133 protein-coding genes, 3 pseudogenes and 1 riboswitch are annotated in these 163,307 nt (G+C 45.1%); of the genes and pseudogenes, 19 read left to right on the top strand and 117 right to left on the bottom strand.

What is annotated here, in order from left to right:
• The 13 genes from ABEW34_RS13965 to ABEW34_RS14025 form a co-directional block, all read right to left on the bottom strand.
• Positions 1-1,913 (bottom strand): Ig-like domain-containing protein (locus ABEW34_RS13965; RefSeq protein WP_430159705.1); only part of this gene is annotated, 1,913 nt, incomplete at its 3' end.
• Between the two features lie 388 nt (positions 1,914-2,301).
• The gene (locus tag ABEW34_RS13970) at positions 2,302-5,355 is read right to left on the bottom strand and encodes an ATP-binding protein (protein WP_430159708.1); all 3,054 of its coding nucleotides are present in this window, start codon (positions 5,353-5,355) and stop codon (positions 2,302-2,304) included.
• Positions 5,352-6,500, bottom strand: coding sequence for a response regulator (locus ABEW34_RS13975; RefSeq protein ID WP_430159711.1), 1,149 nt, complete (start codon positions 6,498-6,500; stop codon positions 5,352-5,354). Before ABEW34_RS13975 ends, ABEW34_RS13970 begins: the two co-directional genes overlap by 4 nt.
• A 201-nt stretch (positions 6,501-6,701) precedes the next feature.
• Positions 6,702-7,271 carry an SF0329 family protein gene (locus ABEW34_RS13980; RefSeq protein ID WP_430159712.1) on the bottom strand — a complete coding sequence of 190 codons (570 nt, stop codon included), beginning with the start codon at positions 7,269-7,271 and terminating at the stop codon, positions 6,702-6,704.
• Between the two features lie 150 nt (positions 7,272-7,421).
• Complete coding sequence (locus ABEW34_RS13985) at positions 7,422-8,198, bottom strand: hypothetical protein (protein WP_430159715.1); 777 nt, start codon at positions 8,196-8,198, stop codon at positions 7,422-7,424.
• Positions 8,199-8,419: 221 nt separating this feature from the next.
• Complete coding sequence (locus ABEW34_RS13990) at positions 8,420-9,007, bottom strand: zeta toxin family protein (protein WP_430159717.1); 588 nt, start codon at positions 9,005-9,007, stop codon at positions 8,420-8,422.
• Complete coding sequence (locus tag ABEW34_RS13995; protein ID WP_430159720.1) at positions 9,000-9,176, bottom strand: hypothetical protein; 177 nt, start codon at positions 9,174-9,176, stop codon at positions 9,000-9,002. The genes ABEW34_RS13990 and ABEW34_RS13995 overlap by 8 nt, the downstream gene beginning before the upstream one ends.
• Positions 9,177-9,668: 492 nt before the next feature.
• Positions 9,669-10,247: a DUF4256 domain-containing protein gene (locus ABEW34_RS14000; protein ID WP_430159936.1), complete on the bottom strand. Its 579-nt coding sequence runs from the start codon at positions 10,245-10,247 to the stop codon at positions 9,669-9,671.
• 304 nt (positions 10,248-10,551) lie between these two features.
• A complete protein-coding gene (locus ABEW34_RS14005) occupies positions 10,552-11,259 on the bottom strand; it encodes a DNA alkylation repair protein (RefSeq protein ID WP_430159721.1) in 708 nt (235 codons plus the stop codon).
• Positions 11,260-11,363: 104 nt separating this feature from the next.
• Positions 11,364-14,846 carry a glycoside hydrolase family 2 TIM barrel-domain containing protein gene (locus ABEW34_RS14010; protein ID WP_430159723.1) on the bottom strand — a complete coding sequence of 1,161 codons (3,483 nt, stop codon included), beginning with the start codon at positions 14,844-14,846 and terminating at the stop codon, positions 11,364-11,366.
• A 183-nt stretch (positions 14,847-15,029) separates the two neighbouring features.
• A complete protein-coding gene (locus ABEW34_RS14015; protein ID WP_430159726.1) occupies positions 15,030-16,712 on the bottom strand; it encodes a sugar ABC transporter substrate-binding protein in 1,683 nt (560 codons plus the stop codon).
• A 76-nt stretch (positions 16,713-16,788) separates the two neighbouring features.
• Positions 16,789-17,661, bottom strand: coding sequence for a carbohydrate ABC transporter permease (locus ABEW34_RS14020; RefSeq protein WP_430159729.1), 873 nt, complete (start codon positions 17,659-17,661; stop codon positions 16,789-16,791).
• Positions 17,662-17,676: 15 nt separating this feature from the next.
• Complete coding sequence (locus ABEW34_RS14025; RefSeq protein WP_430159732.1) at positions 17,677-18,612, bottom strand: ABC transporter permease; 936 nt, start codon at positions 18,610-18,612, stop codon at positions 17,677-17,679.
• A gap of 524 nt (positions 18,613-19,136) precedes the next feature.
• On the opposite strand from ABEW34_RS14025, the gene ABEW34_RS14030 reads away from it, so the two are divergent.
• A complete protein-coding gene (locus tag ABEW34_RS14030; RefSeq protein ID WP_430159735.1) occupies positions 19,137-19,745 on the top strand; it encodes a transglutaminase-like domain-containing protein in 609 nt (202 codons plus the stop codon).
• Positions 19,746-19,821: 76 nt separating this feature from the next.
• Here the strand turns inward: ABEW34_RS14030 and mutT are convergent, their stop codons facing one another.
• The 32 genes and pseudogenes from mutT to ABEW34_RS14190 form a co-directional block, all read right to left on the bottom strand.
• Positions 19,822-20,220, bottom strand: a complete 399-nt coding sequence (gene mutT / locus ABEW34_RS14035; protein ID WP_430159738.1) for an 8-oxo-dGTP diphosphatase MutT — start codon at positions 20,218-20,220, stop codon at positions 19,822-19,824.
• 15 nt (positions 20,221-20,235) lie between these two features.
• Positions 20,236-23,394, bottom strand: coding sequence for a DUF3427 domain-containing protein (locus tag ABEW34_RS14040; protein ID WP_430159740.1), 3,159 nt, complete (start codon positions 23,392-23,394; stop codon positions 20,236-20,238).
• A gap of 228 nt (positions 23,395-23,622) precedes the next feature.
• Complete coding sequence (locus tag ABEW34_RS14045) at positions 23,623-24,258, bottom strand: phosphoribosyltransferase family protein (RefSeq protein ID WP_430159743.1); 636 nt, start codon at positions 24,256-24,258, stop codon at positions 23,623-23,625.
• Between the two features lie 58 nt (positions 24,259-24,316).
• Positions 24,317-24,559, bottom strand: coding sequence for a MoaD/ThiS family protein (locus ABEW34_RS14050; RefSeq protein ID WP_430159745.1), 243 nt, complete (start codon positions 24,557-24,559; stop codon positions 24,317-24,319).
• Positions 24,560-24,657: 98 nt separating this feature from the next.
• Complete coding sequence (moeB, locus tag ABEW34_RS14055) at positions 24,658-25,752, bottom strand: molybdopterin-synthase adenylyltransferase MoeB (protein ID WP_430159748.1); 1,095 nt, start codon at positions 25,750-25,752, stop codon at positions 24,658-24,660.
• 23 nt (positions 25,753-25,775) lie between these two features.
• Entirely contained in the window at positions 25,776-26,972 is a 1,197-nt protein-coding gene (locus ABEW34_RS14060; RefSeq protein WP_430159751.1) for a cysteine desulfurase family protein, read from the bottom strand.
• 68 nt (positions 26,973-27,040) lie between these two features.
• Positions 27,041-27,697: a dTMP kinase gene (tmk, locus tag ABEW34_RS14065; RefSeq protein ID WP_430159754.1), complete on the bottom strand. Its 657-nt coding sequence runs from the start codon at positions 27,695-27,697 to the stop codon at positions 27,041-27,043.
• A 25-nt stretch (positions 27,698-27,722) separates the two neighbouring features.
• Positions 27,723-28,346 carry a phosphoribosylanthranilate isomerase gene (locus ABEW34_RS14070; RefSeq protein WP_430159757.1) on the bottom strand — a complete coding sequence of 208 codons (624 nt, stop codon included), beginning with the start codon at positions 28,344-28,346 and terminating at the stop codon, positions 27,723-27,725.
• A gap of 59 nt (positions 28,347-28,405) precedes the next feature.
• Complete coding sequence (locus ABEW34_RS14075) at positions 28,406-29,764, bottom strand: chorismate-binding protein (protein WP_430159758.1); 1,359 nt, start codon at positions 29,762-29,764, stop codon at positions 28,406-28,408.
• On the bottom strand, positions 29,758-30,492 hold the full coding sequence (locus ABEW34_RS14080; RefSeq protein ID WP_430159761.1) for a class I SAM-dependent methyltransferase: 735 nt from the start codon (positions 30,490-30,492) through the stop codon (positions 29,758-29,760). Before ABEW34_RS14080 ends, ABEW34_RS14075 begins: the two co-directional genes overlap by 7 nt.
• 66 nt (positions 30,493-30,558) lie before the next feature.
• Positions 30,559-31,530 carry an aminoglycoside phosphotransferase family protein gene (locus ABEW34_RS14085; protein WP_430159764.1) on the bottom strand — a complete coding sequence of 324 codons (972 nt, stop codon included), beginning with the start codon at positions 31,528-31,530 and terminating at the stop codon, positions 30,559-30,561.
• 161 nt (positions 31,531-31,691) lie between these two features.
• Positions 31,692-33,266, bottom strand: a complete 1,575-nt coding sequence (locus ABEW34_RS14090; protein WP_430159767.1) for a nucleotidyltransferase family protein — start codon at positions 33,264-33,266, stop codon at positions 31,692-31,694.
• A gap of 169 nt (positions 33,267-33,435) precedes the next feature.
• On the bottom strand, positions 33,436-34,419 hold the full coding sequence (locus ABEW34_RS14095) for an ABC transporter ATP-binding protein (protein ID WP_430159770.1): 984 nt from the start codon (positions 34,417-34,419) through the stop codon (positions 33,436-33,438).
• An 11-nt stretch (positions 34,420-34,430) separates the two neighbouring features.
• Positions 34,431-35,234 carry an ABC transporter permease gene (locus ABEW34_RS14100; RefSeq protein WP_430159772.1) on the bottom strand — a complete coding sequence of 268 codons (804 nt, stop codon included), beginning with the start codon at positions 35,232-35,234 and terminating at the stop codon, positions 34,431-34,433.
• A 3-nt stretch (positions 35,235-35,237) separates the two neighbouring features.
• The gene (locus ABEW34_RS14105) at positions 35,238-36,029 is read right to left on the bottom strand and encodes an ABC transporter permease (protein ID WP_430159773.1); all 792 of its coding nucleotides are present in this window, start codon (positions 36,027-36,029) and stop codon (positions 35,238-35,240) included.
• Between the two features lie 636 nt (positions 36,030-36,665).
• On the bottom strand, positions 36,666-36,935 hold the full coding sequence (locus tag ABEW34_RS14110) for a hypothetical protein (protein WP_430159776.1): 270 nt from the start codon (positions 36,933-36,935) through the stop codon (positions 36,666-36,668).
• Positions 36,936-37,389: 454 nt separating this feature from the next.
• Positions 37,390-37,701: pseudogene (locus ABEW34_RS14115) on the bottom strand (RNA polymerase subunit sigma-70); the annotation flags it as partial.
• A 461-nt stretch (positions 37,702-38,162) separates the two neighbouring features.
• Positions 38,163-39,200, bottom strand: coding sequence for a hypothetical protein (locus ABEW34_RS14120; RefSeq protein ID WP_430159779.1), 1,038 nt, complete (start codon positions 39,198-39,200; stop codon positions 38,163-38,165).
• A gap of 46 nt (positions 39,201-39,246) precedes the next feature.
• Positions 39,247-40,200, bottom strand: a complete 954-nt coding sequence (locus ABEW34_RS14125) for a methyltransferase domain-containing protein (protein WP_430159782.1) — start codon at positions 40,198-40,200, stop codon at positions 39,247-39,249.
• A gap of 5 nt (positions 40,201-40,205) precedes the next feature.
• Positions 40,206-41,090, bottom strand: a complete 885-nt coding sequence (locus ABEW34_RS14130) for an FkbM family methyltransferase (protein ID WP_430159785.1) — start codon at positions 41,088-41,090, stop codon at positions 40,206-40,208.
• A gap of 4 nt (positions 41,091-41,094) precedes the next feature.
• Complete coding sequence (locus ABEW34_RS14135; protein WP_430159788.1) at positions 41,095-41,907, bottom strand: ABC transporter permease; 813 nt, start codon at positions 41,905-41,907, stop codon at positions 41,095-41,097.
• Positions 41,908-41,911: 4 nt separating this feature from the next.
• Positions 41,912-42,721, bottom strand: coding sequence for an ABC transporter permease (locus ABEW34_RS14140; RefSeq protein WP_430159790.1), 810 nt, complete (start codon positions 42,719-42,721; stop codon positions 41,912-41,914).
• Positions 42,699-43,703: an ABC transporter ATP-binding protein gene (locus tag ABEW34_RS14145; RefSeq protein ID WP_430159793.1), complete on the bottom strand. Its 1,005-nt coding sequence runs from the start codon at positions 43,701-43,703 to the stop codon at positions 42,699-42,701. Before ABEW34_RS14145 ends, ABEW34_RS14140 begins: the two co-directional genes overlap by 23 nt.
• A 32-nt stretch (positions 43,704-43,735) precedes the next feature.
• On the bottom strand, positions 43,736-44,914 hold the full coding sequence (locus ABEW34_RS14150) for a radical SAM protein (protein ID WP_430159796.1): 1,179 nt from the start codon (positions 44,912-44,914) through the stop codon (positions 43,736-43,738).
• A 42-nt stretch (positions 44,915-44,956) separates the two neighbouring features.
• Positions 44,957-46,045 (bottom strand): radical SAM protein, encoded by a 1,089-nt coding sequence (locus ABEW34_RS14155; protein ID WP_430159799.1) that lies wholly within the window; start codon positions 46,043-46,045, stop codon positions 44,957-44,959.
• A gap of 27 nt (positions 46,046-46,072) precedes the next feature.
• Complete coding sequence (locus tag ABEW34_RS14160; protein ID WP_430159802.1) at positions 46,073-47,188, bottom strand: UDP-glucuronosyltransferase; 1,116 nt, start codon at positions 47,186-47,188, stop codon at positions 46,073-46,075.
• Positions 47,189-47,232: 44 nt separating this feature from the next.
• Positions 47,233-48,591: a hypothetical protein gene (locus ABEW34_RS14165; RefSeq protein ID WP_430159805.1), complete on the bottom strand. Its 1,359-nt coding sequence runs from the start codon at positions 48,589-48,591 to the stop codon at positions 47,233-47,235.
• Complete coding sequence (locus ABEW34_RS14170) at positions 48,588-48,839, bottom strand: acyl carrier protein (protein WP_430159807.1); 252 nt, start codon at positions 48,837-48,839, stop codon at positions 48,588-48,590. Before ABEW34_RS14170 ends, ABEW34_RS14165 begins: the two co-directional genes overlap by 4 nt.
• A 13-nt stretch (positions 48,840-48,852) precedes the next feature.
• The gene (locus ABEW34_RS14175; RefSeq protein ID WP_430159937.1) at positions 48,853-49,830 is read right to left on the bottom strand and encodes an NAD-dependent epimerase/dehydratase family protein; all 978 of its coding nucleotides are present in this window, start codon (positions 49,828-49,830) and stop codon (positions 48,853-48,855) included.
• 520 nt (positions 49,831-50,350) lie between these two features.
• Positions 50,351-51,406: a hypothetical protein gene (locus tag ABEW34_RS14180; protein ID WP_430159942.1), complete on the bottom strand. Its 1,056-nt coding sequence runs from the start codon at positions 51,404-51,406 to the stop codon at positions 50,351-50,353.
• 89 nt (positions 51,407-51,495) lie between these two features.
• Positions 51,496-52,986 (bottom strand): class I adenylate-forming enzyme family protein, encoded by a 1,491-nt coding sequence (locus ABEW34_RS14185; protein ID WP_430159810.1) that lies wholly within the window; start codon positions 52,984-52,986, stop codon positions 51,496-51,498.
• A 40-nt stretch (positions 52,987-53,026) separates the two neighbouring features.
• Positions 53,027-53,269: a phosphopantetheine-binding protein gene (locus ABEW34_RS14190; protein ID WP_430159813.1), complete on the bottom strand. Its 243-nt coding sequence runs from the start codon at positions 53,267-53,269 to the stop codon at positions 53,027-53,029.
• Between the two features lie 227 nt (positions 53,270-53,496).
• On the opposite strand from ABEW34_RS14190, the pseudogene ABEW34_RS14195 reads away from it, so the two are divergent.
• Positions 53,497-53,652: pseudogene (locus ABEW34_RS14195) on the top strand (IS256 family transposase); the annotation flags it as partial.
• Positions 53,653-53,947: 295 nt separating this feature from the next.
• Here ABEW34_RS14195 and ABEW34_RS14200 read toward each other — a convergent pair.
• The 3 genes and pseudogenes from ABEW34_RS14200 to ABEW34_RS14210 all read right to left on the bottom strand — a co-directional run.
• A pseudogene (locus ABEW34_RS14200) lies at positions 53,948-54,454 on the bottom strand (DEAD/DEAH box helicase family protein); the annotation flags it as partial.
• 193 nt (positions 54,455-54,647) lie between these two features.
• The gene (locus ABEW34_RS14205; protein ID WP_430159814.1) at positions 54,648-55,034 is read right to left on the bottom strand and encodes a hypothetical protein; all 387 of its coding nucleotides are present in this window, start codon (positions 55,032-55,034) and stop codon (positions 54,648-54,650) included.
• A 414-nt stretch (positions 55,035-55,448) separates the two neighbouring features.
• Positions 55,449-56,039: a TetR/AcrR family transcriptional regulator gene (locus tag ABEW34_RS14210; protein WP_430159816.1), complete on the bottom strand. Its 591-nt coding sequence runs from the start codon at positions 56,037-56,039 to the stop codon at positions 55,449-55,451.
• Between the two features lie 149 nt (positions 56,040-56,188).
• On the opposite strand from ABEW34_RS14210, the gene ABEW34_RS14215 reads away from it, so the two are divergent.
• Positions 56,189-57,133, top strand: a complete 945-nt coding sequence (locus ABEW34_RS14215; protein ID WP_430159818.1) for a ketopantoate reductase family protein — start codon at positions 56,189-56,191, stop codon at positions 57,131-57,133.
• Between the two features lie 22 nt (positions 57,134-57,155).
• Here ABEW34_RS14215 and ABEW34_RS14220 read toward each other — a convergent pair whose 3' ends face one another.
• The 20 genes from ABEW34_RS14220 to dpdE form a co-directional block, all read right to left on the bottom strand.
• Positions 57,156-57,527, bottom strand: a complete 372-nt coding sequence (locus ABEW34_RS14220) for an amidohydrolase family protein (protein WP_430159820.1) — start codon at positions 57,525-57,527, stop codon at positions 57,156-57,158.
• Between the two features lie 184 nt (positions 57,528-57,711).
• Positions 57,712-57,846 (bottom strand): hypothetical protein, encoded by a 135-nt coding sequence (locus tag ABEW34_RS14225; RefSeq protein WP_430159822.1) that lies wholly within the window; start codon positions 57,844-57,846, stop codon positions 57,712-57,714.
• A gap of 457 nt (positions 57,847-58,303) precedes the next feature.
• Entirely contained in the window at positions 58,304-58,672 is a 369-nt protein-coding gene (locus tag ABEW34_RS14230) for a hypothetical protein (RefSeq protein ID WP_430159824.1), read from the bottom strand.
• Between the two features lie 326 nt (positions 58,673-58,998).
• On the bottom strand, positions 58,999-61,044 hold the full coding sequence (locus ABEW34_RS14235) for a DUF5050 domain-containing protein (RefSeq protein WP_430159826.1): 2,046 nt from the start codon (positions 61,042-61,044) through the stop codon (positions 58,999-59,001).
• Positions 61,025-62,248, bottom strand: coding sequence for an ABC transporter permease (locus ABEW34_RS14240; protein WP_430159828.1), 1,224 nt, complete (start codon positions 62,246-62,248; stop codon positions 61,025-61,027). Before ABEW34_RS14240 ends, ABEW34_RS14235 begins: the two co-directional genes overlap by 20 nt.
• A complete protein-coding gene (locus tag ABEW34_RS14245) occupies positions 62,242-63,114 on the bottom strand; it encodes an ABC transporter ATP-binding protein (RefSeq protein ID WP_099517045.1) in 873 nt (290 codons plus the stop codon). Before ABEW34_RS14245 ends, ABEW34_RS14240 begins: the two co-directional genes overlap by 7 nt.
• Before the next feature lie 16 nt (positions 63,115-63,130).
• Positions 63,131-64,351 carry a transcriptional regulator gene (locus ABEW34_RS14250; RefSeq protein WP_430159830.1) on the bottom strand — a complete coding sequence of 407 codons (1,221 nt, stop codon included), beginning with the start codon at positions 64,349-64,351 and terminating at the stop codon, positions 63,131-63,133.
• A gap of 14 nt (positions 64,352-64,365) precedes the next feature.
• Positions 64,366-65,421: a beta-glucanase/beta-glucan synthetase gene (locus ABEW34_RS14255; RefSeq protein ID WP_430159832.1), complete on the bottom strand. Its 1,056-nt coding sequence runs from the start codon at positions 65,419-65,421 to the stop codon at positions 64,366-64,368.
• A gap of 135 nt (positions 65,422-65,556) precedes the next feature.
• On the bottom strand, positions 65,557-65,958 hold the full coding sequence (locus tag ABEW34_RS14260; RefSeq protein ID WP_430159833.1) for a hypothetical protein: 402 nt from the start codon (positions 65,956-65,958) through the stop codon (positions 65,557-65,559).
• A gap of 268 nt (positions 65,959-66,226) precedes the next feature.
• Positions 66,227-66,550 (bottom strand): hypothetical protein, encoded by a 324-nt coding sequence (locus ABEW34_RS14265; protein WP_430159834.1) that lies wholly within the window; start codon positions 66,548-66,550, stop codon positions 66,227-66,229.
• On the bottom strand, positions 66,540-67,112 hold the full coding sequence (locus ABEW34_RS14270) for an RNA polymerase sigma factor (RefSeq protein ID WP_430159835.1): 573 nt from the start codon (positions 67,110-67,112) through the stop codon (positions 66,540-66,542). The genes ABEW34_RS14265 and ABEW34_RS14270 overlap by 11 nt, the downstream gene beginning before the upstream one ends.
• A gap of 579 nt (positions 67,113-67,691) precedes the next feature.
• Positions 67,692-69,560, bottom strand: a complete 1,869-nt coding sequence (locus tag ABEW34_RS14275) for a DNA/RNA helicase domain-containing protein (protein ID WP_430159836.1) — start codon at positions 69,558-69,560, stop codon at positions 67,692-67,694.
• Between the two features lie 553 nt (positions 69,561-70,113).
• The gene (locus tag ABEW34_RS14280; protein ID WP_430159838.1) at positions 70,114-72,897 is read right to left on the bottom strand and encodes a hypothetical protein; all 2,784 of its coding nucleotides are present in this window, start codon (positions 72,895-72,897) and stop codon (positions 70,114-70,116) included.
• Positions 72,894-73,409, bottom strand: a complete 516-nt coding sequence (gene dpdK / locus ABEW34_RS14285; protein ID WP_430159839.1) for a phospholipase D-like domain-containing protein DpdK — start codon at positions 73,407-73,409, stop codon at positions 72,894-72,896. The genes ABEW34_RS14280 and dpdK overlap by 4 nt, the downstream gene beginning before the upstream one ends.
• 5 nt (positions 73,410-73,414) lie before the next feature.
• Positions 73,415-77,929 carry a protein DpdJ gene (gene dpdJ / locus ABEW34_RS14290; protein WP_430159840.1) on the bottom strand — a complete coding sequence of 1,505 codons (4,515 nt, stop codon included), beginning with the start codon at positions 77,927-77,929 and terminating at the stop codon, positions 73,415-73,417.
• Positions 77,930-77,945: 16 nt separating this feature from the next.
• Positions 77,946-78,656, bottom strand: coding sequence for a hypothetical protein (locus ABEW34_RS14295; RefSeq protein WP_430159842.1), 711 nt, complete (start codon positions 78,654-78,656; stop codon positions 77,946-77,948).
• A complete protein-coding gene (gene dpdH, locus ABEW34_RS14300) occupies positions 78,653-81,739 on the bottom strand; it encodes a protein DpdH (protein ID WP_430159844.1) in 3,087 nt (1,028 codons plus the stop codon). The genes ABEW34_RS14295 and dpdH overlap by 4 nt, the downstream gene beginning before the upstream one ends.
• Complete coding sequence (dpdG, locus tag ABEW34_RS14305) at positions 81,705-82,595, bottom strand: protein DpdG (protein ID WP_430159846.1); 891 nt, start codon at positions 82,593-82,595, stop codon at positions 81,705-81,707. The genes dpdH and dpdG overlap by 35 nt, the downstream gene beginning before the upstream one ends.
• Positions 82,592-85,117, bottom strand: coding sequence for a protein DpdF (gene dpdF, locus ABEW34_RS14310; RefSeq protein WP_430159847.1), 2,526 nt, complete (start codon positions 85,115-85,117; stop codon positions 82,592-82,594). Before dpdF ends, dpdG begins: the two co-directional genes overlap by 4 nt.
• Complete coding sequence (dpdE, locus tag ABEW34_RS14315) at positions 85,110-88,403, bottom strand: protein DpdE (RefSeq protein WP_430159849.1); 3,294 nt, start codon at positions 88,401-88,403, stop codon at positions 85,110-85,112. The genes dpdF and dpdE overlap by 8 nt, the downstream gene beginning before the upstream one ends.
• A 172-nt stretch (positions 88,404-88,575) precedes the next feature.
• On the opposite strand from dpdE, the gene ABEW34_RS14320 reads away from it, so the two are divergent.
• Together ABEW34_RS14320 and ABEW34_RS14325 are read left to right on the top strand one after the other, a co-directional pair.
• Positions 88,576-88,740, top strand: coding sequence for a hypothetical protein (locus ABEW34_RS14320; RefSeq protein WP_430159851.1), 165 nt, complete (start codon positions 88,576-88,578; stop codon positions 88,738-88,740).
• A complete protein-coding gene (locus tag ABEW34_RS14325; protein ID WP_430159853.1) occupies positions 88,740-89,717 on the top strand; it encodes a hypothetical protein in 978 nt (325 codons plus the stop codon). Before ABEW34_RS14320 ends, ABEW34_RS14325 begins: the two co-directional genes overlap by 1 nt.
• A 204-nt stretch (positions 89,718-89,921) precedes the next feature.
• On the opposite strand, the gene queE is transcribed toward ABEW34_RS14325, so the two are convergent.
• From queE to ABEW34_RS14370, 9 genes are all read right to left on the bottom strand, one after another.
• Positions 89,922-90,656 (bottom strand): 7-carboxy-7-deazaguanine synthase QueE, encoded by a 735-nt coding sequence (queE, locus tag ABEW34_RS14330; protein WP_430159855.1) that lies wholly within the window; start codon positions 90,654-90,656, stop codon positions 89,922-89,924.
• Positions 90,653-91,144 (bottom strand): 6-carboxytetrahydropterin synthase QueD, encoded by a 492-nt coding sequence (gene queD, locus ABEW34_RS14335; RefSeq protein WP_430159857.1) that lies wholly within the window; start codon positions 91,142-91,144, stop codon positions 90,653-90,655. The genes queE and queD overlap by 4 nt, the downstream gene beginning before the upstream one ends.
• Positions 91,141-91,812, bottom strand: coding sequence for a 7-cyano-7-deazaguanine synthase QueC (gene queC / locus ABEW34_RS14340; protein WP_430159859.1), 672 nt, complete (start codon positions 91,810-91,812; stop codon positions 91,141-91,143). The genes queD and queC overlap by 4 nt, the downstream gene beginning before the upstream one ends.
• Before the next feature lie 68 nt (positions 91,813-91,880).
• Complete coding sequence (locus tag ABEW34_RS14345) at positions 91,881-95,072, bottom strand: hypothetical protein (RefSeq protein WP_430159861.1); 3,192 nt, start codon at positions 95,070-95,072, stop codon at positions 91,881-91,883.
• A complete protein-coding gene (locus ABEW34_RS14350) occupies positions 95,041-95,817 on the bottom strand; it encodes a hypothetical protein (protein WP_430159863.1) in 777 nt (258 codons plus the stop codon). Before ABEW34_RS14350 ends, ABEW34_RS14345 begins: the two co-directional genes overlap by 32 nt.
• Entirely contained in the window at positions 95,783-96,715 is a 933-nt protein-coding gene (locus ABEW34_RS14355; RefSeq protein ID WP_430159865.1) for a queuine tRNA-ribosyltransferase, read from the bottom strand. The genes ABEW34_RS14350 and ABEW34_RS14355 overlap by 35 nt, the downstream gene beginning before the upstream one ends.
• Positions 96,716-96,821: 106 nt before the next feature.
• Positions 96,822-97,616 carry a hypothetical protein gene (locus ABEW34_RS14360; RefSeq protein WP_430159866.1) on the bottom strand — a complete coding sequence of 265 codons (795 nt, stop codon included), beginning with the start codon at positions 97,614-97,616 and terminating at the stop codon, positions 96,822-96,824.
• A 57-nt stretch (positions 97,617-97,673) separates the two neighbouring features.
• A complete protein-coding gene (gene dpdA / locus ABEW34_RS14365; RefSeq protein WP_430159868.1) occupies positions 97,674-99,704 on the bottom strand; it encodes a tRNA-guanine transglycosylase DpdA in 2,031 nt (676 codons plus the stop codon).
• 54 nt (positions 99,705-99,758) lie between these two features.
• On the bottom strand, positions 99,759-100,232 hold the full coding sequence (locus ABEW34_RS14370; RefSeq protein ID WP_430159870.1) for a VUT family protein: 474 nt from the start codon (positions 100,230-100,232) through the stop codon (positions 99,759-99,761).
• Between the two features lie 270 nt (positions 100,233-100,502).
• Between ABEW34_RS14370 and ABEW34_RS14375 the strand changes: the two genes are divergently transcribed.
• Positions 100,503-100,910, top strand: a complete 408-nt coding sequence (locus ABEW34_RS14375) for a DUF6979 family protein (protein WP_430159872.1) — start codon at positions 100,503-100,505, stop codon at positions 100,908-100,910.
• A gap of 200 nt (positions 100,911-101,110) precedes the next feature.
• Here the strand turns inward: ABEW34_RS14375 and rlmD are convergent, their stop codons facing one another.
• From rlmD to ABEW34_RS14395, 4 genes are all read right to left on the bottom strand, one after another.
• Positions 101,111-102,661, bottom strand: a complete 1,551-nt coding sequence (rlmD, locus tag ABEW34_RS14380) for a 23S rRNA (uracil(1939)-C(5))-methyltransferase RlmD (protein WP_430159874.1) — start codon at positions 102,659-102,661, stop codon at positions 101,111-101,113.
• A 328-nt stretch (positions 102,662-102,989) separates the two neighbouring features.
• A complete protein-coding gene (locus ABEW34_RS14385) occupies positions 102,990-103,907 on the bottom strand; it encodes a diacylglycerol kinase (RefSeq protein WP_099517062.1) in 918 nt (305 codons plus the stop codon).
• A 260-nt stretch (positions 103,908-104,167) separates the two neighbouring features.
• Positions 104,168-104,959 (bottom strand): sirohydrochlorin chelatase, encoded by a 792-nt coding sequence (locus ABEW34_RS14390; protein ID WP_430159938.1) that lies wholly within the window; start codon positions 104,957-104,959, stop codon positions 104,168-104,170.
• Positions 104,960-104,972: 13 nt separating this feature from the next.
• A complete protein-coding gene (locus ABEW34_RS14395; protein WP_046231556.1) occupies positions 104,973-105,263 on the bottom strand; it encodes a YerC/YecD family TrpR-related protein in 291 nt (96 codons plus the stop codon).
• Between the two features lie 238 nt (positions 105,264-105,501).
• Here ABEW34_RS14395 and ABEW34_RS14400 point away from each other — a divergent pair, with 238 nt between their 5' ends.
• Positions 105,502-106,071: a tyrosine protein kinase gene (locus ABEW34_RS14400; RefSeq protein WP_430159876.1), complete on the top strand. Its 570-nt coding sequence runs from the start codon at positions 105,502-105,504 to the stop codon at positions 106,069-106,071.
• Between the two features lie 197 nt (positions 106,072-106,268).
• Here the strand turns inward: ABEW34_RS14400 and ABEW34_RS14405 are convergent, their stop codons facing one another.
• From ABEW34_RS14405 to purE, 21 genes are all read right to left on the bottom strand, one after another.
• On the bottom strand, positions 106,269-107,264 hold the full coding sequence (locus ABEW34_RS14405; protein ID WP_430159878.1) for an inorganic phosphate transporter: 996 nt from the start codon (positions 107,262-107,264) through the stop codon (positions 106,269-106,271).
• 24 nt (positions 107,265-107,288) lie between these two features.
• Complete coding sequence (locus ABEW34_RS14410) at positions 107,289-107,900, bottom strand: DUF47 domain-containing protein (RefSeq protein WP_056032854.1); 612 nt, start codon at positions 107,898-107,900, stop codon at positions 107,289-107,291.
• A gap of 290 nt (positions 107,901-108,190) precedes the next feature.
• Entirely contained in the window at positions 108,191-109,249 is a 1,059-nt protein-coding gene (locus ABEW34_RS14415; RefSeq protein WP_430159880.1) for a DUF3048 domain-containing protein, read from the bottom strand.
• A gap of 356 nt (positions 109,250-109,605) precedes the next feature.
• A complete protein-coding gene (locus ABEW34_RS14420) occupies positions 109,606-110,427 on the bottom strand; it encodes an alpha/beta hydrolase (protein ID WP_430159882.1) in 822 nt (273 codons plus the stop codon).
• 117 nt (positions 110,428-110,544) lie between these two features.
• A complete protein-coding gene (locus ABEW34_RS14425; RefSeq protein WP_430159884.1) occupies positions 110,545-111,126 on the bottom strand; it encodes a thioredoxin family protein in 582 nt (193 codons plus the stop codon).
• 355 nt (positions 111,127-111,481) lie between these two features.
• Positions 111,482-112,891 carry a sensor histidine kinase gene (locus ABEW34_RS14430; protein WP_430159886.1) on the bottom strand — a complete coding sequence of 470 codons (1,410 nt, stop codon included), beginning with the start codon at positions 112,889-112,891 and terminating at the stop codon, positions 111,482-111,484.
• Positions 112,888-113,649 (bottom strand): response regulator transcription factor, encoded by a 762-nt coding sequence (locus ABEW34_RS14435; RefSeq protein WP_430159939.1) that lies wholly within the window; start codon positions 113,647-113,649, stop codon positions 112,888-112,890. Before ABEW34_RS14435 ends, ABEW34_RS14430 begins: the two co-directional genes overlap by 4 nt.
• A gap of 20 nt (positions 113,650-113,669) precedes the next feature.
• A complete protein-coding gene (locus tag ABEW34_RS14440) occupies positions 113,670-115,088 on the bottom strand; it encodes an FG-GAP repeat domain-containing protein (protein ID WP_430159888.1) in 1,419 nt (472 codons plus the stop codon).
• A 44-nt stretch (positions 115,089-115,132) separates the two neighbouring features.
• The gene (locus ABEW34_RS14445; protein ID WP_430159890.1) at positions 115,133-116,239 is read right to left on the bottom strand and encodes a polysaccharide deacetylase family protein; all 1,107 of its coding nucleotides are present in this window, start codon (positions 116,237-116,239) and stop codon (positions 115,133-115,135) included.
• 677 nt (positions 116,240-116,916) lie between these two features.
• A complete protein-coding gene (purD, locus tag ABEW34_RS14450; protein WP_430159892.1) occupies positions 116,917-118,182 on the bottom strand; it encodes a phosphoribosylamine--glycine ligase in 1,266 nt (421 codons plus the stop codon).
• Positions 118,183-118,197: 15 nt separating this feature from the next.
• Positions 118,198-119,748, bottom strand: a complete 1,551-nt coding sequence (gene purH / locus ABEW34_RS14455) for a bifunctional phosphoribosylaminoimidazolecarboxamide formyltransferase/IMP cyclohydrolase (protein ID WP_430159894.1) — start codon at positions 119,746-119,748, stop codon at positions 118,198-118,200.
• Between the two features lie 67 nt (positions 119,749-119,815).
• Positions 119,816-120,442 carry a phosphoribosylglycinamide formyltransferase gene (gene purN, locus ABEW34_RS14460; RefSeq protein WP_430159896.1) on the bottom strand — a complete coding sequence of 209 codons (627 nt, stop codon included), beginning with the start codon at positions 120,440-120,442 and terminating at the stop codon, positions 119,816-119,818.
• Entirely contained in the window at positions 120,442-121,485 is a 1,044-nt protein-coding gene (gene purM / locus ABEW34_RS14465; RefSeq protein ID WP_046231570.1) for a phosphoribosylformylglycinamidine cyclo-ligase, read from the bottom strand. The genes purN and purM overlap by 1 nt, the downstream gene beginning before the upstream one ends.
• Before the next feature lie 157 nt (positions 121,486-121,642).
• On the bottom strand, positions 121,643-123,121 hold the full coding sequence (purF, locus tag ABEW34_RS14470) for an amidophosphoribosyltransferase (RefSeq protein ID WP_099517077.1): 1,479 nt from the start codon (positions 123,119-123,121) through the stop codon (positions 121,643-121,645).
• Positions 123,106-125,349, bottom strand: coding sequence for a phosphoribosylformylglycinamidine synthase subunit PurL (gene purL / locus ABEW34_RS14475; RefSeq protein ID WP_430159898.1), 2,244 nt, complete (start codon positions 125,347-125,349; stop codon positions 123,106-123,108). The genes purF and purL overlap by 16 nt, the downstream gene beginning before the upstream one ends.
• A complete protein-coding gene (gene purQ / locus ABEW34_RS14480; protein WP_046231573.1) occupies positions 125,327-126,022 on the bottom strand; it encodes a phosphoribosylformylglycinamidine synthase subunit PurQ in 696 nt (231 codons plus the stop codon). Before purQ ends, purL begins: the two co-directional genes overlap by 23 nt.
• A gap of 3 nt (positions 126,023-126,025) precedes the next feature.
• Complete coding sequence (purS, locus tag ABEW34_RS14485; protein ID WP_046231574.1) at positions 126,026-126,268, bottom strand: phosphoribosylformylglycinamidine synthase subunit PurS; 243 nt, start codon at positions 126,266-126,268, stop codon at positions 126,026-126,028.
• A gap of 187 nt (positions 126,269-126,455) precedes the next feature.
• On the bottom strand, positions 126,456-127,355 hold the full coding sequence (locus ABEW34_RS14490) for a phosphoribosylaminoimidazolesuccinocarboxamide synthase (RefSeq protein ID WP_430159901.1): 900 nt from the start codon (positions 127,353-127,355) through the stop codon (positions 126,456-126,458).
• 16 nt (positions 127,356-127,371) lie between these two features.
• Positions 127,372-128,667 (bottom strand): adenylosuccinate lyase, encoded by a 1,296-nt coding sequence (gene purB, locus ABEW34_RS14495; RefSeq protein WP_341281089.1) that lies wholly within the window; start codon positions 128,665-128,667, stop codon positions 127,372-127,374.
• A gap of 4 nt (positions 128,668-128,671) precedes the next feature.
• Positions 128,672-129,856, bottom strand: a complete 1,185-nt coding sequence (gene purK, locus ABEW34_RS14500) for a 5-(carboxyamino)imidazole ribonucleotide synthase (RefSeq protein ID WP_430159940.1) — start codon at positions 129,854-129,856, stop codon at positions 128,672-128,674.
• Positions 129,856-130,341: a 5-(carboxyamino)imidazole ribonucleotide mutase gene (gene purE / locus ABEW34_RS14505; RefSeq protein ID WP_046231578.1), complete on the bottom strand. Its 486-nt coding sequence runs from the start codon at positions 130,339-130,341 to the stop codon at positions 129,856-129,858. Before purE ends, purK begins: the two co-directional genes overlap by 1 nt.
• 487 nt (positions 130,342-130,828) lie before the next feature.
• Positions 130,829-130,928: riboswitch (purine riboswitch) on the bottom strand.
• 281 nt (positions 130,929-131,209) lie between these two features.
• Here purE and ABEW34_RS14510 point away from each other — a divergent pair.
• From ABEW34_RS14510 to ABEW34_RS14520, 3 genes are all read left to right on the top strand, one after another.
• The gene (locus ABEW34_RS14510; protein WP_430159904.1) at positions 131,210-132,154 is read left to right on the top strand and encodes a DPP IV N-terminal domain-containing protein; all 945 of its coding nucleotides are present in this window, start codon (positions 131,210-131,212) and stop codon (positions 132,152-132,154) included.
• A gap of 28 nt (positions 132,155-132,182) precedes the next feature.
• Complete coding sequence (locus ABEW34_RS14515; protein WP_430159906.1) at positions 132,183-132,788, top strand: DJ-1/PfpI family protein; 606 nt, start codon at positions 132,183-132,185, stop codon at positions 132,786-132,788.
• A 302-nt stretch (positions 132,789-133,090) separates the two neighbouring features.
• On the top strand, positions 133,091-134,578 hold the full coding sequence (locus tag ABEW34_RS14520) for a hypothetical protein (protein WP_430159908.1): 1,488 nt from the start codon (positions 133,091-133,093) through the stop codon (positions 134,576-134,578).
• A 188-nt stretch (positions 134,579-134,766) separates the two neighbouring features.
• Here the strand turns inward: ABEW34_RS14520 and ABEW34_RS14525 are convergent, their stop codons facing one another.
• The 7 genes from ABEW34_RS14525 to ABEW34_RS14555 all read right to left on the bottom strand — a co-directional run bounded on the left by ABEW34_RS14525 (position 134,767) and on the right by ABEW34_RS14555 (position 143,913).
• A complete protein-coding gene (locus ABEW34_RS14525; RefSeq protein ID WP_430159910.1) occupies positions 134,767-136,107 on the bottom strand; it encodes a jacalin-like lectin in 1,341 nt (446 codons plus the stop codon).
• A gap of 17 nt (positions 136,108-136,124) precedes the next feature.
• Positions 136,125-137,069, bottom strand: a complete 945-nt coding sequence (locus tag ABEW34_RS14530) for a sugar phosphate isomerase/epimerase family protein (RefSeq protein WP_430159912.1) — start codon at positions 137,067-137,069, stop codon at positions 136,125-136,127.
• Positions 137,069-138,730 carry an extracellular solute-binding protein gene (locus ABEW34_RS14535; RefSeq protein ID WP_430159941.1) on the bottom strand — a complete coding sequence of 554 codons (1,662 nt, stop codon included), beginning with the start codon at positions 138,728-138,730 and terminating at the stop codon, positions 137,069-137,071. The genes ABEW34_RS14530 and ABEW34_RS14535 overlap by 1 nt, the downstream gene beginning before the upstream one ends.
• A gap of 72 nt (positions 138,731-138,802) precedes the next feature.
• Positions 138,803-139,675, bottom strand: a complete 873-nt coding sequence (locus ABEW34_RS14540; protein WP_430159914.1) for a carbohydrate ABC transporter permease — start codon at positions 139,673-139,675, stop codon at positions 138,803-138,805.
• A gap of 382 nt (positions 139,676-140,057) precedes the next feature.
• Positions 140,058-140,975 (bottom strand): ABC transporter permease, encoded by a 918-nt coding sequence (locus ABEW34_RS14545; protein WP_430159916.1) that lies wholly within the window; start codon positions 140,973-140,975, stop codon positions 140,058-140,060.
• Positions 140,976-141,095: 120 nt separating this feature from the next.
• A complete protein-coding gene (locus ABEW34_RS14550; protein WP_430159917.1) occupies positions 141,096-141,941 on the bottom strand; it encodes a response regulator transcription factor in 846 nt (281 codons plus the stop codon).
• Positions 141,942-141,966: 25 nt separating this feature from the next.
• Positions 141,967-143,913, bottom strand: coding sequence for a cache domain-containing sensor histidine kinase (locus tag ABEW34_RS14555; RefSeq protein ID WP_430159918.1), 1,947 nt, complete (start codon positions 143,911-143,913; stop codon positions 141,967-141,969).
• Positions 143,914-144,177: 264 nt separating this feature from the next.
• Between ABEW34_RS14555 and ABEW34_RS14560 the strand changes: the two genes are divergently transcribed.
• The 7 genes from ABEW34_RS14560 to ABEW34_RS14590 all read left to right on the top strand — a co-directional run bounded on the left by ABEW34_RS14560 (position 144,178) and on the right by ABEW34_RS14590 (position 152,249).
• Positions 144,178-145,260 (top strand): Gfo/Idh/MocA family protein, encoded by a 1,083-nt coding sequence (locus tag ABEW34_RS14560; protein ID WP_430159919.1) that lies wholly within the window; start codon positions 144,178-144,180, stop codon positions 145,258-145,260.
• A 17-nt stretch (positions 145,261-145,277) separates the two neighbouring features.
• A complete protein-coding gene (locus ABEW34_RS14565; protein WP_430159920.1) occupies positions 145,278-146,300 on the top strand; it encodes a Gfo/Idh/MocA family protein in 1,023 nt (340 codons plus the stop codon).
• A 96-nt stretch (positions 146,301-146,396) separates the two neighbouring features.
• A complete protein-coding gene (locus ABEW34_RS14570; protein ID WP_430159921.1) occupies positions 146,397-147,416 on the top strand; it encodes a helix-turn-helix domain-containing protein in 1,020 nt (339 codons plus the stop codon).
• Between the two features lie 14 nt (positions 147,417-147,430).
• On the top strand, positions 147,431-149,197 hold the full coding sequence (locus ABEW34_RS14575; protein ID WP_430159922.1) for a hypothetical protein: 1,767 nt from the start codon (positions 147,431-147,433) through the stop codon (positions 149,195-149,197).
• 403 nt (positions 149,198-149,600) lie between these two features.
• Positions 149,601-150,878, top strand: a complete 1,278-nt coding sequence (locus tag ABEW34_RS14580) for a LysM peptidoglycan-binding domain-containing protein (protein WP_430159923.1) — start codon at positions 149,601-149,603, stop codon at positions 150,876-150,878.
• A 406-nt stretch (positions 150,879-151,284) separates the two neighbouring features.
• The gene (locus ABEW34_RS14585) at positions 151,285-151,686 is read left to right on the top strand and encodes a hypothetical protein (RefSeq protein WP_430159924.1); all 402 of its coding nucleotides are present in this window, start codon (positions 151,285-151,287) and stop codon (positions 151,684-151,686) included.
• A gap of 83 nt (positions 151,687-151,769) precedes the next feature.
• Complete coding sequence (locus ABEW34_RS14590) at positions 151,770-152,249, top strand: VanZ family protein (RefSeq protein WP_430159925.1); 480 nt, start codon at positions 151,770-151,772, stop codon at positions 152,247-152,249.
• Between the two features lie 290 nt (positions 152,250-152,539).
• Here the strand turns inward: ABEW34_RS14590 and ABEW34_RS14595 are convergent, their stop codons facing one another.
• From ABEW34_RS14595 to ABEW34_RS14615, 5 genes are all read right to left on the bottom strand, one after another.
• The gene (locus ABEW34_RS14595; protein ID WP_430159926.1) at positions 152,540-152,836 is read right to left on the bottom strand and encodes a GyrI-like domain-containing protein; all 297 of its coding nucleotides are present in this window, start codon (positions 152,834-152,836) and stop codon (positions 152,540-152,542) included.
• Positions 152,837-152,916: 80 nt separating this feature from the next.
• On the bottom strand, positions 152,917-154,401 hold the full coding sequence (locus ABEW34_RS14600) for a sulfatase (protein ID WP_430159927.1): 1,485 nt from the start codon (positions 154,399-154,401) through the stop codon (positions 152,917-152,919).
• Between the two features lie 6 nt (positions 154,402-154,407).
• Entirely contained in the window at positions 154,408-155,274 is an 867-nt protein-coding gene (locus ABEW34_RS14605) for a carbohydrate ABC transporter permease (RefSeq protein WP_430159928.1), read from the bottom strand.
• Between the two features lie 9 nt (positions 155,275-155,283).
• On the bottom strand, positions 155,284-156,156 hold the full coding sequence (locus ABEW34_RS14610) for a carbohydrate ABC transporter permease (protein ID WP_430159929.1): 873 nt from the start codon (positions 156,154-156,156) through the stop codon (positions 155,284-155,286).
• 59 nt (positions 156,157-156,215) lie between these two features.
• Complete coding sequence (locus ABEW34_RS14615) at positions 156,216-157,508, bottom strand: extracellular solute-binding protein (RefSeq protein WP_430159930.1); 1,293 nt, start codon at positions 157,506-157,508, stop codon at positions 156,216-156,218.
• Positions 157,509-157,722: 214 nt separating this feature from the next.
• Here ABEW34_RS14615 and ABEW34_RS14620 point away from each other — a divergent pair, with 214 nt between their 5' ends.
• Positions 157,723-158,658, top strand: coding sequence for a helix-turn-helix domain-containing protein (locus tag ABEW34_RS14620; protein ID WP_430159931.1), 936 nt, complete (start codon positions 157,723-157,725; stop codon positions 158,656-158,658).
• Positions 158,659-158,708: 50 nt separating this feature from the next.
• Positions 158,709-159,701: a formylglycine-generating enzyme family protein gene (locus tag ABEW34_RS14625; RefSeq protein ID WP_430159932.1), complete on the top strand. Its 993-nt coding sequence runs from the start codon at positions 158,709-158,711 to the stop codon at positions 159,699-159,701.
• Between the two features lie 144 nt (positions 159,702-159,845).
• Here the strand turns inward: ABEW34_RS14625 and ABEW34_RS14630 are convergent, their stop codons facing one another.
• From ABEW34_RS14630 to ABEW34_RS14640, 3 genes are all read right to left on the bottom strand, one after another.
• The gene (locus ABEW34_RS14630; protein ID WP_430159933.1) at positions 159,846-161,495 is read right to left on the bottom strand and encodes an MDR family MFS transporter; all 1,650 of its coding nucleotides are present in this window, start codon (positions 161,493-161,495) and stop codon (positions 159,846-159,848) included.
• 32 nt (positions 161,496-161,527) lie between these two features.
• Complete coding sequence (locus tag ABEW34_RS14635) at positions 161,528-161,956, bottom strand: MarR family winged helix-turn-helix transcriptional regulator (RefSeq protein WP_430159934.1); 429 nt, start codon at positions 161,954-161,956, stop codon at positions 161,528-161,530.
• 258 nt (positions 161,957-162,214) lie between these two features.
• Positions 162,215-163,066, bottom strand: a complete 852-nt coding sequence (locus ABEW34_RS14640) for a sugar phosphate isomerase/epimerase family protein (RefSeq protein WP_430159935.1) — start codon at positions 163,064-163,066, stop codon at positions 162,215-162,217.
• Positions 163,067-163,307: the final 241 nt, after the last annotated feature.

A 163,307-nucleotide genomic window follows, 5' to 3' on the forward strand; every position in this document is an offset into this window, starting at 1 on the left:
GCTCCTCCCACTGCATCTACCGATGCTGTGAGCTGCTCGCTTCCTCCTTGCACAACGCTTGCGGTGCTTGGATTCACTCTTACACTGTTGACTGCTGGCGCTGCCGTGACTGTAATCGTCGAAGTGTCTTTTTTACTGCTATTTACCGTTGACGTTGCCGTAATCGTGTAATCACCCGGCGTTGCATTCGCTGCTACGGTTACATTCCCCGTGCTGTTCACCGCGACCTTGCTCGCATCGCTGCTCGTCCAAGTCACCGTCGCCGCCGCTCCTCCTACGGCATCCACTGTAGCTGTGAGCTGCTCGCTTCCTCCTTGCACAACACTTGCGGTGCTTGGACTCACAGTTACGCTGTTGATAGCTGGCGCTTCTGTGACGGTAATCGTCGAGGTGCCTTTTTTACTGCTATCTACTGTTGACGTTGCCGTAATCATGTAGTCGCCCAGCGCGGCATCTGCCGCTACGGTTACATTCCCCGTGCTGTTCACCGCGACCTTGCTCGCGTCGCTGCTCGTCCAAGTCACCGTCGTCGCTGCTCCACCTGCTGCATCCACCGCAGCTGTGAGCTGTCTGCTTCCTCCTTGCACAACACTTGCGGTGCTTGGGCTCACAGTTACGCTATTAATGGTCGGAGGCACAGGTGGCACATAACTGGAAGTCCGAATTTGAACGACGCTTCCGTTCGTCTCCTGCCACCCGACATATAAAACACTGTTTAACACTGCTGCCGCAGGAAATTGTGCAGCTCTCGACACATTCACGTTCAAACCATTGACTCCGTTTCCATCTACGCTCGTCCAACTCGTACCGTCATACTTTTTGACCCGGATTTGAAAAGCCGTTCCATTGTACTCCTGCCACACTGCATATAAATCGTTATCGAGTGCCGTTAACACAACATAGTTTGCTCTGTAATCAGTCTGCTTGTTTATACCATACATCCCGTTGCCGTCCACACTCGTCCAAGTGCTTCCATCATATTTCTTGACTCGAATTTGATTATCATTTGTTCCGACTATTTCGTCCCACGCCAAATATAAGGCGTTGTCATATACAGTCAATGAGGGACTGGCTCCTGTTTTTGCCCCATTTACATTCAAACCGGTCGTACCCCCGCCATCAATCGACGTCCAATTCGACCCGTCATATTTTTTGGCGCGAATTTGAACAGCGCTTCCGTTGGTTTCCTGCCACGCCAAATATAAAGAACCATTGTATTCAGCCATTTTAGGGACAGCCGCTCCCATTGAAGTGTTTACATTCAAACCGTTCACACCGCCGCCGTCAGCGCTTGTCCAAGCAGTGCCGTCATACTTCTTAACCCGGATTTGATTAGCGTTATTGTCGTTTACCTCATTCCACGCCGCATACAGATTATTGTCATGTACAAACAATGCAGGGTATGATACCCCTCTTGAGGCATTAATGTTTAGCCCATCTGGGCCGCCATCCACACTGGTCCAACTTGCGCCATTATATTTCTTGACCTTTATTTGATTGATGCTGGAGACTGCGTTTCTTTCAACCCACGCGATATATAATGCATCCTCAAAAACTGCCATTGCAGGGGTAGACGCCGCTTTTGAAGGATCTACGTTCACTCCATTTGCCCCGTTACCGTCGACGCTCGCCCAGCTCGTGCCGTTATATTTCTTAACACGTATTTGGTTCGCCGTTCCATTCGTTTCCTGCCATGCTTCATATACTTCATCGTTGAATACAGCTAATGCAGTGTAGTTCCCCTCTCTTGCAGCGTTTACGTTCAAGCCATTCGTACCGCCGCCATCCACTGGCGACCAGCCTGCCGCTGCCCAAGCCGTACCTCCGCTTGATAGAAGCGGTATCAAAAGCATAACGGCGAGTAAAAGATGTGCCGTTTTTTGGATTTTATCATTATTTCTATGCTTACTCATTACTGGGACCAATCTGCATCTTCCTCTCCACATTATCATTCTGTCTCATAGCCCACATTTTCTAGCTCAGCATACAGGAGTACACCTTAAAAAAACCTTAAAAGTCGACAATTTTCTACATCAAGGTGAAACGGCGGTCGCCATCCTCTGGCGGCGCAGCGCGTTTCATTCCGAGAAATATAGAGAAAGGATAAAAAAATCATATGCTTTCCTATATTTCAAGCGTAAACGGCTGTCGCCTTACTCTGGCGGCAAAGCTAATGTTTCGCGATGAAATAAGCCCAGTATAAGTGTAGAATTTATACTGGGCTTATTTAAAAAAACAGGCCCCATCGTAAAACGATGAGAACCTGTTGTGAGAACCTATAGCGTTAAGCAAAACAGCCTGTTAAACCCGCGAGGCAGGGATGCATATGGTGACCTTCGTACCACGTCCTAGTTCGCTTTCCAGCTCCAGCGAAACCCCGTATTCGTATTTCAAGCGCTTATTAATATTCCGCAAGCCGACCCCCTGCGGCTCATCTGTATCAGCTCGTTCAAGCAGCGTCTTCAATCGTTCTGGCGCGATGCCAACGCCGTCATCGGCTACGACAAACCGCCACTTTCCATCCGACTGTTCCGCTGTCATCTTCACCATCCCGCCTTCAAGTCGATCGCCGATGCCATGCCGAATCGCATTTTCTACAAGCGGCTGCAACAAAAGCGGCGGCATTTGCAAGCCATAAGCAGCCTCATCGATCGCATATTCGAAGCGAATACGATCTTTGAAGCGGGCCCGCTCAATTTCCACATACGTTCGAACAAGGCTGAATTCTTCGGCAAACCCTATGCGTTCCTCCGCATTGCTGAACCGAAAGCTTCCTCGCAGGTAATCGGCGAGATCGACAATCATCTTCCGCGCACGCTCTACATCCGTGTAGCTCGAGGCCACAATACTATTCAGCACGTTATACAAAAAATGCGGTTTGATCTGCGATTGCAAAAACGCCACTTCCAAGTGGACCGCTCGACCGAGTGATTCCTTCATTGCGAGCATGCTGCCGATTCTTGCCTTAAGCTCCTCCAGATCGAACGGTTTCGGCAAGTAATCATTCGCCCCTGCTTGGAATGCCGCCACCTTATATTGGGGTTGAAAGGCCGCCGTCACCATCAGGACGGGCAGCTCCAGCATCGAGTATCGTTTACGAATCTCCTGACACACTTCGTAGCCGGACATGCCCGGCATCATTAGATCGAGGATAACGAGATCGATCCTGCCCGATTGATCGATCTGCTCCAGCGCCTCGTTCCCGTTCTTGACCGCAATTACGTGATAGTCGAGAGCTTGAAGCGCGTCCAATAAAACTTTCAAGTTCACATACTGATCGTCGACGACAAGAACCGTATGCTTGCCGCTCTGATTCGTATAATAAGGCGTAGTAAAGGAATATTCCGGTTCCTTGAGCATCGCCTGAGGGCTTGAATAGGACGAGGACAAAGTCGCTTCTCTTCGCTGGTCTGCGATCGGAAGCGTGAATGTGAAGGTTGAACCGACTCCAGGCGTGGAAGCAACCGATAGCGTGCCCTTTTGCAGTTCGACTAGCTGCTTCGCGATCGGCAGCCCTAAACCAAAGCCGCGGTGCTGTGCTCCCTCAAGCGATTTGAACGGTTCAAAAATGAATGGAAGGTCTTGAGGCTCAATGCCTTCTCCTGTGTCGTGCACCGCAATTTCAAGCTTGCCCCCCTGCTCCCTCCCGGTAATGACAATCCTGCCGCTTTTCGTATGCTTGATTGCATTATCCAGCAAATTTCCGATAACCTGGCTCAGGCGGTTTTCATCGGCAAAGGCGGAAGGCAGCTGCGCGGGCACATGGTTCACCAGTTGAATGTGGTTTTCCGTACACAAATAGGAATAGAAGCGCACCTGCACCTCCGCGACCGAACGAACATCGATCGGCGCCGGAACGATTCTCATTTCGCCCTGCTTCAGTCTGGATAAGTCCAAGATGTCGTAAACGAGCTGCGAAAGCTTCCTCGTAATGTCGGTAATCAATTGAAGCTTTTCCCGTTGTTCGGCAGTCGGCGGATGTGCTACATCGCCTAGCATCGACTGGGAAATATTCAGCACGCCGTGAAGCGGCGTCTTGAATTCATGCGAGGTTCGGGCGAGGAAATCATCCTTTTGCTTGTCCGCTTGCAGCAATTGCCCGGACAGCTCCTCAATTTTTTTGAAAGCATTTGAGAACCGGAGCGACATCAGCAAGGCGAGCATCAGCAGCACAAGAAAAGGCTCAATCGGGGGAAGCACATAGATCGGCACGCCGAAATAAACGTTCATATTCTGGTTCAGCACCAGCGCATTCAAAGCCATTGCCGCCACGACCAAATACCCGCTGCCCGCTACTTTGTGCAGGGCCGTATACACGAATACATACGTTGCGTATAGCAGCGAAATAGTGACGTATAACGACGTCATTTGACGAAACAGCCCTGTTGAAAGCTGCGAGGCGAACCCGATATTCAGCAGGGCAAGAATCACCCCGGAGGCCAGCCCTCCCCGAGTGAGCCATTTAAAGCAGTAGGGCCGAAAAGCGGTATATACATATAGGAAAAAGCCAACACCTACGCCAACTGTCGAGACCATCTGAATGCGGAAATAAAGCCAGAACGGCAACGGGCCGACCGCATCGAATAGCACTCTTTCGCCGCTGACGCTTGTAAATACAGCGATACATACACAAACGAAGCCAAATACCGCAAGGGAAAAATCATTTCTTCGTTGGGAAAATAATCCAATAAAATATAATCCCATAATCAGAAAGGCGGTTAACGCCACCCAATCATGAGCTGTCGCCCGATCACGAAGCCCGGTAATCTGCTCAGCCTTGCCCAAGAGAAGGGATTCGCCGATCCCGCTGCCTACGCGAAATTCATGGTTGGCCACCTGAACCAGAATTTCATTCCAGCCCGGCTGCAGTGTGAAGTAGCTGACATACGGTTTGTTAAGCGCTTTGTAATGCTGTTTATCGGCCGGATTCCCGCTTGATCCGACGATATTGCCATTAACGATGAGCCGATTGGAAATAAGGATCGACGCTGTTTTCAGTCCATACACCGCCCCTGAATCGCCGATCTGGAGCTGCAATCGATAGGTCGCCATGCCAATCGTATCCATCTGGTTCAACCATGATCCAGGAACCTGAATCATCGCAGGCGTTAATTCTCCTGCTATAGCAGTAGAGAGAGAATGCTGCTGAGTGAGCAGTTGATCCGGATAAAACTCCCACTGCCCATCCAGCCGAACGGCTCCATCCTCCTCGAAATTCCATGCCGTTAAGTCCATGCCCCCATTCACTGCCGCTGGCATAGGCTTCTGATCCATAGAGGAATAAGTCAACAACATCACGTAGGTTGCAATCAGCAGAGATAAGGTGATGAGCGCCGCAGAAACTTTTTTTCTCATTCTGCTTGCCGCTCTGTCTTGTCTTTCGTTTGCCCAATTAACCGCAAGGTCTCTTCCTCCAGCTCAGCTCCCAATTGCAGGCGCACCGCTTGTTCCAATTGCAGGCAGACACGATGCGCTTCATTTCGATTGCCCATCTTCAGATGCAGCTTGATCAGCTCACGTCCGTCAATCTCGGAATCAGGGGCCAGCGACAATAGGTTTTGCATGCTGTCCACCGCAAGCGTATAATTGCCCTGACTTTGAAAATACGCACACCATTTACGAAGCACGCGGACATACGAGGCCTTGATCCCGAGCTGTCTGGCGGTGGCCCACCCGAAATCGCAGGCTTCCATATATTCGCCTTTGTACAGCTGGTTCATTTTATCGTAAAACCTTTCATCCATTTCCGCTTCAGCCAATGTGCTGCTCAGCAGCTGCTCAAATTCAATGACATCGACCGTCACCCCGTCCAATATAACGCCGAAGCCTTGATCCGCTTTCGTAATATGTATTGGAATATGATGCTCAGCCAAGCTTTTCCGTAAATAGGACAGGCAAGTATACAAATAAGTTTTCGCCTTATTCAGATCGTAGCCCGGCCATATGGCCTCAATGATCGATGCGGTATTCACAGTCTTTCCGGCATAATGGATCAAAAACGCGCAGAGCTCCCTTTCCTTCTTCGTTTTCCATGTCAGCCCCTTGTTCGTGACACCCGGAAATACTAGCTGGAAGCCTCCCAGACATTTGACGGTTGGGGTCATGCTTGCTCTTTGACGTGCCTGAAAAACGGACTCGGATAAGGATTGTTTAATGCGCGCAACCGCGTTCTGCAATCTTTCTATTGTAAATGGCTTCAGCAGATAGTCAGTCGATTGAATTTCAAATGCTTCGACTGCATATTCTGCATATGCCGTTGTGAATACGATCGGCATATGCGGGAACATGCCCCTGATTATTCTGGCAGCTTCCGTGCCCTTCATTCCAGGCATCTGATTATCTAGGAACACGGCATCTACGGGAGTATAACTTAAAGCCTCAATTGCTTGAAGCGGATTGATATATCTTCCTGCTACCTGAACACTCCCGATTTGTCCGAGCAAAATGCCCAACAAATCCAGCGCATCTTCTTCATCATCAATGAGCATTACACGAATCATCGGTTCTTGTCTCCTTAAACATTTTTGCAAATATCCTTTTCTGCACGGAGAACACTAACTCAAATAGGCAAGGTGAAACGGCTATCGCCGTCCTTTCGCGGCAAAGCAGCCGTTTCGCGTAGAAATATAAGCTGAGTATAAGGGGGAAACTTATAAAGTCTTATATTTTACAAAAATCTGATTACATCTTGTCTTTTATTTTCAAAACGTACTAAGCCGTAGTTCATAAAAATACTGCACAATGGGATGCTTTAGCTTTATTTTCTCGGTCATGTTTAACATTCGTTTTTTTCCAACGCGTCTGTCTACCAAAGCTAAAACATTCAATAAAATATCATGGCTCTCTATGCTTTCCTCTATAGAAGTGGATAAAAACTTATTAGCTGCAACGATAAAATTTGATTTACTTAGTGAGGCTTGTGCCGACATTAGCTCCTTTGCATATTCTGTTATTTTTCTACTTCTCGCAATTACGATTAGACGCTCCTCCGGAACGGTGCCCTTGGTATCTTTTCTGACTGCTTCCATTTCTTCATGGCTGATCGGAATTTGGATAGCTGAATCATTTTTAATTTCCAGTTCCGTCTGATACCATCTGATTGGGTTAGTTGTATCACTCATATTAAGCACGTTCTTTTTATCTACCGCTATATAACAAAGTCCGGCTTTATCAGGCAAATAACGATAGCTGGTTGAACGGTATTCGACCCTTCCATTTAACGCTGGACAGAGAAAACTCTCCAGATTTTGTTTCATTTTGCTCCAGGACATGTAATCCTCCTATGTTCTCTATTAATAACTGCCTCTTGAGGCAGTGGCAGTCGTTCTATCATCTATCATACAATAAGCAATCCTCAATCCTCTATGTTCAAATAAAAAAACCTCCACTGCTGCGGGAGGAGATTAACATAATACTTGCTATTAACGTGGTTGCCATTCAATGCTTTGCCCTATATTGGTGTCATAAATCAACTCAACAAAACAACTATTCATTTTCCAGAGCAAACTTTTTAGTTTAAAAGAAGAGATAAATAGACCCAATAATTCTTCTGAACTCTCTATTGGAAACTTCTCAGCATTTATATCAAGTAAACATGTATTACCAAATACAATACTGATTTCAAAACATGATGCTGCTATTGTTTCAATTGGAATGCACAAAGAAAGGAATAAATCAAGAAACGCTAATAATTCTCTCTGCCCCCAATCAGTAAGAATATTTTTTCTGTTGCTTTTCTTATAATTATCAATCTCCGGCTCTTTTTCATAATTTTCATATATGGGAAGTCTTTCATTCCTTTCAGAAAGAGCTCTTGCACCAATGCTATAGGTATACCATACACCGATAGCTTTCTTTGCATAAACAACATCTCGTAAAAGTGTCTGCTCTTCATCATCTATAATTCGGAACTGTGCTCCCAAATCTTTTAATAGCCATTTAGCAGCATACCAAGGCCATTGATGTAGGTCAGGTCTATTAGCTTGCTGTGGCGCATGTTTTTTTGACCACTTTCTATATTTTTTATCTGCTTTTTTTTCAAAAATATCGGGTACGTCCATTACACGGACAGCCGTAACATCCGACATATTAAATCCGTTCATATGTACTTCAACAGATTTTGCACTACGGCTATTTTTAGCAACAACAAAGCAGTCCTCGTAACCATCCGATTCAACCCAATACAATTTCCATTTCACCAAATGAACACCCCTTTCTTATTTCCCCTCATTTAAATGTTATTAGATAGGGTCAAAGTATTACGAGAAACGGGTATAACTTGCTTATGTAGAATACCAAATATAAAAAAAAGTCCAGTTGGTGAACTTGGACTTTTCAAAATCTCATTTGAACAAGCGAATCTGTTCGTACTTCCCTACATATTAAAAGAAGAACAGCCCATAAAGTACAGGTGTTCCTCTCACTTCAAATATGTTTTTTCAATTTGTTCGGCCCAACTAGGAATTGAATCCACACGATGTGTAATCAAACCATGACTTATTTGAAGTACTCTATCACCTTCAGCACTGCTGTTATCTATGACGATTAGATGGTCGATTAGATACTGATTGTTTATTAAATTACGAATCGAAGTGTCATGTCTTCTGACGATATCTTCAGTCGGAATATGATGTCCGCCATTTCTAACTCTCGCTGCAACTCGTTCGATGTTTAAATGATAATCACCCAAACCTACATAAAACATAGTAATCTCAAATTCGTTTGCCCTGGCATCACGCATGAGTCGAATGACATTACCTCCTGCTAATGTAGTTTCAACCGAAAAATCTCGTCTATAACGAATACAGTCTCTGGCCAATTTGATAGCCTCTTTGCCCGCAGATACCTTTCGGATTTCTGGATGTACTGAATCGATTCTTCGAGCCAAGGCATCAGGATCAATGTTTATGCTAATTCCCAGCCGATCAACAATTAGATTTCGAATCGTACTTTTCCCGCTGCCATTATTACCGGCAAATACATACATAATCGGTTTCTGTTCATCCATGAGAGACATCCAAATTCGCAATCGGGACAATATCTCCATTGTTGTATTCCTTAACAATTTTGCCTTCCGATGTTTTATATACAATATATGTGTCGTTCGCTTTTGCATCCAGCTTAGCGCGATCTCCTGTGAGCTTAATAAGCTTCTCTAGATCATTAAATTTATCCATGGGTTTCCCCTTCCTATCATAAGTATCGACACTCGATTCAATTATAACACAGCAGGATGATTTGACATCACACATTGATTACGTCTGGGCATCTTTCAATCACTCGACATTCGTTTCTGCATGAAATAGTACCCTTCTCAAACGCGTGATTGAACAAAAATCATTGAGGAAAACATGGATATAATCCAGTTCTTTATCAGCCATACATCTACCAATTTAAGTGTCTCCGACATCGTAAAACCAGACGTTATGGGCTCTTCCGGTGACAATCTGAATCCAATAATGAACGGCAAAGACGTATGATCGGAGACGACCAGGCTCGACTAAAATCCTAAAAGATGAAGACCCGTATTAGTCGCAAAGGCAGTTGCTATGACAATGCTTGCAAAGATCGTTCCATGATCTCCTTTAAAGCAACTGGCTTAATGTGGGGAGAGGTCAACCTATTCCTTGCTATCTAATGTAAAAAACAATCGGCCTTCACCTGCAAGGCTAGACCCTTAACCAGCCCCGGAAACCTCTAGCGCCATAATAGGAATCTGCTCCATTGTGATACACGAAGATCGTGTTATAGCGACGATCACAAAAAATAGCACCGCCTAGTTCTCTAATAGCAGCGGGTGTTTTCACCCAACTGGACGTTTTTAAATCGAATTTTCCAAGCTCCTGCAGCTCCCGATACTGTTCTTCTGTTAAAACCTCTATCCCCATGTCTCCTGCCATTTCCATCGCACTATTTTGCGGCTTATGCTCTTTGCGTGACTCCAGAGCTTCACGATCGTAGCAAATGCTTCTTCGACCTTTAGGACTTTCCGTCGAACAATCATAAAAAATGAACTCGCCCGTCTCTTTGTCATAATCAACAACATCCGGTTCACCACCGGTCCTCTCCATTTCATGAAGCGACCATAGCTTTTCGGTTTGAGCTTCAAGCTTTGCTTGTACATTAGCCCATTCAAGATCTTTATGCCAATCCCTATTTTTATCAAAACGGGCTTTCAAGGCTTTAAGTAATTCCTCACGCTGCTCCGTAGATAGCTCCTTTGCAGGGCTGTTTGGACTCGTTGTCATCTTCATTTCTCCCTTCAACCCATATCGAGCTTGCGCATCAGCTTTGGCCGAGACATCAAGGATTTTCGTAATAGGAGGATGCGAATTTTTAATTGGGCAATCCTGTTGTTATGCCTCCGCCCTTACATGTGCTTCTTCCTTTCATTTGACATTCGATGCGCGATTTCCTGCCTCTCCTCCCGTTTCGCATCAAGGCCTCAACTCTCGCTTTTCCGCCTGCATTTTCAACAGCACCGTTACAGCTTCCGCTCTTGTTACCTTGTCTTGCAGTGATCGATTGAGACCTGAGCTGGGTCAAGCTTTATCAGCACCTTACGTAATTGCGTTTGAAGCCGATTTGCCCTTTATCGACAGCCTTCTGAATATTGCTGGCAGCGTCTAGACGCTTGGTCTTGGACTTCGCGTCCGTCACCTCCACCGGCCCGATAGCTGCAGCGGTTTCGACCGCCTTGGCATGCAGCGGCACATAGGATACCGCTGTCGTATAGACGAAATTATTCATCGCATATTTGGTGCGTTCAGGAGCGGCGTGAATCGTATCGCAGACCAACTCCAGCATCCCGGCCAGCCTGCTCTCGGAGAATTCACTGTCCGGACGGCTGCCAAGCAGCCAGCAATAGCAGCTCCAGCCTGCCGACATGCGCAGCTCCTCGCCGCTTGAAATCCATTTATCTGCCACCTCGCGCGCAATATCCGTTTCCGCCAGCGTTACCGCTACGACGTAATCAGACAGCATAAAGAAATAGGCAGCGTCCAGCCATCGGTCAAAATCAGCCTCCGACATCGCCTCAGGCTCCGCAATAACACCAGCAAAATACATCGCGTCATAATTTCCAGTCGCATATAGCTGCTCGGCCAGCAGCTGATTTTTTTTCGTTCTTCGGGCAATCGGCTTCATCGCGCCTGTCGCCACGCCAAACAACGGCTCGCGAGCTCCATTGGAAACATATATTTTTTTGGTGCGCTCCTTGCCGAGCGCTTCAAGCTCCTGCATAACCTCTTCGACATTCATCAGTATCCCCTCCTTCTACTCTACTGTAAAGCTTGCTGCGTTATCGTCTTGTCATGCTCGGGGTCTACGAGCGAACAAAACCTTACTAAGCGGCTTCTCCTTGCTTACCCCCGCACAAAACGGAACCAGCCAAAGTCGAAGCTGCTGCCCGGCAGGAAGATGAAGGTCACTTTTTGCAGCCCTGTTACCTGCTCCAATTCAAATGTCCGTTCTTCGTATCCCTCCGATTTCTCGAATTCTACGAGCTGATTGCTTTCGCCGTTCTCGCCAGCGAATCGAATATGGATCGTATTTTTGTCAATTGGCGAGCTCCCATTGATGACTAGCTTCGAAGCACCCTCACCCGCAAAGTCCATATGTGCAAATTCGAGTGAAACATTATTGCCGATGCCTTCCACACGCTCATCTGCGAAGGTAAAGGTATCGCCATAAGCTCGATCGCAGGAGGCTGCCGCATTTTGTTCGAAAGCCCGATTTTGGCGTTCAAAAGAAAATCCTTTAATATGCACCTTCTGGCGAAGCACGAAGCAAATCGACGTAATGCCGCGAAGCCTCTTGGTCAGACGATAGGTTTCTTCCTGATAGACGTTCCACTGGGATGGCTTCTGATAAATGACGTCGGCAACTAAGCTGCTCCCCTCAACGCCGGGCATGCCTTCCCAAATTTGCAGCGCATACTCCTCGCTGGACAAGGCGAAGATCGGCAGCGTAATGGTATCAGAGCCATAAGGGCCGAAGTCGATATCGTGAAAGCCTACTTGCGTTTCGCCATCCCGGCTCGTCGCTACCCCTCTATCATTGCCATTCCCAACATCGCCTTTGCTATAATCGTAAAGCCCCGCCGAAATGAAGCCATATGGGTCCTTGTAGGCAGTTCCAAGACCTGCTGCCTTAAACTCCAGCTGGGAAATCAGCTTCGTCTTGTCTGTGCCGTTCTTACTCGTACAACGAAGACGGAAGGCACCGTCGCCGATAGCGGATATTTTCGCCTCAAGCCCATTCACTTCGAGCTTGGCCAAATTTGAATCAATCCCTTCGTCCGTTACCGCACGCCAATCCACGTCTCGATACGACGTATTTTCCGGCCACAGCTTAGCTCGAACAACGATTTCCTTGGTCGATTCATCTATGATTTGACCAGAGTCGCTAATCATTTCGATTTTACGAAGCGGCGTTTCTTCATCCTCCCCCGTCACGCATGCCAGCTCTTGATTGCTCGTGTTGGCTGAAATGCCTTCCAAGCTCACACCGTTCACCTCGCTCGCAGGGTGCGACTCGAATTCCGCCACCTGAGCTTGCATCCCCTTGGAGGACACCTCGATTCGGATTTCCCCCGGCTCAAGCGTTGCTCCAATAATCGCCATAAGCTTGCCGCTGAACAATCTTCTGCTTGTTCCCTTATACGGATCAAAATCCGTGCTGTCGCCATTATCAAGCCCCAGCAGGCGGCCTGCCCCCGTCACCTCGACATGAACACGATTGTTCGCATTGTCTACCGAATGACCCTGTTCGTCCAGCATACCAATTTCCACAAAAATCAAATCCGTACCGTTCGCCGTCAGCACCGCTTTATCAGCCTCGAGACGAAGCTTTGTCGCATCACCGAACGATGTTCGAACATCGGTTGCGATCACGTTGCCATGCTCGTCATAGGCGATCGCCTTCATTTCCCCTTCCGCATAAGGCACCTTCCACCAGCCCACAAGCTCCGTTCCATGCTCGTGATCAATATCGTAAGTTCCAATCGTATCCCCATTAAACTGCAATTCAATCTTCGGCGCATTCGAACAAACCCTGACATCAATCATTTGCCCCGCATTAAAATCCCAATACGGGAAGAGATGCACCATCGGCTTCGTTTTATAATCTGTCCAAGCGGCCTGATAGATATAATAGGAATCCTTCGGGAAGGTAGCCGTATCGATCTGGCCGAAATATGAGTTTTTCGTATGATACGGTGTCGGCTCCCCAATATAATCGAATCCGGTCCACAAAAACTGGCCAAGTGAAAACGGCATATCCCGCTCCGCCAAAATACAAGCCTCCGCCGACCTGGCTCCCCAGCTTGTCGAGCTGTTTCCAAGAGCCGAGCATTGCTCGTCATCGTCGGCAAGAATTGATTTTTCAAACGGGAAATGATAAATCCCTCTGCTCTGGACGACCGAAGCGGTCTCGCTGCCGTAGATGATCCAATCCGGATGCTCCTCATGATGCTTGCAATAATATTTTTCTGCGTAGTTATAGCCAGCAACCTTTACGATATCGGCGCATTTCTGCGCATTTTCCCACGGCATATAGTTCGAGCCAATCGTAACCCGCGCATTCTGCTTCGGATCGAACTCCAATACATAATCCATGAGCATTCTGGTGATTTCCTGGCCATGCTCGTCCGCATGCGTATCGTAAATCTCGTTCCCGATGCTCCACATGAGCAGGCTTGGATGATTCCGATCCCGAAGCACCCAGCTTTTCACGTCCGCATACGCCCAATCCTTGAAAAATCTAGCGTTATCGTAAGCCGTCTTGGGTCGCTCCCACATATCGAAGGCTTCCGTAACGACGAATAGTCCCATCTCATCGGCCAAATCCATCAGCTCAGGAGCAGGCATATTATGCGCTGTGCGAATGGCGTTCACACCCATTTCCTTCAGCAGCTCAAATCTTCTCCGCAGCGCATAGATGTTGAATGCTGCTCCTAGAGCACCAAAGTCATGATGCTCGCAAACCCCATTCAATTTCAGCTTTTTCCCGTTAACCTGAAGCCCCTGCTGCGGATCAAGGACGATGCTTCTGAAGCCCAGAGGCTGTGTGAGCGTCTCCAATTCTTCGTATTCATCTTCGTCTACATTGCGCTCTTCCCCGCCCGATTCCGGCGATACTCGATGCATTCGCGTGATGATTTGATACAAATTCGGTTCGTCCGTGCTCCATAAGAGAGGATCATTTACGATTAACGTTTGGCTATTTTTTGTGACATCGCCGCGTTCAGCTTTTACCCGCTCCGAGGTGGATGCAACCGTCTGCCCTTGGAAAAGGATATCTTGCGAAAGCAGCACATCTTCTTCAATATACACGTCCGTGTCCACTTCCACCAGCCAACTGCCACCGCTGCCGCCATCTTGCAGCTTGGCTGTAACATAGACGCCGCCTGTGACAATGTGATGGTTGCCTTGCTCTTTGAGCCAGACGTTGCGGTAAATGCCTGCTCCCGAATACCAGCGGCTGTTCGGGCTCTGATGCACCACTTTCACGATGATTTCATTTTCCCCTTCGATAACCGCAGCCGTGATATTGTGCTCGAAGGAAGCATAGCCGTTTTTCCATTCGCCTACAGCCTGGCCGTTTACGTATACGGTAGAATCCATGTACACACCGTCGAAGCAGAGCAAGAGCTCACGATCACTCCGCGACCTTATAAACGTCTTGCGGTACCAGCCAATACTGTTCTCGTAAAGTGCCAATGTATTATAAATCAACCAATCATGAGGAAGATCCACCGGTTCGAAATGCAGCCCCGCATGCTCGGCAACGTCCAGACCGCTTTTGGCAAATTCCCATCCATCGTTGAAAAGTTTTTTCGTATTCATGATCGAACAGCTCACTTTCATAGGTTTTGAGATAGTTGCGGCAATCGCTCAAGGTGAAACGGCTGTCGCCGTTCTTGGCGGCGCGGTGCGTTTCATTCCGAGAAATATAGAGACAGGATTTCCAAAAAGGGCCAGGTGCAGCCTCCTTAGGAGACCGCACACCGAGCCCTTTGATTTTAGAAATTAATAGCCTAATACGCTTTTCGTCTTCAGGAAAATATCATTTGCCATATCCGTATAACGCGTGCTGCCATTCGCTTCAACCTGAGCCTTATAATTGTCCCACTTGTCGAAGCTTTCTTGCCCAAGAATAAACTTTAATGTCATCGTCTTGACATAATCCATAAGCGGCGTCGAGATCAACTTCATCTGTTCACTTTCCTCCGTAGTCGCCATGATAGGCGGCGCAAGCTTGCGCGGCTCCCTTGTCGCTTGGACACGCTTCACAAAGTCCTGCTCACCTTCGGTCATCTTGGACATTCTCAGCTTCTCAGAGCCGCCATAAGCGAACATTCCTCCGGCAAAGCCATAATCAACGTTCAGTTGCTTAGCTGCGCCTTCATTCATTCCGTTGTAATAAATGTCTGGGTTAAGCACGACATTACCGTCTGCATCAAGCGTATACGTCTCACCTTCTACGCCCCATAGGCTGAGCATTTGACCTTCATTGGAGTACCAGAACCAGTCTATGAAACGAAGCATTTTAATAAAACCTTCCTCGCCCAAATCATCAAGCGCGTTCTGGCTGATCATAATGCCGTTTTCCAAACGAGAGGTCTCGACCTGGAGCTGTCCTTTTGGCCCGCCGGGCTGGGTAATCATATATAATTCGCTGTTCGGATCCTGCATTTTGCTCTTGAAATCAGCCAATACCTGATAGATCCCGCTTATCACATAAGTGTCGCCTTTGAAAAATTTCGCTTTGGCCACATCGTCTTCTTGTGTAAAGGTTTCAGGGTCCATAATGCCTTCAGTAACCAGCTTATTGAAATAACCAAGATACTCTTTAAAGTCCTCCGAGTTGTCGGCAAATGAGAACTGCTGCTTGTCATGGTCATAGCTCAGGCCATTAGATAATGCCCATCCTCCGGTGACGCCATATTGCACGCCCGTTATGCCTAGAGCCGATTCGCCCTTGAATTGATCGGAGATGACGTATTTTGCCCCCGTATGCTCTTTAACCTTCTTCATCGCTGCGTAGAAATCCTCATACGTCCAATTCCCTTGCTGGCCCTCGACGTCTACTCCCGCCGCTTCGAACACGTCTTTGCGTATAATATAGGAATAACCGCCGCCAGCGATCTCCCACATGCCTGGAAGGACGTAATATTTTCCGTCTTCCTTCAGCTTCGCCTTCAGATCCTCTTCCATTCCCCAATCTTTGACGGCTTTCATATAGTTCGGCATGTATTGCACCCAATCGCTGACGGGTACGATTTGGCCCGTTGCCACGAAAGCGGATTCATCATATGTCTTAGGAATAATATAAGGCGCATCGCCACTATTTACCAGCAAAGACTTCTGATTTTCATATTCGGTTCTAGCTGTAATCGACAAATCGAAGGTCACATTCGTTTTTTCCTGAATCGCGCTCCACAGTCTCCAGTCCTTTTTATAAGGGTAATTCTCATGGTCGCTGTACATCATCGAGTAGGACACCGCTTCATTGGAGTGGAACGTCTGATCTTCCCCAAAGGTGTAATCCTTAGCTTCGCCCGCTGCTGACTCGGTCGTGCCTGCCCCGTTCGATGATGCTGCGGGCTTGTTATTGCCGCCCGAAGTCCCTTCGCTTCCAGACGTGCATGCCGTCATAAATACGAGCAGCAGCGCCAGCAATCCCATTACAAATGATTTACCAAATTTCATCGTTTTGCCTCCCCTTTTTGGTACGAGCTTTTTATATATATAACGGAAACGTCTAAATCGCTCCCCATTATATCGCTTAACCTTTGACAGCCCCGATCATCATCCCCTGCACAAAATACCTCTGCATGAACGGATAGATGCAAATAATAGGCAGCGAGGTCAGAACCATAGCTGTTGATTTGACGCTTGCTGCGATTTGGCTTGTCTGCTCGGACGTAGCCCCGATTTCAGTCGGACTGACCGCATTGTCAATAATTTGCTTCAAATACAAGGCAACCGGCCATTTTTCCTTCGACTGCAAATAGAGCGATGGTCCAAACCAGTTGTTCCACATGCCGACGATGACGAACAGCATAATGGTGACTAGAATCGGCTTGGACAACGGAAGAATAATTCGTGTGAAAATCCCAAACACGCCTAAGCCATCTACGCGCCCCGCCTCTTCCAACTCGCTGGGCAAGCCGGCGAAAAACGTCTTCATCAAAATCACATTGAAGGCGCTGATCGCCCCCGGAATGACGATGGCCCAGATCGTATCTCTCATTTCCAACGTTTTTGCAATCAGAATATAGTTAGGGATGAGACCGCCGCCAAAATACATCGTAAACAGCACGAACGGTATAAAAAATTTATTGAGGCGCAGCTTTTCTTTTGAAAGCGGATAAGACATAATAGCCGTCGCAGCAACCGCGATTAACGTGCCAATGACCGAATAAACAATCGTATTCCAGTAGTAACGGAAGAAGTCAGGCTTGCTTAAGATGACCTCGTACGTTTTGGTCGTAAATTCCACCGGAAAGATCGTCACCTTGCCCGCATAGATCGCAGCTTCCGAGCTGAAGGACTGGGCCACGAGATAGACGAATGGATATAGGGTGAAAATGACAACCAGAATCATAAATAGTCCGTTTAAGAGGTTAAAAATGCTAAAAGCCCGGGTTCGTTTCACTTGAACGGCTCCTTTCTACCACAAGCTGGATTTCGTCGTCCGCTTCGATACTGCATTTGCGGTCGTCACTAAAACTAAACCAATGATGCCTTCGAACAGCCCTACCGCTGTCGCATAACTAAAGTTGCCGCCGGTAATACCCATTCGGTAAACATAGGTCGAGATGACATCCGCCGTTTCATAGGTTAGCGGATTGTACAAAAGCAGGATTTTCTCGAAATTCGAGCCCAGAATGCTGCCGATATCCAAAATCAAGAGCACCATGATCGTCGGCAAAATGCCTGGAATCGTGACGTGCATCGCGAGTCGCAGTCGGCTCGCTCCATCGATTTTCGCCGCTTCGTAAAGTGCCGGATTGATGCCGGTCATCGCCGCCAAATACAGGATCGTTCCCCAGCCTAGACTTTGCCAGACACCAGAGGTGACGTAGATCGCCGGAAACCATTCGGGCAAGGAGATAAACGAAATTTGCTCTAGACCAAACGAGTTCAATACGCCGTTAATCGGTCCCGTTAAGGAAACGATCTCCTTCACCATCCCCGCCACGATGACCATGGATATGAAATGAGGAAGATACGATACCGTCTGCACAAACTTCTTCCACTTGACCCTTCGCAATTCGTTGAGCAGCAGTGCGAATATCAACGTAATCGGAAATTTGACCAGCAGATAGCTCACGCTGAGGTTCAGGTCATTGAAGAAGGCTCTCCAGAACGTCGGGTCCTTCATAAACATTTCAAAATAAGTGAACCCGACCCATTCCGAGCCAAAAATATTCGGCCCGCCTCTATACTTCCGGAAGGCAATAATGTTCCCAAGCATCGGCGCATACTTAAAAATGAGGAAGTAAATTACCGGTATGATAAGGAACGAATACAGCTTCCATTCCTTTTTTACATGTTTCCAAAGCGGTGTTGTATCTACTGCCTTGGCTCGTGCATGAGCTGCCATTGTGTCATCACTTCCTTATGAAAATTTATACAGCTTGATGCTGATCGTCCATCTGCCCTCCCTAAAACACAAACCCCCGAAATGTTATTCGGTGAACCGTTTGAATTATCTTTTCAACTACGTAACCGCTTTCACTCCATCAATTTATCGAAATCGCCCCCGATCATCAATGTTCAATAACCAAAAACGATGCCCAATTACGGAAAATGGACAATTTACAATTTGAAACGGATTGACCGTTTCCCGAATTTGGGGGTTGTGACATGGAAAAAGACGACTTCCGGGTGTTTGGAAATCGTCTTATTTATCTGTTTGCCTATTGCTGGTATGCCACTCGTTTCATGACTAAAATATGCCCGCTCTCCAGCGCCTCTAAATATCGTTGTACTCTTCGCAGGACTCGAACGAATAGAACGTGTAATTGCGTCTGAATTTTATTGAATAATTATTTAAAATAATGCATAATTATTAAATCGCTATTTCGAATATGGAAGTATGCAAATAAACCTTTGAGGGGAATTAGAATGACGCTTACTTGCGAGTCCAGCAGCCTGGATGATTATTTAGAAGAAACTACAGAGGTTGATTATGGTCATTTTTCGATAAAAGCTTTAGCGTCGGAATTATATAGTCAATCATTAAATGAAATGGATTATGTTAAAACGGCCTTTGAATTTGTTCGTGATCACATCTCTCATTCCGTGGATATTCAAAGCTCTCGCGTTACGTGCAGAGCATCTGAAGTCCTTCTTTTCAAAGAAGGCATTTGTTATGCAAAATCGAACCTTTTGTGTGCATTATTAAGATGCCAAGGAATACCGGCTGGGTTCTGTTACCAACGTCTAACTTTGGGAGATACCCCAGATACGGGGTACGTTATCCATGCGTTAAATGCTGTTTATATTAGGTCAATTGGAAAATGGATTCGATTAGATGCACGGGGAAATAAATCGGGGGTAGATGCTCAGTTCTCACTGGAGGAAGAGAAATTAGCTTTTCCTATACGCGAGGAATACGATGAAATCGATTATCCTGTCATTTATACAAAGCCAAACATAAAAACAATCCACTCATTACTTCAAAATACAGATTGTACGACTATGTATCTGCATGGTTTACCTTCAAGCTTGTAGGAGCAGCTTTTATACAGCAACAAAAATACGACCGCCTATACCTAATAGCGGTCATATTTTTGTTCAAAATTCGGCTTTAAGTCGTTCTATTCCTTTCTTGCTCCAGCATCTCAACAAACTTCATATCTGCTGGCGCGAAGCTATATTCTTTCAGCTCCACACGACTCACCCAACGATAATCATCATGATCGACTAAAATAATTTCCCCGCTTATGTATGAAGCTTTATACGCAACTAGCCGAATATGAGTTGTACCATAATAATGGTCATTCACGCCAAACCATTCCGTAGGAAAAATTTCAATCTGCATCTCTTCCAGCAGCTCTCTGCGGAGACAGGACTGCGCCGTTTCTCCCTGCTCGATTTTCCCGCCAGGAAACTCCCATAGTCCTTCCTGAGACTTTCCTTTTTTGCGCCGAGCGATTAAGAGCTGATTCTGTTCATTGCTGATAATAGCTGCAGCCACCTCAAGCATTCCAATTACCTCCTCCTAAACAATGGCTTTATTCGCTGCTGGCACTAAGGCAGGAGGCATTTCCTTCTTCAAGCGCCACACAAAGCTCATCGGCTTATTTCCCTCATGTCTCACATACTCCACTTCTCCTAAAAACATAAACGGCGACGTGAAGTTATGCTCTTCCTTGTATTCCCGAACGAATAAGGCAATGCGATGGCCAAGCTGCTTATGATGAATATATCTTTGAGCGGTTTTCGTCTCCTCCGAGATACGGCTTTGGGTCTGCCAATGGAACAATCTCTCGTTGATTGCATAGTCTTCATACAGGGTGGACGGCGAGAAATCCTTATCTGATTTATTGAGCGTAATAAAGAAAATATCCGTGCCCTTGTCCTCCAAATACTTCACGCCCTCCCGGAAGCTTGGCGCCTTATCCTCGTTCCAAACCCCAAAAGCCGCTAATATTTGATTGGTCGAATACCTGCAATGCAAATCCAATGGACACGCGTATGGAAAAGCATTGAACTCGTCAACAAAGTTTATATGCTTCTCATTATAGGATAAAATATCAATGATTTCTTCCCGGAACGCTTGGCAGGAAATAATAAATTGAATACCCTGCTCGATACTCGTAAAGCCCTGCTTGCTCGGCTCTGATGAGTAGAACGTGTAGTAGAACAGATTCAGCATAAGCTGCTCTTCGTCTGCAGCCACGCTTTTTTCACCGGATAGGTAAGCAATGAGGAATTTTAATAGCCTGCGTGAGTTAAGGCTTAGCAAGGCAGGCAAGCGTTTGACTAAATAATCCTCCTGCTCCATTTCAAAAGCATCCAGAACCTCTGCTTCCACCATCAAGCCTCGAAAGGAACGTTTCCCTGTTCTCCCGCCATAAAGCTCCTGCAAGGTCATTCCATGGTATTGGACAAAATTCTCAAGCGTCAGCTCAAGTCCCGTGTCCCCTGCAAAATATTTCAGCTTATAAATCAGACTTCTTCTGTTTATCGTTGCCTGCTTCAAATTTTGTAGAATGAAGGTTTTGGCCAGCTTCTCTAGCTGAATAAAGCTGCCCTTCGGCAGACTCGAAAAACCATGCTCGACATAATGCTGGACAGAATGCTTCGTTTTTCCCAATATCGCTCGAAACTTATCTTGAAAATTGTAGTCCTTATGCGATTGGCCAATAAAATCAAGAACCGTCAAGCATTCCTTCCCTTCCGCCAAACGGAGGCCCCGGCCTAATTGCTGCAAAAAAACCGTCAGACTTTCCGTTGGTCGCAGGAACAACACCGTATTCACTTCTGGTATATCGACACCCTCATTATAGAGGTCTACGACAAAAATCATTTTCAGCTCGCCATTTACGAGCTTATGCTTGACTTGATTCCGGTCTTGTTCACTTGAACCGCCATGCAGCGCTTGCGCTGGAATCCCCGCTTCATTAAAGACTTTAGCCATATAAAGCGCATGGTTAACCCCTACACAAAACCCAAGACCCTTTACATCGTCTACATCGGTCACATATTTTTTCAAGCTGTTAATGATTTGTGTGGCTCGAATTTTGTTGTTCGTATAGAGGTTTTCAAGCTCTTGCAGATCGTAGCCGCGCCTTGACCATTTCACCTGAGACAAATCCACATGATCGCTCACCCCAAAATATTGAAACGGACAAAGCAATTTGCGATCAATCGCATCCGTCAGACGAATTTCCGCTGCAATCGTATCGTCGAAATAATGCAGCACATCCTTGCCATCCATCCGTTCAGGCGTTGCCGTTAAGCCCAGTAAAATGCTCGGCCTGTAATGGGCCAAAAGCTTCTGATAGGTTGGCGCCGCCGCGTGGTGGAACTCATCCACAATAATAAAATCGTAGAAGTCCGCTGTTGTATGCTCCGTTAACTTAAGCGTATTAAAGCTTTGAATACTGATAAAAAGGTGCTCAATAGACCCAGCCTGATGGCTCCCGACATGCAGCTCACCAAAGTTCAAGTCCTTCAAAACAAAACGAAACGTGTCCAGGCTTTGCTTCAAAATCTCTTCCCGATGAGCCACGAATAACAGCCTCGCTCGGGCGTTCCGCTGAGTAAACCGTCGGTAGTCAAAAGCGGAAATGACCGTTTTGCCTACACCTGTAGCGGCGACAAGCAAGTTTTTCGACCTGCCGTATAACGTTCTCTCCGCTTCCAGCTTCTCGAGGATTTCCTTCTGATAATCGTAAGGCATAATATTGAAGGCAAAATACATCGTTTCTTGATTGGGGTCATTTTTATCCCGTTTCCCCAGTGCTTGCTTTAGTCGGTCTTCATGCTCCGGTTCGTCAGCTGAATAGCTGGTAAACTCACGATCATTCCAATAGCTCTCGAACGTCGCTTCGATTTTTTTCAGCACGTCGTAGGAATCCTTCTCCGTTACCTTCAAATTCCACTCTAGCCCACTTGTAAGCGCCGGGTTTGAAAGATTGGATGAACCGACATAAGCGGTCGTAAATCCCGTATCCCTTTTGAAAACATAAGCTTTGGCATGCAATCTTGTACGACTGCTATCATAGGAGATTTTGATTTCCGTATTCGGCAGCTTGCTTAGCTCCATAACTGCTTTGAAATCGGTCGCTTCCATATAGGTTGTTGTAATAACTCGCAGTTGCCCGCCTCGTGCGGTAAATAGCTCAAGCTGCTCCATGAGACAACGGAGTCCACTCCATTTGATAAAAGAAACGAGAAATTCAATGCGGTCCGCCGTTACAATTTCCTGCTTTAATTCGTTTAACATATTGGGCTCGGCATGTGAGCCTGTGAAAAGCGAGCTTTGGGATAGCGGCGTTGTTGGACGCACAATCTTATCATTTTTGATCGCGCGATGAGAATTCAGCTTGGCATACACGTAGGTAAGGATTTCCCCTTGCTCGTGCAGCTCCAGCTCCTCATAATCCTGATGATCGAGACTGTTTCGGAGCGAGGCAATCATTTCGTTGCAGGCTCGAACCTGCGCTAGTACCGCTTCCTCGTCGCTGCTGGAACTCTCACGCACCAGCTTTAAGGCTCGGCGAATGACCGTCGCGATATAATTGGAAAGCAGCTTCCGTGCTTCCTCCGGATCAAGCGGCTCCTTGCCAATATCATAAGCTGACGGATCTAATGCTCCCAGCTGCCTCAACGTTCCGTTATTGATGATCTGTTCATAAAGACCTTGCTTCATGGAACACCTCTGTGTGTTTGGAATCAGTCATTAAGCATGAATAATTAGTAGGCTTCATATTCCTCAGGAAGGCTGATGATTTACCGAGTTTCATTGTTTTTCTCCTTCCATAATGCGTGACTCCTTAAGAGATATATCCTTATATTAACATAAATGAATAATGGAATAGAAAAAAGAACAGCCCCTTTACTTGACTGTTCTTACTATAATTTTAGTCTCTGTATGTCATTAATCTAATAGACTTAATGCTTGATAGTCAGTTATTTCTTCGAAAGTTTCATAGAATTCATCTACAACAAATCTAATATTGTCGGACATATAATAATAGTGTATACTTGCACCAGTATCTTCTAGAACTTTTTTCGTATGAGAAAAGATCACCGGTGTAGCGACAATTAAACGTCTCGGCTCCGATTGTTTTATTTCTTTTATTGCCGACATCATAGTATAACCTGAAGCGATACCATCGTCTATAATAACTACAGTCTTATCCGTATACACACAGGGATTTGGAATATATCGTGAGAAGGACTTTCGCTTTTTATTTATACTTTCTAAAGGAATTTTCTTGAATTCTTCAATCATTTGGGGAGACAATTTTAAATCGCTAATCCTCTCTTCATTAAACATTTCATAATGTTCTGATACGGAACCCAATCCAACGTATGGGATCCCTTGTAAAGGAATTTTTTTTGATAATACAACATGGAGTGGTACGTTGAATATATTAGTAATTGATTTGGCTACAGCAATCCCCCCATTTGGTATCGTAGCAAACAGCATGTTGTCATGAACAATATTTTTCATAGTTTCTAGCAGTAGTAATCCAGCATGTTCTCTATTTTTAAAAATCAACTTACACATGTTTCTCCTCCTGTCCTGATCTCACTCCTTTGTTATACCTGAAAATAATTGAAGAATATCATCCGCCAGACATTGCGTGTAAAAATACGATAGTGTCATTGTCTTTGACAATATAATCAAAATCAAATTGATTCTCATTGTTTACTGAAACTAATATTTCATTTAAAGTTAATTCAAAATTATACTTTCTAGTTAATTCCTCATATAATTCACGTATGTTTTTAGCACTAGTCTCTATAACCTCATCTGATTTTTTCGTTTTTTCCCTAAAAGTTGCATAATAGCAAGTATTAATTTTCATTGTTACTCACTCCTTCACTCGTATAAAAAATGATAAAATCAGATGTTACAATCCATCGTCCGGCCCTTATACTTGCGTCACAATTAAGTATGAATATCTCATAGCCAATGGGAAATCCCACCTCTTAAATGATACACTAATTTAAATCCTTTAGATCGCAACATCTCAGTTAACGCACTGCTCCGAATGCCAATATCGCAAATAAATACTATCAACCTTTCTCGATCCCATGATTCAAATTGAATTAACACCTCTTCAAACGATATGATCTTAGAGTTATGTAAAGGCAATTTGCCATGAAATTCAACATTATCGCGTAGATCGATGATGTCAGGGAAAGGTCTCATGTTATTTAACGTCTCCAAATCTAAATCCCACTCATCTGAGTAATCAATTTGTTTAGTCTCACAGTTTATTCCGTAATCATCACTCAAGTCGGTAATCGTTGGATTGTCACCACATAAAGGACATTTAGGGTTTTTACTCCATTTAATTGAGTTGAATTCCCCATTAAACGAATCGAACATGATTAACTTTCCTGATAATGGATTGCCTATTCTTAATAGCACCTTAAGCGCTTCTACTGCCTGCAAAGAACCCATCATTCCCACTAACGGTCCTATCACACCGTTTTCAGAACAATTTTTTATTATTGATCTGGATGGAATAGAAGGATAAAGACAACGATAACAGCCTTCTCCCGGTAAAAAGACAGTAGCTTGTCCATCGAATTTTAAAACAGAAGCATCAATAAGTGGTTTTTGTAAGAGTACGCAGCAATCATTAACTAAATATCTAGTTGGAAAGTTGTCCGTTCCATTAATTATTAGGTCATATTCGCCGATAATGTCTTTCGCATTCTCCGGGGATAAAAAAACCGGGTGCTCATTAATACAAATCTCCGAATTTAGTTGGGATAAAAAACCTATTGCAGAACTTGTCTTCTGTCTCCCAATACTATACTCAGAATGAATAATCTGCCTTTGCAAATTACTCATTTCCACAGCATCCGCATCAACGATGCCGATGGTACCTACGCCCGCAGATGTCAAATATGCTAGTACAGGTGCCCCTAGTCCACCAGCACCAATTACTAGTACTCGGGAATCGAGTAATCTTTTTTGTCCCTCAACACCAATTTGGGGTAAAATTACTTGCCTGTTGTATCTTGTCCATTGTTCCTTGGTCAGCATTCTATTCACCTCATTCCATATGATTAAATTGAATAGGTCACTCTGTTCGTTGATCCACGAAGTTTTTTTACTGATTCTGCTATGATATTGGCAGCCTGTTCCACATCCTCGTTTGATGTATATTTCCCTAACCCTATTCGTAATGATGATCTAATTTGCTCATCTGGTAATCCTATCGCCTTAAGAACGTGTGATGGTAATGGCGAGCTCGAAGAACAAGCCGATCCGCTTGAGATTGCGATCTTAGACCTCAAAAGTGTTATGATGTCTCCATTACTAATACCTGGAATTGATATATGCAGATTACCAGACAGACGATTCTGTACATCTCCATTAATTCGAATTTCTGGTATTAAAGATAACAATAGATCTTGTAATTTATCTCTTCTAAGCATTATTTGATATTCGTCTTTAATCATTTCTAGGCTTCTAAGTCTGCAAGCTTCACCCAGACCGACTATGCCAGGCACATTAAGAGTTCCCGGACGAATGTTTCTTTGTTGCCCCCCCCCAAAGAAAAGCGGCTCCACTTCCGTGCCATTTTTTATTATTAAGGCTCCTATACCTTTCGGTCCATATATTTTATGTGATGTAAATGCTAAAAAAGTAATTCCTAACTCCTCAAAATCAATATGAATTCTACCGACGGCTTGACTAGCATCACAAAGAAAAGGGATATCATATTCTTTAGCAATGGAACTTATCGACTTTATATCATTAATAGTCCCAATTTCGTTATTAGCCGCCATTACACAGAGAAGATCTGGTTGGGCTGAACAGACTCTAACAAGATGCTGAAGATCTATCCGACCGTATGAGTCTACGTCTAGCATGATAACGCTGGCTAGACCCTGTCTTTGCAAATAATTGCACGTTTCTAACACAGCCTTATGTTCTGTCGGCGATACAGCGATTACTCTTTTCTTAACACAAGACTTCCGACTCGCACCGTGAATTATACCTTGAATTGCTAAATTAATGCTTTCGGTCGCACCTGAAGTGAATATAATTTCATTTACGGAGCAGTGAACTAATTGTGAAATAAATTGCTTAGCTTCAGTAACTGCCAATTGTCCTTCAGTCCCATAAATATGCTCTATACTGTTTGGATTACCAAAGGATTCACTCATATAGTACTGAATTTGTCTGCCGATACGGTTATCAACGGGCGTTGTTGCATGATAATCAAGATAGATCGGTCTTTTTCCATTAATACCCAACAAAGGTCACCCCCTATGAATAACAACCTTAATTAGATCTTATTTACAATTTCAATATCAAATTTGTCTCATTTTAATTGAAGCATTCGCTTATATATCCTCATCATTTCTTGCGATACCCTCTCTATATTTTCAATCGAAGAGATTATATTGAGATTATTATTTTGGGCAAGCGCAGTATATGCGTCCCTGAACTTAGTGGTCGGCCCAATCTGCTGGTCAGCCATCTCATCATTAGCTCCATCTCGCTTTGATACACGATTTATTGCAATTTCGGGGGGACAATCTAGGATAAACGTAATGTCTGGCCAAAACAATAACTCACACAACCTAGTTAAGTAAAGAATGTTTTCGTCATTTTTTGCTATATAATAAGCAAATAGACAAAAAACGTATCGATCAATAACCACTGTTTTACCAGCTCGAAGAGCAGGCTCAATAAGCAGCGCTTGTTGATTGAGCCTATCCGCTGCACCGAAAACACCTAGCGCAAAATCATCAAATATTTCACCATCACCTTGTTTATGAAAAGTGCTTCTAACATGTCTATCTGTTCGCCACCAATCTGAGGGCTGCCTTAAACGAACAATATCTGTTTCTTTATGGCCTTCTGAAATAATACTATCTACAAATGTTTCTAGTGCAGACGACTTTCCAGCACCATCTATACCACATGAGACAATTAATAAACCTGGGTAATTATGTTTTTTAAGGTGAATTTTCATTCAATACCTCCAGCACTTATTTAAATTAGGTATTCCAATCTGTACATCGAACTATGCGAACAAACTCCAGCATTTTTTTATAGCTTTTTATCCCAGGTTTTACTTCTACACCCGTACACAGATCGACAACATCGGGTTTAACGGTTTTAATAGCTTCTACAATATTTGTTTCGCATAACCCACCAGCAAGTATGATAGGAGTAGTTTTTTCAAACTCATTGAGTAAGGACCAATTGAACGTTTTACCCGTACCACCACATTGATCTCCAATCTTTGAATCAAGCAGTATGGCATTTGATACATATTTTTCTAACCCAATCAGGTCTTCTTTTCTATTAACTCCAATTGTTTTAATAGTTTTAACAGGAAGGTTGTTTACAAAATCCGGTGATTCACTACCATGTAGCTGAACATAATCTAGCCCAACACGTTCAACTATATTCATAATGCTTTCTTTATCTTCATTTTTAAATACACCAACTACTGAAACAAACGGCGGGATCACTTTTCTTATGTGTATAGCTGTTTCAACACTCACTGCTCGCGCAGAACCTTCCACAAATTGCAGGCCAATAGCATCAGCGCCTGCCTTAACCGCATTTATAGCATCTTCTTCACTTGTAATTCCACAGATTTTAACTCTTATCATATTAATTATCGCTCCTCGTTTTATTTATCTGTGCATCTTTCACTAGATATCATATCGTTCTATTTTCTACACTGTTCCCAAAGAAATACAGATTCCATTAATGCGGATATTTTATTTTTCGTTTCTAGTAATTCACTCTGCGCATCGGATTCTGGAAGAACACCAACACCAACTTTCGTGTAAATGACGTCATCTAATATTAGTGCATTTCGTAAATTCAAAAAGCATCCACTTGAATCCCGCATCGAGCGCCCCACGATACCACCATAAAATCTGTGGGGTTCCCTCTCCATTTCATCATAAAATGGCAATAGCTCTTTTGGATTACATGATAGTAAAGGGAAAATATTTTCGAAAATATCAAAAGCCGTAACATCAGGATTTAGCTTACCGTTAATTATTGAGTGAAAATGGAATACATTACGAAGTCTTTTAATATTGAACTGACTGGCTAGTTTAAGAGAACCATCAACGCAATACTGTTCATAACGTCTAGGACGCCTACTCAGAGATGTACTATGTTCTTTTATCTGTTTTGCGTTGCTTACCAATTCATTTTCGATAAATTCATTATCTAGGCTAGCCTTGCAGGTACCAGCCACAACATCCGCCGAAAGATTTCCATCGTTTATTTCAAATACATTTTCTGGTGTACACCCCAATGAGAAATAGTTCGGCTGAATACAAAAAAAATGACTACACGCATAATCACCAAGAAATCGCACATAGTGTTCGTATAACTCAAAAGCGTTACGTTTTTGAGTTAATTTATATTGATAGGATCGTGTAAGGCACATTTTACCATCGGGAAAGCCTGCAAGTAATTTTATGGCCCCTTCAATGCGTGCCAAGAACGATTCATCATTATCTTTGCTTGACCAATTAGAAATTATGTCTTCATATGATTCAATTTGGTTGGGTATAAAGTATTTATAATCATGGGTTCTCTTTTCTTGGAAGGCTTTTAATATTTCCTCACCTTTATTTTTTGAATCATTGTTTTTAGCATAGCTAAGACAGCCATCAACATGTTCAGGGGAAAATACAAATTCAATTACAGGCTGGACCAATATAATATTAGGGATTTGAGGGTCGTTATGTTTTCGTTCAATATCTGGACTTAATAGAAAAAAGCAAGGTGCAGTCGTATCCGTTTTTTCCTCTATGTGTTTATATACTGAATTTCTATATATATTCTTAGAGTCATCTTTTCTTAATGCTTTACTGCAGGCTTCGAATTTTTCGTCTACTATCAAGCTATTTTGTGATTTAATACCGATATGTACTTGCTTTTTATTTTTGTTGTGGATAAAATAGCTTCCCTTTGAATTCATGTAACCGGATAGCGAAAAGAAGCGACATGCTTTCTCCCAATAAAGCTCATTTTTAAATAAGTTAATAGACTTCGATGTTAGCATCCGTTATACCTCGCAACAACATACATAGATTTATTGGCATAGGATGCACTTCCATCAGATTCAAAAATATCCAATACATCAAATCCATTTTGATTAAGAAAGTAGGATATTTCTGCTGGAAATATGATCCGATAACTCATGGAATCATTAAATGTTTCATTTTGACCTTCCACAGTCCATGTTCGTGTTCTTTCTACAACTTGCTGTAACTTTAAAAGTTTGTAGCTCATTTCTCCAACTGCCATTGAATCATTGTAAGGCATAAAAAAATTTTTCGGCACTCTAAACTCACCAAAATAATCTGACGGATTTAATGGCTGCAATAATAATAACGAGCCTTTGTGAGCATGACTTTGATATGTTTTAAATGTTGCATCAAGGTCTTCATTTGAAAGCGCAAAGTTCATGCATCCACCCAAAGCACAGATAACATCAAAGGTACGGGAAAGACGGAATGACCGCATATCACCAGTAAATACATTCAACTCGGGATTTTTTTTCTTTGCGTATGACACCATGCTCTGTGCAGCGTCGAACCCTACACAATCGGGATAATGTTTAGAGAAGTCAGCCAAGTCTCTTCCCGTGCCACAACCGATATCCAAAATAGACGATGGTGTCTCTGTTGAGTATTTCTCAAATATTCTCATACAAAACTCACTTTTTCCTCTGGGTGGAAATACTACTTCATAAAACTCTGGGTTATCATATAAAAAATCGTTTATCATATTTCGACTCCTTTTCCTTGTTGAAAATTTTATTTTTATCTATCCAAGATTCCGTTACTTTGCCACTCATTTATACGCCATAAATTCTGAATTTTTTAAATAATCTACATAATAATCTCTAGTTCCGAAATAATCATATAATGGAAGGTTTGAACTGATGATAAAATTAGCCATCCGTATGGTCCAATAAGATCCAAAGATAGAAATAAGATTCTTCAAATAAGGCATATAGCTATCTTCTAAATTTCTTGATTTAATGTAACATTCAAGAAAACACTTCAAAAGTTTTGGGTTTCTACCCAGATTGTTTTGCATAATTTGAGCTAGGTCATATGAAGAGCTGCGAAACCTTGAACATTCCCAGTCAATTAAATACGGAATATCATCACGAATTACGATATTTTTAAAGTGTAAATCTCCATGTACAAGGCATGATCTCGTAAGCTCCTTCGGAGAATCATTTATTACACTAATCCAAGCTTTAATAGTCTTCCTAAGGTTTACGCTTGACTCAGGAAAATATTTATGGATCGCTATGACTTCTTTATCAAATATTGATTCCCAAAATGCAGATGCATCGTAGCTAGAGTGTGTAATTCTATCTAGCGTGCCAAATCCATTTGAGTAACATTTATGTATTTTCGCAACCTGCCCAGCAAGATTCTTCAGACACTCCATCACTGTAGATTCATCTTTAAATTTTTTCTTTAAATATATATCAAACGTTTGTCCTTCTATATAATCAAATACGGCAATTTTATTTTTATACAAATCCGGCTCGTAAGATATTAGTTCAGGTGCTTTGACATCCTCTTTATCGAATAGCATGTAGGCTAAACGTTCTGCAGCGAATTCTTGACCGTACTCGTCATCCTCAAAGACACGTTCTCGCAAAACAAAGGGAGTTTGTCCCGTAGCTAGTTTTATGCCATAAATTCTATTAAGCATCCCGGATGCAATAATAGGTAGATCAATGATATCGGAATCACCAATTTTATCTGCAATTATTTTTCTAGCTATATTTTTGAGTTCAATCATTTTCCACCTCGAAATAATTAAATGCTTACCTTGATTATTAACCTTACAATGTAAAAACCATCCCCCTAGGCAGCTCACCAAGGAACAAAAAGCGATTTTTAAGGCGTTTGCCGTCAATGAGCCTGTGTAGGTATATTTTGAGCGGGAATTTAAATAGTAACTTAAGTTTGCAGCTGAATAATTGGAGGATTTTCCCAATACTCTAAATTAAAATACCAATGTTCACTTATTAAGAGCATTACGTTCTTGTGCATCCGTTCGGACAAGCTAACGTTGTAGGCTAATTTGACGGGGAGATCATTCTTGTCGACGCCAATTAAATTATAGGGTATCGATATTGTATAAATTAAATCTGATGTCATAATAATTTCGCAGTCCTTATTTTCTGTTTCATCAACATTATTTGCTTTAATATGGCCCTCATTTTTTACTATACAAAAAGCATATTTACATAAATTTGATTCATTATAATCCTCATTTATAAAAGCAATATCCAGCAAAAAATCTTCCAGTGAGTCAAAAAATCTCTGTTCAAAATGTAGTTCAAGAATTAAGCAGGATGAAGATCGTTTAAACCCGAATTGAAAGGAAAACCCATACTTCACATCAATAAATTTGTCATAGTCACCTCCAGTAAAATCAACAATTTTAGGAGCAATAAAGTTGGGATTATTGTGACTGAAGCATCTGTCTATCAGTTGTTTTTTTATACTTCTTTCATGATCAAGTTCACTTTGAAATATCCTTAGTAGAACGGGAGTATTCCATTCAAAAAAAAGTTTATTGGAGGTGTCAGATTTAAATAGTTGAATAATCCTTATATCGATGCAATCATTAAATATTTCGTTAACATCAGATAATACTCTATAAATAACTTCGTGAATATTGTATTTATCTGAAAGAGAGTAAATTCGGTCCCAATCTATATATTTGGAAAATTTAGTGTAATAATTACAAATATCAAAATATCCTTTTAATCTTGGCCCACTATTAAACCACTGTGAATCCACATATGTGTTAATTGTTAATAACAGTAGGGAATGCTCAACATCAAAAGTTTTAATAACTGCACCATTTAACTCCATCATTTGAAACCCATTGAGAAAGTCCTGCATTTGATGAGTTATTTTGTTTTGGATAAATCTCTGCAATTCTAAATATACATACTCTTTTTTTGATACTTCTTTAATGTATTCCCAATACTCATGGTGAACATAACTATATTTTAATATTGGGAATGGTAGCGTATGTTCTTCATTATTTTTTGTTGCTTTATGAATGTACCCGTGTTCTATTAGTATTGAATGCATGACAGGGACATCGTTATCATTTAAGTATGTATCAATATCTCCGGCTTTTCTGACATACACGTCATCATAAATTAATTTTGAAAGTACAACACCTTTTGAAACAACCAAATGAATATTCTGCCTTTGTGCAAGCTCTGCAACTTCCTTGATTTCATCTATTAATAAATCAATGTACTGGATGTGCTTTTTATATTCTTCAAGAAACATCGGAAATATTTCATTTGGAATATATTCATTAATTTTTTTATATATAAATGGGAATATTCCTTGTTCATTGATAAGTTTATAAAAAGCAAACCAATTTACATTTGAAAAATCAATCACTAACTTATTGTCTGATTTATCATCATGCATATTACTTACTGCCATTTTCAGAATATCTATTATTAGAGTCTGTTCATGTGATAAAGGCTTCATAGTCTTCATTCATTCACTCCCTCACCTAATGAATTTTTTGTGCACGAGATTGCTTCCGATTTGCTGCTATCGTTTATCAAGTCGTCACCGATGACTGCGGCATTGGTATGACGACGATCATCCGGCGACTTACAAATGTGCTATAACAGTCATTTCTTCACGCCCTAGTCGACATATTCTATTCTTCTCTCGCTGCCGCAGCATATAAAAACTTTACCGCTTCCTCAATATCCGGCTCTTTCAACTGCATGTCCTTTATTTCGTAACTCTTCGAAATGATCGAGATCGCCTGGGCGACCGAGAGTTCATTCTTGTCAAATAAGAAGCTTTTCCTCAATCCTTCGTCGGCAAGAAGCTTGAGCCTGCCATCTGTTATTTTATTGCGCTGATCGTCCAGATCGACTGTAAGCACATGCCCCGGATTGAAACTATCCTTGAATCCGGCTACAGTACCGTCAAATAATACCTCGCCTTTGTTGATTGTAATGATTCGATCGCATACTTCCTCGATGTCCTTCATATCGTGAGTGGTTAGAATTACGGTTGTCTTCTTTGATTTGTTTATTTGTCGAATAAAGGTTCTAATCTTGGCCTTTACAGCTACATCTAAACCGATCGTAGGCTCGTCCAAATAAAGCACTTTTGGCTCATGCAGTAAAGCTACTGCTAACTCAGCACGCATTCTTTGACCTAGACTCAACTGTCGCACCGGCATTCTTATAAACTCCCCCATTTCGAGCAAATCTACGTAATAATCAACATTATTCCGGAAAACCGTTGGGTTGATTTTATATATTTTTGCAAATAGATCAAATGTTTCCTCCATCGGGAGATTCCAATATAATTGAGACCTCTGACCAAAGACGACCCCGATATTCATCGCATTTTCCTTCCTATTTCGGTGCGGTTCTTTACCGTCCACCCGGACAATCCCAGATGTGGGTACAAGAATACCGGCAAGCATTTTTATCGTTGTAGATTTACCAGCACCGTTCGATCCAATATATCCTACAAGTTCTCCTTCTTGGATATGAAAACTAATATTGTTAACAGCCTTCTTCACTTCGTAGTTCCTGTTCAGGATCGATTTTATAGATGAAGCAAACCCTTTTTCGCGTTTAAATACTCTGAACTCCCTTGTTACATTACTGACCTCTATCACTATAGTTCCCCCTAGGATCCCGTACTTTTGTAATGATTAACACCAAATAACCAAAACCTATAAGCCAGTACAAAACATACAACTCCAACCACCGGGGAGAAATATTGAACGTTATGGTTAAAAAAAACGAAGTCATCTTTCGTAATAAAATATTGTGCGGGATAAAAATTAATAAACGCATATGGCAGAATAAAGGTCAGAATCACTTGAACCGCCTTGTTGTAAATGGTGATTGGGTAGCGAATAAAATTCTTAATTTGAAAGAAAAGGACTTCTCGCAAACCTTGCGTTTCGATGATCCAAAATGATGGTACTGAAGTAAAAATTAACCCTGCCCCTTGAATTAATGCTCCACTTATTATCACTATGATCAGGAAAACGATATCCCCAAACGTAATAGTACTTTCCATACCAGTTAGGCAGATGACGATCACCCCGATGGAGAGCCCAAAATGGCTTATGTACGCGCTATTGAATTCCCGGCAAACCAGGTAAACGAAACTATTAAGAGGCTTTGTTAACACTTCATCGAAAGTACCATTCTTCACCATATTGCTTAGTTGAGTCGTAGGTGTGAAAAAGAAAAATCCCGCTAGTGCGTAAGAACATAGATTTAATGAGAACAAAAACAAAACCTCATATGCTCCCCAACCATTGATGGATTGGAACTTATCTACCAAAATCCATATAATCAGAAATTCAGCCCCGTAAGAAGCAAACTGAGCTAACCCTCCCATAAAAAAGGCCTTACGGTATTCGGCTACCCCCATTATCCTTAATTTGATATATTCCAAATACAGTTGAGCGTAATGCATGCGTCATCCCCCGTGGATTACCAATTTGTTTTGCACTCTAGACCATATATATTTTTCAACGATTATAATAACCGCCAACCATCCAGCTTGCATGAGAAGAACGGTTACTGATTGCAGCATCCCGTACTTCCCTAAAAAAATAGCAATCGGTTCAAAAAAAATGAAGCGGAACGGTAATGCCTGACAGATATTAAACAACCATTGCGGGTAAAACCATAACGGAACAACAGAACCTGAGAAGAGTTCGAACAAGGCACCTATAAAGAACGGAATATACCATGATGTTTCAAGCCAAAAGGAGAAAAGGCCAAAAATATAATGAATATAGAATGCCATAATTATCCCCAACACAAGACTCGGTAGGAACAGTAATGTATTCCTTATATCCACCGATAGGGAGATGTCGAAAAACAAAAAGGTAGCCGCTATAGCAGGGACCGTGACAAATAATGTTTGGAATACGTTTGTTCCTAAGTCCTCGGATAATAAATAACTCTTAAAATTAACAGGTTTCATTAAATCCAATATGATACTTCCATTCTCAACTCTCTCTGCAATTTTCCTTCCTGCATTCGATCGCGTTAATGTCACGACGACTGCTGCGACTATAATGTAGCAAACCATTTCATTAAGATTGATATTGTCAATATTCTCTTTATTGTTGTAAAGTGCCGTCCACACATTGATTTGAATCACAAGCAGCAGAATGCTTGCGAAGATTGTGATGTAAAAGTTGAAACGAAACGCATAACGTTCTTGAAAAGCCTTCTTGAAAAATTCAATATACAGTGCCATTGCAATACCTCGCTCTACAAAATTGGTTTTTCACGATCTATCGACCCTCAATATTTCTGAAATTTGGAATGCTTTGTGCTACGCTGTCTTAAAACGGGCATTTGGCTGCTTCAAGCCGGAACTTCAGCATCTATCGCCTTTAAAAAAGAACGAAAGCGCTAACATATATGACCGAGCGAAATCTCTTGCGATCGATAACTCGAATGTCTAATTGACTGTTCGTGTAGTGATTCGGCAGTCGGAACCTCGCATAGGATCAACTAATTTCGTTAACAAGACCTTTAATCCAAGCTGAAATCGAGTCTTGTTCTAGAGAAATAGGCCTATTCGTCGACCTCCTCCCAAACACGACTAAAATGAGATATATTAGATGATCATACATCTTTTTCTTTTTCAGCAATAAACCTAATTATATGTTCATCTTTTTGAAATTGGTAGTGTACAAAGTATAGCTTTTACTTTGAATATTTTATATCTTTATTTGACAATCCATTTTCAAGTATTTTGGTTGAAAGGGAGCTATCTCTCCAGCGAACTTCATGCTTTTGGAACAGCTCCTATTTATTAGCCCCTCGCTTGAAAGTTCCCATTATCGGTATAATGTGCTGACACTATGAAGTACCCTAATATAAACAATTATTTCCCTACGTATGTCTTTGCAGCCGTTTTGTACTTTACTATTAGCAAATTCTCACTACTATTAGCCGTAAACATAGCCAGTGTATCATCAGTGATTTCAACATTTTCCCATTTTGCGTCTAGAAAGGTCATATTCATCGTTTTGTTAGGATCTTTTAGGGTCTCCGTCATTGCAACATCCAGATCTTGTTTGACCACGACCTCCGTTTGATTCCACTGAAAGATATCGTAAAAACCGCCCAGCCACCATTCATCTGCTGACTTCACACGATAATTTGTATCCTTCGGTACTACACCAAACGAGTTAACAAGTGTAAATTTGCTATCTTGTGATCTCAATAGAGAGAATGGAAATTGTTTCGCTGCTTCATCTACTGATATCGTCTCCCAGACATCTGCCGATTTTGATAAAGCTGTCTCAAGTTTTTCCTTATATGATAGTTCATTCTTCCATTCCAAGTGGTTTTAAAAAGAGCGGCAGCGCTAACCGATGCTGTAGAAATAAATAACAAAGCACAAACCGCAACCCAGACTGGGCTGATTCTAAGCCGCTTCCGTTTTTGAATGCGGTGATTACCATGGAAGGAATGTACTTTATGCATTACTTTATTGGCTATCTCGACTTCGGGTAACCTTGTCTCCCTCATTTTGTGAATTAAATGATTAAGAACCATCAATATTAGGAACTCCACATGTGTTAAGTGTGTGTACAGACAAAAAAACCAAACCGACCAATAACAACTTCCTTCTCGCAGTCATCCAATATATCAAGATTTTTATAAATCCTGCTCTTCTCAATCTTCAGCTGCACCTTATCCACAATATCATCGGCCTCCGTGCCGAGGATATCGATCAACGTAATCTCATTGCCTTCCTCATCCGTACCAATCGGATCATGCAAAGAAACACCCTTCCGGATATTCTTAAGCGATCGCAGATGCATAAGTATTCGTTCTCAATACAACGAGCCGCGAACGTCGCGAGCTTCGTTTAGATCCTCTACATCCTCCCCGGTATTGTCGAATTTTTTGACATTTTGAACTCGATCCGATGTAAGTTCAAAAAAATAAACCGTTCACTGTCAGAGACAGTAATCGGTTTATTTAATCTGGAGCTACTCTTCTTTCTAAGTGGAGTTCGATACTTCGTATCCACTCAGGCAGTAATATTTCATAATATTTTATTGTTGTTCGATCAGCCCTCAGGACAATCTCACCTTCGGCGCTGCTACTATCTATAACAATTAAGTGATCAATTGAGCCTTAATAAATAGGTAAAATAATGTTCGGCCTCGACGATCATCTTGCTGATTCCAATCAATCTGCCCCTCAAATTGAAAACTGCTCATATAGTTCTTAAATCGCTGTTGAATTTCAAGGACTCTCCTATTCATTGTGGTCTCTAGTTATAGTTGTTAGGTGCCATCGGATCAATGTCTGGCTCATCTAGCACTATTAAATGTGATTTTACCTGACTCATATTGTTGCTTCAGCTTTACAATCTCGCAGCCTTTAACATTAAATAAAATTGATTATTAAAATGCACTTCATTCGTATATATTTTTGTCAATAAACCAATGCACTTGTCTATTATTTCCCCGGTGAACTTTTTGGACATGATGGCTTTATTCGAATAAATCCTTACTGTCTTCCAGTCATTAATAATTTGGTCCAATAACGAGTCAATCGTATGTTTTGTATGGATATGATCAAGGTTGTACTTATAGAGAGTATTTAACCTGTACTTCTCAGAGCATTTTCTATAAATAGTACTGCTTAGTGTTTCAATAATCGTTTCATTTGTTATAATGAGCTCGAAATTTTCTGCCAACAACAATATATTATTCAAACTTTCCGTTATTTCATTTTGATACCTGCACATATTTTCTACAAATTTATTTATGTTTTTTTGTGCTAGCTTCTTATTGTTCAAGATATCATGATCAGCGGGGGACACTAGTGCATATTCCCAAAAGTAGTTTGGCATTTTCACGTGTTCCGAACTCATGCATGACAATTTAAATTCTGAAAATGATAAAGAATATTGTCTGTATTCTGTAATATCATCAACCGTATATATTTCCTCGTTAGTAAGATTAAAGCCATAGACAAAAACAGGATGCAGTCCATGTTTTTTGTTATAGTAAAAGTCTCTCCCGCGTTGATAAAATAAATCAATAAAAATGGAAATCGGATTACCACTAGAAATAGAGTTTATTATCTCATCTTGTAAAGTATCTAATGCAGGAGATTTTCTACGAATAGAGATACCCATTTCCTCAAGTATCTTATCTCCATCCTCGAGATCCAACACTTCTAACTTGAAATATCCTCTTGTTTTTATTTTTTGTTTATCAAATCTATAAATACTAATGACATTATTCAAAATCGGCAGTTCATCTTTTTTAAAATAATTTGCAAGCGTTAATAGCAAATTGTAGTCGCAATTAAAATAAGGAAAATTATGATGAGGAAACATTTTTATCATTCCGTCGAATGGTTGAAAGGCATCCAGAGAAACAATTTCTTCCATAAAATATTTCTCCTATACTAAAATTATTGTCGATATTAAAGCTATGTTACCTCTTAATAAGGTTCATCATACGGTATTGCCGCGTTCCAGCCTTCATCTCTTCATATTTCTTCGACCCGGGCAATGCGATGAAATCATTGATATCTCCAATATTCGTGCTCGCGTTGGTGTTGTTCGCAATCCCTTGTGTGCCAGTACGTTGCTTTGCGTTCTCATCACACGATAGAAGGACATTCGAAGTCACATCCTGATTGCGGATTACAGACAGGCCTGCTTCCTCTAACAGCCTCACGTTCTGCGCTACCTGATCTTCCAGCATCAGCTCCGTATACAGAAATACGCCGCCATATCTCATTATCCGGTACACCTCTTCATAGAAGCGTGATCGATTCGGATAGGCATGCGCGGATTCCATATTCAATACAACATCGAAGCTTTCGTCTGCGAACGGTATATTCTCCGCATCGCCGACGAGATAGAAAGATTCAGCCCATCGGGATTTGGCACTGCAATACGCAATATTCGCCGGGCAGATGTCGAGACCGACAATAGACAGAGGCTTGAAATATTTATGTAAAGCTGCTATGTTCCCTCCCCTGCCGCATCCGATGTCGATAACCTGCCGCTCCCGAATCGCCGTCCTGCCCACTGCCTCGAGCAGCAGCTTAACTGAATTTCTATTCCATACATCGTCGGGCTCGATCACCGCATGTTGCTCATTCCCGTACGAGACGTAACCATAGTTTAAGAAGGTTGCGAATCGGCCTATACCGGAAAGCGCAAGGGAGTTCGAAATCTCGCTATAATCTCGAATTTCTCCCTCTTTACGATTCCAATCGGAAGGGTGGACAAACTGCTCACGCCGGTCGAGCATCGATACATAACGATTATCAATCGTATATGCCGCATCGCAGTTGCGGCATTGCAGCCATGCATCCGACTGGGCCAGCTCACCCTTGCAGCTGGAGCATACCAACCTTGTATGCAGATGCTGTAACATGACTATCACCCAGCCGACGTATGCATTTGATTAAACGCGTACACATTATAGTAATTTGGGATATTCAAATCTTCGTAGTAATCGATCACGGCATAGAAGCCGTTGGTTCGAAAGATGTTCTCGAGCCTGCTGATCTGCTCTCCGTCCAGTCCATGTACCTCCATTACAATTTGCTTGATTTTGCCCCAATCTTCCGGATGGATGCCTTCCAGCACCTCGAACTCACTTTTTTCCACGTCGATTTTGAGCAGATCAATTTGGTTCAGATCGTAATAGCGGATCATTTCGGAGATCGTAGTTAGCTTGCATCGATAGATTTGTTCATTCAGAAGCTTCGGCGACATAAGATGATCGACAAATCGGTTTAGCATTCGCGGATCGGCGAAATCATCTCCGTAATGGTTAATTAACCCGTATCGGAGATCTTGATCGTGGTTCTCCCGGTATTTAATCTGGACAGAGTCCGTGGACATCGTAGGAAAATAGGCAAACTCCGCTTCCTTGATCTCATTGGAAAGCCCGACGTTAACCGTCGTTACGCGAGGCAGCGAGCTCGTATTCATCTTCAAGAGTTTAAACGTCGGAGGCAGTGGCTCAAAGGCATATACCTTGCAGTTGCTCTTGCTGCTGGCATATAGGGTGAACATGCCGATATTAGCCCCGACGTCCATGACCGTGCCATTATCCGGGAGTGTAATACCGTGCTTGAAATACATCTCCTTGTGGAAAATCTCGTTGTAGAGGAACTCGGTCTCGCCTTCGTTGTTTTGATAGATTTCGATCCCGTTGTGCAGCCGTTTCTTTGCGATGGCCTCTGTCTGCAACGGATGGCGCTCATGCTCCGTCCTGCTCATTCGATTCACCTTCTCAACAATTTGTTTTTTGGGCATTTCTCTAACTGCTGGCGCTTTCATAGCGTTTGACGGCAAACTTCCAGAACAGCCTGACCACTAGAAGCGATATAACGGGAGCTGCAAAAATCCATATCCCAAGGAACAAGTCCAATCGATCGATCAAATAAACCGACGGCATGTTGGTAATGAACAAAATCGGCACGACATACAGCCCAATTCTCCGCAGCCATTTGGGGTATATGTACATCGGCATATTGTTTAAATCCCAACATTTGTCGAGTATTTCGAAGATCGAACCGGACTTCACTGTCCAGAAGGCAAGAATTTGCGGAAGTAGAAGCACCGAATAGGTCACGATCGTGCTACTCAAGATTACGCCGATATATCCGGCCACGTGGATCAAGCTTGGATCGATGTCAAGACGCCGCCAGGCCAGTACGATCATCGTGATCCCGGCGATCAGGTTCGGGATCGGAAACGCGAAGTTAACGTGCCGGAATGAAATCATGAACTGTAGCGATAGCGGCTTCGTCATATACAAGTCGAGCGTCCCGTTGCGGATATGGCCGGCGAATCTATAAAAGTTATCCATAAACAGTCCTGTATAGATAGCGATCATAATCGTATAGGTCCCAGTGAAGATCATCATCTGGTCAGGAGATATTCCATTGATTTCGATCCCGAGCTGGAAAACGAACAAGATATAGATTAGCTTGGAAAACAGAAATACGGTCTCCATGATCAAACCGGAGTAGAAATTCGCTTTGTATTCCATGTAACCGACCAAGCTGTTCTTTGCGAAAATAAAAAACATACGTACATGCTTCCGAAACTCCGTCAAGCTGATACTCACAGATCTAACCTCCAACGGCTACATATTTCCTCATCCCGGAATCCCACGACAACTTGGAAATTATCATAAGCACAATTACCCAGACCGCCTGTAAGAGGAGCCCGCGCACGATTTCATGAATCATCAAGCTCCCATTGATGATGTTAACCGGGAAGAATACGACATATTGAAACGGTAAATAGCTGGATATTCTAGCAAACGTTTCTCCGAAAATATTAAGCGGAAAGATGGCGCCACTGAGCAGATAGACGCCTTGGTTGAACGCGATATAAACGCCCCAAACCTCAGTAATGATGAAAGCGAGAGCACTAATCGAATAAAAAAGCAGGAAGTTGATGAGCAGTCCGAACAGAATACTGACCAAGAACATAACGATCTGCACCCCTCTAAGCTGAAACTCCCAAATCTGAGTAAAAACGATCATCAGTATGACGAATAAGACAAGGACGACCCCGGTCTGAACCGTTTTCCCACCAAAAAAATTGCATATCCGATAGCTGAAATAATGAATGGGCTGAGCAATAAATTTGCTCAGTCCACCCGTCTTGATATCATTCGCGATTTCCCCTTCAAAGCCGGCAGAAACCAGCTTGGAGACGACGCCGGACAACACGGAATAAATGATTATCTGCGAATAAGAATAGCCGTTAATGATCTCATGCGGCGAACTGCGAAACACAGCCGTCCAGAGAAAGCATTGGACGAGAATGATGAAGCCGCCGCTGATGATACTCATCAGGAAATCGATCCGATACTCCATCGCATTCTGAAGCGCAAGGATGTACGTCCTTTTATACTTCTGCAAGGCTTTCATGTCTGATCCCATCTTTCTGATACAAGCTTTCGATTCCTCGCTCGACAGGTATATCTTCAATTGTGAAATCGAGGATCGGGAACCGGTCCAACATCATCTTGGAAAGCCGCTGGAGGTCATGCTTATCGATCTCCATAACGGCATTCATGCCGTCATGTTGCATGATAGCGCCATAGTCGCTTAGCGCTTGCCTCGGCACTTCGTCCGTAAACTGCAGCTTGATGATCTTTTTTGCATGAAACAGCTCGTTCACACGCCGAAGATCGCCGTCGTATACGATCTTCCCTTGATTGATGATGATCGTTCGTTTGCATAGATCCTCAATATCCGCCATGTAGTGGCTTGTCAGAATGACCGTTGCTTTCGTCTGCTGGTTATAATACTTCAGGAACTCCCGAATGCGCTTCTGCGAAATCAGATCGAGTCCGATTGTAGGCTCATCCAGGAAAATCACCTTGGGCCGGTGGATGAGCGACGCAATTAGCTCCATCTTCATCCGTTCCCCCAGCGAAAGCCTCCGCACCTGAATGTTGAGCAGGTCTTTTACGTCAAGCATCTCCGTAAGCTCATCCAGGACAAGGTTGTAGGGCTTATCCTCGACCTCATAGATGCATTTGTTCAGGTACAACGATTCGTTCGCCGGTAAATCCCACCACAACTGCGATTTCTGCCCCATCACGATCGAGAACTGCATCTTGAATTCTTTCTTTCGTTCCCAAGGGACATAGCCTAATACATTCGCCTGCCCGCTTGTCGGATACAAGATGCCGGACAGCATCTTAAGCGTAGTCGTTTTGCCGGAGCCGTTCGGGCCTAAGAATCCGACCATCTCGCCTTGCTCGATTACAAGTGATATTTCGCTAACCGCTTCTTTGATTAGTGATTTCCGCTTCACTAAATTTTTCAGCGATTTTTTGAACCCCAATTCTTTTTCGTAGTAATTGAAGCTTTTGGATAAGCGTTCCACTTGGATAATGCTCACTGGTGCACCTCATTTATGCTAATGTAGAATAGTTAAACACCGTGCAAATGCAAGACACTGCACTTGGAACATGCCGGTGTCAGTCGTTCGTCCATCATTTCCCTTATCCTTCTGTAGGTCATGCTGTGCCATAATTCCTGTACGGACGCTTCATTTAATTTGCCGATCTCAAACTCCTTGAAAAATTTGCACGCGACAATCGTTCCATCGGGCGTAATATCCATCCGGTTCGAGAGAGCCAGGCACTTCTTGTTCATCGTGCCTTTACCCCTTACCTCTTTGCCGAGCACGAAATCTTCGATCTGGTCATGATCCAGATTCGGCTGGTAGCGCAAACGCATTTTCCAGACCCGATTATTAACCCGGTCCAACTCGCTCATCAAAGCAGGGATACGCTCCGGATCGAGCTTGTAGTTAAAGGCGTGCCAGCTGCGTTCGCCCTTGTGCTCGCTCGCCGGAAGGAAGTCGAACTTCTGGTCGAAGTAATCGTCCATTCCCTGCGAGCACTCGTCCGAGATGTACCACGGGAAGCAGACCATGACCATATCTACGCCAACGCCCTCCAGGAAGTCCAGCAGATCGTAAAGCTTGTCGGTCATAGCATCATTAACGACGGTATGGATTGTAATTTTGCCCCTGAATCGGTTTTCCTTGCGCAGCTCGACTAGCATCCGGATAGCATCTATCGCCTTGTTGAATACCCCTTTGCCGCGAAGCGCATCATTCTCTTCTTCGAATCCGTCAAGCGCAATGAGCAGCTCCAAGTTGTCGGAGATTCTCTGCAAGGCGTCCAGCTTTCGCTCGATCAGCATCGCGTTCGTGCAGATCGTCGTCTCGCGAGGATAGGCTTCAAGCAAATCGGCCAAACGGTCGAAATGGCTGTATACGAGCGGCTCGCCGCCCCAGATATAGAGTCTCGACTTGGCTGGCTCCGTCTCGAGGATCAGTTTCTCCAGCAGCCCGTAGTCGAGCTGTTCCCGCTGCTGCTCCGGTGTCATGAAGTGATGGTAGCCGGTGTCGTTCCATTGATAGCAATGCTTGCAGCGCAAGTTGCATTGGTTCGTCAGTTTAATCCCGACCGACTCTGGCAACGGTGTCGCGTAACCCGCTATTTTCTCCATGTTCCGCTTTGTTTCCACCGTATTCTTGATGGTACGTTTCAATATTTGCAAATCCTTTGGGGAATGCTTAATCTCTGATTTCGGATTCATATCAACACAACCTTCTTAAACGTATTAGGTTATTCACATGAATCAGTAGATATAATACCTTGAACAAGCCGTACAAATCGGAAGCATATTTTTTTTCATATACGTGCGATAATCTTTGTACTTGTCACTACTCCAGATATCCAGCAAATTCTCGTCGTTCACGTTGCCGAAGGTCAAATCATAGAAGGCATGGCAGGGCGAAACATCGCCCCTTGCCGTAATCTCCGCATAAACCCATGGAAGGGAGCACCGATTTCGTTTATCAGCCATCTGATGGAATTGCCCCGAGAAATAGTTGCGCAAATTTAGTTCATCTATCGTCTTCGGATAGGTAATCACATGGATGCGGTTTTTCAAGCAATACTCTTTAACATTATTGAGCTGTCTCGTCAATTCCGGAATATCGATCTGGCTGAACGAACTGATGTCCCGCCACACCATCCCCTTGGCATAAGGAGCTTCATGCACGTCGAATGTTTCATTTAGAACCTCCACATATTGGGCATACTGCTCTTCCGTTGCATAGAGCTGTACTTCCATGCTGATATGGTCCAACATCGACAAGTCGATATGCTTAAAGAAAAATTCCTCGACGTACATATAGTTCAAGGGCGTAATGATAAAGGATACACCCATCTTCGGAAATTGCTTGCCTTTGCTTTCCCGAAGCTCATAGAGCTTCTCGATCCCCTTGATTACTTTCTTGAATACGCCTTTGCCCCTCTGCCTGTCGTTGATTTCCTCAGGGCCGTCGAGCGACATCCAGATCTTATTGGGAGCAGTCTCGACAAGCATCTCGGCATGCTGCTCGAGCAATGTGCCGTTCGTGGGGAAGTCCGCTATGCTTCCATAATGATTGATCATGGCGAGAATGTCGCTCAGCCAAGGGTACATTAGCGGCTCGCCGCCGAAGAAATCGTAATACGGCTTGCCCGGGCTGCACTCGACGATGATCTTTTTGATCAGCTCCGGATCCAGCTGCGCTAACGTTTTTTTGCTTTTGTAGGGCCCTTCGAGTCCCCACTCATAGCACATCTTGCATCGTAAATTGCACTCCTCCAACAGCTGCAAGACGATCCATCTCGGATAGCTTGTCGTATCTTGGGCGACACTCAATTTGTTTACGCTCATCGCATAACCCCTTCTGCCATTGAAATCTTACCCCTTCGTTAACGCGACTCTCGCACAATAATGATCCACATAATTCGTCCGTTTTCCGGGTCTGTTCATGATCGCTTGATGCATCTCCTTAAGGACCTCTACGGAAAAATCCATCTCCCGCCACTTCTCGTAGCGTATTCCGAACCCAAGCGACTCCCACAATTCCAAATTGCTAAGCTCGTGACTTCCGAACGGCTCCAGCAGAATAAGAGGGGTTTCGGATGCAAGCGAGTCGATCAATGTGCCCGCTCCCGGCTTGGCCACGATAGCCATCGCCTCCGAAGCGACGTCGAATAACCAATGATGATCAACCTTAGCGGCGTATGAATTCGTAGCTTCTCCCGTTATTTCGATGTATGGCGGAAACTCGTGCAGGCCGTTCGCGCTCTTCACCCATGCACACCATTTTGGATCGTTCATCCAATATCGGTGATCGGGATCGGGCTTGGCTTCCTTCCAATCGTAAGCTACGATATCAAGCCCATAGTTATGGCCGACAAGCTCTGGAACTTTACTTTGATAAGTGCCCATCCCCCAGCCGCCGCCATGAACAACAAGCCGCCGCTTCCTCGAGTCGAAGGGCAGTGGCGTACCATGAAGAACCGGGATTTCGCATCGAATCTCCATCTTGTCAGTGTCATAGAGACAAGCATTGTAATAATACTCGTCATAGCGAGGGTGAAACTTCTTCAGGCTCTTCCAAGACGGGGCTAGATCTGAATCGACGTAGAGCAGGTCTACATGAATTTGATTCGGCAGCATCTTCTCCCTATACAAATCCAGAATATAGACCCAGTGTCCGGATAGCGATATGAATTCGTACCGCTCTTCCGCTTTCCACGTCTCCAGCAATAGCTCGACCTGGGCATAATCAATGCTGCCCCGGATATCCATCGGCATTCGGGCCGATAAATTGGCAAGTGCGAAATTATTGTGGTAAGCCTTCCTGCTGTCTGCAATATGATCCATCTTGTCTTGCTCCAAATAGCTTTCGAACACGAGCACTTCCGTCGCGATATCCCTTTTCTCGAAATCGCTTGCAGCTAACAGGCCGGGAATATAGAAACCCAGACCGAAACCCGAGCATAGAATCGTTACTTTCCGCTTACCCATAAAATTTCTTCCTCCATTCATGGCTTCAAGCGCTTCGGACTGCATCAGCGGGCGATCTTGAAGGATAACGAGGAAAGCACCTCCTTAACCTTAGCGGTCAATCGTTCGTTATCCCATTCCCCCTCAATCAACGAATAATACAATCTGCCTTTCACCTGCTTATTCCGAATCCCCTTGCACTCGCTGACGACTTTGTTAATAAGGAGCGTATTCGCGCTTAACGGTAAAATGCCGAACCCTCGATCAGGCTTATATAGAACACCCTCGCGGTCCAGCGATTCCAGTAATTGATCGAATGGTACATCGCATGCAAACTGTAAGGTCGCATGCGTCATGCTCCCGGCCGTATCGTGCTTCTCCAGGTATCGGTCAACGTAATGCTTGATCAGACTCATCGATCTTCTTGCATTCACCTCAACGATCGGAACGATGCGGCCGTCTGTCAACAGCATAGAATCGACGCATACGTCGCCGTGATAACCCGACCGGTAAAGCTCGCGAGCCGCCCGTTTCATTACATCAAAATACTCCGCTTCCTGCAGCATATGAAGCAGCCTATCGTCGGCTGTATAGGAGCCTTGGTAAGCGAAATTGCGATTGACCAATTGCTGCACTGAGATATGTCGGTAAGTACCGTCCGGATCGATGTGGAATTGGCAAGAAAAATCCGATTCCTTGCGGAGGAACGGCTCAATAATAAACCGAACCGTTCTTCCCCTGCTGCACTGATCGGCGAGATAGGATGTGACTCGCTGCAAAATCGCTTCCGACTCGATCAGCAAATTCCCTTTCCCGGATACCCCAAACTCATCTTTGATCAGGAAGGGTCCTTGATTCAGCAAAGTCAAGCCGCTTGCCAGCAGCTCTTCGTGAGAATAGACCGTCTGGCTGTCACACCGAAGATCAAGGCGACGGTTCAATTCGGTTGAATACAGCTTCGAATTGACAGTCTGAACCGTTTCGATAGCTGGAAAATCCTGTTCCAGTCCGTAACGCGCTGCAGTACGATCCGCCCCCGGAATGACGGCAAAGGGAGACAACCGGGCGCCGTCCAGCGAGTGTAGATCGATGTCACCCATTCGATCGGCTGATGTGAGCAGGTCGAATATATTGGCGGTTCTGCCTGCGCTTCCTCTATCAGGACTCTCGAGATTGGTTGAATTGGAAAGAAATTTAAATCCGATCTCATGCAAATACTCTTTATGGCAATCGTTCATTCGATAGCGAGTAATGAGCCTATCCTGCGCCTCGCAAAATGGGAAGAGCAGCTCATCCATGGCCATCACGACATTCTCCATTTCAGGATCGGGAAACGACGGCAGTTTGGCTAGATTAGGGTCGCGCCAGAAGCGTTCCGCGTCAAATGTCCCGATAATGAGCTCGAACTTGCGTCTATCGTTCATACAGGTGCCGTCTTCTGCAGCTCCGTGATATAATTGCAGAAGGTCGTGACCGACTCCATAAGATTGAAGTCGAATTGTTCAAAATCGATTTCAATACCGAAACGCTCTTCCACCTTTAATACGAAAGTAATTAGCTGTAAAGAGTCCAATCCCCCGTCTTCCATGATGTTGGAATGCTCGTTCAAGCTGGTTGCCAGTTGGGCGTCGTCCTTGATTTCGCTTATCATCGCTATGATCTGTTCTTGCATAGGTACCTCCCGTTTAATGGATATATTGACCCTGGTAATAATGGATCGTTCTAGCGAGTGCATCATGCAAACCGATCGCCGGTTTCCAGTCCATAATCGTCCTTGAAATGGTAATATCCGGCTTCCTTCTCCTCGGATCGTCTTCCGGCAGCGGGAGAAACTCGATCTGCGCGTTGGAGTTCATTAGCTCCTTCAATATTTGGGCGACCTCAAGTATGGTGACTTCCTCCGGATTCCCCAAATTGACTGGCTGTTCATACGTGGTGCTCAGCAGTCTCACAATCCCTTCCAGCAAATCGTCGATATACTGAAAGCTTCTCGTCTGTCTGCCGTCGCCATAAATCGTAAGGTTTTGCTTTGACATGATTTGATTAATGAAATTGGTAATGACGCGTCCGTCATTTAAATCCATCTTCGGGCCGAATGTATTGAATATCCGAATGACCCTTACCGGTATGCCGTATTTCCTGTTCATCCAGTAGGTGATCGCCTCTGCATACCGCTTCGCTTCGTTGTAGCAGCTTCTTGCTCCAACCGAATTCACGTTGCCATAGTAGCTCTCCGGCTGAGGGTGAACGGTTGGATTACCGTAGATCTCGCTTGTTGAAGCCAAGAAGAAAGCAGCCTGCTTTTCTTTGGCCAGATGCAGCAGATGCATCGTTCCTTCGCTGTTGACCCTCATCGTTTCGATCGGATAGGACAAATATTTGGGCGGGCTGGCAGGACTTGCGAAATGCATCACCCAATCGACAGGGCCTTCAATTGCGAGCGGATAAATGACGTCATGCTCAATAAACTTGAAATTTGGCGACCGTAAGAGACTGTCTATGTTGACAGTCGACCCAGTCAGAAAATTATCGACACCGATAACGGTATGGCCTTCCCGCAGCAGCCTCTCGGCAAGGTTGGAACCGATGAAGCCTGCGACTCCTGTTAATACAATGAATATTATGATCCCCCCTTGCTTAAGGTTTGTGAAACCACTGTTAATTCAATCGGTGATCCATGTAGATGATTAGATAATTAAGGATCGAAAATCCTTAATAACCAATTTTTATATTCTTATACATAGATTATCATAAAAAACTTGCGTTCAGCACCCAATAAATTTATAGATATTACCTTACAAATTATAGGTATTTAACAAGCAGGAACTGTGCGTTGCTCCCAAACTAAACAGGTACGCGTCTATGCATTAATCAAAACATTGTCGGGTCAAATGCCAAGAGAGATTCTTGAAGTGAGTGGATTCGCTGTGGAGTTGCTGGGAATAAAGCGATTGAAGCAATGCGGATCGTTGGAAGACAAGAAGGAAAAAAGGCTGTCAGCAAACGGATAAAACCAACACAAGAGCGACTGTTTGGAGCTTATTCAATACGCTGTATAGCAAAGCTTATAATCCCAGCATCACTCCCTCCATATATATACCTAGATTACCACCGGCTTCGGGTTGGGCTTCTACCCGATGCAATATGAGATATCCCGAGCTGACATCATCTACTCCCTCGACGTTACTGAATGCCTACCCGCTTCAGCCATCGTTCAAGGAATATTGATTCTTCATTTTCTATATTCGTTATCAGCGTATGTAAGCTTTCTAAAATACTCATATCCCTTGTCAAATTATATTTAAGCGCTACATTCACAAGTATGTTCGCCTTAACTTCAATTGATATGAATTCGTCTATATCCTCTTGATTTAATTTACTTAGATGCCGATTATCGTACAAATACTTGAGTCTTAACGTCATTATCTTCTTATGATCATAAATTAAATGAAAGGGTCTTATATCAAGTTTAGACTTTTTTTTCGATGTCTCTTTCACATAATTTAATAGAGTTGTGTATATTCGCATGCCGAAGTCAAGATTATCCCTGTCGCCCCCATAGTTGAACATCTCCCAATATTCCGGCGTTTTCTTAGTGAAATAGTTTCTTATAGAATTTACTAGGGTATCTGCACTGAAATTATCCTGATATTGATCATTGAATTTATACAGATAAACCATTTCTCTTAGATAATCATGATTTGTTGTTAAATGGTTAGTGTTGAAAGCAAGATTGAAATCTGCAAATGATATTTCAGCTTGACTATAAACTCCGTTCTTAAAAAAATCGGAAACATACAATATCTCTCTATTTAAATCATAACCATAAACAAATATGTCATGATGCAAATGGAGTCTATTATATCGTTCGCTTAATGGTACGTAGAAATAATTCACCATTGTGTGGACATAATGATTTGAATTAATGTTTTCTATAATAAAATGAATAACAGATTCCCATTTAGTTGTTACAGTGTCTCTATGTATCTTTTGAGTAGTAATCCATTTGCATGCATCTGAAGGTCGCAGCTCATAAGTCAGAGGGAAATAAAAATCTCCCCAATTATGTTTATAATCTTTGTTAATATATAATTGAATATAATTACTAAATATCCATGGGTGTGCGCACTCATAATGAGTAAGTATGGACAAGAGATGAGCATGTTGCGTATATGTTGTAATCATCGGATAACTTATTGGCAATATTCCCCTGCCCAATGTTGGAGTTGTATTCTTCAATTTTTTCGTTCACCCCTAGTTATCTTATTAAGTTGCTTAAGGATGTCGAAGAGGCGTGTTCTCCAACATCATGGGTCCAACTTGTTTGTTCAGTATATCTCATTTAGCAATAAGCGCTTCGTACTTGCCCTGTCCAGTTTTCCTGTTTTTGTTTTTGGAATTTCATCTATAATCCTCCATTGTCTAGGCACTTTATACGACGACAAATGCAAGTTGCAATGTTTTGTCAGCGCATCTATATCAACCAGACATTCTTCAAAAACTTTCAGAAATGCGATGGGTACTTCGCCTAATAGATCATCGTGCACACCAACAACTATGACTTCCTCAACTTCTTTCAAGCCATATAAAAACTCTTCGATTTCTTCCGGATAGATATTGATACCGCCGGATATAATGATATTTTTCTTTCTGCCTGTGATTATGAGACATCTTGATTCATTCCAATATCCCAAATCTCCTGTCTTTAACCAACCATCAACAATTGTATCGTTCGTTAACTCTGGGTTTTTGTAATAACCGAGCATCACATTTGGGCCCTTGACCCAAATTTCTCCGATAGCTGCTCCTTCAACCTCATTCTCTTCTTCGTCAACAAGTCGAATAGAAACGTCACTGATGGGTGATCCACAGGATAAGCAGCGGTCTCCCCGTTCCATCATGCTCACCCGCGGAGAGGCTTCTGTCAATCCATAGGTTTGAATAATGTCCGCTTTGGGAAATACAGTCTGAAGATGGTCTACTAATTTCGCGGGAATCGCCGCACCGCTAATAACAATAAATTTAATTGAATCAAAGGCACTCCAGTTTGTTGTCTGATGAAAATCGGAAACAAAGTGCATCAATTGCGTAGGCACCGCTGAGAATGCCGTGACCGCCTTATTCTGAAACAGTTTAAACGCTGTGCGCGGCAGCAAGGGCAAGCTGATAAGTTTAATTCGGGTTCCATAAAGCATGCAAGAAATCAATTGCGTGACAATCGTAGAACTGAAATGAACGGGCATCGTTACAAGAAACGAATCTTGATCCGTATAACCCACCTTTCCGCCATGTGCCAACGCATTCGTTAATACATTCCAATGGGATAACATAACGATTTTAGATTTTCCGGTTGTGCCCGATGTAGGAAGGAGAATCGCACATTGATTGGGATCGGATTGATTCGTGAGCGTGATCGATTCAAACGAAGGCATCGGTTCTTGCGATAAATCCTGAGCGGTAACCCAAGGAATGTCGCAATTTAAATGCGCAGGCTGTGCATATTTGCTGATAACCAGTTTGGCGTCACTGGCATTTAAAATATTTTCAATTTCAGTTTTGGATGCCGAATAAGGAACCGGTACTAATACATAACCGCAGAACTGAATGCCAAGCGCCGCAATAATGAACAAGGGCTCATTATTTGTGTATAATGCAAGATGACTTCCGGACTCAAGATCAAAGTTCTTCTTTATATATAAAGCAATCAAGTATGCTTCTGTCATCACCTCCGCGTAAGTCCAGTGCTGCTTGATATCTTGAAGGATAATATGTTCTTTGCGATCACAAGCTTCCATAAATAAACGCTCAATGATAGTCATAATCTCCTCCTCTATATGATCTATCTAGCTCCATTGCAATTTATGATATCGTTTTCTCGGTCAAATAATTAAGGATTAATCCAGCCGTGGAGAACTTTTCAAACAATAGGTCCTCATCAGGGATCGCGATGTTAAACTTCGATTCCATTGAAACAATAAGCTTGATGAAGCTAGCCGAATCGATCCCTTGATCCAACAAATTGGTATCGTGGTCATCTGGATACTCGATTTCAAGCTCAGCAAAAATTTCATCTCTCAAGATAAATTCAATTGATCTAGACATCATGTTTCCTCCGTTCGATAATCTTTAGAAAGGCTGGTTAGAGAGGATGGCATACATGGTGATATTCAGTAATGAGCAAGTGAAAGTGATTGTGAAGGAGAACAATCTCAAAACGATGGACAATGTGCATTCGCACTGAAAGAGTTGTTTGCAGAGACGCTGCAATTTATGCTGGAGGCGGAATATGACACGGTGCAGAACATGAAAAGCATGACGCGAAAAGTACAACGACGGAAATGCTCGAGGGTTACCATCGTCAACATCGCAAAGCCACTAAAGAAAAAAGCATTTTCCCAAGCGATTAAGCGCTGCTGAAAATGCTCTACATAACTACGATGAATGTCACTCGTAAATGGACAGGGCGTGTACAAAACTGGGACTAAGTACCCATCACCTCTCCATTTTCTTCCTCGACGGGAACGAACAATATTGCGTTAAAGTTTTGCTTCAAGAGAGTTTACACTAGTAGATTCACAGTACCTAGTGCTTACTATATTTAATATAAATTACAAATCTACCAATTGTCAACAAGCTTGAATAATTCCGTTAATGCCCTCTAGAATTCCATTCGTCATCTGGCTGTTTCTCTCATTTGCGATTGTTTCATCATGTTAATGCGGTGACAACGTCAATTCTTTTCATGATAGTATCTTCGCTTTTCGTGACGTCTATTTGACATAGGATGCTGGCTATATCACATTGACGTTGTGTCAAAATTTCTTCCCGATGAGCCACGAATAACAGCCTGGCTCGGGCGTTCCGCTGAGTAAACCGTCGGTAGTCAAAAGCAGAAATGACCGTTTTGCCTACACCTGAAGCGGCGACAAGCAAGTTTTTCGACCTGCCGTATAACGTTCTCTCCGCTTCCAGCTTCTCGAGGATTTCCCCTTGCTCGTGCAGCTCCAGCTCCTCATAATCCTGATGATCGAGACTATTCCTTAGCGAGGCTATCATTTCGTTGCAGGCCCGGACCTGCGCTAGTACCGCCTCTTCGTCGCTATTGAAACTCTCACGCACCAGCTTTAAGGCTCGGCGAATAACAGTCGCGATATAATTGGAAAGCAGCTTCCGAGCTTCCTCCGGATCAAGCGGCTCCTTGCCAATATCATAGGCGGACGAATCTAATGCTCCCAGCTGCCTCAACGTTCCGTTATTGATGATCTGTTCATAAAGACCTTGCTTCATGGAACACCTCTGTGTGTTTGGAATCAGTCATTAAGCATGAATAATTAGTAGGCTTCATATATATCTGCGTATACTTCTGCTTCTGTTTTCAACCAGCCGATTTCTTTCAGCCATATATTCATGTCAGTCAGAGACGCATCAGTATTTAGATTTTCTATCTAGTATTTCTTGAGGTTCTCAGATAAAAACTAAATTAGTCCATAAACATAGTTGAACATATAGATATGTCCATGGCAGGTGCATCCAACCCTACAAATTTAAAATTTATTACACAAAAATCATACATGTAGGATACAAATGTAAACTGCTCATAGGTTTTAAACTCAGTATCTCCAAATATTTTCACTACATCATCAATAAGCACCGATTCATCACAGCATATTCCGATTCTATAAATTAAATCATCTACAATTTCAAGTTCCATATTATTAAATGAATAAATGGGATACCCCGTATCATCTACTATTCTAATATCTTCAAATCTGGATTCATCAAATTTACTGCCTAGGGGAACCCCTTCGAACGCCCTATCTTTCAATACATCTTTAATTTTATATAAAAATTCATAATTTTTCTCCACTTTGTCCTCCACTATCCATAAAATCCGAGTTCTACAATAATCATACCAATATCCACCAAAATAGTATATCAGTGAGTCGAAGAATGTAGAAAAAAGAACCTCCTGTACAGGAAGTTCTCCAATTTGTTATTTGATTAAAAGCTTAGCATAATCATCCCGATATTATCTTACCACGCACTCCACATGGGCGGGTTTCGTAATTTATTTTTTTTGCCGTTTGATTGATAAAATCAACTTCATACTGCAGCTCCCCGTATTTTTTTCATTGTCAGTAAAATAGGAGTGTTGTTCGATCATGTGTTCAGTTAAAATCAAGGCCGTATTGCCCTGTATATCAAGAATGCGCCAATGATACCCGCCAAATGGCAAGATGAGCCGATATTAAAGTCCCTCATTCTCTTTCTCCTCGTCCCCTTACTTTTTATTCGAATCAAGGCGCCGCGGATTGACCGTGCCAAAAAAATGATACGGTGTTATCCCATTTGAAAATAGGCTATCTACCAACTTGACCAATTCTTCCGACGATAGATCTTTGTCGTTGCGTATCCAAAGACGAAACATAGATATTAATGTTGATATGTAAAACTCAATTATGTATGGTGCTAAGACATCATTTGTTGGAAAGTCCACAATCAATCTCTCAAAGGGAATTTCTCTTTTCAGGCGTTCAACAAAATGAACAGAACCATAGTCGCCCAAGAGGGCTTTAAGAACTGAAATTTCCTCTGCATTTTCCAAGCATTGAAGTGCATCTTGGAAAGTATGTGTAGAAAACTCTCTGCCTGCCATTTCCTCGTTAATGGATTTCAAGACACGCTCTTCAACGCAGTCCAACAACTCATAGATATCTGTAAAGTATTGATAAAATGTACTGCGATTATATCCTGATTGGTTAGCAATCTCTTGAATGGATATTTTTTCAATTGGTTTTCGGCTATATAAATCACAAAATACATTTATAAATGTTTGCCTTGTTTTGTCCGTAATTTCAGGTTGCTTATTCATTATTTGCCTCCATTTTTCTGTTCAATCGATTATACGACAGATATTAAAAATCTGATGGTTGATGACCGTATAGTGAATCTATACAATAACATTATACAACACGTTGTTTGATCATTAAACAAGGATTAATATATATTTTAGGAGGCAATATGAGAATTTTATTCTTCGGTAGAGGTGTAATATCGACCCAATATGCTTGGGCTTTTGAAAAGGCAGGGCATACAGTCGAGTTTTACGTTAGAAAAGGGAGAAAAGAAACCTTCGGAAGCAACATAGAGCTTGAAATGTGGGACGCACGAAGAGGGAAACAGCTAATAAAAGAAAGCTGGAACGTCAAACTGCATGAGGAGATGAGCCCAAATTATGATCTCATTATTGTGAGTGTCAACACGGAACAACTTCCAGAAGCAGCACAATTACTATCGACTGCTGCTGGAAACACCCCTGTCCTAATATTCAATAACGTTTGGCAAGAGTTGAAATCATCGATCTCACCATTGTCTATGAACAATGTTGTCTTTGGGTTCCCAGGAGGCGGCGGCGGCATCGCGGACAATAGGCTTAGAGGCGGCTTTTTGAAAATGCTATTTCTGGAAAAACCACGGGTAGGCACTGAACATATTAACGGCAAGGTCAAAGAACTATTTGAAAGTGCCCATTTTAAAATTAATTGGATAAAGGATATGCAAAACTGGCTATGGAATCACTTTGCCATGAATGCGGCTATCGAGACCGAGGTGTTAAAAATGGGAAGTTTTCCAGCACTCATGAATCATAGTGACTCATTCGCAAATGTTGGTAAAAATATGAGGGAAATTACCCCTGTAATTAAAGCAAGAGGTGCAAAGATTGATACGATTTCTCTACTATTAACTAAGATTCCACCAGCACTTCTCGGTACGCTTTTTAACAAGGTTATTTTTGCAAAGGGCAGCTTACCACGACTTTTCATCGAATACAACAATAGTAAAGCAGGTTTTGCGGTACTTGAAGTTGTGAGAGAAGCAAAAAAGTTAGGTATACCTTTACCACGTCTTACTGTGGCATTTGAAAACAATGAACAACACAAAGCTATTGAAAATTCCATATCATAAAAATTTGCAGGATTCTCTGTCATCATGCGGATAATTCCGGCCTTAGATTCCATTTTGTTCCAAGCCTTTCCTTCATTGAGCTTAGCTTTTGATTATCGTGGTATGCACCCGCCCGTATCACAGCGTTAATACCATGAAGATTTTGTACGCTTTCTATGGGGTTGGCGTCCAGAAGGACCAAATCGGCGTTTTTGCCAGTATCCACGGTCCCCATATCATTCATCCGGTCCAGAAATCCAGCCCCTTTCAGGGTTGTCATCTGAAGAACATGAAGCGGCGGGATACCGGCCTTCTCCAACTCGTCAAATTCCTGGTGGAGCGAATAGCCTGCCGTGTTCCAGTTGTCTCCGGAGCCCCCGTCTGTGCCCGTCATCATCTTGATGTTTATGATCAAATAAAAATAAGGAACTCCTACGCTTCGGCACCTCACACGAAGCGCGGGCGTAAGAGTTACCATCCGTTGCTCGTTTATGAAGGGCAGTCGCGATGGGTTCTTTAGCTCTGTCTTTAGTCGTGAGACTTAACCCATCAACCGCGTAGTTGTTGATGAGCTTAGATACACCCATCACGATATACCCCTATTCTTCCGAGTTATCTAATGAACGCAACATAAGCAAAGCCAATTCATAGGGCTTTAACTCCATGCCTACACCGACTAAGTTCTTAAATGATGTTGAACATAACAACGTGCTGATTGTATCTCTATCAATCATTATCCTTTAAACTCCTTAATGGAATTTTATTTACCCCTGTCAATTTCAGTATTCTGCCAAGGGTAATTTTTTTGGGGATTGGGTCAACTCTACTCTCCACCCATAGCTCACAGTCTTTGTTGTCTGCTGGTAGGAGTTCTGGGATAACCCGATAGACGATGAGTTCTGGAATAATGTATAGACAGGGGGAGATGGCAGATCCATATAAATGCTTATTCCTCTATAACTCTGGCTACCTGATGCCCGCAATTGGAGCAACTTCCTTGAAGAATAATGCCGTGCGTATCCAATTGTATTGAAAAATCTCTGATGGTTGTTGTGCCCAGGCATCTTCCACACCAGACATTGCTAATGTATTTTTGACGTGCATCCTCTCGTATTTTGAGCCACTTGCTCATTGCTGCATAGGAAATGACGCCCGAAATACGGTCAATATCGTCTTCTTTCTCATCGTGCTCTACCCATTTGAGAACAGAATATCAGCCTGCTCATGGATAAACTGGACTGCCACTTCACAGAAATAAACCATTAATTCAAAAGGCCACATCGTACCCTTCCCAATCGTTTTCATTTCAGCGAGAACTTGTTCAACTTTAGATACCTTTAGCTTGGGCAATCCACGAGTTGGATAAAACTCCTTGTAAATTCGCTCTTTGGATGCATTAATCATTTCGAGTAAGGCCCGTTCGCCTTCCAGTTTGACAGAAACATATGTCTGAGCATCTTTATTGACTTTGACTGTCTCATACAAAAGCTCAATAAGCTCATCTTTCGAGCATTCACTTAGCTTGCGTTTGATTTTAGTAGGAGTCAACAATACAATCATCCTCTCATATCGCCATGAAAATGGCATCTATTTGACTTTTTCAAACAATATCGGAAACCCATCCGAACGATTTAAATGAAAGAACACAATGAATTTGTCTTTCGAGGTCATTCAATCGTTTAATACGGATTGTGAAAGCAAGCTTAAAAATTATACCCTGGATGAGCTTTTAGAGAAATTTGAATCAATTCTTACCTTAAGAGCAGCCCACGAATAGTAAAGAGACGCTCAGGCATCTCCTGCGTCTCTTCGTTCTTTCTTCATGAGGAATTCTCGAAGACCTTTGTGGTTTCTATATTCAATAAACCAGCGACCTTATCGAATTCTTAATCTGAATCCATGCTTATCTGATACTCTTTCAGGTCTAGCTTCCCGATATAGGTAATATATGGTTTGTCATATTGAAAACTAAGTACGGGAACATCCGTTAGCTTATGGATGGTCGAGTCATGTAAATTCATAGCGTATAGTTTTTGTTGCTCCTTGCGGTTTACGTATATTAATTCACTCTCCGTCAAAATAAACTCCCTCGTAATTAGATCGGTGATTGTTGTCATGGTGTCCGTCTTGGTATCATACTTAACGATTTGGGACTTCTCATCGACATAATAGATCGTCCGGCCGTCAAATGCGAGGCTTCTTAATACAGGAATTTGGAGAAGAACACGCATATCTCCTGTTAGTCGGTTCATTTGCCGAATTTCGGTTTGTCCATCCGTTTGCCCTATGAGGTAAAGACTAGATTCATCCAAAAAGAAGGCGCTCACGGTGAGGTAAAAGCTTGCAACATAGGCATTCCCTTTCACGAGCCCCAGCATGGTGCCCTTATCGGCACTTAGCTTCTTTTCGAAAATAATTTTTTCATTAAACCTCGTTGTATCCACTCCGATAACGGAAAACCGAGTAGCCCCTTCTCTGAGACCTGATTTTTCATAATCAAGTTTCATGTAGTAGACATACGTGCCATCCCCAAAAATGGCTCCCTTTATTCGAGTTAATGAGGTCAGAGGATCACGGACAAGTTTACGTTTTTCTCCGCTGGTTTGATCCTCAAATACAATTTGATTATTCCCAAGCTCCATTTCCTTTGGATCCATATAAAATCGATACTTATCATTTTGAAAGGACTGCTTAGAGGCGTAGTTGTAAGCAACATCTGCCATCGCACCATTAGAAGAACTACAGCCAACAAGCATGGAGACCACCATCCAAAGAATGAGTAACGTAAGCAGCAGTCTCCTCCCTCTATGTTTTCGCTGTTTTACAATCCACACATTGGATCGCTTACGTAGGATCACAAAGAGCATGATTACGCTAAGACTAACTGTAATGGCAAAAACAATGCTCCATGCTGTAAATGAAACCTCTCGGAAAATTATATCCATCTGATCCTTCCACGAATTACGCTTGAATTCATTCCCGCGAAAATAGCCAGTTGACACCATGAACCCCAGTGGCCCTGGCAAGAAATATTTGGTGGATTCCAATTGCAGTCCATAGTAAGGTAGCAGCACTGCTGCCGTGCATGAAAACAATGTAATGGCATATTTCTTAAAGCAAACCGAAGCAAATAGAATCAAGATAGCAAAACATAGGCTCCCAAATAGTTTACCTGCCGTAATCCATAAAAAGGATTGAAGCAATGTAACATCTTTGATCGACGTGCCAAAGTAGGATAAACTTTCTAAGGGATAATGTCCATTTTCCAAGCCATATTTGAAATCGTAGAAGCCATATCGTAAACCGGCACCCAGAAGACAGAGAAGACTAACCATCACGAGCACCTGGCTGATTTTACATAACGCATGAGTTCTTGAGCCTTTTTTGACGGTAAGAAGGAGCTCATCCATCTTACTTTCAAACTCGTAACAAAACATCGGTGTAACTAGAAGCAAAACCAACAATACAAACAGGATATCAAGACTATCATTGGAGAGTAATCCATCCCAGCCATTTGTATAAAGAAAATAACGATTGTCTGGCATTTCACGTACATAGACGAACTGATTGTAAGCCAGCTGAAAACCTTTTTCGTTCTTCAGAATACTCGCCAGTGAATCGGATTGGGTAAGGAACTCTTGTTCTTCCAACTCACCATCATAGAAATTATCACTTATTCTTTGTAAGGCAACCTTCGCATCCGAAATTTTGGCCGCTTCATTTGCAAAAAAATGCTCGGTTTCTTCTGAGTAGGGACCCTGAACGTGATTTAGGTAGAACTGGTACTGCGAACGATTCATCTCAACATCCGGGTTAGCGGGCTTATCCAAAATTACCATTGATGCAATACTCAAGATGAAATACAAACCGATAAATAAAAAACCCTTATGATGGAAAAGCATTTTTTTCATTTCATACTTCCAGATGGACACGCTTCTCTCCCCCCTTCCTCAGAGCATTCTTCCTCACAACAATTAAAATGCCGCTAAGAAGCAGTACTCCCCAGGCAACTGCTAGCAATAAGGCAGCGAGATAACTTGGAAGGGAAAAACCCGCCATAGAAACAAACTCTATTTTTCGAAACAATTCTCGATTAACCAACAATACAAATGGGTTTATGACTTTGATCCAAATACGCCCCGAGCCCATATAAACTTCCTCCATGTAAATACAAACAAACGAAACAGATAACCCGATAATAAATGGAACAAGTGCATTTCGGAACAAATTCGACATGAACAAAAATGCCAAGGCAAACACAAGCATTCCCGCCGTTTTGACAAGTGCTGATAGTATAGCGTATTGCCCCAAACTCACGTTTAGTGCAGCGTGGATAAAATCTTCAAGCATGTACAAAGGAGAAGAAGCTGCATCCCATGAGTCGAATATCGTAGAAAATGCAACAAAATCCATTAACCAAAACCACAAGGAAACACCAGATACAAATAAGGCAGAGGCTATAAGCTTTGCCCTAATTGACGCGCCTCCTCCTGCCTTAGTCGTAAGGAGCAAAATATCCATTTCTGTTTCCTTATCATACAGAAAAACACTCATTAATCCGTACAAGCAAATCAGCAGCACTAGTAACCCTGAAAAATCATACCCAACATAATATTGATACATTTCTGTATAGGCAAAACTCGTGATTGAACGTCCTTGAAAAAGCTCCGCAATAGCTGCATTCTTACTACGCTCGTATGTGTTACCCAACGATTCATAAAACGCTATATTTTCATTCGCCGCACTAACAACATCTTGGGCGTACGCTTTGTAATCGTATGCATACTTCATCGGTTGGACATAGTTGAAACGAAAGAAGTTCCAATCCTCGTAGACATTGGATAAATAGGTATCTGGAGTACGATACGCTGTACTTGTCGTCCGTTCGGCTACCTGTTGATCCAGCGGCCAATAAATATTCATAAGCTTCTCTATTTTCTCATTCTTAATCGTTCCACCGAAATCAGCATACTTCTCCCAATACAGCTCTTTCCACCCCGGGTTTGTAAACAATGAGCTTCCTTCGTGCACGCTGTATATTTTGACGACATTCAGGACAGAAAAAAGCAGCAATGCTGCAATCATGGACCTCTTCAGAAAATGTTTACGCCATTCAAAGCCAATCAGCCTCACCATTGTTCGCCATCTCCGATATAGTACAGAAAAACATCCTCCAAATTGGCCTGTACGCTCACTGCATGAACATCGGGTTTCTCATCATCTATAACCCGCAGAAGGATATTATCCTGCTCCCGCAGCATATTGCTGATTCTAAGCCGCTGAATCTTCTCATCCAAAGTTTTGTCTGTTGCCGCTACATGCCATACTTTTCCCTTCAAACTTTCCACAAGCGCTTGAGGCGTATCCTGTTTGAGCAGATGTCCGTCTTTGAGCAAAATAACCTGGTTTGCGATAAACTCGATATCGGAAACAATGTGGGTAGCAAGCAAAACGATTCGATTCTCAGAGAACTTGGTAATGAGATTGCGGAAGCGAATTCGTTCCTGAGGATCAAGTCCCGCTGTCGGTTCATCCAAAATCAAAATATCTGGATCGCCCAACATCGCTTGCGCAATTCCGACTCTCTGGCGCATCCCTCCAGACAAAGCGCCAATTTTTGTACTCGCTGCGTTGCTTAAATTGACAATCTCCAGCAGTTCCTTCGCTCGTTTCTCCCCTTGATGCAGAGGAATCTCCTTCAATACGCACATGTATTTCAAAAAGTCCATCACTTCAAAGTTTTTATAGAAGTGTGGGAACTGCGGCAGGTAACCAATATGGGATAAAAATTGGATACCTAATTTTCTTGCGTCCACATCATTGATAAGCACCTGCCCTTTATCACTTTTCAGAATGCCAACAAAAATATTAATTAGCGTTGTTTTCCCAGCGCCGTTGGTTCCCAAGAGACCATAAACGCCATTTTCCAGCTCTGCGGAAAAATTCTGTAGTGCATATTTACCTTTATATTGTTTCGAAATCTCCTTAAATGTTACTTTCACAGGCTGCTCACTCCTCTTAAAACTGGCCGATCACAACTTTTGTTTGAATTTCAGGGTTCTTTGCGCCTACCAATACGATATAAACCCGTCTCTCATCCAGTATTTTAACGATTGGATCTTGAGCCATATAACGCATATCTCCATCGCTTGAGATTCGTTGCTCTTCTTTAAGCTTGCCTGTATTCGCATCATATAGCCGAACTTTCCAATCGGTCTGATCTGCGAGCGTTGTCGCGAAATAGCTTCCCCTATCTGATCCCGAAACAAATCGACTTTCGCCTGCTTCGATCAAGGAAAGAAACCTCGTTTTACCGCTAGCCATATTCATAACCAACAGCTTTCCCGAAGGAATAGTAAAATCTAGATCCTCAGCAAAAAATACAAACTCGTTGTAGTCGATTAACTCTCTGCATGTATAAGACTCGAATTTTTGGTTTGTCAATTTGCTACCATCCAAATGAACTGTGCCGCAAGTAGAAAAGGAAGGTTTCCCGTCGATAGGGGGAACATCAAAGCTTTGCGCCGTAAAGGCCAAGTCCTTGTCCCCATTCGTAAATCCAATTTGTTCAAATGCAGCAACACCTGAACGCTCCTTAAGATCAGTAAGCTCCGCTTGCTTTAAATCGATGAGCGTTGTTTGTTGACTCATATTGAAATCATACAGATATAGTCCGTTATTCGTAGCATAGGCTGCTCGTTTACCATCTGCCGAGAACGCGATGGACTCAGGGGAAACGATCCGTTCATTCTCTTTTAATAGAGAGCTGAAATTGAATTCTGATTGTTTAACGAGATCGGGGTCGTAAAAGATAGCGCTGTATGTAAGGACGCCACCCGCTGTTCCCCCACTGCTCCCGCTGCTATTGTTTCCGAAATCGGCAGCAACTCGAATAGCTTCATAGCCATCCTCTACCTTTCGTATCGATTGAATTCCTTCATCCGAAGCTTCCGCTGCAATGCGCCCGTTATCTAAGTCATACAGATATAGCTTATTCGCCGATATCAACACATGGTCTTCGTCAGCATAATGAATGTTCCTGATATGTCCCTGTATCCCTTCCAAGAGTAACTCCAATGGAGGAGATGATTCGGTGGGGTTTATCGGGGGCGTCTCATGAAAAGACGGAGTAGCTTCTGCAGCAGCATTCACAGGTGTAGAATTCAATTCTGCCTGTGTGCATCCCACGATAAGCAAAGAGAAAATCATGGTCACAATCAAAAGCTTCATTCGCATCATACATGTTTCTCCCATCACCTATATAGTAGCAAAGAAGGGGTCTTCATTAATACAACGACATCATCCGGAAAATCATTTGCATTAATGGGAACAGAGACCACATAAAAAGTGCTGAAATCCTCTAGTTTCTCTAAATCTATATCGGCGTCAATAACCGCTATATTGCCTTTGGTCAACTCCGTTTCAAAGGATACACCATCCTCGGCTGCCAACGCTCGATGATTCATATAAAACGTGGTTCGATATCTCATGCCGGGATGACCAAATAGCTTGAAGGTCACATGGAGCGTTCCGCTTTTCTGTATCTGAAAGTGGTCTTGTCGCATTGCCCCATCCATATATAATCCGCCATACACATTTTTGTCCAATTTATCCATATCTACGGATTCCACAATACTATGCTTATCCAATAGCTCTTGTGTCATTGGCTCCGTTGACAGTTGAACATGATTTAACCCCCCTTGTTGTGCATAAGGAGCAAAATCAACAGATTCTGCATCTTGCTTGAAAATTAGCGGTCTGCCTGCCTCCAAAGTCGTTTGATAGCCTCCGTAGGAGCTTGTTGTTTTCATGTCAGGTATAAAACTTGGATTATATAGGCTAGCGATACTGAGCTGCAAAGTATCCCCTTGTTTTCCTGTGACCGGAGTAAATACAAAAGTGAACGGCGTTTCTTTGTCATCATCCTTCAATTCAAGGAGATGCATATACTGATACGGGGAGTCACTCTCGTCCAATTTGTAGGGTTGAGCCTTTCCATCCACAAAAATAAAAAATCCAACATTTTTTGCTGTACCGGAAGCACGTACAGCGTATTCGATTTTTAATTCGTCGCCATTGTATTCCAAAGGAAGAACCCTTCCGTTTACATCAAGCTGACGATTGATGAAACCATGACCGATACTACCAAGAACGGTGGATTGCGGTTTATTTTTCTCAAATGGATTTTGGGTATCATCTACAGTATCATTAGGTTCCTCAATTTTGTTCAGGGAGCATCCCCCCGCGAAGATTGCAAGTGTCATCATGATTAGGAACGCCATGCGTTTGAATCCTAATAATTTTTTCACCGTGTTGTCATCCCCCTCTTGATTTCCGGCTCCATATCAAAATTAGTGCTTGACGATCTGTCAAGCACTAATCTATGTTTTGTGCTCTATCTCCACGTCATAAACATTTCACCATGAAGCAGGCATGATTCACTTTTACGTATGTGTTACGGTGTAAGCAGCATAAGCGGAATACGTATTACCGCCCTGTACACCATGCGTCCCATAAAAAGCGTATGCGCTCGGATGTTTGTCATCCCCTCGACCGATACCCCCAGTTCCTCTTAAGCCAGTCGCTGTAAATGTGCGAAGCGTTGTTCCGCTAATGTTCTGTTGTGAGCCGACAATGGTCGTATATGCATTATCAGGATTGTTAGCAACATTGGTATACCACATGGCATACGCATTTCCAGATACATACTCCACTGTACCGGTTAGTGAACCATAACCCGTTGCCGGAACGACAGACGTATTCGTACCTGCATGCGCATTTACAGCGAACGCCAAGCATGCAACAGAAGCAATAACACCAATAATTGATTTTTTAGCTAATTTCATTGTGAATCCTCCTCGTATGAAATTTAGCATGTCAATAATAAAAGCATGGACTAGAATATCCCTTGCGCTCCTCTCGTGTCCTTTTGTGTTTTCATTATTGGCTGCTTACTATATAAACGCATTATTATGATAAAATCTGACATGAATTTATAAAATTTTACAACGAGGAGATGATGAGAAAGGAAAATCAAAGTTCAATAAGCGGTAATATTTCCTTACATTGGACAATTCAATATGGTTTTTGTAATCAAATTTGTTACGAGCTGCTTCAAGGGCTGTTTCCTCTTTCTCCAAATAGGAGATTTACCAGTCCCTGTTTAGCGTCTTTCGCCATTACAAATAAGCTTTGCATAGAGGCATAGCTCTCCTTTGGAGAGGTGGCAAACGTTCCAATAATAAGTGAGAAGCCTGCTATTGCAATTCCAATTTTAAAAACTCTTTTACGATGGGATCGTTTTTGCTGTTGAATTAGTCTGGTCTGCATCCGTCTCCAAGCTGTTTCTCCATCTGGGATATCAATTGAAGAATGCATATCATTGATTTCAGATGCTAATAGATCATTATTATTGTCTTCTCGATTATTAGACTTCATGGTTCTCACCCCACTTTCCTTTGAACAGTTTAGCTAATGACTTTTTGGCTCTTTCTATACGTTTACCTAATGCATGTTCATTAATGTTTAGCTCCTTAGCAATTTCTTTATAAGACATGTACTCTATATATCGCATGACTAAAATAATTCGTTGATTAAGTGTGAGTTCATTAAGAGCTTCAAACAGCAGTTCGTTCTGTAGTGTTTTTTCAACTATTTCGCTTGTTGGATTTAACAACTCAATGTTCTCATAAATAATAACGGACTCAAGGTCAAAAACCAGATGGTACTTTTTATTTTTTCTAATAAAATCAATGGCGGTTCTGCGTGTAACTTGCATGAGCCATGCCTTTATGTTGGAATCCGCTTTTGTTTTAGGGCCAAACTCCATAGCCTTAATAAAGCCTTCCTGTATGACATCTTCTGTAAATGCGTGGTCATGAAGCATAAGGTAAATGTATCGATATACAAATTCTCTATAGGTCATAAACAATTTACGTTGAGTTAATTCGTCTAGCTCACGAACATTACTGCGAAATAGGCCCAGTATGAGCTCATCCATTTTTCCTTCCTCCCTCTTAGGTCTAGTTAATCCAGAAAGTCAGAAATAGCTATTCTACTGCACAACGAGTATTTATAACAATCCTGACCCTTGTAAGGCGCAGGATTTTAAGAGTAAAAAAGGGACTTCGCCCCGGTTTGTCGAAAATTGTGGTAACGACACCAACAATATCGAACAAGCACGAATAGGGAGAAGTCATTCTTACATATTCTCCAAAAAATTCTATTTCCCTTTTAGGAACTGCTAAAATTCGAGTTCAAAGATCGTCTTCCCATCTTCTTCAATATGTACTGGACTTGCGTCTATACTCAAGAATTGATTTTCCTACTGTCAAACCATTTACACTATACTTCCTGCATACTTTTCGTAACTTCTCAAAAGGGGAATCCCCTTCGCTGGCAAATAATGCGATTACCTTAGTCATTTCATTTCCTCCCTTAAACGCAAAAAAGCCGACTGCACTGAATTTCAGGGCAATCGGCTTACAAAGGATATCTATATGAAACGAGAGCTTTCCATCGGATAAACCAGGGATTTTTCCAATGTCCATTCTAAGGGGGCACTTCAGTTCTACCGTTCTTACTTTAGTGTCGTTTTTGCCAGTCTAGTCTGGATATAAGCTTGAAGGGCTTGATCTCTGCAGTAGATATAACAGCCCTTCATTCCTCTGGACATTAGAATTTTGTAGATGTTCTTGATGAGGGCATTGAGCCTGGCCGGATCGTTCTTCAAGCCCTTTTTCCCCGTTATATCTTTATAGTCCTTGAAATCAGAAAACAAAGTCCCTGTCTCAGCATCATATCTTAAATCGTTGCCTATAATGACACCGACATACTCAAACTCCAGCCCTTGCGTCGTATGAACGCAGCCTATCTGGTCAATTCCATCAGGATGGATCGCCCATGATTCACGAATGGCGTAGCCGTTCCATGGCATTTTAAAGCCGTGCTCCTCCAAAATAACATCTTCAATTTGTCCATTCGTATTGCCTTGTTTCGGGCCTGTCCAGCTCCATGCATAACCGGCTAACAGACGTGCTTTATGACCGTTAGCTTGCTTATCTTTTATAAGCTCATACAAACGATGCGGTGAATCTACAATGCGAAAATCGAAAACTTCCTTATCCCACCCGTTAAAATTCCCCGTCTGTCTAATATTTAGAACGTCATCAACCCAGTTTAAATAACCCTCTGCTCCAGCGCATCGGAATTGAGCATGCAAAGAATACTCATGGTATTCCGCTCCTAACTCCTTGCTCATTCTCTTGATTTCATCTACTGTACCGATATCATCGGGCCTAATTCTTTGCATATCGTCAATGAAAAACACGCTAGTTTTTGTGCTTTTGATAATGTCTTCTATCTGATTTTCACCTTTATACATATAGGCGCCTTTGCCCTTCAGACGATGCGCTTCATCTACGATTAAAACGTCAAACGCATCATCATCCGCCTCAACAAAGCTGCCCGATCCTAGAAACAAGCTCTTCGTTCTCGTCTTCGATCTGGAGCTTTGCTTCGACAACATTTCCACCATGACATTTCGAAAAGAGGAATTAGGCGCCACAAATTTCACATTTAAGCTGTTACGCAGCAAGCCTCCAAGCGAGTTCATAGAAATAACAGATTTCCCCGTGCCTGGTCCACCTTTTATGACAATCGTCCTCTTTTTGTCTTGTTTCTTAGCAAGGGTTACGATGGTCTCGTAAGCAACCTTCTGCTCATCGAGCAGTACAAAATCCGAATTGCCATCAAATAGAGCGCTTATATGGTCAATCAAAGCTTTGGAAGGCGTTATTTTCCCATTTTCAATATTATAAAGGAGCTCCATTCCTTTGCCTTTGCCGACATATTTAAAAATAAACTCTTGCAGCTTCTTCGTCTCATGAGACAAAAATAAAGGAGCCTCCGCAATCATTTTCTCGTACTGTTTGGATTTGAGGGGTTCAGGATTTTTTTCTTGGTAATTATGCAAAAAAGCAACAGAATGTGCGTTCACATCCTGACTATGTACGGCTGCATTCATATCAACGATATATTGTCTATAAGACCATGCTTGGTAGGATGGATGCGTGGTTTCTCTCACCCCGCCATTTAATGATGTCTTGACGATATCTTCTTTATCCGTCGACCAAGCTTCTTCCCATTGCTTGAGCTCCACAATAATGAAGTTTTGATTCTGCTTATCGTCCTGTCCGGCGATGAGGAAGTCGATCCGTTTACTTGTAGCTGGAATATTGTATTCAATTAATACTCCGCAGTCGTCAGCAACTTTTGAGTTTCGAATAATCCGTTCCATGAACTGCATCGAATTATTCCAAGAACGCCGTTCCGAGATCGCAGGCTTCCTCCCTAGCTTTTCAACAAACGCAGCTTCGATCCTATTCGTAATTTTATTGTCATCCACTGCCTCTTTAAAGTCGGCAACAGAGCTGCTGTATATAATCATTAGGCACCTTCTTATGTAGTAATGCTAGCATTCAGCCTTAAGTCAAAAACTAAACAAATTTTGCGTAGGGCTTTTTCTTTACAAATTCTTTTGCTGGTATAATTCGACAAAATGAGGCAAGACTCCTCTTTATACAATAGCTTCTAGAGGACGGACCTTTCTTGGAATATTACATTAGGGTTTCACTCTCCCAATTATGAAAAAAGCTGAAAGGATGTCAGCTAATAGCCTATCATCCTTTCAGCGAAATCTCCTTATTAGGAGAGTAGCAAAGATTAACCTTCCATCCCCATCAATGACATTGAAATTGTGCTTTAAAGGCACTGTAACCGAGTTGATACAATAGAAATAGGCTCCCGTTCGCAATGTTAGAAGAGCGGTATAGAAGACAGTTGCTGGAGATAGTTCCGATCAAGTGCAAACATCGAGTTCGGATAGCTTTATATTGTCCATTTCTCGGCTGTCTATGTCTACGCTCTATTCTAACAACATAGTGCCCAGTTGTAATCATGGCGAACTACAGTAATAAAATCCCTTTTTCGTCGAATACAGCTCAAATAAGTTTCCTTGCATACTGCTCAATCGCATCAATAATAGATGACTCACCAGAACTTCTCGGATATACAGGAGTCCGTTGCAAGTACTCTCCTATACCATATGTCAGTGTGTGTGAAATACACGTTGTCACAACAACGCATATTTCAGAGTTACGGGCATATTCCTTGGCCCGATCCGTTAAACGATCGTCTGTACAATGGCGTAATTGCAAAGCAGGATTCCGCTCGCGCAAATATTCAATTGCTCGAACTGCAGGCTTTTCTCGCAGTGTGAAGATTGTAATCGTTTGATTACCAAGTCTCTCAATAGGATCTTCAAGCAGTTCATTCACAAGTGCTTTCTTCAGTCTGGATCTTGGCTCATATAACCCTTCCACCCGTTCTCCAATTCTAAGCCAGTGAGATAAACGCAGTTGATGCCCACTGATTAGCTCCTCCAACAGGTGGGTACTCCAGCGATTCCATAATGATGTCATTGGCTCATGAGCTAGTGGAGAATCAAAAAACAAATCGAATGTATCGACAAGTTGGTCCGCAATTGATATAAAGGGTGTGCCTGAAAACCAATCCTCCACCTCATTCCAACGTACTTCAGCAGATTCAGGATGAAGACGGAGCATTCCATCCATCATACTTACAAAACGTTGAGTGTTTTCATAGTTGCGACTTAGTTTAGCGTTCATAAGCATTAATAGCGTTTCATAAAAAAGCTCCAACTCCTGCCGCGGGAAAGTCTCAGCTTGCAGTGCCGAATCAACAAGTAGAGGAGCTACATATTCCATCTTTTGTTCCAAGTATGGGTACGGATCCACAAGTAATTCGATCATCTTATCAATCACATTGTGTCCCCACTCCATCGTCTCCTTCTCCGGCATGAAGTCGAGGAGAAATTCCGAAGTCGCTGCATGCTCCCCCATAATTTCGAACCATTCAGGCCAACTGTGGGGGATTAATCGCCCTCGGAGTTCTGTCAATGACTGTGACATTTCTGATCGCTGGCTTGGTACTGTTGCATGTAACAACCTTAAGCGGATAGCCTGATCCGGACAAGGTAATTGGATTAGGGTATCGAGCAACTGTACAATAGAATCATCTGCTGTCTTGCCGCCATATTTTTGCACCCAATCTAATGCGGGTTGGAGCAACCGCTGATATTCCTCAACATGAAAGTTCAATTGCCCAATCTCTTGCAATATTTGTCGATAATATCTAATGTCGACAGTCAAGCCACTTGAACCTCTGAGCAGATGGCCTAACAAGAGATTATAAACTCTTGACCATTCTTGTCTCGGCCATTCCTCGTCTTTTCGAAAGAATGCAATTAAATGTGTAACGGAGAGCCTAAGTTTCCGCTCCAGTTCAGGCTCGCCCTCCACGGTTGTCAAATTAGTGTATAGATTTGCAAGCCCTGAGTCCTGAATCTGCAGTTGTTGGAGCCCCCATTGAACCGCTCCTTGCTTAGCAATTTCGATTGCATGTCCCTCGTCCAGATCTCCAAGACTAGCTAGCCATTCGTTCCAATTCCCCGGAATACTACGTGCAGGTGCTTGACTGACGTTCTCCATTGTTTGTAATGCTTGCATTGTAGCGTGCAATCTACGATTGGATAGAATCCCACTTTGTTGCTCCTCATGTAAATCTTCAAAAGCTTCTAGACTCTGCTTTATCGAGTCCAAATCTTGTAATAAAAACGCGCATTCAAGCATGCCAATCGTTCGATCTAAACCTGGTGATAACGATAATAAAATATTGAATGCAATGTCAACATGCCCTTTATCCATTTCTTGCTGAGCTTGAAGATAAGAATGCGAAGTATTAGTTTTCGGTTCTTCCCCACGAGTCCGAGCAAAAAGATGTCTGTAAAACAACTCGCTATAAAACAATTCTTTCAAATCTTCAATCGGTACGTTGTGTTCAGGCAACGCGGCAGCACGCAATACATGGCACTTGATAGCTTCAATATTGCGCTGCCCACGACGAGATTGAAATAAGTTGCCATACAACGGCCACACGTCTTCTCTAAACGATTGGAGAGCCCCTTCGACATCGGCAGATTGCTCAAACTTGAAAATATATATATAATACAGACCAGTCAGGAGTGTTTCCGTTACAGAGATTGGCCGACGTGAGGCGATTACTTCCCGAATACCGTTCAGCGAAAACAACTCTTCCCATAATTCAAATACCGACAACATCTGTATCTGTAAGAACAAAATATTTTGGGAACTGAGTTGCCCAAATCCTTTGATTGCCTCATAGGTAGTTTCAGCACTCATCCGATCTTTTGCTTCAAGTGATGTGTAAAAATCTCGGAGCAAGAGACTTATATCTCTCGATATGGTTTGTCGGTTTGCGGGACGTCTTTTCCATACACTAAACATCAACTGGAGTTGGGTCATTACATGAGCGTTATCAGCTTCAAAAGCAAAGTAACGTCCGTTTGTAATCTCACGAACATAAGATGCTATAGAATGTTCTTCATCCTGAACCTTATCACGATAAAACGTTGAAAAACTCGGGCCCATGAATGAAGATAAGCCATCATCTAGTTGTAAATATTGCGCATCATTGAAAGCTAGTCCAAACCAGGTAACCTTCCTTTTTGAATCAATGTAAGGAAGGACTGTGGCTTCAGGTTCCTTAGCAAGTCGGTCTACTAAAGGCCTGATTTTAACATGACTTGATTCGGAATCATAAATGCCCTTTAATCTGATCACATTTCCTTCTCCAAAAAAACGATCTAAAAATCTTTGTGTATCTGATGAAAAGTCAGTATTCACTCGATCTGCCCCCATTTGTTAATAAATGAGATTCGATTATGCGCAACTTCTGCGGGATCAGTAACAAGAAATACCGTTTCTTCATTTAATGAAATTCCATTAAACGTGAAGTTCATTGAACCACCCAAGTAATAGTGATCACCAATTAGACCTTTGGCATGGAGAAGTGCACGACGAACAATACGTAAATTTGAAGCATCTCCCACTCTGCTTTTCAATGTATTTATAAAAGATTTGTTATGCTCCGTGTCATTCAAACCAATGATAATTCGCACATCCATTTCAACAAGTTTTGCCACTACTTCAGTCAGAGTTACTTGACGGTTTGCCCAACTCGGTTCAATGATCACAAATTGATTTGAACGATTATCTATCACATTGATGTCCGATATCCAAGGAGAAGAAATCCAAATCGATTTACTAGGATAGAGCAATTCCATCACGAATATGCTTTGTAGAAGGTCTGCTATTTCCCAAGAGCTTTTTGAGGAATGGATATAACGGGTACTCATTCTCCCTATACCTCCCGTATGTCTAGGATCACAGTGATAGAGTCGATCTCCCGAGTTAACCCTTCAATACGCGGATACACATGTAAAAATCCAACTTCGATCGGTTCACTCAAAATCTTAAGGAGGGCCTCTTGCAATTTGTCTCTAGTTGAAGATGCTGCAACAAGTCGTACGCTTCCCTCTCGCTTCAATTTCTCATTGACCTTACTCCACCAATCATCGTCAGCCAAATTAACAGATTCCGAACTTGCAAAGCCATGCAAGATGAGTTCACGATCCGTAGGAGGAAATTGCTCAAATGGATTATGTGCGATCAGGGCACGTGTCCTTACTTGATTGCCCCGTGGCCACAGCATACCTACAATCACATGGAATCGCCAATTAGCATCTTCCAATGTACGAGTATCAATATGATGTAATGCTTTTTTGAAACGCTCAACGATCACATCATTACTGCTAAACACGTAGGCAAAAACTCGAACATCCATAAATATGCCTATTCGTTCCTCCTCAGCCTTCCATAATGCCATAATATCGCGCAGGAACAGATCCGTAAGTTCGCTCGACCCTGGCTTAAGTATACGGTTGTAAAGGGAATTCATTACTGAATGGGTCGCGAGTACATCATGTTCGTGCAACAGTTGCTTCAAATGTTGTAATTGTTTTGATAAACCTCGATAACCATTGAACTCACGCACTTCTCTGAATAATTGCATAATCCTCTCATCCTGCCCATAAATAGACATTATTCGAGAAAGTTCAACATCAATTTGCTCCATCTCAGAAATACCGAGTGCACTTTCCACTAATCTATAGAATCTCCGTGGGTCAGTATGGTACTTCTGCATAATATCCTCAACGACTCCCACGCCTCCGGATGTCGACTCCGTTATCCAGATTTCGGCAACTGTTTTGTTAGAATCCGTATATCTAATGTCCATGATTAAATCGTCTCTTGCATGCTGATTACTGATCTCTTTGCATGATTGCAACAATGCTGCTCCGAGAGTTGTAGCCCACCTATGTCGTGCCCATGTGATAGCTTTTTCTCCTAGGAGTGACCACAAACAAGGAACGTGTTCATAGAGAATCTGGCTTACAATTTCGTTTTCGCATAACGCTAGCAACTCAGCATGAGCGCGTTGATATTGCATTTCATCATTATCATCACTAGTTTCGTCATCACCGTTTTCGTGTTCTCCCGATTGAGTGGTCATAAAAATGACATTCAGTACTTTATCACATACCGACCGTAAAGGTACTCCTTTCAAAAGTTGAAAAGCATGCTCAAGGGTACAGCCTTGTAGGACAGCGGTTGCCGAAAGCGCCGACAAATATGTCTCGGATAAGCGGTCAATTAGGAATGCGTTCGCAATTCCCTTCAAACGTTCATCTTGAGAAAGCATATGTTGGAAGAACAGCGGGCGAAATGACTGCAGGCGAGCAGAATAGTCATTCTCTATATAAAAGCTATTCTGGTCAGGCACGCTAATATGAAACATAACCCCATCTGTTTCCAATGAAAATCCGAGGGCTATCGGTTCTTGTTCAAACATATAACGCATATCAATATCAACTTTTTGAGAACTATGATGTCGAATGACCGCTTCCGAACCGATACTGAACCTTTTGACAATGACAGCTGTTTGATGGTTATGTGTATAGAAACTCACATATCTAATCCAATTATTCCACACAACACCAGATGGAACGTTTATCTTAATAGGCTTATTGTCCTCATTAGATAGCGATATGATTTGACTCTTCCAGATTTGCGATGCATTTGAGGAAATTTCAACATGTGCAGGCACATTTGACAGACGCAGTATCCATGGTCTAAAACATCGTATTTGCTCTAGTGTGCCTTCTTCAGTCTCATAAGATACCATACCGAGATCAACGTATTCAGTACAAAATTCATTGACCATAAGTGGTTGCGGCAGCGATGTTCGCTCAAGTGAGGAAGGAGCAATCCAATGCGATTGTTGCATCCGCCTGTTGCCGAATCGCCGACTGACCTTGCCCGGTGCAAATGCGTTTAGTCCTTGCACGATCGACATGGCAGGTACATCATACTGATCTTTATCATCTACAAACTCAAACGATATTTCTGGCAAGTGAAGATCACTAAATAAGTTACTTGGAATAAACTCTGGAAGAGGATGATTGGCAGAATAGCGTTCGTAGCCCCCCTCATTATCATCGAACCTTCCCCAACCGGTTTTTAGCCTACGATGCAATGTTGGTAAAACCTGAGTAAACAAAGCGCGCGGCGGATCCCATAACAAGGCACTCATTTCATCTGCAGATACACCAAGTGCTTCCTGTAAATAACCTTCCAAATTTCGACTAATATGCGTTTTCGTCAACACCTCTTCAATAATTTTAGCTACCTCTTGCTGTCGCTGTATCGAAAACTTTACTTCCCGTTTTGGACCAGAAAAATCAATCCAAAGTGAGCCAAAAGTGAATCCGAGCCTGACCTGCAGTTGCTCTGCTACCCAATCCATAAAAGCATAGACCGCCTGCATCCGTAATACATAACGGTTATGAAGCGGTAACGTTTTTTTGGACAAAGCTGGGTTGAATAAACTTTCAAAGTTTAAATACATCATGCGATCGCGCCCAAAATCTGAAAGGATAGTAACTGTCCAAGGACGCATGCCCCTGCGACGACCTGCTCGACCCTTACGTTGCATGAAAGACGCCATATCAAGTGGGGCTTTATGCTGGATGACCACCCCAACTTCCGGATCATTATATCCAACCTCTAGTGAAGCAGTAGCCACAACCACCTCTGCCTCTGCAGCAACTCCCGAATCCTGAGAACTCGTTCTATCAATAACTATCGTTCTTCGCAAGTCGTGCCCGATCCTCTCCGCCATAGTCCATGATTGCCCTGCTTGGAATGCCTTTACAGGATCAGTAATAAAATTATGCCTTCGTGTAGCAGCCAGAGGGTCTTTCTTTCGACGATTCCATGCATTTAAACCTTCTGCATCTCTTAGGTTATCGTATAAACGGTTTGTAACGTCCAAATCATCTGTAAATACAAAAACCTTTGTGCCAAAAAAGTTATTTCTCATCTTATCTTGCTTGCTATCCAAAATTCTTCGCGCTAGCATTGCACTCTGAATAGTCGTTGAAAGTAATGAAGTACCTGAACTAGGATCGCCTTTCAGAATGAGTTGATATTCTTTTCCTTCTTCTATGAGATCTTCTCCAACATTTATTACTTCGACAAAATGCTGCTTAGTTGCAGTTAATTGTGAAAAGAAGGTCTGAGCATCTTCCAACGTGGCAGACAATCCCGTAAAATGCAAAGGTTTACCAACGGCATGCTGCCAGCGACGAAGCAATAGGGCAACTTGTGCACCATGTATTCCGCCATACGTGTGTACTTCATCGAGCAAAACCAGACGTGGATTCTGTTTCGCTCCAATTCCAATTAATTCTCTTGCAGATAGATCATTCATCAAACGATTAAGCATCTCCGTGGTCGTGAACAATACGTCTGGAGGTTCTTTCTTCATCCGTTCCCGAGTGAGTACGATCTCATCCTCTTCTATTTCTTTTTGGCATTTCTCACAGAATAACCGTTCTTGACCACGCTGCGCATCTGAATATCGCCATATCATTGCTGATTGGCAGTTGTCTTCAGGGCATTTCAGGAAAGGACAAACATGCCCATTAGTATGTTTTTTCCAACCGTAATTTTCAAGATAGATAGAGTTATATGGCACACTACCATACATCGCCCCAATGCGGAGCTTTCGTTTTTTTTCAGATACTAGAAAAGCGTCCAAACGGCGCGCCTCTAGATAAGTTTCCAAAAACTGATCTTTTAACAACTCATTCCGAGGATATATGGCAATTGCTTTAGTCCAAAATTCAGTCTTTTCTACCCATGATGCGATTGCAGACAAGGCAGGTAGATAAAACGACAACGTTTTTCCTGTACCCGTCCCCGCACAGACAATCATGCCACTCGTTTCCAACACTTTCAGGGAGCGTGTCATACTGACCGTTGCTCGCATCTGGAAGCGTGACAATAAAATTGGTTTTTCGCGGGTTAAAAGTGCACTAACAGCCTTTAACTGACGGTCATTCATTTCTGATGCTAATATTGCAAGCACGCTCTGTCCATCGATGTTTCTAGCAGGATAAGTTCGCTTCTGTGTTGTGAACCGAAAATCAGAAACGAGAGTTGATGATCTAGACCAGGATTTAGCATCGAAAACTTGCCGTAGTCGAACAAATAATCTCACTGATTCGGCCATGCGTGAACGCCATATGGATCCAGTTGGTATAGAATAAGCTGATAAAGCTTTACAAGCTTCAAGTGAATTAATTAATGCATGAGGGTCAAGATGAAATGAACGTTCTGAAATCCAACGCTCGGTTAGGTCCATTAATTCATCATCCGTAAATCCCCCTTCGACATATCCCCAAGCCAACAACTTTGCTTCTTCATCCTCCAAAAAACTCAAAAAATCACTTAGTTGCTGTGTAGTCGGCATATTATTCCCCCTATGACTAAAAAGTACGAATACAAAAATATGAAGTTAACTGATGTTGAACAAGCCAATCATGTATGGATTGCGTATAGGAATCCAATGTAATACCGCCAGAAGACGCTGCTTGTTTAAGAAAATGTTGAACGTCGACTGGAATATCCCCTGCCCCTATCTTAGTCCAAACGCTCATAATCATCTGACTACTTTCTTTTACAAGATCAATTTCTGCCTTGGATTTAGGCAAAGAGCGTTTTAGATTCTCTAAGTTATCAATCAAGGTACGGATTTGCATAACATTCTCTTTAAAACCGGGGATGACTAGCAACGTGGATAATAAACTCGTTTGGATTGGTGGACGATTCTGTTCTATGAAGGCCGACCATGCCACCATAGCCTGCTTATTAATCGAATCAACCAAATGCTGAATTTTACGTTGTAGTTCGGTCAATACTTGAGATTCCATCCCCCAATTCGTTTGGGTACGGAACTGCTCGCGCAAATTCTCAATATAAGATTCAATCTCATTTATATAAGACGCCACAGATATAAAATATTCGATATCATTAGCCACAAATAAGCGAAAGATATCGAATGTTGGTACTAATTGATTAGCCAATACCGTTAGTTTTTCGTATCGATCCTGATATGCTGTAGCATTCTTACTTTCAGCCATGTACTGATTCCAACCTGTGATCTTCTGAATCAGGTCTTGCGATTGTTGAACGATCACAAGGTCTCCCCCTTTGTGGAACCTAATAACTTCAGGATTTTATTGAAAGCTTGTTCAATGCCTTCCTTAGCATCATTTAACATCTGTGCGTTTGAATCTTCTTTCAAATTCGATATATTCCGGTCGATGCGAATTGTAGACTGTTCTAAAAAGGAATTTGCCAGTCTCATGAAATTATCGACAACTTGCACCTGATTGATATCAATTGTTGTAAGTATTATCGCCTGATCCGCTAGTGATGTCGAACTTTTCAAGCGATTAATATTTTTCATTTGCGAAGGAAGACGAACCTTCTTCATTTTTTGTACAGCATCCACTATCTCCTCATATACAGATCCCGCAAATACTCCAGCTTGACGAGCGGAATCTAAGGCAGATGAAACCCCTATTACTAGTTCTGAAACATCTTCATTACCGATATAACGCGAAACATTCTCCGACCAATTCGATAACCTAGCAATTTCAGCACGCAAAGCATTTTGATAATTTTGATACAACAGATTGTGTACCTCAGCAATTGGTTCGTATCCTCTAATCATTTCTTCAGGGGGTATAAACTTCCATTCAAGAGCAGGATCGATTTTTTCTATGATACGTAAAACTTGAACCGTATCTATTACTTTAATACTTGGGCTTGACCCTTTAGTAGCCGGTATTCTTTGAATAATTGTTTTTCGGACATCTTCAAACTTAACGGAAATTTTTTCTTGCAGTCGTCTCCACTCGACTGCACGATAATTCGATACCAATTTAGGTTTACGAAATAACGTATTTATTAACTCGGCACCATGTAAATCTTTAACTGGTTCACCTGAAAGTACTGCTGTGGCAACAAGTACCTCTATACCTGATTCAACAGGATCCCAGTTTCCTCCATTTCTTTTCGGGATCTGCTTGAACTGCTTTATAACATGGAGAGACCATTCTTTAATCAAACGTGCTAGTACAAGAAAATAAGTGTGGCCGTCCTGAAACTCCTTTGCGTTCCAGGCCCCATAATATTTGAACAAAACTATGGCCTGAAGTGCAATAGCAGTGTCATTCAAACTGTGCCCTGGCAGAGGCAACAGCAAATTGACAGTCTGTCGCCTTGGTTCCGTAAATTGGTTAACAAAATTAATATTGCCCGCTTTCCAGAGGTGATTACGCAAGGCCGACTTCAGTAAAAACTCATCATCGAAAGGCATATAATCCAATAGCGACTCATAAACAGCCTCTCTCAGTTCCTGAGCGAGTGCTTGCAGCAACTTTGCTCCATTGGCCCAATTTTGCAGCGAATCTATTTTTTCTTGTATATTGGGATCAAGTCCCTTCTGTCCCTTGCGTTCTTCATCATGACGACTCGGCTTATTTGGCTCTTCGACTGGCGTGTCATCCCATGAATCCGATAACGGCGGCAATTGGAACGCCTCATGAATGGCAGGATGCAAATCCATGATACGGTCGCCACCACCCCATAGTTCTAGTAGTGTCTCTCGGCGAGCAGTATTTGTAGGGTCTTTCTGCGCCAATTCCCGCATTTGAATTCCTGTCAATCTCTTATTGTTTCGACCTCCGAAATATTCCAGTAACGAAGGGGGTGGAAAACTGCCCGTACCGATTTGATCACCATACGCCGACAGTGTATGTCTTAGAATACGATCAACCAGAAGCCGCGGGTTAAATTTCGACAATTTTCCATCCGTCATCCACTTATACATGACTTTGACCGATGTATTGGTAAAAGGATACAAGCCTCTTCCATTTATCTCTCCAAATCCACTATGACAACTTTCTATAAGAGTACATCCGCTACACTTAGAAGGAACCTCTAGACTTATATCGCCCGAAATTCGAGCCTCATACCACTCCTTTAGATCGATATCCGCTGTCCGAGCAGCATTTAAATACAAGGACACGAAATTAGACATCTGCTCCTCTGATTCTGCCACCTCCACATTGACATTAACACGAAATTCAATTCTTGTTCGAACCGTATCGGGAAGTTTCTCAAAATAACCTGAGGTACAAGCCAACGCAACACGTAACGAGCACAATGTTTTGGACAGTTGACCTTGGGAATTGAATTGCTTAGGACGAACAAGCATAGCGTCTAATAGATCGTGATCAATCCCCTGCATAACAACGAAGTCCTCAATCAACAGCACCAGTTCTGTATTTTGTAACGCTAGTTGTTCTCGCACGTCATTTAGCAAATTGACAAGATCTGTTCCTTTAAAACTGAGCATCAACGAAATTGCTGCATCTAGATTTTTATTAATCCACTCGATAGCCGCGTCATGGAACTCTGAGTCGATCAGGATACGATAGGCTTCCATTGCGCTGGAACTGGCACCTTTGAAGTTCCGAACATCGACAGGCAGGTCATCTTTGGTAAACAATCGACGATGCTCTCGCCGGATAGTACTTTGTCCCTCTAAACCTAAAATATGATCAGTCAATTGATGCAAGATGCCCCCATCTTTAAGTAGCACATTTTTTCGATATTCAGGATCATAAAAAAGATGATGTAGTTCCTCTATAAATACTTCTTCAAGTTCGGTTAAATTTCGCATCTGATGCGGCCCATCCGGACCAATTAATTGACCAATCGTATCTGCAAGTCGCCGACGCGCTAGGTCAGGAGAAAGATTAGTAACGGCCTCGTTTAAGTTCTGTCTATATTTGTCGAAGACCTCTCCTTCCATCCCGTCCAATATACGTGCAATAATCTCCTTAAGACTTGTAAATTTAGGGATAAGCAAAACACGTCTGTCCGAGGTTTTCGGTATCTGCGCAGACAACCACCGGATCAGATGAGATTTCCCAGCCCCCGAATCCCCCAACACGGCAACGAAGATATAATCTTCCGGTTTTAAAAATTCCCTAAGAAACTCCTGTTCAGTAAACTTGACACCAGAATTGTTTACCATAGAAGTCGCAATCTCACGATACATCGTCATCGGGTGATGGGTTGCCAAAAAATGATGATGCTCTACCTGCAATGCATCGGGATTCATTACCTGGTCGATTAAGTCCGTTTCCCAACATATATATGGTCTCAATCTATCACATCCTCTTCCATGTAATTTCTGAAAATCCACTGAGAACCCCTGAAGCTTCAGGGAAAAGGAACATATCTGCATCTGATTTTCTTAGCAATTCTATTACTCCTCCTTCCTGCAAACGATACCATGCAAAAGCAGTTGATGATGAGAGCAAAAGTGGCTCTGGATTGTCTATCGAGTACTTCTCACTTAACGCTTTGCGAGCCCATCCATTCTCAAATAATGGACTGAGCGAGGCAAGTTCTGATTGAATATCTGAATATCTTAACGTGTCCTTACCTACGAACAGACCTGGCAACAACTTACTTAAATGGTTGGTCGGATCCACAACCAGTCTCTTTTGCCTATTAATCGTTAACGTCCAAGTAAATCCAAGATAATTCGCCCAATACTCAAACTGTTCAAAACGTGTCTTGTTTTTGCAACCTAATCGGTTGGAATCCGTTTGCTCGTCGAGAGCCAATGCTATTTGTTCCCAGGTCATTGGTGCATATGCATCTTGACTATAGAACCACGATATAAGCAAGACCAGATCATGATTCTCATCGTTATGAAGGTCGAAAATACGACGAGTAATTGCATTCACAAGAAAATCATCCCACTCTGCTCCATCCAACGGTACAACATCCTCTGCCAAATACAGCATGCTGCCCTCTTCCACAACAACACCCATTTTCACCATTTCATTAATCACTTTCCGAATTCGGTTTCGATGAGATACCTCCGATGAAACTTCGTTGTCCTCTTCATCCCTCACATCCCCCGCAACAGATAATGGGGATAACATTTCTTCCAATTCGCTTCGCTCAATCGGTGAACCAAGGTGTGCGAGTAATCGCCATGTTCCACGAACTCGACTCGGATTTGCTAACGGTTCGTTTAGTACACTCACAATCCAACCTCCAATAGAAATTCAGTTAGTCTATATTTTTTAGATTGCAGCACATCAATCAGTAAACGGTTAGGTGCTTTGGATTCCTCCAAATATTCTGGGAGCAATGTAATGATAGGAAATGGATGCAAGTTTTGCTGAAGCATTCGTTCGATCGCATGCAATGTCGAATCCGTACACGGATGAATAACTACAGTTGGAACATGGAGCCATCGATAAAATGGAGTGTCTATATTGTTCGTAAATAGAGGCTCTGATTCCAGATGAAACTGTGATAAGTTAATTTCGTTCAAAAAAGCTTCTTCTGCGCATAGTTGTCGAACACCATGATCAATTAAATAACGCAAAAGCATACTCCATCTTTCCCTTTCTCGTCCGGACAGTCGACTAAATCTTCTTTCCGGCCATTGATCGAAGAACAATACCGCATTTTCTTTGTTGTCCAATCGCCTGGATAACTGTTCGGTCAGTCCTGGTCGCTTCTGCCACTGGATCAATCGCGATACTGCCATATTTGCATACGGATCTTGGGCCTCTCGTCTGCAATTTGGACAACCGCCGCAAGAGGTTTGAACGCCGATCGCTTTGCGCCTGTCCACACCCAAGCGTTCTGGAATATGGTACATGATCTTAAAGATTTCTGCCGCGCAACGCTTCCCTTGCAATAGTTCCTTCATCAGCACAAGTGATGTCTCACTAGCCATAGAACTGACTAGCCTGAAAGGTTCCACTAAAGTCTTCCAAGCGACCTCCTGAAGATGATCGTTGTGCAGAATTCGCACAAGACGATGAGTGTTGCCGTTATATTCTGCTTTTGAATAAGATTCATCCCATTTTTGCCAGTCCATCTCGATTAATTTGGAACGGGACATCAAGTTCAATGTTCTGATATTCCAGGCGGCATTGCGAGCGGATCCCCCCATATCAATATCTCTCGAATCAAGGGAAGGTGAGACATCAATTGGAACGAGGTAACAGTCTGGATATCGAATATCAATTTGTTTTTGCTGGAACATTGCTCTCCACCGCTGACGTCCGCGTTCAATGGTAATAAGCATTTTGCCACTCATCTCTTTGGCGATTCGAATATCTTCGTCCGTGTATACCACAAGCGACATAGCAGCGCTGCCGTCGCGTCCACCGCGGCCAACTTCCTGATAGTAGCGATCCAAACTTTCGGGTACACAGGCATGGATAACTGCTCGTACATCTGGTTGGTCGACACCAAGGCCAAAGGCTGAAGTAGCGACAACAATGTCGATATCACGATTCCGCCAAGCGGAAACAATCGCCTCGCGCTTGCGGTTCGGGGTCTTACCTGTAACTACTTCTAAACGACCATAACCCTCCGCCCTTAAAGTCGCCCCCCACTCCTCCGCATCCTTAACCTCCGATGTATAAAGAATAAGCGGGCGCGGCAAGTGGAAAACTGCATCAAGAATAAATCGTCTTTTATCTTGCATGTTGTTGGCCCGCTTGAACCAGTAGGCCGGTTCAGGTCGCAATTGTACGGCTGAGCAATGTTCGAACGGTCCAGGAGTCCCGAACAAATCTTCCATTGCATCCAAGGATACCTCCGTTATGGTCGCTGACAATAGTACCGTCCGAAGAGCAGGAGCCTCACGCATTAAATGTTTGCGCCAGCCAGCCAACTCTTGAAAAGCCGGCCTAAATTCATCGCCCCATAAATCGATCATATGTGCTTCGTCAATAAAGAGATACCGAAAATATCCCCGGCCAGCTGCGAGTTGCAACGGCATAAACAGCGATTGCATGATTGCTTCTGGAGAAGTAAAGACAATTCGCTGCGTGCCGTCGCATATCCGACTGCGGATTCTCTCATTTTCCGCTTCCCGTCCACTAAAATATGCAGTTGAATGTGAAATAAAGGGGGCCATCGCTCGTTCCTGATCAATAGCCAGAGCCACTGTAGGGACAACAACGATTGACACCCCTTCAATTTCCGACGCCATAATCGAGGGTAGATGGGCACATAAACTTTTCCCTGTTCCAGTAGGAAGGTTAACCACCAACGTTGACCCTTCCGGTGCAGTCATTATGCTTCGTATCGCATCTGCTTGTCCCTGACTCCTGTATGTAGAAAGCTTCATCTTTAATAAAAACGGATCCCCCTTGACAATTTGATTTGTCTGTCGAGGGATTTCTGCATATAAAGGCTTCTCAATATCAGTAATAGACGAATCAGGTAACCACTTAGGAATCCACGGTTGTGCCTTAATCAATAACCGATCACTTTTTTGAACGATGACTGCAATTCCTGATTCTTCCCACATGTGTGGATCGGGCCATTCTGAATTGCGCGGAACCCACAAGATGGACGATATGCCACCTTGTTTCTCCGCATTATGTCTCAAAATGCTGCGAATTAAAGACACCTTGTCGCGGGGCGAAGTTCTTCGCGAGTGCATACTATTTTTAAACCGCACATAAAAAGAAGTAATGAAATCTTCTGTCGAATGAGACGTTTCAATCAACTGCACAAATTCGTCATACTCATTCATCGTAGTCTCCACGAAGCTCACTTCCCGATAATATTATAAAACCAACTGAATCCAAACGAACATGCGGCTTCTTAATGCCAGCCTGCATTGCTTGATGTAAATCAGATTCGAAAGCCAAATCAATACGGTCGAATTGTCCATGAATTTGCTGCGTTTTGGCTCTTAACGCCAATTGCTGAAATTGTCGGTTTAATTCTTGGCGCATCGACTGCAGTGCTTCCTCACATGCCGTGACTACAGATGCATCTTGCATCAAAAGTCGTTCCGAACTTTCACGGGCACAGGCGCACGAGGTATGCCACTGGTCAGGCGAGATAAATTCATCTATTACATTTAATCGTTCTTTGGTTAAATTCGTATCGTTACCAAAATCGCTTAATTTCTCAAACGGTGTTTTCAAGGCTTCTATAACATTGGAGTCATTCACCAGACTACCGCTTGGTGTTACGTTAACTGTGTATATAAAGGGCGGAAAAAACCTATCCAGTTTTCTTTGCAAAGCTTTTCTATTATATGCTTTACCGTCTATGGAAGAATAGATTGTTTCTGCTGCGGAGACGTTACCTTCGATGATATAATTGAAGCTAAACCCGAACCACTCGAAACCTTTCTTGGGATTCCATCCCTTTACTTTGCGCCAAAATGCAAAGGTTCGCCCACGATCATCCCACTTTATGTCATCATCCAGCATTTGAATAAAAGGATCTCCAATACGATATATTCGACAATTTTCTTGGGAGGCTGCCGTCATCCGATCATAACTGCCATACCTACTATTAATTTTCGCCATTGCAATTGAAGTAGAGATAGGCAATAATGTTTGGCGAGTTGGGGAGTAAGTTAATTCCCCTGATTGTGCATTGGATGATTTACAAGCAAACTTCAGTGCATTAAGAACCCACGCCTCCGTGTTCTTTTGAATACGTGCATGATCAGATTCATATGCCACCAAATTTCGAACATATCCATGCACATCGTCATAGCTCGAATCCATTTCGTCCAGTGCATTTTGTTCCTCTACTTGAATCCTTTCCTCCTCTAGGCGATCTGCGAAAGACTCCCTTACATAATGAATAAAACTTTGAGCACCCTCAGCATAAAAGCGACCATAAATTTCTGGAAGGATTCGGTCGATCAGAAATTGCAATGACGAAATGGAGTTTTGAAACACCTTAAGTCCTTCATTCAAGAATATATACCAAGCCTCAATCAATGATGGATGATCTGGTCCGGTGAATACATGGGTAGAAAACATTCGAGTACGTCCTAAACGATCTACACGACCTATTCTTTGCTCCATGCGGCCGGGTTGTGTAAGCAAATCAAAATGTACAATCATATCCGCAAATTGCAAATTGCGTCCTAACTCTCCTGAAGGATCGCAAACCAGTACCCAACACTGCTCATTGTATCTAAAACGCTCAATTTCTTGTTCCACTTGGACATCGCTCAATGTTTTGAGATATGGGGCGATTGCCTCAGCTTTGTATACAGATCTTAGATGATTAACGATGAAATTTGCCGTAGCATAGTGTCCCGCAAAAACAACAATTTTAGGTGACGTCTTTTTCTTTTTACGTGTCTGTTCCGTAACCGTATCAATGACCATGACAAGGTGATCCAACCTGTCCTCTTCTTCGGAAGAACAATCAACTGTGTGGAGCAATGACTCAAGTAACTCTCGTTCACCTGAAAATAATGGTGTCTCGCGCAATAGTTCGGCCAATTCCGTATTGTAAAGTTCCTTGAATGAGTTGCTTATCTCTCCAGACAATCGCGCCTCTAGTACGTGCCGGAATACAGGAAGTGCAGAATTCGATAACTCCAATAAATAAAAAAATAACCTTTGATACTTAGTTGAGTGGGAAAATCCATATTCCTGCCATTCTTCCCTTTCTAAGGCCCACGACGTTTCACGCCATTCATCCATTAAATCCTGAACGGAGGCAGTTCGATTGTCAAAATCGTATTCCTCAGATACTGAGAGTTCACCGCGTTCAAGATCACGTCCGTACCTAAAAAGTTGTTTTACCGTATCACGACGATTTCGCAACATTCTCCGGTGCAGTCGGTACGTTTCCGTCAAATGATTCCTAATAGTCCGTACGGCTGTTATACGTTTTTCTTCATCATTTTTATCCAGAGCATCTAGTAAATACTCCACATTACTGGTCATCAAAACGTCATCTGACACAAGTTCCAGCAATTTTTCAGCAGATCTACGTAAAAGAAGTGGCTTCGCATTCTCTCGTAAGGTGAACAATATTCTCCCCACATGTTGGCGAATAGAAATAAGTTTTTGAAATCTTTCAATCTCATCAAGATGGTAATGATCTGGATCTAATAAGTGAAGCATAGCTAGGAAATCTTGTTCATTATGAAGTACCGGTGTTGCAGATAACAACAACAACCCACGAGCTTGATTTGTTAACTTTTCGACCAAGTGATACAGTTCGCGCTCCTCTTCTATAAGACTCGATGCCTTCGCAGCAATGATATGTGCTTCATCAATGATAATTAAATCCCAATCTTTCTCTTGCAGCAAGTTACTACTTGAAGACAACCTTTCAGTTGCACACCATGTAATCTGATCGGTGAATTCGTACAAATTACATTTGCTATGTAATTCTGATTGCCACTGAATCTGTAAAAATAAAGGAACCACAATGAGAACCGATGAGTTTGGATAATCCAATAAAAACTGACGAATTATTACTCCTGCTTCAATCGTCTTTCCGAGACCCACCTCGTCTGCAAGCAAATATCGGGGGACTGGGTCTTCTGATACTCTCCGAATAACTTCCACTTGATGGGGATACAGCGAAACAGAAGATGAAAGAAGACCTTCCATCCCACGTCCTACTTTTCGCTGATTCATCATTTCTTTTACAAAAAGGGTACGTTTACGATTAAAAAAAGCTGTCTCATGTCCCTTGTTGATGATAATATCCATGGGATCTTCAATAGGAAGTGAGCAACGGACAAACAAATTTTCTGAGTCAATGTAATTTGAATAGGAGTCAGGAAAGTCAACTTGATAATCTGTTCCATCAAATCCTGTGATACGGCCTATCATCCAGTGCTTTTTATTCGATTCCCAATAATAGCAACGTGTTTGAATGTCCGGCTTAACAAGTTGTATCTGGCTCAGTCCGATATTTAACCTTTTCCTATTTTCAATGGAAATGAAATACTCTACAGTTACCATTTCTTCAAACTGATCAATCACTTTTCCTATACCCATATTGTTTAGAGCGATAATGAATCTTCCAATTACATTTTCCATTAGAATAGTCCTATCCATTCCGAATTTATTGAATGCTATAATAAAAAAATTATCTCCAGAACATTTCAAGTGGTAATCCTTTCTATAAATGTTACCATAAAACCTAAGTATAATCTTGCCAATATTCAAACTTTGTATATGAGCACTATATCGGGGAAATGGGGAATGGAAAATGGATAGGTTTGTGTCTTTGAAGGTTGGACAAGGAGATTCTTTTTATCTACAACGTGATAAATATTCAATACTTGTTGATGGTGGACTGGCGGAGAATGGTTTGGCTAAATTCTTCATGGGGGAGCGAGAAAAAATAATCGGTAAAAAAAGATTGATGTATTAGTGTGTACTCACAATGATGCGGATCATGCCAATGGTATTCTCGGATTCTTAAAAAATGAAGAACTGTTATGTGATGAAGTTTGGTTGCCTGGAATTTGGACAAGTAGATTAAAAGATATACTTGTTAAGCCTTCCATTTTTATTCATGAGCTAGTTCTTGATATTGATAGTAATCATTTGGCATATGATCTGGCTACTCTCGGTGATTCTTACTCGGATAACGAGCTGCCGCTAGACAACAGAAATGAATCTGAGGAATATGTACAATTAGAAGAATTATATAGTGATCTAGAAGCATCTTTAGAAAAGAATTATGATATTCATGATGTAGCGCAATTTCATAGAGGTCCTTATCTATGGGGACTCTCCCCATCCCATATTGAATTATTTGTGGAAGCAATTAATGCCGCCAAACTTATTAAGGATATAGCAATTGCGGCTTTTCAGAAAGGTGCAAATATTAAATGGTTTGAGTATGATGAGTATCAATGCTCAGGCGGTATAGACGGTATATTAGAGCCGTTAAATTCAAAAGAAATTAGTACAGTGAAAAAACGAGGTGCTTTAGAATATCTAGCTCTTGCTATGGCAAATAGACAAAGCTTAGTATTCCATTCTCCTAGTTCTTCAAATGCACCTGCTATACTATTCTCTGCAGACTCTAATTTTGAATTTAAACAAACCATTCCTTGGTCAAACGGAATGATAATAACCGCATCACATCATGGTTCCAAAAGCAATAGTAATTGCTATCTTCGCTACGAAAATGAAAGATCGGAGCATCTAAATTCTATTTGGATCCGTAGTGATGGTCGCTTTAGATCAAGACCTGGTCCTTGGTACTTAAAGATTCAATCTACGCAACGTTACTGCACACGATGCAGCCCAGATTTTAAATCCTCACAAAATGTTGAGTTTACTGCTAATAAATCCGAATGGCAATCATCATCAATTGCATGTACATGTGGCCAAAAGTAAAATTCACTTGATATCTCTAATCTTTAATCACGTTAATATTACCAACAAAAAAATATTTTTAGCAAACTCCTACAAAGAGAGACAGTCTGGGCCTTTTAATTTCTCGTCCTTTACTATCTCTCTTTTAGTTCTTAGTTAATATTTTGTCCTATATAAAGAAAAAAACGAACACTCCCTAGGAACGGAATGTTCGTAATCTTCACTTCAAACCCCTCGCTTGTTCCCCCACAACAAAGTGTGTAACTGCGGGAGAACTTTAACCTGTTTCAACTCCGATGATACCATGACTTGATTAATCAACCACTCATACCTCTCTAGTAAAGCAAATACCAAACTTTCTCTATCAACTGTCGTTACATCGCTATTTCCGACCTGCAAAACCAGTCTCATGTGAGGATAGCGCTTATGAACTTTTATAGCATACTGAAGATCATCTTCGTCAAAAATGACTACTTTAATACATATTTCATTCGGACTATTATTCAAGTTCGTGATAACCCCATCTAATCTATCCCAATCGGTTATCATTCCTGAACTTGGTGGTTTTGGGGAAACCGTCAAGTCGTCAATATCCGCCATCCAATCTTGCCATCTGCTTCCTTGTGTTTCTAACCCAACTCGAATCCCCTTATCATGAAGCAAATCGACCAAATATCCAATATTCTTTATAATTGCTGGATTACCGCCAGAAATTGTTACATGCTCGAACGTGGTTCCACCAAGAGAATTCAATTCATCGTAAATCGCTTGAGGAGACAATTGTTTAATTTCATTCTTTGCAGAACCATCCCATGTAAAGGATGAGTCACACCATGAACAGGAATAGTCACAACCAGCTGTCCGAACAAACATCGTTTTTTGCCCGATTACCAGGCCTTCCCCCTGAACAGTTGGCCCGAATATTTCTAAAACCGGGATAGGATTTTCTTTGTGAGTCAATCTGCCATCCACTCCCGTCTTGCTTCAGCATAGCTGGTTGGCGTTTCGAATAACCGGACAAACTCAGTTTTTGCGTCCACTTCTTTTGATGAGTATTTGTCCGTACTTAGCGCCGCTTCCATCTGCTCATACAGCCAAACAACTATGTTTTCCGCAGTCGTGTTCATTAATGGCAATGTTTCATTTAGATATCTGTGGTCTAAGAATGGTTCAATTTGCTCACGCCAAATTGTTTTCAGCATGCTAAAGTCTATCGTCAGGCCAATCTCATTTGTATAGCCACTTATTCCAAAAACCACCTTATAGGTATGGCCATGTAGATTTTTGCATTTGCCTTCATAAGCATGTAAATGATGCGCGGCGTCAAAAGTGAATTCCTTACTGACCAATACTCTGCGTTGATGATATTTTAACTGATCTTCAGTAATATCCTTTCCATACTTTTGCAATGCATCTACAATGACAAATTGCCCTGGTACTTTATTCATGACATTTGCTCCGAATTTCTTGTCTGTAAAAAAGTATCCAGACCAGCTTTTCTCAACTGACAAGCTGGACAATTACCACAACCGTCACCGATAACCCCGTTATAGCAGGTTAATGTCTTCTTACGTACAAATTCAAAAGCACCTAACTGATCAGCCATCTCCCACGTCTCTGCTTTATTAATCCACATCAACGGAGTATGAATGATAAAGTTATGATCCATCGCTAAATTTAACGTTACATTTAGAGATTTAACGAAATCATCCCTACAGTCGGGATAGCCACTGAAATCTGTTTCGCATACACCTGTTACAATATGTCGAGCTCCTACTCCTTTAGCAAAGACCGCCGCGAAACTTAAAAATAAGTGGTTTCGTCCTTCTACAAATGTACTTGGAAGTTCGCCATCATTATGAACAATTTCTACGTCATCACGCGTCAACGCATTTTGAGTTAATTGGCCGAGTAGGCTCATATCAAGTAAAGTCCATTTTACTCCTAATTCATAAGCAATTTGCTTAGCACATTCAATTTCTAATGCATGCCTTTGACCATAATTGAAGGTGACAGCCTCCACCTCATCAAATTGCTTCATTGCCCAAAACAAACAAGTTGTACTATCTTGACCGCCACTAAATACAACAACGGCTTTTTTGTTTTTTTTATCCATTTGCTTAACCTACTTTCTTACCAGTCTCATTTTAATGATAACAGATGTGCTACCATATCGAAAGTTGACTATTTATCGTCTCCAACAACTAATCTAATCTCTACAACATCAAACAAGTTGGGGAATTTTTCTTTAATCTCATCCAGCAGACGCTTCCATTGTATTGGAGGAAGTGTACTATATCCATTTTCGATAAGTAATCGGATATGCCGTTTTATGGAGGGTCTAATTTGTGGGCTTTCGTTGATTTTTTCTAGTAGGTGATAGATACTTTCAACATCTTCACAATCAAAATCATTTCTGATTACTTGAAGAAGGTGCAATTTGGTCTGCTCATGTTGAAGTTTTCTTTCGATCCGATCTCTTAGTTCATAGAAATCTATAGATTGCCATTCAGCAATTAAGGAACTTAATTCAGCACCAATGTGTTTCTTTTTTTTCAGACGATTTACACCATTCTCCAATCTAATCAGGAGTTTCTTTATATGCTCTAAATCCCCTAGCTTAATTTGAAGATCCAGCAGATACTTCACTAAATTTCGTGGAGTAAGAGCAAGGCAGTTTTTCAAACTTTCCAATTCCTGAATAATAATTATGAAGTTAGCTTTACCCGCCTCTAATTCAGACCAGTTTACTTCGTCCTTTTTATTGATTTTCGCTTCTTCTTGTTCATAATTTGTTTGCGCGCAACTCTCAGTGAGAAGACTTTCAACTTCAAGCATCATCTCGTCAAATTGTTTACTCAACTGTCTCATCTCACTAAATAAAATAGTAGCACTTTTATATTGAGCGGCGAGTGCTTGATCATCCAATTCTTGTTCCAGCAAAGTGTAAGCAACAAAGTCTTGTTGTGTAATACTCTTCTTCTCGCTAAAAGCTTTAATTTGTTCAGCAAGTTCTATCAATTTCAAATTATTGGAGCCAAGTAAAAAAGGAATCATGTTCATCCTTTTTTCGAGTGACTGCTTAAAGCTATCTTGAAGTAGTTTAAAGTATTTATGGTAACTTTCTTTCAATTGGGATAGAAATACCCGTAGAGTAGTATCTCCAATTTGATAGTGTTCTAAGATTTTCGATGGCACAAGATTCATAAACCAATAATCAAATTCTTCATTCGTCAAAACCGCTTTACTAGGCGGCTGAAAAAAGTTATCACGTAACAAGTACCAATCTGAATAACAATCCTCAAGAAGAGCTAATAATTCTGTTCGGAATGGAGAATATTCAATTACATTTGAGGCCCAAGATGATTTGCTGTATATTTGAGCATTTTGAACCCAGTATTTCATCCCGTACACAAATACAGGAAGATTCAACCCAAGAGCCTGTTCAAGAGAATTAAGCCATTCATCATGGATTGACTCTGCTTGATGTATCCATTTAGCAATTTCATATTCATTGGAATTTTTCTGAAACATCCTTACCTTTTCTGAATACTTCATGGTTTGAAAGTTGGCAATTTGAATAGCAATAAATCCTCTGCTGACGCTTATTGTAGACTCATCCTTGTTATTCTGGAGTGTAATCGGATACCTTGTTCGATTCACAACTTCATTTCGCTGAATGGATGATGAAGTTTTGGATGTGAATGAGCGGGACATATGAATTCCCTTTACAGCATCATGCACCAATGCAGCCACCCCCGATCTAACCGGCAATAATAATTCTTCATTTACATCTCTTCCTTCTACCCAATCTCTAACCACTGCCTTTTCATTGAAGCCATTATTACTATCTTTTTTCGGCTCATCAAGTAATTGCTGCTCATCTCTTAAGCTACTTCCAACACTATTTAGTTTCACAGTGATTTGATTATCCTTATATCCAAAGTACCTTAATACAGGTTCTGAAATTGTAATCTTCTCCGCTTCTTCAGAGGCATACCATTCTGCGAGAGTTTTGATAAAAACATCCGAATGCTCAGCGAACATCTCCCTCCTTATTATAGGAAGTATTCTACTAATATCTTTCTTACCTCTTAGAAAAAAGCGAATAACTTCTTTACTATTCAAAATCATGTAACGTAATTTCCCTTTTCCCATTGGAATTGCATCATACGTTCTCCTTAACATATGGCTATTAAATGGAAGCAACTGAACTTCAATATCATTTAATTTAGATTCAATCTCACTTGATTCCGTGGTAATACTTGAACATTGGTCGTAGTACGGACACTCAGGAGAGCATTTAAAGCCTTGTGTTGCTTTCAACTGTGTAAGGTACTTAGCCATATAAGGAATTACTTGTCCACGATCTAGGTTGAAAAAGTCTTTCCCTGATTCGTCAGATAGCCATAACTTTTTTACCCGGTCATTTATGGTGTCAAGATTTTGGATTCTTTGTGTAAGACTGAATCCTTTTTCTGTATCCTGAACCGCGCCAGGCGTTAGACCAATTACTACATCCCAATTCCCCTCTTCTAATGTAATAAGTTGATCCAATATATTGGTTGCGTAAATATTAACCGATTGAACAAGATCGTCAATGAGAAGCAATGGACGGATACCCTTGCTTTTTATCTGCTGGGATAATTGTTTAAACAGGGTTCCAATGTCCCGTCCTTCAAACAGAAAATGGTCCAGTTTCCGAGAAAGTGTTTGTCGAAATGTTGCATACTCCAGGGGGATATTAACAGTCGTGTTAACAAGTAACGATTCGAATTGCTCACGATGTAGAACTTCTAGTGGTTTTTTGATTCTTCCTCGTTTAACTTGAGAAGTAAATTCTACAATATTCTTCTCAATTATTGATCTCAACAATAGTGCTGCTGGAACAATTTCCTCATCGGATTCTAGCGATTCGGCAAGTGCCGTCCAGACCATTTGGTTAACAAGCGTAATAGGCTTTTTGAGTAATAGCCCCCACTTATCTTCGTCAATACAAACATCTAAAGACAAATTTAATGCGTCTAAACATTTTTTGATTAGTGTCTGGGGGTTTAACTCTGTCCGTGAAATTCGTATCACCGGTCGTTCAGATACTTCCACTAACCATTTATCTTTTATCCAACGAAGCAGTTCAGATTTCCCTGATCCCGTCGAGCCAAATACTAAATAAACCCTGTTGCCATCGGAATCAACTTCTTTGAGTTCTTCCAGCAATTCGCCTTCCGTAACCTCAGCGATCAGATGACTGTCATTAAATCTATGCATTACTTGAGGGAAATGGGTTTTTCTAAAATACTCAGGTGATTGGTCGTAACGCTCGTCTGCAGTTCCTACTAAAAGTTTAAGCGAATTTTTGTTGAGACAAGGCATCATTTAAATCACATCCCCTCTCTACCTTTATCCAATTAAATTCGTTTTTAGGTCCATATGATTTATAAGGTAAATCTTGCATGTAACTTAGTTTCAACTCTCCTTCTTGATGTAATGCCATTAAAGAAAAGATAACCCCTCTGTAGATGTTCCCTTCAGTTGTTAGGCATGGTATAACCGGATCAATTATCTTTTCACAAAATGGATGCAATCCTCCCTCCCATGTCTCATTCCTCTTAATGATACTTTTCATTAACGAAAGCTGTGGAAGTGCATAGAAGCCTGAGTAAATACGTCTACCCAATCCCCAGCATTCCATCATTCGCTTCCACGCATTCACTTTCTCTTGCCCAACTAGTGTTTTCTTTAATTGGCTATTGATTTGGTAGTGAATATTACTCAAAAACAATTTATCCGGCTTTACAAATAACTGTTCAAATAGGGAAGCAAATACTTTATCAAGTGAATCGCTAGGTATATTTTCAGAATTTGAAAGTTCCCTCAATTTTAAAAAAACCTCTTTGTTGCACCATGGCTTGTCCTGTAGTACAAAATATTGTGATTTGTCTTTATATATAAACTGTAAATCCTCTAATACGATCAAACTACATTCAATTAACGATGTGATGTCCCCGCTATCAACATGCTGAAATCTTGTTTTTAACTTCTCTACATCCAGTCCAGGATTAATTCTTAAATTTTCATAAATCACTTCAATTTCCGGTCCGTAGCACATTTGAAACAACATGCTCGCTCCTCCTCTTATTATTTTCTAAAATATCGTTAAATGTTCTAAGTAAGTGGTAATAGTTATGGATTGATCTTAACTTCATATATTCTCTTGGAGATGGGACTAAGATCTGCTTTGCGTCATTTTCACATACAGGGCATTCACAATTAAGTGGATTTTCCAATCGTGGACTTGTGGGTTTAGCTCGCGATTCTGAGAGAAAAAAGGTTCTAAATGGTCTGCTATAGAACACTTGAAAGAACGCTGCCGCCATTGTTGGTCGTGTTGAATCAAATGAACTTACGCCAATATCAACCATTGCACTAAGTTGGGGAATTCCTGTTACTCCAAATACATGCAGGTTTGAAGGCCCTACAACATCTGCTGCCCTTCTGATCATTTCAATTTGCTGCGTCTGATGTCTAAAAAGTAACGATCCAATTCCAAATTTCTTATACCCCATCTTGATCAACTCATAAGCTGAAAACTCAATACTAGCTTGGTCATAACCTTGAATGACTCCCATTGCTTGAACAGATTTCGGAAGATTATATTTATGAAAAATATTGAAATACTCATAAGCATTGAATAGCGTTCTTTCTATAGCCATGAAACGTTCAGATAAAGAGGACTTATTTAACAGTGGTTCATCAAAATGAACCATTTGAACATTTGTTTTTTTTTCGCAATCTTCTAAGATTGAGAGCTGAATATCAAAAACTTCTTTTAGTGGAGGCCTAATTTTTTGTTTAACATAAAACACTGATCCACAGTCTAGTATTAGCTTGCTAGGTTTATTTTTATACCTTTTTACTCCTCCTCTATTGTCCGGTATAGCACTAATTAAAACCGGACATTGAGGAAAGTAATCACAAAATACTGCATCACTGTGTGACCAACCAATATAAAATTCCATATCCTCATCTCCTTCTACAATAAAAATTACGTGATCATACGTGATATTTTTATTGTAGCACATCTCACCAGCACTCATCTACTCTTTGAATAAAAAAAAGAAGCCATCAGGCTTCTTTTATCCATTGTCTCCATATTTCATATATTAAACCGCGTTGTGCATCATTAAATTTAAAATTTCCTTTATTAACAAGTAGAACTGGATTGTCTCTGTCAAAAAACTGACCTTTCCAATTCTCATAATTGAATTCCTCTGAGAGTAGTGGCCGCGGCAGATTGGTTAACTGAGAATCCTCAGTCCATTGCTCCATGAAATATCTAATATAGCAATACCAAGCAATGGCTGAGTCGGCAATGGATTTTTTTCGAAACTGTTTTCTCTGTGCTACAGGAAGATACCCTAGTTCAGGATAATCACTCATTATAGAGTCAACATATTTAATCAAATCTTTAGCTAATCGAGGGCATAAACTACGTTCAACTCGATACCTTTGAAAATCCTTAAAAATATCATACAGCGATCTAAAAGTCATTAATTTAGTGGAGTTGCTACTTATTTTCTCCCCCTTTTCAATCAACCGTTCGAAACGCTTATAAGACATTAACTGATGCATACAGTAACTCGGAAAGTGTTGGGTTTCAGATACAATTAGAACGACGTATTCATCGCTCATACTGCCGCTGGGCAGTTTATAAGTAAACCGGGGATTCGTCACTTGTAACTCATTGTTTATTAAACTTAACACAGTATCATAATTTACTAAAATGACCTCTTCGCCAATTACATCAGACTGAATTACAGGAAAACCCCAGTCTTTAATAACCCCTAATGGCAGTACTGTAAAATAAACGTCATCATTCTTTCTAGTTAAATTGCTTACGTTTTCAAAAGTAAAAACCATGAAATTTCCCCCAACGCAAATATGCCTTAGTGTACCACACTAAGGCATGTTTGCGCACTATTTATCCCATCGTTTTTTTAATTCCTGGATCTGAGTGTAGTAGACATGGGTATTGTGAAACCCTCTCCGTCTGTTTCTATTATTACCCCTAAATACAATCACATCAATTCCAATTTCCCTGCATATATTACAACCACATTGTTCCCATGGACGTTCAGACAAAACCTCTCTATAAAGATCCTCATGAACTTCGCGCTTTTCCCCAAGTATTTTATCATACTCCAGTATAGCTTCAAGTGTGGGTTCTAGTTCTCTTGTTCCCGCACTGAAATTCCTAAGAGCACTTAATGCCTCCTGTTCAAGCCTTCTATACTCCGCAAACTCAATTTCATCACTATTCTGCAACATTTTTTTCACTCTTCCAGATGTTTCTTTCGCTTCTGGGATTCTAATCGCTGTGTAATGTTTACCACTCAAGGAGTGATAATTATGCCCTGTTCCTAACCACGCTCTTCTCAACGGAGAAGAAGAGTCAAATGATGTTACACCTAATTTATGAAAAGACTCCATTGTTCTCACATCTCGCGCAACACCGAACAAGTGCATCCGAAACGTAGGGCTTGGAATAATAGGAGATATTTCTTTTAGAATCTCATATATTTTCTCAGATTGTTCTCTAGCTAAACCACCTAGGGCAATATAGTCATAACCTAATTCAATAAGATGCTCTACTGCTCTTCGGAAAGAAGGCGGGTCCCATCCTTGGACTATACCTATAGGATGGAACTGATAATTCCTGGTTTCTCTGTCCTCCCTATACATGCGTATAAATTCTTCCGCCATAGTAAGGGTTAGTTCATAACGCTGATTTCTAATATTTTCGTCTCTCTGGAAGGGACCCACTATTAGATGGTCAATTGATACCCCATAATCAAAACCCAAGTTGTGGTAGTAATCCATAATCTCTTGGGTCGTATACGGCGGTACTTCTTTATCAATATAACTAAAGGCACCACAATCCCCCATAATCGGGTATTCCCTAGGTAGTCGATAAAAATCATGTAACCCCATATCTTTTATCATCTGATTTTTTTGCTTAGTAGCATTATCAATATTAACTTTAGAAACAAGCAGTCCATCAAACTGAGGTCTTTCAAAAATCTGATGAGCGTACACATCATTTTCTAATGGATTTCTGTTTTTTTCTGAAAAATCAGCCATAAAATCATAGTGTGGATCGACTCTATCATCATTCTCTGGAAGATAAAATCTGGGTTCCTCAATGCAATTTATAGCTACTAACTCATCTGGTACAGGAAACATTTCATTATAGAACTGTAATAAATCTTCTTTTTCAGATGCGTCACTAAATAACTCAGGTTGTTTTGTTGAAGCAATTGAATCCAAAATAAACTCTCTAATCTGATCAGGATGATATTTTATTGTTCTCCACTTCTGTTCAATGTTATCTGTAATAATATTCCTCAGTAAGTGTGCAAAAAGATAACCTTTGATTCCTATCAAACCATATTTAAATGTTTTAGCTTCTTTTTCTCCAATAGTTAATACATGATAATCGTCCCAGTTTAGAATTCGAGAACGACTAGATGCTCCTGCGAAAAAGATCGCTTTTTGATTACTTTGCAACTTTAATGGCCACTCCACCGCTTGCAAATATTTGTCTCCAAGTAAGAAGAATACAAGATCATAATCAGCAATTTTTTTTTGTAGATTTTGTGTGACTTCAAGTTGACGCGCCCACTTTTTTATAGTCTGCGAGTCCATTGTATTAAAAGTCACTTCATACGGTACAATTTGCGCATCTTCATTCAAAAGACCATAACCCGCTGAAATAATGCAAAGATCAATTTTCCCACCTTGTTTCCGGTATTCTTTAATACCACTCATTAGCGCAAGGTGTTGACTCCCTGTATACATTTCATCAGCACGTTCTCTGAATTCCAACAATTCTGCTTCTCTTTGTTTTAATATTTTTTTATTCTTGAAATCATCAAATACAAGTTGATTTATTGGTTTATGTAACTTCTCTCCAGTACAAGAAGTGACAACAAGAATACGTTTTGACACAAACATCCCATCCCTTATTAACACAATATAAAATAGGGCGTTCCCGCCCTATTTCTAAACAGCTTTTGCATGTTTGAAAAAAACTTTTTTAACAATGATTGCAGCAAATATTTGAACCAATGTCTTAACAATGATTTGGCCAACAATCGCCAGAAATACAGCATTCCATGGAAGAATATTCGCTCCCAATGGGGATAGACCCACAACAACAAAGATAATACTGTCTAGTATTCCTCCAACAATCCCACTGTATGCTACCCTCATATGAAAAGGTAATTTAAGGCGCGAATAGATTTCGGTATCAGTGGTCTCAGATACTGCAAACGTAATAATTGAGGCAAACACAATCCAAAGTGTGTCCCCTAGTAAATATGATGTTAATGCTGATAAAACCATGGCTAATAGAATAAGTAAATAGGTATTCCGCCGACCAACAAAATTTTGCACAAAATCACGGAATATAAATGTTGCCCCTATTATAAAAGTCCCTGCCGGGATAATAAAGGGTCCAATAAAAAACGGCGCCACTCCTGCTGTTACAACATTTGATGAAACGATAGCCAGTAAATAAGCTACGATGGTTAAATATTTAATTTTACATCACCTCTTCAATTTGATCCATCACCAATTATAACACCACTTTTGGTTCCGAGCTACCCTCGCCAAACTAAATCATACTACAAATTTCGACTCAGTTTGCTAAGAAATATTTATTAAGGGAGGTACTTTTTACTTTAAGTCGAATAATTAAATGAGAGATTAAACTTTTATAGATTAGTTGAAGATGGAGGTTATTTTTTGAATAATTATGGAAAATCTGCTATTCGAGCAGTAGAACTCATTCAATCCGGTGAAGTTCCTTATACGGAAGATGCCTGGAAAAAAGCGACCACAGAATTTTTCACAATTAAAACCAAGGCATGTCCCAGAAGTGCTTTTTTGGGGATTTGCGAAGCAGGCTTAATAAAAGGTGTTCATCAGATACATATCAAACAGCCTCTCAAAAATACAATTAACAAAGATCATGCGATTGAAGCTGTTCAACTGCTCACAGAAAATGAAGATTACGCTTCATACAAATCGCTTCAGTTGTGGAGGATTATTATGCTAGGAAATCAAAAGTCACATAATTTCCAAATGGACGTTGTACTGGCACTATGGAACAATGGCATGATTTCCCCCGCTAAAACTTATATTATGGCTTAATCTTCATAAAAAAATAAAAGCACAATTCATTTAGATTTGTGCTTTTATTTTCACTTAACATTTAAAATGCAGTTCATAACATTCTATTAAATCAAATAGCAAACACAAGATCTTATAACATTCGTGTTTTATCTTCTAAACAAATCACTATTAAAAATCTGTCTTTTTCGACATTATTCTTATCCACTGTAATACGAGTCTTATCCTATTTCCACGACCTCTTGCACCAACAAAGCCACCGACTCCACATGCGTAGTCCACGGAAACATATCCACCGGCTGCACTTCCACCGTCCGATACCCGCCATCCTCCAACACCCGCAAATCCCGCGCCAATGTCGACGGATTACAGCTCACATACACGACTCTCTCTGGCTGCATCGCCATAATCGTCTCCAGCAGCTCAGGATCGCAGCCTTTGCGCGGCGGATCGACGACGATGACGTCGGGCACAATGCCGCCCTCCTCGCGCCAGCGCGGAATGACAACCTCGGCAGGGCCTGCCTCGAACGTCGCATTCCCAATACCATTCAGCTTCGCATTACGCTTCGCATCCTCAATCGCCTCCGGCACGATCTCGACGCCGTAAACGCGCCCAGCCTGCCGTGCTAGAAACAGCGATATCGTTCCGATCCCGCAATAAGCGTCAATGACCGACTCCGTCCCAGTCAGTGCCGCATACTCCACCGCTTTGCGGTACAAGGCCACCGTTTGCAGCGGGTTTACTTGATAAAACGATCTCGCCGATATCGCGAAGCGAATGCCGTCGAGCTCATCATAAATAACGTCGCTGCCCCAAAGCACCTTCGTCTCATCGCCAAAAATCACATTCGTGTTCCGTTCATTCACATTTTGAACGATGCTCGTCACACCTGGCAGCTCCTCGCGGATGCGCTCCACCCAGCGCTCAGCCTGCGGCAGCTTGCGACCGTTCGTCACAAGCACAACCATCATTTCGCCCGTTACAAAGCCCGTACGCGCCATCACATGGCGAAGCACACCGCGTCCGCTCTCTTCATCGTAGCCAGTTACGCTGAGCTCACGGCCAATCGCCTTCACTGCACGCACGATCTCATCATTGTGGTCATGTTGAATCAGGCAATCATCCATATCGATGATTCTGTGGCTACCACGCGCATAAAATCCAGCAATTAGCTTACTCTCCGCACCATCACCGACATTAGCATGACCACCCGTCATCATACCAATCGGCACCTGCGCCTTATTCCGATAGCGCCAAGGCTCGTCCATCCCAATAGTCGGATGCACAATAACAGCAGCTTCCGCCGCTTTATTTTCTACAATACCGCCTACCTGAACCTGTGACTTCTCCGCTTCCCCAGCTACACTCAGCTTCCCGATCCGCACCAGATTGTCCACCACATGCTGACGTTTCCAGCTCAGCTGGGCGTCGTACTCCATATGCTGGAGCTGACAGCCGCCGCATTGCTTATAAATATCGCATGGCGGCTCAACGCGGTCGTCGCTCGCAACAAGCAACTCCTGCAAGCGCGCATAGCCATACTGCTTCTTCGTCTTCATGACCTTCGCTCGCACGCGCTCACCAGGGAGCGCTCCCTGCACAAAAAGGGTATAGCCCTCAGCGCGGCCTACCCCTTCCCCGTCATGCGTCAGTCCGATAATATCGAGGACAACCTCTTCATTTTTGCTTACCGGCACATTTTCCGGCGGCTTCGATTGGGAATTGCTGCGCCCACGACCACTGCCGCCTCTGTTATTCCTTCTGTTCATTACTCTACCCGCTCCGCTCTATATCGCCATTAACGCAAGGAGGCCGCTAGGCGGCCAACTTTTTGCTCTTATGCTTTTTCACAAAATGACCCGCCTACATGCTCGAATCATCCGCACTTCTTATTGTTCCCTACCTATTCCACCGCAACCAGCACATCGCCTGCATCACCAACAGCACCCGTCCTGCCCTGCGGAAAACAATCCTTCATTGCTCACTTTTCATTCCTAATCTTCACTCGCAGCCATAGCTGCGGCTCCTGGCTCTTAGCTCTTAGCTCTAGCTCCTAGCTCTCAGCCTTAACTCTTCCGCTCACATAAATCCATTATACTACCGATAGGTCGACTCGCCCATCTCATCGGCAAAAATTCGCAAATGCGAGGGCAGCACCGAGAACGTAAACGGCAGCTTGCCACCGTACTCGCCATCGAGATTGATCTGCACGTAGTCTGGCGTCGTGACCTTCATCTCATTCGTGCGGAAATGGATAATATGCGGATCATTCATATGCTCCCCGCGCAGCGCGAGCGACACGAGGCGGATAAACTCCGGCAAATTGCATTTTCGCAGCAAAATGACGTCAAACAATCCATCGTCGAGCTTCGAGTCCGGAGCCAGCTTCTCAAACCCGCCAACCGAATTGCTGTTGCAGATGAGAAAAAGCATAAATTCCTCGTGAAAATCGCCAACGCCTGCGGCCTGGATTTTCAACTCCGTCGGACTGAGGCGCGTCATCTTCTCCATGCCCTTCATATAATACGCCAGCTGCCCAATCATCGTCTTGAGCTTGCTCGGCACATCATACGTCAGCTCCGTCATCGAGCCGCCACCGGCAATGTTGATAAAATAACGCTCATTCGCCTTGCCGACATCAATCGGGCGCGTATACTGCTGAATGATCAGATCGACCGCATATTCCCAATGCTTCGGAATGCCTAGCGCCCTAGCGAAATCATTCGTCGTCCCGAGCGGCAAAATGCCAAGCGGCGGCAAATTTGGCTTTTCCGCCAGCCCATTAATAACCTCATACAGCGTCCCGTCGCCGCCCGCCGCAATAATCAGATCATAGCCGCGCTCCGCGGCCTCGGCAGCCGCAAGCGTCGCATCGCCTTCGCCTATCGTCGCGTGGCAGCTCGTCTCAATGCCGCCACGCTCCAGCCGCTGCAAAATATCTGGAAGCCTGCGCTTCATTTCTTCCCGGCCGGAAGAAGGATTATAGATCAATCTTGCTCTTTTATATGCTGACATCAGCGTGACCTCCAAGCCATTTGCAATTTCTCATGTGTCGGCAGGCCTACCTATCGCCTTCGCGCATGCTTCATTCGTGTCTTGCTTTCTACCTTCAACTATCCACGTTACACTATTATACGATTACCCGCCTACCCGCGTGTTCGTTTCATTCATTTACATTTGATATTTCGTAAAACCTCATCACTCTGTCGTTCCATGCAAATCCCTTCGACTCCGCTGACCGTACTCAAATTCACCGAACTTAAGAGCTCACTTCATTATCCAGCGCTTCGTTCAAGCCCCGCCAGCCATTCTACCATATTCCGCACCAGCCAGCGCTCAATCGCCGGGTCAGGCAGCATCGGCCTGCCGTTATAGCGATAAGCGAGTCCTGACAAGCGCTCCGGAATGACCTCATTCGTGAAATAGCCATTGCTCAAAAATAGCGGCACGACGATAACCGCTTCCTCCGGCCGTTCCACCTGCATGCCTCTCAAGTGCTCCGCTGCCTGATCAGGCAGCAGCATAGCCGTTTCCGCGCGCGCGAAACCGCCCAGCTCCCGTATACGTCCAGCTAGCGCATCCAGCCCTTGCTTCCAGCGCTCATGGAACACGGGCTCCTTGCTGCCGTGGCCAATTAATAGCAGCGCTTCGCGGCTCGGGTCTGAGCTAAGCGGCTTCAAATTTTCCAGCAGCAGCTCGGCAATTTCTGGATCATCATTAATCGGCAAGCCCATATGAACGTTCGCGTTCACCCGAAAAATGCCCAGATCGCCCTCAAAATCCGAGATCGGCGCAAAGCCAAAAGCCTGTCCAATCTCATCGATATGCGTACTGCCTGATGAAATAAACAACGGCAGCACATACAGCTCCGTTACGCCCTGCGCCTCCAGCTCATCAATGCCGTCCTGAATGAGCCGTCCTTCTATAATTTCAAGAAAAGACGAATACACGGGCACCTCGGCCCGCTGCATCGTCTCTGTTGCCCGCTTTACTGCTTCATCTACAAGCTGCACCCACTGCGCATCGCGCGAGCCGTGGCTTATAACGAGAATGCCGGGTTTTTTCATGGCTTTCACGCACCTACCGTCCTAAACGTTCTAAAGCCATTTTATACCCGTCGTTGCCATAATTCAAACAGCGCTTCACCCGCGAGATCGTAGCCGTGCTCGCCCCTGTCTCCGCTTCAATCTGATTGTATGTGCTGCCCTTGCCGAGCATCCGCGCTACTTCCAAACGCTGCGACAGCGACTGAATTTCATTAACCGTACACAAATCATCAAAAAACACATAACATTCCTCAACGGATTTTAAAGTTAAAATGGCCTCAAACAATTGATCTACTGCTTTATCGTTCAGCTTTTTGAGCTGCATATTCTTCACTCCTCTAGTCTTCAAACCGGACTTCCAATGCTCACATTGTAGCTTTTTTACCCGTTTTTTTCAAGCATTACCGTATTCACGCTTTACAGAACAGAAGAGCAAACGTGGGGCATCTGCCGTTATTTTTCTGCAAGACCCGTGACATTCGTCCAATCCTTACGTTTGCCTATGCCATAGACTAATACCAAGTGTACTCCGCTTCACTATAAAATTTAAAAGGGTGATCAGCGTGAACTATCGCAATAATCCCGGCGGCTACCCCCAATATCCCCGCTACCCGCATGCTCAGCAGCCGCAGCAGTTCCAGCATCGCAGCAGCCGCCAGGGGCAGAGCCAGCTCAGCCCCGCCGTTAACCATAAGGCCAACGTATCCGGCTTACTGAATGAAAATGCGATCCCAGAGTTCCAGCCTCCGTTTCAATCGGTTCAAGCCTTACAGCCGGAGTCCCAGACCGTCGTCCCAGCTACCGCAGCCGAGCTTGCCGAATCCGTAGCCCCTGCCAAAGGCGGCGGATTCTCGCTCGCTAATTTGGGAGAGATCAAAGGCTTCGTCGACCGTATAGGCGGCATTGATGGCATTTTGTCCACCGTGACGAAGGTTCAGAAGGTGATGAGCAGCGTATCCCAGATGGCTCCACTCGTGAAGGTCATCATGGGCTCCTTTGGGAAAAAAGGGGCCGCGGACGACGCCACCGATGAAATAGAAGAGTTCATCCCTAAACGCAGGCGCCGCAAGTCCGGCAGCGGCTCCGCCACAGGACCCGCTAACCGCAGACGCAGAAGAAAACGTCGGCGCTAAGCCCGAGGCAGCGGAGAACAGCCACGCTAACCAGCCTGACTCCTCCGCCATGCGAAGCTAACAACCCCGCATGGCGCGCCCCTACTACCAGCAGCAAGCGCTGCTGGCAGTAGATCTCTTTTTCACCACCCGCCATTCCCCGCCCAATAAAAAAGCCCGCATCCACAACGGACCGGGCTTCCAAACGATATGCAAGCTTAAATGAACAGCAAATCCATTGCCCAGTAGACAGCCATAGCCATCAGGACCGTGATCGGAATCGTAATGACCCACGCGACCAAAATGCGGCCCGCCATCGACCAGCGTACGCTGGCAAAGCGCTTGGCGCTGCCTACGCCGAGAATCGAAGATGTAATGACATGCGTCGTACTTACCGGCAAATGCAGCACCGTTGCTGTCAAAATAACGGCAGCTGAGCCAATATCTGCGGCAAAGCCATTGATCGGTTCGATTTTGAAAATCTTCGTACCCATCGTCTTAATGATTTTGTAGCCGCCGACGGATGTACCAAGCGCCATCGCCAGAGCAGCAGACAATTTAACCCACAGCGGAACATCCAAATTATCTTGAACACCCGCAGCAACGAGCGCGAACGTGATAATTCCCATCGCCTTCTGCGCATCATTCGTACCATGCGAGAACGATTGGAAGGCCGCCGTTACGATTTGGCTGAAACGGAAGCCTTTGTTCACCTGATGCGGGCTCGATTTGGCGAAAATCCGCTTAAGCAGCCACATAATGATGAAACCTAATGAAAAAGCAATGAGCGGCGAAAAAATAAGCGCCTTAACGATATCAATAAAGCCTGATGCATTCAGCTTCTCCATGCCGGAGCTGGCAATAACCGCACCAGCAAGCGACCCGATAAGCGCATGGGATGAGGAGGACGGAATACCGAACCACCACGTAATCAGGTTCCAGATAATAGCCGATATGAGCGCAGCGATAACCACTTCGACACCATTCGGCAATTCAGCCGGATTTGCAACGCCGCTTCCGATTGTTTTGGCTACCCCGGTAAACATAATTGCGCCGAGGAAGTTCATAGCCGCAGCCATCATAATCGCTACACGCGGCTTAAGCGCACGGGTCGATACCGACGTCGCAATCGCATTCGCGGTATCATGGAAGCCGTTAATAAAATCAAAACCGAGTGCCAGAATGACAACCGTCCATAAAATATATGAATCCATTAGAGTTGACTCCCACTTTCCGCGTTAGCTATTGCGCATAATAATCGATTCCAGCGTATTGGCAACATCCTCGCAATAGTCGGTCGTTTGCTCCAGCATTTCATAAATTTCCTTGCGTTTCATCAGCTCAATCGGATCGCTTACGTTCGCGAACAAGCTTGTAATACATACGCGAAGCAGATCATCGGCTTGATTTTCCAGCTCGTTGAGCGCAATGTTCGGCTCACGAATAGCCAGCAGCTTCTTCTGTGTCAGCAAATAAATGGCTTTCTTGATCTGATGCGCGCAGCGCAGCAAAATGTCGCCAAACAGCTGAATGTACTCATCCTTCTCCTTGATGTTGTACATTTCGAAACGCGAAGCGCAAGCCTCGATTCCATCCAGCACATCGTCAAGCGAAGTCGTCAGCGCCATAATATCTTCTCGTTCAATCGGAGTGATGAACGTTTTGTTCAATTCCTTCAAAATCGTGTGCACATACTTGTCGCACTGGCTTTCGTATTCCTTCATCGTCTTGGCGAAAGCAGAGACATCGGACAAATCCGACAATCCGTTTGAGAAATATTCAACAGCGACAACGAGTGCATCGGCCATTTCTTCAAACGTTTTAAAGAAAATATCTTTTTTCTTGAACATCGTAATCCCCTTTACCGGCTGGATGTTTTGTTTGGGCATTTTGTCGATCATTGGTGACCTTTGGTGGATAAGCCCAGAATATCTTAACACAGTTTACTTTAAAATTGTTAACGGAATATTAACGTTCATGAAAAAAATTTCTTTTTTTCAGTCTATGCAGTCATTACGTTCATTTCATCCGCTTCCAAAACAAAGGCGCCGCCTCGTAAAGAGACAGCGCCTAAGCTTATATTGCCACGGGCACAGAAGCACTCTTCACCTGCTAGAAGTGTTTCCAAACCGTGCTTTTTTTACCCATACATCACATGATCAGCAATCGATTTCGTATTCGGGACAATGTGGAAAAAGGTTTTGCCCGGCACAAGAGCAAGCTCCTTGCCATCCTTCACGATCCGGATCATATTGTCCGGCGCCCGTACCCACGATGCCTCCGTCATCCGCCCCTGCTGGAACAGCATCGCATCTCCGCCCGCCTGCAGATCGACCGCGAGCCGTCCTTCATTGTCCAGCGTCTTATGGCTTGCAGCCAGTACGACCAGATTCGAAGCCGCAAGCTGCTCATTATTGTTGAGGTCAATATGCGCTTCATCGTTGATGGAACGCTTATATAGCTTGCTCGCCTCATCATAGGCATAAGAAACCTTATAATCCTTCAGCGTAAAATGAATCGTAACCGCCGTCGCAGGAGTCGTTGCCTCCGCTGCGCCGTTCTCCGCAAACACGTAGGCAGGCACTGCTGTATCCTGCTTGTAATTTTTCTTCTCCGCTCCGGAACGCAGCTTCTCTAAATCCGAATACAAATTATGCGGCGCCTTGCGCTCCTTGCTGCGCCAGAAATACGCTCCCGCGTTCGAAATTTCATCCAAATACGGCTTCTTCTGCTGCTGCAAAATCGCATAAGCGTCATTGCTGCCGCCTGCATGGGCAAGTACAGCTCCGTAGCTTTCGCCAATATTAATCAAATAAGGGCGGATGCTGCGAATCGGACCAATGGAATCGGTTATCGCATCCGTGCTTTGGAACAGCGCAACGAGCCTCGTAATGCCGCCTTCCGCCAGCACCTCCCACACCACATCGGCATTCGACAAGCCCGATTGCGGACGAGCTGGCTTCAAGTTGTTGATCATGACAGCAATTGGCCGCTCCAATGCTTCTGTCTGCCGACCAACTCCCGTTAATGGCGCTTGATACGGCAGTGATCCCGGTGAGACGCTAGGGCTTGGCAAAGCGCTTGGCTCGGGCGAAGTGGATGGAACCGCTTCCCCTTTACTGCCTCCCCCGCAAGCTGCAAGCAGTACAAGCAGCAGCAGAATGCTGGACGTTAAACCGATTCTTTTTCCCAATTTCATAAATGATACCCGCCTTTATCCGAATGATCCAAGGTGAAACGGCTGTGGCCATCCTTTTGAGGCGCAGCGCGTTTCAATCCGAGAAATATACGCATTTATAAGTTGAAACTTATAAATGCGTATATTTTTATAATTTCAAATCTATCCTCTAGCGTGATAGATAACATGACAATTTACGCAGCAAAAAGCTCGCAAAAGCAGCTTAGCTGCCTTTTCTACCTTTCTACTATACCACAGGATGATAGAAGGAGTAACAAATTAAGCAAAAACAGGACCTGCTCACGCGTGAGTCCCACGTGACAGGTCCTGCCATAAAGCCGGATGCCGCCGTAAGCGGCACTACCTTTTTTCCCAATTTAAATGCTCCAGTGATGCCATTCCTGCTGCTTCTTATCCAGCCCCTCCAGCCATTCCGAGCTGATGCGAATTGCTTCCTCCTGATGCTGGCGGTTGGAATACGTATGCGACGCTTGAAAAATAATTTCCTTGTCGCACAGCCCCTCGCTGCGGGTCCAGAACACCTTCTGATAGAGGAAGCTGTAATCGACGGGAATGAGTTCATCGCTCGTGCCATGGACGAGCAGAACGTCGCCGGAGAAGCGTGTTGCTGCCTGAAACGGCTGATGCTCAAGCAGAGAGTCGAAGAAGACGGGCTTCAGCGTAAAACCGGAATAATCAACGGAGCCGGATTGTACCGCTTCATCATAGCCCTTTCTGCCGACAATTCGGACAATATCATTGAAGGGATAAGCAACTGGCGACCATAGAAGGAGGCGCTTGACCCGTTTATCCTTAACGGCTGTCATAATAGAGACGGCTCCGCCCAGGCTATGTCCAAGCAATACAATCCGGCGCGGGTCGACGCATTCCATGCTCGTGATGTAGTCAAGCGCTGTGCGCGTCTGATTGACCATGCTGTCGAAGCCAAGCGAGCCGTAATCGCCATTGCTCTCGCCGCAGCCGCCATAATCGAAGCGCAGCACATACGAGCCTTGGGCAGCAAGGGCTCGGGCTGCTTTTACGAATAAGCGGTCCACACCGATGCGGCTGCCAACAAAGCCATGGCAAATAATGATCGCCTGCCGTTTGCAGTCGTCGTTCTTCTTCTCATCCGTCGGATAATGCAGCGTAGCTGCCAGCTCCAAGCCTTCATGGCGCAATACCAGGTGCTTCTCCATGTCCAAAACCTCCTGCCGTTTCCATACAGCGTCTTAATTATGTTAATTCCTACCTGAATACTTTGAATTTGTTAAAGTCATAATAGCACCCGCAGATGCTGCTGTCAATCCGTTATTTTATACTAGATCGCAAGCTTCAACCGGCATCCAGTGCTCATCCTGTCCATCCCATTTGACGTTGCAGCCAATCGGATTGGTGTACGGCACCGACACCTCCTTGCCCAGCGTATGCTCGGTAAGCGCACGCTCCAAATCATAAACCGTCACTTTGCTCGAATCCTTAGGCTGGTCAACTCCCCGGCCCGTATAAACCAGCTTGCGCTCTTTATCAAAAACATAAAAATGCGGCGTACGCAGCGCCCCATAAGCTTTGGCAACCTCTTGCGTATCATCGCGCAAATACGTCCAAGGAAACTCCAGCTCTTTCATTCGCTCCACCATATGCTCAAAGGAATCATGCGGCTTCGTAGCAATGCTGTTCGCATTAATGCCGACGAAAGCAACACCCTTTTCCTTGAACTTGATGGCCGTCTTGCGCGTAAGCTCGTCCGATCCAACGACATAAGGACAATGATTACAGGTAAAAAATATGACCAGCGTGTCCGCATCGGCAAAATTATGCAGCGAATAGCTTTTGCCATCCGTCGCCGGAAGCGTAAAATCTGGTGCTTGCTGACCAATCTGAACAGTGAAAGACATTATAATCCCTCCCAGTATGAAATGACCATCCCCTATATTGTACCACAATTAGGCAAAGCTTTTTCTGATGGTCTAACAGCGCTTCGGACATATTAATGAAAAGCAGCAAGTTATTAATCAATTAGGCAGCTTTCGAGGCCGCCAAAAAAGGAGTGAAGCTTATATGCCTGCATGGATTGTATGGCTTACTGATCACTGGCTTTCCGTTATGCTAACGTTTGGTGTCGTCGTTGCTGTCGTCTGGGTATTGTTCAATCGCAATCTGCTGTTTAACAAAAATTAGCCGCCCTCCCGGGCGGCTGATTCCGTACCTTTGCGTATATGCCATATAGGCTTGCGCCAAAATACATTCTGGCTATGTTGCTGGTTTGTCCTGATGGCTGATTGGCAGCTTGATCGTAATTACTGTTCCAGCACCACGCTCGCTGTCTATTTTCATCTCGCCGGCATGCAGCTCGGTAATTTCCTTGCAGATCGCGAGCCCAAGCCCGCTTCCACCCTGCCCTGTATTTGCCTTATAAAACTTCTCCGTCACATGGGGAATGTCCTCGGCCTCGATTCCGCAGCCGGTATCGGCAACGGTCAGCAGCGCAAAGCTATCATCAGGCGTAATGGAGACCGACACGCGAATGGTGCCGCCTGCTGGCGTGAACTTGAATGCATTGTCAATTAAATTAATGATAACCTGCTTCAAGCGGTTCGCATCCGCATACACCATCACCGGCGATTTTCCTAGCGTGACGAGCAGCTTTACACCCGTCTGATCCTGCCGGACACCAAGCTGGGCGGCCGTCTCCTTCACCGGGCTGTTGAGATCCAGCAGCTCCGCATGAAGCTCCATGCTTCCTGCCGACAGCTTGGAGAAATCGAGCAAATCCTCCACAAGCCCCGATAAACGCAGCGTTTCATGGCTAATAATTTGCAGCCCCAGCTTCATTTCCTCATTGTCGGCCGGATCGCCTTCCTTCAGCGTCTCGCTCCAGCCTCTAATGGACGTAAGCGGCGTTCGCAGCTCGTGGGAAATGGAGGAGATAAAATCATTTTTGAGCTTCTCCCGGTGATTCAGCTCTACGACCATCGTATTGAACGTTTCCGCCAGCTGTCCTATTTCATCATTGCTTCGCTTTGTCGCCCGCCTCGTCCAATCGCCATCAGCCATGTACCTCGCTGCACGCGTCAGCTCGCGAATAGGGCGTACAATACGCTGCGCCAGCCATAGGCTTAAGCCAAGGAACAGCAAAATGACCGCCAGCCCGACAAATGCCGTCATGCGCAGCAGCTGGCTTACCATATCGTCCACGGCGCTGATGGAGGCCGAATAACGCAGTAGGGATACAACATGTGTATCGTTCCAGACCGGTATCGTAATCGACGTGACCCGTTCCTTATAATAAGGATCATTGCCCTGCCAAATATCCGTATTCCCGTTCATCGCTGCCTGGACGTCCAGCGTGTTGTAATGTACATCTTCCACCAGCCCGTCAGAGTCCATGCGTACGTTGCCATACACATCAAGCAGCTGAAGCCGTGTATCGCCCTCCACCATATATTGCAGCATGTAATCGGCTTGATCATGCATTTTCAGTGAAGCCATCGTCCGGTTATGTGTGGCAAGGGCAGATACGGCCCGCTGCTTAACCGAGCTTTGTGCGCTGCCATAATAATAGTTGGTAATCAATGTAGCAAAAAGTCCGCCGAGCACGACGACAACGAGCGCAATCAGCAGCAAATAGCTCCACACGATTCTCGTCTTGAGACTGTTCATCCGCTGCTGCCCCTTCTCCAGCGGTAGCCGAAGCCCCATACCGTTTCGATGAAAGCAGGCTCAGAGGAATTGTCTTCGATTTTTTGGCGCACCCGCCTAATGTTTACGTCAACGACCTTAAGGTCGCCCACATAATAACGGCCCCAAACCTCGCTTAAAATATCATCGCGGCTGACGCTTTTGCCTTCCCGCTCCATTAATAGCCGCACCAGCGTCCATTCGGTCGGGGTCAAAATAATTTCCTCATCGTTTTTCCATAGCTTGCGCGCAGATACCGACAGGCGGAACGGCCCTAGTTTCAGCTCGTCATCCGCTTGTGCTGCTTGTGCAGCTTGCGTCATAAGACCAGCCGTTGCCTCTTGGGCTGCCGCCGCCTGAAGCAGCGCAGCATTCGGCTGCATTCTGCGATAGAGCGACTTGATGCGGGCAATCAGCTCGCCTGGGCTGAATGGCTTCTGCACATAATCGTCGGCGCCAAGCTCCAGTCCGTGAATTTTATCCTCTTCCTGCGACTTTGCGGTCAGCATAATGATGCCCATGCTCGGAAATTTGCTGCGCAGCTGCTCGCATACCTCAAAGCCGCTAATCGTCGGCAGCATCACATCAAGCAGCGCAATATCGAACGGACCCTCGGCATCAGCCAAGGCGAGCGCCGTTTCTCCATCGCCTGCTTCCGTCACTTCCATCTCATTGCGTTTTAGATTAATGCGGACAAAGCCGCGAATCGCTTCTTCATCTTCCAGCAGCAAAATACGCATAGGTCCACCCACTTTTTCCATTAGTCCGGCCTCGGTACCAGCAATTCCGGCAGTTGATCCTTATTCAGCTGCATCGCATAAAACAGCTGGCGATCACTGATATCCATCGTTCCTGGAGGAGCAAGCTGCTGTGCAAAAATGTACACCAAGCCCGCATAATTGAACACGACATTGTAAGAGCGGTCTGACTCTTTCCACTCTTCCTGAACGCTGCCCCATTTCGTTAATGGAACCGCATATAATGTGCCAAGCTCGGACTTGTAGCCGGTTTTTTCATTCCAATATTCAAAGGTGACGATGCCATATTCCCGGTGGACTTCCGGGCTTCTCAGCGTATAGTGTCCCTTCCACTGATTCGGAATCGTAAAGCTGATTTGGTAGCTGTTGCTCGTAAACTCTTCCTTGATCGACTTGAAGCCCTTATCCCCATCCCATTGCAGCCACTCGTTCACCCACAGCATCCCGGCATATGGGAGATCTGGATAGCCTGCTGGCTCTTTGGGCCGGGACAGCTCAATAATGCCATCGCCATTAATATCTTCATTTTGCGTCGGCGTTCCCGAAACGAGCGCATTTCCATATTCGCCCTGCTCGGATAACGCAACTGGCCGCAGCTTGCCTTTTTCCCACACATACATAAATGTATACATCGAATGGGCGCCTACCGCAGCTTCCAAAACGATACCCGTATGCCGATCGGAAATTTTGCCAATCAACAGCCGGTCATAGTTAATGACATCATTGCTAAGATCGAGCTGCTGGAGCGCATGAAGCTTGCCCTTTGTCCATTCATATACCGTGAGCTTATAGTTCGGCAGCTGCACTTCCTGATTGGCCCAATCCCCCGTGACAACCGCCAGCTCCAGCTTTCCATCACCGTTCAGATCGCCTGCTTCCGCGTACAAATATGGCAGGGAATCCTCCGGCTCAAGCACAAGCTTGCCTTCCTCATTGCGCACTGGCGTTTGGCTAAGCGAATACAGCTCGACCATATTGGAGCCATCATAGGAGCCGATCCAGCCGACGGCCAAATCAAGCTTGCCATCTTTGTCATAATCGTTTACTTTCATCCAGTCCATGCGCATCGATAAAGGCTGCTGAATCGTATAATAGGGCTTCCAGGTGTTGCCCCGGTAACGGAGCAGCATTAGCTCAGGAGAGCTGTATTCATTGTTGAAAGAAACGAGCGCCTCGTCTATGCCATCGCCATCTACATCGAGCAGTCGCACGGCACCAAGATTGTCATCCCGCATCGGAAGTGCAAGCTGCGCATGAGGCGGCAAAGCTTTCTGCACAGCCTGAACGAGCGCCTGCTTGTCCGAGGCGATAGTAGGCTTTTCAAGCAAATCCGCAGGAGCCGCCGTATAGCGGCAGCCGGTTGCTAATAAACAAAGCAAGGCGGCTGCAAGCAGCGCCCCGCTTATTTTGGATATAAACAATCGCTTAAGCCCCCTTAAACATACGGCCCGAAGGCAGACCGGAATCAAGGCATTTCGTCAATCGTAACAAACGTATAGCCTTTCTTCTGCAAGCTATCAATGACGTCTGGCAGCATGTCTACCGTGTTTTTAATACCTTTGCCTCCAAAAGAATGCATCAATATTATACCACCCGGCTTCGTATGCTCGCTAATGTTCTGCTTCATCACTGCTACAGACGTTCCTGCCCAGTCACGGGTATCCACATTCCAGCTTACCAATTCTCTTCCTTTGTCCTTCATTAGCTGCTTAACGGTGTTATTCACAGCTCCGTACGGTGCGCGAACCAGATTTGGAGTAAAGCCGACAACATCTTTGATCAGCTTATCCGTCGTGGTGATTTCGTCCCATATTTGTTCCTTTGTCAGCTTCGTCAAATCTTTATGATGAGTTGTATGATTGCCGATCTCATGGCCTTCGTCCACGATGCGCTGAAGCACCTCGGGGTCCTTCTTCACTTGAACGCCGACTACGAAAAAGGTTGCTTTAATGCCCTTCTTTTTCAGGATATCCAAAATCTCTGGTGTATAACGGTTATCCGGTCCATCATCAAAGGTTAACGCGACAAGCTTCTGCTCCTTATCCGGCTTGCTCGTTTCCTTCTCTCCTTGCGGAGACGCCGAAGGCGTTGGCGTAGGAGCCGGCTTGCTCGTTGGTGTAGGCGAGCTTGAAGGCTTAGTTGTATATGTACTGGACGTTACGCTCTTTCCCGGTTTCGAGCCTTCACCTTGCGTTTTTCCACCAGTTCCACTGGTTGTACCTGGTGTACCGGAACCAGTCGAAGCACCGGACGCGGCGTCCGTTCCTTTGTGAGGGGAATGGGAATCATCGGTGCTCGCCGGATGGCTTGCCGTGTCCGTACCGCTGCTTGTCCCTTCCGACAACGTCGGATGGTTAATATGGATGGTATCCTCGGATGAAGTGCCCTGCTGGATGTTTGCGCTGCCCTCTTTGCCAGGCATAAGAACCTCCAGGCTCGATGAAGCCTTAGTTCCGCAGCCGCCAAGCCATAAGGCTAGTGCTACAAGCAGAAAGCTTGCAATTGCTAGTTTTCGTTTTGTTCTCTTGCGCGTCTTCATGCTGCTTACTCTAGTTCGTGTGTTATACTTCATCCGATTCACCCTTCTATTCCCTGCTGATAGATTTATCTTATCGCATTCATAGACGCAGTGCGTTACAAATTAGTTACACCATTCGCCCGCATTTGACAGCAAAAGAACCTCCCTATTGCATGCTATAATGAACTGCTAGAATATGGAAAGGAAACGCCTGTGAAAAATAAGACTATCAAACAAGCTTGTATTGGCTGTCCCCATTGCTATCGTAGCAAACAGCACTATACAAGAAAAAATGGAACGACTTCGGCTCTCGTGTTACTAGGGCGTGAATGCAAAAGTAAGCGGTTCAGTTCCTGATTATAGCCACCGTTATACTCTTGGCTTCAGGGGCTGGCCCCTTGAACAAAGTTAGACTTAGCGGACACAGCAGCCGCTATTTCAACCAAATCAAGGGTTATGGCATCGGCTGCGGACTCAGCCACAGCAGTCTCTGCAACAGTTCTTTTACCCACAATGGACTCAGCAATACTCGCATAATGGGATTATATAAGCCATTAAATAGGCAGAGAAAATTGGCCTCGAATAAATGCTAAACAAAGAACAGAAAGCCGACTCCAGTTTGCATACATACCCTAGTAAATCCATGATTGAATAAAAAAAAGCCGCACATAGGCGGCTTCAAGCTTTATAAATTTATTTCATATAGGTATGACTACGTTTGAGAAAAAACCTTAAACTAGCGCTTTCGCCGCAATATCCGTACGGCTCTGCATGCCTTCAAAATGAATAACGCCCACCGCATCATAAGCACGCGCACGCGCTTCTGCAATGTCACGGCCGCGGCCGACAACGCCTAGCACGCGTCCGCCACTTGTTACAATCTGGCCGTCCTTCTCAGCTGTTCCCGCATGGAACACAAGTGCGCCTTGCGCTTCGGCTTTCGCCAGCCCTTCAATGACGCGGCCTTTCGGATATGAAGCCGGATAACCCTCGGAAGCCATAATGACGCAGACCGCCGCTTCATCGCTCCAAGTAATATCAAGCTGCTCCAATCTGCCGTTCAGCGAAGCCAATACGATGTCGACAAGATCGGTTTCCAGACGCGGAAGCACAACCTGTGTTTCCGGATCGCCCATGCGTGCATTAAACTCAATTGTTTTCGGGCCATCCTTCGTAATCATTAGACCGGCGAACAATACGCCGCGGAATGGGCGGCCTTCGCTGACCATCGCTTTCGCCGTTGGAATAATAATGTTCTCGATCGACTCGTCAATAATCGCCTGATCAATATGCGGCAGCGGCGTATACGTGCCCATACCGCCCGTATTCGGGCCTTTATCGCCGTCGAAAATCGGCTTGTGATCCTGTGCCGGAACCATCGCTCGCACCGTCTCGCCATCTACGAAAGCAAGGATGGACATTTCCTGTCCTTCCAAAAACTCCTCAATGACAATTTGGTTGCCCGCATCGCCAAACACTTTATCCAGCATCGCTTCTTTCAGCGCCTGCTGTGCTTCTTCCATCGTGAAGGCTACGGTTACACCCTTGCCTGCTGCAAGTCCGTCTGCCTTAATGACGATAGGCGTCTGCTGTGCCTGCAAATAAGCGGAAGCCGCCTCATATTCCGTAAACGTCTCGTATTTAGCCGTCGGAATATTGTATTTCTTGAGCAAATTTTTCATAAAAATTTTGCTGCCTTCAATTTCCGCTGCCGCTTTATTCGGACCATATACCGGAATTTGATGCGCTTCGAACGCATCAACGATGCCATCCGCCAGCGGATCATCCGGACCGATGAATACGAGATCGATAGCTGCATCTTTAGCGAACTCGACCAGCTCGTCAAATTGATTGACAGCCAGCGGCACGCATTCTGCCAGCTGTGCGATGCCTGCATTGCCCGGCGCACAATAGATGTGACGAACCTTCTCGCTTTTTTTCAGCGCCCATACAATCGCATGCTCGCGGCCGCCGCCGCCTACTACTAAAATTCGCATCTTGTCAGCTCCCTCTTAATGCTTGAAATGACGAACGCCAGTCAGTACCATGGCAATGTTGTTGGCATTTGCTGCGGCAATCGATTCGGCATCTTTAATGGAGCCACCCGTTTGGATAATCGCCGTAATGCCAGCTTTGGCTGCCAGCTCAACCGTATCGCCCATTGGGAAAAAGGCATCCGAAGCCAGTACAGCGCCAGCGGACTGCGCACCAGCCTGCTCGATTGCGATGCGAGCAGCGCCTACGCGGTTCATTTGGCCTGCGCCTACGCCAATCGTCATATTATTTTTCGCCAGCAAAATCGCATTCGATTTCACATGCTTCACGACTTTCCACCCGAACAGCAATTGCTTCAGCTCTTCCTCGGTCGGCTTGCGGTCGGTTACAAATTGCAGGTCTGCTTCCGTCAGGCTGCGAACATCGCTTTCCTGTACGAGCATGCCGCCGTCAACCGTCGTCACGAGCAGCTCGGGCTTGCGGTCAGCCGCAGCAACGGTAAGCTCGCCGAGCTTCATGAGGCGAATGTTTTTCTTTTTCGTCAAAATATCAAGCGCTTCCGGCGTAAAGTCCGGCGCAATAATAATTTCAAGGAAAATTTGGCCCAGCAGCTCAGCTGTGTCTGCGCCGATTACGCGGTTCGCAGCAACGATGCCGCCAAAGATCGAGGTCGGATCAGCCGCATACGCTTTTTGATACGCTTCATGAATGTCAGCGCCTGTGCCTACGCCGCAAGGATTCATATGCTTAACGGCAACAACGGCTGGCTCATCAAATTCCTTCACAATCGCAAGCGCTGCGTTTGCATCATTAATGTTATTGTAGGACAGCTCTTTGCCGTGCAATTGCTCAGCTGTCGTAATGTTGCCTGACGAAGCGAGCGGCTTGCTGTAGAAAGCAGCCTTCTGATGCGGGTTCTCGCCATAACGGAGATCCTGTACTTTTTCATAAGTAACGGTGTAGCTTTCTGGAAGCTCTTCGCCTGTCTGCTTGGACAAATATTCAGCAATCAGCGTATCGTAAGCAGCCGTATGGCGGAATACTTTCGCCGTCAAGCGCTTGCGCGTTTCAAGCGTCGTGTCGCCGCCTGCTTTGACTTCTTCCAGCACAGCCGCGTAATCCGCAGCGTCTACGACAACGGTAACGAATGCATGGTTTTTCGCAGCAGAACGCAGCATCGTTGGACCGCCGATGTCGATGTTTTCAATCGCATCCGCATATTCAACATCCGGCTTCGCAATCGTCTGCTTGAACGGATACAGATTCACGACAACGAGGTCGATGTAGCTGAGGCCCAGCTCTTCCATCACCTTTTGGTGCTCTGCATCGTCGCGTACAGCGAGCAGGCCGCTATGAACAGCAGGGTGCAGCGTTTTGACGCGTCCATCCAAAATTTCCGGGAAACCCGTTACATCGGAAATGCCGATAACCGGAATGCCCTCTTTTTCCAATAAGCTGAATGTTCCGCCTGTCGAAATAATTTCCACGCCTTGGCTTGCCAGCTCACGCGAAAACTCCACAATACCCGTCTTATCGGATACGCTGATTAATGCTCTACGAATAGCCATTCCACAAAGCCCTCCTTTTTGTCTTAACCCTGTTACGTCTAACCGCTTTATCGTTATGAACGCCCAATCACTCAGCTTGCTTGCTCACATCAATCCGCACCAAGCGTCCGTCCAGCTGTACCCGTCCGCCAGCAATTTGCCGCACGACCTGCGGAAGCAGCTGCTGCTCGGCCGCATGGATGCGTACCGCAAGTTCATCCTCCGTCTCGCCGTCCGCAACCCCGACCGCCTGCTGGGCAATAATCGGGCCGCTGTCGAGGCCGCCGTCCACATAATGCACCGTGACGCCCGTCAGCTTCACGCCGTAATCTAGCGCCTGCCCAATAGCATTCATGCCTGGAAACGCTGGCAGCAGCGAAGGATGGATATTGATCATCCGCCCATAGAAAGGCTCCACCAGCACAGGCGTAATGATGCGCATATAGCCTGCAAGTACAATCAGCTCAATGCCACGACGCTCAAGCTCCGCCAAAATCACGCGGTCATGCGCTTCGCGGGACGGATAGTCCTTCGGCTTAAAAACAAATGTTTCTACGCCAGCCTTGCGCGCCCGCTCGATAACCGGAGCAGACGGCTTATCACAAACAAGAAGCTCGATAGTTGCATCGAGCTCCCCCTGCCATGCCGCATCGGCCAAGGCTTGAAAATTGGTGCCTTGACCAGATGCAAATACGGCTATACGCTTCGCTGCCATTACACCGTCGCTCCTGTAAACGTGACGATGCGGCTGCCTTCCGTTACGGTTCCAATGCGGTAAGCTTTCTCGCCAAGCTCATTTGCTACGCGAAGCGCTTCTTCCGCTTCATCAGCCGGTACAACGACTACGAGGCCAATGCCCATATTAAACGTCGTGAACATGTCACGATTCGTAATTGAACCTTTTTCCTGCATGAGGCCAAAAATGTTGTGGATCGGCCAAGAGCCGTATTCCACATTGACGTTCACGCCTTCCGGCAATACGCGCGGAATATTCTCGATGAAGCCGCCGCCTGTAATATGCGCCATGCCTTTCACCTTCACTTGCTCAATCAGCTTAAGCGCCGATTTCACATAAATGCGCGTTGGCTCGATCAATACATCGCCAAGCTTCGCGCCATCAAGCTCTGCCAGCTCCTGATCCAGCGCATAGCCGCTCTCTTCCAGAAGCAATCTGCGAACGAGCGAATAGCCATTGCTGTGAATGCCGCTTGACGCAAGTCCAATTACTGCGTCTCCGGGCGCAATGGTCGTGCCGTCGATGATTTTTTTCTTATCGACAACGCCGACCGTAAAGCCCGCGATATCGTATTCGTCGCCTTGGTACATGCCTGGCATTTCCGCTGTCTCGCCGCCAATTAGTGCGCAGCCTGCCTGTACGCAGCCGTCTGCGATGCCTTTAACGACCGCTTCGATTTTCTCAGGCACGACTTTGCCGCAAGCGAGGTAATCGAGGAAGAACAAAGGCTCAGCGCCTTGTACAATGATGTCGTTGACGCACATGGCAACCGCATCGATACCGATCGTGTCATGCTTGTCCATTGCAAAAGCCAGCTTCAGCTTCGTACCAACACCGTCTGTACCCGATACGAGCACTGGCTCGTCATATTTATCCTTGTTTAGGCCGAACAGGCCGCCAAAGCCGCCAAGATCCGTCAGCACCTCAGGACGGAACGTCTTCTTGACATGCTTCTTCATTCTTTCGACCGCTTCGTTGCCAGCCGCTATATCGACGCCAGCTTTTTTATACGCTTCTGCCACACCGTTCAACCCCTTTATCGTAGCCGCCAAGCAAGCACGCCTGAATCTCAGGCGCACCAGTGGCAGGCAGTACTTTTATTTCCTAATTGCACTAGTACTAGCACCTTAATGGCGGACAAGTACCGCTTCATGCAGCATCCGAGCTATATATCCTATTCTAGCAGCTGCAGCTTTTGTCCGATTCCTCATCAACAGGCGTCGGGTAGTCATTATCAAAGCAGCCAAGGCACATGCCGCGATTATAAGCGCCGTCATTGCCGCCAACCGAATCAATAAAGCCGCTGTCGCTAAGGAAGGACAGGGAATCCGCATTGATCAGCTCGCAAATTTCCTGCACGGTGCGCGAAGAAGCAATAAGCTCATCGCGGCTCGGCGTATCAATGCCGTAGTAGCAAGGGTTTTTGAAAGGCGGCGATGTAATCCGCACATGCACCTCCGTCGCTCCCGCTTCACGCAGCATATTGACGATCCGGCGCGACGTTGTGCCGCGAACGATCGAGTCGTCAATCATGACGACGCGTTTGCCTTCTACGACCTTGCGCACGGCGGACAGCTTCATCTTCACGCCCTGCTCGCGCAATTCCTGCGAAGGCTGGATGAACGTACGTCCGGTGTATTTATTTTTGATAAGTCCAAGCTCATAAGGAATGCCAGTCTGCTCCGCATAACCGATTGCTGCGGAAATACTGGAGTCCGGCACACCCGTTACGATATCAGCATCAACGAACGATTCCATCGCGAGCTGCTTGCCCATCCGCTTGCGCGCGGAATGAATATTGATTTCATGAATGTCGCTGTCGGGACGGGCAAAATAAATGTATTCCATCGCGCAGGTCGCCCGGCGCGTCACTTCCGCATAACGATCCTCTTTCATGCCATCCTGATCAAAAATAAGCAGCTCGCCCGGCTGAACGTCGCGCAAATATTCGGCACCAATCGATTCAAACGCGCACGACTCGGAGGAAAACACATAACCGTCGCCGATGCGGCCTACCACGAGCGGACGAAGTCCGTTCGGATCAGAAGCGACCAATAGCTTGTCGTTCGTCATAATCAGGAAAGCGAAGCCTCCAACGATACGCTGGAGCGCTTCTTTCGCTGCCGTCACAAAATCCTTCGGCGAACGGGCGATCAAATGCGCAATAACCTCGGTATCGCTCGTCGTCTGGAATATAGAACCAAGGTTCTCCAGCTCCTTGCGAATTTCCGGCGCATTTACGATATTGCCGTTCGTCGCTACCGCAAGATCGCCATCGCGATAGCGGAAGATCAGCGGCTGCGCATTCGCCAGCTTGCTCTCTCCCGCCGTCGAATAGCGCACATGGCCGATCGAGCGATCGCCAGGGAGCCCCGCTAGGCGCTCCTTGTCGAATACTTCCTTGACCAAGCCCATACCGCGGTGATAGCTGAACCTATTGCGGTCCGTCGTATCGACGGTGCAAATGCCGGCCGACTCCTCGCCGCGATGCTGCAAAGCATGAAGCCCATAGTAAGAAAGCGATGCTGCGTCTGCATGGTTAAAGACACCAAAGACGCCGCATTCCTCGCGCAGCTTGTCGAAGAAATCCTCCCGACCGCCGCCTTGATTATAATAATCGCCTGACCAAAGCTTAGGCTGCTTTATTTCATCAGACATGGAATCGCATCCTTCCAGACCTTCTCCAGTTGTTGTACCGGCGCCTGAATGCCGGATTTGCCATTGATGCTGATCGAAAGAGCAGCTCCTTTTACCGAACCAATTGCCGCGTGGGCAACGCCTTGCTCAGCCAGCAGTGCTTGCAGCGCTGCTGCTTGCTCCGGCTTCGCCGACAGCAAAATACGCGATTGCGATTCACTGAACAATGCATGATCAGCGCGCAGCTCTGTATTTACATTAACTTCTGCACCAAGCTTGCCGCTTATGCAGGATTCTGCCAGCGCAGCCGCAATACCGCCTTCGGACAAGTCATGCGCCGAAGCAACCAAGCCGCTTTGAATCGCACTCAGCACAGCGCCAAGCATCTTTTTCTCAACAGCCAGATCAATAACCGGAGGACGGCCTTCGTTCACGCCTTGCAGCACGTATTGAAGCTCGCTTCCGCCCATTTCAGCTTTCGTTTCGCCGACGAGAATGATGACGTCGCCTTCGTTTTTGAAGCCTTGCGTCGTAATATGATCGATATCATGAACGAGACCTACCATGCCGATAACCGGCGTCGGGTAAATAGCGCCTTTTGCATTTTCATTGTACAAGCTGACGTTGCCGCCGATAACTGGCGTTTCGAGTACGCGGCAAGCCTCGGACATGCCGTCTGCCGATTTCTCGATCTGCCAGAATACATCTGGCTTCTCTGGGCTGCCGAAGTTCAGGTTGTCCGTAATCGCCAGTGGCTCTGCGCCGGAGCATACGATGTTGCGCGCAGCTTCCGCTACGGCAATGCGTCCGCCCACTTCTGGATCAAGGTATACATAACGGCTGTTGCAGTCCGTTGTCATCGCAAGTGCTTTGCGTGTACCGTTGATTGTCACGACTGCTGCGTCCGAACCCGGTTGTACCGCTGTCGACGTACGCACCATGTAGTCGTATTGATTGTAAACCCACTCTTTGCTTGCCACCGTTGGCGAAGCGAGTACTTTCTCAAGCGCAGCCGTCAAATCCGTTACTTCCGGATAAGCTGTTGTGTCGATTGCCGCATTTGCACTGTAATAAGCAGGCTCCTGCGAAGGCTTGTCATATACCGGACACTCGTCAACGAGTGCTGTTACCGGCATATCGGCCACTTGCTCGCCTTGGTGGAACAAGCGGAGACGTCCGTCATCGGTTACTTTGCCGACTTTGGCGCAAATGATGCCCCAACGCTCGAAAATCTCTTTCGCCTGTGCTTCATGCTGCGGCTCTACAACGAAGAGCATGCGCTCTTGCGATTCAGACAGCATCATTTCGTAAGGCGTCATGCCTGTTTCGCGCTGCGGCACTTCATCGAGGTACAGCTCAAGACCGTTTCCTGCTTTGGATGCCATCTCGGCGCTGGAGCAAGTTAGGCCGGCTGCGCCCATATCTTGAATACCAAGTACAATGCCGGAATCGATTAGCTCAAGTGTCGCTTCCATAACCAGCTTCTCCATAAATGGATCGCCGACCTGAACCGCCGTGCGCTTCTCTTCGGATTCCTCTGACAGCTCGACCGAAGCGAAGGTTGCGCCGTGGATGCCGTCGCGGCCAGTTGCCGGACCGACGTAAAATACCGGGTTGCCTACGCCTTTAGCGACGCCGCGTTGGATTTTATCATGATCAATGAGGCCCACGCACATCGCGTTAACGAGCGGATTGCCCTCGTAGCTCTCGTCGAACATCACTTCGCCGCCGACAGTTGGGATGCCGATACAGTTGCCGTAGCCAGCGATGCCGCTGACAACATTTTCGAACAAATATTTAACGCGCTCATTCTCAAGACGGCCAAAACGCAAGCTGTTCATCAAAGCAACAGGACGTGCGCCCATCGAGAAAATGTCGCGGATAATGCCGCCTACACCTGTAGCTGCGCCTTGGTAAGGCTCAACCGCGGAGGGATGGTTATGCGATTCGATTTTGAATACGACCGCTTGATTGTCGCCAATATCAACGATACCAGCGCCCTCGCCTGGTCCCATTAGAACTTTAGGTCCGGTGATCGGGAATTTTTTCAAAATCGGCTTGGAGTTTTTGTAAGAGCAATGCTCCGACCACATGACGCTGAATACGCCAATCTCCGTATAGTTTGGCTGGCGGCCAAGAAATCCGCAAATCAGCTCATATTCATAATCCGTTACGCCGAACTGCGTATAAATCCGCTGATCCGCGATTTGTTCCGCTGTCGGTTCCTTAGCTGTTAACTGCTGCGCCATGCTGTTCCCTCCATGCATTCAAAATCGATGTAAACATTTTTTTGCCGTCCTCTGAGCCAAACAATTGGTTGATTGCACGCTCTGGATGCGGCATCATGCCGACTACGTTGCCGCGCTCGTTGCTCACGCCCGCGATGTTCGATACCGATCCATTCGGATTGGTGTCGCCCGCATAGCGGAAAATAATTTGCTTGTTCGCTTCAAGCTGTGCAAGCGTCGCATCGTCGCAATAGTAGTTGCCTTCGCCGTGGGCGATTGGAATGTTGATAATATCGCCTTCCGCATACTGGTTCGTGAACGGATTGCCGTTGTTCACGACCTCCAGCGGCGTCTGATGGCAGCGGAATTTGAGGCCGCTGTTGCGAATCAATGCGCCTGGCAGCAGGCCCGCTTCCGTAAGAATTTGGAACCCGTTGCAAATGCCGAGGATGAATTTGCCTTCCTCCGCTGCTTTCTTCACTTCATTCATGACAGGAGCAAAACGGGAAATCGCGCCGCAGCGCAGGTAATCGCCGTAGGAGAAGCCTCCTGGCACCAAAATCGCGTCATAGCCGGAAAGATCCGTCGATGTATGCCATACATACTCTACCTTTTGGCCAATCGCTTCCTCTACCGCCTTGTAACAATCAATATCACAGTTGGAACCTGGAAAAACCAGAACCGCAAACTTCATCGCCTATCCCTCCAGCTCAAAACGGTAATCTTCTACGACCGTGTTCGCAAGCAGCTTCTCGCACATTTCCTTGATGCGCTTCTCTGCCTCGCTGCGGTCAATATCGCCCAGCTCAAGCTCCAAATATTTGCCGATCCGAACCTTTTCCACTTCGGCAAAGCCCATCGAGTGCAAAGCTCCTTGTACAGCTGTTCCTTGCGGATCAAGTACATTTTCCTTGATTGTTACGTAGACGGTTGCTTTCATTGTTGGCCTCCTGATAATGAAAATAATAATGTAGCGTTAACGCTGCTTCGCTTTTCTTCTGCTTTAGGCGAGCACCCCACAGGCTCCCTCCGGCAAAATCGCTTTGCTTTATCGTTTTGCATGAATCGTTGATCTATATCTCTAAGCTTTAGTAGCTGGCTTAAGCCATGCTGCCTGTTCGAAATAGCTAGTAGCTTTCCGAACCGGTCAAGCGGCGGTAAATATCCTGATACCGCTTCGTCGTCTCTGCAACAACCGCTTCCGGCAGCGGGTCCGGCTTGCTGTTTTTGTCCCAATCCGAGCCGAGCAAATAGGTGCGCACCGGCTCCTTGTCCATGCTGTCGATCTCGATGTCATAGGCGTAATTGCCCTCTGCCCAGAAGCGCGAGGAATCCGGCGTGAAAATCTCGTCAATGAGAATAACCTTGCCGTCAATCAGACCGAATTCGAATTTGCAATCGGCAAGAATGATGCCGCGCTCGGCGCAATAAGCGTGAGCGAACTCGTAAAGCTTGATGCTGCGGTCGCGCAGCTCTTCGGAAAGCTCGGCGCCAACCAGCTCCTGCATCCGCTCAAACGGGATATCCTCGTCGTGGCCGACGTCGTTTTTCGCCGCTGGCGTAAAGATCGGCTGCGGAAAACGTTCATTTTTGCGCATGCCTGCCGGAAGCTCAATACCATTGATCGCAGACGTTTGCTGATATTGTCTCCAGCCGCCGCCTGTGATATAGCCGCGCACGACACATTCAATGTCGATACGCTCTGCTTTAAGAGTTACCATAATCCGGTTGCGAAGCAGCTCAGGCTCGGTAATGAGCTCGCCCAGCTTGTCCACATCGGTATGCACGACGTGGTTCGTCTGGATCGAAGCGGTCTGCTCAAACCAGAACGCCGACAAGCGGTTAAGCACATTGCCCTTCTCCGGCACAGCCGGATCAAGCACATAATCGAACGCCGAAATGCGATCCGTTACAACGATCAGAAAATGCTCGCCCAGATCGTAAAGCTCTCTAACTTTCCCCTTGTACAGCAGGGGCGCTTTCACATACGGCTCAGCAGTGGACAAGCTTTGAGATATTGCAGTCATTCGCCAGTAAGCCTCCTTAGTTCAATCCAAGACGGGTGAAAATCGTATCCACATGCTTGAGATGCCATGTTGGGTTGAAGCAATCGTCGATATCTTCCGTCGACAGAAGCTCGGTAATTTCCTTCGTCGATTCAATAATGTCGCGGAATTGGCGCTGCTCTTCCCAAGCTTGCATTGCGCGCGGTTGAACGGTGTCATAAGCCTGCTCGCGGCTGAAGCCTTTGTCGATCAGCTTCGTCATGACGCGGCCGGAGAACGGCACGCCGAACGTACGCTGCATGTTGCGCTTCATATTTTCAGGGAATACTTGCAAATTGTTGATGATGTTGCCCAGACGATTCAGCATGTAGTTCAGCAGCATCGTTGCATCTGGCAAAATAACGCGCTCTGCGGACGAATGGCTAATATCGCGCTCATGCCACAGCGGAATGTTCTCGTAAGCCGTCAGCATATGTCCACGAATGACTCTCGACAAGCCGGAAATGTTCTCGCAGCCAATTGGGTTGCGTTTGTGCGGCATAGCCGATGAACCTTTTTGACCTTTGGCGAAAGGCTCTTCCACCTCGCGGAATTCGCTCTTCTGCAAAGCGCGGATTTCCGTAGCGAACTTGTCGAGCGACGAAGCAACGAGCGCTAGTGTGCCCATGTACTCCGCATGGCGGTCACGCTGCAGCGTTTGCGTCGAAATTGGCGCGGCTTTCGTGCCCAGCTTATTGCAGACGAACTCTTCTACGAAAGGATCGATGTTCGCATAAGTGCCGACAGCACCAGAAATTTTGCCGTATTGCACGCCATCAGCTGCATGCAGGAAACGCTCCAGGTTGCGCTTCATCTCTTCGTGCCATAATGCCATTTTCAAACCGAAGGTAGTTGGCTCAGCATGAACGCCATGCGTACGTCCCATCATCGGCGTATCCTTGTACTGAATCGCCTTCTCGCGCAAAATCGAGATGAAACGCTCAATATCCTTTTGCAAAATCGCATTGGCTTGCAGCAGCAGATATCCAGTTGCCGTATCAACAACATCCGTCGATGTCAGGCCGTAATGCACCCATTTGCGCTCAGGGCCAACCGTTTCGGATACCGCGCGCGTAAAGGCGATAACGTCATGGCGCGTATCCTGCTCGATTTCATAAATGCGGTCGATGTTGAAGCTCGCGTTTTTACGAAGCTCTTCCACATCTTCCTTCGGAATAATGCCCAGCTCCGACCAAGCCTCGCATGCGCAAAGCTCAACCTCCAGCCATGCTTGGAACTTATTCTCCTCGGTCCAAATCGCTCTCATTTCTGGTCTGCTGTAACGCTCTAACATGTAGCTACTCCACCTTCCAAATTGTTGTTTCATCTATCCATTGCAGCGCTGCTTCCACATCGGGAGCAAGCACGTTAATGTGGCCCATTTTTCTTTTGTGAACGGCGTCCTTCTTGCCGTACAGATGCAGCTTCGGCGTTACGCCGAGGCGCTCTGCCGCTTCATCCCGGGTGCCAAAACGCTGAATGACCGGCTCTACATGCTGGCCGAGCACATTCACCATCACGACTGGCGTCAGCAGCTCCGTACGGCCCAGCGGCAAATTGCATACCGCCCGCACATGCTGCTCAAACTGCGACGTATGCGCCGCTTCCATCGTGTAATGCCCGCTGTTATGCGGCCGTGGCGCCAGCTCATTCACATACAGCTCTCCGTCGGCAGTTAAAAAAAGCTCAACGGCGATCAATCCAACAGCGCCCAGCCCTTCGGCAATTTGCATCGCCAGCTGCTCCGCTCTGCGCTGTATGCCCTCATCGATCCGGGCGGGCACAATCGACAGATGAAGAATATTGTCGATATGGATATTTTCCGATGCCGGGAATGCTTTGACCTCACCCTGCGGGCTGCGCGCCGCAATGACCGACAGCTCTTTTTCAAAGGAGATGAATTTCTCCAGCACAAGCTCGGTGCCAGCCCGGCTCAGCGTTTCGTACGCCTCGTCGATCTCCTCCACGGCGCGGATGACCCATTGCCCTTTGCCGTCGTAGCCGCCCGTCGCTGTTTTCAATACACATGGCAAGCCTAAACGTTCAGCTTCTATATGAAGCTCCGCGCTGCTGCGAATTTCGCTGTAAGGCGCGACCTTTACGCCCGCCGCCTCAATCGCCCGCTTCTCCCGCAGCCGATGCTGCGTCGTATAAAGCAGCTTGCTGCCTTGCGGCACGTAAGACTCCTTCATCAGCATTGCGGCAACTTCCGCATTCACATTTTCAAATTCATACGTAATGACATCCGAACGCTGCGCCAGCTCGCGCGCTGCCTCATGATTGTCATAGGCGCCGACTACTTGATCCGAGACTTGTCCGCAAGGCGAATCCACCGCAGGATCAAGCGTGACGAATTTGTAGCCCATTGCGCTGCCTGCGAGCGCCATCATCCGGCCCAATTGCCCGCCGCCGAGTACGCCGATTGTGCTGCCTGGCAGCAGCGTGCGGATGTTATCCTGCCGCTGCTTGTCTGCCTCAGCCATCATAGCGTCTCACTGCTTTCCAGCACTTCCTGCTTAACGCGCTCGCGTCTTGCGATCACGCGTGCCTGAATGTCCGGATCGAAAGCTCCCAGCATCTGTGCCGCCAGCAGTCCAGCATTCGTGCCGCCCGCATTGCCGATTGCAACTGTAGCTACCGGAATGCCGCCCGGCATTTGCACGATTGAGAGCAGCGAGTCTAGGCCGCTGAGATTTGAAGATTTGACAGGAACGCCAATAACCGGCAGCACCGTTTTGGCGGCGACCATGCCGGGAAGATGTGCAGCTCCGCCAGCCCCCGCGATAATGACCTTAAGTCCACGCTCCGCCGCCGTTTCCGCATATTCAAACATTAAATCGGGCGTTCTGTGCGCCGATACAACCTTTTTCTCATAAGGAATTTGAAGCTCTTCCAGCACATCGCAAGCCAGTTTCATTGTATCCCAATCCGACTTGCTGCCCATGATGACGCCTACCTTCGCAGACATGCGTTCAAACCTTCTTTCATCTATATAATAGGAAAACCATATAAAACCGTAATACGAAACTTTCCTTATCCTCTAAACTGCCCGATTCCAACAGAAAAATCCCGACAGCTACCGTAAGAGTATTAATCATACGTATGCTGCGGGACCCGAGCCAAGCGCACAGCGCAGCCTCCCGTCTTCCGGGAACCGCATGGCGCTCTTTATGCCTGAAGTTAGCCGCCACTCTGCACCCTTGCTAATTGCAAGATACAAAACAGCACAAGACTGCCCTAAGGTGAAACGGCTGACGCCATCCTTGGCGGCGCGGCGCGTTTCATTCCGAGAAATATAGAGAAAGGATTACGAAATAATATCCTTGCCTATATTTTAAGGTGAAACGGCTGACGCCATCCTTGAACGGCAAAGCTTCGTTTCGCGAAGAACGAGAAGCCGAATATAAGTGTAAAACTTATACTTGCTTCCAGTTCAAAAAAGGCAGCTCAAGCCTACCAGCTTCAAGCTTGCTCGTAGTCCGAAAATTGTGGTTTTCGGGTAGAAACTTTCGGGCCAATCCCCGAGATTATACGAGACCAACACTATAATGAACGGATTGCTCCACTTCTGACCTCTTCCAGTTTATCTAATCCCCACGGGGCTGTCAACAAAATACGAACGTTAAAAAGAGTAGCTTTTATTAAAGTTCGTTTTTGGCAGGTAAAATATCATAATATGACAGGAATTTACTCGGGATTACGCACAGACAGCTATAAGTGAAGTGGATTTATGGGAGGAATATTCGCAGTACCCAGCCTATTTGTCTAGAGGGTTTTCATAGAGATCGCAGAATAACACAGTATAAGAGTGAATTTTGATCATTATAGGAAAGGAAGTGAACAAAATTGCAGATGTACCAGCAAATTACCAGCAAACGAAACGTCCCTACCTTATAATGCTGCTGTTCCTCATTTTGCTGACAGCAGGATGTTCCTCTAAAGGAGTAGCATATACTGATGGAGTCGTTGCCCGCCTTGACCACAATGGAACGCATTACTCATATGTAAAATGGTCGCCTGATGGAGAGCAAATCGCCTACATCCAAGATCGGAATTTATGGATCAAAAACATGAAATCAGGAAAAAGCAGAAAACTCGTTTCCGGGTCCTCTATATCTCATGCGGCTTGGATGAACGCCGATCAAATCGCCTATTTTACAACAACAGATTCTAATAGCCTACAAGGAGAGCTTGGGGCAGTCACACTTGATTCTCGTAATAAAACCATTTTGTTCAAAAATATCGCTTGGTTTAATACTCTCTCTATCCATAATCAAATCGCCTATCTCGAAACCGGAAAACAAGGCGTTCTCAAACTCAATCTTTCCGAGAGTCTTTCCGAGCCAGACACGCTTGATCCAAACTTAACTAATGGCAGTGAGTTTGTGCTTTCACCGGATGGGAGCAAGCTGCTTTATCTAGAAAAAACAGAGGAGCGCAGCATCAACGGAATTTTCTTAAAGCAAATAAAAATATATAACATTAACGAGCGTGCAACGAAACAAGTGCAGCTTTCCAAGCCTTTCGAGGTTATTTATAGCTACTGCTGGTCAGCAGACGGCAGCCATCTTGCATTTGCCGCACAATACCCTGGGCAGCTTCCTAATCTGTACATTTATAAAATAGACAGTAAAGCCGCACCCATCATGCTGCCATTTCCAGAAAACGCTGGTTATATGGCATGGTCGCCTACACAAAATCAAATCGTTTATACAACAGTCGGACAGCCAAGCGGAAATGAAATAAGAGTGATTGATATTCCTGATGAGCTGCTGCAATAATATACGAAGAAGCGGAGGAAATATAGCGATGGAAAATTACAAAGTGGGCATTCTTTTGTTTAATGATGTAGAGGTGCTTGATTTTGCCGGCCCTTTTGAGGTTTTTGCAGTAACAGCGCTGAACTGGGGGCAGGAGGATGCTTATCACCCGTTTAAAGTATCGACAATTTCTGAAAATGGGGCGCTCGTGACGGCGAAGAATGGCCTTAAGGTAACGCCAGATTACAGCTTCGCTGATGCTCCTGTATTTGATGTGCTCGTTATTCCTGGCGGCATGGGCACACGGCACGAGATTCATAATCAGGCGCTGCTTGCGTGGATCAAACATCAGAGCAGGCAGGTGACGTGGCTGACCTCTGTCTGTACGGGAGCGTTTCTGCTTGCAGAAATCGGTTTGCTGGATGGCAAGCGGGCGACGACACACTGGGCAAGCATCGAACGCATGCGGACGCAGTTCCCTCAGACGACAGTCGTCGAAAATGTGAAGTTTGTAGATGAAGGGGATGTCATCACCTCGGCTGGCATTTCCGCAGGCATCGAGATGTCGCTGCATATGGTGGGTCGGATTTTAGGCATTCAGGCAGCAAGAAATACAGCTAGAGCTATGGAGTATGACGGACAGTTTGAGCTATAGCTCACGGGGTTTCTTTCTCTCCAATCAGCAAGTTTAATAAAGCATGAAATAGCCATTGGCTAAATATGCTGCAGCCCCTCTGCACGCATTTAACCGATGGCTTCTTTTAATCAGAAAACAACATCCCCTTCTCCTTTCCCCTATATAAAGTAAGAAAGAGCATCTAAAACGAAAAATTCCAAATATATCATTCCAAACATCGCAAAAACCCAACTTTTGTAGTATATTAATAATAATTTTACTTTAAATCAGTAAAATAGACCTAATACTTAGGAATCATAACAAAATGGAGGTTTATTTGGATGTTCAATGTTTCAAGAAAAATCTTAGCTGCTTTATTGCTAGTTTCACTAGTAGCTACTATCGCAATTCCTGTGAAAAAGACAGAGGCAAGCTCGCTTCCCGTTGCAGAAGGTGGCATTGAAGCCGCAGCATTAGCCTATTGGAGCGGAGCGGTTTATGTCGCTTCGGTTGATGGTGCAATCGGAGTTAAGCCTGAGCTGCAAGAAGATATTCAGATTTTTGCAAAATCGATGTGGGATGATGCCCCTGCTTCTATTAAAACTTCCATCACAGAAAGTACATATGGTATGCAGGATGGCTGGAATACATCTAATTCTTATGTCGTATCCTGGACGCCTCGGACACTCGCTTACTTGCAGGACAAATGGTATGACCATTTTGGAGGCGGAGCTACTTATTATGACAACAAAGTCATAGCGGATATTATGGGGCCAGGGGCAATTATACGTCCGAGCTCTGTTATCGCTCAAAGTAATGCTGTTGGCGAGGGAAATATAGGATACATGGCTAACGGTCAAATACGTGCGATTTATGTTGATATATCTGGAAAAGCAACCATTGAATCGAGATCAGGAGTAAATCCTAGCTACAGTGGGTTATTAGATTTAAATAATAAACCTTTCGCCAATGCCCGCGATGCCTATAATGAATTTGTTACCCGATTTAAAATTGAGAAAGGCACCTATACGACGAAACCTATCTTTGTAGATGGGCGCACCAAAAGTCGTTACGTAGAAGTCATATTCCCTTCAAGCACCGTATTCCCGAATTCCATCGTTATGCCTGCTCCACAAGGTGTACTGAATGCCGATTATACGGTTAAACAATATAAAACACCAACTATTGGACGTGCGGGCGGCGTAATAACCGGACAAATCGTCATTGGCTTTCCGAGTGTAACGGGCAACTTTGCTGCCTTAACAAAAGCAAATGCCAGCAATTACACTTTTCTCTCTTATGACAATGCGAAGCGTAATGGCAGTCCAGCACCTTATCATTCTATTGTAGAAAATGCGCGGAGCTTGCCAGTTACCGGAATACCATATAGTTCGAAGGATCATATTAAACAAGGCCAACTAGAACAAAGAAGATATTACGGCTCCGATGGCAGGGCTGAACTGGATATTGACTATACCAACCATGGCAACACGCAAATTAACCCAAATGTTCCACACAGGCACGACTGGAATTATAACAGCAAACCGCAGAGGGGCCCTTGGTATATCGTTGAAACCGACTCCGATTATTCTTATAACCAATTAGTAGAGGATTTGAATACGGGGCATGAAGTATCCTTTACGTTTGAAAATGTTAAATATTATATTACAGAAAACCAAGGTTCATGGTTTTTGATGAAATCGGGTGAAATCGCTCCTCTTCAATCTGCTTCGACTCCATCACAACTTTTATCGCTTGCAATCCTCAATAATGAATCGTTGCAGTCGCTATTTATTAAAGGAAGCCTCGTTAATATTTCTGTATATTAGGGTATGTATGCAGACCTGAGTCGGACTGCTGCTTGCTTTGCGCTTAGTAGGGTAAACATGAGCGACCTTTCCATTCACGTCCTAAACTAATTTACGCTAAAAATGCAGGGCATTCTCGCATTAGTCTTTGACTAGTGAGAGAATGCCCTGCTTTGTTAGGAAGCATTAAGCATATTCAAGAAATGCATCTACAACCTCTTATAAATGACACCCATCCGATCCATCTCATTATCCGCCTTGCCATAAAAACCAGCAATATACCAGCCTTCCGGCGCCGTATAGGTTACCGCATCGGACGTCGTTGTGCCGCCAGCCAGCACTTGCCCTTTGTTAGTCGTAAACTTGGCATAGAAGATGCGCATGCCGCCATTGCGGCTACCTTGGTTCAGCACTACACTTTTCACATACTCATCAGAAGCGAGCTGAATGCTGCTCTGCGCGGCTGAAGTTCCGCCAGCACTCAGCACCACGCCGCTTGCAAACCCCAGCTGGATGCCATCCAGACGCGAGCCGCTGCGGATGCTGAGCGAGGTCAGCCGCTGGCCGCTTGGCAGATGCGCCAGTTGGTTGAAATGCTCACCGCCAGAGCCGCCGAACGGTGCACTGAGCGAAATCTGCGCCGACAGCTGGTAGTTAAACTTTGTACTGATGGCAAAATGATCGGACAGCTGATTACCCGCAGCGTCCACAAATTTCGTATCCTCCAGCCTATACTGGGTCGGCGCCAGCGTAATCGCCGGGCTGCTGCGATAGAAGATTTTATCGACGACCTCATTGCTTGGGCCATTGCGATTTGTTGCATCAATGAGCGCGTCGCCCATAGCAGGCACGCTGCCGCCGCGAACCAGCTGCACCCACACGTCGGTCAGTCCTGTCGCCGCCGTCATTTCCTGCAGCAGGGCGAGCTCCCGCGTATACCTCGTATTCGTATCCCCGAACACGATAACGGCATTGCCGTCCGAATGCTGATTGATATAGGCATACATTTGGCGAATATTTGAAGCGCGCGCCGCCATGGAGCCGGGATCAATATCCGCGTCGGCATGCAGATTGTACACATCGACATAAGCGCCCGGGGCTAGCTCATGCCTGGAAGCGGTAAAGCCCTTCGGCGTAAGCTGGTCGCTGCCGCTGTCAAATACGCCGTAGGCTTCCTTCCATTTTATCCGTGCCAAATCCGTAAAAGGAAACTTGGACAGCATGTTCAGTCCGCTCCCAATAAGTGCAGGACCGCTCGTCGCGGTCTTATAAGGATGGTTCGCAGCAGAGATCAGCTGGCTGTGGTAATTGAAGTCTTCCTGCACATTCACGATATCAAAATCATTGAGCAAAGGACTGATTTGTGTGGTGAACTGCTCCGGATTGGAGCTGGACAGAAAACCTGGCAGCCCGCCTACATTGTAGCTTAGCACGGAGAAGCTCCCCGATTCCCCCGCAGCGTTAGCAGCGCTTCCTCCGAAAGGAACAAATCCGACTACTAATGAAGCCGACAATGCCACTGCCAAGCAAACGCGTCTGAGCCTTCTCATTTGACCGCTCTCCTCCACTATTTCACAAGTATTTTACCCGTGATCCGCTCATGACTGAGATGAATGTCTTCCGGCGTGCACTTATCTTTAAGCTCATACACTTTAATAGGAGCCGCAGCAATAATAGCGATGAAGTTGTCAAAATAGTTCTCGTCTCCGCTATGAATATACGGACACCAATGATCGGACAGGCCGACGGTCTCATGAATATGGACGCCGAGTATTTTATCCTTAAGCGCATTCGCTTCCTTCACATTATCGTAAAGGCCCATGCGGTCCATCATCATGCCATGCCCGATGTCGTACCATAGATAAAGCGGCGCTCCAGCCAACTGCTTGATTAAATAATCAGCTTCCTGAAGCGTCGGCATTTGGTAGCAGCGCGAGCGTGTCTCAATGCCGATTCCCATGTGGATATTGCGCGCTGCCAGCCGCTCGAACACCTGCTCCAGACTTTCCTGCATCAGCTGCAAATACGTGCCGCTCTCCTTCGTCCGCACCGCCATCATTTCGTTCCACAGCTTCTGGTAGGCTGCTGAATCACGGCCTTCTGCATGGTAAATACGCTTCAATTCCTCGTCAATGTTGTAGGGAAAAGAAACCTCCCCCGGATGCACAACTACGCCTTCCGCTCCATAACGCACCGCATATTCGACCGTCTGAATGAGCAGCTCCACCGCCCGTGCACGCATATCCTTATCTGGATAGCCCAGCATTAAGGAGTCCGTATCGAACTCCTTGCCTGGCAAATGCGGGAACACATGATGCACGCTCGATACACCAATGTCGCCGCGCTCTATCATCGGTTCAATCGTCTTCATCAGCTCTGTCGTCACATTGTAATTAAGCTCAACCCTGCGGAAGCCAAGGCTTTTGATTTCCTCGATCATCTCGCTCCCTGTTTGATGCCTTTTGATGTTCCAACAGGTAGAAAATGAATATTCCGCTTTGTCTATGCTCATTATTTTGCCAGCTCCTTTTGTTGTTCGACTATCGTCCAAATATCATCGGACAGGAAAGCCGTATCTTTGTTCGTCTCGTACCACTCGTTCATAAAATCAATGATTTTTTGTCCGCCTGCTTTTTCCCATGCTGCCTCAGCATCCTTAACCGCCTGCTCGGCGCTGTAGCCTTTGCCATTCACAACCGCCTTGACGTAAATATCCGTAATTTCCTTCAGTGTGTTCGTACGGATCACATCAAGATCGCTAGACAGGCCTGGAATGTGATCGCCAAGCGTAAAGCCCGGATATTCCTTCGTCGGATCTAAGTACATATCTTTCGCCTTCAGATACATGTCCAAGCCCTCCTTCTGCACCGGATCGCTAGGATCGAATTGATTAGCAACAAAGTTGCATTTATCCGTTCCTCTGCTCAGGAACAAGCCATAGCCGCCTGCATAGCCAGCCTCCGTCTGCCACTTGTCCGCATCAGGGATGACGGCGCAGCCGTTGTCGCCCTCTGTCCAGTGCACGCCTTTTTCACCCTTCAGCAGCATTTCAGTTGTAGACGGCACTAAAATAAAATTAACATATTCCGCAGCCGCCTGAGGATTTTTCGTATTGGCATTAAACACGGTCGTCATTTGAATCGGATTGTCAATCGCGCCCGTATATTGGCCGAACGGTGATTTCGGATACGCCAGCGGCTCTACTACGGCCGTAGGCACGTTGCCCTTCAACGTCACCAAATCCTTCGTCGTAAACTCAAACCACGATACGCTGTAATTGACATAAATGCCGAGCTTGCCTGTCAGAAAATCCTGTTTCGCCTTTGTGCCATCTTTATCGCTAATATAATCGCGGTCGATGGCGCCTTGCTCATACAGCTGCTTTTTGAACGTCAGCGCAGCCAGTTCTTTATCCCATTGGCGCACAATTTTGCCATCCTGCAGGCCCCAGCTGTGCTCCTGCTGAATGCCGAACAGCTCGTTGACCGCCCCATCGGAGTAATAGCTGATGTTGATGCCATACGTATCGCGCTTGCCATTTTTATCCGGGTCCTTATCTGCAAACGCTTGAGCTACCTGCAGCAGCTCCTCCGTCGTCTTCGGCATTTCCAGTCCAAGCTCCTTCAGCCAATCGGTGCGGATGAATAAAATATGCAGCGGATTCGCCTCATTGACGCGGCCAATTTCATACAGCTTGCCGTCCGGCTTCGTGCCGACCTGCTTAAGCTGCGGATATTCATCCATCAGCGCCTTGTAATTCGGCATGTATTGCAGCAGATCATCGAGCGGCAGTAATTGCTTCTGCTCATAAATGTTGTTGCGGAACGCCGCATTCGTCTCATTAATAATGTCGGGCGCCGAGCCGGATGCGAACATCATATTAAGCAGCTTTTTCGACTCGCTGCGCAGGACAGGCACAAAGGTCGGGTCGACCGGCCCCGTGTCCTTGATCCATTTCGTCCAGCGATTGCTCTCATAAGAGCCCTCCGTCGAAGCGACCGATCCCCGGTCCTGTATGACGACCGACACTTGCCCCTTCGCCGCCGTTGCGCTCTCTCCACCGCCTGCTGCTTGCGTGCCTCCTGCTTCCTTCTCCGAGCTGCATCCGCCAATTGCCAGACCTGCTGCCAGCAGCGAAACGCCTGCGAGCTTCTTCCAACTGTTTCTCATCATCACCGGTTTATCCCTCCGAATGGTTTGAATGGTGGTAGCCTTGCTTATTCAGCCATGACGCCATCAGCCTATTTAGCCTTTAATGGAGCCCAGCATAACACCCTTTACGAAGTACTTTTGCAAAAATGGATAAATCATCAGCATCGGCACAACCATGAATACGACGCCAACTGCACGAATCATTTCATTCGTCAGCTTCTGCTGGTCCTGCATGTCATTGGCGGCATTGACGAGCATATCGTTCGACTTGAGCACCGCCTGCACAACCACGGTAAAATTTTGCATGTCGCTTTGGTTGATATACATTAACACATGCATGAACGAATTCCAGTAGCCTACGCCATAAAATAACGCGAGCGTAGCGATGATCGGCATCGACAGCGGCAAAATAATACGCGTCAGCAACGTGAATTCGCCGCTGCCATCCATTCTCGCGGATTCATCAATTTCACGCGGAATGTTTTCGAAATAACTGCGCATTAGCAGCATGTTGTACGTACTGACAAGCCCGACCAGCCATAACGACCAATACGAGTTGATCAGCCCAAGGTTTTTCACAACGATATAGGTCGGAATAATGCCTCCGGAGAACAGCATCGTGAACACCATCGCCAGCAGCATGAAGCGCCGTCCGACCAAATAAGGCCGAGATAGCGGATACGCCGCCAATATAGTCGCAGACATGCTGAGCAGCACACCGCCTATCGTAATGATGGCACTGTTTTTCAGCGCCCGAAGTGCTGGCGTTCCTTCGAAGAAAAAAGAATAGGCGGTAAACTGAAAGCCTACTGGCCACAGAAACACATGGCCCGACTCAACCGCTCCCCGCTCGCTGAGCGATACGGCGACAATATGAATGAATGGCAGCAGACAGGTTAGCCCCAGCAGCGCCAGCAGCAAATAGTTAATGACATAAAACACGCGTTCTCCAAGGCTACTCCTCATCTTTTATTCCTCCCAAAAATGTAACAAGCATAAACGCTGTGCCCGCCAATTGAAGGCAGCGGCTGTTTCATGTTTAAGCAGCTGTTTCATGTTTAAATCGAAGCGCTTATTTTATCAAAGCAGCTCTTCTCTTCTTTTCTTTTCTTTTTTCTTTTTCTTCCCCCTTTTAAAAGGGGGGTGAAAAAGGCGAAGCGGAATGAAAAGGTTGAGCTGGAGAAACGGTAGTGTTCGCTTAAAGCTTTCCGTAGGAAAGCAGCTTCGGAAGCATATGCTTTTACCCTTGAATTTCCCCCTTAGGGAAATATAATTCGGAGAAATTCAAGGGTAATGGCGATCGGAAGCCAAGCTTTTCAAGCAGCGCAGCCTCTTTTTCACCACACTTTTAAAACAGCCCTTGGTCGTATTTACGAGCAATCCGGTTCACCCCAATAACGAGCAAAAACGCGATTAAGGATTCGAACAAGCCCATTGCTGTCGTCAGGCTGAACTGTGCCTGCTGCAAGCCCATTTTATAAATATAAGTGCTGATGACCTCCGACACGCCGGATACCGCATCATTTTGCAAATTGTACACTTGGTCGAAGCCGACCTCCATAACCCGGCCCATCGCCAATATCAGCAGCAGCACAATCGTGTGCCGAATGCCTGGCAGCGTAATATGCCAAATTTGCCGCCACTTGGTCGCACCGTCGATGCTCGACGATTCATAAAGCGCCGGGTTGATCGTTGTAAGCGCTGCCAAATATATGATCGTATTGAAGCCCATTTCCTTCCAAACACCGGAGCCGACGAAAATCGCTGTCCATGAAAACGAATCGTACAGGAAGGAGCGCGTCTCCACCGAAAACAGCTCTAAAATTTTATTAATCGACCCGCCGTCGGTTGCGAACAGCGTCAGAACGATGCCCGCCACAATAACCCATGAGAAAAAATGCGGCAAATAAACAATCGTTTGAATCCATTTTTTAAACCAGGATCGTCCGATCTCGTTAATCATGAGCGCCAGCACGATTGGAATCGGAAAGCCGACCGCCAGATTGAGCAGACTGAGCCAGAATGTGTTCCAAATAATTTGCGTCGTGTTTGCTGTCGTGAACAGCAGCTCGTAGTTTTTCCAGCCGACCCACGGACTGCCGAGCATGCCGTCAGCAAAATTATAGCTTTTGAAGGCAATAATCAGCCCGCCCATCGGGATGTACTTAAAAATCACATAAAACGCTATGACCGGCAGCAGCATCGCATAGAGCCATAGATTTTGCTTGAATTTCAGCGTGCTTATTGTTTGCCTCGGTGTGCTCATGTGGCCCTCCTGTCTGCTTTGGCTTTCATCTACCTCAAGTATAAACAGCGCAAAAAAAAGAACCCTTAAAAAATTATAGATAAAAACTATAACTTTTTTGGCTCTTTTCTAAACTCGTGCCTAGTGGCCGCGGCGGCATTCCTTCGGCGACATTTGATAATATTGCTTGAACACATTGGTAAAATAGTTCGGCTCATCGAAGCCGGTCGCACTCGATATTTCTAAAATTTTTAGATCGGTCGTTTTCAGCAAATGCATCGCCTGCTCCATGCGAACCCGCGTGACGAAGCTCGTGAAGCTTTCGCCCGTCGTCTTCTTGAACAAGACGCTGAAATAGCTCGGATTCAGATGTATGTGCGCGGCTACCTCCGTCATGCGGCAGGCCTCGGCAAAATGCTGCCCGACATAGGCGATTGCCTTGTCAATTGAGCTTTCCGGCTTCCCTTGCATGAGCTGGGCGAGCTTCGCCTCATGCGAGGTTGAAGGGCTTGCCGAAGGCTGCATAACTGACAAACTTGCCTGCTCACCCAGCGGCAGCGTATTCGCGAGCGCCGCAGGCTGCCGCTCCCGCTCCATCAGCTGCCTGCTTTGGAGGCGTTCATTGGCTTTGCCAAGCACGAGCCGCACATCCTCCTCCGTACAGGGCTTGACGAGATAGTCCAGCACGCCAAGCTTAAGCGCCGCCTGCGCATAGTCGAAGCTGCGAAAACCCGTCAGGACGATGACAATCGTATCTGGATGGCGGCGCCGCAAATGGGTTACCAGCTCAATGCCATCCATCGCCGGCATGCGGATATCTGTGAGCACCAAATCCGGCTTGTGCTGCTCAGCCAGCTTCAGCGCATCCAGCCCATTAGCGGCCTCGCCCACCACATTCCATGCATGACCGCTCTCTTCGATCATTCGAACAAGTCCTCTGCGAAAATGACGCTGATCCTCCACTACCATTGCGTTGCCGAATCCCATTGGCGCTGCTCCTCTCTTTTCGCTGCTAAGCGGTCAGCTTAGGCAAATATAATCGCATGATCGTCCCCTTCGTCAGCTCGCTCTCGATTTCCAGCCGATATGGCGCTCCGTACAGCAGCTCAATACGGCGTGACACGCTGCGCACACCCAAATTGTCTCGGCGTTCCTCGCTGCTGTCCTCATCTGTGCCCGCCTGCCATGACGCTGCCGAAAGCGCGCCGCCGGATGGTTCCAGACCCATCGCGGCATCCGATGAGACATCCGCCGGGGCATGAGCGATTCGCGCCGTCTGCTCCTGTGATCGCAGCCGCCGCGCCGTCGCTGCGATCCGGGCCTCCTCCATCACGCCCGGATCGCCATGCAGAAGCTCGTCAATGAGCGCTTGCGGCATGCCGCAGCCATTATCTGCAATTTCGAAGCGCAGGAAGCAATCCTCCTCGACGATTCGAATATGCAACGTTTTATGCGACAGGCTGCTCAGAAACGCATGCTGAAACACATTTTCCACCAGCGGCTGGAGCAGCGAGCGCATCACCTTGTAGGGCATAACCTGCTCATCTGCATCGATGGTGAACGCCAGATCCGTCTCGAACAGCTCCGTCTGAATCTTCACATAGTTGCGGATTTGCCGCACCTCTTCCTGCACCGTTGTCGGCGTTCGGACGGGCATCAGCGAATGGCGGAGCAGTCCAGATACGGCAGCGATCAGAGCAGCTGTGTCGCGCTCGCCCCCTGCCTGCAGCTTCCAGTACACCTCATTGAAGAAATTGTACAAAAAATGGGGATTCAGCTGCGCTTGCAGCGCCTTAAGCTCTGCCTCCCGCTCGCTGAGCTGCGTCATATACACCTCTTTAATAAGCTGCTCCACATGCTCCGCCATCGCATTGAAGCTGTCGCCGATATACGCAAGCTCATCATTCGAGCGCACCTCAATGCGCGTCTCGAATTTACCGTCGCGCAGCCGCTTGAGGCCGCGCAGCAAATCGCTCAGCGGCCTCAGCAGCCGCTCCGCTGCGAGCGCAATCAGCACGCTCGCCAGTACGGCGCTGATCAGCCCCGCGATAACGATCTTTTCGGCAATGCGCCGATTTTTATCTTGAATCTCCAGCATCGACTTGGCATTAACCAGCTCAAAGCCGTCCGTGCCAGCGCGGCTCGACTTGCTGCGCGCATACACCTCGTCATCGCTCGCCCAAGAAGCGGGCAGCTGGCGAATTTCCGCCAAGCGCTCTGCCGTCAGCCCTTTCTCATTGGTGTAGAGCAGCTGCTCGCCATTAAACAAATACACCTTGCCTGCATTGTTTTTGGTCAGCTCGCTTAAGCTGCCTGCCAAATATTGCTCGTCAATCGTAATGACCAGCATGCCGTAGGGTTGAATCGAGTTATTTTTCATCAGCCTGGTTGCCACAATCGTATGCCTAAAGCCATCTGGCTCAATGCCGCTCGGCAGCGCCATATTCATCCACACCAGCTCGCCGCTCGTCCCCGTCACCTTGCTGCGAATATGGCCGAGGGCCTCCTCATCCAGCGCATTTATGACCGGCGTATTGTAGCGATAGTAAATCATGCCGTTCGTCAGGTTGAACATGTAAAGGCCCGTTATGTAGGGCGCATCAGACTTTAGCTGATTGATGAGCTCATCGATGCGCTCCTTCTCCAAATACAGCTGGAACGCATCCTCATCCTTGTAGCTGTTGAACCGCCCTATCATTTCCTCAATTTCCTTGTGAAAAACAATCGTCTGCGAAATGCGCTTCATTTCCTGCACCTTAAGCTCCAGCTTCGTTAACGCCTCACGGTTCGTAATGGCTACCTGCTTGCTCATTTCCTCCTTGAACAGCCGCTGATTGCTTTGATAGGTCAAATAGCCTGCCGTGCCGGAGGCGAGCATGAGGATGCACGTTAAACTGACGATAAGCTTGAGTTTAAAGCTTTTGGTAGCGCTTACCCAAATTTTTGACCAAATACGCATCGACCGCTCACCCCCATCTTGTATCCAGTATAGGTAAGAGGGTTCAAGAGCGCAAACTCCTTTTTTAGTATAGCTTGTTCAAATCGCGAACGCCGATAAATTTTCCGTAAAAAGGAAGCCCCTTCCCCCTTATCGTTTTTCGATTATGTCACAAAAGTGCATATTTCATTGTCGCAATCTGCTCATTTCATTCCGTTCCCAGCCCGTGATAGAATGAGCGCAAGAAAAGCGAAATGCAAGCAACATACTTGAGGAGGATGTACGATGGCAGCAACATTTAAAGTCGCGCTCATTGGCTGCGGCAGTATTGCAAACGGCAAGCATCTGCCAAGCCTAAGCAAAATCAGTGAAGTAAGTCTTGTCGCCTTTTGTGATATTCAGCGTTCCAATGCGGAGCAAGCGGCCACCCAATACGGTACGCCAGATGTGAAAATATATGAGGATTACCGCGAGCTGCTCGCTGACCCATCAATTGATGTCGTTCATGTGTGCACCGCTAACGATACCCATGCCGAAATCGCCATTGCTGCGCTGGAGGCTGGCAAGCATGTCATGTGCGAGAAGCCGATGGCGAAAAAAGCCGCCGATGCCCGTGCCATGGTGGAAGCCGCGAAGCGCTCCGGCAAAAAGCTCACCATTGGCTACAACAACCGCTTCCGCTCCGACAGCCTGCTGCTCAAAAAAATGTGCGAAGCCGGCGAGCTTGGCGACATCTATTATGCGAAGGCCCATGCGCTGCGGCGGCGCGGCGTTCCCACTTGGGGCGTATTCCTCGACGAAGACAAGCAAGGCGGCGGCCCGCTGATCGATATTGGCACGCATGCGCTGGATTTGACGCTGTGGCTCATGAACAACTACGAACCGCATGTCGTGCTGGGCACGTCCTATCATAAGCTGTCCAAGCGTGAAAATGCCGCCAATTCATGGGGTCCATGGGATCCGGCGAAATTCACCGTTGAAGACTCTGCCTTCGGCATGATCGTCATGAAGAACGGCGCGACCATTATGCTCGAAGCCAGCTGGGCGCTGAACACGCTGGATACGAAGGAAGCCCGCACGACGCTTAGCGGTACAGAAGGCGGCGCAGATATGACAGATGGGCTGCGCCTAAACGGCGAGAAATATGGTAAACTGTACGAGAATCAAATCAAGCTCGATCCGAAGGGCGTCGATTTCTACGAAGGCAAGAAGGAATCGATGCAGGATGTGGAGATGAGGCTGTGGTTTGATGCGCTGCTGAATGATACGGAGCCGGTCGTCACGCCAGAGCAGGCTTGTGTTGTTTCGGAGATACTAGAGGCCATTTATGAATCCGCCGCGTCAGGTAAAGCGGTATACTTCGACTGAAAGCGAGGCTTCTCTTTATGCAAAAACCGATTCGCACAGCTGTGTTAAGCTTCTGGCATGTGCATGCGAAGGACTACGCCTTGCAGGCACAGCAGCATCAAGGCACCGAGCTCGCCGCTATCTGGGATGAGCAGCCAGAGCGCGGCCGGGCCGAAGCTGCAGCCCGGGGAATCCGTTTCTATGAGCAGCTTGACGAGCTGCTGGCGGATGCCTCCATCGACGCTGTTATTGTGACTGCGCCAACGGTCGACCATCCGGAAATCATGAAAGCAGCGGCGGCGGCGGGCAAGCATATTTTCACCGAAAAAGTTATCGCCTTGACGCTTGCGGAATGCGATGACATTTTGGAAGGTGTTCGGCAAGCTAACGTTGCGCTGACCGTATCACTGCCCCGGCTGAATACGCCTTTCACACAAGCGGCTCAGCAGTTGGCACGCGATGGCTTGCTTGGCGAGTTAACGCTTGTGCGCGCTCGCCTGTCCCATAGCGGCGCTTTGCCTAACGAGCTCGAACCGCTTGGCTATTTGCCGGAGGCTTTCTTCAAGCAGGCTCAAAGCGGCGGCGGCGCACTGACTGATCTCGGCTGCCATCCGATGTACTTGGTACGGCTGTTTCTCGGCATGCCAAGCAGCGTGAGCGCAAGCTTCGGTTATGTGACCGGCAAAGAAGTCGAGGACAACGCAGCCGTCACGCTGCGTTATGCGAGCGGAGCTCTTGGCCTTGTGGAGGCCGGGTTCGTCAACCACGCCTCCCCGTTCACGCTCGAGCTGCATGGTACCAAAGGCAGCCTGATTTACTCCGCGCTGGACGGCAAGCTAATGTACCGAAGCGTGCTGCTCGAAGAAAATGGCAGCAAACGCTGGCATGAAGCTCCGCTTCCAGCCGCGATCCCCACCTCCTTCGAGCAGTGGGTCAGCCATATTCGCGGCGGTACGAGAGCCGAGCATAATATGGCTCTCGCACGGGATTTAACAAAGTTAATTGAAGTATCCAATCAATCGGCTTTAAGCGGCGTTGCCTTGCAGCTTGGGGACCGCTAGCCTAAGATGCCTCCTGCCAGAAACGGCTGCTTGCAGCCTGTTTTCGGCAGGAGGTTTTGAGCATTATCATTTCTCTTGATCATGGAGGAGCCTGGCATGGAAACGAATCACCAGCAGCGGGGCAGCGGCAGCACATATCCCTATGAGCTTATGCAGGAGCAGCAGCATGCGCTTGAGCATCTGCATGCCGATTTTCGCTGGGGCGGCTACGGCATCAAGGTCATGCGTTTTCATCATGCGGCCTTCCCACCGGGCAAAATCATCCCCTTCCACAAGCATTCGGAGGAATTTGAGTTTCATTTCATTGCACAGGGAAGCGGCTCCGTTATCATCGGCAATACGTTCCATGCGCTGACGGCAGGCATGATGTATTTAACGAAGCCTAATGTTATGCATTATCAGGAGGCAAGCGCAGAAGAAGGCATGAATGAGCTGTGCCTGCGCATTCAAATCGTCGATTTGGACGCGGCAAGCCGGCATGGGGAGCAGGCGAACGCGGCCACTATCGCGAAGGACAACGACTCGTTCGAAGGTAGCGGCTGGGGCGAAAGCTGGGAACGCGCCGAAGCGAAAGCCTGCATGGAGCAGCTTGCACTCATTCCCGAGCTTCCGATTGCTGACAGCTTCCGCTGCATGGAATGCTTCCTGGATGCTTATCGTGCCTGGTACGAGGGACAGCCTGGGCTTTATTCGATTTTGAAGCAAGCGATCATTACCATTATGCTGCGAATGAGCCGGGGTTATTTTCCCATTGCAAGGCAGCCACTTCCATCCAGAGATATGATCCATTACCGCTATAAGCTGGCGGAGCAATTTATTAAAGACAATTACCAGGAGCCCTTCACGCTGGAGCTTGTGGCAGAGCGCGTCCAGATTAGCGCGCGCCAGCTGCAGCGCATTTTCAAAACGCATTCCGACCAAACATTCAGCAGCTACGTAGAACAGGTCAGGCTGACCCATGTGTGCACGCAGCTGCTTGAAAGCAGCGAGACGGTCGAGTTGCTGGCCCAGCAGCATGGCTTCTCCAGCGCAAGCTATCTGCATCGTGTCTTTCGCAAGAAATACGGCTGCACTCCCGCTCAATACCGCAAGCATTCAAAACAACCACAAACCTAAAAAGGAGCAACAACATGGACTCCATCTATCAGCGCTTGGTGCAATTGAATGATCAGCTTGTTTCTTCATCTCTTGACCTTCAAATTAAGGACTCCGCAAGCCGCAATGTCGGAGGCATCATCGACTCTTTTACAGGCCTGCCCCATCCAAGCCATGTCGGAACAGGCGCTGTTATCGCAAAGTGGACAGCTGCCTTGTGCAGTCCGGAATCGGCGTTCTACCGCGACAACCAGCTGCTTGCCAGCCTTGAGCTTGCGCTGCAATATATGCTGAATCGCCAGCATAGCGACGGAACGATTACGCTAGGCTCAACCAACTACCACTCGCCGCCGGACACCGGCTTTGTCGTTATTGGCTTTGCACAGCTTTATGAGCTATTGGTGCAGCAAAGTGTGGAGCATCCCGCTTTCGAAAAGGCCGCTTCCCTGCTTGCGCTGTTCCTGAAGCGGGCAACGCCAGCCATGCTTGAAGGCGGCTGCCATACGCCAAACCACCGCTGGATTCTGACAGCGGCCCTCGGCCTGCTGAACAGGTCATTCCCTGATCCGGCGCTTGTGGCTCGTGCGAATGCTTGGCTTGCGGAAGGCATTGATATTACGGCCGATGGCGAATGGACCGAACGAAGCAATGGCATCTACAATGCCGTAAGCGATATTGCCCTGTATCATACGGCGTTATCGCTCGATCGCCCTGAGCTGCTGGAGAGCGTACGCAGCAATTTGCGAATGATGCAATATTTGGTCCACCCATCCGGAGAAGTCGTAACCGACTATTCTGGCAGGCAGGATTATGGACAGCCTTCGGATATGTCCGGCTATTTTCTCACCTACCGCTTGATGGCTGCGTATGACCGCGATCCGCTGTTTGCCGCATTATCCGATTATGCCGGTCCTTTCTATAAGCAGTTTTTCTCCGTGACAGACCATCCGCTCATTGGCTACCTGCTCTATCCAGAGCAAATAGACATCAGCCATCTTGAGCGGGCTTCACTTCCAGACCAGTATGTAAAAGTGATCAACGGGCAGCACCCGATTCATGAAGATTTGCAGCAGATGAAAAAGCTAGGGCATCAGCTCCACATTACACACAGCTCTGCGCATACCGCCTTCGGCGCGCCGCTAGTCCGTGTCCGCGATGGACAGACAAGTGCTACGGTCATGACGAATGCGCCATCTTTCTTCTCGCTCCGTCATGGCTCGGCAAATCTGCTTGCCGTTAAAGTATCGACGGCCTTTACTCCAGGCGTCGTCAGCTTCGACCAGTTTCAAGCGGAGGACGGACATTACAAGCTCGGCAAACGCATGTATAAAGGCTACAACGGGCCCATTCCAAAGGGTTTGCTTCCGCCGCTGAAAGCAGACGGCGTAACTGCAGCCGCTCCTTGGTACCTGCTTCCCCATGGGGAACGGAAAGCGACCCATTTGCAGGAGCATTTTATTGAATCCGAGCTAACGCAAACAGCAGATGGCTGGGACATTCATCTGTATTCCGACAAGGTGCAGGAGGATGTGATGACGCAGCTGACGTTTATTTTTGCCAAAGACGGCAAGCTTAGCGGCGAAGGCCTCGAAGCCATTGCGGGCAGCAGCAACTACTTCTTGAAGCAGGGCTCCTGCCGCTACGAAACCGCCGATGGTTCAGCGATTGAGCTGACGTCCGGCGCATTCGAGCACTGGATGCCTTCCGTTCGCGACGATAGCCACCCGGCTGGGTGCCAAAGCGTGATTGTTAATCTGGTGGCCCCAATCGATAACCGCTTTTCGATTCGGTTATCGTCGTAAAAGATTGGTGAACGATGGCTGCGCTGCATGAAAGGCTTGACTTCCGATCGCCATTACCGTTGAATTTCTATAACCACCCCACTAAATGGGGAAATTCAAGGGTAAAAGCATATGCTTCCGAAGCTGCTTTCCTACGGAAAGCTTTAAGCGAACGCTGCGCTTCTCCAGTTCAAGCCTTTCATTCCACTCCGCCCCTTCACCTTACTTTTAAAACTAAAAAAGAATCTTAAAAGCTACAATACCTCAGGTAAGGCCCCCATTTATATTTTGGGGGCCTTTTTTATAGGCGAAGAACAGCAACCCATACCCGAGAAGAGGGAAAAGCGAAGCCGAAGTCTTTTTTCATAGAACCCTCGAATATAAGTAGATAAAGAACTTATGCTTGGGGGAGGTTGGACACGACATGTTTATCCATACCATCAAAAAAGGCGATACGCTGTGGCAGCTCGGACAGCGCTTCGGCGTCAGCACAGATGCTATCGCTTCAGCAAATGGCATATCCGCTGATGTTCCGCTCGTCATCGGCCAGGCTATCATTATTCCTTCAGAAGCCGGCAATCATAAAGTGCTTCCAGGTGAAAGCCTATGGTCGATTGGCCTAAAATACGGCGTTACAATCGAACAACTCATGCGAGCCAACGAGCTCAAAAACCCTGCCCTCATTAAGGCAGGCCAAATGCTCGTCATCCCGCAGCCGGAGAAGCCTATCATTGAAGTGAACGCCTATACGGAGAAATTCGGCGCAAACGGCGTGGCGCTCGTTCATGAAATTGGCGCAAACCTTACTTATCTCAGCCCATTCAGCTACCGTCTCCAGTTGGATGGTACGCTTGTACCGATCGACGACAGCGCTATTATTGAGGCGGCCTTTCAAGAGAAAGCAGCACCAATGATGGTGCTGACCAACTTCGAGAACGGCACCTTCAGCAGCGATATTGCCCATGCTGTGCTGACGGATGCCGCGATTCAAAGTGCGGTCATTATGAGCGTCTTGTCCGTGATGCAGCAGAAGCGCTATATGGCGCTGAATGTAGACTTTGAATATGTGCGGGCGGCGGACCGGGAAGCTTATAATGCTTTTTTGCAAAAGCTGGTGGATACGCTGCATCCCTATCACCTGCTCGTTTCTAGCTGCCTTGCCCCGAAGCAAAGCGCAGAGCAGAAAGGCACGTTATACGAGGGGCATGATTATGCCGCCCATGGTCGGATTGTCGATTTTGTTATTTTGATGACGTATGAATGGGGCTGGTCTGGCGGACCGCCACTCGCTGTCGCTCCACTCAACGAAGTCGTTAAGGTGCTGAATTATGCGCTGTCCGTTATCCCCGCCTCCAAAATTGTCATGGGCATGCCGCTCTACGGCTATGACTGGACGCTGCCCTACGTGAAAGGCGGCAAGTGGGCACCTACAGTTAATCCGCCGCAAGCCGTCGCTCGGGCCGCTAAATATGGGGCAACGATTCAATATGATCCAATAGCCGAGTCGCCTCATTATACTTATTATGATGAACAAGGCGCACAGCATACTGTCTGGTATGAGGACGCTCGCAGCGTACAAGCCAAATTCAACATTGTGAAGGCTTATAAGCTCAGAGGAGTCAGCTACTGGGTGCTAGGCGTACCCTTTCCCCAAAATTGGTACGTCTTGCAGCAAAATTTCACCGTCCGCAAGCTGGTGTAGCAGCGCTTCTGCTTTATTGAATAGGAGTAAACTCAATGATTGGGCAAGCAAATCCCTTGTCTTAAGAGACATTTTGCTTGCACGTGTTTAATCATAATTACTGATTTGCTCCTTATCTTCCCTATCAGCGTTCTTCTCTATTGGAACTATCTTTACTCCTATACAAAACGTTTTACATATTGAACTAAACACATTTCACAAAATATCATCTCCAAGTCACCTACTATACAAAAAAATATAATTATTGACAAAAAAATTTTTTCAAAATACAATAATTACACAATTTGAGAATAGGTTACGTAATGTTTACTTTCAAGATAATGATAACTTCTTTAACAGTAACTACACTTTTGATGTCTTCACTTATCAGTAGCGCAAGTGGACAATAGCAACAGAAGTACATAAATTGGTTCCCACTCCTCCCACATCTGCGATTACAATCTTTGGGGTAGATCCACCTAGTAACGATGCTTCTGTGCATGATTTAAGCCTTAATTCCTACAATTACCAAGTAGATTATGTTGGCGTAGAAGTATTTACTGCCAAATGGCTTAAAGGAAAATCAACAATTAATGTTAGTGTACAAGATTTTAAACTGACAAATGGAAATGCTGATCCTACCGGTTATTTGTATGTTAATGTTTGCACTGGCGGTCCAAGTACTTGTACCTCGAAAAAAATTACTGTAAATCAGTACGGTACAGGCTCCACCTCTTTTTCTGGTCTTTCTACAACAACTAAATATTTTGTCAGATTTGTAGTTCCTAATAATGGAGACAAGCGAACCTTTTACGGTACTATCTCATAATTTTATGAAAGCATAAATAAAGCTACAATTTGCATTGCAAGCGAATTGTAGCTTTTCATATTATTCTAGAGAGGTTATCCATAATGAAATCAACTACGTTCAATAAAAACAAAATTCTAAAATATACATTTATATTTTATATTTTATTTTTATTCAATTTTATTGCAATTAAATTTTTTGGTGATTTTTCAGCTCTCTCTCGAAGAATCGATATTAACTTAATAAACAGAAAAATCGATCTGTGGAATATTAATTTGATTCCATTCAAATCAATTGAGATGGCTTACCATTCATATAAACAATTTGGGGTAATAAATAATGATTCCCTCGGTTTGATTTTCAATATTGTTGTTTTTCTCCCACTCGGCTTTCTATCACCGTATATATTCAAAAAAACATTTATAAAGCAATTATTATTTTTCTTATTGATCATAATAGCGATTGAAGGTTTTCAATTTGTGACGTTGCTAGGTATAGCCGATATAGACGATGTTATTTTAAATATGACAGGTTCAGTTCTAGGGTACCTCATATATAAAGTGACAAGATCACGATTTAATTAAATATCTCACCTTTAATTGTTTTTCAAAAACCCTGGTTTAGGCATGAAAAAGTCGATACTTATCAGAGAAAGGTTTCGACTTTTTCGTTTCATATTGATAGATACGCACAAATATGGGTTTGTTCGAACCAGAACACTGTAAGTGAAACTCTACTGTCACCAACAGTTTTTTGTAAAATTCCGCAATTTCATACATCAATCTTTCTGAAAGTCTCTCTCTTGAAGTAAAATGATGCCTTCAGAACACATGAAAGAAGAATTCTGTCACCTATTGACAAAACAGCTTTCTATTTAATTGGTTAAATATGGGTTAGTGAATTCGCCATGATAGCGCTCATCCCAAACTTCAAAATCATAATGCTGCGGCACATGTCCCGTCTCTTCCATCCACTCGCCATAAAGATAGTTATACGAGCGGCTTAGCTCCGCTTCGAGCCCCATATGCGTGTAGGCTGCATATTTACTTTCGCCAACCGTATGGCTTGCCATATGCAAGGGTACATCGCCCAGCTCGCTGGCTTCCACTTTATAACCTACGACATGAAAGAGCGGCAAGGCTACGACCTCCGCCTCTCTTTTCTGCACCATGAGCTGTCCTCCATTCAACCTTTCATAAATAGGCAGGAAATACAGCTATTTTACCATAAAGAAGCAATCACTCGCTCTCATCAGTCAATCGGTGGGCCGCTCAGCCCCATACGTTCAAATTGCTCTGGAGGAGCATCGTTCTCCCGCATCAGCTTCGTCATCAGCTCAACCATTTTCGACTCTACCTCTGGGTCCTTTAATGGATGGGCCTGCTCAGGGTCTGCCGTAACATCATATAATAGCGTTCCATATGCATGGAGGTTGCCTCTCATCTCCGCTGGAATACGAAGCATCTTAATCTTTTTCGTGAAAGAAAAGGGCTCGGCAAGCTCCAGCTTTTGCAATTCGGAAGGGTGAAATCTGCTGCGCATATGGGTCGGCATTAACGTATAGTTATACAACGGCTGGTTTTCCGCAGATATTGATGCCCTCATATACACATACTGTCCATCGGTGACATTCACATGTCCACCATGAATGCCAAACAATGCCGCTTTGCGGACTGGCTTATCTGACTCAACCGTCTGGCGCAGCGGAACCCCCTGCATGTCAGGCGGCAGCTGCACTTGGAAAAATTCCAAAAGCGTGGCTGGTATATCAATAGATTGTACAAGGCTTTGCCTGCGCTCCCCCTGCACGCCTGTTCGAGGATCCCAAATAAAAAGCGGCGTATGCGCGACCTCGTTATAAAATGGCTGCACACATTTTGCCCATTGGTCATGCTCACCCAAAAGGAAACCATGATCGGTGTTGACGATCAGCAAAGTACTTTCCCATAAATTATGCTTGTCCATCATATCAAGCACTTTCCCCAAATAGTGGTCGCACATCGTTAACAACGCTGCATATTCATACCTCATATGCTGGACGTCCTCTGGGGTTTCGGTCACTGGTCCGTACATCGGCCAATCGCCCAGACCGCCTTCATACTCATGGGCATACAATTGCTTGAATTGCTCGGGACTATAAAATGGCTCATGCGGATCGAACGTTTCCATTTGCAAAAACCAATGGCTTTCCCCATGATTCCGTTCAATAAAATCAAGCCCGCTCGCAAACGTTTGCGCCTGCGGAAATTGCTCCTGCTCCTTAATGAACTTCCTGTTCGTGCGATCCTGCACCAGCATTCTTTTTACCTGAGGAGGAAAGTCCTTGCCAAGATTAATATCAGCGCTGTTCACTTCGGCCTTCCAAGGATCGCCTTCCTGTCCGCGAATCAATTCGAAGGAGTTAAAACGGGTATGATACGTCCCTCCGCCATCCTCCCAATAATGCTGATGATCGGTAATCAGATGCGTGTATATGCCTGCTTCTCCAAGCCTCTCGATGGCAGAATCATCGAATGGTTCCAATGGTCCCCAGCTTCGGTGCAAGAAGTTGTATCTGCCGGTGTGCAGCTCCCTCCGGGCGGGCATGCAAGGCATGCTTCCCACATAGCTGTTGTCGAACACAGCTGTCCGCTCGGCAAGCCGTTTGAAATTAGGCGTTTTAATCCAATCAGGCCCTCCATAGGCGGAGAGCATATGACGATTCAACGTATCGAACATAATCATAATGGCTTTCAATAGTAATCATCCTTTCACGCTTGACGCGACCATACTGCGAATAAATTGCTTTTGGAATATGAAAAACATCGCAATAATGGGCACAGATATAAGAAGTGATGCTGCCATCAATAAATTGTATTGAACTTGGTGCTCGCCGCGAAAGGTTTGCAGACCTAGCTGGAGCGTGCGCATAGAAGCACTATTCGTATAAATGAGCGGATGAAAAAAATCATTCCAAACGCCTACGAATTTAAAAATGCCGAGCGTGGCAAACAACGGGCCGCTCAGCGGCACATAAATGCCAAGGAATAAGCGAAGATATCCGGCACCGTCGATATAAGCAGCCTCATCGAGCGCCTTAGGGAATTGCAAATAAAATTGACGCGCCATAAATACGCCAAACGCTCCGGCAAGCTCTGGAACGATTAAAGCATAATAGCTGTCGAGCCAGCCGCTGCCGCCCGCTCCAAGCCAATCATTTCCCCCAAATAAAGGTATCGACTTCATAATTAGAAATTGAGGAATAATAATGACCTGCGCAGGCACCATCATTCCAGCCAGCAGTGTCAGAAAAATCGGCAAATTGCCTCTAAATGCTATACGTGCAAAAGCAAACCCAGCAATGGAGTTAAACAAAAGACTCCCCATAAGCACAATTGACGTTACCCACACGGAATTTTTTAGATAGGTTAGCCAATCCCCCATTTCAATCGCCCTCACATAATTGCTCGGATGCCACTCTAAAGGGAGCAACTGCATCGCTTGAAGTGAAAATTCTTCATCTCCTTTCATGGAGGTAAAGAAACCAAGCAATAATGGCAATATGGCTGCAAGTGAAAATAAAAGCAATGCCGCGTAAGCCAATCCTTGTTCTACTTTAGTTAATCTCATCGTTCACCTCTACTCGCCTGCCTGATTCCGGCTGCCTATGGCGTACTGAATCAAAGTGATAAACAGCGTTAATGCAAGAAGGAATACGGCCATTGCCGAGGCATACCCCATCCGATACTCTTGGAAGCTGGCACCCACGATTTGCGTAACGATCGTCGTGCTTGAATTCGCAGGGCCGCCGCCCGTTAATACAAATACCAAATCAAACACCTGAAATGATCGAATCGTTGCCGTAACGAAAAGAAACAACGTCATCGGCTTCAGCAGCGGTACCGTAATGTAGCAGAATTTTTTCAGTACAGAAGCTCCGTCCAAGCTTGCCGCCTCATAAAGACTTTCAGAAATACTTTGAATGCCCGACAAAAAAACAATCATGGCGTAGCCTATTCCGGTCCATATACCAATAACGATGACAGTCGGCAGCGACGTTGCGGGATCTTGCAACCAGTTCCGCCCATCGATTCCAATAAGCCCAAGCAGGCTATTAAGGGGTCCCTGCAGCGGGTCGAGTATCCAGAGCCATGTCATCGCAACCGCTACCGACGAAATGACGCCCGGCAAATAGATAAGCGCACGGAATGCGGGTAAAGCCTTCAGCCGCGTCGAAAGCAAATTAGCGAGCACTAGGCCGAGTGCCATGCTAGGGACGACTGTCCCAATCCAATACAAGGCTGTATTTTTAACGGCTTGATGAAAAATGCTGTCTTTAAGCAAAAGGGAATAATTTTTTAGACCTACCCATTTCGGGGCATTCAGCATCGTATAGTCGTTTAAACTTAAATAAAATATCCAGAGCAGCGGCAGCAAAATAAACACCGTAAACAACAATACATTCGGTAAAATTAAAAAATAGGGAATAAACCGATTCCAGCCTTTTTGCATAACACCCTCCTGAGATCGATGGGATGACCTGTAATTCATCCTTGTCCTCAATTGCAAATTTATTTGGCGTTTGCAATTTCCTCTCTAGCTTTTTTGGCATTCTCTTTTAAAGCTTCCTCGGCAGGTCTAATCCCGTTAAAAGCTTCTTCGAGCGCAATACGCAAATACTTAACGTTAATTGACCAGTTGCCTGAGGCACCGTAGCCCTTTGCATCTTTGAGCGCCTCGAAAGCAACCTCATTTCCTTCGCCCAGCTTCACATATTCATCCTTAAGCGATTGAAGCGGCGGAATCGATCCCGTCTTGGAGGTAAACTCCAGCACATTGTCCTTTTCAAACCAAAACTTTATAAAAGCCCATGCTTCCTTCGGATGCTTCGTCTGCCCGGCAGCGGACAGAAACGTGCCTAACATGAGTGCGGTCTGTTCCCCATCTGGCCCTACTGGCGGCAGCACCCAGCCAATTTCGCCTTGACCTACCGACTTTTGCAGCGACGCCGCGGCTTGCGTAGAAATAAATGCCATCGCTGCCTGACTGTTTTGAAACGGTGTTCCCGAGACTTGCTGCTGGTTGGACGGTATAATGGCTCCCGAATTGTACAAATCAACCTGCTTCTGTACAAGCTGCACGGAAACAGGAGAGTCAAACGTCGGATTCCCTTCTGCATCATAAAAATCTTCGCCAAGCAGCAGAAGCAAGGATACATAAGATTGCTCCCCATTGCTGGTCTGGATGTCGATACCGCCGCGAACCGTTTTGCCACCCTCGACAACCTTAAGCTTTTCGGCATATTCAAATATTTCATCAAACGTCTTTGGTGGGCTGTCAGGATCTAAGCCTACTTCCTTAAAGTAGTCCTTGCGCCAAGCGAGCGGACGGATTTCTGGCAGCAGCAGCCCGTATTGACCACCTCCATATTGGCCGGATTTCAAAATATCCGGGAAGAAATCCGCTTGGCCCTCCCATTTATCCGCTTCAATATATGGCGTTAAATTTAAGTATTTGCCTTGGCTTACCGTGGAAATCAGCTGCCCGAATCCCAGCCCCTGCACGTCTGGCTGCATTCCCCCGGAATAAGCAACCGTCAGCTTTTGAAAATAATCAGCCCATGGAATAAAGGTAGCCTCTACCTTAATGCCCGGGTTTTTCGCTTCAAACCCTTGAATAGTTGCGTTAACAGCATCCGTTACGATCTCATCCGTTCCCGGATACCACAATTTCAATGTCACCTCATCATTAGAAGTGCCAGCTGCGGTCGCACTCTCTTTATATGGCTGACCTGACGAGCACGCGGCTAAAAGAGCTGTTATTGTCAGCATAATTGCGAGTGATAGAACCGTATTCTTCTTCATACCATTTCCCCCTGGATTCATTCATATCGAGTACATAAGCAAAATGTCATCCAGTTATCTGGTCTGAATCGCAAACTTATTATTCCTATTAACTTACTTGTATTAAAGCTCGTTAATGCTTACAATTATAGCATCATGACTGTCGCTCGTATTTATCACAAGCACGCTGATATGTTTCAAAAATACAGACTGCTGCAAGGAAAGGTCGTTCACCATGAAAAATCTTATTGAGTTTAGCAATCAAAGCTCATTGGATCACTTGAACATTAATGTCCGCTGGTTGAAGGAATGGAATCTAACGAAGGCGCATGAGCGTTTGTATATTTTTCCTTACACAACCTTCTGGATCGTCTTGTCTGGGACAGCCGTCATTGAGCTCAATCACATCCGCCATTATCTTAAGAAAGGAGACATCGTTTCCATCGCTCCCAAAACGGCTCAATCTTGGCAAGGACTAAGCACCGACCAGCCTTTTCATTATTTATCATTGGCTTGCGAAGCCAAGGTTGGAGCGATGGATTTTATTCACTCCTATAGATTTCCCTATGTTGTCTCTGATGTTCCATCCGTAGAAGTGCACGCCTTAATAGAGGAATGGAGAAGGCTGGCCGACGAATATAACGCTTTTCTGCAGCCATTTGACGAAAAGGACATTAAATCGAGCGAGAAGGGCTACGACAAACCATTTCCGTTATTTAAATTAAGTACCGACCAAACGATTCAGCATTTAAAAATTCGCGCAAAAGGCATGTTGTGGGTACAGCAGCTGTTTCAAACGATTCGTTATCGGCTTCCAGATCAGCCCGTCCCTTATGATGAGCGTGTATTCGAGATTTGTGATTATGTAGAAAAACGTTTGGATAAGCCGCCATCCCTTGACGATCTTGCCACTCATGTATCGCTTAGCAAGGAACAGCTGCGAACGCTGTTTCAAACGACTTACGGGTTGTCCCCCATGAAATATGTTCGCCATGCCCGTCTCCAGAAGGCCAGAGATTTGCTTATGCTGACCTCCTATCCGATCAAAGATATTGCGAGTCAAATAGGCTTTGAAGACCAGCACCATTTCTCCCGGGCGTTTCAGCAATCTGAGGGCATGTCGCCAATGGCGTATAGACGCCGTCTGCTGCAAGGTATCAAGCATGAGTAAGCTTACGTATCCGTGGATACAAAATCATATAAAAAGAGGGATATTGATTGATGAGTGATGAAATGGATCATCAGCCTGACAAGTCTTGTTGTGCAGCAAGACGCCACGACAACAGCACAGCACCCCTATCTTCATCTATAGCCTTCCATAAACCGCTGAAAGCAGGCAAGCCATCCGAAAATCTTCCTCAAGCCCCAATGATATTATTACCGGGTGGCACTTTTCGGATGGGAACCGACGATTTAGAAGGGTTTCCTAGTGATGGGGAAGGACCGATTCGCGAGGTTGAGCTATCTGCGTTTTATATAGATGCCCATGCGGTCAGCAACCGTGAATTCAAACAGTTTGTTGATGATACTGGCTACGTAACCGAATCCGAGCAATATGGCTGGTCCTACGTGTTCCATCTTTTTGTTTCAGAGGCATGCGCACGAACGGTTACCCGATCTGTGCAACGCACACCTTGGTGGTGGGTCGTGGAAGGCGCCGATTGGAAGCATCCGGATGGCCCGGATTCCAGCATGGAAGAACGGATGGATCATCCTGTCGTACAGGTTTCCTTTAACGATGCCTTAGCCTACTGCAAATGGTCGGGGAAACGGCTCCCAACGGAGGCGGAGTGGGAGTATGCTGCTCGTGGTGGACTGGATCAAAAGCGTTATCCTTGGGGAGATGAATTAAAGCCTGACGGACAATATCGCTGCAACATCTGGCAGGGAAAATTTCCGACAGTGAATACCAGCATGGATGGTTATGTGGGGACCGCGCCTGTGGATGCATATTCGCCGAATGGATATGGTCTTTACAATGTCGTCGGGAATGTATGGGAGTTCTGTGCAGATTGGTTTAGTGTTGATTATCATCAATCAGCTTCGCTCCAAAATCCCCTGGGACCTCCAAGTGGACAAAGCAAGGTGATGAAGGGCGGCTCCTACCTGTGCCATCGGTCCTACTGCAATCGTTATCGGGTTGCCGCCCGCAGCTCCAATACACCCGACAGCGCTGCTGGCAATATGGGATTCCGCTGCGCAAGAGATGCCTGATTTTGTATGAACCATATTTGCTTTTCTGTTATAAAAAAAGCTCTCCAGCATGTAGTCGGCATTCGTGAAGCCGGACCTCATGTAGGAGAGCTTTTTAATTAATGACATTCATGTTGATGTAGAAGCGTACCGATTTAAATGCGATTATTCTGTCGGCTGACCGACAAGCTTGCCGCGCAGCTTGCTGCCCGCATCCGTATCCGATGCTGCTTCCGGGCTTGCTGGCTGCGGTGCTGTATTCGAGGTGCGGAGCGGAATTTCTTTCAGGAAGAAGGTCAAAATAACCGCACCGACCAGAATAAGCGCACCTGTAAGAAATACGGTAGAAAGCGATGAAGCAAGCGCTTCGCGAAGCATATCGACCATTTTTGTAAACAATGGTTGAAGGTCGGCTGGCAAGCTTTGGTGCAGCTTCTCCAGCTCCGGCTGATTCGTCAGCATTTGCGGGTTGGCAAATACGGCGAACTCTTGAGCTACTTTCGGATCAAGCTTGCTGAGGTCAACAGCGTCTCCAGACTGGGCAAGCTCGGTCAGATTGTTTTTCAAGCTGGTTGACAGCACGGTTCCCATTACGGCGATACCGATGGTGCCGCCCATATTACGGAACAGCTGCATCGCAGCGGTAACGGCGCCAAGCTCCTTGAATGGAACCGCATTTTGAATCGCGAGCGAGAATACCGGCATCCCCAGACCGAGGCCGAGGCCGAAAACGATCATAGCCAGAACCGCCATCCACACGCTGTTCATAAATACCATCAGCACCATGCCCGCTACCATGAGCGGCATGCCGATTAAGGCGAATTTTTTGTATTTGCCCGATTTGCTGATCAATTGACCGCCAATCGCACTCGTAATAACCATACCAATCGACATTGGCATCGTTACATATCCAGCATAGGTTGGCGAAATCGCCAGCACGCCTTGCACGAAGAAGCTAAGGTAAATCAATGCGCCCATCATTCCAAAGTTCATCAGGAAGCCAATCACATTAGAGAGCGTCACAATGCCATTTTTGAAAAAATGAAGCGGAAGCACCGGGCTTTTCGCCTTGGATTCAACGAATACGAAAATCAGTGCCGAGACAATCGTTGCTGCGAATAAACCAATCGTTTGGGCAGATCCCCACGCATATTTCGTACCTGCCCATGTAAAAGCAAGCAGCAATGGCACAAGCGTTGTCGTCAGAAACAGCGAGCCCAAGTAGTCAATCGACTCGGATTGCTTGCGTTCCGTCTTCGGAAACAGCGTCAAAATCATAACGAAGGCGATAATGCCGATCGGCAGGAAAATCCAGAACACCCAGTGCCAAGCCATGTGGTCAACAATATAACCACCAAACGTTGGGCCAATAACGCTGGAAAAGCCAAAAACGGCTGTCATAATACCGGTCCATTTGCCGCGTTCCCTTGGCGGAAACAAATCGCCTACTGCGGTAAAGGCCGTTGCCATAATAATACCCGCGCCTACACCTTGAATCGCACGGTAGAAAATCATTTGGTAAACGTCAGTCGACGTTCCTGCAAGAAAAGCGCCGATGATAAAAAATAAAATACCCGCCAATATAAATGGCTTACGTCCGTAAATATCCGACAACTTGCCGACAAGAACGGTCGCGATGGTAGAAGTGAGCATGTAGATGGAAATCGACCATGTGTACAGCTCCATTCCGTGCAGCTCTGCAATAATTCTTGGCATCGCCGTACTGACGATCGTTTGGTTGATTGCTGCAAAAAACATGGCGAACATAATCGCCACCATGATGGTCAGCTTTCTTTTTTGTGATAAATGTTCCATAGGTAAAATCTCTTCCTTCCATTCGGTATGAATTAAATATGCATATGCTCGTTTAGCTTTTTGAAAATCCTTTTTAAATGTGCGATGTCCTCTGGAGCCAGACAGTTTAACATCATGCCCAGCGTCTCTTTTTGATCATCCGATATTTGGTTGAGAGTAGCTTTCCCTTTCTCGGTAATATCAATGTATACGACGCGGCGATCTTCCTCATCCCTAACCCGATCAATATTGCCCTCCGCAGACAGCTTATCCGCCAATCCCGTTATGGCAGCAGCGGAAATGCACATTTTCTCTGCCAGATCGGATACTCTTTGCTGTCCATCTTGCTTGAGCCAATATAGCAGCTTGAACTGGGACAATGACATATTCCCTTGCATCCGTTTGTTCCACTCTGAATTCGCATTTTTCATGATCGATTTGAACATGGTGGAGAGCTCGACAACGTCTTCCTTGCTTGGCATGTATTCACCCCTTCCCTATTTGCGTTCATCGTCCAATCATTCCAGCGTTTTATCATAAAACGCAATTAATAAATATTTCATCACTAAACTATTTATCACTATAAATCTTTTCCTGAAATTAGTCAATGCTTTAGCCTATTTGATTTTGAGGCGTCTGACGCTTCCCTTGGGCAAAATCAAAAAGAGCCGGAATCTGCAAACAGATCTCGGCTCTGATTATTCTTTCTATAATCTTTATGATTTATGAGGTTTGCTTCCTTACAGCTCAGCCAACAGCTTAGTCAAAGCTTTATAGCTGATCTCAATGCTTTCCAGCTCGCCTTTGTTTGTTGCATCCTGCTCCACAATAATGTATTTAGTGCTTGTATGCTTTTGGGTCGCCCGCAAAATGCTCGCAATATCAATCGTGCCTTCTCCAATTTCGGAGAATGCATCTGGGCTTCCAATCGACATGAACGTTCCCATCGTCACAGGCTCATTTTCATCAAGCGTTTCAAAAAGGTTAACCGGATTAACGCTCGCCGGCAAATCCTTCTGGTGAATAAATTCGCAGCGGCTGCCCAGCTTCTTGATATAGCTTACAACATCAACGCCGCCGCGCAGCGCCCAGTAGGTATCAAGCTCGAAACCGACATTTTCAGGAGAGGTATGCTCCAAAATAATATCGAGCGCATAGCTTCCATTGAACTTCTGGAACTCATGAAAATGGTTATGATAAAGCAGGCTGATGCCCTGCTCGCGCATTTGGCTGCCGTAGCGGTTCAGCTTCTCGCTGAAGGCAAGTACGTCCTCGTAATTGGTGAAAAATGATATCGGAATAATCGCTTTCGTACTGCCCAGCTCTTTATTGAAGGCAATGACATCAGCGATTTGCGCATCGTCCGAGACGAAAATATGAGTGGCGATTACGTTCAAGCCCGCTTGATCTACAAGCTGCTTCAAGTCAGCAGCCTTGAGATCGCCCAGCTTGAACAAATCCTGGCCTGTAAAATCGAGTGGAATTTCGATGTTACGATAGCCCATTTCCGCAATTTTATTCAAAGTGCCAGCGCGATCACGTGCAAATTCGGTTTTGGCAGAAAACAGCTGCAATCCAATTTCCAATGTCATTATAGTAATTCCCCTCTCAATGTGAGCATAAAAACGTTTACATTCTTTTTATACCTTAAAGCTTACACCAACGTCAAATAAGCATCGTAGCTAAAACTTATGTCGAATATACAGTTCTATCCATATCGACTGTAATCATGGTATAATCGCAAAGCAATAGAATAGACTTAAGGCGCGGTCGGCTACCTCTCGATAGAAGGGAGGGATGCCCTGTGACAGTTTTTGAAGCACTCATGCTTAT

This window comes from Paenibacillus algorifonticola (genome assembly GCF_050481745.1).
Classification (GTDB): domain Bacteria; phylum Bacillota; class Bacilli; order Paenibacillales; family Paenibacillaceae; genus Pristimantibacillus; species Pristimantibacillus algorifonticola_A.

Coding starts and splice junctions, on each gene's coding strand:
- ABEW34_RS13970 (WP_430159708.1), bottom strand. CDS start 5,355: ATGAGAAAAAAAGTTTCTGCGGCGCTCATCACCTTATCTCTGCTGATT.
- ABEW34_RS13975 (WP_430159711.1), bottom strand. CDS start 6,500: ATGATTCGTGTAATGCTCATTGATGATGAAGAAGATGCGCTGGATTTG.
- ABEW34_RS13980 (WP_430159712.1), bottom strand. CDS start 7,271: ATGTCCTGGAGCAAAATGAAACAAAATCTGGAGAGTTTTCTCTGTCCA.
- ABEW34_RS13990 (WP_430159717.1), bottom strand. CDS start 9,007: ATGGATGAACAGAAACCGATTATGTATGTATTTGCCGGTAATAATGGC.
- ABEW34_RS13995 (WP_430159720.1), bottom strand. CDS start 9,176: ATGGATAAATTTAATGATCTAGAGAAGCTTATTAAGCTCACAGGAGAT.
- ABEW34_RS14000 (WP_430159936.1), bottom strand. CDS start 10,247: ATGACAACGAGTCCAAACAGCCCTGCAAAGGAGCTATCTACGGAGCAG.
- ABEW34_RS14005 (WP_430159721.1), bottom strand. CDS start 11,259: ATGAATGTCGAAGAGGTTATGCAGGAGCTTGAAGCGCTCGGCAAGGAG.
- ABEW34_RS14010 (WP_430159723.1), bottom strand. CDS start 14,846: ATGAATACGAAAAAACTTTTCAACGATGGATGGGAATTTGCCAAAAGC.
- ABEW34_RS14015 (WP_430159726.1), bottom strand. CDS start 16,712: ATGAAATTTGGTAAATCATTTGTAATGGGATTGCTGGCGCTGCTGCTC.
- ABEW34_RS14025 (WP_430159732.1), bottom strand. CDS start 18,612: ATGGCAGCTCATGCACGAGCCAAGGCAGTAGATACAACACCGCTTTGG.
- ABEW34_RS14030 (WP_430159735.1), top strand. CDS start 19,137: ATGACGCTTACTTGCGAGTCCAGCAGCCTGGATGATTATTTAGAAGAA.
- mutT (WP_430159738.1), bottom strand. CDS start 20,220: ATGCTTGAGGTGGCTGCAGCTATTATCAGCAATGAACAGAATCAGCTC.
- ABEW34_RS14040 (WP_430159740.1), bottom strand. CDS start 23,394: ATGAAGCAAGGTCTTTATGAACAGATCATCAATAACGGAACGTTGAGG.
- ABEW34_RS14045 (WP_430159743.1), bottom strand. CDS start 24,258: ATGTGTAAGTTGATTTTTAAAAATAGAGAACATGCTGGATTACTACTG.
- ABEW34_RS14050 (WP_430159745.1), bottom strand. CDS start 24,559: ATGAAAATTAATACTTGCTATTATGCAACTTTTAGGGAAAAAACGAAA.
- moeB (WP_430159748.1), bottom strand. CDS start 25,752: ATGCTGACCAAGGAACAATGGACAAGATACAACAGGCAAGTAATTTTA.
- tmk (WP_430159754.1), bottom strand. CDS start 27,697: ATGAAAATTCACCTTAAAAAACATAATTACCCAGGTTTATTAATTGTC.
- ABEW34_RS14070 (WP_430159757.1), bottom strand. CDS start 28,346: ATGATAAGAGTTAAAATCTGTGGAATTACAAGTGAAGAAGATGCTATA.
- ABEW34_RS14075 (WP_430159758.1), bottom strand. CDS start 29,764: ATGCTAACATCGAAGTCTATTAACTTATTTAAAAATGAGCTTTATTGG.
- ABEW34_RS14080 (WP_430159761.1), bottom strand. CDS start 30,492: ATGATAAACGATTTTTTATATGATAACCCAGAGTTTTATGAAGTAGTA.
- ABEW34_RS14085 (WP_430159764.1), bottom strand. CDS start 31,530: ATGATTGAACTCAAAAATATAGCTAGAAAAATAATTGCAGATAAAATT.
- ABEW34_RS14090 (WP_430159767.1), bottom strand. CDS start 33,266: ATGAAGACTATGAAGCCTTTATCACATGAACAGACTCTAATAATAGAT.
- ABEW34_RS14100 (WP_430159772.1), bottom strand. CDS start 35,234: ATGCATTACGCTCAACTGTATTTGGAATATATCAAATTAAGGATAATG.
- ABEW34_RS14105 (WP_430159773.1), bottom strand. CDS start 36,029: ATGGCACTGTATATTGAATTTTTCAAGAAGGCTTTTCAAGAACGTTAT.
- ABEW34_RS14120 (WP_430159779.1), bottom strand. CDS start 39,200: ATGGAAGAAATTGTTTCTCTGGATGCCTTTCAACCATTCGACGGAATG.
- ABEW34_RS14125 (WP_430159782.1), bottom strand. CDS start 40,200: ATGTTACAGCATCTGCATACAAGGTTGGTATGCTCCAGCTGCAAGGGT.
- ABEW34_RS14130 (WP_430159785.1), bottom strand. CDS start 41,090: ATGCCCAAAAAACAAATTGTTGAGAAGGTGAATCGAATGAGCAGGACG.
- ABEW34_RS14140 (WP_430159790.1), bottom strand. CDS start 42,721: ATGAAAGCCTTGCAGAAGTATAAAAGGACGTACATCCTTGCGCTTCAG.
- ABEW34_RS14150 (WP_430159796.1), bottom strand. CDS start 44,914: ATGAATCCGAAATCAGAGATTAAGCATTCCCCAAAGGATTTGCAAATA.
- ABEW34_RS14155 (WP_430159799.1), bottom strand. CDS start 46,045: ATGAGCGTAAACAAATTGAGTGTCGCCCAAGATACGACAAGCTATCCG.
- ABEW34_RS14160 (WP_430159802.1), bottom strand. CDS start 47,188: ATGGGTAAGCGGAAAGTAACGATTCTATGCTCGGGTTTCGGTCTGGGT.
- ABEW34_RS14165 (WP_430159805.1), bottom strand. CDS start 48,591: ATGAACGATAGACGCAAGTTCGAGCTCATTATCGGGACATTTGACGCG.
- ABEW34_RS14170 (WP_430159807.1), bottom strand. CDS start 48,839: ATGCAAGAACAGATCATAGCGATGATAAGCGAAATCAAGGACGACGCC.
- ABEW34_RS14185 (WP_430159810.1), bottom strand. CDS start 52,986: ATGACTATCATTGAGCGTTTATTTATGGAAGCTTGTGATCGCAAAGAA.
- ABEW34_RS14190 (WP_430159813.1), bottom strand. CDS start 53,269: ATGTCTAGATCAATTGAATTTATCTTGAGAGATGAAATTTTTGCTGAG.
- ABEW34_RS14210 (WP_430159816.1), bottom strand. CDS start 56,039: ATGAATAAGCAACCTGAAATTACGGACAAAACAAGGCAAACATTTATA.
- ABEW34_RS14215 (WP_430159818.1), top strand. CDS start 56,189: ATGAGAATTTTATTCTTCGGTAGAGGTGTAATATCGACCCAATATGCT.
- ABEW34_RS14225 (WP_430159822.1), bottom strand. CDS start 57,846: ATGATTGATAGAGATACAATCAGCACGTTGTTATGTTCAACATCATTT.
- ABEW34_RS14230 (WP_430159824.1), bottom strand. CDS start 58,672: ATGATTGTATTGTTGACTCCTACTAAAATCAAACGCAAGCTAAGTGAA.
- ABEW34_RS14240 (WP_430159828.1), bottom strand. CDS start 62,248: ATGGTGAGGCTGATTGGCTTTGAATGGCGTAAACATTTTCTGAAGAGG.
- ABEW34_RS14250 (WP_430159830.1), bottom strand. CDS start 64,351: ATGATGCGAATGAAGCTTTTGATTGTGACCATGATTTTCTCTTTGCTT.
- ABEW34_RS14260 (WP_430159833.1), bottom strand. CDS start 65,958: ATGAAATTAGCTAAAAAATCAATTATTGGTGTTATTGCTTCTGTTGCA.
- ABEW34_RS14265 (WP_430159834.1), bottom strand. CDS start 66,550: ATGAAGTCTAATAATCGAGAAGACAATAATAATGATCTATTAGCATCT.
- ABEW34_RS14270 (WP_430159835.1), bottom strand. CDS start 67,112: ATGGATGAGCTCATACTGGGCCTATTTCGCAGTAATGTTCGTGAGCTA.
- ABEW34_RS14275 (WP_430159836.1), bottom strand. CDS start 69,560: ATGATTATATACAGCAGCTCTGTTGCCGACTTTAAAGAGGCAGTGGAT.
- dpdK (WP_430159839.1), bottom strand. CDS start 73,409: ATGAGTACCCGTTATATCCATTCCTCAAAAAGCTCTTGGGAAATAGCA.
- dpdJ (WP_430159840.1), bottom strand. CDS start 77,929: ATGCCGACTACACAGCAACTAAGTGATTTTTTGAGTTTTTTGGAGGAT.
- dpdF (WP_430159847.1), bottom strand. CDS start 85,117: ATGAATGAGTATGACGAATTTGTGCAGTTGATTGAAACGTCTCATTCG.
- dpdE (WP_430159849.1), bottom strand. CDS start 88,403: ATGGAAAATGTAATTGGAAGATTCATTATCGCTCTAAACAATATGGGT.
- ABEW34_RS14320 (WP_430159851.1), top strand. CDS start 88,576: ATGGATAGGTTTGTGTCTTTGAAGGTTGGACAAGGAGATTCTTTTTAT.
- queD (WP_430159857.1), bottom strand. CDS start 91,144: ATGAATAAAGTACCAGGGCAATTTGTCATTGTAGATGCATTGCAAAAG.
- queC (WP_430159859.1), bottom strand. CDS start 91,812: ATGGATAAAAAAAACAAAAAAGCCGTTGTTGTATTTAGTGGCGGTCAA.
- ABEW34_RS14345 (WP_430159861.1), bottom strand. CDS start 95,072: ATGATGCCTTGTCTCAACAAAAATTCGCTTAAACTTTTAGTAGGAACT.
- ABEW34_RS14350 (WP_430159863.1), bottom strand. CDS start 95,817: ATGTTGTTTCAAATGTGCTACGGACCGGAAATTGAAGTGATTTATGAA.
- ABEW34_RS14355 (WP_430159865.1), bottom strand. CDS start 96,715: ATGGAATTTTATATTGGTTGGTCACACAGTGATGCAGTATTTTGTGAT.
- ABEW34_RS14360 (WP_430159866.1), bottom strand. CDS start 97,616: ATGGTTTTTACTTTTGAAAACGTAAGCAATTTAACTAGAAAGAATGAT.
- rlmD (WP_430159874.1), bottom strand. CDS start 102,661: ATGAACAGAAGGAATAACAGAGGCGGCAGTGGTCGTGGGCGCAGCAAT.
- ABEW34_RS14385 (WP_099517062.1), bottom strand. CDS start 103,907: ATGTCAGCATATAAAAGAGCAAGATTGATCTATAATCCTTCTTCCGGC.
- ABEW34_RS14390 (WP_430159938.1), bottom strand. CDS start 104,959: ATGAAAAAACCCGGCATTCTCGTTATAAGCCACGGCTCGCGCGATGCG.
- ABEW34_RS14395 (WP_046231556.1), bottom strand. CDS start 105,263: ATGCAGCTCAAAAAGCTGAACGATAAAGCAGTAGATCAATTGTTTGAG.
- ABEW34_RS14405 (WP_430159878.1), bottom strand. CDS start 107,264: ATGGATTCATATATTTTATGGACGGTTGTCATTCTGGCACTCGGTTTT.
- ABEW34_RS14410 (WP_056032854.1), bottom strand. CDS start 107,900: ATGTTCAAGAAAAAAGATATTTTCTTTAAAACGTTTGAAGAAATGGCC.
- ABEW34_RS14415 (WP_430159880.1), bottom strand. CDS start 109,249: ATGAAATTGGGAAAAAGAATCGGTTTAACGTCCAGCATTCTGCTGCTG.
- ABEW34_RS14420 (WP_430159882.1), bottom strand. CDS start 110,427: ATGGAGAAGCACCTGGTATTGCGCCATGAAGGCTTGGAGCTGGCAGCT.
- ABEW34_RS14425 (WP_430159884.1), bottom strand. CDS start 111,126: ATGTCTTTCACTGTTCAGATTGGTCAGCAAGCACCAGATTTTACGCTT.
- ABEW34_RS14430 (WP_430159886.1), bottom strand. CDS start 112,891: ATGAACAGTCTCAAGACGAGAATCGTGTGGAGCTATTTGCTGCTGATT.
- ABEW34_RS14435 (WP_430159939.1), bottom strand. CDS start 113,649: ATGCGTATTTTGCTGCTGGAAGATGAAGAAGCGATTCGCGGCTTTGTC.
- ABEW34_RS14445 (WP_430159890.1), bottom strand. CDS start 116,239: ATGAAGTATAACACACGAACTAGAGTAAGCAGCATGAAGACGCGCAAG.
- purD (WP_430159892.1), bottom strand. CDS start 118,182: ATGCGAATTTTAGTAGTAGGCGGCGGCGGCCGCGAGCATGCGATTGTA.
- purH (WP_430159894.1), bottom strand. CDS start 119,748: ATGGCTATTCGTAGAGCATTAATCAGCGTATCCGATAAGACGGGTATT.
- purN (WP_430159896.1), bottom strand. CDS start 120,442: ATGGCAGCGAAGCGTATAGCCGTATTTGCATCTGGTCAAGGCACCAAT.
- purF (WP_099517077.1), bottom strand. CDS start 123,121: ATGTCTGATGAAATAAAGCAGCCTAAGCTTTGGTCAGGCGATTATTAT.
- purL (WP_430159898.1), bottom strand. CDS start 125,349: ATGGCGCAGCAGTTAACAGCTAAGGAACCGACAGCGGAACAAATCGCG.
- purQ (WP_046231573.1), bottom strand. CDS start 126,022: ATGAAGTTTGCGGTTCTGGTTTTTCCAGGTTCCAACTGTGATATTGAT.
- purS (WP_046231574.1), bottom strand. CDS start 126,268: ATGAAAGCAACCGTCTACGTAACAATCAAGGAAAATGTACTTGATCCG.
- ABEW34_RS14490 (WP_430159901.1), bottom strand. CDS start 127,355: ATGACTGCAATATCTCAAAGCTTGTCCACTGCTGAGCCGTATGTGAAA.
- purB (WP_341281089.1), bottom strand. CDS start 128,667: ATGTTAGAGCGTTACAGCAGACCAGAAATGAGAGCGATTTGGACCGAG.
- purK (WP_430159940.1), bottom strand. CDS start 129,856: ATGGCTGAGGCAGACAAGCAGCGGCAGGATAACATCCGCACGCTGCTG.
- purE (WP_046231578.1), bottom strand. CDS start 130,341: ATGTCTGCGAAGGTAGGCGTCATCATGGGCAGCAAGTCGGATTGGGAT.
- ABEW34_RS14515 (WP_430159906.1), top strand. CDS start 132,183: ATGGAAAATTACAAAGTGGGCATTCTTTTGTTTAATGATGTAGAGGTG.
- ABEW34_RS14520 (WP_430159908.1), top strand. CDS start 133,091: ATGTTCAATGTTTCAAGAAAAATCTTAGCTGCTTTATTGCTAGTTTCA.
- ABEW34_RS14525 (WP_430159910.1), bottom strand. CDS start 136,107: ATGAGAAGGCTCAGACGCGTTTGCTTGGCAGTGGCATTGTCGGCTTCA.
- ABEW34_RS14530 (WP_430159912.1), bottom strand. CDS start 137,069: ATGAGCATAGACAAAGCGGAATATTCATTTTCTACCTGTTGGAACATC.
- ABEW34_RS14535 (WP_430159941.1), bottom strand. CDS start 138,730: ATGATGAGAAACAGTTGGAAGAAGCTCGCAGGCGTTTCGCTGCTGGCA.
- ABEW34_RS14540 (WP_430159914.1), bottom strand. CDS start 139,675: ATGAGGAGTAGCCTTGGAGAACGCGTGTTTTATGTCATTAACTATTTG.
- ABEW34_RS14545 (WP_430159916.1), bottom strand. CDS start 140,975: ATGAGCACACCGAGGCAAACAATAAGCACGCTGAAATTCAAGCAAAAT.
- ABEW34_RS14550 (WP_430159917.1), bottom strand. CDS start 141,941: ATGGGATTCGGCAACGCAATGGTAGTGGAGGATCAGCGTCATTTTCGC.
- ABEW34_RS14555 (WP_430159918.1), bottom strand. CDS start 143,913: ATGCGTATTTGGTCAAAAATTTGGGTAAGCGCTACCAAAAGCTTTAAA.
- ABEW34_RS14560 (WP_430159919.1), top strand. CDS start 144,178: ATGGCAGCAACATTTAAAGTCGCGCTCATTGGCTGCGGCAGTATTGCA.
- ABEW34_RS14565 (WP_430159920.1), top strand. CDS start 145,278: ATGCAAAAACCGATTCGCACAGCTGTGTTAAGCTTCTGGCATGTGCAT.
- ABEW34_RS14570 (WP_430159921.1), top strand. CDS start 146,397: ATGGAAACGAATCACCAGCAGCGGGGCAGCGGCAGCACATATCCCTAT.
- ABEW34_RS14575 (WP_430159922.1), top strand. CDS start 147,431: ATGGACTCCATCTATCAGCGCTTGGTGCAATTGAATGATCAGCTTGTT.
- ABEW34_RS14580 (WP_430159923.1), top strand. CDS start 149,601: ATGTTTATCCATACCATCAAAAAAGGCGATACGCTGTGGCAGCTCGGA.
- ABEW34_RS14590 (WP_430159925.1), top strand. CDS start 151,770: ATGAAATCAACTACGTTCAATAAAAACAAAATTCTAAAATATACATTT.
- ABEW34_RS14595 (WP_430159926.1), bottom strand. CDS start 152,836: ATGGTGCAGAAAAGAGAGGCGGAGGTCGTAGCCTTGCCGCTCTTTCAT.
- ABEW34_RS14605 (WP_430159928.1), bottom strand. CDS start 155,274: ATGAGATTAACTAAAGTAGAACAAGGATTGGCTTACGCGGCATTGCTT.
- ABEW34_RS14610 (WP_430159929.1), bottom strand. CDS start 156,156: ATGCAAAAAGGCTGGAATCGGTTTATTCCCTATTTTTTAATTTTACCG.
- ABEW34_RS14615 (WP_430159930.1), bottom strand. CDS start 157,508: ATGAAGAAGAATACGGTTCTATCACTCGCAATTATGCTGACAATAACA.
- ABEW34_RS14620 (WP_430159931.1), top strand. CDS start 157,723: ATGAAAAATCTTATTGAGTTTAGCAATCAAAGCTCATTGGATCACTTG.
- ABEW34_RS14625 (WP_430159932.1), top strand. CDS start 158,709: ATGAGTGATGAAATGGATCATCAGCCTGACAAGTCTTGTTGTGCAGCA.
- ABEW34_RS14630 (WP_430159933.1), bottom strand. CDS start 161,495: ATGGAACATTTATCACAAAAAAGAAAGCTGACCATCATGGTGGCGATT.
- ABEW34_RS14635 (WP_430159934.1), bottom strand. CDS start 161,956: ATGCCAAGCAAGGAAGACGTTGTCGAGCTCTCCACCATGTTCAAATCG.
- ABEW34_RS14640 (WP_430159935.1), bottom strand. CDS start 163,066: ATGACATTGGAAATTGGATTGCAGCTGTTTTCTGCCAAAACCGAATTT.